General features: G+C 68.3%; 242 protein-coding genes, 9 tRNA genes and 4 pseudogenes (3 of these 255 cut by a window edge). 102 read left to right on the top strand and 153 right to left on the bottom strand.

What is annotated here, in order from left to right:
- Together TthTMY_RS01585 and erpA are read right to left on the bottom strand one after the other, a co-directional pair.
- Nucleotides 1–1,060 carry the 5' portion of a peptide ABC transporter substrate-binding protein gene (locus TthTMY_RS01585; RefSeq protein ID WP_096411694.1) on the bottom strand. 821 nt of this gene lie to the left of the window's left edge, so only the first 1,060 of its 1,881 coding nucleotides appear in the window; it begins with the start codon at nt 1,058–1,060; its stop codon lies off the left edge, out of view.
- A gap of 120 nt (nt 1,061–1,180) precedes the next feature.
- Entirely contained in the window at nt 1,181–1,561 is a 381-nt protein-coding gene (gene erpA, locus TthTMY_RS01580; protein ID WP_096411692.1) for an iron-sulfur cluster insertion protein ErpA, read from the bottom strand.
- Nucleotides 1,562–1,643: 82 nt separating this feature from the next.
- Between erpA and TthTMY_RS01575 the strand changes: the two genes are divergently transcribed.
- Genes TthTMY_RS01575 through TthTMY_RS01550 form a run of 6 tightly spaced genes read left to right on the top strand, consistent with a single transcriptional unit; the run spans nt 1,644 to nt 8,035 of the window.
- The gene (locus TthTMY_RS01575) at nt 1,644–2,774 is read left to right on the top strand and encodes a M24 family metallopeptidase (protein WP_096411690.1); all 1,131 of its coding nucleotides are present in this window, start codon (nt 1,644–1,646) and stop codon (nt 2,772–2,774) included.
- Between the two features lie 26 nt (nt 2,775–2,800).
- Nucleotides 2,801–3,733: a ribose-phosphate diphosphokinase gene (locus TthTMY_RS01570; RefSeq protein ID WP_096413082.1), complete on the top strand. Its 933-nt coding sequence runs from the start codon at nt 2,801–2,803 to the stop codon at nt 3,731–3,733.
- A complete protein-coding gene (locus tag TthTMY_RS01565) occupies nt 3,734–4,447 on the top strand; it encodes an alpha/beta hydrolase (RefSeq protein WP_096411688.1) in 714 nt (237 codons plus the stop codon).
- The gene (locus TthTMY_RS01560) at nt 4,434–5,018 is read left to right on the top strand and encodes a DUF72 domain-containing protein (protein WP_223903348.1); all 585 of its coding nucleotides are present in this window, start codon (nt 4,434–4,436) and stop codon (nt 5,016–5,018) included. Before TthTMY_RS01565 ends, TthTMY_RS01560 begins: the two co-directional genes overlap by 14 nt.
- Nucleotides 5,015–6,907 (top strand): biosynthetic arginine decarboxylase, encoded by a 1,893-nt coding sequence (gene speA, locus TthTMY_RS01555; RefSeq protein WP_223903347.1) that lies wholly within the window; start codon nt 5,015–5,017, stop codon nt 6,905–6,907. The genes TthTMY_RS01560 and speA overlap by 4 nt, the downstream gene beginning before the upstream one ends.
- Before the next feature lie 48 nt (nt 6,908–6,955).
- A complete protein-coding gene (locus TthTMY_RS01550) occupies nt 6,956–8,035 on the top strand; it encodes a GGDEF domain-containing protein (protein ID WP_096411686.1) in 1,080 nt (359 codons plus the stop codon).
- A 100-nt stretch (nt 8,036–8,135) separates the two neighbouring features.
- Here TthTMY_RS01550 and metK read toward each other — a convergent pair whose 3' ends face one another.
- The gene (metK, locus tag TthTMY_RS01545; protein ID WP_038038694.1) at nt 8,136–9,314 is read right to left on the bottom strand and encodes a methionine adenosyltransferase; all 1,179 of its coding nucleotides are present in this window, start codon (nt 9,312–9,314) and stop codon (nt 8,136–8,138) included.
- A gap of 94 nt (nt 9,315–9,408) precedes the next feature.
- Between metK and murI the strand changes: the two genes are divergently transcribed.
- Complete coding sequence (murI, locus tag TthTMY_RS01540; protein ID WP_096411684.1) at nt 9,409–10,182, top strand: glutamate racemase; 774 nt, start codon at nt 9,409–9,411, stop codon at nt 10,180–10,182.
- A 30-nt stretch (nt 10,183–10,212) separates the two neighbouring features.
- Nucleotides 10,213–10,866 carry a TIGR00730 family Rossman fold protein gene (locus TthTMY_RS01535; RefSeq protein ID WP_096411682.1) on the top strand — a complete coding sequence of 218 codons (654 nt, stop codon included), beginning with the start codon at nt 10,213–10,215 and terminating at the stop codon, nt 10,864–10,866.
- On the opposite strand, the gene mutS2 is transcribed toward TthTMY_RS01535, so the two are convergent.
- The 12 genes from mutS2 to TthTMY_RS01475 all read right to left on the bottom strand — a co-directional run bounded on the left by mutS2 (nt 10,841) and on the right by TthTMY_RS01475 (nt 23,476).
- Nucleotides 10,841–13,075, bottom strand: coding sequence for an endonuclease MutS2 (gene mutS2 / locus TthTMY_RS01530; protein WP_096411680.1), 2,235 nt, complete (start codon nt 13,073–13,075; stop codon nt 10,841–10,843). The genes TthTMY_RS01535 and mutS2 overlap by 26 nt on opposite strands.
- Nucleotides 13,076–13,097: 22 nt before the next feature.
- Nucleotides 13,098–13,436 carry a hypothetical protein gene (locus tag TthTMY_RS01525; protein ID WP_223903346.1) on the bottom strand — a complete coding sequence of 113 codons (339 nt, stop codon included), beginning with the start codon at nt 13,434–13,436 and terminating at the stop codon, nt 13,098–13,100.
- A 5-nt stretch (nt 13,437–13,441) separates the two neighbouring features.
- Nucleotides 13,442–15,154 (bottom strand): glycoside hydrolase family 13 protein, encoded by a 1,713-nt coding sequence (locus tag TthTMY_RS01520; RefSeq protein WP_172844667.1) that lies wholly within the window; start codon nt 15,152–15,154, stop codon nt 13,442–13,444.
- The gene (locus tag TthTMY_RS01515) at nt 15,151–15,486 is read right to left on the bottom strand and encodes a DUF86 domain-containing protein (RefSeq protein WP_096411677.1); all 336 of its coding nucleotides are present in this window, start codon (nt 15,484–15,486) and stop codon (nt 15,151–15,153) included. Before TthTMY_RS01515 ends, TthTMY_RS01520 begins: the two co-directional genes overlap by 4 nt.
- Entirely contained in the window at nt 15,483–15,770 is a 288-nt protein-coding gene (locus tag TthTMY_RS01510; protein WP_011173685.1) for a nucleotidyltransferase family protein, read from the bottom strand. The genes TthTMY_RS01515 and TthTMY_RS01510 overlap by 4 nt, the downstream gene beginning before the upstream one ends.
- Nucleotides 15,771–15,774: 4 nt before the next feature.
- Nucleotides 15,775–17,094: a sugar ABC transporter permease gene (locus TthTMY_RS01505; RefSeq protein ID WP_223903345.1), complete on the bottom strand. Its 1,320-nt coding sequence runs from the start codon at nt 17,092–17,094 to the stop codon at nt 15,775–15,777.
- Nucleotides 17,095–18,423, bottom strand: coding sequence for an ABC transporter permease subunit (locus TthTMY_RS01500; protein WP_096411675.1), 1,329 nt, complete (start codon nt 18,421–18,423; stop codon nt 17,095–17,097).
- A gap of 58 nt (nt 18,424–18,481) precedes the next feature.
- Nucleotides 18,482–19,678: a maltose ABC transporter substrate-binding protein gene (locus tag TthTMY_RS01495; RefSeq protein ID WP_223903344.1), complete on the bottom strand. Its 1,197-nt coding sequence runs from the start codon at nt 19,676–19,678 to the stop codon at nt 18,482–18,484.
- Between the two features lie 109 nt (nt 19,679–19,787).
- Entirely contained in the window at nt 19,788–20,819 is a 1,032-nt protein-coding gene (locus tag TthTMY_RS01490; RefSeq protein WP_223903343.1) for a hypothetical protein, read from the bottom strand.
- Entirely contained in the window at nt 20,816–21,427 is a 612-nt protein-coding gene (gene rdgB, locus TthTMY_RS01485; protein WP_172844666.1) for an RdgB/HAM1 family non-canonical purine NTP pyrophosphatase, read from the bottom strand. Before rdgB ends, TthTMY_RS01490 begins: the two co-directional genes overlap by 4 nt.
- 15 nt (nt 21,428–21,442) lie before the next feature.
- Nucleotides 21,443–22,381, bottom strand: a complete 939-nt coding sequence (locus TthTMY_RS01480) for a polyprenyl synthetase family protein (RefSeq protein ID WP_096411669.1) — start codon at nt 22,379–22,381, stop codon at nt 21,443–21,445.
- A gap of 61 nt (nt 22,382–22,442) precedes the next feature.
- Nucleotides 22,443–23,476 (bottom strand): IS630 family transposase gene (locus TthTMY_RS01475; RefSeq protein WP_096411667.1). Its coding sequence is split into 2 segments (ribosomal slippage): nt 22,443–22,987 and nt 22,987–23,476, totalling 1,035 coding nucleotides; the frame shifts between segments, so codons are not numbered across the junction.
- A gap of 60 nt (nt 23,477–23,536) precedes the next feature.
- On the opposite strand from TthTMY_RS01475, the gene TthTMY_RS01470 reads away from it, so the two are divergent.
- Nucleotides 23,537–24,378 (top strand): IS5 family transposase gene (locus tag TthTMY_RS01470; RefSeq protein ID WP_324615471.1). Its coding sequence is split into 2 segments (ribosomal slippage): nt 23,537–23,900 and nt 23,900–24,378, totalling 843 coding nucleotides; the frame shifts between segments, so codons are not numbered across the junction.
- A 36-nt stretch (nt 24,379–24,414) separates the two neighbouring features.
- On the opposite strand, the gene TthTMY_RS01465 is transcribed toward TthTMY_RS01470, so the two are convergent.
- From TthTMY_RS01465 to TthTMY_RS01450, 4 genes are all read right to left on the bottom strand, one after another.
- Nucleotides 24,415–24,753, bottom strand: a complete 339-nt coding sequence (locus tag TthTMY_RS01465) for a hypothetical protein (RefSeq protein ID WP_223903342.1) — start codon at nt 24,751–24,753, stop codon at nt 24,415–24,417.
- A gap of 117 nt (nt 24,754–24,870) precedes the next feature.
- On the bottom strand, nt 24,871–25,506 hold the full coding sequence (locus tag TthTMY_RS01460) for a redox-sensing transcriptional repressor Rex (RefSeq protein WP_096411664.1): 636 nt from the start codon (nt 25,504–25,506) through the stop codon (nt 24,871–24,873).
- Complete coding sequence (locus TthTMY_RS01455) at nt 25,503–26,279, bottom strand: SPOR domain-containing protein (protein ID WP_096411662.1); 777 nt, start codon at nt 26,277–26,279, stop codon at nt 25,503–25,505. The genes TthTMY_RS01460 and TthTMY_RS01455 overlap by 4 nt, the downstream gene beginning before the upstream one ends.
- 1 nt (nt 26,280) lies before the next feature.
- A complete protein-coding gene (locus TthTMY_RS01450) occupies nt 26,281–27,642 on the bottom strand; it encodes a tetratricopeptide repeat protein (protein ID WP_096411660.1) in 1,362 nt (453 codons plus the stop codon).
- 53 nt (nt 27,643–27,695) lie between these two features.
- Between TthTMY_RS01450 and TthTMY_RS01445 the strand changes: the two genes are divergently transcribed.
- Entirely contained in the window at nt 27,696–28,208 is a 513-nt protein-coding gene (locus TthTMY_RS01445) for an HNH endonuclease (protein ID WP_223903341.1), read from the top strand.
- Here the strand turns inward: TthTMY_RS01445 and TthTMY_RS01440 are convergent.
- On the bottom strand, nt 28,205–29,038 hold the full coding sequence (locus TthTMY_RS01440; protein WP_096411658.1) for a DMT family transporter: 834 nt from the start codon (nt 29,036–29,038) through the stop codon (nt 28,205–28,207). The two genes, TthTMY_RS01445 and TthTMY_RS01440, sit on opposite strands and share 4 nt — an antisense overlap.
- A gap of 41 nt (nt 29,039–29,079) precedes the next feature.
- Here TthTMY_RS01440 and TthTMY_RS01435 point away from each other — a divergent pair.
- Nucleotides 29,080–29,564: pseudogene (locus tag TthTMY_RS01435) on the top strand (DNA cytosine methyltransferase).
- A 122-nt stretch (nt 29,565–29,686) separates the two neighbouring features.
- Here TthTMY_RS01435 and rplQ read toward each other — a convergent pair.
- The 35 genes from rplQ to rpsL form a co-directional block, all read right to left on the bottom strand.
- Nucleotides 29,687–30,043, bottom strand: coding sequence for a 50S ribosomal protein L17 (gene rplQ / locus TthTMY_RS01430; protein ID WP_008633358.1), 357 nt, complete (start codon nt 30,041–30,043; stop codon nt 29,687–29,689).
- Nucleotides 30,044–30,047: 4 nt separating this feature from the next.
- Nucleotides 30,048–30,992, bottom strand: a complete 945-nt coding sequence (locus TthTMY_RS01425) for a DNA-directed RNA polymerase subunit alpha (protein ID WP_096411655.1) — start codon at nt 30,990–30,992, stop codon at nt 30,048–30,050.
- 18 nt (nt 30,993–31,010) lie between these two features.
- On the bottom strand, nt 31,011–31,640 hold the full coding sequence (rpsD, locus tag TthTMY_RS01420) for a 30S ribosomal protein S4 (protein WP_011173699.1): 630 nt from the start codon (nt 31,638–31,640) through the stop codon (nt 31,011–31,013).
- Nucleotides 31,641–31,652: 12 nt separating this feature from the next.
- Nucleotides 31,653–32,042: a 30S ribosomal protein S11 gene (gene rpsK / locus TthTMY_RS01415; protein WP_008633365.1), complete on the bottom strand. Its 390-nt coding sequence runs from the start codon at nt 32,040–32,042 to the stop codon at nt 31,653–31,655.
- Nucleotides 32,043–32,078: 36 nt separating this feature from the next.
- The gene (rpsM, locus tag TthTMY_RS01410) at nt 32,079–32,459 is read right to left on the bottom strand and encodes a 30S ribosomal protein S13 (RefSeq protein WP_096411653.1); all 381 of its coding nucleotides are present in this window, start codon (nt 32,457–32,459) and stop codon (nt 32,079–32,081) included.
- 11 nt (nt 32,460–32,470) lie between these two features.
- Entirely contained in the window at nt 32,471–32,584 is a 114-nt protein-coding gene (rpmJ, locus tag TthTMY_RS01405) for a 50S ribosomal protein L36 (RefSeq protein WP_008633370.1), read from the bottom strand.
- Nucleotides 32,585–32,593: 9 nt separating this feature from the next.
- On the bottom strand, nt 32,594–32,812 hold the full coding sequence (gene infA / locus TthTMY_RS01400; protein WP_008633373.1) for a translation initiation factor IF-1: 219 nt from the start codon (nt 32,810–32,812) through the stop codon (nt 32,594–32,596).
- A gap of 8 nt (nt 32,813–32,820) precedes the next feature.
- Complete coding sequence (gene map, locus TthTMY_RS01395) at nt 32,821–33,588, bottom strand: type I methionyl aminopeptidase (protein ID WP_096411651.1); 768 nt, start codon at nt 33,586–33,588, stop codon at nt 32,821–32,823.
- A complete protein-coding gene (locus TthTMY_RS01390) occupies nt 33,588–34,148 on the bottom strand; it encodes an adenylate kinase (RefSeq protein ID WP_096411650.1) in 561 nt (186 codons plus the stop codon). Before TthTMY_RS01390 ends, map begins: the two co-directional genes overlap by 1 nt.
- 8 nt (nt 34,149–34,156) lie before the next feature.
- A complete protein-coding gene (gene secY, locus TthTMY_RS01385; RefSeq protein ID WP_096411648.1) occupies nt 34,157–35,473 on the bottom strand; it encodes a preprotein translocase subunit SecY in 1,317 nt (438 codons plus the stop codon).
- Nucleotide 35,474: 1 nt separating this feature from the next.
- Nucleotides 35,475–35,927 carry a 50S ribosomal protein L15 gene (gene rplO, locus TthTMY_RS01380; protein ID WP_096411646.1) on the bottom strand — a complete coding sequence of 151 codons (453 nt, stop codon included), beginning with the start codon at nt 35,925–35,927 and terminating at the stop codon, nt 35,475–35,477.
- Complete coding sequence (gene rpmD / locus TthTMY_RS01375; RefSeq protein ID WP_096411644.1) at nt 35,924–36,106, bottom strand: 50S ribosomal protein L30; 183 nt, start codon at nt 36,104–36,106, stop codon at nt 35,924–35,926. Before rpmD ends, rplO begins: the two co-directional genes overlap by 4 nt.
- Nucleotides 36,087–36,575: a 30S ribosomal protein S5 gene (gene rpsE / locus TthTMY_RS01370; protein ID WP_096411643.1), complete on the bottom strand. Its 489-nt coding sequence runs from the start codon at nt 36,573–36,575 to the stop codon at nt 36,087–36,089. The genes rpmD and rpsE overlap by 20 nt, the downstream gene beginning before the upstream one ends.
- Before the next feature lie 12 nt (nt 36,576–36,587).
- A complete protein-coding gene (rplR, locus tag TthTMY_RS01365; RefSeq protein WP_008633391.1) occupies nt 36,588–36,926 on the bottom strand; it encodes a 50S ribosomal protein L18 in 339 nt (112 codons plus the stop codon).
- A gap of 11 nt (nt 36,927–36,937) precedes the next feature.
- Entirely contained in the window at nt 36,938–37,480 is a 543-nt protein-coding gene (rplF, locus tag TthTMY_RS01360; RefSeq protein WP_096411641.1) for a 50S ribosomal protein L6, read from the bottom strand.
- The gene (gene rpsH, locus TthTMY_RS01355; protein WP_014629065.1) at nt 37,480–37,896 is read right to left on the bottom strand and encodes a 30S ribosomal protein S8; all 417 of its coding nucleotides are present in this window, start codon (nt 37,894–37,896) and stop codon (nt 37,480–37,482) included. The genes rplF and rpsH overlap by 1 nt, the downstream gene beginning before the upstream one ends.
- Before the next feature lie 69 nt (nt 37,897–37,965).
- Entirely contained in the window at nt 37,966–38,151 is a 186-nt protein-coding gene (locus TthTMY_RS01350) for a type Z 30S ribosomal protein S14 (RefSeq protein WP_008633399.1), read from the bottom strand.
- 7 nt (nt 38,152–38,158) lie between these two features.
- Entirely contained in the window at nt 38,159–38,707 is a 549-nt protein-coding gene (gene rplE, locus TthTMY_RS01345) for a 50S ribosomal protein L5 (RefSeq protein WP_011228843.1), read from the bottom strand.
- Between the two features lie 3 nt (nt 38,708–38,710).
- Nucleotides 38,711–39,043: a 50S ribosomal protein L24 gene (rplX, locus tag TthTMY_RS01340; protein WP_096411639.1), complete on the bottom strand. Its 333-nt coding sequence runs from the start codon at nt 39,041–39,043 to the stop codon at nt 38,711–38,713.
- Nucleotides 39,043–39,411 carry a 50S ribosomal protein L14 gene (gene rplN, locus TthTMY_RS01335; protein WP_011228844.1) on the bottom strand — a complete coding sequence of 123 codons (369 nt, stop codon included), beginning with the start codon at nt 39,409–39,411 and terminating at the stop codon, nt 39,043–39,045. The genes rplX and rplN overlap by 1 nt, the downstream gene beginning before the upstream one ends.
- Nucleotides 39,408–39,725 (bottom strand): 30S ribosomal protein S17, encoded by a 318-nt coding sequence (gene rpsQ / locus TthTMY_RS01330; protein WP_096411637.1) that lies wholly within the window; start codon nt 39,723–39,725, stop codon nt 39,408–39,410. The genes rplN and rpsQ overlap by 4 nt, the downstream gene beginning before the upstream one ends.
- Nucleotides 39,718–39,936 carry a 50S ribosomal protein L29 gene (gene rpmC / locus TthTMY_RS01325; RefSeq protein ID WP_008633416.1) on the bottom strand — a complete coding sequence of 73 codons (219 nt, stop codon included), beginning with the start codon at nt 39,934–39,936 and terminating at the stop codon, nt 39,718–39,720. The genes rpsQ and rpmC overlap by 8 nt, the downstream gene beginning before the upstream one ends.
- Nucleotides 39,923–40,348 (bottom strand): 50S ribosomal protein L16, encoded by a 426-nt coding sequence (rplP, locus tag TthTMY_RS01320; protein WP_096411636.1) that lies wholly within the window; start codon nt 40,346–40,348, stop codon nt 39,923–39,925. Before rplP ends, rpmC begins: the two co-directional genes overlap by 14 nt.
- A 3-nt stretch (nt 40,349–40,351) precedes the next feature.
- The gene (gene rpsC, locus TthTMY_RS01315; protein WP_096411634.1) at nt 40,352–41,071 is read right to left on the bottom strand and encodes a 30S ribosomal protein S3; all 720 of its coding nucleotides are present in this window, start codon (nt 41,069–41,071) and stop codon (nt 40,352–40,354) included.
- On the bottom strand, nt 41,061–41,402 hold the full coding sequence (gene rplV / locus TthTMY_RS01310; protein ID WP_008633419.1) for a 50S ribosomal protein L22: 342 nt from the start codon (nt 41,400–41,402) through the stop codon (nt 41,061–41,063). The genes rpsC and rplV overlap by 11 nt, the downstream gene beginning before the upstream one ends.
- 2 nt (nt 41,403–41,404) lie before the next feature.
- A complete protein-coding gene (gene rpsS / locus TthTMY_RS01305; RefSeq protein WP_011173711.1) occupies nt 41,405–41,686 on the bottom strand; it encodes a 30S ribosomal protein S19 in 282 nt (93 codons plus the stop codon).
- Nucleotides 41,687–41,694: 8 nt separating this feature from the next.
- The gene (gene rplB / locus TthTMY_RS01300; protein WP_096411632.1) at nt 41,695–42,525 is read right to left on the bottom strand and encodes a 50S ribosomal protein L2; all 831 of its coding nucleotides are present in this window, start codon (nt 42,523–42,525) and stop codon (nt 41,695–41,697) included.
- A gap of 51 nt (nt 42,526–42,576) precedes the next feature.
- Nucleotides 42,577–42,867 (bottom strand): 50S ribosomal protein L23, encoded by a 291-nt coding sequence (locus TthTMY_RS01295; protein WP_096411630.1) that lies wholly within the window; start codon nt 42,865–42,867, stop codon nt 42,577–42,579.
- A complete protein-coding gene (rplD, locus tag TthTMY_RS01290) occupies nt 42,864–43,481 on the bottom strand; it encodes a 50S ribosomal protein L4 (protein WP_096413075.1) in 618 nt (205 codons plus the stop codon). Before rplD ends, TthTMY_RS01295 begins: the two co-directional genes overlap by 4 nt.
- An 11-nt stretch (nt 43,482–43,492) precedes the next feature.
- Nucleotides 43,493–44,113 (bottom strand): 50S ribosomal protein L3, encoded by a 621-nt coding sequence (gene rplC, locus TthTMY_RS01285; RefSeq protein WP_011173714.1) that lies wholly within the window; start codon nt 44,111–44,113, stop codon nt 43,493–43,495.
- The gene (gene rpsJ, locus TthTMY_RS01280; protein WP_008633424.1) at nt 44,110–44,427 is read right to left on the bottom strand and encodes a 30S ribosomal protein S10; all 318 of its coding nucleotides are present in this window, start codon (nt 44,425–44,427) and stop codon (nt 44,110–44,112) included. The genes rplC and rpsJ overlap by 4 nt, the downstream gene beginning before the upstream one ends.
- 8 nt (nt 44,428–44,435) lie before the next feature.
- Complete coding sequence (tuf, locus tag TthTMY_RS01275; protein WP_096411492.1) at nt 44,436–45,656, bottom strand: elongation factor Tu; 1,221 nt, start codon at nt 45,654–45,656, stop codon at nt 44,436–44,438.
- Nucleotides 45,657–45,713: 57 nt separating this feature from the next.
- The gene (fusA, locus tag TthTMY_RS01270; protein ID WP_096411629.1) at nt 45,714–47,789 is read right to left on the bottom strand and encodes an elongation factor G; all 2,076 of its coding nucleotides are present in this window, start codon (nt 47,787–47,789) and stop codon (nt 45,714–45,716) included.
- 2 nt (nt 47,790–47,791) lie between these two features.
- Complete coding sequence (gene rpsG / locus TthTMY_RS01265) at nt 47,792–48,262, bottom strand: 30S ribosomal protein S7 (protein WP_008633429.1); 471 nt, start codon at nt 48,260–48,262, stop codon at nt 47,792–47,794.
- Between the two features lie 7 nt (nt 48,263–48,269).
- On the bottom strand, nt 48,270–48,674 hold the full coding sequence (gene rpsL, locus TthTMY_RS01260) for a 30S ribosomal protein S12 (protein WP_172844698.1): 405 nt from the start codon (nt 48,672–48,674) through the stop codon (nt 48,270–48,272).
- Between the two features lie 305 nt (nt 48,675–48,979).
- Here rpsL and TthTMY_RS01255 point away from each other — a divergent pair.
- Together TthTMY_RS01255 and tsaE are read left to right on the top strand one after the other, a co-directional pair.
- A tRNA-Leu gene (locus TthTMY_RS01255) sits at nt 48,980–49,066 on the top strand.
- A gap of 31 nt (nt 49,067–49,097) precedes the next feature.
- Nucleotides 49,098–49,535, top strand: a complete 438-nt coding sequence (gene tsaE, locus TthTMY_RS01250) for a tRNA (adenosine(37)-N6)-threonylcarbamoyltransferase complex ATPase subunit type 1 TsaE (RefSeq protein WP_172844665.1) — start codon at nt 49,098–49,100, stop codon at nt 49,533–49,535.
- On the opposite strand, the gene TthTMY_RS01245 is transcribed toward tsaE, so the two are convergent.
- From TthTMY_RS01245 to TthTMY_RS01235, 3 genes are read right to left on the bottom strand one after another with little or no spacing between them, the layout of a single operon-like run.
- Nucleotides 49,497–49,982 carry a TlpA family protein disulfide reductase gene (locus TthTMY_RS01245; protein WP_096411624.1) on the bottom strand — a complete coding sequence of 162 codons (486 nt, stop codon included), beginning with the start codon at nt 49,980–49,982 and terminating at the stop codon, nt 49,497–49,499. The genes tsaE and TthTMY_RS01245 overlap by 39 nt on opposite strands.
- Before the next feature lie 43 nt (nt 49,983–50,025).
- Entirely contained in the window at nt 50,026–50,508 is a 483-nt protein-coding gene (locus tag TthTMY_RS01240) for a metal-binding protein (protein WP_223903340.1), read from the bottom strand.
- Between the two features lie 7 nt (nt 50,509–50,515).
- The gene (locus tag TthTMY_RS01235; RefSeq protein WP_172844664.1) at nt 50,516–51,229 is read right to left on the bottom strand and encodes a cyanophycinase; all 714 of its coding nucleotides are present in this window, start codon (nt 51,227–51,229) and stop codon (nt 50,516–50,518) included.
- A 77-nt stretch (nt 51,230–51,306) separates the two neighbouring features.
- Here TthTMY_RS01235 and sbtR point away from each other — a divergent pair, with 77 nt between their 5' ends.
- Both sbtR and TthTMY_RS01225 read left to right on the top strand, forming a co-directional pair.
- The gene (gene sbtR / locus TthTMY_RS01230; RefSeq protein ID WP_011174174.1) at nt 51,307–51,876 is read left to right on the top strand and encodes a TetR/AcrR family transcriptional regulator SbtR; all 570 of its coding nucleotides are present in this window, start codon (nt 51,307–51,309) and stop codon (nt 51,874–51,876) included.
- Nucleotides 51,873–52,367 carry a CarD family transcriptional regulator gene (locus TthTMY_RS01225; protein WP_011227752.1) on the top strand — a complete coding sequence of 165 codons (495 nt, stop codon included), beginning with the start codon at nt 51,873–51,875 and terminating at the stop codon, nt 52,365–52,367. The genes sbtR and TthTMY_RS01225 overlap by 4 nt, the downstream gene beginning before the upstream one ends.
- 184 nt (nt 52,368–52,551) lie before the next feature.
- On the opposite strand, the gene TthTMY_RS01220 is transcribed toward TthTMY_RS01225, so the two are convergent.
- The 3 genes from TthTMY_RS01220 to ispD are packed head-to-tail and all read right to left on the bottom strand — an operon-like array spanning nt 52,552 to nt 54,552.
- A complete protein-coding gene (locus TthTMY_RS01220; RefSeq protein ID WP_096411620.1) occupies nt 52,552–53,118 on the bottom strand; it encodes a hypothetical protein in 567 nt (188 codons plus the stop codon).
- Nucleotides 53,096–53,923 (bottom strand): 4-(cytidine 5'-diphospho)-2-C-methyl-D-erythritol kinase, encoded by an 828-nt coding sequence (gene ispE, locus TthTMY_RS01215; protein ID WP_096411618.1) that lies wholly within the window; start codon nt 53,921–53,923, stop codon nt 53,096–53,098. The genes TthTMY_RS01220 and ispE overlap by 23 nt, the downstream gene beginning before the upstream one ends.
- On the bottom strand, nt 53,911–54,552 hold the full coding sequence (ispD, locus tag TthTMY_RS01210; RefSeq protein WP_096411617.1) for a 2-C-methyl-D-erythritol 4-phosphate cytidylyltransferase: 642 nt from the start codon (nt 54,550–54,552) through the stop codon (nt 53,911–53,913). The genes ispE and ispD overlap by 13 nt, the downstream gene beginning before the upstream one ends.
- A 14-nt stretch (nt 54,553–54,566) precedes the next feature.
- Between ispD and TthTMY_RS01205 the strand changes: the two genes are divergently transcribed.
- Nucleotides 54,567–55,352 carry an undecaprenyl-diphosphate phosphatase gene (locus tag TthTMY_RS01205; RefSeq protein ID WP_096411615.1) on the top strand — a complete coding sequence of 262 codons (786 nt, stop codon included), beginning with the start codon at nt 54,567–54,569 and terminating at the stop codon, nt 55,350–55,352.
- On the opposite strand, the gene TthTMY_RS01200 is transcribed toward TthTMY_RS01205, so the two are convergent.
- A complete protein-coding gene (locus TthTMY_RS01200; protein WP_096411613.1) occupies nt 55,344–56,405 on the bottom strand; it encodes an alanine--glyoxylate aminotransferase family protein in 1,062 nt (353 codons plus the stop codon). The two genes, TthTMY_RS01205 and TthTMY_RS01200, sit on opposite strands and share 9 nt — an antisense overlap.
- A gap of 148 nt (nt 56,406–56,553) precedes the next feature.
- Here TthTMY_RS01200 and TthTMY_RS01195 point away from each other — a divergent pair, with 148 nt between their 5' ends.
- The 3 genes from TthTMY_RS01195 to TthTMY_RS01185 all read left to right on the top strand — a co-directional run bounded on the left by TthTMY_RS01195 (nt 56,554) and on the right by TthTMY_RS01185 (nt 58,490).
- Complete coding sequence (locus TthTMY_RS01195) at nt 56,554–57,606, top strand: DnaJ C-terminal domain-containing protein (protein WP_223903339.1); 1,053 nt, start codon at nt 56,554–56,556, stop codon at nt 57,604–57,606.
- 115 nt (nt 57,607–57,721) lie between these two features.
- Nucleotides 57,722–57,943, top strand: a complete 222-nt coding sequence (locus TthTMY_RS01190; RefSeq protein WP_011227757.1) for a cold-shock protein — start codon at nt 57,722–57,724, stop codon at nt 57,941–57,943.
- A 73-nt stretch (nt 57,944–58,016) separates the two neighbouring features.
- Entirely contained in the window at nt 58,017–58,490 is a 474-nt protein-coding gene (locus tag TthTMY_RS01185) for a GNAT family N-acetyltransferase (protein WP_096411611.1), read from the top strand.
- Nucleotides 58,491–58,593: 103 nt separating this feature from the next.
- On the opposite strand, the gene TthTMY_RS01180 is transcribed toward TthTMY_RS01185, so the two are convergent.
- From TthTMY_RS01180 to dnaE, 4 genes are read right to left on the bottom strand one after another with little or no spacing between them, the layout of a single operon-like run.
- On the bottom strand, nt 58,594–58,833 hold the full coding sequence (locus TthTMY_RS01180; RefSeq protein WP_008630832.1) for a ferredoxin: 240 nt from the start codon (nt 58,831–58,833) through the stop codon (nt 58,594–58,596).
- A 60-nt stretch (nt 58,834–58,893) separates the two neighbouring features.
- Nucleotides 58,894–59,433, bottom strand: coding sequence for a hypothetical protein (locus tag TthTMY_RS01175; RefSeq protein ID WP_008630823.1), 540 nt, complete (start codon nt 59,431–59,433; stop codon nt 58,894–58,896).
- A 4-nt stretch (nt 59,434–59,437) separates the two neighbouring features.
- Nucleotides 59,438–60,136 (bottom strand): NTP transferase domain-containing protein, encoded by a 699-nt coding sequence (locus TthTMY_RS01170; protein WP_096411610.1) that lies wholly within the window; start codon nt 60,134–60,136, stop codon nt 59,438–59,440.
- 10 nt (nt 60,137–60,146) lie between these two features.
- Nucleotides 60,147–65,168, bottom strand: coding sequence for a DNA polymerase III subunit alpha (gene dnaE, locus TthTMY_RS01165; protein WP_223903338.1), 5,022 nt, complete (start codon nt 65,166–65,168; stop codon nt 60,147–60,149).
- A gap of 57 nt (nt 65,169–65,225) precedes the next feature.
- Here dnaE and TthTMY_RS01160 point away from each other — a divergent pair, with 57 nt between their 5' ends.
- Together TthTMY_RS01160 and TthTMY_RS01155 are read left to right on the top strand one after the other, a co-directional pair.
- On the top strand, nt 65,226–65,360 hold the full coding sequence (locus TthTMY_RS01160) for a type II toxin-antitoxin system prevent-host-death family antitoxin (RefSeq protein ID WP_223903337.1): 135 nt from the start codon (nt 65,226–65,228) through the stop codon (nt 65,358–65,360).
- Nucleotides 65,357–65,920: a 5-formyltetrahydrofolate cyclo-ligase gene (locus tag TthTMY_RS01155; protein ID WP_096411608.1), complete on the top strand. Its 564-nt coding sequence runs from the start codon at nt 65,357–65,359 to the stop codon at nt 65,918–65,920. The genes TthTMY_RS01160 and TthTMY_RS01155 overlap by 4 nt, the downstream gene beginning before the upstream one ends.
- Here TthTMY_RS01155 and TthTMY_RS01150 read toward each other — a convergent pair.
- On the bottom strand, nt 65,912–67,150 hold the full coding sequence (locus TthTMY_RS01150) for a 2-oxo acid dehydrogenase subunit E2 (protein ID WP_096411606.1): 1,239 nt from the start codon (nt 67,148–67,150) through the stop codon (nt 65,912–65,914). The genes TthTMY_RS01155 and TthTMY_RS01150 overlap by 9 nt on opposite strands.
- A gap of 9 nt (nt 67,151–67,159) precedes the next feature.
- Nucleotides 67,160–69,877, bottom strand: coding sequence for a pyruvate dehydrogenase (acetyl-transferring), homodimeric type (gene aceE / locus TthTMY_RS01145; RefSeq protein ID WP_223903336.1), 2,718 nt, complete (start codon nt 69,875–69,877; stop codon nt 67,160–67,162).
- Nucleotides 69,878–69,983: 106 nt separating this feature from the next.
- Between aceE and TthTMY_RS01140 the strand changes: the two genes are divergently transcribed.
- From TthTMY_RS01140 to ndk, 3 genes are read left to right on the top strand one after another with little or no spacing between them, the layout of a single operon-like run.
- Complete coding sequence (locus TthTMY_RS01140; RefSeq protein WP_011174156.1) at nt 69,984–70,841, top strand: LysR family transcriptional regulator; 858 nt, start codon at nt 69,984–69,986, stop codon at nt 70,839–70,841.
- 9 nt (nt 70,842–70,850) lie between these two features.
- Nucleotides 70,851–71,786, top strand: coding sequence for a PP2C family protein-serine/threonine phosphatase (locus TthTMY_RS01135; protein WP_223903335.1), 936 nt, complete (start codon nt 70,851–70,853; stop codon nt 71,784–71,786).
- Between the two features lie 35 nt (nt 71,787–71,821).
- Nucleotides 71,822–72,235: a nucleoside-diphosphate kinase gene (gene ndk, locus TthTMY_RS01130; protein ID WP_096411604.1), complete on the top strand. Its 414-nt coding sequence runs from the start codon at nt 71,822–71,824 to the stop codon at nt 72,233–72,235.
- A gap of 84 nt (nt 72,236–72,319) precedes the next feature.
- On the opposite strand, the gene TthTMY_RS01125 is transcribed toward ndk, so the two are convergent.
- The 3 genes from TthTMY_RS01125 to folP form a co-directional block, all read right to left on the bottom strand.
- Nucleotides 72,320–72,865, bottom strand: coding sequence for an NYN domain-containing protein (locus TthTMY_RS01125; RefSeq protein ID WP_096411602.1), 546 nt, complete (start codon nt 72,863–72,865; stop codon nt 72,320–72,322).
- Nucleotides 72,866–73,042: 177 nt separating this feature from the next.
- Entirely contained in the window at nt 73,043–73,399 is a 357-nt protein-coding gene (gene folB, locus TthTMY_RS01120; RefSeq protein ID WP_011227765.1) for a dihydroneopterin aldolase, read from the bottom strand.
- Complete coding sequence (gene folP, locus TthTMY_RS01115) at nt 73,371–74,216, bottom strand: dihydropteroate synthase (RefSeq protein WP_096411601.1); 846 nt, start codon at nt 74,214–74,216, stop codon at nt 73,371–73,373. The genes folB and folP overlap by 29 nt, the downstream gene beginning before the upstream one ends.
- Nucleotides 74,217–74,252: 36 nt before the next feature.
- On the opposite strand from folP, the gene TthTMY_RS01110 reads away from it, so the two are divergent.
- The 4 genes from TthTMY_RS01110 (at nt 74,253) to TthTMY_RS01095 (ending at nt 78,457) form a co-directional block, all read left to right on the top strand.
- A complete protein-coding gene (locus TthTMY_RS01110) occupies nt 74,253–75,092 on the top strand; it encodes a universal stress protein (protein WP_096411599.1) in 840 nt (279 codons plus the stop codon).
- A 10-nt stretch (nt 75,093–75,102) separates the two neighbouring features.
- Nucleotides 75,103–76,311: an MFS transporter gene (locus TthTMY_RS01105; protein ID WP_096411597.1), complete on the top strand. Its 1,209-nt coding sequence runs from the start codon at nt 75,103–75,105 to the stop codon at nt 76,309–76,311.
- Nucleotides 76,312–76,413: 102 nt separating this feature from the next.
- Complete coding sequence (locus tag TthTMY_RS01100) at nt 76,414–76,956, top strand: TRAP transporter small permease subunit (RefSeq protein WP_096411595.1); 543 nt, start codon at nt 76,414–76,416, stop codon at nt 76,954–76,956.
- A 1-nt stretch (nt 76,957) separates the two neighbouring features.
- A complete protein-coding gene (locus tag TthTMY_RS01095) occupies nt 76,958–78,457 on the top strand; it encodes a TRAP transporter large permease (protein WP_096411594.1) in 1,500 nt (499 codons plus the stop codon).
- 66 nt (nt 78,458–78,523) lie between these two features.
- Here TthTMY_RS01095 and TthTMY_RS01090 read toward each other — a convergent pair whose 3' ends face one another.
- The 3 genes from TthTMY_RS01090 to TthTMY_RS01080 all read right to left on the bottom strand — a co-directional run bounded on the left by TthTMY_RS01090 (nt 78,524) and on the right by TthTMY_RS01080 (nt 80,800).
- Nucleotides 78,524–79,603: a TRAP transporter substrate-binding protein gene (locus TthTMY_RS01090; RefSeq protein ID WP_096411592.1), complete on the bottom strand. Its 1,080-nt coding sequence runs from the start codon at nt 79,601–79,603 to the stop codon at nt 78,524–78,526.
- Between the two features lie 66 nt (nt 79,604–79,669).
- Nucleotides 79,670–80,149, bottom strand: coding sequence for a DUF4384 domain-containing protein (locus TthTMY_RS01085; RefSeq protein WP_223903334.1), 480 nt, complete (start codon nt 80,147–80,149; stop codon nt 79,670–79,672).
- A gap of 39 nt (nt 80,150–80,188) precedes the next feature.
- Nucleotides 80,189–80,800 carry a ribonuclease HII gene (locus TthTMY_RS01080; RefSeq protein ID WP_096411590.1) on the bottom strand — a complete coding sequence of 204 codons (612 nt, stop codon included), beginning with the start codon at nt 80,798–80,800 and terminating at the stop codon, nt 80,189–80,191.
- Nucleotides 80,801–80,822: 22 nt separating this feature from the next.
- Here TthTMY_RS01080 and TthTMY_RS01075 point away from each other — a divergent pair, with 22 nt between their 5' ends.
- The gene (locus tag TthTMY_RS01075) at nt 80,823–82,367 is read left to right on the top strand and encodes a polyhydroxybutyrate depolymerase (protein ID WP_096411589.1); all 1,545 of its coding nucleotides are present in this window, start codon (nt 80,823–80,825) and stop codon (nt 82,365–82,367) included.
- A 5-nt stretch (nt 82,368–82,372) separates the two neighbouring features.
- Nucleotides 82,373–84,385 (top strand): molybdopterin oxidoreductase family protein, encoded by a 2,013-nt coding sequence (locus tag TthTMY_RS01070; RefSeq protein ID WP_223903333.1) that lies wholly within the window; start codon nt 82,373–82,375, stop codon nt 84,383–84,385.
- Here TthTMY_RS01070 and TthTMY_RS01065 read toward each other — a convergent pair.
- Genes TthTMY_RS01065 through TthTMY_RS01050 form a run of 4 tightly spaced genes read right to left on the bottom strand, consistent with a single transcriptional unit; the run spans nt 84,382 to nt 88,707 of the window.
- Nucleotides 84,382–85,866 (bottom strand): YifB family Mg chelatase-like AAA ATPase, encoded by a 1,485-nt coding sequence (locus TthTMY_RS01065; protein WP_096411587.1) that lies wholly within the window; start codon nt 85,864–85,866, stop codon nt 84,382–84,384. The genes TthTMY_RS01070 and TthTMY_RS01065 overlap by 4 nt on opposite strands.
- A 12-nt stretch (nt 85,867–85,878) precedes the next feature.
- Entirely contained in the window at nt 85,879–87,009 is a 1,131-nt protein-coding gene (locus tag TthTMY_RS01060; protein WP_096411586.1) for an MFS transporter, read from the bottom strand.
- A gap of 1 nt (nt 87,010) precedes the next feature.
- A complete protein-coding gene (locus TthTMY_RS01055; protein ID WP_223903332.1) occupies nt 87,011–87,823 on the bottom strand; it encodes a DMT family transporter in 813 nt (270 codons plus the stop codon).
- Nucleotides 87,820–88,707: a DMT family transporter gene (locus tag TthTMY_RS01050; RefSeq protein WP_223903527.1), complete on the bottom strand. Its 888-nt coding sequence runs from the start codon at nt 88,705–88,707 to the stop codon at nt 87,820–87,822. The genes TthTMY_RS01055 and TthTMY_RS01050 overlap by 4 nt, the downstream gene beginning before the upstream one ends.
- A gap of 120 nt (nt 88,708–88,827) precedes the next feature.
- Between TthTMY_RS01050 and TthTMY_RS01045 the strand changes: the two genes are divergently transcribed.
- From TthTMY_RS01045 to rplL, 5 genes are all read left to right on the top strand, one after another.
- Nucleotides 88,828–89,955, top strand: coding sequence for an NAD(P) transhydrogenase subunit alpha (locus TthTMY_RS01045; RefSeq protein WP_096411584.1), 1,128 nt, complete (start codon nt 88,828–88,830; stop codon nt 89,953–89,955).
- Entirely contained in the window at nt 89,955–90,257 is a 303-nt protein-coding gene (locus TthTMY_RS01040; RefSeq protein WP_038040591.1) for a proton-translocating transhydrogenase family protein, read from the top strand. The genes TthTMY_RS01045 and TthTMY_RS01040 overlap by 1 nt, the downstream gene beginning before the upstream one ends.
- Nucleotides 90,257–91,609: an NAD(P)(+) transhydrogenase (Re/Si-specific) subunit beta gene (locus TthTMY_RS01035; protein WP_096413073.1), complete on the top strand. Its 1,353-nt coding sequence runs from the start codon at nt 90,257–90,259 to the stop codon at nt 91,607–91,609. Before TthTMY_RS01040 ends, TthTMY_RS01035 begins: the two co-directional genes overlap by 1 nt.
- A 189-nt stretch (nt 91,610–91,798) precedes the next feature.
- The gene (gene rplJ, locus TthTMY_RS01030; RefSeq protein ID WP_096413070.1) at nt 91,799–92,320 is read left to right on the top strand and encodes a 50S ribosomal protein L10; all 522 of its coding nucleotides are present in this window, start codon (nt 91,799–91,801) and stop codon (nt 92,318–92,320) included.
- Between the two features lie 13 nt (nt 92,321–92,333).
- Nucleotides 92,334–92,711, top strand: a complete 378-nt coding sequence (rplL, locus tag TthTMY_RS01025) for a 50S ribosomal protein L7/L12 (RefSeq protein WP_008630582.1) — start codon at nt 92,334–92,336, stop codon at nt 92,709–92,711.
- A 49-nt stretch (nt 92,712–92,760) separates the two neighbouring features.
- Here rplL and TthTMY_RS01020 read toward each other — a convergent pair whose 3' ends face one another.
- The 7 genes from TthTMY_RS01020 to truB form a co-directional block, all read right to left on the bottom strand.
- Complete coding sequence (locus TthTMY_RS01020) at nt 92,761–93,876, bottom strand: ABC transporter permease (RefSeq protein ID WP_096411583.1); 1,116 nt, start codon at nt 93,874–93,876, stop codon at nt 92,761–92,763.
- 21 nt (nt 93,877–93,897) lie between these two features.
- Nucleotides 93,898–94,329, bottom strand: coding sequence for a 3D domain-containing protein (locus TthTMY_RS01015; RefSeq protein WP_096411581.1), 432 nt, complete (start codon nt 94,327–94,329; stop codon nt 93,898–93,900).
- Nucleotides 94,330–94,515: 186 nt separating this feature from the next.
- Nucleotides 94,516–95,160 carry a hypothetical protein gene (locus TthTMY_RS01010; RefSeq protein WP_223903331.1) on the bottom strand — a complete coding sequence of 215 codons (645 nt, stop codon included), beginning with the start codon at nt 95,158–95,160 and terminating at the stop codon, nt 94,516–94,518.
- Between the two features lie 32 nt (nt 95,161–95,192).
- Nucleotides 95,193–96,761: a DAK2 domain-containing protein gene (locus tag TthTMY_RS01005; protein WP_096411579.1), complete on the bottom strand. Its 1,569-nt coding sequence runs from the start codon at nt 96,759–96,761 to the stop codon at nt 95,193–95,195.
- Nucleotides 96,754–97,101, bottom strand: coding sequence for an Asp23/Gls24 family envelope stress response protein (locus TthTMY_RS01000; RefSeq protein ID WP_418952560.1), 348 nt, complete (start codon nt 97,099–97,101; stop codon nt 96,754–96,756). The genes TthTMY_RS01005 and TthTMY_RS01000 overlap by 8 nt, the downstream gene beginning before the upstream one ends.
- The gene (ald, locus tag TthTMY_RS00995) at nt 97,098–98,207 is read right to left on the bottom strand and encodes an alanine dehydrogenase (RefSeq protein WP_096411578.1); all 1,110 of its coding nucleotides are present in this window, start codon (nt 98,205–98,207) and stop codon (nt 97,098–97,100) included. The genes TthTMY_RS01000 and ald overlap by 4 nt, the downstream gene beginning before the upstream one ends.
- A 2-nt stretch (nt 98,208–98,209) precedes the next feature.
- Nucleotides 98,210–99,148 carry a tRNA pseudouridine(55) synthase TruB gene (gene truB / locus TthTMY_RS00990; RefSeq protein WP_096411576.1) on the bottom strand — a complete coding sequence of 313 codons (939 nt, stop codon included), beginning with the start codon at nt 99,146–99,148 and terminating at the stop codon, nt 98,210–98,212.
- Nucleotides 99,149–99,188: 40 nt separating this feature from the next.
- Here truB and TthTMY_RS00985 point away from each other — a divergent pair, with 40 nt between their 5' ends.
- The 4 genes and pseudogenes from TthTMY_RS00985 to TthTMY_RS00970 form a co-directional block, all read left to right on the top strand.
- On the top strand, nt 99,189–99,983 hold the full coding sequence (locus TthTMY_RS00985; RefSeq protein ID WP_096411574.1) for an enoyl-CoA hydratase/isomerase family protein: 795 nt from the start codon (nt 99,189–99,191) through the stop codon (nt 99,981–99,983).
- A complete protein-coding gene (locus TthTMY_RS00980; RefSeq protein ID WP_096411572.1) occupies nt 99,980–100,687 on the top strand; it encodes a pseudouridine synthase in 708 nt (235 codons plus the stop codon). Before TthTMY_RS00985 ends, TthTMY_RS00980 begins: the two co-directional genes overlap by 4 nt.
- The gene (gene hpt, locus TthTMY_RS00975; RefSeq protein ID WP_096411570.1) at nt 100,684–101,244 is read left to right on the top strand and encodes a hypoxanthine phosphoribosyltransferase; all 561 of its coding nucleotides are present in this window, start codon (nt 100,684–100,686) and stop codon (nt 101,242–101,244) included. The genes TthTMY_RS00980 and hpt overlap by 4 nt, the downstream gene beginning before the upstream one ends.
- A gap of 114 nt (nt 101,245–101,358) precedes the next feature.
- A pseudogene (locus TthTMY_RS00970) lies at nt 101,359–101,883 on the top strand (IS200/IS605 family accessory protein TnpB-related protein); the annotation flags it as partial.
- Nucleotides 101,884–101,885: 2 nt separating this feature from the next.
- Here the strand turns inward: TthTMY_RS00970 and TthTMY_RS00965 are convergent.
- Nucleotides 101,886–102,919 (bottom strand): IS630 family transposase gene (locus TthTMY_RS00965; RefSeq protein ID WP_096411568.1). Its coding sequence is split into 2 segments (ribosomal slippage): nt 101,886–102,430 and nt 102,430–102,919, totalling 1,035 coding nucleotides; the frame shifts between segments, so codons are not numbered across the junction.
- Between the two features lie 82 nt (nt 102,920–103,001).
- Between TthTMY_RS00965 and TthTMY_RS00960 the strand changes: the two genes are divergently transcribed.
- Entirely contained in the window at nt 103,002–104,594 is a 1,593-nt protein-coding gene (locus TthTMY_RS00960) for an MBL fold metallo-hydrolase (protein WP_096411567.1), read from the top strand.
- A gap of 78 nt (nt 104,595–104,672) precedes the next feature.
- Nucleotides 104,673–105,845: a tyrosine-type recombinase/integrase gene (locus TthTMY_RS00955; protein ID WP_096411565.1), complete on the top strand. Its 1,173-nt coding sequence runs from the start codon at nt 104,673–104,675 to the stop codon at nt 105,843–105,845.
- 77 nt (nt 105,846–105,922) lie between these two features.
- On the opposite strand, the gene TthTMY_RS00950 is transcribed toward TthTMY_RS00955, so the two are convergent.
- The 7 genes from TthTMY_RS00950 to TthTMY_RS00920 form a co-directional block, all read right to left on the bottom strand.
- A tRNA-Val gene (locus TthTMY_RS00950) sits at nt 105,923–105,999 on the bottom strand.
- 1 nt (nt 106,000) lies between these two features.
- Nucleotides 106,001–106,075, bottom strand: a tRNA-Glu gene (locus TthTMY_RS00945).
- A gap of 6 nt (nt 106,076–106,081) precedes the next feature.
- Nucleotides 106,082–106,157, bottom strand: a tRNA-Lys gene (locus TthTMY_RS00940).
- Between the two features lie 46 nt (nt 106,158–106,203).
- A complete protein-coding gene (locus TthTMY_RS00935) occupies nt 106,204–106,923 on the bottom strand; it encodes a hypothetical protein (RefSeq protein ID WP_096411563.1) in 720 nt (239 codons plus the stop codon).
- A gap of 44 nt (nt 106,924–106,967) precedes the next feature.
- The gene (ctaD, locus tag TthTMY_RS00930) at nt 106,968–109,343 is read right to left on the bottom strand and encodes a cytochrome c oxidase subunit I (RefSeq protein WP_223903330.1); all 2,376 of its coding nucleotides are present in this window, start codon (nt 109,341–109,343) and stop codon (nt 106,968–106,970) included.
- 12 nt (nt 109,344–109,355) lie between these two features.
- A complete protein-coding gene (gene coxB / locus TthTMY_RS00925; RefSeq protein WP_096411561.1) occupies nt 109,356–110,369 on the bottom strand; it encodes a cytochrome c oxidase subunit II in 1,014 nt (337 codons plus the stop codon).
- Between the two features lie 14 nt (nt 110,370–110,383).
- Entirely contained in the window at nt 110,384–112,210 is a 1,827-nt protein-coding gene (locus tag TthTMY_RS00920; protein WP_223903329.1) for a heme o synthase, read from the bottom strand.
- Nucleotides 112,211–112,360: 150 nt separating this feature from the next.
- Here TthTMY_RS00920 and TthTMY_RS00915 point away from each other — a divergent pair, with 150 nt between their 5' ends.
- On the top strand, nt 112,361–113,458 hold the full coding sequence (locus TthTMY_RS00915) for an AI-2E family transporter (protein WP_223903328.1): 1,098 nt from the start codon (nt 112,361–112,363) through the stop codon (nt 113,456–113,458).
- Nucleotides 113,459–113,531: 73 nt separating this feature from the next.
- Here TthTMY_RS00915 and TthTMY_RS00910 read toward each other — a convergent pair whose 3' ends face one another.
- The 6 genes from TthTMY_RS00910 to TthTMY_RS00885 all read right to left on the bottom strand — a co-directional run bounded on the left by TthTMY_RS00910 (nt 113,532) and on the right by TthTMY_RS00885 (nt 118,736).
- The gene (locus TthTMY_RS00910) at nt 113,532–114,767 is read right to left on the bottom strand and encodes a uracil-xanthine permease family protein (RefSeq protein ID WP_096411559.1); all 1,236 of its coding nucleotides are present in this window, start codon (nt 114,765–114,767) and stop codon (nt 113,532–113,534) included.
- Between the two features lie 61 nt (nt 114,768–114,828).
- Complete coding sequence (gene tgt, locus TthTMY_RS00905) at nt 114,829–115,986, bottom strand: tRNA guanosine(34) transglycosylase Tgt (RefSeq protein ID WP_223903327.1); 1,158 nt, start codon at nt 115,984–115,986, stop codon at nt 114,829–114,831.
- Entirely contained in the window at nt 115,986–117,206 is a 1,221-nt protein-coding gene (gene ispG, locus TthTMY_RS00900) for a flavodoxin-dependent (E)-4-hydroxy-3-methylbut-2-enyl-diphosphate synthase (RefSeq protein WP_223903326.1), read from the bottom strand. Before ispG ends, tgt begins: the two co-directional genes overlap by 1 nt.
- A 36-nt stretch (nt 117,207–117,242) precedes the next feature.
- Entirely contained in the window at nt 117,243–118,028 is a 786-nt protein-coding gene (locus TthTMY_RS00895; protein ID WP_223903325.1) for an enoyl-ACP reductase FabI, read from the bottom strand.
- Between the two features lie 7 nt (nt 118,029–118,035).
- A complete protein-coding gene (locus tag TthTMY_RS00890) occupies nt 118,036–118,473 on the bottom strand; it encodes a type II toxin-antitoxin system VapC family toxin (RefSeq protein WP_096411557.1) in 438 nt (145 codons plus the stop codon).
- Complete coding sequence (locus tag TthTMY_RS00885; RefSeq protein ID WP_096411556.1) at nt 118,470–118,736, bottom strand: type II toxin-antitoxin system Phd/YefM family antitoxin; 267 nt, start codon at nt 118,734–118,736, stop codon at nt 118,470–118,472. The genes TthTMY_RS00890 and TthTMY_RS00885 overlap by 4 nt, the downstream gene beginning before the upstream one ends.
- 53 nt (nt 118,737–118,789) lie before the next feature.
- Here TthTMY_RS00885 and TthTMY_RS00880 point away from each other — a divergent pair, with 53 nt between their 5' ends.
- Nucleotides 118,790–119,302, top strand: coding sequence for a DinB family protein (locus TthTMY_RS00880; RefSeq protein ID WP_096411554.1), 513 nt, complete (start codon nt 118,790–118,792; stop codon nt 119,300–119,302).
- On the opposite strand, the gene TthTMY_RS00875 is transcribed toward TthTMY_RS00880, so the two are convergent.
- The 6 genes from TthTMY_RS00875 to rlmB form a co-directional block, all read right to left on the bottom strand.
- The gene (locus TthTMY_RS00875; RefSeq protein ID WP_096411552.1) at nt 119,278–119,535 is read right to left on the bottom strand and encodes a glutaredoxin family protein; all 258 of its coding nucleotides are present in this window, start codon (nt 119,533–119,535) and stop codon (nt 119,278–119,280) included. The two genes, TthTMY_RS00880 and TthTMY_RS00875, sit on opposite strands and share 25 nt — an antisense overlap.
- A gap of 162 nt (nt 119,536–119,697) precedes the next feature.
- Nucleotides 119,698–119,910, bottom strand: coding sequence for a DUF2905 domain-containing protein (locus tag TthTMY_RS00870; protein ID WP_096411550.1), 213 nt, complete (start codon nt 119,908–119,910; stop codon nt 119,698–119,700).
- Entirely contained in the window at nt 119,897–120,805 is a 909-nt protein-coding gene (locus TthTMY_RS00865) for a glucokinase (RefSeq protein WP_223903324.1), read from the bottom strand. The genes TthTMY_RS00870 and TthTMY_RS00865 overlap by 14 nt, the downstream gene beginning before the upstream one ends.
- Nucleotides 120,802–121,038, bottom strand: coding sequence for a hypothetical protein (locus TthTMY_RS00860; RefSeq protein ID WP_008632575.1), 237 nt, complete (start codon nt 121,036–121,038; stop codon nt 120,802–120,804). Before TthTMY_RS00860 ends, TthTMY_RS00865 begins: the two co-directional genes overlap by 4 nt.
- Nucleotides 121,023–122,093: a M20 family metallopeptidase gene (locus TthTMY_RS00855; protein ID WP_223903323.1), complete on the bottom strand. Its 1,071-nt coding sequence runs from the start codon at nt 122,091–122,093 to the stop codon at nt 121,023–121,025. The genes TthTMY_RS00860 and TthTMY_RS00855 overlap by 16 nt, the downstream gene beginning before the upstream one ends.
- 4 nt (nt 122,094–122,097) lie before the next feature.
- Nucleotides 122,098–122,814 (bottom strand): 23S rRNA (guanosine(2251)-2'-O)-methyltransferase RlmB, encoded by a 717-nt coding sequence (rlmB, locus tag TthTMY_RS00850; RefSeq protein WP_096411548.1) that lies wholly within the window; start codon nt 122,812–122,814, stop codon nt 122,098–122,100.
- Nucleotides 122,815–122,866: 52 nt separating this feature from the next.
- Here rlmB and TthTMY_RS00845 point away from each other — a divergent pair, with 52 nt between their 5' ends.
- Genes TthTMY_RS00845 through TthTMY_RS00830 form a run of 4 tightly spaced genes read left to right on the top strand, consistent with a single transcriptional unit; the run spans nt 122,867 to nt 124,928 of the window.
- Nucleotides 122,867–123,301 carry a universal stress protein gene (locus TthTMY_RS00845; protein ID WP_096411546.1) on the top strand — a complete coding sequence of 145 codons (435 nt, stop codon included), beginning with the start codon at nt 122,867–122,869 and terminating at the stop codon, nt 123,299–123,301.
- Complete coding sequence (locus TthTMY_RS00840) at nt 123,302–123,817, top strand: LOG family protein (protein ID WP_096411545.1); 516 nt, start codon at nt 123,302–123,304, stop codon at nt 123,815–123,817.
- Entirely contained in the window at nt 123,814–124,182 is a 369-nt protein-coding gene (locus tag TthTMY_RS00835) for a hypothetical protein (protein WP_096411543.1), read from the top strand. Before TthTMY_RS00840 ends, TthTMY_RS00835 begins: the two co-directional genes overlap by 4 nt.
- On the top strand, nt 124,179–124,928 hold the full coding sequence (locus TthTMY_RS00830) for an HAD family hydrolase (protein WP_096411541.1): 750 nt from the start codon (nt 124,179–124,181) through the stop codon (nt 124,926–124,928). Before TthTMY_RS00835 ends, TthTMY_RS00830 begins: the two co-directional genes overlap by 4 nt.
- On the opposite strand, the gene ruvA is transcribed toward TthTMY_RS00830, so the two are convergent.
- Both ruvA and TthTMY_RS00820 read right to left on the bottom strand, forming a co-directional pair.
- Complete coding sequence (ruvA, locus tag TthTMY_RS00825; RefSeq protein WP_096411539.1) at nt 124,911–125,483, bottom strand: Holliday junction branch migration protein RuvA; 573 nt, start codon at nt 125,481–125,483, stop codon at nt 124,911–124,913. The genes TthTMY_RS00830 and ruvA overlap by 18 nt on opposite strands.
- Nucleotides 125,480–126,244: an enoyl-CoA hydratase-related protein gene (locus tag TthTMY_RS00820; protein ID WP_096411538.1), complete on the bottom strand. Its 765-nt coding sequence runs from the start codon at nt 126,242–126,244 to the stop codon at nt 125,480–125,482. Before TthTMY_RS00820 ends, ruvA begins: the two co-directional genes overlap by 4 nt.
- 78 nt (nt 126,245–126,322) lie before the next feature.
- Between TthTMY_RS00820 and TthTMY_RS00815 the strand changes: the two genes are divergently transcribed.
- The 7 genes from TthTMY_RS00815 to carA all read left to right on the top strand — a co-directional run bounded on the left by TthTMY_RS00815 (nt 126,323) and on the right by carA (nt 136,022).
- On the top strand, nt 126,323–129,013 hold the full coding sequence (locus TthTMY_RS00815) for a 2-oxoglutarate dehydrogenase E1 component (RefSeq protein ID WP_096411536.1): 2,691 nt from the start codon (nt 126,323–126,325) through the stop codon (nt 129,011–129,013).
- 10 nt (nt 129,014–129,023) lie between these two features.
- Entirely contained in the window at nt 129,024–130,244 is a 1,221-nt protein-coding gene (gene odhB / locus TthTMY_RS00810) for a 2-oxoglutarate dehydrogenase complex dihydrolipoyllysine-residue succinyltransferase (protein WP_223903322.1), read from the top strand.
- A gap of 1 nt (nt 130,245) precedes the next feature.
- Complete coding sequence (lpdA, locus tag TthTMY_RS00805; protein WP_223903321.1) at nt 130,246–131,613, top strand: dihydrolipoyl dehydrogenase; 1,368 nt, start codon at nt 130,246–130,248, stop codon at nt 131,611–131,613.
- A gap of 84 nt (nt 131,614–131,697) precedes the next feature.
- Nucleotides 131,698–132,900, top strand: coding sequence for an argininosuccinate synthase (locus tag TthTMY_RS00800; RefSeq protein ID WP_096411534.1), 1,203 nt, complete (start codon nt 131,698–131,700; stop codon nt 132,898–132,900).
- Complete coding sequence (gene argH, locus TthTMY_RS00795; RefSeq protein WP_096411532.1) at nt 132,890–134,278, top strand: argininosuccinate lyase; 1,389 nt, start codon at nt 132,890–132,892, stop codon at nt 134,276–134,278. Before TthTMY_RS00800 ends, argH begins: the two co-directional genes overlap by 11 nt.
- Before the next feature lies 1 nt (nt 134,279).
- Nucleotides 134,280–134,813 (top strand): N-acetyltransferase, encoded by a 534-nt coding sequence (locus TthTMY_RS00790; protein WP_096411531.1) that lies wholly within the window; start codon nt 134,280–134,282, stop codon nt 134,811–134,813.
- 33 nt (nt 134,814–134,846) lie between these two features.
- Nucleotides 134,847–136,022 (top strand): glutamine-hydrolyzing carbamoyl-phosphate synthase small subunit, encoded by a 1,176-nt coding sequence (carA, locus tag TthTMY_RS00785; protein ID WP_096411529.1) that lies wholly within the window; start codon nt 134,847–134,849, stop codon nt 136,020–136,022.
- A 42-nt stretch (nt 136,023–136,064) separates the two neighbouring features.
- Here carA and TthTMY_RS00780 read toward each other — a convergent pair whose 3' ends face one another.
- The 3 genes from TthTMY_RS00780 to pgi form a co-directional block, all read right to left on the bottom strand.
- Entirely contained in the window at nt 136,065–137,000 is a 936-nt protein-coding gene (locus TthTMY_RS00780; protein WP_223903320.1) for a threonine/serine dehydratase, read from the bottom strand.
- A complete protein-coding gene (gene pckA, locus TthTMY_RS00775) occupies nt 137,000–138,589 on the bottom strand; it encodes a phosphoenolpyruvate carboxykinase (ATP) (RefSeq protein ID WP_096411528.1) in 1,590 nt (529 codons plus the stop codon). The genes TthTMY_RS00780 and pckA overlap by 1 nt, the downstream gene beginning before the upstream one ends.
- A gap of 88 nt (nt 138,590–138,677) precedes the next feature.
- Nucleotides 138,678–139,925, bottom strand: a complete 1,248-nt coding sequence (gene pgi / locus TthTMY_RS00770) for a glucose-6-phosphate isomerase (RefSeq protein WP_096411526.1) — start codon at nt 139,923–139,925, stop codon at nt 138,678–138,680.
- Between the two features lie 150 nt (nt 139,926–140,075).
- Here pgi and TthTMY_RS00765 point away from each other — a divergent pair, with 150 nt between their 5' ends.
- The 5 genes from TthTMY_RS00765 (at nt 140,076) to groL (ending at nt 145,478) form a co-directional block, all read left to right on the top strand.
- Nucleotides 140,076–140,417 carry a hypothetical protein gene (locus TthTMY_RS00765; RefSeq protein ID WP_223903319.1) on the top strand — a complete coding sequence of 114 codons (342 nt, stop codon included), beginning with the start codon at nt 140,076–140,078 and terminating at the stop codon, nt 140,415–140,417.
- Between the two features lie 4 nt (nt 140,418–140,421).
- The gene (locus TthTMY_RS00760; protein ID WP_096411524.1) at nt 140,422–142,659 is read left to right on the top strand and encodes a GNAT family N-acetyltransferase; all 2,238 of its coding nucleotides are present in this window, start codon (nt 140,422–140,424) and stop codon (nt 142,657–142,659) included.
- On the top strand, nt 142,649–143,431 hold the full coding sequence (locus tag TthTMY_RS00755) for a TrmH family RNA methyltransferase (RefSeq protein ID WP_096411522.1): 783 nt from the start codon (nt 142,649–142,651) through the stop codon (nt 143,429–143,431). The genes TthTMY_RS00760 and TthTMY_RS00755 overlap by 11 nt, the downstream gene beginning before the upstream one ends.
- 97 nt (nt 143,432–143,528) lie before the next feature.
- Complete coding sequence (gene groES / locus TthTMY_RS00750; protein WP_011174076.1) at nt 143,529–143,834, top strand: co-chaperone GroES; 306 nt, start codon at nt 143,529–143,531, stop codon at nt 143,832–143,834.
- A gap of 12 nt (nt 143,835–143,846) precedes the next feature.
- On the top strand, nt 143,847–145,478 hold the full coding sequence (gene groL / locus TthTMY_RS00745; RefSeq protein ID WP_096411521.1) for a chaperonin GroEL: 1,632 nt from the start codon (nt 143,847–143,849) through the stop codon (nt 145,476–145,478).
- A 64-nt stretch (nt 145,479–145,542) separates the two neighbouring features.
- On the opposite strand, the gene TthTMY_RS00740 is transcribed toward groL, so the two are convergent.
- Nucleotides 145,543–147,075, bottom strand: a complete 1,533-nt coding sequence (locus TthTMY_RS00740; protein ID WP_223903318.1) for a thermostable carboxypeptidase 1 — start codon at nt 147,073–147,075, stop codon at nt 145,543–145,545.
- Between the two features lie 66 nt (nt 147,076–147,141).
- Between TthTMY_RS00740 and TthTMY_RS00735 the strand changes: the two genes are divergently transcribed.
- From TthTMY_RS00735 to TthTMY_RS00720, 4 genes are read left to right on the top strand one after another with little or no spacing between them, the layout of a single operon-like run.
- Nucleotides 147,142–148,206 carry a prepilin peptidase gene (locus TthTMY_RS00735; protein WP_223903317.1) on the top strand — a complete coding sequence of 355 codons (1,065 nt, stop codon included), beginning with the start codon at nt 147,142–147,144 and terminating at the stop codon, nt 148,204–148,206.
- Between the two features lie 24 nt (nt 148,207–148,230).
- Nucleotides 148,231–148,614 (top strand): HEPN domain-containing protein, encoded by a 384-nt coding sequence (locus TthTMY_RS00730; RefSeq protein ID WP_096411519.1) that lies wholly within the window; start codon nt 148,231–148,233, stop codon nt 148,612–148,614.
- Nucleotides 148,584–148,913, top strand: coding sequence for a nucleotidyltransferase domain-containing protein (locus TthTMY_RS00725; protein WP_096411517.1), 330 nt, complete (start codon nt 148,584–148,586; stop codon nt 148,911–148,913). Before TthTMY_RS00730 ends, TthTMY_RS00725 begins: the two co-directional genes overlap by 31 nt.
- A gap of 33 nt (nt 148,914–148,946) precedes the next feature.
- Nucleotides 148,947–149,867 (top strand): nitroreductase family protein, encoded by a 921-nt coding sequence (locus TthTMY_RS00720; protein ID WP_096411515.1) that lies wholly within the window; start codon nt 148,947–148,949, stop codon nt 149,865–149,867.
- On the opposite strand, the gene TthTMY_RS00715 is transcribed toward TthTMY_RS00720, so the two are convergent.
- The 10 genes from TthTMY_RS00715 to TthTMY_RS00670 all read right to left on the bottom strand — a co-directional run bounded on the left by TthTMY_RS00715 (nt 149,821) and on the right by TthTMY_RS00670 (nt 159,547).
- A complete protein-coding gene (locus tag TthTMY_RS00715) occupies nt 149,821–150,609 on the bottom strand; it encodes a C40 family peptidase (protein ID WP_223903316.1) in 789 nt (262 codons plus the stop codon). The two genes, TthTMY_RS00720 and TthTMY_RS00715, sit on opposite strands and share 47 nt — an antisense overlap.
- Nucleotides 150,610–151,368: a DUF721 domain-containing protein gene (locus tag TthTMY_RS00710; protein WP_223903315.1), complete on the bottom strand. Its 759-nt coding sequence runs from the start codon at nt 151,366–151,368 to the stop codon at nt 150,610–150,612.
- Nucleotides 151,353–152,384, bottom strand: coding sequence for a DNA replication/repair protein RecF (recF, locus tag TthTMY_RS00705; RefSeq protein WP_096411511.1), 1,032 nt, complete (start codon nt 152,382–152,384; stop codon nt 151,353–151,355). The genes TthTMY_RS00710 and recF overlap by 16 nt, the downstream gene beginning before the upstream one ends.
- A 1-nt stretch (nt 152,385) precedes the next feature.
- Nucleotides 152,386–153,558 (bottom strand): MFS transporter, encoded by a 1,173-nt coding sequence (locus TthTMY_RS00700; protein WP_096411509.1) that lies wholly within the window; start codon nt 153,556–153,558, stop codon nt 152,386–152,388.
- Between the two features lie 9 nt (nt 153,559–153,567).
- Nucleotides 153,568–154,383 (bottom strand): phosphate ABC transporter ATP-binding protein PstB, encoded by an 816-nt coding sequence (gene pstB, locus TthTMY_RS00695; RefSeq protein ID WP_096411508.1) that lies wholly within the window; start codon nt 154,381–154,383, stop codon nt 153,568–153,570.
- The gene (gene pstA / locus TthTMY_RS00690; RefSeq protein WP_096411506.1) at nt 154,377–155,582 is read right to left on the bottom strand and encodes a phosphate ABC transporter permease PstA; all 1,206 of its coding nucleotides are present in this window, start codon (nt 155,580–155,582) and stop codon (nt 154,377–154,379) included. Before pstA ends, pstB begins: the two co-directional genes overlap by 7 nt.
- The gene (pstC, locus tag TthTMY_RS00685; protein WP_096411505.1) at nt 155,575–156,477 is read right to left on the bottom strand and encodes a phosphate ABC transporter permease subunit PstC; all 903 of its coding nucleotides are present in this window, start codon (nt 156,475–156,477) and stop codon (nt 155,575–155,577) included. The genes pstA and pstC overlap by 8 nt, the downstream gene beginning before the upstream one ends.
- 55 nt (nt 156,478–156,532) lie before the next feature.
- Nucleotides 156,533–157,498 carry a PstS family phosphate ABC transporter substrate-binding protein gene (locus TthTMY_RS00680; RefSeq protein WP_096411503.1) on the bottom strand — a complete coding sequence of 322 codons (966 nt, stop codon included), beginning with the start codon at nt 157,496–157,498 and terminating at the stop codon, nt 156,533–156,535.
- 61 nt (nt 157,499–157,559) lie between these two features.
- Entirely contained in the window at nt 157,560–158,669 is a 1,110-nt protein-coding gene (gene mnmA, locus TthTMY_RS00675; RefSeq protein ID WP_223903314.1) for a tRNA 2-thiouridine(34) synthase MnmA, read from the bottom strand.
- On the bottom strand, nt 158,666–159,547 hold the full coding sequence (locus TthTMY_RS00670; protein WP_223903313.1) for a DUF1385 domain-containing protein: 882 nt from the start codon (nt 159,545–159,547) through the stop codon (nt 158,666–158,668). The genes mnmA and TthTMY_RS00670 overlap by 4 nt, the downstream gene beginning before the upstream one ends.
- Nucleotides 159,548–159,587: 40 nt before the next feature.
- Between TthTMY_RS00670 and TthTMY_RS00665 the strand changes: the two genes are divergently transcribed.
- Nucleotides 159,588–160,973 (top strand): leucyl aminopeptidase, encoded by a 1,386-nt coding sequence (locus tag TthTMY_RS00665; protein WP_096411500.1) that lies wholly within the window; start codon nt 159,588–159,590, stop codon nt 160,971–160,973.
- Between the two features lie 60 nt (nt 160,974–161,033).
- On the opposite strand, the gene TthTMY_RS00660 is transcribed toward TthTMY_RS00665, so the two are convergent.
- Complete coding sequence (locus TthTMY_RS00660; RefSeq protein WP_096411498.1) at nt 161,034–161,477, bottom strand: Fur family transcriptional regulator; 444 nt, start codon at nt 161,475–161,477, stop codon at nt 161,034–161,036.
- Between the two features lie 111 nt (nt 161,478–161,588).
- Between TthTMY_RS00660 and TthTMY_RS00655 the strand changes: the two genes are divergently transcribed.
- Together TthTMY_RS00655 and TthTMY_RS00650 are read left to right on the top strand one after the other, a co-directional pair.
- Nucleotides 161,589–161,873: a septum formation initiator family protein gene (locus TthTMY_RS00655; protein ID WP_096411496.1), complete on the top strand. Its 285-nt coding sequence runs from the start codon at nt 161,589–161,591 to the stop codon at nt 161,871–161,873.
- Nucleotides 161,870–162,127 carry a hypothetical protein gene (locus tag TthTMY_RS00650; protein ID WP_011174095.1) on the top strand — a complete coding sequence of 86 codons (258 nt, stop codon included), beginning with the start codon at nt 161,870–161,872 and terminating at the stop codon, nt 162,125–162,127. Before TthTMY_RS00655 ends, TthTMY_RS00650 begins: the two co-directional genes overlap by 4 nt.
- Nucleotide 162,128: 1 nt before the next feature.
- Here the strand turns inward: TthTMY_RS00650 and TthTMY_RS00645 are convergent, their stop codons facing one another.
- Nucleotides 162,129–163,424: an MBL fold metallo-hydrolase gene (locus tag TthTMY_RS00645; protein WP_096411494.1), complete on the bottom strand. Its 1,296-nt coding sequence runs from the start codon at nt 163,422–163,424 to the stop codon at nt 162,129–162,131.
- A gap of 70 nt (nt 163,425–163,494) precedes the next feature.
- On the opposite strand from TthTMY_RS00645, the gene TthTMY_RS00640 reads away from it, so the two are divergent.
- The 15 genes from TthTMY_RS00640 to rplI all read left to right on the top strand — a co-directional run bounded on the left by TthTMY_RS00640 (nt 163,495) and on the right by rplI (nt 169,332).
- Nucleotides 163,495–163,570 (top strand) — tRNA-Thr (locus TthTMY_RS00640).
- Between the two features lie 11 nt (nt 163,571–163,581).
- Nucleotides 163,582–163,667: transfer RNA gene (locus TthTMY_RS00635), tRNA-Tyr, on the top strand.
- Between the two features lie 26 nt (nt 163,668–163,693).
- Nucleotides 163,694–163,769 (top strand) — tRNA-Gly (locus tag TthTMY_RS00630).
- Nucleotides 163,770–163,772: 3 nt separating this feature from the next.
- Nucleotides 163,773–163,848 (top strand) — tRNA-Thr (locus TthTMY_RS00625).
- A 57-nt stretch (nt 163,849–163,905) separates the two neighbouring features.
- The gene (gene tuf / locus TthTMY_RS00620; protein WP_096411492.1) at nt 163,906–165,126 is read left to right on the top strand and encodes an elongation factor Tu; all 1,221 of its coding nucleotides are present in this window, start codon (nt 163,906–163,908) and stop codon (nt 165,124–165,126) included.
- A gap of 44 nt (nt 165,127–165,170) precedes the next feature.
- Nucleotides 165,171–165,335: a 50S ribosomal protein L33 gene (gene rpmG / locus TthTMY_RS00615; RefSeq protein ID WP_096411490.1), complete on the top strand. Its 165-nt coding sequence runs from the start codon at nt 165,171–165,173 to the stop codon at nt 165,333–165,335.
- Nucleotides 165,335–165,517 carry a preprotein translocase subunit SecE gene (gene secE / locus TthTMY_RS00610; RefSeq protein ID WP_008630510.1) on the top strand — a complete coding sequence of 61 codons (183 nt, stop codon included), beginning with the start codon at nt 165,335–165,337 and terminating at the stop codon, nt 165,515–165,517. Before rpmG ends, secE begins: the two co-directional genes overlap by 1 nt.
- On the top strand, nt 165,514–166,068 hold the full coding sequence (gene nusG / locus TthTMY_RS00605; protein ID WP_008630512.1) for a transcription termination/antitermination protein NusG: 555 nt from the start codon (nt 165,514–165,516) through the stop codon (nt 166,066–166,068). The genes secE and nusG overlap by 4 nt, the downstream gene beginning before the upstream one ends.
- A gap of 43 nt (nt 166,069–166,111) precedes the next feature.
- Nucleotides 166,112–166,555: a 50S ribosomal protein L11 gene (gene rplK, locus TthTMY_RS00600; protein ID WP_011174097.1), complete on the top strand. Its 444-nt coding sequence runs from the start codon at nt 166,112–166,114 to the stop codon at nt 166,553–166,555.
- Entirely contained in the window at nt 166,548–167,237 is a 690-nt protein-coding gene (gene rplA / locus TthTMY_RS00595) for a 50S ribosomal protein L1 (RefSeq protein ID WP_011227804.1), read from the top strand. The genes rplK and rplA overlap by 8 nt, the downstream gene beginning before the upstream one ends.
- A gap of 93 nt (nt 167,238–167,330) precedes the next feature.
- Nucleotides 167,331–167,406: transfer RNA gene (locus tag TthTMY_RS00590), tRNA-Asn, on the top strand.
- Between the two features lie 99 nt (nt 167,407–167,505).
- Complete coding sequence (rpsF, locus tag TthTMY_RS00585) at nt 167,506–167,811, top strand: 30S ribosomal protein S6 (RefSeq protein ID WP_096413063.1); 306 nt, start codon at nt 167,506–167,508, stop codon at nt 167,809–167,811.
- 9 nt (nt 167,812–167,820) lie between these two features.
- The gene (ssb, locus tag TthTMY_RS00580; RefSeq protein WP_096411488.1) at nt 167,821–168,612 is read left to right on the top strand and encodes a single-stranded DNA-binding protein; all 792 of its coding nucleotides are present in this window, start codon (nt 167,821–167,823) and stop codon (nt 168,610–168,612) included.
- Complete coding sequence (rpsR, locus tag TthTMY_RS00575) at nt 168,609–168,875, top strand: 30S ribosomal protein S18 (protein WP_096411487.1); 267 nt, start codon at nt 168,609–168,611, stop codon at nt 168,873–168,875. The genes ssb and rpsR overlap by 4 nt, the downstream gene beginning before the upstream one ends.
- 10 nt (nt 168,876–168,885) lie before the next feature.
- A complete protein-coding gene (rplI, locus tag TthTMY_RS00570; protein ID WP_096411485.1) occupies nt 168,886–169,332 on the top strand; it encodes a 50S ribosomal protein L9 in 447 nt (148 codons plus the stop codon).
- Here the strand turns inward: rplI and TthTMY_RS11795 are convergent.
- On the bottom strand, nt 169,304–169,819 hold the full coding sequence (locus TthTMY_RS11795; RefSeq protein ID WP_267873981.1) for an alpha-hydroxy-acid oxidizing protein: 516 nt from the start codon (nt 169,817–169,819) through the stop codon (nt 169,304–169,306). The genes rplI and TthTMY_RS11795 overlap by 29 nt on opposite strands.
- 91 nt (nt 169,820–169,910) lie before the next feature.
- Here TthTMY_RS11795 and TthTMY_RS00555 point away from each other — a divergent pair, with 91 nt between their 5' ends.
- The 6 genes from TthTMY_RS00555 (at nt 169,911) to TthTMY_RS00530 (ending at nt 174,892) form a co-directional block, all read left to right on the top strand.
- Nucleotides 169,911–171,008, top strand: coding sequence for an IS4 family transposase (locus TthTMY_RS00555; RefSeq protein ID WP_096410490.1), 1,098 nt, complete (start codon nt 169,911–169,913; stop codon nt 171,006–171,008).
- A 62-nt stretch (nt 171,009–171,070) separates the two neighbouring features.
- Nucleotides 171,071–171,895 (top strand): SDR family NAD(P)-dependent oxidoreductase, encoded by an 825-nt coding sequence (locus TthTMY_RS00550; protein WP_096411483.1) that lies wholly within the window; start codon nt 171,071–171,073, stop codon nt 171,893–171,895.
- Between the two features lie 147 nt (nt 171,896–172,042).
- Nucleotides 172,043–172,702, top strand: a complete 660-nt coding sequence (lipB, locus tag TthTMY_RS00545; protein ID WP_093007125.1) for a lipoyl(octanoyl) transferase LipB — start codon at nt 172,043–172,045, stop codon at nt 172,700–172,702.
- Complete coding sequence (lipA, locus tag TthTMY_RS00540) at nt 172,686–173,657, top strand: lipoyl synthase (protein WP_223903312.1); 972 nt, start codon at nt 172,686–172,688, stop codon at nt 173,655–173,657. The genes lipB and lipA overlap by 17 nt, the downstream gene beginning before the upstream one ends.
- Nucleotides 173,654–174,013 (top strand): DUF3054 domain-containing protein, encoded by a 360-nt coding sequence (locus tag TthTMY_RS00535; protein ID WP_096411481.1) that lies wholly within the window; start codon nt 173,654–173,656, stop codon nt 174,011–174,013. The genes lipA and TthTMY_RS00535 overlap by 4 nt, the downstream gene beginning before the upstream one ends.
- A 9-nt stretch (nt 174,014–174,022) precedes the next feature.
- On the top strand, nt 174,023–174,892 hold the full coding sequence (locus TthTMY_RS00530; protein ID WP_093007119.1) for an NAD(P)-dependent oxidoreductase: 870 nt from the start codon (nt 174,023–174,025) through the stop codon (nt 174,890–174,892).
- 25 nt (nt 174,893–174,917) lie between these two features.
- Here the strand turns inward: TthTMY_RS00530 and TthTMY_RS00525 are convergent, their stop codons facing one another.
- From TthTMY_RS00525 to TthTMY_RS00505, 5 genes are all read right to left on the bottom strand, one after another.
- Nucleotides 174,918–175,394 (bottom strand): IS630 family transposase, encoded by a 477-nt coding sequence (locus TthTMY_RS00525; protein ID WP_229365135.1) that lies wholly within the window; start codon nt 175,392–175,394, stop codon nt 174,918–174,920.
- Between the two features lie 68 nt (nt 175,395–175,462).
- Nucleotides 175,463–175,990, bottom strand: a complete 528-nt coding sequence (locus TthTMY_RS00520) for a winged helix-turn-helix domain-containing protein (RefSeq protein WP_223903126.1) — start codon at nt 175,988–175,990, stop codon at nt 175,463–175,465.
- Nucleotides 175,991–176,136: 146 nt separating this feature from the next.
- Complete coding sequence (locus TthTMY_RS00515; protein WP_223903311.1) at nt 176,137–177,897, bottom strand: ATP-binding protein; 1,761 nt, start codon at nt 177,895–177,897, stop codon at nt 176,137–176,139.
- 1 nt (nt 177,898) lies between these two features.
- Nucleotides 177,899–179,026, bottom strand: a complete 1,128-nt coding sequence (locus tag TthTMY_RS00510; protein WP_096411477.1) for a hypothetical protein — start codon at nt 179,024–179,026, stop codon at nt 177,899–177,901.
- Between the two features lie 5 nt (nt 179,027–179,031).
- A complete protein-coding gene (locus TthTMY_RS00505; RefSeq protein ID WP_096411475.1) occupies nt 179,032–180,066 on the bottom strand; it encodes a phosphoadenosine phosphosulfate reductase family protein in 1,035 nt (344 codons plus the stop codon).
- A 386-nt stretch (nt 180,067–180,452) separates the two neighbouring features.
- On the opposite strand from TthTMY_RS00505, the gene TthTMY_RS00500 reads away from it, so the two are divergent.
- From TthTMY_RS00500 to TthTMY_RS00485, 4 genes are all read left to right on the top strand, one after another.
- Entirely contained in the window at nt 180,453–181,298 is an 846-nt protein-coding gene (locus tag TthTMY_RS00500; protein WP_096410485.1) for a transposase, read from the top strand.
- Nucleotides 181,299–181,325: 27 nt separating this feature from the next.
- Nucleotides 181,326–181,571 (top strand): AbrB/MazE/SpoVT family DNA-binding domain-containing protein, encoded by a 246-nt coding sequence (locus TthTMY_RS00495; RefSeq protein WP_096411474.1) that lies wholly within the window; start codon nt 181,326–181,328, stop codon nt 181,569–181,571.
- 67 nt (nt 181,572–181,638) lie between these two features.
- Nucleotides 181,639–182,289 (top strand): AzlC family ABC transporter permease, encoded by a 651-nt coding sequence (locus tag TthTMY_RS00490; protein WP_096411472.1) that lies wholly within the window; start codon nt 181,639–181,641, stop codon nt 182,287–182,289.
- Complete coding sequence (locus TthTMY_RS00485) at nt 182,286–182,558, top strand: AzlD domain-containing protein (RefSeq protein WP_093007113.1); 273 nt, start codon at nt 182,286–182,288, stop codon at nt 182,556–182,558. The genes TthTMY_RS00490 and TthTMY_RS00485 overlap by 4 nt, the downstream gene beginning before the upstream one ends.
- Here TthTMY_RS00485 and lpdA (TthTMY_RS00480) read toward each other — a convergent pair.
- From lpdA (TthTMY_RS00480) to TthTMY_RS00455, 6 genes are all read right to left on the bottom strand, one after another.
- Nucleotides 182,555–183,940: a dihydrolipoyl dehydrogenase gene (gene lpdA / locus TthTMY_RS00480; protein WP_172844662.1), complete on the bottom strand. Its 1,386-nt coding sequence runs from the start codon at nt 183,938–183,940 to the stop codon at nt 182,555–182,557. The genes TthTMY_RS00485 and lpdA (TthTMY_RS00480) overlap by 4 nt on opposite strands.
- 10 nt (nt 183,941–183,950) lie before the next feature.
- The gene (locus TthTMY_RS00475) at nt 183,951–185,300 is read right to left on the bottom strand and encodes a dihydrolipoamide acetyltransferase family protein (RefSeq protein WP_096411468.1); all 1,350 of its coding nucleotides are present in this window, start codon (nt 185,298–185,300) and stop codon (nt 183,951–183,953) included.
- A gap of 10 nt (nt 185,301–185,310) precedes the next feature.
- Nucleotides 185,311–185,490 carry a type II toxin-antitoxin system HicA family toxin gene (locus tag TthTMY_RS00470; RefSeq protein WP_229365151.1) on the bottom strand — a complete coding sequence of 60 codons (180 nt, stop codon included), beginning with the start codon at nt 185,488–185,490 and terminating at the stop codon, nt 185,311–185,313.
- Between the two features lie 62 nt (nt 185,491–185,552).
- Entirely contained in the window at nt 185,553–185,756 is a 204-nt protein-coding gene (locus TthTMY_RS00465) for a 2-oxoisovalerate dehydrogenase (RefSeq protein ID WP_096411464.1), read from the bottom strand.
- A gap of 1 nt (nt 185,757) precedes the next feature.
- Entirely contained in the window at nt 185,758–186,732 is a 975-nt protein-coding gene (locus tag TthTMY_RS00460; protein WP_096411463.1) for an alpha-ketoacid dehydrogenase subunit beta, read from the bottom strand.
- Between the two features lie 9 nt (nt 186,733–186,741).
- On the bottom strand, nt 186,742–187,845 hold the full coding sequence (locus TthTMY_RS00455; RefSeq protein ID WP_096411461.1) for a thiamine pyrophosphate-dependent dehydrogenase E1 component subunit alpha: 1,104 nt from the start codon (nt 187,843–187,845) through the stop codon (nt 186,742–186,744).
- A gap of 130 nt (nt 187,846–187,975) precedes the next feature.
- Between TthTMY_RS00455 and TthTMY_RS00450 the strand changes: the two genes are divergently transcribed.
- Both TthTMY_RS00450 and TthTMY_RS00445 read left to right on the top strand, forming a co-directional pair.
- On the top strand, nt 187,976–188,389 hold the full coding sequence (locus TthTMY_RS00450) for a 23S rRNA (pseudouridine(1915)-N(3))-methyltransferase RlmH (protein ID WP_096411459.1): 414 nt from the start codon (nt 187,976–187,978) through the stop codon (nt 188,387–188,389).
- Nucleotides 188,386–188,778, top strand: coding sequence for a metallopeptidase family protein (locus TthTMY_RS00445; RefSeq protein ID WP_096411458.1), 393 nt, complete (start codon nt 188,386–188,388; stop codon nt 188,776–188,778). Before TthTMY_RS00450 ends, TthTMY_RS00445 begins: the two co-directional genes overlap by 4 nt.
- On the opposite strand, the gene TthTMY_RS00440 is transcribed toward TthTMY_RS00445, so the two are convergent.
- The 3 genes from TthTMY_RS00440 to TthTMY_RS00430 all read right to left on the bottom strand — a co-directional run bounded on the left by TthTMY_RS00440 (nt 188,729) and on the right by TthTMY_RS00430 (nt 191,193).
- A complete protein-coding gene (locus TthTMY_RS00440; protein WP_096411456.1) occupies nt 188,729–189,154 on the bottom strand; it encodes a DUF2203 domain-containing protein in 426 nt (141 codons plus the stop codon). The two genes, TthTMY_RS00445 and TthTMY_RS00440, sit on opposite strands and share 50 nt — an antisense overlap.
- Nucleotides 189,155–189,258: 104 nt before the next feature.
- The gene (locus tag TthTMY_RS00435) at nt 189,259–190,143 is read right to left on the bottom strand and encodes a biotin--[acetyl-CoA-carboxylase] ligase (protein WP_096411454.1); all 885 of its coding nucleotides are present in this window, start codon (nt 190,141–190,143) and stop codon (nt 189,259–189,261) included.
- 3 nt (nt 190,144–190,146) lie between these two features.
- Nucleotides 190,147–191,193 carry a glucose-1-phosphate thymidylyltransferase gene (locus TthTMY_RS00430; RefSeq protein ID WP_223903310.1) on the bottom strand — a complete coding sequence of 349 codons (1,047 nt, stop codon included), beginning with the start codon at nt 191,191–191,193 and terminating at the stop codon, nt 190,147–190,149.
- Nucleotides 191,194–191,226: 33 nt separating this feature from the next.
- On the opposite strand from TthTMY_RS00430, the gene TthTMY_RS00425 reads away from it, so the two are divergent.
- Entirely contained in the window at nt 191,227–192,018 is a 792-nt protein-coding gene (locus TthTMY_RS00425) for a class I SAM-dependent methyltransferase (RefSeq protein ID WP_014628934.1), read from the top strand.
- 4 nt (nt 192,019–192,022) lie between these two features.
- Here the strand turns inward: TthTMY_RS00425 and TthTMY_RS00420 are convergent, their stop codons facing one another.
- From TthTMY_RS00420 to TthTMY_RS00405, 4 genes and pseudogenes are all read right to left on the bottom strand, one after another.
- Nucleotides 192,023–193,249: an adenylosuccinate synthase gene (locus tag TthTMY_RS00420; RefSeq protein ID WP_223903309.1), complete on the bottom strand. Its 1,227-nt coding sequence runs from the start codon at nt 193,247–193,249 to the stop codon at nt 192,023–192,025.
- Between the two features lie 11 nt (nt 193,250–193,260).
- Nucleotides 193,261–194,148, bottom strand: coding sequence for an aldo/keto reductase (locus tag TthTMY_RS00415; protein ID WP_223903308.1), 888 nt, complete (start codon nt 194,146–194,148; stop codon nt 193,261–193,263).
- Nucleotides 194,145–194,813 carry a queuosine precursor transporter gene (locus TthTMY_RS00410; RefSeq protein WP_096411452.1) on the bottom strand — a complete coding sequence of 223 codons (669 nt, stop codon included), beginning with the start codon at nt 194,811–194,813 and terminating at the stop codon, nt 194,145–194,147. Before TthTMY_RS00410 ends, TthTMY_RS00415 begins: the two co-directional genes overlap by 4 nt.
- Nucleotides 194,810–195,489, bottom strand: a pseudogene (locus TthTMY_RS00405) (IS200/IS605 family accessory protein TnpB-related protein); the annotation flags it as partial. The gene TthTMY_RS00410 and the pseudogene TthTMY_RS00405, both read right to left, overlap by 4 nt.
- Before the next feature lie 62 nt (nt 195,490–195,551).
- On the opposite strand from TthTMY_RS00405, the gene TthTMY_RS00400 reads away from it, so the two are divergent.
- Entirely contained in the window at nt 195,552–195,758 is a 207-nt protein-coding gene (locus tag TthTMY_RS00400) for a transposase (RefSeq protein WP_096411067.1), read from the top strand.
- A gap of 332 nt (nt 195,759–196,090) precedes the next feature.
- Entirely contained in the window at nt 196,091–196,516 is a 426-nt protein-coding gene (locus TthTMY_RS00395; RefSeq protein WP_157745814.1) for an IS3 family transposase, read from the top strand.
- Here the strand turns inward: TthTMY_RS00395 and TthTMY_RS00390 are convergent.
- The gene (locus TthTMY_RS00390; protein ID WP_096410503.1) at nt 196,500–197,720 is read right to left on the bottom strand and encodes an IS256-like element ISTth4 family transposase; all 1,221 of its coding nucleotides are present in this window, start codon (nt 197,718–197,720) and stop codon (nt 196,500–196,502) included. The genes TthTMY_RS00395 and TthTMY_RS00390 overlap by 17 nt on opposite strands.
- Before the next feature lie 107 nt (nt 197,721–197,827).
- Between TthTMY_RS00390 and TthTMY_RS00385 the strand changes: the two genes are divergently transcribed.
- Together TthTMY_RS00385 and TthTMY_RS11925 are read left to right on the top strand one after the other, a co-directional pair.
- Nucleotides 197,828–198,112, top strand: a complete 285-nt coding sequence (locus TthTMY_RS00385) for an integrase core domain-containing protein (protein ID WP_096411448.1) — start codon at nt 197,828–197,830, stop codon at nt 198,110–198,112.
- A gap of 31 nt (nt 198,113–198,143) precedes the next feature.
- Nucleotides 198,144–198,382 (top strand): annotated as a pseudogene (locus TthTMY_RS11925) (IS982 family transposase); the annotation flags it as partial.
- A 61-nt stretch (nt 198,383–198,443) separates the two neighbouring features.
- Here TthTMY_RS11925 and TthTMY_RS00380 read toward each other — a convergent pair.
- From TthTMY_RS00380 to TthTMY_RS00355, 6 genes are all read right to left on the bottom strand, one after another.
- A complete protein-coding gene (locus TthTMY_RS00380) occupies nt 198,444–198,806 on the bottom strand; it encodes a hypothetical protein (protein ID WP_096411447.1) in 363 nt (120 codons plus the stop codon).
- A 126-nt stretch (nt 198,807–198,932) separates the two neighbouring features.
- A complete protein-coding gene (locus TthTMY_RS00375) occupies nt 198,933–199,643 on the bottom strand; it encodes a M23 family metallopeptidase (RefSeq protein WP_223903307.1) in 711 nt (236 codons plus the stop codon).
- Between the two features lie 334 nt (nt 199,644–199,977).
- The gene (locus tag TthTMY_RS11920; RefSeq protein WP_096411443.1) at nt 199,978–200,208 is read right to left on the bottom strand and encodes a hypothetical protein; all 231 of its coding nucleotides are present in this window, start codon (nt 200,206–200,208) and stop codon (nt 199,978–199,980) included.
- Nucleotides 200,209–200,244: 36 nt separating this feature from the next.
- The gene (locus tag TthTMY_RS00365; protein WP_096411441.1) at nt 200,245–201,465 is read right to left on the bottom strand and encodes an IS256-like element ISTth4 family transposase; all 1,221 of its coding nucleotides are present in this window, start codon (nt 201,463–201,465) and stop codon (nt 200,245–200,247) included.
- Nucleotides 201,466–201,499: 34 nt separating this feature from the next.
- Nucleotides 201,500–201,976 carry an IS630 family transposase gene (locus tag TthTMY_RS00360; protein ID WP_229365143.1) on the bottom strand — a complete coding sequence of 159 codons (477 nt, stop codon included), beginning with the start codon at nt 201,974–201,976 and terminating at the stop codon, nt 201,500–201,502.
- Nucleotides 201,977–202,044: 68 nt separating this feature from the next.
- The gene (locus tag TthTMY_RS00355) at nt 202,045–202,572 is read right to left on the bottom strand and encodes a winged helix-turn-helix domain-containing protein (RefSeq protein WP_223903306.1); all 528 of its coding nucleotides are present in this window, start codon (nt 202,570–202,572) and stop codon (nt 202,045–202,047) included.
- Between the two features lie 190 nt (nt 202,573–202,762).
- Here TthTMY_RS00355 and TthTMY_RS00350 point away from each other — a divergent pair, with 190 nt between their 5' ends.
- Nucleotides 202,763–203,860 carry an IS4 family transposase gene (locus TthTMY_RS00350; RefSeq protein ID WP_096410490.1) on the top strand — a complete coding sequence of 366 codons (1,098 nt, stop codon included), beginning with the start codon at nt 202,763–202,765 and terminating at the stop codon, nt 203,858–203,860.
- Nucleotides 203,861–203,903: 43 nt separating this feature from the next.
- The gene (locus TthTMY_RS00345; protein ID WP_096411437.1) at nt 203,904–204,695 is read left to right on the top strand and encodes a transposase; all 792 of its coding nucleotides are present in this window, start codon (nt 203,904–203,906) and stop codon (nt 204,693–204,695) included.
- On the opposite strand, the gene TthTMY_RS11915 is transcribed toward TthTMY_RS00345, so the two are convergent.
- The 3 genes from TthTMY_RS11915 to TthTMY_RS00335 all read right to left on the bottom strand — a co-directional run bounded on the left by TthTMY_RS11915 (nt 204,690) and on the right by TthTMY_RS00335 (nt 206,895).
- Nucleotides 204,690–205,025, bottom strand: coding sequence for a DUF6414 family protein (locus TthTMY_RS11915; RefSeq protein ID WP_418952559.1), 336 nt, complete (start codon nt 205,023–205,025; stop codon nt 204,690–204,692). The two genes, TthTMY_RS00345 and TthTMY_RS11915, sit on opposite strands and share 6 nt — an antisense overlap.
- Complete coding sequence (locus tag TthTMY_RS00340; RefSeq protein ID WP_096411436.1) at nt 204,979–205,218, bottom strand: hypothetical protein; 240 nt, start codon at nt 205,216–205,218, stop codon at nt 204,979–204,981. Before TthTMY_RS00340 ends, TthTMY_RS11915 begins: the two co-directional genes overlap by 47 nt.
- A gap of 573 nt (nt 205,219–205,791) precedes the next feature.
- Complete coding sequence (locus TthTMY_RS00335; protein ID WP_172844696.1) at nt 205,792–206,895, bottom strand: MFS transporter; 1,104 nt, start codon at nt 206,893–206,895, stop codon at nt 205,792–205,794.
- Between the two features lie 73 nt (nt 206,896–206,968).
- On the opposite strand from TthTMY_RS00335, the gene TthTMY_RS00330 reads away from it, so the two are divergent.
- Together TthTMY_RS00330 and TthTMY_RS00325 are read left to right on the top strand one after the other, a co-directional pair.
- Nucleotides 206,969–207,934 (top strand): tetratricopeptide repeat protein, encoded by a 966-nt coding sequence (locus TthTMY_RS00330; RefSeq protein ID WP_223903305.1) that lies wholly within the window; start codon nt 206,969–206,971, stop codon nt 207,932–207,934.
- Between the two features lie 68 nt (nt 207,935–208,002).
- Nucleotides 208,003–208,393: the 5' portion of a hypothetical protein gene (locus TthTMY_RS00325; RefSeq protein ID WP_096411432.1), read on the top strand. It continues 53 nt past the right edge of the window; the window shows 391 of its 444 coding nt (coding positions 1–391); its start codon is at nt 208,003–208,005; its stop codon lies beyond the right edge, outside the window.
- Nucleotide 208,393 carries a 1-nt sliver of a glucodextranase DOMON-like domain-containing protein gene (locus tag TthTMY_RS00320; protein WP_223903304.1) on the bottom strand. 704 nt of this gene lie beyond the right edge of the window, so only 1 of the gene's 705 nt is visible here; the start codon falls outside the window, past its right edge — the gene reads right to left on this strand; only part of the stop codon is in view: it crosses the right edge, with 1 base visible at nt 208,393. The genes TthTMY_RS00325 and TthTMY_RS00320 overlap by 54 nt on opposite strands.

Genomic DNA, 208,393 nt, shown 5'->3' with positions numbered 1-208,393 from the left:
TGGCCTGGCGGGTGCGCTTGTCGTTGAGGCCGAGGTCCCTGACCACCTGGCAGTTCTCAAACTTGTTGATGTCAATGTGCTCCCAGATGGCCCCGGGGACGAACCAGATGTCAAAGCGGCCGGGGGCGCGCCGCGCCAGCTGGGGCGAGCGGCCCTGGTCAAAGGTGAGGGAGACGCTGGAGGTGGCGTCAATGGAACCGCCGATCACCGCCACCAGGAGGGAGTTGGTGTTCTGGATGAAGCGGTAGACCACCTTCTGCACGTACTTGCTCTCCCCGCCCTCGGGCTTGATGGGGAAGTTGGGGTTCCGCTCCATCTCAATGGAGTTCCCCGGCACCCAGCGGCGGAGCTTGAAGGGCCCGGAGTAGACCATGGCCCCGCGGTTCAGCGCCTGGGGGGTGGCGAACTTGAGGAAGAAGTTGCGGTAGAGCTCGTTGAGCTTCTCCGCGTCCTTGTCGGGGTCCAGGTTCCGGGCGGCGGCCTTCACCTTTTCCCACTCGGGCCCCATGATGTGCTTGGGGGCGTAGCCGATGGGGGAGCCGTAGGTGCCGCCGTAGGTGTCGTAGTAGTAGGCGGGTTCAAAGATCACGGTGAAGTTGCGGGCATCCCGCACCCGGAGCTGGACCCGCTCCCAGTAGTCGGGGTTAAGGACGGGCATGCCCTTGGCCTTGCCCACCTCGTAGTAGAAGGCCACGTCCTCGGTGGTGATGGGCTTGCCGTCGGACCAGCGGGCGTCTGGGCGGATGGTGAGGTCCATCTCCAGGCGCTTCTTGCCGCCGCCGATGTCCGTGACCCGCAGGCGGCCGTTCTGCTGCGTGGGCACCTCGGTGGCCAAAACGGGGAAGTTCTCGCTGTTGGCGTTGAAGCCGATGAAGGGCGCGAAGAGGTACTGCTCAATCTCCGACTTGATGGCCTGGTTGGAGATGACCGAGAGGAAGTCCCCCGCCAAGACCCTGGGCTCTTGGGAGGCCCCGATGACGAGGCTGTTGTCCTGAGGCCCCGCCAGGGCTAGGCCCAGAGCGGTTATACCGAGTACAGCCAGCTTACCTACCTTCTGCATACCGCCTCCTTTCGTGGCACCGTCTAAGTGGCCGAGGCCATTATACGACCCGCCGGGTTAAGGTCAACCGGGAAAAAGCTAAAGGGGCCCTCAGGCAGGGCCCCCCGAAGGAACGGGGGTTTAATGGCCGCAGGCGCGGGCCTCCCCTTCCTGGTCCTTGGTGCGGAAGGAGTGGCCGCAGCCGCAGGTGCTGGCGGCGTTGGGGTTGTGCACGGTGAAGCCCCCGCCCATGAGGCTTTCCACCCAGTCAATCTCCGAGCCCACGAGGTAGGGCAGGGACATCCGGTCCACCACCAGGCGCACCCCATGCATCTCCACGAAGGTGTCCCCCTCGAGCTCCCTTTCGTCCACGGCCATGCCGTACTGGAAGCCCGAGCACCCCCCAGACTTGATGTAGACGCGAATGGCCGCGCCTTCCTTGCCGTAGCGGGCGAGGATCTCCTTGGCCTTCTCCGCCGCCAGGGGGGTGATGCGGATGACCGCCTCCTGTGCCTCTACCATGCTTCTCCCTCCCTACCCGTAAGCCTAGCACGGCAGGGGTAGGGAAAGGTGAGGCGACGCCCACTCGGGATACCATGGGGGCATGGACCTTCCCCGCGTGCAGGAAGTCTTGAAGGAGGAAGGCCTCGAGGGCTGGCTCCTCTTCTCCTTCGGAAGGAGCAACCCCCTGGCCCTCGAGGTCCTGGGCCTCGCCCACCTCCACTTCACCCGCCGCTTCGCCTACCTCATCCCCCGGGAAGGCGCGCCCACCCTCCTCTGCCACGCCATTGAGGCAAGCCTCTTCCCTCCCCTCCCCGGAAACCGGAGGACCTACCACACCTGGAGGGGCTTCGTGGAGAGCCTTTCCGAAACCCTTTCGGGGCTTCGGCGCGTGGCCTTGGAGTACGTCCCGGGGGGGCAGATCCCCTACCTCTCCCGGGTGGACGGGGGCACCCTGGACCTCCTCCGGGGCCTGGGCCTTGAGCTCGCCTCCTCCTGGCCCCTCCTCCTCCTCTTCCAGACCTGGGACGAAGGGAAGCTGCAAAGCCACCGCAAGGCGGCGGCCGGCCTCGCCCGGGCCAAGGACCTGGCCCTGGACTTCCTGCGCCAAAACCCCGAGGCCAGCGAGCGGGAGGTCCAGGGGGTGCTCGTGCGGGCCCTGGAGGCGGAGGGGCTCGTCTTTGACCACCCCCCCATGGTGGCCTTCGGGCAAAACGCCGCCAACCCCCACCACGAGCCCTCCGAGGCCCGCCTGGAGGAAGGGGCGGTGGTCCTCCTGGACCTCTGGGCCAAAGTACCTGGGGGGGTCTACGCCGACCTCACCTGGATGGCGGGGAAAAGGCCCCCGGAGGCGGCCCACCGGGCCTTCCGGGCGGTGGCCCGGGCGCGGGACGAGGCCATCGCCTTCGTGGAAAGGGCCTACCGGGAAGGCCGCTACCCCAAGGGCTTTGAGGTGGACCGCCTGGCCCGCAAGGTCCTGGAGGAGGAGGGCTATGGCCCTTACGTCCGCCACCGCACCGGGCACAACCTGGGGGAGGAGGTCCACGGCTCCGGGCCCCACCTGGACGACCTGGAAACCCACGACCTCCGCCCCCTGGTGCCGGGATTGGCCTTCACCGTGGAGCCCGGGGTCTACCTGGAGGCCTTCGGCGTGCGCACCGAGGTGAATGTCTACCTCCACCCCACGGGCCCCGAGGTCACCACCCCCCTTCAGGAGGCCATTACCCCGCTTTAGGGGGGCATGGTATCTTGGGGGACGGCATGGACCGCCCCCTCTTGATCTTCTCCGGCCAGTCCAACCGGCCCCTGGCCCAGGCCATCGCCGAGGCCCTAGGCCTCCCCTTGGGCAAGAGCACCACCTTGCGCTTCGCCAACGACAACCTCTTCGTCCGCTACGAGGAAAGCCTGAGGGAGGGGGACGTCTTCATCGTCCAGTCCTTCGTCCCCCCGGTGCAGGACCACCTGATGGAGCTCCTCATGATGGTGGACGCCGCCAAGGGGGCGAGCGCCGCCCGGGTCACCGCCGTCATCCCCTACTTCTCCTACGCCCGGAGCGACAAGAAGGACGCCCCCAGGATCTCCATCACCGCGCGGCTCATCGCCGACCTCCTGCAGACGGCGGGGGCCGACCGGGTCCTCACCATGACCCTCCACTCCCCCCAGGTCCACGGCTTCTTCAAGATCCCCGTGGACCACCTTTCCGCCGAGCCCGTGATCGCCAACTACTTCGCCACCCGGGTGGACCTGGAAAACGCCGTGGTGGTGGCCCCGGATGCCGGGGACCTCAAACGGGCAAGCGCCCTCGCCCGCAGGCTCGGCCTTCCCCTGGCCTTCATTGACAAGGAACGGGTCTCCGACACGGAGGTGCGGGTGCGGATGCTGGTGGGGGAGGTAGAGGGGAAGACGGCCCTCATCGTAGACGACGAGATCTCCACGGCGGGGAGCCTGGTGGAGGCGGTGGAGGCCCTCATGCAGGCCGGGGCCAAGGAGGTCTACGCCGCCGCCACCCACGGGGTCTACGTGGGCCCGGCCCTGGAGAGGATCGCCCAAAGCCCCGTGAAGGAGGTGGCCGCCACGGACACCTGCCCCCCCAAGGAAGGCCCCAAGCTTAAGACCCTCACCGTGGCCCCCCTGTTCGCCGAGGCCATCTGGCGGATCCATAGGGGAGAGTCGGTGTCCAGCCTGTTTACCTAGATGGTGCGGACCGAGCGGCTCACCTTGGCGGGGCTTTCCGTCCTCGCCCGGATCCCCGAGGCGCCCAAGGCCCTCCTCCTCGCCCTCCACGGCCTTCAAGGCTCCAAGGAGCACATCCTCTCCCTCCTCCCCGGCTACGCGGAAGGGGGCTTCCTCCTCCTCGCCTTTGACGCCCCGAGGCACGGGGAAAGGGAGGGCCCTCCCCCCTCCTCCAAGAGCCCCCGGTACGTGGAGGAAGTCTACCGGGTGGCCCTGGGGTTTAAGGAGGAGGCCCGGAGGGTGGCGGAGGAGGCAGAAAGGCGCTTCGGCCTCCCCCTCTTCCTCGCCGGGGGGAGCCTGGGGGCCTTCGTGGCCCACCTCCTCCTCGCCGAGGGCTTCCGGCCTCGAGGGGTCCTCGCCTTCATCGGCTCGGGCTTCCCCATGAAACTCCCCCAGGGGCAGGTGGTGGAGGACCCTGGGGTCTTGGCCCTCTACCAGGCCCCGCCCGCCACCCGGGGGGAGGCCTACGGAGGGGTGCCCCTTCTCCACCTCCACGGCAGCCGGGACCTCATCGTCCCCCTGGCCCGGATGGAGAAGACCTTGGAGGCCTTGAGGCCGCACTACCCCGAAGGCCGTCTGGCCCGGTTCGTGGAGGAGGGGGCGGGCCACACCCTCACCCCCCTCATGGCCCGGGTGGGGCTGGCCTTCCTGGAGTACTGGCTTGAGGCCCGGTAGCGAGATCCTGGTGGGGCTCAGGGGCTACCGGGGCTTCCCCGGTGGGTTCAAGGCCTACCGCAAGGCCTTTCCCACGGTGGAGCTCTCCTGGTGGCACCGGGTGGGGGACGTGGGGACGATAAGCCGCCTTAGGGCCCTCGCCCCCGAGGGGTTTCGCTTCAGCGCGGTGGGCCACAAGCACCTCACCTTCCGCCCCACGGGGGAGGAAAGGCGCGTCCTTAGGCGGCTTCTCCGGCGCTTCCGCCTCTTCGGCCCCAAGGCGGGCGCCCTCCGCCTCCTCCTCCCCGAAGACCTTTCCCCGGAGGCCCTCGAGGCCTGGCTCCCCCTCCTCGAGGGGGTCCAGAACGAGCTCGGCCCGGTCCCCATCGCCTTCCAGGCCCCTGCGCCCCTGAAGCCCCTCCTCCTTGAGCGGGGCCTGGCCGTGGTGAACGCGGAGGAGGGCCCCTTCCTCTACCTCCTGGACCCCGAGCGCCTCCCCCCGGGGAAGGGGTACGCCTACTTCGCCCCGGAGCGGGTCTTCCCAAACCCACCTCCCGGGCCTACACTCGGGGAGGAGGTTGAGGGGCGTTGAAGGTGGCCAAGCGCTTCACCCTTAAGGACGCGGAGGAGCTTTACCTGGTGCCCCACTGGAGCGGGGGCTTCTTCCGGGTGGGGGAGAAAGGGGACCTGGAGGTCACCCCCTTGGGCCCCAAGGGCCCCGCGGCCTCCCTCTTGGAGATCGTGGAGGCCTTGAGGGACGAGGGTAGGCCCCTGCCCCTCGTGCTCCGCTTTCCCCAGATCCTCGAGACCCGGGTCCGGACCCTCAACGAGGCCTTCCTGGAGGCCATGGCGAGGTACGGCTACCAGGGCACCTACCGGGGGGTCTACCCGGTGAAGGTGAACCAGCGCCGCCTGGTCCTGGAAACCGTGGCCCGGGCGGGGAAGGCCTACCACCTCGGCCTCGAGGCGGGGAGCAAGCCCGAGCTCGCCCTCATCCTGGCTCAGGACCTCTCCGAGGAGGCCCTCATCACCACCAACGGCTTCAAGGACGACGACTTCGTCCGCCTCGCCCTCATGGGGAGGAAGCTCGGCCGCAACGTGGTGATCACCCTGGAAAAGTTCGCCGAGCTCTCCCGGGTCCTCCGCCTTTCTAAGGAACTCGGCGTGAAACCCCTCTTGGGCATCCGCTACAAGCTCAAGGCCAAGGGGGCGGGGCAGTGGGAGGCCTCCGGGGGCGAAAACGCCAAGTTCGGCCTCACCACCCCGGAGATCGTGCGGGCGGTGGAGGTCCTCCAAGAGGAGGGCCTTTTGGACGCCCTGGTGATGCTCCACGCCCACATCGGCAGCCAGGTCACGGACATCCGCCGGATCAAGGCCGCGGTGCGAGAGGCGGCCCAGACCTACGTGCAGCTCAGGAAGCTCGGGGCCCCCCTCCGCTACCTCAACCTGGGCGGGGGCCTGGCCGTGGACTACGATGGCTCCAAGACCAACTTCTACGCCTCGGCCAACTACACCCTCTCCGAGTACGCCGAGAACCTGGTCTACGTCACCAAGGAGGTGGTGGAGGCCCAGGGCGAACCCCACCCCATCCTGGTCACCGAGAGCGGGCGGGCCATCACCGCCTACCACGAGGTCCTGGTCCTCCAGGTGATTGACGTCATCGCCCCGCCCGGGGAGGCGCGGCCAAGCCCTCCGCCCCCCGAGGCCCACCCCCTGGTAAAGGAGCTCTGGGAGAGCCTGCAAAGCCTCTCCCCCAAGAACTTCCAGGAGGTCTACCACGACGCCTTCGCCGACAAGGAGACCCTCCAGACCCTCTACGACCTGGGCCTGGTCTCCCTGCGGGACCGGGCCCTGGCGGAGGAGCTCTTCTACCACATCGCCCGCCGGGTCCAGGCCATCGCCCAGAGCCTCCCCTACGTCCCCGACGAGCTGGAAGACCTGGAGAAGCTCCTCGCCGACAAGCTGGTCTGCAACTTCTCCGTCTTTCAGAGCCTCCCCGACGCCTGGGCCATCCACCAGCTCTTCCCCGTGGTGCCCCTCTCCCGCCTGCTGGAGCCCCCGACCCGGAGGGCCACCCTGGTGGACATCTCCTGCGACTCGGACGGCAAGATAGACCGCTTCATTGACCTCCACGACGTGCGCCAGACCCTGCCCGTCCACCCCGTCCGTCCCGGGGAGCCCTACTACCTTGGGGTCTTCCTGGTGGGGGCGTACCAGGACGTCCTCGGGAGCAACCACAACCTCTTCGGCCAGGTGGGGGAGGCCCACGTGCGGGTGGAGGAGGAGGGCTTCGCCATAGAGCGCTTCGTGGGAGGGGAGACGGCGGAGCGGGTGATAGAGAAGATGGGCTTCACCGCCCGGGAGCTGATGCTCGGGGTGGAGCGCCTGGTGCGGCAAAGCCGCCTCTCCCCCGCGGAGAAGGGGACCTTTTTGGAGCGGTACACCCGGGAACTCCAGGGGTACACCTATCTGGAAGACTGAGGGGCGTTAAGGCCCCCTTAAGGGGAGAAGGGGCAGGATGGGGCCGTGATGGCCCCAAGGAAGGTGTACGCTAAGGGTAGCTTGCACCCCACCCTCGAGCTCCTGGACCCCTTGAACCCGGTTCGGCGGCGGATGGCCCTCTGGCTTCTCCCCCTGGGAGCCCTCCTCGCGGGGGTAGCCTACTGGGCCTCGAGGCCGGGGGGCGTGGACCCCGTGGACCGGGTCTTCCTGCCCCTGATGGGGATAGGCTTCCTCCTCCTCGCCCTTCTCCTTTGGCGCCTTCCTTCCTCGGCCCGGTGGGCCATCCCCACCGCCCACGCCCTCGTCGCCTCCTACCTCCTCTCCACCCTGGGCTACCAGCTCCTCTTCCAGCCCAACCCCATGGGCCTCTCCCCCGCCGCCTTTTGGGTGCCCTTCTTCTACTTCTCCAGCTACCTCTTTTTCCCCGCTCGGAAAGCGGTACGCCTGGCCTTCCTCTACCTCATGGCTCTTTTCCTCCTGGCCCTACTGGGCACCTTCCGAGGGCACTTCCAGGCCATCCACCTCAACGCCTTAGCCCAGTTCTTCGGGGCCAACCTGGCCTACGTGGGCCTCCTCTACCTGCTGGTGCAGCTGAAGGAAGGGTATCTGGAAGCCCAGCTGGACGCCTACACGGATTTCCTCACGGGCCTTCGCAACCGGCGCTACCTGGAGCTGGTGCTGGAGCGGGAGCTATTCCGCGTGCAACGCTACGGCCGCCCCCTCTCCCTCGTGGTCTTGGACCTGGACGGCTTCAAGGGGATCAACGACACCTACGGCCACGAGGTGGGGGACCGGGTGCTCAAGGCCCTGGCGGCTTGCCTCGAGGGCCACGTGCGCCAGAGCGACCGGGCGGTGCGCCTGGGAGGCGAGGAGTTCGCCGTGGTTATGCCGGAAACCTCCTTGGCCCAGGCCATCCACTTGGCGGAGCGGCTCCGCCAAAAGGTGGCGGCCCTGAAGGTGCCCCCGGTGGAACACCTCTCCGCCAGCCTGGGCGTGGCCCAGGCCAGCCCCACCGACTCGCCCCTCTCCCTCCTCCGCCGGGCGGACGAGGCCATGTACCGGGCCAAGCGCAAGGGGAAAAACCGGGTGGAGGCGGCCCCCAAATAAGTGCCCCACCGCGGCTTTCGCCGCGGTGGGGGCCCCAAAAGCTCTTCCTAAGCGCACGGACGCTTACCCCTATGCTGGCCTAAGCCCGCATGGGGTGGCCTCAAAGCCCCGCCTCCCGCCTCAAGGCCTCCACCCGGTCCGTCTCCTCCCAGGGGAAGCCCGGGCGGCCGAAGTGGCCGTAGGCCGAGGTGGGGGTGTAGATGGGCCGCAGGAGGTCCAGCTCCTCAATGATGGCGAGGGGCCTCGGGTCAAAGACCTTCTTGGCGATCTCCGTGAGCTTCTCGTCGGGCAGGACCCCGGTGCCGAAGGTCTCCACCCTGAGGGAAACGGGCCTGGCCTTGCCGATGGCGTAGGCGAGCTCCACGAGGGCCCTCCTCGCAAGCCCTGCCGCCACGATGTTCTTCGCCATGTAGCGGGCGTAGTAGCTGGCGGAGCGGTCCACCTTGGTGGGGTCCTTGCCGCTGAAGGCCCCGCCCCCGTGGGGCACCGCCCCCCCGTAGGTGTCCACGATGATCTTCCGGCCCGTGAGGCCGGTGTCCGCGTGGGGGCCGCCCAGGATGAAGCGGCCCGAGGGGTTGATGAGGTACTCCGTCTCCCCGTCCTTCAGGTACTCCGGGGGGATGGCCTGGCGCACCACCTCCCGGATCAGGTCCTCCCGCAATTGCTCCTGCTCTACCTCGGGGGAGTGCTGGGCGGAGACCACCACGGTCTTGACGTAAAGGGGCTTATCCCCCTCGTAGACCACGGTGACCTGGGCCTTGCCGTCGGGCCGGAGGTAAGGCAGGAGCCCCGTCTTCCGCACCTCGGCGAGGCGCATGGTGAGGCGGTGGGCCAGGGTGATGGGAAGGGGCATGAGCTCGGGGGTCTCGTCGGTGGCGTAACCGAACATGAGCCCCTGGTCCCCCGCCCCCACCCGGTCCAGGGGGTCCGTGGACTTGAGCACCCGCCACTCGTAGGAGAGGTTGACCCCGCCGGCGATGTCGGGGGACTGCTCGTCTATGGCGGTGAGCACGGCGCAGGTGTCGGCGTCAAAGCCGTACTTGGCCCGGGTGTACCCCACCTCCCGCACCGTCTTGCGCACCAGGTTGGGGATGTCCACGTACCCCTCGGTGGTGATCTCCCCCGCCACGAAGACGAGCCCGGTGGTCACCAGGGTCTCTGCCGCCACCCGGGCCTTCTTGTCTTGGGCGATGAGGGCGTCCAGGATGGCGTCGGAGATCCGGTCGGCCAGCTTATCCGGGTGCCCCTCGGTAACCGATTCAGACGTGACCAGCCTCAACGCGCGCACCTCCTTTACCCCGATGCCCCCTTCGGGGCAACCCTGATAGTATAGCACCCCCCCTTTTCCGTCCAGGGAGGTAGGATGGGGGCCCGTGAAGGACCCCAAGGCCCCCATCGGCGTCTTTGACTCCGGGGTGGGGGGGCTCACGGTGCTCAAGGCCCTCCGCCGCCTCCTGCCCCGGGAGGAGTTTCTCTACTTCGGGGACACGGCCCGCGTGCCTTACGGCGGCAAGCCCCTCGCCATGGTGCGCCGCTTCGCCTGGGAGATCGCGGGCTTCCTCCTGCGGCAAGGGGTGAAGGCCATCGTGGTGGCCTGCAACACGGCGAGTTCCGCCGCCTTGCCTGACCTCGCCGAGGACCTTTCCGTGCCGGTCTTCGGGGTGGTGGAGCCCGCCGCCAGGGCCGCCCGGGGCTTCCGGAAGGTGGGCCTCATCGGCACCCAGGCCACCGTGGAAAGCGGGGCCTACCCCAGGTACGTGGACCTGGCCTGGGCCCAGGCCTGCCCCCTCTTCGTCCCCTTGGTGGAGGAGGGCCTATGGGACGACCCCGTGGCCCTCCTCGTGGCCCGCCACTACCTCGAGGACGCCCCCAAGGACCTCGAGGCCCTGATCCTGGGGTGCACCCACTACCCCTTCCTCAAGGGGGCCATCGGCGCGGTCCTCCCTGGGGTGGTCCTCCTGGACTCCGCCGAGCTCACCGCCCAGGAGGTGGCGAGGGCCCTCGAGGCCGAAGGGCTCCTCAACCCGGAGGGCCGGGGCCGGACCTTCCACTTCGTCACCGGGGACCCGGAGGCCTACCGGGCCTTGGCCGAGCGCCTGGGGGAAAGGGTGGAGGCCGTGCACCGGGTGAGCCTGGAGGAGCTTTAGGCCCGCCCGGGGAAGGGGTAGGCTTAGGGCATGCCCAAGAAGCCCCTCATTGACCAGCTCCACCACGAGGACAGCTGGCGCCTCTTCCGCATCCTGGCGGAGTTCGTGGAGGGCTTTGAAACCCTCTCCGAGCTCCAGGTGCCCTTGGTCTCCGTCTTCGGCTCTGCCCGCTTCGGCGAGGGCCACCCCGCTTACGAGATGGGCTACCGCCTGGGCAAGGCCCTGGCCGAGGCGGGCTTCGGGGTGGTGACAGGGGGCGGACCCGGGGTGATGGAGGCGGTGAACCGGGGGGCCTACGAGGCGGGCGGCGTGAGCGTGGGCCTGAACATAGAGCTTCCCCACGAACAGCGGTCCAACCCCTACCAGACCCACGCCCTCTCCTTGCGCTACTTCTTCGTGCGCAAGGTCCTCTTCGTCCGCTACGCCGTGGGCTTCGTCTTTCTGCCCGGGGGGTTCGGCACCTTGGACGAGCTCTCCGAGGTCCTGGTCTTGATCCAGACGGAGAAGGTCCACCCCTTCCCCGTCTTCCTTTTGGACCGGGGCTACTGGGAAGGGCTCGTCCGCTGGCTCGCCTTCCTCCGGGAGCAAAAGGCCGTGGGACCGGAGGACCTCGGGCTCTTCCGCCTGTTGGACGAGCCAGAGGAGGTGGTCAAGGCCCTCAAGGCCGAAGCGCCACCACGGTAACCCCATGCCCCCCCTCGTGGGGCGGGGCGTCGGCGAAGCTTTCCACCCGCTTGTCCCGGCGGAGGGCCTCCCGGATGGCCTGCCTTAAGGCCCCCGTCCCCTTGCCGTGGAGGAGGCGGAGGGTGGGAAGGCCCAGGGCCCGGGCCTCCTCCAGGGCCTGGTCCACCTCCAGGAGGGCCTCGGCCACCGTGAGGCCCCGGAGGTCCACCTCCTTCACCTCCCGCCGGGGCTTGGCGAGGAGGGGCTTGCCCGGTTCGGCCTCGGAAAGGGGCTTCACCTCCTGGGGCTTGAGGCTCATCTTCAGGGGGCCCACCTGGACCAGGACCTCCTCCCCCCTGAGCTCCACCACCCGGCCCCGTTTGCCCAAGGACGGCACCTCCACCAGGGCCCCGGGGGCGAGGCCCGGGGGGGGCGGGGGCGGCGGGGCCTTCTTGGCGTAGCGCTCCCGGAGGGCCATGAGTTCCCGGAGGGCGTCCCGCTTGCCCTCGGCCCTGGCCTTCTCCTTGAGGGCCTTGAGCTCGGCCTCCACCTTGAGGAGCTCGGCCCGCACCTCCTCCTCGAGGGCCTTAAGCCTCTCCGCCCGCTCCTCCTCAAAACGGGCCTCCCGCTCGGCCAGGGCCTTGCGCAGCCTCTCCACCTGGGAAAGCTCCCGCCTCAGGCGCTCCCGCTCCGCCTCCAGGGCCAGGCGCTCGGCCTCGAGCCTCTCCAGAAGGGCCTCCAGGTGCCCCCCTTCGGGCAAAAGGGCCTCGGCCCGCTTAAGGACCTCCTCGGGGAGGGCGAGCCTTCTCGCGATGGCCAGGGCGTAGCTCCGCCCCGGCACCCCGAGGACGAGCTCGTAGGTGGGGCGGAGGGCCTCGAGGTCAAAGCGCATGGAGGCGTTCCCGATCCCCTCCCTCCCCTGGGCGAAGGCCTTCAGGGGGGAGAGGTGGGTGGTGACCATCCCCTTGACCCCCCTCTCCAGGAGGGCCTCGAGGATGGCCTGGGAAAGGGCCGCCCCCTCCTCGGGGTCGGTGCCGCTTCCGAGCTCGTCAATGAGGACGAGGCTATTGGGGGTGGCCTCTTCCAGCATCTCCTTGAGGCGCCTTAAGTGCCCGGCGAAGGTGGAGAGGTTCTCCTGGAGGGACTGCTCGTCCCCGATGTCGGCATAGACCCGGTCGGGCCAGGCCAAAAGGGCCTTCTCCGCCGCCACGAAGAGGCCCGACTGGGCCATGAGGACGGCGAGGCCTAGGGTCTTGAGGAGGGCGGTCTTCCCCCCCATGTTGGGCCCGGAGATGAGGAGGATGCGGTTCTTCCCGTCCAGGGCGAAGGAGTTCCGCACGGGGTTTGGGATCAGGGGGTGAAAGGCCCGGTGGAGCTCGTACCGCTCCCCGAAAGCGGGGCGGGAAAGCCCCAGGTCCCGGGCCAAGGCGGCCTGGGCCTGGACGAGGTCCAAAAGGCCCAGGGCCTCCAGGGTCTTCGGCACCCCCTCGTCCTTAGCGAGCTTCTCGGAGAGGTCCCGGAGGATGCGGTTCACCTCCTCCTCCTCCTTGAGCCTCAGGGCCTGGAGGCGGTTGTTGAGCTTGACCACGGAGAAGGGCTCTATGAAGAGGGTCGCCCCCGACTCGGACTCGTCCAGGAGGATCCCCGGCACCTTCTGGGCCATCCCCGCCCTCACGGGGACGCAGTAGCGCTCCCGCCTTAAGGTGACGAAGCGGTCCTGGAAGGCCTCCCGGTGGCGGTCCATGAGGGCGTAGAGGTGGTCCAGGATCTTTTGGCGGAGGGGCCTAAGCTCCTTGCGGATCTCGGCGAGCCTGGGGCTCGCCTCGTCCTTCACCGCCCCTTCCTCGTCCAGGGCCTTCCGCACCCGCTCCAGGAAGGGGGTGTGGTCCCCGATGCCCTCCGCCACCTGGCTTAGGGCGTTTCGCAGGGGAAGGAGCTCCTCTTTTAGGGCCATGGCCTCCTCCAGGGCCTTGGCCGCCTTTAGGAGCTCGGGGCCGGAAAGCCTCGCCCCCGCGAGGGCCCTCCCGTAGGCCTCCCTTAAGGCCCCCGCCTCGGGGAGGGCGTAGGGGTAGAGGAGGGCCTCCCCCGTGAGCTCGTGCCGCCGCTCCGCCTCTTCTCGGGAAAGGGGGGCGAGGGCCAGGGCGAGCTCCCGGCCCAAGGGGGTCTTGGCCCTCTCCGCCAGGAGGGCCCGCACCCGGGGGAACTCCAGGACCTCGAGGACGTCCCGCACAAAGAAAGAGTATACCCCGGGCCTAGCGTTTCAGGAGCTTAAGGAGCAGGGAAAGAACCTCCTTATTCGCCCCAAGCTTTGCCCCCTTGGCCACGAGAAGGCCCAACCGCCCAAGCCTCCCCGCGGGAAGCAGGGCCAGGAGGGCCGTGATCTGGGAGAGCAGTCGCTCCCTCTCCTCGAGGCTCAGGGCCTCCCAGCGGCGCTGAACCCCTTCTATCAGGGCACGTAGCCGCTCCCGAAAGCCCTGCGCGCCGGCGCCCTCCTTATGAAGGGCCTCCGCTTCAGCAAGGAGGTCCACCGGGGCCTCAACCTTCTTTCGCGCCACCCGCCGCACCTTCCCCTTAAACCGCTTAAGGCGCATCCCCTTCATTCTAAAGGTTCCAGGAGGAGGTGCCGCGCCTCCACCTCCCCCGCCACCTCCCTTCCCGAAAGGAGGTCCACCCCCCGGGGAAGGGAAAGGCGCACCCCTTCCTTGGCGAAGAAGGCCCAGACCTCCTTCCCCCGGTGGCGCCGCCTGAAGGCCAGGACCCCCGGGGGGGCCTCGAGGGGGAGGAGCCCCCCGAGCCTCAAGGCGGGGTGGGTCTTCTTAAGGAGGATGAGGCGCCGGAGGAAGGCGAGGAGGTCCTTGTCCCAAAGGGCCTCGTCCCAGGGGAAGGGAGCGCGGCAGTAGGGGTCCCCCCGCCAGACCTCGTAGGGGTTGGGCTGGGAGAGGCCCACCTCGTCCCCGTAGTAGACGGCGGGGCTTCCGGGGAAGGCGAAGAGGAGGGCATAAGCGGTCTTGAAACGCTCCTTGTCCCCCCTAAGGCGCCAGAGGGCCCGGGGGATGTCGTGGGAGGAGAGGAGGGTGTACATGCTGTGGCGGAGCTGGAGGGGAAGGGCGGCGTAGTGGTCCCAAAGGACCCGCCAAAGGTCTTCGGCCTCCAGCTCCACGGGGTTGCCGTGGAGGTCCCGCCCCGAAAGCCACGCCATCACCGGGTGGGCGAAGCCGGCGTAGTGCATGGCCCCGTCCAGGGTGTGGGCCCTTAGGGTGGGGACGGCGTCGTAGGAGAGCTCCCCGAAGACCAGGGCGTCTTCCCGCTCCTCCTTGGCGGCCCGGGCCAGGGCCCTGAGCCAGCGGGCGTTCTTCCGGTTCGTCCCCCCTTCCCCGATGGAGTGGGCCACGTCCAGCCGCCAGCCGTGGGCGAGGCGCATCCAGTGGCGGACGGGGGCCTCCTTGCCGAAGACGAAGCGCTCCCTTGTGAGCGCCGAGGCGTAGTCCAGCTTGGGCATGTGCCTCACCCCCCAGAAGCTGGCGTAGGTGCCGTCGGGGTAAAAGGTGAACATCCCCCGCTCGGGGGAGGAGGGGTCCTCAAGGGCCTTCTGGAACCAGGGGTGGGTCGCCCCCACGTGGTTGAAGACCCCGTCCAGGATGAGCTTCATCCCCCGGGCCTCGAGGGCCTCGTAGAGCGCCCTAAGGGCCTCCTCCCCGCCCAGGTGGGGGTCCACCCGGCGGTAGTCCTCGGTGTCGTAGCGGTGGCTGGAGGGGCTTTGGAAGATGGGGGTGAGGTAGAGGGCCTCCACCCCAAGGGCCTCCAGGTAGGGGAGGGCCTCGAGGACCCCAAAGAGGTCCCCCCCGTAGAACTCCCGCGCCCCGTCCTCCCCGGGGGGTTCATTCCAGGCCTTTTTGCGGATGGGCCTCCCCCCGTAAAGCCAGGCCCCCTCCTTGGGGGCGAGCTCCGGGCGCCCTTGGCGGAAGCGGTCGGGGAAGATCTGGTAGAAGACCGTCCCCAGGGCCCACTCCGGGGGAAGGGGCTTGGCGAGGAGGTGGAAGAAGCGGTCGTAGCGGGGCAGGGTCTTCTCCAGGCCGTGGCTGCCCAGGTAGCCTTGGGGGAGGCGGAAAACGTAGCGGAAGGGGCTCGCGTGGACGGGAACCCGCGCCCTGAGGCCCCTTTCCCAAGGCTCCATGGGCTTCTCGTGGAGCTCCCCGTCCCGCTCGTAGAGGAGAAGCCCCTCCCGGGCCTCGGTTTCCAGGAAAAGCTCCACCTCCTCCCCGAGCTCGGGAAAGGGGGGGTCAACGTGTTCCAGGTCGTGGTGATTCAAGAATCAACCTCCAAGAGGGCTTGTACCTGAACCTTTAGCGCGGGCAAATCCCGGACCACAGTAGACCAGACCTCTTCCAAGTCCACGCTGAAGTACTCGTGGACGAGGAGGTTGCGCATGGCCACCATCTCCCGCCAGGGGATGTGCGGGTGGGCCTCGTGAAACTCCCGTCCCAGCCTGGCCGCAGCCTCCCCGATGCGCTCTAGGTGGTGCACGATCCAGACCTGAACCAGCTCGTCTTGCAAAAAGCGTGCCTTCCCCAGAGCGGCGTACCGCTCAATACGGGCAATGGCCTCCAGGATATCCAGAAGCCTCTCCCGGGGGTTCCTCATAGAGGGATGGCCTCCCGCAGGACTTGCTCCCGGAGCCTAGGGGCCAGGCCCCTCTCGCTCACGATATCTACCCGCACCCCCAAGAGCCCCTCCAGGGCCAGCTTTAGACGGGCATGGTCCAGAAGAGTGCGCCCCTCCTCAAAGGCCACCAGGAGGTCCAGGTCGCTGTCTTCTCGGGCTTCCCCCCGGGCCACAGAGCCAAAGACCCGCACCCTCACCGCCCCGTGGCGGGCGCAGAGGCTTAGCACGGCCTCCCTTCTGGCCCTGAGGGTCTCCAGGTCCATGCCCTTATTCTTTCACGGCCCCCGCGGTGTAGCCGGAAACGAAGTACTGCTGGAACCCGTAGAAGAGGAAAAGAATGGGTAAGGAGCCCAAGACGCTCGCCGCGGCGAAGACGCCCCACTTGGTCTGGAACTGCCCCGTGGTGAAGCTCCTTAAGCCCACGCCCACGTTCCAGCTCTCCACCCCCGTGAGGACGAGGTTGGCCAGGACAAACTCCGAGTAGGTGCCCACGAACTGCAGGAGGAAGATGAAGACGAACATGGGGGCGGAGAGGGGAAGGAGGATCTTGGTGAAGACCTGCCACCTCGTGGCCCCGTCCACCATGGCCGCCTCCTCGAGGCTCGGGCTGATGCTCTCCAGATAGCCCTTGTAGACCCAGGTGCCGAAGCTGATGATCCCCCCGGAGTAGGCCAGGACGAGCCCGGTGAAGGTGTTCAGGAGGTCCAGCCGGGAGAGGAGGTAGTAGATGGCCACCAGGGCCAAGAACCCCGGGAACATCTGCACGAAGATGAAGAAGAGGAGCATGGGGTAGCGGCCGGGCAGGTGGCGGAAGCGGGCGAAGGCGTACCCCGCCGTGGCGGTGAGGAGGACGGCGAGAAGCCCTGTGAGGCCGGAGATGAGGAAGGTGTTCCGCACCCAGAGGAGGAACTTGGTCTCCGTGCCCTGCCCGGTGAACTGCCTGGGCGAGAGGGAGAGGGCGAGGGCGAAGACGGAAAGGGCCATGAGGAAAAGGAGCCTCCCCTGCCAGAGGTCCATCCACGCCTCGGGGGCAAGAAGCCTGCGGAGAAGGCCCACGACCCCCACCCCCAGGAGGGCTAGGCCCGCGAGGAGGGCGAGGACCACCTGGTAAGGGTAGAGGACCACCCCTTCCACCAGCTTGGCGTAGTTTTCCAAGGAGGGGTTGGGCAGGTAGGGGATGACCTTGGCGTCCAGGAGGAGGAAGCCCGTTTCCGGCCTCTTGAAGCTGAAGAGGTTGTTGGTGGGGTCAAAGCTCGCCGCCACCACCTGGACCACCGGGTAGTAGACGAGGAGGATCAGGACCCAGAGGAAGAGGTGGGTCACCCCCTGGAGGAAAAGGGGCCAGGGGCTTTTCCGCCTTCCCCGGAGGCGGTTTACGAGGGCGGTGTAGAGAAGGCTATAGAGGAGGACGAGGAGGACCAAGGCCCCGAGGAAGCCCAGGGCGTAGGCCCAACCATAGGGCACGAAGACGCTCCCGAAGGCCACCTGCTTGCGGTAGGACCCTTCGTCAAAAAGGCGGTTCGCCGCGAACCAGTAGACCCCGTAGAGGGCGAGGCCCGTGAGGAGAAAGGCCACGAGCTTGCGCACCTACTTCACCTCCCTCAGCGCCCCGGTCACCCGGAAGTTCACCAGGCTGATGGCCACGGTGATGGCGAAGATGAGGAGGCTAATGGCCGCCCCCAGGCCGTAGGCCGACTGCCCCTCGGCGCTAAAGGCCGTCTTGTAGGCCCAGGAGATGAGGATGTCCGTGGCCTGGGCGGTGGCGAGCCTCCCCTCCTGCGCCGGGCCACCCCCGGTGAGGAGGTAGATGATGTAGAAGTTGTTGAAGTTGAAGGCGAAGGAGGAGAGCAGGATGGGCAACATGGGCTTCTCCAGGAGGGGGAGGGTGATGCGGAGGAGGGCCTGCCAAGGGGTGGCCCCGTCCACCTTGGCCGCCTCGTAGAGCTCGTCGGGGATGGTGGAAAGGGCCCCCAGGGTGGCCGTCATCATGTAGGGGAAGCCGAGCCAGAGGTTGACGAGGAGGATGGCCACCTTGGCCCAGTCGGGGTCGTTGAGCCAGGGAATGGGGTAGAGGCCCAAGACCCCGAGAAGGCGGTTGATGGCCCCGAAGTTGTAGTTGAGGAGGGCCACCCAGACCTGGACGGTGATCACGCCGGGCAGGGCCCAGGAGACGATGAGGGCCGTGCGGTAGAAGTTCCGAAGCTTAAGGCCCTTGTTGTTGAGGATGAGGCCCAGGAGAAGGCCCACGAGGGCGTTGAGGAGCACGGTGGCCGTGGCGAAGGTCACGTTCCAGAGGAAGACGGGGAAGAGGGCCTGGCTCGCCTGGGAGAGGATGAAGGCGAAGTTCTTGAGGCCCACGAAGCGGAAGGCGTTCACCTTGGCCACGAACTCCGCGCGGAAGGGGGGGGTGCGGTCAAGGAGGAGGGCCTCCCCCTTGGCCTCGAGGACCCTGGCCCGCATCCGGTGCCCTTGGGCGTAGACCTCCACGGGCACCCCCTGGCAGGGGTCGCAGCGCAGGGCCTCCGCCGCGGGGGCCTCGAGGACGAGCCTCGCCCCCTCCTGGGCCACCACCTTCGTCTCCGTGGAGCGGTCGGGGAAGCCGTTCTTGGCTCCGGAGTAGTCGGTGAAGACCAGGTACACGGTGAGGCCCACGGGGTAGAGGGTGAAGACCAGGAGGAAGGCCAGGGCGGGGAGGAAGTAGTACCAGTCGGAAAGCCAGGGGAAGAGCCTTCCCACCCCCACCGCCCCCGGGACCAGGACCAGGAGGGCCACCACCAGGATGGTCCAGCCCGGTGGGGCGAAGCGGGCCTCCAGGAGGAAGTAGGCCAGGAGGCCCACCCCCGTGGAGAAGAGGAGAAGCCCCAGGAGGAGCCCCATGGCCAGGAGGAAGCCTTTGAGTCCGGGAGGGTGCTTCATGGTCTAAAGATACGCCCCCCACGGGGGAAGGAGGTCCCGTGGGGGGCGGGCATAGGCCTTACTTGCCGATGGCCTTCTTGATCTCGGCCACCATGTCTTCCACGATCTTCTTCACGTTGGAGTCGGGCTTTTGGATGGCGAGGCTGATGGCGTTCCCCCAGGGGCCCCAGACCTTGCCCATCTCGGGGATGTTGGGCATGGGGGCGCCCAAGGGGAAGACCTTGGAAAAGCCCGCCACCACCGGGTCCTTCTCCAGCTGCTTCACCGCGCTCTTGGAGACGGGGATGCGCCCGCCCGCCTGGTTGAAGGCCACGAGGTTCCGCCCCGTCACCAGGGTCTTGGCGAAGTTCACCGCCTGGGTCTTGTTCCTGGAGTAGGCGTTCACCACCACGCCCTGGACCCCCAGGAAGGGCCCCCAGGCCCCCCTGGCCCCGGGCGGCGTGGGGAAGGGGGCGATGCCGAAATCCACCTTGGCCTTCTTGTAGTCCCCCAGGGCCCAGGGGCCGTTGAGGATCATGGCCAGCGCCCCGTCCTTGAAGGCCCCGTCCGCCACCCCGTAGTCCACCCCCTCGGGGACCAGGTTGTACTTGAAGCGGAGGTCCTTGATGAACTGGAGGGCCTTCTCCCCCGCCTCGCCCCCGATGAGGAGCTTGCTGGGGTCCAGGTTGCCCTTGGCGTCCTTGGCGAAGACGTTCTCGGCGCCGAAGGCCTTGAAGAAGCCGAAGTTAAAGTAGGGGTCGCCGATGTTGTAGAGGAAGCCGAAGGTGGAACCCGTGGTGAGCCTTTGCGCCAAGGCCAAAAACTCCTCCCAGGTCCTGGGGGGTTCCTTCACGTACTTCTTGTTGTAGATGAGGGCCACGCTCTCGGCGAAGGCGGGCAGGCCAAAAAGCCGCCCCCCGAAGGTGAAGGCCTCCACCGCCACGCCCTGAAGGTCCGCGAGGTAGGTTTGGGTTACGTACTTGCCCACGGGCTCGAGGACCCCGGCCTGGGCCATCTCCCCCACCCAGTCGTGGGGCACGGTGACCACGAGGTCCGCCGCCTGGCCCTGGGGGGCGCCCAGGATGAACTTCTGCTTGATCTCCCCGAAGGGGACCTCCACCACCTCCACCTTGGTGCCGGAGGTCCTTTCAAAGGTCCGGGCCTGCTCCTTGAGCCACTCCAGCTCGGGGCCGCCGAAGTGGGTCCAGACGGTGATCTTCCCCTGGGCGAGGGCCAGGGAAAGGCCTAGGGCCAATGCCGGAACGAGCTTCCTCATACTCCACCTCCGGGCGCGTGGTAGCGCTTCCTCAAGGAAGGTTTTTGAAGGTTTTTCCCGCGCCCTTCGGGGCAAAGTATACCACCTCCAGACCGGGACACAAGTCCCCTTAGTGGAAGGCCCGCACCACCTCAAAGGCGATGAGGGCCAGGATGGCCACCTCCACCGCCTGGGTGCGGAGGTGGGCCACCTCCTCGGTCACCATCTCGTAGGTGGCCTCGAGGACCCTGAGCTTCTCCTCCACGCTCCTTTCCAGCTCGTGGGCCCCGTAGAGCTCCAAGGCCGCCCGGTAGATCTTGGCGTAGAAAAGGTCCTCGGTGATGCGCAAAGCCCCCTCCATCCGGGCCTTCACGTCGGCGATCTCCGCGTGCCGGGCCATGAGGCGGCGGCGGAGGCGCTGCAGCCTCCCGTACCCCCAAAGCCCCCGGTGCCTTAGGACCTGGGGAACCAACTCCAGCTCCTCGGTGAGCACCCGGTCGTAGTAGGAAAGCTCCAGAAGCTGGGCGTGGACGAACTCCACCAGGTCGGCCACGTCCCAGATCCCCTCGGAGTCCAGGATGAGGACGCGGTCAAAGCCCAAGAGGGCCAGGTCCTCCGTGGAATAGCTGTAGCGGTAGCGCTCCATCTCCCGCCGCACCTCGGGGGCGAACTCCTCCTCGGCCCCCATCCATAGGGGGGTGAGGTCCACCGAGGGGCGGAAGGCTTTTTCCCCTTCCAGCCCCAGGGCGTGGTAGACCACGAACTCCTCGGAGAGGCGCTTCTCCTCGGGGCGGAGAAGGGCCCCTCGGAGGTGGGGCTCGAGGGCGGCGAGCTCCGCCAGGAAGAACCCCTCCCAGAAGGGAAGCTCGGGGATCCTGAGCCCCTTCTCCAAAAAGGCCTCCCAGGGCACCCGCTCCCCCAGGTGGATGCGGAAGGAGAGGGAGACCACCCCGAACTCGTAGAGCCTGGCGGTGAGGAGGCCGGAAAGCCCCTCCACGCTCCGCACCCCAAGCTCCATCTCCCCCGGTGGGTTTTCAAAGCGCACCGCCCCAAGCCTCGCCCGGGAAAGGCGAAGGCGGGGTGTGGACAGGCGGCCTAGGTCAATCTCGTCGGCCACGTCAAAGAGGCGGTAGAGGGCGATGTGGGGGGAGAGGACGTTCATTCCAGCTGGGAAATCTCCCGGGGAGGAGGCCCCTCCTTGTAGGCCTCCAGGAGAGCTCTAAGGGCCTTTCCCCGGTGGGTGTAGCGGGCCTTCTCCTCTAGGCCCATCTCGGCGAAGGTCTTCCCCGCCTCGGGGACGTAGAAGAGGGGATCGTAACCGAAGCCCCCCTCCCCCCGGGGGGCCTCGAGGATCAGCCCCTCCACGCTCCCCTCGTAGGCCTCGGCGTGCCCGTCGGGGTAGGCCAGGACCAGGACGGCCACGAAGCGGGCCTTGCGCTCTTCCCCTTTGAGGTGGCGCATCCTCTCCAGGAGGTAGACGTTCCGCTCCCGGTCCGTGGCCCTCCCCCCGTAGCGGGCGGAGTAGACCCCGGGCTCGCCCCCGAGGGCGTAGACCTCGAGGCCGGAGTCGTCGGCGAGGGCGGGAAGCCCCGTGGCCTTGGCCACGTACGCCGCCTTGAGGAGGGCGTTTTCCAGGAAGGTGGCCCCCTCCTCCTTGGGCATGCGCAAGGGGAAGTCCGCCAGGGTGAGGAGGGTCCAGCCCAAGGGGGCAAGGCCCTCCTTGAGCTCCCGCACCTTCCCGGGGTTGGAGGTGGCCAGGACCACCTTCATCCCCCTAAGCATACCCTAGCGGACCCGCTCCGCCTCCTTTAGGGCGAGCTCGCGCAAGGCCTCCCGGAAGGGGCTCGGAGGCAGGGCCTCCAGGGCCTGGGCCGCGGCCTCGGCCCGCTCCCGGATGCGGCGCACCGCCTCCTCGGCCACCCCGCTCTCCCGGGCCAGGGCCCGCACCCGTTCCAGGTCCCCGGCCTCCCGGGCCCGGCGCCTGAGCACCTCCCGCACCTCGGGGTAGCGCTCCATGAGGAGGAGGGGGATGAGGGTGGCCTTGCCCTCCCGCAAGTCCCCGCCCACGGGCTTGCCCAAGACCTCCGGGCTTCCCATGAGGTCCAGGTAGTCGTCCCGCATCTGGAAGGCTTGGCCGTAGAGGAGGCCGTAACGGTAAAGGGCCTCCCGCACCCCGCTCTCCGCCCCGAGGAGGAGGGCGGGGCCCTCCGTGGCGAGGGCCATGAGGACCGCCGTCTTGGCGGTGATGATCCGCTCGTAGTTCTCCAGGGAGTAGTCCTCGAGGGCCGCCACCTGGAACTGGAGGACCTCGCCTTCGGCGAGGGTCTTGGCCACCTCGGCGAACCGCTCCACCAGCTCCATCCGCCCCGTCTTGGCGATCACGTGGAGGAGCCGGGAGAGGAGGAAGTCCCCGGAGAGCACGGAGACAGCGTTCCCGTACTTGCGGAAGGCCGCCTCTTTGCCCCTGCGGGTTTCGGCGTCGTCAATGAGGTCGTCGTGGAGGAGGGTGGCGGAGTGGAGGAGCTCCACCGCCAGGGCGAGCTCCAGCTCAAAGGGCGCCCCTCCTAAGGCCCTCGAGGCCAGGAAGACGAGCCTAGGCCGGATGCGCTTACCCCCCGCCGTCACCAGGTCCTGGTGGATGAGGCGGATGAAGAGGACATCGGACTGGACGAGCTCGGAAAGGGCCTCTTCAAAGCGGCGGAGGGGGGCCTCGAGGTCGGTCACACCCCCCAGTATAAGCAAAGGCCCCGGAAAAACCCGGGGCCAAAGCCCACTCTACCTCGGGCTAAGTGCCCTCCCCCGAGATTTTCAACTCCACACCCCCCAGGGCCTTTAGGGCCTGCACTACCGCGTCCTTCAGCTCTTCAAGGCTCCCGTAGTGCCGCCTCGGCATCAAAAACCCCTTCACCCGCCGCCAGATGTTCTCCATGGGGTTCAAATGGGGGCTGTACCGCGGCAGGTAGGCCACCTCCAGCCCCCGCCCTCGCCACACCCCCCTCCTCCCCTCCACCCCACGGGACCGGTGGAAAGGCGCGTTGTCCAGGAAAACCTTCAGGGGCTTGGTCAACCCCTCGGCCACCCGGTCCAGATACCCCCGCACCACCTCCCACCGCACCGGCCCCTCCAAAAGGGCAAAGAAAAGCCGCTCCCCCTCCCGGCCCCGCACCAGGTGCCCCACCACGTTCACCCGCCCCTCCTTGCCCCACGCCCGCGGCACCCCCTTCGCCTCCCCCCTCCGGCACCAGGCGTACGTGGGAGGCAGGGTCAGGGCGAACCCGCTCTCGTCCAAGTACCCCACCTCCATCACCCCCTCCTGAGCCCCCTTTTTGCCTCCTCTTCCTCCTTCACAAAGGCTTCCACCTCCTCCGCCTCCGGTTTACCCCTGGGCACGTACCGCGTCCGTCTCCACACATACCCCATGGCCCTGAGGTGCCGGGCCACCACCTTGGGGGCCAGGCGGACCCCGAAGCGCTCGGCTATGGCCTCCGCAAGTTGCGGGGCGGTCCAGACCCGATCTTCCGCCAGTTTCTCCTCCACGAAGGCGGCCATCTCCGGGGTGAACTTCCTGGGGGTTCCCGGGGGTTTGCGGTAGACGAGGCCTTGGAGGCCCTCCCTCAGGAAGCGCCTGAGGACGAGGTAGACGGTGGTGCGGTCCTTGTGGAAGTGCTGGGCGATCCTTGGGGCGGTCCAGCCCTGGGCGGCCAGGCGGACCATCATGGCCCACAGGCGGGTCTTCTTGTGGGTCCTTGGGTCCAGGGAGAGCTCCAGGAGGAGCCGGTCCTCCTCAGGGGTCAGCTGGATCCGAAGTGGGGCTGCCATGTTGAGATGATAAGGGGTTGGCACTTAGAGGCTGTCGTAAAAGGGTGGTATCCTTGAGGGGTGAGCTCTAGACGATCTTACCCCAGCGACCTCAGCGATGCGGAGTGGGCCCTCCTGGAGCCCCTCATCCCAGCCCCCAAGCCCGGCGGCCGCCCCGCCAAGGTGCCGAGGAGAGAAATCGTTAACGCCATCCTTTACGTCCTGGAGAACGGCATCAAGTGGCGGGCCATGCCCCATGATCTGCCCCACTGGTCCACCGTCTACCACTACTTCCGCAAGTGGCAGAAGGAAGGCATTTGGGAGAAGGCCGTCCAGGCCCTGGCCCGCCAGGACCGGGAGCGAGAAGGGAGGCAAGCTTCGCCCAGCGCTCTGGTGATGGATAGCCAGTCCGTGAAGACCACGGAAAAAGGGGGCCCCGAGGGAACGACGGGGCCAAAAAGGTCAAGGGGAGAAAGCGCCAGATCCTGACGGACACGGGGGGCCGCTTGCTGAAGGCCTTCGTCCACCCGGCCAACGAGCACGACAAGCGGGGTGGGGAGGCCTTGCTCCTGGGGATGGACCTCTCCCTTTGGCCAAGGGTGCGGAAGCTGTTTGTGGACTGGGGGTACCGGGGCCTCAAGGGGCTCGCTTCTTCCCTGGGGCTGGAGCTTGAGGTGGTGGCCCGTCCCTACGCGGGGGTGCGTGGGGTATGGGTGCGAGAGGGGGAAGAGGCGCCGGAGCTTCCGCGGGAGATGGGGTTCAAGCCCTTGCCCAAGCGGTGGGTGGTGGAGCGGACCTTCGCCTGGCTGGGGCGGAATCGGCGGCTCGCCAAGGACTATGAAGCCAACCCTGGGGTGAGCGAGGCCTGGGTGTATCTGGGCATGCTACGCTTGTTGGTGAAGCGGCTGGCTAGGGCCGCGTAGCTGGCCGTGGAAGGGTTTTACGACAGCCTCTTAGCCCTAGTAGAGCTCTATCGGGGCGTTCAGGGGGACCACTTTGGACTGCCCGTTGGCCGAAATGGTCCGGTACTTCACCGCCTGCACCGGGGTCAAGGGCGCGGAGGACTTCTTCACCACCTCCCGGGTGTAAGGCCCGCAAGGGTTGGGGTTGCTGGGCGGACAAGCCTCGGGGATGAGGAAGGGGGCCTCCAGTTGGTTCTCCGAGGCGTCCAGGAGGATCACCGTGCCCGCCCCGGAGCCCGGAAGGGCGTAGAGGACGATCTGGTAGCTGTAGGTGTAAACCGTATTGTTGTTTTGGTCCGTCTCCGCCTGAAACGAGAAGTTCTCCCGCGAGGCCAAGACCGTCGGCCCACCTAGGATAACGCCGCCAGCGAAGAAGTTGCCACATCCCCCCAAGGCCACAAGGACCAGACCGCCAAGGAACCTGACCCATATACGCCGCATAAACCACCTCGCTCACCCCATCATCTCTTCCCGCCACTTGGGATTGAGTATAGCAAAAGAAAGCCGCGTGAGCCCCGCCAAGAAGTCCACGTTCTCCACCGCCACCTCCTTGGGCACCTCGAGGACCACCGGGGCGAAGTTTAGGATCCCCTTAATCCCCGCCGCCACCAACAGGTCCGCCGCCTTCTGGGCCGCCTCCCGGGGCACGGTGAGGAGGGCGATCTCAATGCGCCCCGGCACCCGTTGGGGCAGGAGGTCCACGGGCTCAATCACCCCGCCCCGCACCGGGCGGCCCACCTTCTCCGGGTCCACGTCAAAGAAGCCCCTGAGCTCAAAGCTCTCCCCGAACCCCGGGTAGTCGGCGAGGGCGCTCCCGAGCCGGCCCATGCCCACGATGCACAGGCCCCACTTGCGGTTGAGCCCCAGGATGTGGCGGAGCTCCCGCTTGAGGACGGGGACGGTGTACCCCACCCCCCGGGTGCCGTAGGAGCCGAAGTAGGAGAGGTCCTTCCGCACCTGGAAGGCCGTGACCTGGGCGAGCTCCCCAAGCTGCTCGGAGCTCGTCCGATGAACCCCCTGGGCCTCCAGCTCCTCCAGGATGCGGAGGTAGGTGATCAAACGGCTGATGGCCGCTTCGGGGACCTTCATCGCACCTCCAAGGCCTCGAGGCCCAGCGCCTTGAGCCGGGCCTTCACCTCGTCCACCTGGCCCACGGGCACGGGGCCCACCCGCACCCGGTGCAGGCCGTCCTCGCTCAGGACCACGCTGAACCCCAGCCCACGGAGCTTCTCCGCCAAGGCGAGGGCGTTTTCCCGCTTCTGGAAGGCCCCCACCTGGAGGTAGACCCGCTCGGGAGAGAGGGGCGCCGGGCCCTCCCCCCGGTAGACCTGGGGGGCGTAGTCCCGGAGGGCCTCGGCCACCCTCCTGGCCTCCGCCTCGGTGGCGTAGGGGCCCAGCACCACCCGCGTGAGGCTTCCGGCGGGCTCCAGCCGTGCGGGGTAGCCCCGGTCCGCCAGCGTCTGGCGCAACCTGGCGGCGTTCTCAGGGTTGGCGAAGGCCCCCACCGCCACCCGGTAGACCCCCCCAGGGCTTGCGGGCGGGGAGGCCGCGCCGGCGCTAGGCCGGGCGGGCTCCGAAGGCGAAGGCGCCGAAGCGGGCGCGCGCCCCAAGGCCTCCCCCGGGGAAGGGGCGGGCGGGGCCTCGGGCAAGGGCAGGACGGTGACCACGGGCGCCTCCGCGGGGGCCTCGCCGGCAAGGCCGGGCGCCGGGGCCGCAGGCGCCTGCGGAGCCGGGGGCGGGGGCGGGGCGGGGCGCGCAGCGAAGGGGTTTAGGCCCACGAGGTAAAGGACCACGCCCAACGCCACCACGGCGATGAGGACGAAGATGAGAAAGTCCAACCAGTTCTCCCTCAGCCAGCGCATCCTACCTCCCGAGAAGGGCCCGGGCCTCCCTCGAGCCCAAGGCGGCCGCCTGCCTCAGGGCCCGGTCGGCCTCCGCTTGGCGGCCCAAGCCCCTGAGGACCAGGCCCAGGTTGTACCAGGCGGCGGCAGAGGAGGCGTCCTTGACCAGGACCTCGCGCAGCACGAGCTCCGCCTGGCCGAAGCGCTTGGCAAGGACGAGGGCCGCCCCCAGGTTTACCCCCACCTGGGGGTCGCGGGTGGCCTCGTAGGCGGCCTGGAGGGCCGCCACCGCCTCCTCGGCCTGGCCCTCCTCCAAGAGGAGGCTTCCCCGCAAGGCCAGGGCCTGGGGGGAGGCGAGCCCCTCGAGGAGCTTTAGGGCCTCCTGCCGCCGTCCCAGGCCTTGGGCCGCCTGGGCCTGGAGGAAGGCCCCGGCAGGCCCAGCCTCTTTGGCGTAACGGTAAGCGTTGGCGTAATCCTTGGCCTTGAGGTAGGCGGCCGCCAAGGCCAAGGCCACCTCGGGATCCTGGCCCTTTGCGTAGGCCTCCCGGAGCCAGCGGAGCCCCTCCTTCAGGTCCCCCGCCTCAAGCCGGCGCCGGCCCAGGAGGTAGGCGGCCTGCCAAAGGTCCGGGTCCAGGGCCAAGGCCTCCCGCCAAACGGGCTCGGGGGCTTCCACCAGGGTCCCCTTGCGCAGGAGGAGGAGGGCCTTCCCCTTGGGATCCTGGAGCGCCTCGAGGCCCCGCTCCACCTCCCGGCGCGCCCGGTCCGTAAGCCCCACCTCCGCCAGCACCCGGACGAGGAGGTCCCAGGCCTCCGCCCGGCCGGGCTCCCGGTTGAGCACGGCGTACAGGTGGGGCACCGCCGCCTCCCGCTCCCCAGCGGCGTAGAGGGCCTGGGCCAGGGCGAGGCGGTAGGCGGGGCTCCGCTCCGGGGAAAGGCCCTGCTCCAGAATGGCCGCCGCCTCCTTGGCCTTCCCCTCCTGGAGGAGGACCCCGGACCAGGCGAGGTAGGCCTCCTCCTGGGGAGCGATGGCGGCCGCTTTGGCGAAGGCCTCGGCCGCCTTTCCCGCCTCCCCCAGGCGGAGGTAGACCTGGCCCAGGTTGAAGTGCCCCTCGTACCGGTCCGGGAAGACCCGGGTCATCTGGTCAAAGGCGAACCGGGCCTCTTCCAGCCGGCCAAGCCGCACCAAGGCCACGCCGAGGCCCAGGTGGGCCCGGAACTGGCCGTAGTCCTGGCGCAGCACCTCCTCAAAGGCGGCCACGGCCTCCGCGTAGGCCCCCTCCGCCAGGAGGCGCTCCCCCCTCTCCAGCCAGGCTTGAACGCCCTGGGCCAAGGCCGCCCCAGAAAGGAGCCCGAGGGCGAGCATACGCGTCAGAAAAGGTCCCATAGAAGCCCCCTCTTTGCCGCTAGCATAGCACACCCCTGTGCTAAGCTGAGGCCGTGAACCTGGACGCCCCACGGGTCCTGGTCCTCAACGCCGCCTACGAGGTCCTGGGCCTGGCCAGCATCAAGCGGGCCGTGCTCCTCGTCCTCGGGGGCGGGGCGGAGATGGTCTCGGAAAGCGGCCTCTACCTCCACACCCCCTCCACCCGGATCCCCGTCCCCAGCGTGGTCCGCCTCAAGCGCATGGTCCGCCGCAGGCCGGGGCGCGTTCCCTTGAACCGCAGAAACGTCCTCCGGCGCGACCGCTACACCTGCCAGTACTGCGGCCAAAAGGGCGGGGAGCTCACCGTGGACCACGTCCTCCCCAAAAGCCGCGGGGGCAAGAGCACCTGGGACAACCTGGTGGCCGCCTGCCGCAGCTGCAACCTCAGGAAGGGGGACCGCACCCCCGAGGAGGCGGGGATGCGCCTCCTCCGCCCCCCGAAGCCCCCAAAGGTCCCCCTCTTCCTCTTGGACCTCAAGGAGGTCCCCCCGGACTGGCGGCCCTTCGTGGAGGGCCTCCTTGGCTAGCGCCGCACCGCAAGAAGCACCGCCAGGATCACGAGCAAAGCCCCGAAATAGCCCAAGGGCGAAAGGACCTCGCCGAAGAGCAGGTAGGCGAGGACCACGGCCACCACGGGCTCCAAGGTGGCCACCACGCTGGCCACGGTGGCGGGAAGCCGCCTGAGGCCGGCGTAAAAGGCGAGGTAGGCCCCGTAGGTGGAAAAGAAGCTGAGGGCCAGGAGGGCGCCAAGCGCCCGGGGGGTCAAGGGGCCGAACTCCGCCCAGGGCGCAAGGGCCAAGGCGGCCACGGGCAGGGCGTAGGCGAAGAAGGTGGGGGTGGTGTAGTGGCCGAGGTAAAGCTTGCCGAGAAGGTAGTGAAGGGCGTAGAAGAATCCGGAGGCCAAGCCGAAGAGGAAGGCCCGCACCCCGAAGCGCACCTCGCTCCCCCCGCCCAGGCCCAAAAGCCCCACCCCGAGGAGGGTCAAGGCCACCGCCCCCCAGGACCTGGCCGTGGGGGGCTCCCGGAGGAAGGCCCAGGAGAGGAGGGCCACCCAGGCGGGAGCAGTGTAGAGGAGAACCGAGGCCAAGGCCGCCCCCCCGTAGAGGACGGCGAGCTGGTAGGCCCCGTAGAAGAGGGCCACCCCCAGAAGGCCGAAGAGGGGAAAGACGGGCAGGTCCCGGGGCGCCACCCGAAGGCCTCCCGTCCGGGCCGCGTGGGCCAGAAAGAGGATCCAGCTCAAAAGCGCCCGGTAGAAGGCCACCGTCAAAGGGGTAAGCCCCTCCTGGAAGGCCATACGGCTTAAAGGCCCGATGAGGCCCCAAAGAAACGCCGCCAGCAGGACGTAAAGGTAGCCCATGGGACAAGTGTATAATCGGCCCAGGCGTTATTGGAGGCTCTATGGGAGCGCGCACCTCTTTCGCCCTTCTCGTCCTGGTCCTGGGCGGCCTCTTCGCCTGGCTCAACTGGCCGGAGGTCACCCGGACGGCCCCCCTCTCCCTGGGGTTCTTATCACCCGGGTGGAGGCCCCCTTGGGCCTGGTCCTCCTCGTGGCCTTAGGGGTGGCGACCCTCCTCTACCTCCTCTTCACCCTCGGCCTCGAGACCGCCGCCCTCCTGGAGGTGCGGCGGTATGCCCGGGAACTCCTCCACTACAAAAAGCTCGCGGAGGACGCGGAGCAAAGCCGCTTCACCGAACTCCGCCGCTACCTGGAAGGGGAGTTCCAGGCCCTAAGGGAGGCGGAGCGCGAGGAGCTTAGGGCCCTGAAGCAGGAAGTGGTGGAAACCCTGGAGAAGCACGGGAACACCCTCGCCGCCTACATCGGGGAGCTCGAGGACCAGATCCTGCGCCTCCTGGGCGAGCGCAAGCAGGGCCCCGGAGGCTAAGCGCCCGCACCTCGTCTGCGCACCGACGTGCGGACCCTCGGGGAAAAGCCCCTACGCCGCGCGAGCCCAAGGTGGCGCAAAGCCCCCCGGGCCGAGGCTCCGGGGGGCCGGTCCCGGCGGGGCTACTCCACGAGCTCCACCAGGGCAAGAGGCGCCCCGTCCCCCCGCCGGCGCTCCGCCAGCTTGAGGACCCGGGTGTACCCCCCCTGGCGGTCCCGGTAGCGGGGGGCGATCTCGTCAAAGAGCTTCCGCACCAGCTTCACGTCCTGGAGGTCCCTAAGGACCAGCCTGCGGGCGTGGAGGTCGCCCCGCTTGGCCAGGTGGATGAGGTGGTCCACAAACCCCCTGAGCTCCTTGGCCTTGGGCACGGTGGTGGTGATGCGGCCGTGGGTGAGGAGGCTTTTCGCCTGGTTGCGGTAAAGGGCCAAGCGGTGGGAAGAGTGGCGGTTCAGCTTACGTCCGGACTTCAGGTGGCGCATGGTCTCACTCCTTCAGGGTGAAGCCCTTCTTCTCCAGGGCTTCCTTGATCTCCTCCAGGCTCCGCTCCCCAATCCCGGGGATGTTCTTCAGGTCCTTGAGGTTGAGGGCAAGAAGGGCCCGAATGGACTCAATGCCCTCCTCCTTGAGGCTGTGGAGCACCCGGGTGGAGAGGCCGAGCTCCTCCAAGGGCAGGTCCAGCTCCTCCTGCTTTGGCAGCGCCTCGGGCTCCTTGGCCTCCTCGGGGGCCGCCACGGCGGCCGCCTGGGGGTTGGAGAAGTAGGCGAGGTGCTCCCGGAGGATCTCCACCGCCTGGTTCAGGGCCTCGAGGGGGGTGACGGAGCCGTCGGTCCAGATCCTGAGGGTGAGCTTATCCAGGTCGGTGCGCTGTCCCAGGCGGGTGTCCTCCACCTGGAAGGCCACGCGGCGCACCGGGGAGAAGACGGCGTCCACCGGGATGGCGTTGATCCGGTCCTTGATGCCGTGCTTCTCCGCCGGGACGTACCCCACCCCCCGGTCCACCCGGACCTCCATGTTGAGCCGCCCCCCCTCCTCCAGGGTGGCGATGTGGAGGTCGGGGTTCATGATCTCCACGTCGGCCACGGGAAGGAAGTCCCGCGCCTTCACCTCCTTGGGGCCCTCGGCCTTGAGGAGGAGGGTCACGGTCTGGAGGCTGGGGTTCAGGAACCGGACCACCAGCTCCTTGAGGTTGAGGATGATCTCCACCACGTCCTCCTTGACCCCGGGGATGGTGGAGAACTCGTGGAGGACGTCCTCAATGTAGACGCTGGTGACCGCGGTCCCGGGGATGGAGGAAAGGAGGATGCGCCGCAGGGGGTTTCCCAGGGTGACGCCGAAACCCCGCTCCAGGGGCTCCAGGACGAACTCCCCGTACTCCCGCCCCTGGGTGCGCACCGTGAAGACCGGGGCCTTGAGCTTGGAATCCAACATACGCCTCCTTCCAGGGGCTTACCTGGAGTAAAACTCAATCACCAGCTGCTCGTTCACGGGCAGGGCCAGGTCCTCCCGGTCAGGCAGGCGGAGGAACTTGCCCTTCATGCCCTCCACGTCCAGGGAGAGCCAAGGGCCCACCTTCCGGCCCTTCATGGCCTCGAGGTTCTGGCGGATGAGCTCGAGGTTGCGGCTCTTCTCGGCCACGGCGATCTCGTCCCCGGGCCGGACCCGGTAGGAGGGGAGGTCCACCCGGCGCCCGTTCACGGTGATGTGCCCGTGGCGCACCAGCTGGCGGGCTTGGCGGCGGCTTACGGCGAAGCCCAGCCGGTAGACCACGTTGTCCAGGCGGGACTCCAAAAGCCCAAGGAAGACGGAGCCGGTGACGCCCTTCTTCTTGCTCGCCTCCTCAAACAGGTTGCGGAACTGGCGCTCAGAGATGCCGTAGATCCGGCGAAGCTTCTGCTTCTCCCTAAGCCGCACCGCGTAGTCGGAGGGGCGGCGCGCCCGCTTCTGCCCGTGCTGCCCAGGGGGGTAGGGGCGGCGCTCCATGGCGCACTTGGGGCTGTAGCACCGCTCCCCCTTGAGGTAGAGCTTCACGCCTTCCCGGCGGCAAAGACGGCAAACTGGACCAATGTAACGACCCATCGCTCACTCCTTCTAGGAAGCCTTACGGAACTTCTTCTTGGGCCTGCAGCCGTTGTGGGGGACGGGGGTGTCGTCCACGATGGACTTCACCTGGAGGCCGGAGGCCTGGAGGGCCCTTATGGCCTGCTCCCGGCCCGCCCCGGTGCCCCGCACGATCACGTCCACGCTCTGCATGCCGTAGGCCATGGCCTTCTTGGCGGCGTCCAGGGCCGCGAGCTGGGCGGCGTAAGGGGTGCCCTTACGGCTTCCCTTGTAGCCGATGACGCCGCCCGAAGACCAGGTGATGGGGTTGCCGTCCGGGTCGGTGATGGTGACGATGGTGTTGTTGTAGGAGGCGTGGATGTAGGCGCGACCGCTCGCCACCTGCCGCTTGACCTTTTTCTTGCTCGGCTTCTTGGCCATACTCTCCCTCTCCGGAGTATCCTCTGGCCCTTAGGCTCACTTCCTCGGGGCCTTCTTCTTGCCCGGCACCGTCTTGCGGGGCCCCTTGCGGGTGCGGGCGTTGGTGCGGGTCCGCTGGCCCCGAACCGGCAGCCCCCGCCGATGCCGGAGGCCCCGGTAGCAGCCGATGTCCATGAGGCGCTTGATGTTGGCCGCCACCTCGGCCCTGAGCTCCCCCTCCAGCTTCCAGGTGTTCTCCACGTACTCCCGGAGGCGGACCACCTCCGCCTCCGTGAGGTCCTTCACCCGGGTGGCGGGGTTGATCCCCGTCTTCTCCAGGGCCTCCTTGGCCCGGGCCTTGCCGATGCCGTAGATGTAGGTGAGGGCGACGTCCACCCGCTTGTTCCTGGGAATCTCTACCCCTGCGATCCTCGCCACAGTCCTCCTCCCTAACCCTGCCGCTGCTTATGCTTGGGGTTCTCGCAGATGACGTAGACCCGCCCGTGCCGGCGGATCACCTTGCACTTGTCGCAGATCCTCTTGACCGACGCGCGCACCTTCATGCCTGCCTCCTACTTGCGGTAAACGATCCGGCCCCGCGTGGGGTCGTAGGGGGTGATCTCCACCACCACCCGGTCCCCGGGGAGGATGCGGATGTAGTGCATCCGCATCTTGCCCGAGATGTAGGCCAAAATCTCCGGCCCCGAGTCCAGCTTCACGCGAAAGGTGGCGTTGGGCAACGCCTCGGTGACCACGCCCTCCGTCCGAATGGTGTCCTTCTCCTTCGCCATACCCCTCCCTACTCGGCCCGCGCCAGGGCGACCCCGGTGAGAAGCTCGGGACCTTCTTCCGTCACCAGGACGGTGTTCTCGTAATGGGCGGCGAGGTTGCCTCGGCCGGCGCTCGCCGTCCAGCCATCTTCCAATATTACCACAGGGGCTGGCCTCAAGGTGACCATGGGCTCGAGGGCCAGGGTCATCCCGGGGCGGATCTTGGGCCCGGTCCCGGGCTTGCCGAAGTTCGGCACCTGGGGGTCCTCGTGGATCTCCCGGCCCACCCCGTGCCCCACGAACTCCCGGACCACTCCGTAGCCCCGGCTCTCCAAGAAGGTCTGGATGGCGTGGCCCACGTCGCCGAGGCGGAAGCCCGGGCGCAGGTACTTCATCCCCTCCCAGAAGGCGGCCTCCGTGTCCCGGATGAGCCTCTCCGCCTCCGGCGAGACCCGGCCCACGGGAAAGGTGCGGGCCATGTCGGCGGCGAACCCCTGGTAGATGAGGCCCACGTCCACGGAGAGGATATCCCCTTCCTTCAGGGGCTCCTTGGAGGGGATGCCGTGGACCACCACCTCGTTCACCGAGGTGCAAAGGGTGGCGGGGAAGCCGTAGAGGCCGAGGAAGGCGGGCTTGGCCTTACGCTTGCGGATCGCCTCGTAGGCGATCTGGTCCAGCTCCCAGGTGGAGACGCCGGGCTCCACGTGGCGGGCCACCTCCTCCACCACCTCGGTGAGGAGGGCCCCCGCCTCCCGCATGCGCTCAATCTCCCAGGGGCTTTTCAGCTTGATGGCCATCAGATCCCTAACGCCGCCCGGATCCGCTCGTACACCTCGTCCGGGGTGCCGAGCCCGTCCACCCGCTTCAGCACCCCCCTGGCCGCATAGTAGCCCACCAGGGGCTCGGTTTTCTCCCGGTAGACCTCGAGGCGGCGCCTCACGGTCTCCTCGTTGTCGTCGGAGCGGCCCTCGAGCTCGGCCCGCCTGAGGATGCGCCGGACGAGCTCCTCCTCAGGAACCTCCACCAGGACCACCCCGAGAAGCCTTGTGCCCGTCTCCGCGAGGAGGCGGTCCAAGGCCTCGGCCTGGGCCAGGGTGCGGGGAAAGCCGTCAAAGATCACCCGCTCGGCCAACTCCTCCCGGATAAGCTCCAGGATGAGGTCGTCGGGGACCAGGTCCCCCCGCTCCATGATGGGCCTCACCCGCTCGCCCAAAGGGGTCCCCCGGGCCACGTGGTCCCGGAGGATGTCCCCCGTGGAGAGCTTCTTGAAGCCAAGCTCCTCGGCAAGCCTCGAGGCCTGGGTGCCCTTACCCGCCCCCGGAGGCCCCAGGAAGATCACCGCCTGTCCCACGTTCACCTCCTACCCTACCGGTTCCGCCCCCGCAGGCGCCCGCGGGAGAGGAAGCCCTCGTAGCTCCTGAGCATAAGCTGGCTCTCCACCTGCCTCAGGGTGTCCAAGGCCACGCCCACCACGATGAGGAGGCCGATGCCCGAGAAGGCGATGCTTTGGATGCCGGTGAGGTTCTGGATGATCTGGGGAAGGAGGGTCACGAGCCCGAGGAAGAGGGCCCCCCAGAGGGTGAGACGGGAAACGATGTGCTCCAGGAACTTCACCGTGGGCTCGCCCGGGCGGATCCCCGGGATGAACCCCCCGTACTCCCGCAGGGACTCGGCGATGCGCTTGGGGTCAAACTGGACGGCGGTGTAGACGTAGGTGAAGAAGATGACGAGGAGGACCTCTAGGAAGAGTCCCGAAGGCCGGGTGGGGTTGAAAAAGTTGGCGATGCTCTGCAGCACGGGGTTGTCCTGGAAGGGGGCGGCCAGGAAGATGGGGATCTGCAGGATGGCCGCGGCGAAGATGATGGGGATCACCCCGGCGGCGTTGAGCTTGATGGGGATGTAGGTGGCCTGGCCCCCGTAGACCCTGCGCCCCACCACTTTGCGGGCGTACTGGACGGGGATCCTGCGCTCGGCCTGCTGGACGGCGGCCATGCCGGCGAAGGCCAGGACGATGAAGGCCAGGAAGAAGAGGAAGGCCACCAGGTTGACCTCCCCGGTGCGGATGAGGCCGATGGTGCGTAGGATCTGGGGAAGCCATTCCACCACGATCCCGGCGAAGATGATGAGGCTCGTGCCGTTGCCGATGCCGTACTCGGTGATGCGCTCCGCCATCCACAGGAGGAGGGCGATGCCCGCCACCTGGGTCACCACCACCACGAACCAGAAGAAGGGGCCGGGGGACCAGCCCGGGAGGAGGAAGCGGCCCCCTTCGGCCCCCAAAAAGGCCGTGGCCAGGAAGAACCCCTGGAAGGCGCCCAGGGCGATGCCCCCGATGCGGGTGTACTGGTTGAGGATGCGCCGCCCCTCCTCCCCCTCCTTGGAGAGCTTCTCCAGGGCCGGCACCACCGTGACCAGGATCTGCATGATGATGGCCGCGGTGATGTAGGGCATGATGCCCAGGGCGAAGATGGAGAAACGCTCAAAGTTGCCCCCGGAGAAGAGGTTGATGATGCCGAAGACCCCGCCTTGGGCCGTGCGCAGGAACTCCTGGATCTTGTCCAGGTCCACCCCCGGGGTGGGGATGAAGGCCCCGAGGCGGTAGGCGGCGAGGACGAGGAGGGTGAAGAGCACCCGCTGGCGGAGCTCGGGGATCTGCAGGGCGCTCCAGAAGGCCTTGAGCATCTCAGGCCTCCAGGAGGACCGGCTCCCCGCCCGCGGCCTTCAGCTTCTCCAGGGCGCTTTTGGAGAAGGCGTGGGCCACCACCTTGAGGGGCTTGGCCTCGCCCTCCCCCAGGATCTTGAGGCGGTACCCCTTCTTCAGGATGCCCGCACGGACCAGAAGCTCCGGGGTGACCTCGCCCTCAAAGCGGGCGAGGTCCCTAAGGTTCACCCCCTGGTACCGAGGGCGCTTGATCTCCCCGGGCACCTGCCCTTGCATGCCCCGCTTGGGCAGGCGCATCAGGGTCGTGGACCGGCCGCCCTCAAAGCGGCGCGGGTCCTTGACCCCACCGGAACGGGACTTCTGCCCCTTGTGCCCGCGGGTCGCCGTCTTGCCGTGGCCGGAGCCCGGGCCCCGGCCCACCCGCTTGCGCCGCTTGTTGGCCCCCGGGTTGGGCCTGAGATCGGAAAGCTTCATTCCACCACCTCCACGCGCACGAGGTGCACCACCTTCTCCACGTTCCCCCGGACGGCGGGGGTGTCCTCGAGGACCCGCTCCTGCTGGAGCCGCCTAAGCCCCAGGGCCTTGAGGGCCGCCTTCTGGTCCTTGGGGTAGCCGATGGGGCTCTTCACCAGCTTAACCTTGAGCCTGGGCATGGGCCTCCCCCTTCCTGAGCCGCTCCACGTCGGCCTTGGTCCTGAGCTGCCGCAGGGCCTCCATGGTGGCGTAGGCGATGTTGATGGGATTGCGGCTCCCGAGCTCCTTGGTGAGGATGTCGGTCACCCCGGCGAGCTCCAGGATGGCCCGGGGCACCGCGCCCGCGATCACCCCCGTGCCCGGGGCCGCCGGCTTCAGCACGATCTTGGAGGCCCCGAACTCCACCTCAATCTCGTGGGGGATGGTGCCGTTCTGGAGGGGCACCTCCACCATGTTGCGGCGGGCGTAGTACCCCGCCTTCTGCACCGCCAGGGGCACCTCGGGGGCCTTGCCGAAGCCCAGGCCCACCCGGCCCTGACGGTCGCCCACCACCACCAAAGCGCCGAAGCGGAAGCGGCGCCCGCCCGCCTGCATCCGGGCGGTGCGCCGGACCAGGATCATCTTCTCTTCAAAGTCGGTCTCCGGCATGGGTCTCCTCCCTTAGAACTCGAGGCCACCTTCCCGGGCCCCTTCCGCCAGGGCCTTCACCCGGCCGTGGTACTTGTAGGGCCCCCGGTCAAAGGCCACCTGCTTGATCCCAAGCGCCAGGGCCTTCTCCGCCAAGGCCCGGCCCACCTGGCGGGCCACCTCCGTCTTGTTGCCCTTGAGCTTCAGGGCCAGGCTGGAGGCGGACACCAGGGTAACCCCCTTCTCGTCGTCAATGATCTGGGCGTAGATGTGCTTCAGGCTCCGGAAGACGGAGAGGCGGAGCCTCCCGGTGCGCTTAATGCGGTTGCGCACGCGGAACTTACGGCGCTCGTAAGCGGTCAAACGTGCCATCTCTCCCCCCGCTACTTCTTGGCCCCGGCCTTACCCGGCTTGAGGCGGACCGGCTCGCCCGCGTAGTAGATCCCCTTCTCGTGGTAGGCGCTGGGCTTCTTGATGGCCCGGATGTTGGCGGCCACCTGCCCCACCTTCTGCTTGTCAATCCCCGAGACCCGGACCCGGGTAGGCTCGGGCACCTCAAAGGTGATGCCCTCCGGGGGCTCCACCACCACGGGGTGGCTGAAGCCCACGGTGAGCTCGAGGGCCCGCCCCACGAGCCGGGCCCGGTAGCCGATGCCCTTGATGAGGAGCTCCTTGCTGTACCCCTCGGAAACCCCCTTGACCGCGTTGGCGATCAGGGTCCGGGTCAGGCCGTGGAGGCTCTTGTGGCGGCGCTCGTCGGAGGGCCGCTCCACCCGGACCACGCCCTCCTCCACCACCACCCGCATCTCGGGGCTTACCGGCACCTCCAGCTCCCCCTTGGGGCCCTTGACCTTGACCCGTCCGGGGGCCACCTCCACGCTCACGCCCTTGGGTAGGGGAATGGGTAGCCTTCCGATCCTAGACATCACCACACCTCGCAGATGAGCTCGCCGCCCACGCCCAGCTTCCGGGCCTCACGGTCGGTGAGAACCCCCTTGGAGGTGGAGAGGATGGCGATCCCCAGGCCCCGGCGCACCCGGGGGATCTCCTTGACCCCCACGTACACCCGCCGCCCCGGCTTGCTGATCCGCCGGATGTGGTGGATCACCTGCTCCGGCCTGGGGTCGGGCCCCTGGCGCCGGGGACCGTACTTCAGGTAGACCCGCAGGTAGGGCTTGCCGTCCACGTCCACCCGCTCGTACCCTTTGATGAACCCCTCCCGCGCGAGGATCTTCAGGATCTCCTCCTTGAAGCGGGAGGCGGGCACGTCCGTGCTCTCCTTGTAGACCCGGGTGGCGTTCCTGATCCGGGTCAGCATGTCGGCGATGGGATCCGTCAGCATTTCCGCTCTCCTTTTTCGCTACTCCTGGCCCATGCGGTCTCGGGAGAACCCCCCCGACCGGACCACGGCCTACCAGCTGGCCTTCCGCACCCCGGGAAGCTGCCCCTTGTGGGCAAGCTCCCGCAGGCAGATCCGGCAGAGCCCGAAGAAGCGGTACACGCTCCGGGCGCGGCCGCACCGCACGCAGCGGGTGTAAGCCCGCACCTTGAACTTAGGGGTCCGCTTGGCCTTCTCAATCAGCGCCTTTCTCGCCATCGCAACCTCACTTGCGGAAGGGGAAGCCCAAAAGCTCCAAAAGGGCCCGGGCCTCCTCGTCGGTCTCGGCGGTGGTCACCACCGCGATGTCCATGCCCCGCAGGGCGTCCACCATGTCGTAGGTGATCTCCGGGAAGATGAGCTGCTCCCTCAGGCCCAGGTTGTAGTTGCCCCGGCCGTCAAAGCTGTTGGGGTTGAGCCCCCGGAAGTCGCGGATGCGGGGGAGGGCCACGTTGAGGAGCTTCTCCAGGAAGATCCACATCCGGTCGCGCCGCAGGGTGACCCGGAGACCGATGGGCATCCCCTTGCGGAGCTTGAAGTTGGAGATGGACTTCTTGGCCCGGGTGACCGCGGGCTTCTGCCCCGTGATGAGGGCGAGCTCCTGGGCCGCCTTCTCCAGGATGCGGGCATCCTCCTTGGCCTCGCCCAGCCCCTGGTTGATGACCACCTTTTCCAGCCTGGGCACCTCCCAGACGTTCTGGTAGCCAAAGCGGCGGATGAGCTCGGGGCGGACCTCCTCGTAGTACTTGCGCTTAAGGGCCACGTCCAAGGGCATACCTCACTCCTCCCTGTCCAGGGCCCCGCCGCACTTGGCGCAGACCCGGATCTTCTTGCCGTTCTCCAGGAACTTCTTCCGCACCCGGGTGGGCTTGCCGCAGGCGGGGCAGATGGGGCGGACCTTGGAGGCGTGCAGGGGGGCCTCCTTCTCAATGAAGCCGCCCTGGGGGTACTGGGGGCTCACCCGCACCGCCTTCTTCACGATGTTGACCCCCTCCACGATGACGGCGTACTTCTTGGGCAAGACCTCCTTCACCTTGCCCACCCGGCCCTTGTACTTGCCGGAGGCCACGAGAACCGTGTCCCCCTTCTTCACGTGCATCTTCACCCGCATTAGAGCACCTCCGGCGCCAGGGAGACGATCTTCATGAAGCCCTTCTCGCGAAGCTCCCGGGCCACGGGGCCGAAGACGCGGGTGCCGCGGGGCTCCAGCTGGTTGTTGATGATCACGGCGGCGTTGTCGTCAAAGCGGATGGCGGAGCCGTCGGGGCGCTTGATCTCCTTTTTGGTGCGCACCACCACGGCCTTGACCACGTCCCCTTCCTTGACCGCCCCCCGGGGGATGGCCTCCTTGACGCTGGCCACGATCACGTCCCCCACGGTGGCGTACTTGGCGTTGGAGCCCTTGAGCACCCGGATGCACATGATCTTCCGGGCCCCGGTGTTGTCGGCCACCTCAAGGTAGGTCTGCGGCTGGATCATGCCTTACCTCCCCGCTTGGAAAGGCTCTGGTAGTTCTGGCGGCGGATGAGGTACTTTTCCACCAGGTCCATCCGGCCCGACTCCACCAGGCGGAGCACCCGGAAGCGCTTGCGCCTGGAGATGGGCCGGGACTCAATGATCTCCACCACGTCCCCCAGCTTGTACTTCTCCTCGGGGTCGTGGGCCAGGTACTTCTTGGAGCGCTTGATCACCTTGCCGTAGAGGGGGTGGGGGAACTGGCGCTCCACCAAGACCGTAACGGTCTTCTGCATCTTGTCGCTCACCACCACCCCGGTCAGGACCTTCTTAGGCATTCTGCCTCCTCTTCTCGTTCAAGACCGTAAGGAGCCTGGCGATCTGGCGCTTGAGGTCCCGGATCTTGTGGTTTTGGGAAAGCTGGCCGATGGAGGCCTGGAAGCGGAGCTCCATGAGCTCCCGCTTCTTCTCCCGCACGAGCTTCTCCAGCTCCACAGGGGAGAGCTTCCGGGCCTCCTCCAGCTGCTTCCTCACCTCACTGAGCTTCATCGTAGGCGTCCCTCCTCACGATCTTGGTCTTGATGGGGAGCTTGTGGCCCGCGATGCGCAGGGCCTCCAGGGCCTGCTCCTCCGTGACCCCGGCGACCTCAAACATGACCCGGCCGGGCTTCACCACGGCCACGTACCCCTCCACGTTGCCCTTCCCCTTACCCATCCGCACCTCCAGGGGCTTCTTCGTGTAGGGCTTGTCGGGGAAGATGCGGATGAAGATCTTCCCGCCGCGGCGGAAGTGGCGCACCATGGCCACACGGGCGGCTTCAATCTGCTGAGCCGTGATCCAGGCGGGCTCGAGGGCCACGAGGCCGAAGTCGCCGAAGGCCACGTAGTCCCCGCCCTTGGTGGCGCCCTTAAGCCGCCCCCGCTGCTGCTTGCGGTACTTCATGCGCCTGGGCATCAGCATGGCTCACTCCTCCTTCTTCACGCGCACGGCAGGGCGACGGCGGCGGGGCCTCTCCTCGGCCTTCGGCAGCTCGGGCCGGGCCTTGGACTTCTGGCCGCCGATCACCTCGCCTAGGAAGATGTAGGCCTTGACCCCGAGGACGCCGTAGGTGGTCCGGGCCAAGGCAAAGCCGTAGTCTATGTTAGCACGCAGGGTGTGGAGGGGCACCCGTCCCTGGGCGGCCCACTCGGTGCGCGCCTGCTCGGCCCCGCCAATGCGGCCGGAAACGATCACCTTGGCCCCCTTGGCCCCGGACTCCATGACCCGCTGGACCGCCTGCTTGATGGCCCGGCGCACGGCGAAGCGGCGCTCAATCTGCTCCGCCACCCGCTGGGCCACGAGGGGGGCGGAAAGGTTGGGGTTCTGCACCTCCTGGACGTTCAGGGCCACGTTCTTGCCGGTGAGCTTGGCCAGCTCCTCCCGGAGCACCCGGATCCGCTCGCCACCCCGGCCGATGACCACCCCGGGCTTGGCCACGTGGACGGTCACGGCCACGTTGTCGGCGGCCCGCTCAATGTCCACCCGGGCGAGGCCCGCCGAGTAAAGCTCCTTCTCCAAAAGGCCCCGGATCCTCTGGTCCTCGAGGAGCAGGTGGCGGTACTGCTTCTTGCCGGCGTACCAGCGGGACTCCCAGTCCCGGGTGATGCCGAGCCGGAAACCGATGGGGTGGATCTTATTTCCCATGCTTCTCCCCCAGGATCACGGTGATGTGGCTGGTCTTCTTCTTGATGATGTCCGCCCGGCCCCGGGCCCTGGGAAGCACCCGCTTCAGGGCGGGGCCCTCGTCCACATAGGCCGCCTTCACGTAAAGCCGGTCCTCCAGCATGTCGTGGTTGTTGACCGCGTTGGCGGCGGCGGACTCCAGCACCTTGGCCACGAAGTAAGCCCCCCGCTTGTTGGTGTAGCGCAGGATGTTGCGGGCCTCCTCGAGGCTCTTTCCCCGGATCAGGTCCACCACCAGGCGGACCTTCCGCGGGGAGATGCGCACGTATCGGGCGATCGCTTTCGCTTCCATGGCTACTTCTTCTTGGTGGCCTTGGCCTCTTTACCGTGCCCCCGGTAGGTCCGGGTGGGGGCGAACTCGCCCAGCTTGTGCCCCACCATGTTCTCGGTGATGTAGACGGGCACGTGCTGCTTGCCGTTGTAGACCGCGATGGTATGCCCCACCATCTCGGGCACGATGGTGGAGCGGCGGCTCCAGGTCTTGATGAGCCGCTTCTCCCCCTTGGCGTTGAGCTCCAGGACCTTTTCCAGGAGGTGGTCGTCTACGAAGACGCCTTTCTTGAGACTACGCGGCATACCTCACCTCACTTCTTGCGACGGGCAATGATGAAGCGGCTGGAAGGCTTACGCCGCTTCCTGGTCTTGAGCCCCTTGGTCTGCCAGCCCCAAGGCGAGGCCGGGGGCCGTCCCCGGGGCGCCCGGCCCTCGCCGCCGCCGTGGGGGTGGTCCACCGGGTTCATGGCGGCGCCGCGGACGTGGGGCCTGCGGCCGAGCCAGCGGCTGCGGCCCGCCTTGCCCAGGACGATGTTCTTGTGGTCGGCGTTGCCCACGGCGCCCACCGTGGCGTAGCACTCCCCGTGCACCTTCCTAAGCTCCCCGGAAGGCAGGCGCAGGATCACGTAATCCCCTTCCCTGCCCTGGATCTGGGCGCTGGTCCCGGCGGCGCGGGCCAGCTTGGCCCCCTTCTTGGGCTCAAGCTCCACGGCGTGGACCACGGTGCCCACGGGGATGAAGCGCAAGGGGAGGGCGTTGCCCACGCTGATGGGGGCATCGGGGCCCGCCACCACCTGCTGCCCCACCTGCAGGCCGTCCGGGGCGATGATGTACCGCTTCTCCCCGTCCACGTAGTGGAGCAGGGCGATGCGGGCCGAGCGGTTGGGGTCGTACTCAATGGCCGCCACCTTGGCGGGGATGCCCACCTTGTCCCAGCGCTTGAAGTCAATGATGCGGTACAAGCGCTTGTGGCCGCCGCCGCGGAAGCGGACCGTGATCCTCCCCTGGTTGTTCCGCCCCCCCGTCTTCTTCAGGGGCTTGACCAAGGACTTCTCGGGCTCCGTCTTGGTGATCTCGGAGAAGTCGGCCACCGTCATGAAACGGCGGCTCGGGGTGTAAGGTTTGAACTTCTTAACGGCCATTTCCTCTTCCTCCTTGCCGGATCAGGGCCGGGCTCCCTTTCCCGGCGAGGTCTAGATGAGGCCCTCCAGGGCCTCAATCTTCTGCCCGGGGGCCACCTGAACGATGGCCTTCTTCCTGTCGGGGCGCTTGCCCAGGTAGCGCCCAAGCCGCTTCTTCTTGCCCCGCACGTGGAGGGTGTTCACCTTGACCACCTTGACCTTGAAGGCCGTCTCTACGGCGTTCTTGATCTCGGTCTTGGTGGCCTTGGGGTGCACCCAGAAGGCGTACTTGCCCTCGGCGAAGCCCGCGTAAGCCTTCTCCGAAAGCACCGGGGCCAGGATCACGTCGTAGGCGGTCTTCACGCCTCACCCCCTATGCGGTTCTGGAAGACCTCCCAAGCGTCCAGGTCCATGACCAGCCGCTCCGTACGGACGATGTCGTAGACGTTGAGCCCCTCCGGGGCCAGGGTCACCACCCAGGGCAGGTTGCGGGCCGCCCGGCGGACCAGCTCGTTGCCGGTCACCAGGAGGACGCTCTCGGAGCCGTCCAGGCCCGCCTCCTTGGCCCAGGCCAGGAACTCCTTGGTCTTGCCGTTGACCCCGGCAAACGCCTCCACGAGGAGGAGCTTGCCTTCCCGGGCCCGGTCGGCCACGGCCATGGCGAGCCCCTTCTTCCGGACCTTCTTGGGCAGGGTGTAGCTGTAGTCCCGGGGCTTGGGGCCGAAGGCCACGCCGCCGCCCACGAAGATGGGGGCGCCGATGTCGCCGTGGCGGGCGCGGCCGGTGTGCTTCTGCGGCCAGATCTTCCGGCCAGAGTAGGCCACCTCGCCCCGGGTCTTGGTGCTGGCGGTGCCCCGGCGGCGCTTGGCCAGCTGCCACCGGACCACCTCCCAGAGGAGGTGGGGGTTGATCTCCGCGGGCAGGTCGGCGGCAAGCTCGCGCCTGCCGTTAGGGGAAAGGACGGGAATCTGGTACACCGCTACCTCCTTCACTTGGCCGCCTTCTTGGTCTCGCGGACGATGACCAAGCCGCCGTTGGGACCGGGGACGGCCCCCTTGACCAAAAGCAGGTTCTCCTCGGGGATGACGTCCACCACCTCGAGGTTCATGACCGTCACGCGCTCGGCCCCGTAGTGGCCCGCCATCTTCTTGCCCTTGTAGACGCGACCGGGGGTCTTGCGGTTCCCAATGGAGCCGGGGTGGCGGTGGATCTTGTGGGCGCCGTGGGAGTCGGGGCCGCCCGCGAAGTTCCAGCGCTTCATCACGCCGGCGAAGCCCCGGCCCTTGGAGGTGCCCGTCACGTCCACGCGCTCCCCGGGCTTGAAGATCTCCACCGTGACCGTGTCCCCTTCGGGGTTAAAGTCCCGGATCTCCCGCAGGATGCGCACGGGCTCCACCCCGGCCTTGGCGAAGTGCCCCTTAAGGGGGCGGTTCACCCGCTTGGGGTTTTGGGGAAGGAAGCCCAGCTGCACCGCGGTGTAGCCGTCCTTCTCCGGGGTGCGGCGCTGCACCACGGGGCACGGCCCCGCAAGGATGACCGTGACGGGGACGGCGCGGTCGTCGCGGAAGATGCGGGTCATGCCCACCTTGACGCCCAAGATGCCCTTCACCGGCCACCTCCTACGGTCTTGATCTCAATCTCCACCCCGGTGGGCAGGTCCAGGGTCATGAGCTGCTCAATGGTCTTCCGGTTGGGGTTGATGATGTCCACAAGCCGGTTGTGGGTGCGCAGCTCAAAGTGCTCCCGGGAGTCCTTGTGCTTGAAGGGCCCCCGGATCACGGTGAAGCGGCGCACCCGGGTGGGTAGGGGGATGGGCCCGGAAACCTGGGCCCCGGAACGCCGGGCCGCCTCCACGATCTTCTGGGCCGAGGCGTCCAGGGTCTTGTGATCAAAACCCCGGAGCTTGATGCGGATCTTGGGCATACTTCACCTCACTCCAGGATCTTGGTGACGACGCCGGCGCCCACGGTCCGCCCACCCTCACGGATGGCAAACCGCAAACCCTCCTCCAGCGCCACCGGCTTGATCAGCTCCACCGTAAACGTCACGTTGTCCCCAGGCATCACCATCTCCACGCCCGGAGGCAACCGCACCACCCCAGTCACGTCCGTCGTCCGAAAGTAAAACTGCGGACGGTACCCCGAAAAAAACCCCGTGTGCCGCCCACCCTCCTCCTTCCTCAAAACATACACCGAGGCCTCAAACTTCGTGTGCGGCGTAATGCTCCCAGGCTTCGCCAACACCTGGCCCCGCTCCACCTCCTCCCGGCTCACACCCCGCAGGAGCACCCCCACGTTGTCCCCAGCTATCCCCTCCTGCAAGGTCTTCCGGTGCATCTCCACACCCGTCACCACCGTCCTCCGCGTCTCCGGAGCAAGGCCCACAATCTCCACCTCGTCCCCAACCTTCACCTTGCCCCGCTCAATCCGCCCCGTGGCCACCGTCCCACGCCCAGTAATGGTGAACACGTCCTCCACCGGCATCAAGAACGGCTTGTCCACGTCCCGCACCGGCGTGGGAATGTACTCGTCAATCGCGTCCAACAACTCCCAAATCCGGTCCACCCACTCGTTCTCCCCTCGCTTCGTCTGAGGATTCTTGTGCATCTGCTCAAGCGCAAGCAACGCGCTCCCCCGAATCACCGGCACCTCGTCCCCAGGAAACTCGTACTGGTTCAGGAGGTCCCGCACCTCCATCTCCACCAGGTCCAGTAACTCGGGGTCGTCCACCATGTCCACCTTGTTCATGAACACCACAATGTACGGCACCCCCACCTGCCGCGCCAACAAAATGTGCTCCCGCGTCTGCGGCATCGGCCCGTCCGCCGCCGACACCACAAGAATCGCCCCGTCCATCTGCGCAGCACCCGTAATCATGTTCTTGATGTAGTCCGCGTGCCCAGGACAGTCCACGTGGGAATAGTGCCGCTTCGCCGTCTCGTACTCCACATGCGCCGTGTTGATCGTAATCCCACGCGCACGCTCCTCCGGCGCCTTGTCAATGTCCCCGTAGTCCTTAACCTCCACATTCGGATTCTCCGCCGCCGCTACATACGTCAACGCCGCCGTCAGCGTCGTCTTCCCGTGGTCCACGTGCCCAATCGTCCCCACGTTCACGTGAGGCTTCGTCCGAACAAACTCGCCCTTCGCCATCTCCGTCCTCCTCGCAAGGAAGGGGTGGGCCCTAAAAAGGCCCACCCCGAAGCCGCGCTATTGACCCTTGATGAGCTTCTCCTGGATCTGCCGAGGCACTTCCTGGTAGTGGTCAAAGAACATGACGAAGGAGCCCCGGCCCTGGGTCTTGGAGCGCAGGTCCGTGGCGTAGCCGAACATCTCCGCCAAGGGCACGAAGGCCCGGATCACCTGGGCGTTGCCCCGGGGCTCCATCCCCAGGATCTGGCCCCGGCGGGCGTTCAGGTCGCCGATGACGTCGCCCATGTACTCCTCGGGGGTGGTGACCTCCACCCGCATGATGGGCTCGAGGATCACCGGGTCCCCCTTCTGCACCGCCTCCTTGATGGCCATGGAGCCGGCGATCTTGAAGGCCATCTCGGAGGAGTCCACCTCGTGGTAGGAGCCGTCGTAGAGGGTGACCTTGAGGTCCACCACGGGGAAGCCGATGAGGGGCCCAGACTGCATGGCCTCCTCAATCCCCTTCTGCACCGCGGGGATGTACTCCTTGGGGATCACCCCGCCCACGATGGCGTTGACGAACTCAAAGCCCGAGCCACGGGGGAGGGGCTCCACCTTGATCTTCACGTGGCCGTACTGGCCGCGGCCGCCGGTCTGGCGGATGAACTTGCCCTCCACGTCCACCGGCTTGGTGATGGTCTCCCGGTAGGCCACCTGGGGCTTGCCCACGTTGGCGTCCACCTTGAACTCCCGCTTGAGCCGGTCCACGATGATCTCCAGGTGGAGCTCGCCCATCCCGGAGATGATGGTCTGGCCGGTCTCGGGATGGGTGGAGACGCGGAAGGTGGGGTCCTCCTCCGCCAGGCGGGCCAGGGCCTGGGAAAGCTTCTCCTGGTCGGCCTTGGTCTTGGGCTCAATGGCCACGTCAATCACGGGCTCGGGCACCTCAATGGACTCCAGGATGACCCGGGGCGCATCCTCGCCCACCAGGGTGTCCCCGGTGATGGTCTCCTTGAGGCCCACCACGGCGCCCAGGTCGCCCGCCTTGAGCTCCTCCACCTCCTCCCGGTGGTTGGCGTGCATGCGGAGAAGCCGGGCCACACGTTCCTTGCGGCCCTTGGTGGTGTTGTAGACGTAGGAGCCCGAGGTGAGGGTCCCGGAGTAGACGCGGATGAAGGTGAGGCGGCCCACGTAGGGGTCGGCCATGATCTTGAAGGCCAAGGCCGCCAAGGGGCCATCGGGGTCGGGGTGGATCTCCACCACCTCCCCTTCAGGCGTGGTGCCCTTGATGGGGGGGATGTCCAAGGGGCAGGGCAGGTAGTCCACCACCGCGTCCAGGAGGAGCTGGACACCCTTGTTCTTCAGGGCGGAGCCCAGGAAGACGGGGGTGATCTTAAGGTCAATGGTGCCCTTACGGATGGCGGCCACCAGCTCTTCCTCGGTGGGCTCCTCGCCCTCGAGGTACTTCAGCATGATGTTCTCGTCAAAGTCGGCGGCCACCTCCACGAGCTTCTCGTGGTACTCCCGGGCCTGGTCCAGGTACTCCTCGGGGATGGGGATCTCGCGGATGTCCGTGCCCAGGTCGTTGCCGTAGGTGTAGGCCTTCATCCGGAGGACGTCAATGATCCCCGAGAAGGTGTCCTCCCGGCCAATGGGGAGCTGCATCACCACCGGGCGCGCCCCCAGGCGCTCCTGCATGGTGCGGATCACGAGCCAGAGGTCGGCCCCGGTCTTGTCCATCTTGTTGGCGAAGGCGATGCGGGGCACCTTGTACTTCTCCGCCTGGCGCCAGACGGTCTCGGACTGGGGCTCTACCCCCTGGCTGGAGTCAAAGACCACGATGGCCCCGTCCAGGACCCGCATGGAGCGCTCCACTTCAATGGTGAAGTCCACGTGGCCCGGGGTGTCGATGATGTTGATGCGGTGGCCCTTCCAGAAGCAGGTGGTCACGGCGGCGGTGATGGTGATGCCGCGCTCCCTCTCCTGCTCCATGAAGTCCATGGTGGCCGTGCCCTCGTGGACCTCGCCGATCTTGTGGATCTTGCCTGTGTAGTAAAGGATGCGCTCGGTGGTGGTGGTCTTGCCCGCGTCGATGTGGGCGGCGATGCCGATGTTCCGGAGCCTCTTCAGGTCGTACTCTACCTTGACCGCCATACTCACCACCGGTAGTGGGCGTAGGCCCGGTTCGCCTCGGCCATCCGCTCCACGTCCTCCTTCTTCTTCACCGCCCCGCCCTTACCCTCGGCGGCGTCCATCAGCTCGTGGGCGATGCGCACCGCCGCGCGCCGCTCAGGGCGCTGGTTGGCCGCCTGAACGAGCCACCTCAAGGCCAGGGACTGCTGGCGCCTCGGGGAGACCTCCATGGGGACCTGGTAGTTGGCCCCGCCCACGCGGCGGGAACGGACCTCCATCCGGGGCTTGACGTTCTCCACCGCCTGCTTGAAGACCTTGAGGGGCTCCTGGCCGGTCTTCTCCTGGATGATCTTGCAGGCGTCGTAGAAGATGCGGGCGGCCAGGTTCTTCTTCCCGTCCCGCATGATCTTGTTGATGAAGGCGGTGACCAGCACGTCCCCGTAGACGAGGTCGGGCTGGAGCTGACGGACTTCTGCTCTCCTTCTCCGTGCCATAGCTCACCTACTTCTTGGCCTTGGCCGCGGTTTTGGCCGCCTCCTTGGGCCTCTTGGTCCCGTACTTGGAGCGGCTCTTCTTTCGGTCCTTGACCCCGGCGGCGTCGTAGACCCCGCGCACGATGTGGTAGCGCACGCCCGGCAGGTCCTTCACACGGCCGCCCCGGATGAGGACCACCGAGTGCTCCTGAAGGTTGTGCCCCTCGCCGGGGATGTAGGCCGTGACCTCGTAGCCGGAGGTGAGGCGCACCTTGGCCACCTTACGGAGCGCCGAGTTGGGCTTCTTGGGGGTGACGGTGCGCACCACGGTGCACACCCCCCGGCGGAAGGGCGCCCCCTTCAGCGCCGGAACCTTGCTCTTTCTGCGGACCTTCTCGCGGCCCTTTCGGACGAGCTGATTGATCGTCGGCAGTGCCACCACTCCCTTCTTTTTGGACTTGCCCCCTTGTTCTCAAGATCCCCCCGGAGGGGAATGCCCTCCGTTATGCCCCACACGGGGTCCACCCTCAGGGCCAGGGGCTGGCCCTGAGAGCCCTCAACTGCCCTAGTGTACAGGCAAAACCCTTTCTTGGCAATACCTTCCGGGCTTGCCTTGCAAAGGTCGGGACGAGGGTGTCCCGCCCCCTCCGGGGTACAAGGCGATTTACTAGGCAAGCCCCCGCGCTTGACAAGGCAGCGCCTTTTGCTAAACTGGTGCTTGCGCTGAGGCGCGCCCACGCCGGGGTGGTGGAACTGGTAGACACGCCATCTTGAGGGGGTGGTGCCCGCAAGGGCGTGCGGGTTCAAGTCCCGCCCCCGGCACCAAACCGAGGCCCGAAAGGGCCTTGTTTCGCTTATGCGGCTCCTTCTTTCGCGCAGGCTTTCGCGCCTCGAGGACACCCAGGCCCTGGCGGAGGAGGTCCTGGGCCTCCTCCCCTGGGGCGCCCTTGTGGCCCTCGAGGGCCCCTTGGGCGCGGGCAAGACCACCTTCGTGGGCTTCCTCGTCCGGGCCCTGGGCTTCCCCGGCCGGGTCACGAGCCCCACCTACACCCTCATCCACACCTACCCCACCCCCGAGGGGCCCGTGGTCCACGCCGACCTCTACCGCCTGAAGGACCCCTCCCTCCTCCTCGGCCAGCTGGAGGCCGCCCTGGAGGGGGCACGGCTCGGCCTGGTGGAGTGGGGGGAGCCCCGCCTCCTCGGGGCGAGCCACCTCCTTAGGCTTTCGCCGGAAGGGGAGGCCCGCCGGGCCGAGCTATGGGAGGTCGGCCCCGGCGAGGAGGAGGGCGTCTAGCAAGGCCTCCCGGCCCGCCCGTCCGGCGAAGAGGGCCACCACCTTCCCCTCCCGGTCCACCACAAAGGTCCAGGGCTGGCCCAGAACCTTGAACCGGGCCGCCACCTCGTGGGGCCGGTCCCGGTCCGAGGCCAGAAGGGGGATGAAGCGGGGGTAGGCCTTCATGTACTCCAGAACCACCTCCCTGGTGTCCCGGGGCTCCCGGCTGATGACGTAAAACGGGACCCCCGTCTCCTCCGCCACCCGGTGCAGGCCGGGGAACTCCGCCTTGCACACCGGGCACCAGCTGGCCCAAAAGACGAGGACCGCGGGCTTTGGCATCGTCGCCGGGGCCACGGGCCGGCCCTGGGGGTCCCAAAGGAGGAAGCCGGGAAGGGGCTCGCCCGGCTTCACCGCCAAGGCCAGGCTCAACGCGCCCGCCACGAGAAGGGTCCAGAATTTGGTCATGGCTTCAGTATGGCAGAGGAGGGTTTGCGGAGGGTGAGCGGCCTCACCGAGGACGGCGCAGGCGCTTCAGGCCGTGGTCGGGCCGGATCCCGTCCGCGAGGAGGTGGAGCCACTGGGAGGCGTAGTAGCCGAGCAGGCCGAAGCCCCATAGCTCCGGGGGAAGGTCTAGGGAGACCTGTAGGCCCAGAGTCCAGCGCAGGACCAGGAGAAGTAACCCCACCCAAGCCCCCAGGTAGGCGAGCCGGGTGAGGGGCCCAAGCAGCCAGGTATGGGAGAGGCCCCGGTGCCTAAAGAGCCAGCCGTAAGGGCGCCAGAAGGCGGCGAGGACCCCCCAGCGGCGGCTCGCCCTCACCCCCCGCTCCGCCAGGTCCAAATCGGGGGAAAGGAGGTAAGTGCCCGCCAGGTAGGCGAGGCCGAAGGCCCAGGCCCGGGGGTCCTCCGGAGAGCCCCCCGCCGCCAGGTGGGCCAGAGCCAGGCCGCCCAGCGCCGCCAGGTTCAAGGCCTCGTGGGCGCGCCCCGAGGGCATGCCCCGATTATAGGCTGGGAAGGGAGAAGCGCTCGCCCGTGGAGAGGACGTCCACCCTCAGGCCGCGGACGCCCCGGCCCGTGTACTCGGCCCCGCCGGCGTCCACCAAGGTGACCCCGCCCGCCCACACCTCCCCGAGGCCCCGAAGGAGGCGGAGGGCGGTGTTTTCCAAAAGGCCGAGCCCCACGAGGTCGGGGTTGTCCGCCACCAGGCGGGAAAGGGCCAGAAACCGCCCCCGCTCCTCCACCCGGGGAAGGAGGGCGAGCCCCCTGAGGAGGGCGAGGCCGAACCCCGCCCGGACCTCGCCTTCCAAGGCGTAAAAGGCCGCCTCGCCCAGGAGGCCGGTGGCCTCTCCCACGGCCACCACCCCACCCCCCTGGCGGTAGACCTCGGCGAGGGCCTGCAGGAGGAGGCTGTTGCGGATGAGGTCCAGGAACTCCGGCAGGCTCTCGGCGGCGAGGATCACCAGGGGGCTTTCCGCCACCCGCCGGGCCACCTCGGGGTCAAAGGCCTCCTCCCGGCGCCGGAGGTAGACCACCCGGCCCCGCCTGAGGCCCAGGTCGCGGTAGACGAGGCGCCAGGCCTCGGCCAGGTCCCGCAGGGCGTACGGGATGAGGAAAAGGGCCTCCCCACGGGCCTCCTCAATAAGCCGGGCCTCCACCCGGTTGAGGGCGCCCCGCAAGGGGTCCGCGGTGAGCAAGGCGAAGTAGCCCTGACGCACGCTTTCACCTCCCCTGTACCTCCTAGGGTAGCGCACCCCTCATGAAAGGGGAAGGACGGTGTGGTAGACTGGGGGTCGTGGCCGCGATGATAACCCCTCCAGGGGCCGGCGTCAAGGACAAGAAGCGGGCCATCCTCGAGGCCACCCTGGCCGTGCTCCGGGAGCGGGGCCTCTCCGGGCTCAAGATGGAGGAGGTGGCCCGGAGGGCGGAGGTAGGCAAGGGCACCATCTACCTCTACTTCCGCGACAAGAGGGACCTGCTCAAGGCCCTGGTGGAGGAGCGCACCTGGGCCTTCTACCGCGAGGTGGAGGAGGTGGTGCGCCGCAAGGCGCCTTTTTTTGTGCGCCTCGAGGAGGTACTGAGGCGCCGCCTGGCCTGGGTGCAGGAGTGGCGGGGCCTCTGGGCCGCCGTGGCCCGGGAGGCCATGGACGACCCCACCCCCTGGCTCAAGGGCCTCCACGAGCACTACCTCCGCCTCCTGGAGGAGCTTTTGCGGTCGGGCCAGTCGGAAGGGGCCGTGCGCACGGGCCTCTCCCCCAGGGCCACGGCCGCGGTCATCGCGGCGATGGGGTGCACCCCCTCCTTGGAGGTGGAAGCCTATTTGGAGCATCTTATGGAGGTGCTCCGGAAAGGAGTAGAGCCGTGAAAGAGTTCAGGCCTGGGGACAAGGTGGTCTTGCCCCCCTACGGGGTCGGCGTGGTGGCGGGCATCGCCCAGCGGAGCGTAAGCGGGGTGAGCCGGGCCTACTACCAGGTGGACTTCCCCGGTTCCCGCTCCAAGGCCTACGTGCCGGTGGAAGCGCCCCACAGCGTGGGCCTAAGGAAGGCCCTGGCCCCGGAAGAGGTCCCCGTGATCCTGGACCTGCTCAAGAACGGGCGGATGCCCCTCCCCAAGCAGTGGGCCGCCCGGCACCGCAAGACCAGCGAGATCCTGGCGGACGGGAACCCCTACCGCATCGCCCAGATGGCGGGCCAGCTCCGGGCCTGGGAGGTGGAGCGGGGCCTTCCCGACCTGGACCGGCAGGCCCTGAGGCGGGCCATCCACCTCCTGGCCGAGGAGGTGGCCCAAAGCCTAGAGATCACCGTCCAGGAGGCGAAGCGCCTCTTTGAGGAGGCCTGGGGCGAGGAGCTGAACTAAGCGCCCGCTTGCCGCCTCCCGGCCCGGCCGGGGGGGCTGCCTTTTTCGGGGGGCCTCCCGGGCGAAGGCGACGGGGACAGGCATACCCTTTCTTCCGGTTTCCTCCGCCCCACTGGCCCAGGGAAGCCCCCTAGGGACCCTTTGCCGGGGCCCCCATGCCGGCGCAAGCCAGGATGGGGCGGTATCAGAGGAGAAGGCTCCAGGTGGCCTTTTCCGCCTCCAGGATGCGGCGGAGGTAGGTCCGCACCACCTCGGGGTCCAAGCCCTCCCAAAGGCCTCGGGCCAGGACCTCGAGGTCGTAGAGGACGGCCTGGAACTCGGGGGCGAACCAGTGCTGGGAAAGCTCCGCCCAAGGCCCCTCCTCCGGGACGTGGTGGGCCCAGGCCTCGAGGAAAAGTCCGTTTAGGAAGTAGAAGAAGACCACCCGGTAGGCGTAGGGAAGCCGGCCCATCTCCTCCAGCAGGGCGATGTAGCCCGCCCGCACCGGGTGGACCGGGGCGGAAGGGCTGGCCCCCTGGAGGAGGAGCCAGTCCAGCTCCTCCACCGTGGCCATGAGGGCCTGGACCAAAGGGGCCCGGTGGGCCTGGGGGGCCTCCAGAAGCAGGCCCACCTGGTAGCGGTAGAGCGCCTCCACGAAAGGGTAGTCCTGCTGGAGCCAAAACCGGAACCGCTCCTCGTCCAGGCGAAGGGGCAGGGCCTTGATCTCCTCGAGGAGCCCCGGGACTTCCTTAAGCAGGTCCAGACCCAGCATCCCCACCTCCCAGCGTGCCGGCCCAGGCGCGCCCCCAGGCCCCAAGCGCCTCCGCCGCCCGCCTCGCGTGGTCCGGGCCTTCCGCAAGCCCGAAGAAGGCGCTCCCCGAGCCCGACATGAGCACCCCTCTAAGCCCCAACGCCCGCATCCGGCCCCGCACTTCCTTGAGCTCGGGGAAGAGGCGGAAGGCGGGGCCTTCCAGGCTGTTCCAGTACGGGGGCTCCTCCCCCCGGGCCAAGGCCTCGAGGATGGCCCCCACGGGGAGGTCCGGGCCGAAGTCCTCCGGCCGCACGGCCCGGTAGACCAGGGGCGTGGGCACCTTGAGCCCGGGAAAGAAGACCACCGCGGGGACCGGGGGCAGGGCGAGGGGCCTAAGCCTCTCCCCCACCCCCCGGGCCTCCGCCCCCCGCCCGAGGAGGAAGAAGGGGACGTCCGCCCCGAGGGTCCGGGCCAGGGCGAAGAGGTCCACCTCCGCCGGGTAAAGGGCCTTGAGGGCAAGAAGGACCTGGGCCGCGTCGGAACTCCCGCCCCCAAGCCCGGCTCCCTCGGGGATCCGCTTCTCCAAAAGGATGCGCACGCCCCCGGGTTGGCCCGCCGCCTCGAGGTAGAGGGAGGCCGCCCGGTAGGCCAGGTTCTCGCGCCCGTAAGGCCCCTGGAAGTGGAGGCCCGCCGAAACGGGCTCCACCACCAGCCGGTCCGCCAGGGAGAAGGGGGCGAAGAGGGTGTGGAGCTCGTGGTACCCGTCCTCCCGCCGGAAGCGGACGGAAAGCCCGAGGTTGACCTTCGCGGGGGCTAGGCGCTCCATACCCGGGCCAGGGCCTCCGCCAAGACGAGGTCCGGAGGGTGGGTGATCTTAAAGGCCGTGGCCTCCCCTTCCACCAGGGCCACGGGGTAGCCCAGGGCCTGAACCAGCTGGGCGTCGTCGCTGGCCTCGAGGCCCTTCCTCCGGGCGTAGGCGTGGGCCTCCCGGAGGAGGGCGGTGAAGAACCCCTGGGGGGTCTGCACCAGGCGGAAGGTCTCCCGGGGCACCACCCGGCCGTAGGCCTCCCCCTCCGGGGCCATGAGGGTGTCGGGCACGGGGAGGACGGGGACGGCGGCGCCGCTCCTTTGGGCGGCCTCGAGGACCCGCTCCACCAGGCCCCGGCTGACGAAGGGACGGGCCACGTCGTGCACCAGGACGAGGGGCAGGCTCGCCGCCTCCAGAAGCCGGGCCACCGAGGCCTGCCGGGTGGCCCCCCCCTCTAAAAAGACGGCCCCAAGCCCCTTCGGGGGCTCCGCCCCGGGGGGCAGGGCCACCAGGACCTCCGCCGCGTCCCGGAAGGCGGCGAGGGTCCACTCCAGAAGCGTCCGCCCCCCCACCTGGAGGAAGGCCTTGGGGCCTCGGCCCAGGCGGAGGCCATTCCCCGCGGCGGGGATGAGGACGGAAACCTCCACGCCCCCATGGTAGCATGGGCCGCGTGAGCGCTTGGGAAGCCCTTCTGCTCGGGGTGGTTGAGGGGCTCACGGAGTTCTTGCCCGTCTCCTCCACCGGCCACCTCACCCTTCTCTTCCACCTCCTGGGCCTGCCCGTGGAGGAGGACCCCTTCCTCAAGACCTTCCTCGTGGCCATCCAGCTCGGGGCCATCCTGGCGGTCCTCCTCCTCTACGGAAGGCGCCTTGCGGCCGACCGGGCCCTTTGGCTCCGCATCGCGGTGGCCTTCGTCCCCACGGGGGTCATCGGCTTCCTCTTCTACCCCCTGATCAAAGGGGTCATCCTGGGGAACGACGCCGTGGTGGCCTTCTTTCTCTTCTTCGTTGGGGCAGCCCTCCTCTTCGCCGACCGGCTAGCGGAACGGGCCCAATACCCGGACGTGAAGGCCCTTCCCCTCGCCCGGGTGGCCTGGATCGGGGTCTTCCAGGGCCTCGCCGCCCTCTTCCCCGGGACGAGCCGGAGCGGGGCCACGATCCTGGGGGGCCTCCTCCTGGGCCTCAACCGGCAAGCCGCCGCCGAGTTCAGCTTCCTCCTGGCCCTTCCCACCATGTTCGCCGCTGTGGGCTACGACCTCTGGAAAAGCGCCCCAGAGGTGCCCGAAGGCGGCTGGTCCCTCCTCCTCCTCGGCTTCCTCGCCGCCCTGGCCACCGCCCTGGTCACCGTGCGCTGGATGCTGGCCTTCGTGGCCCGCCACGGCTTCCGCCCCTTCGCCCTCTACCGCATGGCCCTGGCGGCGGTCTACGCCTTCTTCTTCCTACGCTAGGGCCAAAGCCCGGTCCAAGACCTTCAGGAAAGCCCGGTACGCCTCCCGCCGGGCCCCCTCCCCCATGAGGCCGAGGCGGAGGACCTGGCCCCGGGTGGGGCCGATCCCGCCGGCCACCGCCACCCCCTCGGCGTAGAGGGCCCGGACCAGGCGGTCCGCGTCCACCCCCTCGGGGGGGCGGACGACGAGCACCGTGGGCAGGGGGCTGGCCTTGGGGTAGGGCCGGAAGCCCCGGGCCTGGAGCTCCTCCAGGACCCAGGCGTAGACCTCACGGGCGCGCCGCTCCCGGGCCACCACCCCCTCCTCCAGGACCAGGTCCAAGGCCTCCAGGAGGGCGTAGTGGAGGAGGACGGGGGTGGTGTGGTGGTACCCGCCCCGCTCCCAGTGCTCCGCCACCCGGGCGAGGTCCAGGTACCACCCCCGTTTCCCCGTGAAGGCCTTCCTGGCCTCGAGGCTTGCGGCGATGGGGGCGAGGCCGGGCGGGGCGGAAAGGCACTTCTGGCTCCCGGTGAAGGCGTAGTCCACCCCCATGGCCCGCATGGAGAAGGGGAGCATCCCCAAGGTGGTCACGGCGTCCAGGAAGAAGAGGGCCCCAGCCTCCTTGGCCAGGGCCCCCACTGCCTCCGCCGGGTTCAGCACCCCGGTGGAGGTCTCCCCGTGCACCAGGGCCACCATGCGGTAGCGCCGCTTCTTCAAGGCCCGGGCCACGGCCTCGGGGTCCACGGGCTCCCCCGGGGGGAAGTCCAGGACCTCGGGGTCCAGGCCGTGAAGGGCCGCCATCTCCGCCACCCGTTGGGAGAAGGCCCCGTTCACCAGGACCAGGACCGGCCCCCGGTCCAGGTTGGCGAGGCCCGCCTCCATGCCCAGGCTCCCTGAACCCGCGAGGGCGGCGACCAAGGCGCCCTCCCCGGGGTCAAACAGGGCGGCGAGCCTCTCCTGGATGGCCCGGTTCACCTGGAGGACCTCGGGGTCCAGGTGGCCGCGCATGGGACGGAGAAGGGCCTTCTGCACACGCTCGGGAATGGGGGTGGGTCCAGGGGTTAGAAGCAGCATCCAAGCCTCCCTCAAAAAGGCCGGGCCCCCGGAGGCACGCCCCGGGGGCCCCTTCCCGAAGGAAGGGACCCCCTACCGGCGAGCTCGCGAGGGCCTCATTGCGCGCCACTTTAGCAAAGCCTCCCCGGGCTTGTAAAGTGCTAGGTAGATGAAGGACTACTACGCCATCCTGGGGGTGAGCCGGGAGGCCAGCCAGGAGGAGATCAAGAAGGCCTACCGCCGCCTGGCCCTCAAGTACCACCCCGACCGGAACCCGGGGGACAAGGAAGCGGAGGAGCGCTTCAAGGAGATCAACGAGGCCTACGCCGTCCTCTCGGACCCGAAGAAGCGGGCGGCCTACGACCGGGGCCACCTCGAGGCCCCCGAGTACCGGCCGGAGGACCTCTTTGACCTCTTCTTCCAGGAGGTCTTCGGCGTCCGCGGCCACAGGAAGCCTCCGCGGGGGGAGGACCTGGAGGCGGAGGTGGAGGTGGAGCTCCAGGACCTCCTCCGCGGCGCCGAGAAGGAGGTGCGCTATACCCGGCTCGTGCCCTGCGAGGCCTGCGGCGGCGAGGGAGGAAGGCGAACCCCCTGCCCCACCTGCCGCGGCCAGGGGGTGGTGGAGAGCTACCGCCAGAGCTTCTTCGGCACCGTGGTCACCCGGACCGCCTGCCCCCACTGCAAGGGGCAAGGCTACCTCCTCGCCGAAACCTGCCCCGCCTGCCGCGGCCGGGGCCGGGTGCCCCGGGAAGAGCGGGTCCGGGTGCAGGTGCCCCCGGGGATGGACGAGGGCCACCTCCTCCGCGTGCCCGGCTACGGCAACCTGGGCCCCGGAGGACCCGGGGACCTCTACCTCCGCCTCCGGGTCCGCCCCCACCCCCACCTGGAGCGCCAGGGCCCCGACCTCGTCTACCGCCTCCGCCTGGGGCTCGCCCAGGCGGCCTTGGGGGCGCGGGTGGAGGTGCCGGGCCTCGAGGGCCCCATCCCCCTGGACATCCCCCCCGGGACCGGCCACGGGGAGGTGTTCGCCCTGGAGGGCGGGGGCCTGCCCCTGCCCGGGGGCCGGGGCCGGGGCGCCCTCCGGGTGGTGGTGGAGCTCGCCGTGCCCAAGAAGCTCTCTCCCAAGGCGCAGAAGCTCCTCCGCGCCTACGCCGAGGAGGTGGGAGAGGATGTGGCCCCCGAGGGCTTCTGGGAGAGGCTCAAGGGGTTCTTCCGCAAGTAGGGCCTCCCGTGGTATAGTGGGGTATTCCGGGTCGCTTCAGGGTGACCCCAAGGGTCTAAAGCCAACCCTTAAGCCCCGGATGCGGGCCCTCGGGCCCGGGGAAAGAAGGAGCAGTATGCAGAAGGGTCGGGTCAAGTGGTTCAACGCGGAAAAAGGCTACGGCTTCATTGAGCGGGAGGGCGACACGGACGTCTTCGTCCACTACACCGCCATCAACGCCAAGGGGTTCCGCACCCTCAACGAGGGGGACATCGTCACCTTTGACGTGGAGCCGGGCCGGAACGGCAAGGGCCCCCAGGCGGTCAACGTCACGGTGGTGGAGCCCGCGCGGCGCTAAGCCATAGGACGGCCAAGGCCCTGGACCCGGTCCAGGGCCTTTTTCACATGCCTCTCAGGGGACGCGGGGTAGCATGGAAGCGATGCACGTCCTGAGCCTGGACCTCGCGCCCGTCACCCCCAAGGACGCCCCCCTCCTCCACCGCATCTTCCACCTGAGCCCGAGCTACTTCGCCCTCATCGGGATGGAGCTTCCCACCTTGGAGGACGTGGTCCGGGACCTCCAGACCCTGGAGGTGGACCCCCGGCGCCGCGCCTTCCTCCTCTTCCTCGGCCAGGAGCCGGTGGGCTACCTGGACGCCAAGCTCGGCTACCCGGAGGCGGAGGAGGCCACCCTAAGCCTCCTCCTCATCCGGGAGGACCACCAGGGCCGGGGACTGGGCCGGCAGGCCCTGGAGCGCTTCGCGGCGGGCTTAGATGGGGTGCGCCGCCTCTACGCCGTGGTCTACGGCCACAACCCTAGGGCCAAGGCCTTCCTCCAGGCCCAGGGCTTCCGCTACGTAAAGGACGGGGGGCCGACCCTCGCCTGGTACGTTCGGCCCCTCTGATGCCACCCCCTGCGGGCCTGCGCCGGCCTAGGGAGGCCAGCAAAAGGTTCCTTGAGGGCTTCTTTGAGGCCATCCGGGTGAAGGAAGGCCCCGGGTGGAGCGTTTACTCTAGGCCCGCGAGCTTGCGGTTCTTCTCAATGTAGGACTTCCACTGCTCCGGGACGTCCTCCTCGGGGTAGATGGCGTTCACCGGGCAGGCCGGGACGCAGGCCCCGCAGTCAATGCACTCCTCCGGGTGGATGTAGAACTGGTCCCCCCCGTCGTAGATGCACTCCACAGGGCAGACCTCCACGCAGGACTGGTCCTTGACGCCGATGCAGGGCTCACAGATCACGTGCGGCATTCCTCACCTCCCGAGCAACCGCTCCCCCCTATTTTAGGGCAACCCGGCCCCTGTCAAGCCCTAGGCCCCGAGGTAGCGGAAGTAGGCCTCCCGGGGCACCGCCCCCAGCACCTCCTCCCCCTGGACCACGAGGACGATGGGGTGCTGGAAGAAGAGGGGGGCGAGCTCCGTCACCGCCGTCTCCGCCTCCACGCTGGGGACCTCCTCGAGGGGGAGGATGTGGTCGGAGAGGCCGAGGAGGCCCACGGGCCGGCCCTCCTGGTAGAGGAGGGCGAGGCCCCGGCCCTCGTAGGCCTCCACCCCCTCCACCCGGGCCAAGGGGCGGGCGAGGCGCTTGGCCGCCCGCGGGCCGAAGAGGCCGGCGGTGAGCAGGGTGGAGCAGGGGATGCGGGTGGCCCTCTGGCCCAGGGCCAGGGACCAGGTGAAGGCCAGGAGGAAAAGGAGCCCCTCCAGGAGGCCGTAGGCGTTGAACCCCTCCCAGCCCAGCTTCCCCTGGCCGCCGAGGAGGAGGTGGAGGGCCAGGGAGAGGAGGAGGGCGATGACCAGGGAGGCCAGGTAGGCGAAAAGCCCGGCCAGGCGAAGCTCCCTCACCGTGCGCATGGGTCTAGCTTACCAGGTCCTCCTCCCGGTCCACGTCCACCCCCACCTCGGGGTAGGGGGTGACGAGGGCCCGGGCCTCCACCCCCAGAATCCTTTGGGCCCGGGCCTCCACCTCGAGGAGGGAGAGGCGCCCCAGGAGGAGCTTCAGCAACACGTCCCACCCCACAAGGCGGGCCAGGGCCAAAGGCCTCTTGCGCAGGGCCACCACCCGCCGGGCCAGGGGAAGGGCCTTCTGGAAGAGGGACTTGTCCAGCAGGAGAAGGTTGCCGCCGGTGAAGGTCCCCTCCCGGAGGCGGGCGTAGGTGCGCTTGGTCCGGGGAAAGCGGGCCTCCACCGCCTCCTTGGGCACAATGGGGTAGACCAGGGCCGCTTCAGGAGCCTTCTCCAGAACGAAGCGGACCGCCTCCTCCGTGAGGTGGGGGATGTCCCCGGTGGCCACGAGCACGCGCCCCTCCACGTGCTCCAGGGCCTGCTCCAGATTTTCCAGGAGGCCTCCTCGGTCGGGAAGGGTGAGGGCGGGCGCAGGGACGAGTCCGGGGTTCTCCCCCACGTAGATCGGGGAAAGCCCCGCGGCGTAAAGGGCCTCCAGGACCCACTCCACCATGGGCCGGCCGCGGTAGGGCACGAGGGCCTTGCTCCTCACCCCAAAGCGCTCGGCCCAGGCCTCCTTGCCCCCGGCGAGGACGATGGCGCCACGTCTCACAGCCCACCCCCTAGAAGGGCACCGCCTCCTGGGCCTCCCCCGCCTGGCCGCCCTGGAGGAGGGCTTCCCGGTCGGGCAGGAGGTAGGCCCGGAACCCCTCGGCCTCGAGGGCCGCCAAGGCCTCCTCCCCCACCCGGACCTCCCTCAAGGCGAGGAGGGCCTCGCCGAAGGCGCCCTGGACCCGGACGTACAGGGGGAGGGTCCCCGCGTGCTCGTCCAAGAGGCTTTTCAGGTGGGCCACCCCCCGGTCGTCCAGGAGGGAGGCCTCCACCTCCACCTCGAGGGCCCGGGGGGCCTGCTCCAGCTCCTCGTAGGTCCAGACGGCCTGGGCCAGCACCCGCACGCCCCCCTCCTCCCGCTCCAGCTCGGCGAGGACGAGCACGGGGGTGTCCTCCTTGAGCCTCGGGGAGACCTGGTCGTAGGCCCGGCCGAAGGCCACCGCCTCAAGCGCCCCCGTCTCGTCGGAGAGGACGAAGCGGGCCATCATCCCGCCGCTTTTCGTAGGCTTGCGCACCACCTCCTCCACCATCCCGGCGAGGAGGACCCTGGACCGGGGCGGCAGGTCCCGGGCCAGGTCGGGGAGCTCCTCCAGGGTGCAGGTGGCCGTCTCCCGGAGCCCGGGGTACCGCAAGATGGGGTGGCCGGAGACGTAAATTCCCAGGGCCTCCTTCTCGTAGCGAAGCCGGGTGATCTCGTCCAGAGGGGCGGCCTCGGCCAAAGGCGGCTCCTCCACCTCGCCGAAGAGGCCCATCATGCCCGAGCGGGCCTTCTCCCGGGTCTCGGCCGCCCACTTGAGGAGCCCTTCCAGGGAGGCGAGGAGCCGCGCCCTTTCCCCCAGGCCGTCCAGGGCGCCCGCCTTGATGAGGGACTCCAGGGTCCGCTTGTTGAGCACCTTCTCATCAAGCCGCTTGAGGAAGTCGCCGAGGCTCCGGTAGGGGCCGCCCCGCTCCCGCTCCCGGAGGATGGCCTCCGCCGCCGCCTCGCCCACGTTCTTCACCGCGGAGAGGCCGAAGAGGATCTGCCGGCCCTGGACCAGGAAGTCAAACCCGGAGCGGTTGACGTCCGGGGGAAGGACCTCTATGCCCATGGCCCGGGCGTCGCGGATGTACTCGGCCACCTTGTCGGAGTCGTGCCGCTCCACGGAGAGGAGGGCGGCCATGAACTCCACGGGGTAGTGGGCCTTCACGTAGGCCGTCTGGTAGGAGAGGAGGCTGTAGGCGGCGGCGTGGGAGTTGTGGACGATGACGTCCTCGGCCACGAAGGTGTGGGTCCCCTCCACGGTGAGGTCAAAGACCTCCTCCTCCCCCAAGGGCTCCACCGCCTCCACCCGGTCCCAATACACCTCGGCCTCGGCCAGGCGGAGAAGGGCTAAGTACCCCGCTTTGGCTTGCGCCAGAGCGGGGGCCCCAAAAGAGCCTTCGCAAAGCCCTACCTCCGGCGTCCCATGTGGCGAAATCAAGGTGCGGGCACTTAGGCTCCCCGTGAGGGCGGCAAGCCGCCCCATCGTGGTCCGGGAAAGCCCCCGCCGCCCCCTGCCGGGGCGCAAGCCCGCTTCCCGGAGAAGGGCCGCCGCCTGCCCTTGGGCCACCTCGGCCACCGCCTCCCTCACCTCCTCCAGGAAGGCGAGGGGGAGGACATCTCCGGTACTCCGGCCCGCCTCTCCCCAGGAGGCGAGGAGGGCCTCGAGGTCCTGCCGCCCCTTGCCCACAAGGTAGGGGCCCACGGTTTCGGCGAAGCGGCGGGCCGCCTCCAGCCCCCCCAGGAGGTACACCGCATACCCCTTGTACCCCCCGGAAAAGCGCTTTTCCACCAGGCGGGACTGAAGCCCTAGGCGCAGGAGGAGGTGCTGTACCCCCCAGGCGAGCTCCTTGGAGGCGGTGGCGTAGTGGATGAGCCTCCCCTTCGGGTCCACCCCGCCGTCCCCGGTCCAAAGCCGCCCCAAAAAGCGGGCCACCTCCTCGGGAGGTAGGCCGAAGACCGCCTCGGGAAGGCGCTTCGTCCTCGCGTCAAGCCCGAGAAGCCCCATCCGCCTTAGGAAGGCCACCGCGCCCGCCTCTTGCCTCCGGTCCATGCGGCCCACGTAAACGTGGGCCACCCCCCGGCGCCAGACCACCCGGGTGCGGGTGTTGGGGAAGGCCCGCAAAGCCTCCTCCATGGCGGCGAGCTCCTCCTCCGAGGAGGTGTAGAGGTAGAAGCCAGAGGGGTGGCGGAGGTTCCCCTCGGCCAGGGCGAAGCCCAAAAGGTCCAGCTCGTGGGCCTCGAGGTGGGCCGAAGGCCGGTAGGGCAGGTGGCGGGGCAGGGCCACGTAGTCCCCCGGGGCCAAGGCCCCCAGGGGCCGCCACCCTCGAGGGGTGTAGACCGGGTGGTTGGCCGTGGCCTCCAAGACCCTACCCGTGGCGGTGCGGAGGGCATAGACCTGGGCCTTTCCGCTTGGAAAGGCCGCCACCACGGGCCGCGGCACCAGGCGGAGGCGGGCCTCGTCCAGGGAAACCACCCAGACCCCCTCCACCTCGCCCCGGACGATCTCCCCCACGCGCACCACCCTCCCGGTGCGCCAGTCCACCACCCGGGCCCGGGCGGGGAGGCACTTGTTGAAGCCATAGTTGGCGAAGGCCTCCAGCATGTCAAAGAGGCGGTTCGCCTCCTCCTCGGGCACGCCCCTTTCCTTGGCCCCCCGGACGAAGCGCTCCCGGTGCTTCTGCATTTCTTCCACCCGCTTCTTCCCCATGGCCCTCCTGAGCAGGTCCGCCTCGCCCAGGGAGTACCCCGCCACGGCCGAGGCGATCTGCATGATCTGCTCCTGGTAGACGGGGATACCGTAGGTCTCGTCCAGGATGGGCCTTAGGTACTTCTCGGCGTGGGGAAACTCGCTGTAGCTCACCGGTTCCAGCCCGTGGTGGCGGCGGATGTAGGTGGGGATGTGCTCCATGGGCCCGGGGCGGTAGAGGGAGAGGATGGCGATCAGGTCCTCAAAGCGCCGCGGCTTGAGGCCGCGGAGCGTGGCCGTCATCCCCCCGGACTCCAGCTGAAAAACCCCCTTGGTCTCCCCCCGGGAGAGGAGGGCGAAGGTCTTGGGGTCGTCCAGGGGGAGGGCATCGTAGTCCAGCTCCACCCCCTGGGACGCCTTGACGATGCGCTTGACCTCGTCCAGGAAGGTGAGGGTGCGGAGGCCCAGGAAGTCCATCTTCAAAAGGCCCAAGGCCTCCACCGCCCCCATGTCGTACTGGGTGACGGGCCGCCCCTCCTGGTCGCGCATGAGGGGGACGAGGTCCGTGAGGGGCTCGGCGGCGATCACCACCCCGGCGGCGTGGACGGAGGCGTGGCGGTTCAGGCCCTCCAGGCGCATGGCCACCTCGAGGACCTCCCGCACCTTGGGGTCCTTCTCCATCTCCGCCCTAAGCTCCGGCACCACCTGGATGGCCTCGGCAAGGGGCTTGGGCTTGCCGAACTGCACGGGGATGAGCTTGGCGAGCTCCTCCGCCTTCTTGTGGGGGATGCCGTAGACCCGGGCCACGTCCTTGAGGGCGGCCTTGGAGGCGAGGCTTCCCAGGGTGCCGATCTGGGCCACCTTGTCCTCGCCGTAGCGCTCCCGCACGTACTGGATCACCCGGTCCCGCTCCCGGTCGGAGAAGTCGGTGTCAATGTCGGGCATGGAAACCCTCTCGGGGTTCAGGAAGCGCTCAAAGAGGAGGCCGAAGCGCAAGGGGTCAATGTTGGTGATCCCCACGGCGTAGGCCACCAGGCTCCCGGCGGCGCTCCCCCGGCCGGGCCCCACGGAGACGCCGTTTCTCCGGGCCCAGTTGATGTAGTCCTGTACGATGAGGAAGTAGCCGGGAAACCCCATGCGCTCTATCACGGAAAGCTCGTAAAGGGCCCGGTGGAGGATGGCCTCCGCCGTCCACTCCCGCACCCCCTCCAAGGGGGGAAGGGCCTTCATGAGCCCTTCCCAGGCCTCCCGCTCCACCCGGGCCAGGGCCTCGGCCAAGGCCTCCCCGTCCCCATGGGGGGGAAGCTTCCCCAAAAGGCGGAAGACTTCCCGGTAGAAGCCCTCGGTGATCCGGTCCGGGTAGCGGCGAAGGAGCCCCTTGAAGGTGAGCTCCATGAGGTACTGGGCCTCGGTCCGCCCCTCGGGGAGGGGGAAGCGGGGAATGCGGTAGACCATCTTGTCCCCGATGGGGAGGTCCACGTTGCACATGCGGGCGATCTCCACGGTGTTGTCAAAGGGCTCGTCCCCCCACTCCTCCTCGGGGAGCATGGCCCGCATCTCCTCGGGGGTCTTCACGTAGAACTCGTCGCAGGGGAAGCGCCAGCGCCCGGGGTCGTCCAGGGTGCTCTTGGACTGGATGGCGAGGAGGACCTCATGGGCCCGGGCGTCCTCCTTGCGTACGTAGTGGCCGTCGTTGGTGGCCACCATCCCCAGGCCGTACTTGCGGGCGAACTCCTTCAGGACCTCGTTCACCTTCCTCTGCTCGGGAAGGCCGTGGTTCTGGATCTCTATGAAGAAGCGGTCGCCGAAGATGGAGAGGTACTCGTTGAGCCGGGCCTCGGCCAGGTCCAGGCGGTCCTGAAGGATGAACTGGGGGATCTCCGCCCCCAAGCACCCCGAGAGGGCGATGAGGCCCTCGGCGTGCTCGCGCAAGATCTCCCGGTCAATCCGGGGCTTTTCGTAAAAGCCCTCCAAATAGGCTCGGCTCGCCAGGCGCACCAGGTTCTGGTACCCCGTGAAGTCCTTGGCGAGGAGGGTGAGGTGGAAGTAACCCCCGTCCAAGCCCTTGCCCCGCTTGCGGTCAAAGCGGCTTTCCGCCGCCACGTAGGCCTCGTAGCCCAGGATGGGCTTGATGCCCATTTCGGTGGCCTTCTTGTAGAACTCCACCGCCCCGAAGAGGTTGCCGTGGTCGGTCATGGCCAAGGCGGGGTCCTCGGGGGTGGTCTCCTTGACCCACTTGAGGAGGTCGGAAAGCTTCGCCGCCCCATCCAGGAGGGAGAACTGGGTGTGCTGGTGGAGGTGGGCGAAGCGGAGTTTACGGCCCATGGTCCCCAGTTTACCTTGCGGGGAGGGACCGGGGCGGCTAAGCTAATGCATGAAATGATGCATCGCAAGCGCGTCTTCAGCGCCACCGAGGCCCGCGTCCACTTCGGCGAGGCGCTGAGGCGGGTGGAGGAAGGGGAAGTGATCGTGGTGGAGGGGCGGGGCAGGCCGCAGGCGGTCATCCGGGAAACATGACCCTGGGCGAGCTCCAGGAAGAGGTCTGGAACGCCCTGGCCCGCTTTGGCCTCGCCCTCCACCCCACGCCCCCCCACGGCCACCACCCCAACTTCCTGGGGGCCAGGAGGGCGGCCGAGAGGCTCCTCAAGACCCCCGAGTTCCAGGGGGCAAGGCGGGTTCTCGCGGGGATGGACGCCGTCTTAAAGCCCCTAAGGGAGGAGGCCTTACGCCAGGGAAAGGAGCTCCTCCTCCCCCACCCCGACCGCCCGGGGGCGTTCCTCCTCCTCAAGGACCTGGACCCGAGGAAGCTTAAGCGGGTGCGGGAGGCCTACCGCTTCGGGGTCCGGGTGGCCTTGGAGGAGGCCCCGCCGGACCTCGTCCTCATCGGAGCCGTGGCCGTGGACGAGGAGGGGGGCTGGGTGGGCAAAGGGTACGGCTTCCCCCAGGGCTGGCTCCGGGTAGAAGCCCCCTTCGCCACCCTGGCCCACCCGGTGATGGTCTACCCCCGCCTCCCCGTGCCCCCGGAAAGGCGGGTAGACCTCATCGCCACGCCCCAGCGCCTCCTCCGGCTAGGCTAGGGCGAGGCCCAGGGGGTCCTCCAAAATCCCCGCCAGATGGCGGCAGAAACGGGCGGCGTCGGCCCCGTCAATCAGGCGGTGGTCGTAGGTGAGGCTGAAGGGCATCACGAGCCGGGGCACGAAGGCCTCCTTCTCGGGGTCCCAAAGGGGCTTCATCTGGGAGCGGGAGACGCCCAGGATGGCCACCTCCGGCCAGTTGACGATGGGGGTGAAGCCGGTGCCGCCGATTCCCCCCAAATTGGAGAGGCTGAAGGTGGCCCCCTGCATCTCCTCGGGGGCGAGCTTCCGCTCCCGGGCCCTTTGGGAGACCTCCTGAAGCTCCTCCGCCAGGCGCAAGACCCCCTTCTTGTCCACGTCCCGGATCACGGGGACCAGGAGGCCATGGGGCGTCTCCACCGCCACCCCGATGTGGATGTAGTCCTTGTAGATGACCTCCTGGGCCTCCACGTCCAAGGAGGCGTTGAACTTGGGGAAGGCCCTCAGGGTGAGGGCCAACGCCTTGAGGAGGAAGGCGGTGAGGGTGAGGCGGAAGCCCTTCTCCTCGGCCTTCTTGGCGTACTGCTTGCGCAAGGCCTCCAGCTCAGTGATGTCCGCCTCGTCAAAGTGGGTGACCATGGGCACCTGGGCCCAGGCCTGGCTCATGGAGCGCACCGTGGCCTTGCGCACCCCGCTCATGGGCTCCCGGCGCACGGGGCCCCACTTGCCGAAGTCGGGAAGCCTGGGCGCGGGGGCCGCCTTGGCCGCCTCCCCAAGGCCCGCCGCCCGGCGCACGTCCTCCTCGGTGATGCGCCCGGCAAGCCCCGTGCCCTGGAGCCGGGCGAGGTCCACCCCGAGCTCCCGGGCGAGCCGCCTTATGGAAGGGGCGGCGGGGATGAGGCGGCGCTCGGAGGGCGCCTCCTGGGGGGCGGGACGGGGCGCCTGGGGCACCTCCTCGGCCTTGGGAGCGGGCGCTTCCGGCCCTTCCTCCGCCCTAAGGGGAGGCGTTTCCGCCCCACCCTCGGCCTCGGCGAGCTCCAGGAAGGGCTGCCCGGGGCGCACCTCGTCCCCCACCTTGACCAGGACCCGCTTCACCACCCCGCCCGCCTCCGCGGGCACCTCCACCACCGCCTTGTCCGTCTCCAGCTCCAGAAGGGGCTGGCCCGGCTCCACCCGGTCCCCCTCCTTCACCAGGACACCCACCACGGTGGCCTGCGTGACGTTGTCGCCGAGTTCGGGTAGCTTGACCTCCATGCTCTCCCCCTACCGCCGGTGGGGCGGCACCTCCTCCAGCTTAAGGCCCAGGTCCTTCCTCGCCTGGTTCAGGGTCCTCTTCGTCACCTTGCCCTCCCCGTGGAGTAGGGCCAAGGCGGTGTAAGCGATGTGCCGGGCGTCCACCTCAAAGAAGTCCCTAAGGGCCTCCCGGGTGTCGGAGCGGCCGAAGCCGTCCGTGCCGAGGGCGGCGAAGGGCCGGTCCAGGTACCCCCGGATGAGGTTGGGCAGGGCCTTCAGGTAGTCGGTGGCGGCCACCACGGGCCCCTCGTGGCCCTCGAGGGCCTCCACCACGTAGGGCCTGCGGGCCTTGCCCAAAAGGCGGGCCTCCCGCTCCGCCTCAACGGCGTCCATGTAGAGGGCCTTGTAGCTGGTGGCGCTCCAAACGTCCGCCACCACGCCGTACTGGACCAAGAGCTCCTGGGCCTTCAGGGCCTCGTTGAGGATGGGCCCGGTGCCGAAAAGCTGCACCCTGGGGCCTTTGCCCTCCCCTTCCCGGAAGAGGTAAAGCCCTTTTAGGATCCCCTCCTTGACCTTCTCCCGGGGCTCGGGCATGGGGGGGTGGACGTAGTTCTCGTTCTCAATGGTGATGTAGTAGAAGACGTCCTCCCCCCGGCCGTACATGCGGCGGAGGCCGTCCTCCAGGATCACGGCGAACTCGTAGGCGAAGGCGGGATCGTAGGCGAGGAGGTTGGGGGCGGCCAGGGCGTAGACGTGGCTTTGGCCGTCCTGGTGTTGGAGGCCCTCCCCCGCCAGGGTGGTGCGCCCCGCCGTGGCCCCGAGGAAGAAGCCCCGGGCGCGCTGGTCGGCGGCGGCCCAGACCAGGTCCCCGATCCGCTGCAGGCCGAACATGGAGTAGGTGATGAAGAAGGGGATGGTGGGGATGCCCCAGTGGGCGTAGGCGGTCCCCGCGGCGATGAACTCGGCCATGGCCCCGGCCTCGGTGATCCCCTCCTCCAGGATCTGCCCCTTTTGGCTCTCCTTGTAGGCGGTGAGGGTGCCCGCGTCCACGGGGATGTAGAGCTGCCCCTTTGGGGAGTAGACGCCCACCTGGGCGATCAGGGCCTCCATGCCGAAGGTGCGGGCCTCGTCGGGGACGATGGGGACGATGTATTTGCCGATCTTGGGGTGGCGGAGGAGCTTGGCGAGGATCCGCACGAAGGCCATGGTGGTGGAGATCTCCCGCCCCCCCGAGCCCTCGTAGAACTCCCGGAAGAACTCCTCGTCCGGGACCTCGAGGCCCCCCTTGAAGCGCACCCGCCTTTCGGGCACGAAGCCGCCCAGGGCCTTCCGCCTTTCCAGCAGGTAGCGGACCTCGGGGGAGTCCGGCCCCGGATGGTAGTAGGGGAGCTCGGAAAGCTTCTCCTCGGGGATGGGGATGCCGAGGAAGCGCCTCGCCTCCTTCAGGTCCTCCTCGGTGAGCTTCTTCACCTGGTGGGCCACGTTCTTGGCCATGACCGTGGGGCCCATCCCGTAGCCCTTGATGGTCCGGGCGAGGATGACCACGGGGCTTCCCTTGTGCTCCACCGCGGCCTTGTAGGCGGCGTAGATCTTCGCCAAGTCGTGGCCGCCCCGGGAGCGGGTGAGCTCGGTGAGCTCCTCATCCGTCATGCCTTCAATGAGCTTCTTGAGCTCGGGGGTGTTGAAGAAGCGCTCCCTCAGCTCCTTGCCCCCGAAGGCGGCGTAGCGCTGGCTCTCCCCGTCCACCAGGGCCTCAAAGCGGCGGAGGAGGTGGCCCTCCTTATCCTTGGCGAGGAGCCTGTCCCAGGCCGAGCCCCAGACCACCTTGATCACGTGCCAGCCCGCGCCCCGATAGAGCCTTTCCAGCTCCTGGATGACCTTGGAGTTGCCCCGCACGGGGCCGTCCAGGCGCTGGAGGTTGCAGTTCACCACGAAGATGAGGTTGTCCAGCCCCTCCCGGGCGGCAAGGTGAAGCGCCCCCACCGTCTCGGGCTCGTCGTGCTCCCCGTCCCCCAGGAAGGCCCAGACCTTGGCGGAGCTTTTGGGCTTGAGGCCCCGGTCCTCGAGGTAACGCATGAAGCGCGCCTGGTAGATGGCCTGGATGGGGCCTAGGCCCATGGAGACCGTGGGGAACTCCCAAAAGTCGGGCATGAGCCAAGGGTGGGGGTAGCTGGAAAGCCCCCGGCCCCCCGGCACCGGAGGGTGGACCTCGCGGCGGAAGTTCTCCAGGTCCTCCTCCTTAAGCCGCCCTTCCAGAAAGGCCCGGGCGTAGTTCCCGGGGGAGGCGTGGCCCTGGAAGAAGACGAGGTCCCGGTCCAGCCCCGCCTCCGGCCCGCGGAAGAAGTGGTTGAAGCCCACCTCGTAAAGCTCGGCGATGGAGGCGTAGGTGGCGATGTGCCCCCCGATCCCGTCCGCCTTCTTGTTGGCCCGAGTGACCATCATGGCCACGTTCCAGCGGAGGATGTTGGCGATGCGGCGCTCCAGCTCCAGGTCCCCGGGGTAAGGGGGCTCCTTCTCCTTGGGGAGGGTGTTGAGGTAGGGGGTGGAGAGGCGGTTTGCGGGGTAGACCCCATGGCGGAAGAGGTACTCGTCCAGAAGGCGTAAGAGCTCCTCCACCCGCTCGGGGCCCTCCACCTTGAGGACGTACTCCAAGGACTCCAGCCACTCCCGGTTCTCGGCCTCTAGGAAGCGGGCCTTCTCCTCGGGCGAGAGGGCCTGGAAGGCCGCCTTCAGCTCCTTTTCCGTCATGGCCTCCTCCAAAGCTACACTACACCTTCCCAAGACCAGTTTGCCCTCGAGGGGGTCCCCGCGTCCAATAAGACCTTCGCCGCGGTTTTGATAAGATCTTTTTATCATGGACCCGCGCCGCCTCAAGGCCTTCCTGGTCCTGGCGGAGGAAAAGAGCTTCCACAAGGCCGCAGAGCGCCTTTACCTCTCCCAGCCCGCCCTCACCCAGAGGATCCAGGCCCTGGAGCGGGAGCTCGGGGTGCGCCTTCTGGAAAGGCGCCCTTTCCGCCTGACCCCGGCGGGGGATCTGCTCCGCCGGGAAGGGGCGCGGCTCCTCAAGGAGCTGGAGGCCCTCAAGGAGGCGGTCCGGCGGGCGGGGCAGGAGGCCCTCCGCTTCGGGGTGCCGGAAAACCTCCTCCCCGACCTCATGCCCCTCCTGGACCACCTGCGCCGGGGGCTCGGCCAGGCGGTGGAGGTTCTGGAGATGCACACTCCCGAGCAGGTCCGGGCCCTCAAGGAGGGGCGCCTGGACTACGGCCTCGCGGGGCTCAAGGTGGAGGACCCGGAGGTGGCGAAGGAGCCCCTCCTCCGGGTGCCCATCGTGGTGGCCCTGCCCGAGACCCACCCCCTGGCCCCTAGAGCGCGGGTGCCCCTTCGGGCCCTGAAGGAAGAGCCCTTCCTCCTCCTTCCCAAAGACTTCCTTCCCCCCCTTTACGAGGCCTTCATGGAGGTCTTCCGCCGGGCGGGCTTCGCCCCCAAGGTGGTCCGGGAGGTGGCCCGCTTCTCCCAGGCGGTGAGCTTGGTGGCCGCAGGCCTCGGGGTCCACCTCACCCTCGCCCCCTACCGGGTTTACCCCCACCCCGGGGTGGTCCTGAGGCCCCTGGAGGAGGAGGCCGCCCTCGAGGTGGCCCTCATCTACGCCCGGCGCCCGCCCCCGCCCAGGCTGGAGGAGGTGCGCCGGCTCCTCCGCGCCCTCGCCCTGTAGAATGCCCCCATGGACCGCCTCGAGGCCGCCCTGAAGACCCACCCCGGCCTCAAGCGCCCCAAGAACGAGGACGCGGTGGGCGGGGAGGCCACCCCCTGGGGCGGGGTCTACGTGGTGGCCGACGGCATGGGAGGGCACCGGACGGGGGAGGTGGCCTCGAGGCTCGCCGTGGAGACCGTCCTGGCGAGGCTTTCCCGGGAGGAACCCCCTTCCCCCAAGGACCTCCTGGAGGCCCTGGAGGAGGCCAACGGGAGGATCCACCGGGAGGCCCAGCGCCCGGAGAACCGGGGGATGGGCACCACCTGCACCGTCCTCGTCCTGGACCTGCCCTACGCCCTGGTGGCCCACGTGGGGGACTCCCGGGCCTATTTGCTCAGGGAGGGGAACCTCCACCAGCTCACGGAGGACCACTCCTGGGTGGCGGAAAGGGTGCGGCAGGGCCTCCTCTCCCCCGAGGAGGCGAGGACGCACCGCTGGCGCAACGTCATCACCAACGCCCTGGGCTCCTTCCCCCAGGCCCGGGTGGACCTCCTCGGGCTCAAGCTCCGCCCGGGGGACACCTTCCTCCTCTGCACCGACGGGCTTTCCGGGGTCCTGGAGGAAAGGGCCCTCAAGGAGGTCCTGGCCCACTTTCCCCCCGCCGAGGCGGCGGAGCGCCTCGTGGCCCTGGCCAACGAGTGGGGCGGCCCGGACAACGTGAGCGTGGCCGTGGTCCGGGTCCCCGAGGCCCTGCCGGAGCGCCCCCGGCCCTACGCCCTCCCCCTGGAGGCCGCCAAAGGGGAACCCGTCCGCCTCCAGGTGGGGGAGGGGCCCGAGGAGCTCCCCACCCAGGTCCTGGAGCCCGCCCCCAAGGGGGAGCGGGTGGGGTGGCGGGACGCCCTCCTCCTCCTCCTCTGGGTGGTGGTGGTGGCCTACATCCTCCTCAACTCCCTGCGGACCCCCTAGACCCGGAGGCAGGAGGCGGGTAGACTCTTCGCGGTATGGAGCGGACCTTCGTCATGATCAAGCCCGACGGCGTGCGCCGGGGCCTCGTGGGGGAGATCCTCGCCCGGTTTGAGCGCAAGGGGTTCCGCATCGCGGCCCTAAAGCTCATGCAGATCGGCCAGGAGCTGGCGGAGCGGCACTACGCCGAGCACCGGGAAAAGCCCTTTTTCCCCGGCCTCGTGCGCTTCATCACCTCGGGCCCCGTGGTGGCCATGGTCCTAGAGGGGCCGGGGGTGGTGGCCGAGGTGCGCAAGATGATGGGCGCCACCCACCCCAAGGACGCCCTCCCCGGGACCATCCGGGGCGACTTCGCCACCACCATTGACGAGAACGTGATCCACGGCTCCGCCACCCTCGAGGACGCCGAGCGGGAGATCGCCCTCTTCTTCCGTCCCGAGGAGCTCCTCTAACGCCCCCTGCCAGCCCAGGCCCGCATGGGGCCCCAAAAGCGCCTCCTCCCGCCCGGGCTTGGGCGCCCCGGGGGGCGGAGGCGCTCAGGCCTCTTCCTCCGGGGAGGCCGGGCCCACCTGGGCCCTAAGGCGCTCCCAGGGAAAGTCGTCCAGGGGGTAGAAGTGGTCCGCCTGCTGGGCCAGCCGGTGGGAGGAGAGGGCGTGGAAGGTGGTGTTCTCCACCTGCTTGCCCAGGTCCTGCACCACCCGCACCACCTCGGCGAAGTCCCCGTCCCCCGAGACCAGCACGGCGATGTCGTAGGCGTTGACGAAGGCGAGGCGGAGCATGTCCACGGCGATCTGGATGTCCACCCCCTTCTCCACGAACCCGTCCGCCCGCCGCTCCAGCCGTCCCAGGCGGACGGTCACGTAAGGCACCCGCTTCAGGTAGTTGAGGAAGCTCTGGTGGGCCTTGGCGGCGGGGTCTTCCGGGGGAAGGGGGGCGTTGTAGTAGTAGGCCCGAAGAAGCTTCCGCCCCGCGGTGAGCAGGGTGATGAACTCCACGAAGTTGAGGCGGTAGTCTGAACCCAGGTGCTGAACCAACCCCTTGTATAGGTTGGAGCCGTCTATAAAGATGGCCACCCTTTCCATAACCCGCCCGCTCCTCCCGGGCCCCCTCAGTCTACTCCCCCAGGATGAGGAAAAATATAGCCCACCGCTCCCTTTTGAGCGGCGGGGGCGGGATAGGCACCGTTGGCTTAGCCCTTAAGGGCGGGGGCATCCTACCACAGCCTGCCCATGAGCGCAAGATGAGGGGAAGAAACGCCCTTAGATACGGGATTTTTGCGTTTCGGCGTAGACGTCCCGAAAAACCCCGGGGATGGGGGCGTGGGGCTTGTGGACCCGGACCCGGACCGCCTGGAGGCGGGGAAAGGCCTTTAGGAGCTCCTCCGCCAAATGGTCCGCCAGGGCCTCAATGAGGTAGAAGCGGCGGTGGCGCACCGCTTCCTCCACCAGGGCGTAGACGGCGGCGTAGTCCACGGTCTCCTCCAGCCTGTCCCCCTTGCCCTCAAAGGGCACGGAAAGCCAGAGGTCCACCACGAACCGGGCCCCAAGCCGCCCCTCCTCGGGCATGACCCCGTGGCGCCCGTAGAACTCAAGCCCGAGAAGGGCGATCTCCCCCATACAGCGCCTCCCAAACCCCAAGGGCCTCCCGGTGGGCCCGCACGTCGTGGACCCGAAGCAACCTCGCCCCCTTCGCCACGGCAAAGAGGTGGGCGGCGATGGAGCCGTGGACCCTCTGAGCCGGGTCCTCCACCCCGGAAAGCTCCCCGATGGTGCGCTTGCGGGAAAGCCCCACCAAGACCGGATGGCCCAGGGCCACGATCTCGTCCAGGCGGCGGAGGAGGGCGAGGTTGTGCTCCAGGAGCTTCCCGAAGCCGAACCCCGGGTCCAGGACCACCTGGGGCACCCCTGCGCTTAGGGCCCGTTTCGCCTGGGCCTCGAGGAAGGCCTTGACCTCGGCCACCACGTCCTGGTAGCGGGCGTGGGCCATCATGGTGGCCGGGTCCGGCACCGGCATGTGCATGACCACGGCGGCCACCCCGTGGCGGGCGGCCAGGGCCACCATGCGCTCGTCCCGAAGCCCGGTGACGTCGTTCAGAAGGTGGGCCCCTAGCCTCAGGGCCTCCTCGGCCACCTCGGGCTTGCGGGTGTCCACGCTCACCGGCACCCCCAGGGAAAGGACCGCCTCGAGGACGGGAAGGAGCCTCCGCTTCTCCTCCTCCACGGGCACAGGCGCCGCCCCAGGGCGGGTGGACTCGGCCCCCAAATCCAGAATGTCCGCCCCCTCGGCCACCATCTCCCGGGCCCGCTCAAGGGCCCGCTCCGGGTCCAGGTACCGGCCCCCGTCGGAGAAGGAGTCGGGGGTGAGGTTCAACACCCCCATGAGCCGCACCCGGTCCAGGTCCAAAGCCCTGTCCCGAAGCCAAAGCGTCCGCACAGGAGGGATTATAGTGGGTCGTAAGGAGGTGCGCCCATGAGGCTTCTCGCCGCCGTGGACTTCGGGCTGACCCACGAGAGCGTGGTGGCCACGGCCCGGTCCTTGGCCCCCGCCTTGGGCCTCGAGGCCCACCTGGTCCACGTGATCCCCGACCCCTACTTCCAGGGCCTAGCCCACCGCTTCCCCGACCTCGCCCCCCTCCTCCGGGAAGCCCTGGACCGGGTGGAGGCCCGGGTGCGGGAGGCCCTGGGGGCCACGGGGCTTAAGGCCCGGGTCTTAAGGGGGCTTCCCGCCTTCGCCGTGGGCGGGGAGGCCGCCCGGGCCAAGCTCGTGGTCCTGGGCCAGACGGGGGACGACCCCCTGGAGCGCCTGGCCCGGGGAGGGCTTGCCCGTTACCTCCTCCACCGGGGGGAGGCCCCCGTCCTCCTCGTCCCCCCGGAAAGGCCCCTCACGGAGGTGAGGCGGATCGGCGTGGGGCTGGACGAAAGCGACGCCAGCCTCGCCGCCTTCCGCCTGGCCCTAAGCTGGAAGGAGGCCCTGGGCGCCGAGATTTTGGGCCTCCACCTGGTGAGCGGGGAGGGGGGGTGCTGCTACCCCACCTACCTGGACCCCAAAGGCCTCTCCCTCGCCGAGGTCCTGGAGAAGGCCGAAGCCTTCCTTAGGGCGCGCTACACCCCCCTGGACCGGCTTCTCGTCACCAAGGGGGAGGACGAGGCCGACCTCGTGGAGCTCGCCCGCCGGGAAAAGCTGGACCTCCTCGTCCTCGGCTCCAAGGCCAAGCGCACCTGGCGCAGGCGCCTGGGCGGCACGGTGGAGGCGGCCTTACAGCGGACCGACCTCCCCCTCCTCGTGGTCCCCGAGGCCACGGTCTGGTAGGCTTGGGGCCATGCGCCACGGGCCCTCGTGGTTCCTGCGCCTTTCCGCCTACTGGTTCGCCACCAGCTTCAAGTGGTTCCTGGTCCTCCTCGTCCTCCTCCCGGCCAAGGTGGCGGAGGTCTCCCCTCCGGAGGAGAAGGCCTCGAGGCTCGGCTTCCTCTTCGGCCTGGGGGCGGTGATGGCCATCCTGGGGCCGCCCGTGATGGGCTACCTCTCGGACCGCCTGGGCCGGAGGAGGCCCTTTCTCCTTTGGGGGAGCCTCCTCACCGCCTTCGCCCTCCTCCTCCTGGTCCACGCGCCGAGCTACACGGCGCTCCTTTTCGCCTACCTCCTCCTTCAGGTGGCGGACGACCTGGCCACGGGGCCCTATAGCGCCTTGATCCCCGACCTGGTGCCCAAGGGGGAGCGGGGGGCCGCCTCGGGGTACATGGGGGGGCTGCAGGTCCTTGGGCAGGTCCTGGCGGGCGCGGTGGGCTTCCTCCTTCCCCTCGCCCCCCAGGCCTACCTGGCCGCCCTCCTCAACCTCCTAGGGGCGGCCTTAAGCCTCTCCCTCGTCCCCGACCGCCTCCCCAAGGCCAACCCGAGGCCCTTCCTCAAGGCCATGGCCGCCCCGTGGCGGGACCGGGACTTCCTCCTCGTCTACCTCACCCGCTTCCTGGTGATGCTGGGCTTCTATCTGGCCCAGACCTACCTGCAGTACTACCTGGCCGACGTGGTGCGAAGCTTCCAGGCCCTGGGGCGGACCCTCACGGAAGCGCCCTTCCAGGCGGTGGCCCTCCTGGGCCTCCTCATCTCCTTGGGGGCCGCCCTCGCCAGCGTCCCCGCGGGGCGGGCCTCGGACCGCCTGGGCCGGAAGCCCCTCATCTACCTCTCGGGGGCGGGGCTTGGCCTCCTCATGCCCTTCCTCCTCCTCTTCCCCCGCTACGACCTCCTCCTCGCCCTGGCCCTCGTCTTCGGCCTCTTCTACGGGGTCTACCTGGCGGCGGACTGGGCTTTGGTGGCGGACGTCCTCAGGGACCCCGAGGCCCACGCCACGGACATGGGCCTGTGGCAGACCGCCATCGTGGTGCCCCAGGTCCTGGCGGGGGCCTTTGGCCGGCCTCTGGACCTTCTGAACGCCCAGGCCCCCGGCTTCGGCTACCAAGCGCTCTACCTCCTCGCCGCCCTCTTCTTCCTGCTCGGGGCCTTCGGGGTGGCGGGGGTGCGGCGGAGCCGTTGAGGCCGGGGGGTGCATAGCCCGAAAATGCCTTAAGAAAGCCGCGTTGACAGGTTCCGCCCCCCCGGGTAGGATGGGGCGGGTCTACACCGGGAGGTTAAGATTATGCGCGCCCTGCTCGCCCTCTCTAGAGCCATTGACGCCCTAAGCGAAGGCGTAGGTCGGATCATCGTCTGGCTCGTCCTCGTGGTCTCCCTCCTCTCGGCCGGAAACGCCCTGATGCGCTACGCCTTCCGCTACAGCTCCAACGCCTACCTCGAGGCCCAGTGGTACCTCTTCAGCCTCATCTTCCTCCTGGGCGGCGCCTACGCCCTCAAGCACAACGCCCACGTGCGCATTGACCTCGTTTACGGACGCCTTTCCAAGAGGACCCAGGCCTGGATTGACCTGGTGGGCACCCTCCTCTTCCTCATCCCCATGAGCCTCGGGGTCATCTACCTCTCCTGGGACTGGGTGGGGAACGCCGTGGCCATCCGCGAGATGTCCCCCGACGTGGGAGGGTTGCCCCGCTGGCCCATCAAGATCGCCCTGCCCGTGGGGTTTGCGCTTCTCGCCCTCCAGGGCCTCTCCGAGCTCATCAAGCGGGTGGCCTTTCTGACGGGGCACCTGCCCGACTGGACGCCCGGAGAAGAGGAGGAGGTGGTCTAAAGTGGACCTCTACGCCGTCATGCCCCCCCTGATGTTCGCCGCCCTGGTGGTCTTCCTGCTTTCCGGCTACCCCGTGGCCTTCTCCCTTGGGGCAGTGGGGATCGTCTTCGGCTTCCTGGGCATCGCCCTGGACCTCTTCCCCCCAGCCCTCCTCAAGGCCATGCCGGACCGCATCTTCGGCATCATGTCCAACCAGCTCCTCCTGGCCATCCCCTTCTTCACCTTCATGGGCATCCTCCTGGAGAAAAGCGGCCTGGCCGAGGACCTCCTGGACACTATGGGGAAGCTCTTCGGGCCCCTCAGGGGCGGGCTTGCCCTGAGCGTGGTCTTCGTGGGGGCCATCCTCGCCGCCACCACGGGGGTTGTGGCCGCGAGCGTCATGGCCATGGGCCTCATCTCCCTGCCGGTGATGCTTAAGTACGGCTACAACCCCCGCTTCGCCAGCGGGGTGATCCTGGGCTCGGCCACCCTGGCCCAGATCATCCCCCCGAGCGTGGTTCTCATCGTGCTGGCCGACCAGCTCGGGGTGAGCGTGGGGGACATGTACGTGGCCGCCCTCGTTCCCTCGGCCCTCACCGTGGGCCTCTACTTCCTCTACGTGATCTACCTCGCCCTCTTCCGCCCCCAGTGGGTCCCCGCCCTGCCCCCTGAAGCGCGGCCCGAGGCGGGGAAGGAGCCCGAGGCCGCCTTCGCCCTCCTCTCCTACCTCCTCGTGGCCGTGGGGTCGTGGAAGCTCGGAGGGTTCCTCCACCTCCCCGGGTGGCTCGAGGGCCTCGAGGTCCTCTTGGGCCTCGCCCTCTGGACCCTGCTCCTCCTCCCCCGCATCCGGCGAAACCCCCTCCTCCGCCGGGCCCTCCGCTCCATGGTCCCGCCCCTCGTCCTCATCTTCCTGGTCCTGGGCACGGTTCTCATCGGCCTCGCCACCCCCACGGAGGCCGGGGCCATGGGGGTGGTGGGGGCCCTCCTCCTCGCCACCTTGAACCGCCGGCTTTCCTTCCCCGTCCTCTACCAGGCCATGGAGGGCACGGCCAAGCTCACCGCCTTCGTCATCTTCATCCTCATCGGCTCCACCCTCTTCAGCCTGGTCTTCCGGGGCGTGGACGGGGACCTCTGGGTGGAGGGCTTCCTCACGGGACTTCCCGGGGGCGAAGTGGGGTTTATCGTCTTCGTCATGGTCCTCGTTTTCCTCCTAGGGTTCTTCATTGACTTCTTTGAGATCGCCTTCATCGTCCTTCCCCTCCTCGCCATTGGCGCGGACGCCTTGAACATTGACAAGGTCTGGTTCGGCCTCCTCGTGGGCGTGAACCTCCAGACCTCCTTCCTCACCCCGCCCTTCGGCTTCGCCCTCTTCTACCTGCGCAACGTGGCCCCCAAGGAGGTGAAGACGCTGGACATCTACCTGGGCGGCCTTCCCTTCATCGGCCTCCAGCTCCTCGTCCTCGTCCTCACCTACCTCCTCCGGGAGCCGATCATGGAGTTCGTGCGGAACTTCCGCTTCTAAGCGCCGCGGCGAAGCACTTCAAAAGGCCCCCAGGGCAAGCCCTGGGGGCCTCGGCCTTCGCCCGGCTTAGACTTTGGGGAAGGCGAACTGGCCGTAGCCCAGCTCGGCCACAGCAAACCAGCGGTACTGCTCCTCCCGGAAGGCCTTCCAGGCGGTGTAGACCTTGCGGTAGGTGGCGTCCTTGGCCGCCTCTTCCTCAAACCACTCAAAGGCCGCCTTCTGGGCCGCCTGCATGATCTCGTTGGGCCACTTCCTGAGGACCACCCCGGCCCGGAGGAGGCGCTGGAGGGCGGGCGGGTTCACCCGGTCGTACTTGGCCAGCATCCACAGGTTGGCCTCAGCGGCGGCCACCTCAAAAGCCTGCTGGTACTCCTTGGGGAGCTTCCGCCACTCCTGAAGGTTCACGTAGAAGGAGAGCTGGAGTCCGGGCTCCCAGAAGCCCGGGTAGTAGTAGTACTTGGCCACCTTGTAGAACCCCAGCTTCTCGTCGTCGTAGGGACCCACCCACTCGGTGGCGTCAATGGTGCCCCGCTCCAGGGCCGGGTAGATGTCCCCGCCCGCCAGCACCTGGGGCACCACGCCCAGGCGGCTCATCACCTGGCCGCCGGGCCCGGGGATGCGCATCTTGAGGCCCTTGAGGTCGGAAAGCCCCCTGATCTCCTTGCGGAACCAGCCCCCCATCTGGACCCCGGTGTTGCCCCCGGGGAACTGGATGATGTTGAAGTCGGCGAAGATGGAGCGGAAAAGCTCAATCCCGCCCCCGTGGTACATCCAGGCGTTCTGCTGGCGGGCGGTAAGCCCAAAGGGCACGGCGGCGTCAAAGGCCAGGACCTGGGCCTTGCCCACGTAGTAGTAGCTCGCCGTGTGCCCCGCCTCCACCGTGCCCTGCTGCACCGCGTCCATCACCTGAAGGCCGGGGACGATCTCCCCCGCCTGGTAGACCCGGATCTGGAACCTTCCCCCAGTGAGCGCCCGGACCCTTTCCGCCAGGACCTCCGCCGCCCCGTAGATGGTGTCCAGGCTCTTGGGGAAGCTGCTGGCCATGCGCCAGCGGACGGTGGGGCTCCCCTGGGCGAAGACGGGACCGAAGGCCGCGCTCGCCGCCACGCCGATGCCTGCCCGCTTTAAGAAGTCACGCCGATTCATCTTTGTTCACCTCCCCTAAGGGTGTCCGCCGGGATGATACCCTAAACTCCGCGTTCGGGCAAGCCCCTAGCGGACGTAAAAGTACGTCTCGGCCACGTCGTAGGCCCTCGCCCCCGAGGCCTCCACGTAGAGGCGGAGCCTCGCGTCCCAGTCGGCGTAGCGGCCCTCGAGGCGGACCCGGCTTGAGGGGGGGCTTTGGGTGTACACCGCCCGCACCCGGTGAAGGCCCCGGGGCGGGATGAGGGTGTAGCGGTAGGGCCCGGGGGGCAGGACGTGGGTGCCCCGGGAAAGGGGGAAGCGGTCCAGCTCGTAGGTATAGCCGTCTGGGTCTTGCACCACCAAGCTCACCCAGCCTGGGCGGTCCAGGGTGAGGAAGAAGCGCACCTCCTCCCCCACGAAGTAGGTGGCCCCCCGCCCCCGGTCGGGCTCAAAGCGCAGGATCGCCCCGCCGAAGTCCACCCGGTAGGTCACGGAAAGGCCCTCCGGGTAAAGGGTCAGGGTGCAGGCGGAAAGGAAGGCCGCAAGGGCCAGAAGGAGAACCCCCATGCCGCTCACCTCTTCCCCCAAGTTTAGGCCCAAAAAGGCCTAAGGGGCTTCAGGGAACCTTAAGGGAGCCTGGGCCACGGGGGCGAAGCGCTTCCGGTGGACGGGGCTAGGCCCTAAGGCGAGGAGGGCCTCCTGGTGCTCCGGGGTGCCGTAGCCCTTGTGCCGGGCGAAGCCGTAGCCCGGGTAGAGGCGGTCCAGCTCGTCCATGATCCGGTCCCGGTGGACCTTGGCCAGGATGCTCGCCGCGGCCACCGTAGGGCTTTTCTCGTCCGCCTTGGGCGGGGAGAGGAGGGGAAGGGGGGTGGGAAGGGGGAGGTAGTCGGTGACGAGGGCCTCCGGGGCGAGGGGGAGGGAGAGGAGGGCCCTCTCCGCCGCGAGGAGGGTGGCCTTCAAGACCCCAAGCCGGTCCACCTCCGCCGCCTCCGCCACCCCCAGGGCAAAGGCCAGGGCCACCTCCTTGACCCTCTCCGCCAGGCGCTCCCTCGCTTTGGGGGAGAGGAGCTTGGAGTCCCTGAAGGGGTACTCCCCCGGGGGCAGGACCACCGCCCCCACCACGATGGGCCCCGCCCAGGCCCCCCTCCCCGCCTCGTCCAGGCCAGCCACGAGGAGGCCTTTTCGCCAAAAGGGGGCTTCCAAGGGCCCTTCGGCCATGGGGCCATCTTACGCTGAGGGCATGCTCCGGCGCATCCTGCCCTTCCTCGCCCTCCTGGGAGGGGCTCTCGCCCAGGCCTTCTGGGTGGAGACCCCCTTGGGCCGGGCCCAAGGCCGCCTCGAGGGCGGGGCCATCGCCTTCTACGGCCTCCCCTACGCCGAGGCGGAGCGGTTCCGGGCCCCAAGGCCCCTAAAGGCCTGGCCCCACGGCGTGGGCCAGGAAGCGGTGGCCTGCCCCCAGGCCCCGGGGATCACGGCCCGCCTCGGGGGGACCCTCCCCCCGGAAAGGGAGGGCTGCCTGGTCCTGAGCATCTACCTCCCCGCCCAGGTCCCGCCCCCGGAGGGCTTCCCCGTGATGGTCTACCTCCACGGCGGGGGCTTCACCTCGGGAGCGGCCGCCGAGCCCATCTACCGGGGGCACCGGCTAGCGGAAGAGGGGGTCGTCGTGGTGGCCCCCAACTACCGCCTGGGGCCCTTGGGCTTCCTCGCCCTTCCCGCCCTGGCGGAGGAAGACCCCAAGGCGGTGGGGAACTACGGGCTTTTGGACGTCTTCGAGGCCCTCCGCTTCGTGAGGGACTATATCCGCTACTTCGGGGGCGACCCCAAGAACGTCACCCTCTTCGGGGAGTCCGCCGGGGGGATGCTGGTCTGCACCCTCCTCGCCACCCCGGAGGCCCGGGGCCTCTTCCAGAAGGCCATCGTCCAGTCGGGAGGGTGCGGGTACGTCCGGGCTTTGGAGGAGGACTACGCCCAGGGGGAGGCCTGGGCCAAGGCGAGGGGGTGCGACCCCAAGGACCTCGCCTGCCTCCGCGCCCTCCCCCTGGAGAGGCTCTTGCCCAAGGAGCCCGGCCTCGAGGCCACGGGCCGCTTCCTCGCAAACCCCTCCCTCTTCCGGGCGGGCCCCTTCAAGCCCCACCTCTCCCCCCTCCTCCCCCAGGACCCCAGGGAGGCCCTAAGGGAGGGGAGGGCGGCGGGTATCCCCTTGATCGCCGGGGCGAACGCCGAGGAGGTGGCCTTCCCCGCCCTCCAAGCCCTCCTCGGGCCCGGGAACTGGGAGGAGGCGGAGAGGCGGCTCCTCGCCTCGGGGCTTTCCCGGGAGAAGGCCCAAGCCCTCCTCGCCCACTACCGGAAGAAGGCCCCCGACCCCAAAAGGGCCTGGGGGGAGGTGCAGACCGACCTCACCCTCCTCTGCCCTTCCCTCCAGGTAGCAAGGCTCCAAGCCCCCCACGCCCCCGCCTACGCCTACCTCTTCACCTTCCGGGTGCCGGGATGGGAGGGCCTTGGGGCCTTCCACGGCCTGGAGCTCGCCCCCCTCTTCGGGAACCTGGAGGCCATGCCCTTCCTCCCCCTCTTCCTGGGCGAGGAGGCCAAGGCGAAGGCGGAGTACCTGGGGCGGAAGATGCGCCGCTACTGGACTTCTTTCGCTAAGGACGGGGAGCCCAAGGGGTGGCCCCGCTGGCCCCTCTACCGGGAGGGCCACCTCCTGCGGCTGGACGTCCCCCTGGGGCTCCTTCCGGACCTTTACGAGGAACGGTGCCGCGCCCTCGAGGCCCTTGGGCTACTCTAAAGGGCATGAGGGCCCGCGCCACCTGCCCCCTGGACTGCCCCGACGCCTGCAGCCTCCTCCTCACCCTGGAGGGAGGACGCCTCCTCCGGGTGGAGGGGGACCCCCGCCACCCCATCACCCAAGGCTTTGCCTGCGCCAAGACCTACCGCTACCCGGAGAGGGTAAGGGAAAGGCTTCTTTACCCCTTGCGCCGGGTGGGGAGGAAGGGCGAGGGGAGGTTCGTGCGGGTCTCCTGGGAGGAGGCCCTGGACGCCATCGCCGAAAGGCTCAAGGAGGTCCTGGACCGGGAAGGGGGCGAGGCCGTCCTCCCCTACCACTACGCCGGGACCGTGGGCCTTGTGGAGAACCAGCACCCCCTGGCCTTCTTCCGGGCCATCGGGGCCTCGGAGCTCTTGGAGACCATCTGCGCCACGGCGGGAAGCGCCGCCTGGGAGATGACCTACGGCCCCCGCCTCGGCCCCGACCCCGAGGACATCCCCGGAAACGCCCGCTATATCCTCCTTTGGGGCATCAACAGCCTCTCCACCAACAGCCACCTCACCCCCTTCCTCAAGGAGGCGAAAAGGCGGGGGGCCAAGGTGGTCCACATAGACCCCTACGAAAACCTCACCTCCCGCTTCGCCCACGAGCACATCCGGCTCCGCCCCGGCACGGACGCCGCCCTCGCCTACGCCCTGGCCCACGTCCTCTTCCGGGAGGGCCTGGTGGACTGGGAGTACCTGGGGAGGGCGGCGGTGGGCCTGGAGGAGTTCCAGAAGGAGGCGGAAAAGTGGACCCCAAAGCGGGCGAGCGCCCTCACCGGTGTGCCCGAAGAGGCCATCCTCCGCCTCGCCCGGGAGATGGGGGAGGCGAAGCGGGTCTTCCTGCGGGTGGGCTACGGCATGACCCGCCACCCGGGAGGGGGAAACGCCCTAAGGGCCGTGATCCTCCTCCCCGCCCTCCTCGGGGCCTGGCGCTACCCGGGGTGCGGGGCCATGCTCTCCACGAGCGGGGCCTTCCCCCTGAACCGGCGCTTCCTCGGGGGGCGGCACCTCCTGGAGGGGGACCACCCCCACGAGGGCTACTTCCGGCCCAACCCCAAGGCGCGGGCCATCAACATGAACCAGCTCGGCACCGCCCTCACCGAGCTCAAGCCCCCCATAAGGGTCCTCTTCGTCTTCAACACGAACCCCCTGGTGGTGGCCCCCAATACGGGGAAGGTGAAGGCGGGGCTGGAACGGGAGGACCTCTTCACCGTGGTCCTGGAGCAGGTGATGACGGAGACGGCCCGCTTCGCCGACTACCTCCTCCCCGCCACCCTCTTCTACGAGCACCCCGACCTCTACACGAGCTACGGGCACTACTACCTCTCCTGGAACGCGCCCTTAAGCCCGCCCGAAGGGGAGGCCCGGCCCAACACCTGGGTCTTCCGGGAGCTGGCGAAGCGGCTTGGCCTGAAGGAGCCCACCCTCTACTGGACGGCCGAGGAGGTGGCGGAAAGCCTCCTCGCCTCGGACCACCCTTACCTAGAGGGGATCACCCTGGAAAGGCTCAAGGGGGAAGGCTTCGTGAAGCTCAACCTCCCCAGGCCCTTCCTTCCCTTCGCCGAAGGCCCCGTGCGCTTCAGCCCCCCGCCCGAGGTGATCCCCACCGAGCCCCTTCCCGAATACCCCCTGATCCTCCTCACCCCCCCGGCCCACCGCTTCTTAAACACCACCTACGGGGACGTGAAGGCCCTGGTGGAGGCGGAAGGCGGGGAGCCGAGGCTCCTCATCCACCCCGAGGACGCCGAGGCGCGAGGGATTCAGGACGGGATGCTCGTCCACATCCGTTCCCCTTGGGGAAGGGTCACGAGGAAGGCCCACGTCACCGAGGCCCCCATCCCGGGGACGGTGGTCCTCGAGGGCACCTGGTGGGAGAAGTGGGCCCCGGACGGCAAGGGGGTGAACCACCTCACCTCGGAAAGGCTCACCGACCTGGGCGGGGGAAGCACCTTCCACGCCACCCCGGTGGAGGTGGAGCCCTTGCGCCTCGCCTAGAGGGCCCTGCGGTAGGCCAGGGCCTCGGCCACGTGGGCCTCCCCCACCCTCTCCTCGCCCAAAAGGTCGGCGACGGTGCGGGCCACCCGGAGGACGCGGTCGTAGCTCCGGGCCGAAAGGAGCATCCGCTTGGCCGCCTCCTGGAGGAGGGCCTGGGCCGGTGGGGTGAGGCGGGCGTGCTCCCTCAGGGCCCGCCCCGAGAGAAGCCCGTTGGGCCTCCCCTGGCGGGCGAGCATCCTCTCCCGGGCCCTCAAGACCCTTTCCCGCACCGCCTCCGTGCCCTCCCCTTCCGGGGCGCGGGCGAGCTCCTCGGGGGTGAGGCGCGGCACCTCCACCACCAGGTCAAACCGGTCCAGGAGGGGCCCGGAGATCCGGGCCGCGTAGCGCCGCTGGGCGGCGGGGGTGCAGGTGCAAGGCCTTTCCGGGTCCCCGTGCCAGCCGCAGGGGCAGGGGTTCATGGCCGCCACCAGGAGGAAGCGGGCGGGAAAGGTGAGGCTTGCCCGGGCCCGGGCCACGGTCACCACCCCGTCCTCCAGGGGCTGGCGGAGGGCCTCGAGGGCCTCCCGGGAGAACTCGGGGAACTCGTCCAGGAAGAGCACCCCCCGGTGGGCCAAGGAGACCTCCCCGGGCTTGGGGATGGCCCCGCCCCCGATGAGCCCGGCGTAGCTCACCGTGTGGTGCGGGGCGCGGAAGGGCGGGGCCTTCACAAGCCCCCGCACCGGCTTCCCCGCGGCGGAGTGGATCCGGGTCACCTCCAAGGCCTCCTCCCGGGAAAGGGGCGGGAGGAGGAAAGGAAGCCGCCTGGCCAGCATGGTCTTCCCCGAGCCCGGGCTTCCCACCATGAGGAGGTGGTGGAAGCCCGCGGCGGCGATCTCCAGGGCCCGCTTGGCCTTGGCCTGGCCCTTGACGTCCCTGAGGTCCAGCGCCTCCACCGCCTCCGGGGCCTCCTCGGGCCGGGCCTCGGCCAAGGCCTCCTCGCCCCTGAGGAAGGCCACGGCTTCCTGGAGGCTTCTCGCCCCGTAGACCTCCACCCCCTCCACCAAGGCCGCCTCCTTGGCGCTCTCCAGGGGCAGGAGGAGCTTCTTCCCCTCGGCCAAGGCCCCCAGGGCCAGGTTCACCGCCCCGGGAACGGGCCTCAAGCTCCCGTCCAGGCCGAGCTCCCCCGCAAGGGCGAAGGGGGAGAGGGCCTCTATGGGCACCACCCCCTGGGCCGCGAGGAGGCCCAGGGCGATGGGAAGGTCAAACTGGCTCCCCTCCTTCCGAAGCTCCGCCGGGGCCAGGTTCACCACCACCCGGGCCTGGGGGTAGGGGAAGCCCGCGTTCTTGAGGGCGGCCCGCACCCTCTCCCGGCTTTCCTCCACCGCCTTGTCGGGCAGGCCCACCAGGGCGTAGCTGGGAAGCCCGGGGCTAACGTCCACCTCCACGGTGACGGGAACCGCCTCCAGACCGAAGAGGGCGTAGCTTCGCACCTGGGCCAGCATGGAGGGAGTTTATCACCGGCGGAGGAGGGGCAGGTAAAGGCCGAGGGCCAGGAGGAGGAGGCCAAGGAGCCCGCCGAAGGCCCAGGGGTACCCCAAGGCCCCCACCACCACCCCGAGGCCCCACTGCAGGAGGAAGGTGCCCCCGATGCCGAAGAGGTTCACCAAGGTGGTGCCCCGGCCCACCAGGTGGGAAGGGACCAGCTCCCGGGCCTGGGTGAGGGTGAGGATGTTGAAGGCCCCGAAGAAGCCGAGGAGGAGGTAGGCGGGAACGAGGGCCTTGAGGAGGAGGAGAAGGAGGCCCAGGGCGAAGAGGAGGGCCGAAGCGAGGAGGACCCGGGCCGTGCCCAAGCGGTCCGCCAGGTAGCCGGAAACGAGAAAGCCCAAAACCGCTCCCCCCGAGTAGAGGAAGAGGAGGTTGCCCACCGCCAGGGCCTCGAGGCCCAGATGGTAGGCGTAGGCCCCGGCCCAGAGGGTCTGGAGGGCGAGGAAACTCCCGGCGAAGGCGAAGGCCAAAAAGGCCACCCGGAGAAGCCTCCCGTTGCGGAAGACCTGCCCGAGCCCCCCCTGGTCTTCCCCTTTGGGCCAGGCCACCCCGGGCGGGGTGTTCCGCACCCCCACCCAGAGGGCCAGGGCCACCAGGGCCACCACGAAAGCCCCCAGGAGGAAGACCCCCCGCCAGCCCAGGGCCTCCTTGAGGAGGGCGAGGGGCGTGGCCGCCAGGAGCCCCCCCGTGGCCCCGAGGCCCACGAGGAGGGTGGAGACCGTGGCGTAGTTCCTAGGGAACCAGAGGCTGAAGGCCCTCATGGCGCCCATGAGGGCCGCGGCCATCCCCACCCCGATGAGGGCGCGCCCCAGGGCCAAGACGGCGAAGTTTGGCGCCAGGCCGAAGACCACGCTCCCCAGGGCGGCCACGAGGAGGAGGGCCGGGGTGACGGCCCGGGGACCCACCCGGTCCAAAAGCCCCCCCAGAGGGAGCTGGGCCGCGGCGAAGGCCAGGTAGAAGAGGCTCGTCATGAAGCCAAGCTCCGCCGGCCCCAGGCCCAGCTCCTGGGAGAGGTCCTTGGCGAGGACCGCGTTCGCCGAGCGGTAGAAGTAGGAGAGGAAATAACCCAGGGTGAAGAGGAAGAACACCCGCGCCGCCATATCACCTCCGGTGGAGCCACAGGCCCAAAAGGATCATACCGCCTCCAAGAAGCGCCCCGGGCCTCAAGGGCTCTCCCGCCAAGGGCCAGGCGAAGAGGGCCCCGCTCAGGGGTTCCAGCATGGCCACCAGGGTGGCGGTGCGGGCGGGGAGGGTCCGCACCCCGAGGAGGAAGAGGCCGAAGGGGACCACCGTGCCCAGGGTGACCAGGTAGGCCACCGCCCCCCACTGGACCGGGCCGAGGGCCAGCACCTTCTCCCCGTAAAGCCCGAGGACGGGAAGGGAGAGGAAGGCCCCCACCCCCGTGGCCACCCCAAGGGCCACGAAGGCAGGCGTGCGGAGGCCGTGGGCGAGGGCGGCGTAGGCCGCAAAGGAAACGGCGGAAAGGAGCCCGTAGGCCACGCCCAAAGCCCCTCCCCGAAGCCCCTCGGGCCCCACCACCAGGAGGTAGGCCCCCAGGAGGGCGAGCCCCACCCCCAAAAGGGCCCTCCCGGGGAGCCTCTCCCCCTTGAGGAGGGCGTAGAGGGTGAGGAGGGAGGGGGCGAGGTACTGGAGGAAGATCCCCGTGGCCACCGTGGTGGCGTGGATGGCCAGGTAGTAAAAGGCCTGGGCTCCGGAGAGAGCGAGGCCCACCCCGAGGAGCCGCCGCCTCTCGGCGGGGTGGGGCGGACGGGCGAGGACGAGGGGCAGGAGGAGGAGGAAGCTCAGGAGGAAGCGCAAGGGGATGAGGACCTCCGGGGGGATCTCCCGCATGAACCGCCCGGCCAGGGCCCCCCCAAGCCCCCAAAGCAGGGCGGCCAGGGCCACGGGGATCACCGCCTACCCCCCACCACGGCCAGGCCCACGCCCAGAAGGAGGATCAGGGCCCCAAGGAGGACCTGGCTTCCGGGGAGCTCCCCGAAGAGGAGGTAGGCGAGGAGGCTCGCCCCCACGGGCTCAAAGAGGATGGCCAGGGTGACGAGGACCGGAGGAATGTGGCGGGTGGCCCAGTTGAAGCTGGTGTGGCCCACGAGCTGGGGAAGGAGGGCCATGAGGAGGAGGTAGGCGTAGACCTCGAGGGGATACCCCCCGTACCCCCCGCCGAAGAGGTAGGGCAGGGGAAGCAGGAGGAGGGCCGCCGTGGTGTAGGCCACCCGCACGTACTCCAGGGTGGAAAGCCCCCTGCGCTGGGCCTCTCGTCCTAGGAGGAAGTAGAAGGAGGCCGCCACCGCCCCGAAGACCGCCAGGAGGTCCCCCAGAAGGGGGTTGGTTCCCCCTCCCTCTTCCGCGTCCCCAAGCCCGATGAGAAGGCCCCCCAAAAGGGCCACGGCCACCCCGAGGAGCGTGGTTCCCGAGGGCTTTTCCTTGAAAAGAAGCCAGCCAAAAAGGGTGACCCACACGGGGTTCGTGGTGACCAAGGCGGTGCTCGCGGCCACGGAGGTGTAGGAAAGGGAGGTGATCCAGAAGGCGAAGTGGAGGGCGAGGAAGACCCCGGCCCCCACCGCCCAGGGAAGCCCGGCCCGGCTTCCCAAGCCCCTCCTCCAGCCCGGGGCCAGGAGGAGGGCCGCAAGCCCCATCCGCCCCGCGCTCATCACCAGGCTGAAGGCGAGGCTTTGGTCCCCGGAGGCCCGAAGGGCCAGGCGCACCAGGATGCTCCCGAAGCTTATGGCCAGGATGCCCACGAGAAGGACGGCGGCGATCTTCCACCCCGGGGGGCGCATGGTGCGCATTTTTACACAAGGGAAGCCTTCCGGGAAGCGTCAAAGTAGTGTAGCCCAAGGGAAAACCCAGGGACGGACGCCCCACCCCGCGCTGGTATACTTCCCCCGAAGGAGGCGCCTATGGTGACCGTCGCGGTTCCCAAGGAAAGGGCCCCAGGGGAAAGGAGGGTGGCCCTGGTGCCCGAGGTGGTGGCCCGCCTGGTGAAGCAAGGGGCCCGGGTGCGGGTGGAGCGGGGCGCGGGGGAAGGCGCCTACCACCCCGACGAGGCCTACCGGGAGGCCGGAGCCGAGGTGGTGGAGCGAGGGGAGCTCCTAAAGGGCGCCCACCTCCTCTTCACCGTCCAGCCCCCCGCGGAGGACCTCATCGGGGCCCTGGAGCCCGGGGCCATCGTGGTGGGCTTCGTCCAGCCCCACAAGAACCTGGACCTGGTGAAGGCCTTGGCCGCCAAAAAGGCCACGGTGATCGCCATGGAGCTCATCCCCCGCATCACCCGGGCCCAGAGCATGGACGCCCTCTCCAGCCAGGCCACGGTGGCGGGGTACCTGGCGGCGGTCCACGCGGCGAGGCTTTCCCCCCGCTTCTTCCCCATGCTCACCACGGCGGCGGGCACCATCCGCCCCGCCAAGGTGATGGTCATGGGGGTAGGGGTGGCGGGGCTCATGGCCATCGCCACCGCCAAACGCCTTGGGGCCCAGGTCTTCGCCTACGACGTGCGCAAGGCCGCCCTGGAGCAGGCCCTCTCCCTGGGGGCGAAGCCCATTGAGCTCCCCATCAGCGCCGAAGGCGAGGGGGGCTACGCCCGGGAGCTCACCGAGGAGGAGAAGCGCATCCAGCACGAGGCCCTCCGGGACCACGTGGCGGGGATGGACGTCCTCATCACCACGGCCCAGGTGCCGGGCCGACGGGCCCCCATCCTCCTCACCGAGGACATGGTGGAGCGCCTGAAGCCCGGGACCGTGGTGGTGGACCTGGCCGCCGAGAGTGGGGGCAACTGCGTCCTCACCAAGCCGGGGGAGGTGGTGGAGGTGCGGGGGGTGCGGGTCTATGGCCCCTTGAACCTGCCGAGCGAGCTCTCCGTGCACGCTTCGGAGATGTACGCCAAAAACCTCCTGAACCTCTCCGGCCTGCTCATAGAAAAGGGCGAGTTCGCCCCCAAGTGGGAGGACGAGATCCTCCAAGGGGCCCTCCTCATGAGGGAGGGCGAGGTGCTCCACGGGCCCACCAGGGCCCTTCTGGGAGGTGCGTGATGGAGTTCGGTTTCTGGTCGGCGCTTTACATCTTCGTGCTCACGGCCTTTTTGGGCTACGAGCTCATCACCCGGGTGCCGGTGATCCTCCACACCCCCTTGATGTCGGGGTCCAACTTCATCCACGGGGTGGTGGTGGTGGGGGCCATGGTGGTCCTGGGCCACGCGGAGACCAGCTTGGAAAAGCTCATCGGCTTCCTGGGGGTCATCCTGGGGGCGGCCAACGCCGCCGGGGGGTACGCGGTCACGGTGCGCATGCTGGAGATGTTTGAGAAGAAACCCGGCAAGGGGGGTGGTCAGTGATGGACCTCATCCAGGCGGCCTACTTCGTGGTGGCCATCCTCTTCATCGTGGGCCTGAAGCGCATGGCCCACCCCACCACGGCCAAAAGCGGCATCGTCTGGGCGGGCTGGGGCATGGTCCTCGCCGTGCTCGCCACCTTCTTCTGGCCGGGGATGGAGAACTTCGGCCTTATGCTCCTCGCCCTCCTCCTGGGCTCGGCGGTGGCCTGGTGGGCGGCGGTCAAGGTGGCCATGACGGACATGCCCCAGATGGTGGCCATCTACAACGGCATGGGGGGTGGGGCCGCCGCCACCATCGCCTCCGTGGAACTCCTCAAGGGGGCCTTTGAGAACACGGGGCTCATGGCCTTGGCCATCCTGGGCGGCCTCATCGGGAGCGTGGCCTTCACGGGAAGCCTCATCGCCTTCGCCAAGCTCCAGGGGATCATGAAGAGCCGCCCCATCCTCTTCCCGGGGCAGAAGGTGGTGAACGCCCTGGTCTTGGCCCTCACCCTCGTGCTCGGGCTTTCCCTCCTTTGGAACGACGCCACGGCGAGCATCGTCCTCTTCTTCCTCCTCGCCCTTCTCTTCGGCGTCCTCATGACCCTCCCCATCGGCGGCGGGGACATGCCCGTGGCCATCTCCTTCTACAACGCCTTCACGGGGATGGCCGTGGGTTTTGAGGGCTTCGCCGTGGGGAACCCGGCCCTCATGGTGGCGGGCACCCTGGTGGGGGCGGCGGGCACCCTCCTCACCGTGCTCATGGCGCGGGCCATGAACCGCTCCGTGTGGAGCGTCCTGGTGGGGGGTTTCGGCGTGGAGCAGGAGGCGGGCGAGGTCAAGGGAAGCCTCAAGCCCATTGACGTGGAGGACGCCGCCGTGATGCTCGCCTACGCGAACAAGGTGGTCTTCGTCCCCGGTTACGGCATGGCCCTCTCCCAGGCGCAACACAAGCTGAAGGAGCTCGCGGACCTCCTGGAGGCCCGCGGGGTGGAGGTGAAGTTCGCCATCCACCCGGTGGCCGGGCGGATGCCCGGGCACATGAACGTCCTCCTGGCCGAGGCCGGGGTGGACTACGACAAGCTCAAGGACCTGGAGGAGATCAACCCCGAGTTCCCCACGGTGGACGTGGCCGTGGTCATCGGGGCCAACGACGTGGTGAACCCCGCCGCCCGCCGCCCGGGAAGCCCCCTTTACGGCATGCCCATCCTGGACGTGGACAAGGCCAAGAATGTCATCGTGGTCAAGCGGGGGCAGGGGAAGGGCTTCGCCGGGGTGGAGAACGAGCTCTTCTACGCCGACAACACCCGGATGCTCTACGGGGACGCGCAGAAGGTCCTCACCGAGCTCATCCAGGCCCTGAAAAGGCTTTAGGCCTTGACGACCACAAGGCCCCTCGCTTACACTCCGGGGTGGCACCCCGGGCGCGCCAGCGCCCAGGCCAAAGACAGCGGGGGGCCTTCGGGCCTTAAAAAGCCCGCCGAGGCGCTTGAGGGGGAGCGTTTCCTCGGAAATCCCAGGACAAACCGGCCGGGGTTCCCCTGCCCCGAAAGGGAGGAAGGCGTGCCGAACAAGCGCAACGTTGAGCTGCTGGCCACCCTCAAGGAGAACCTTGAGCGGGCCCAGGGCTCCTTCTTCCTCGTGAACTACCAGGGGCTCCCCGCCAAGGAAACCCATGCCCTCCGCCAGGCCCTGAAGCAGAACAGGGCCAGGCTCTTCGTCGCCAAGAACACCCTGATCCGCCTGGCCCTCAAGGAGCTGGGGCTGCCGGAGCTGGACGGGCTCCAGGGCCCGAGCGCCGTGGTCTTCTACGAGGACCCGGTGGCCGCGGCCAAGACCCTGGTCCAGTTCGCCAAGAGCAACCCCAAGGGCATCCCCCAGGTGAAAAGCGGCCTCCTGCAGGGCCAGATCCTCACGGCCAAGGACGTGGAGGCCCTGGCGGAGCTGCCCACCATGGACGAGCTCCGGGCGGAGCTCGTGGGGGTGCTCCAGGCGCCCATGGCGGAGCTCGTGGGGGTGCTTGGCGGCGTGGCCCGCGAGCTGGTAGGCATCCTGGAAGCGTACGCGGAGAAGAAGGCGGCTTAAGAGGAGGTAAGCGATGGCTCTGGACATTGAACGGATCAAGGAAGAGCTCTCCCAGGCTACGGTTCTGGAACTCAAGCAGCTGATTGACGCCCTCAAGGAGGCTTGGGGCGTGACCGCCGCGGCCCCCGTGGCCGTGGCCGCGGCCCCCGCGGCCGGGGCGGCCGCCGCTCCTGCCGAGGAGAAGACGGAGTTTGACGTCATCCTCAAGGAGGCGGGGGCCAAGAAGCTGGAGGTCATCAAGGAGCTCCGCGCCATCACCGGGCTTGGCCTCAAGGAGGCCAAGGACCTGGCCGAGAAGGGCGGCCCCGTCAAGGAGGGCGTCTCCAAGCAGGAGGCGGAGGAGATCAAGAAGAAGCTCGAGGCCGTGGGCGCGGTGGTGGAGCTCAAGTAACCGCCGTCCTACGGGGTGCCCCCGGGCCATGTGGGGCCCGGGTTTTCCTTTAGCGGAGGACGACCCCGGGCCGCACCCTTAGGGCCCGGAGAAGGGGAAGAAGGGCGGAGAGGAGGACGGCAAGAAGGCTCGCCCCGCTTACCCAGAGGAAGTCGGCGAAGCGCATCTCCACGGGGAGGTGGGTGAGGAAGTAGAGCTCCCCGGGGAGGTCCAGGGGGCGGCGGGCCAGGTAGAGGCCGAGGAGGTAGCCGAGGAGGTTGCCCAAGGCCACGCCCCCCACCCCCAGGATCGCCCCCTCCAGGGCGAAGACCAGGCCCACGGTTCCCCTCGAGGCCCCCATGGCCCGGAGGAGGGCGATCTCCGGGGTCTTCTCCACCACCTTGAGGAAGAGGAGGTTGGCCACCCCAAGGGCGGCCACGGCCACGATGAGGAAGATCAGAAGGCCGAGGACCTGCCGCTGCAGGGAAAGCTGCTCCAAGAGGGTGCGCTGGGTGTCCTGCCAGGGCTGGGGGAAGAAGCGGCTTCCCGCCAGGGCCCACCCCACCTCCCGGGCCCGCCAGGGGTCCTTTAGGCGCACCTGGTACCCTTGGGCCTCGAGGCCGGAAAGGCGCCTCACGCTCTCCAGGTCGGTGAAGGCGAAGCCGCTGTCAATGAGGTAGTTCCCGGTGCGGAAGCTCCCGAGCACCTTGAGCTCCACCCGCTCCTGCGTGGCGGAAAGGGCGTAAAGCCGGTCCCCGGGCCGGGCGTCCAGGCTCTGCATCAGGGCCGCGCCCAGGTAGATCCCCCCGGGCTCCAGCCTGAGGCCGAGCTCGGGGTAAAGGGCCTCCCCGCCCGCGCCGAGCCCCACCAGGGTGGCGAAGTCCACCCCGGGCCCCCGGCCCGCCTCGGCGGGCCGGGTGAGGAGGGCCTTGGTGGCGGCGAAGGGGGCCGCCGCCTCCACCTCCGGGTGAGAAGGGAGGGGAGGAAGGGTGGGCTCCAGGCTAAAGAGGACGAGCTGGGGGTAGGCCTTGAGCGTGGCCCGGACGAGGCCGTCCATGAAGCCGTTGGCCAGGGAAAGGGCCACCAGGAGGACCCCCACCCCCACGCCCACGCCCAAGACGGCGAGGGCGCTTTGGAGGGGACGGCGCCAGATGTGGGCCCAGGCGAGGAAGAGGGCGAAGCGCACGCCTTCAGGATACGCGCGCCCTTACTCGGGGTAGGCCACCACCTCCAGCTGGACCTTGCGGCGGCCGAAGCGGAGGGCCGTGGCCCGGTCGGGGAGCCAGACGTCCACCTTCTTGCGCCAGCGGGGGTTCATCACGTCCGCCACCACGAAGACGAGGTCCTTGAAGAGGACGTCAAACTGCCCCTTCCCCCGGCCGTAGATCGTGCCCAGGTCCTTGAGCCGGACCTTGGTGCCGAAGGGAAGGATCTCCAGAAGGTCCCGGCTCACCGCCAGGATTCCCAGGCGGGCCCGGGCCCCGGTGGCGGTGACGTGGGGGGTGGGGTCCGTCTCCCGGACGCCGGAGGTGTAGGCGGTGGCCTCGAGGATCAGGACCTTGGGCTTCCCCGCGCTCTGGGCCAAGGCCTGCGGCCACGGAACGGCGAGGAGGGAGAGGGCTAGGAGAAGGCCACGCATCGCCTCCTGAGTATGGGGACGAACCCTTGAGCCCCCTTAGAGGGGAAGGTGGCTTTCCTCATGAAAGCCCCGGGTTTTTATCTGTAAGTTTTCTGCAAACTCAAAAAGCCGCGGCGCACGGGAACCTACCGCGGCAGGTCTTCTTATAAGAAGCTAAACCCCCTTCATTTAGCCCTCATGATCCTCCTAAGGGCAGGGCGTGGAGGAGAGCTCCAGGGTGTAACGGCCGCTTGCCTCCTCGTCAAACCCCGCCCGGGCGAGGCCCCGGTCCCGCACCACCAGGAGGGTGGCCGGGGAGACGGGGACGCAGTTTCGCACCGGATCCAGGGTCCTCGGGTAAGGGTCGTTGGGACCGTTGTAGAGGAGGGCCACCAGGTCCAGGGGGCCTGCGTAGACAAGGCGCAGGTGGCCCGTGGCCGAGGCCACGTCGTACCGGTCAAACTCCCCGACGAACTCAATGGCCCCCTGGACGCTTCCCGAGGTGAACGCCTCGCCCTTGCCCGAGGGGTTGGGCACAAAGCCCGTGGCGGAGAGGTTCACCCGGTCCTCCGCCAGGGCGTAGTTCTCCACCCGCAGGTAGTAGGCCTGGCCCGCCTGCCCCCGGAAGTTGAGGCGCACCCCGGGGTCGGTGGTGATCCCTTGGGGCCTCAAGCCCAAGGGGGCCACCTCGGGGTAGGCCCCGAACCAGTTCCGGGCCACGCTCACCGCCTGGACCACGCCCCTTTCGTCCAGAAGGACCAGGCGGAGCCGGGCGCTGAGCTCTAGCCTGGCCGAAACGGCCGCCACCTCCACGGCCCCGTCCTGGGCGGCAAGAAGGCGGAAGACGGCCACCCCCGGGCGCAGGCTCCCGCCGGAGGCCTTAGCTACTCCAGCACGCCCAGATAGGCGTAGAGGTCGGGCCCTCCGGAAAGGATCTCCACCGCGAGCTCGGGAAACTTCTGCGCCACCCCTTGGGCCTTCTCCTTGGGGGTGTTGGGCCCGAGGAAGAGGGTGAGGACCTCCTTGCCCTCCCGGGCCAGGCGGACGAGGCCCTCCATCACTTCCTCGGGGGTCTCCCCCACCAGGACGAGCCTCCCGTCCAGAAGGCCGATGGGCTTGTCCTTCAAGACCTTTAGCCCCTCCACCTCGGCGTCGCGGCTCGCCCAGGTGACCTCGAGGGTCACCGCCCCCTTCATGGCCTCCTCCATCTCGGGAAGGAGCTCCTCGGGAAGGGCCTCGGGGGTGTAGCGCACCGCCGCCGCCAGGCCCTGGCCCAGGGTGCGGGTCTGGAGCACGTGGACCTCCTTCCCCGCCTCCCGCGCGAGCTTCGCCGCCTCCATGGCCGCCAGGAAGACGTTGGGGTTGTTGGGGAGGAGGATCACCTTGGGGTTGGGCACGCTCTTAATGGCGGCCAGGAGGTCCTCCACGCTGGGGTTTTGCGTCTGCCCCCCGGCCACCACCCGCGCCCCGAGGCTCCGGAAGGCCCGGGCCACCCCGTGGCCCAAGGCCACGGCCACCAGGCCCGTGGGGGGCACCTCCTCGGCCAGAAGCCCGAAGGTGGAGAGGATCTCCGTGTGCTGCTGGGTCATGTCCTCCACCTTGGTGCGGACCACCCGGCCGAAGCGGGCCACCGTAGCGAGGAGGCCGTCGGGGTCGTCCGTGTGGATGTGCCCCTTGACGTAGCCCTCGGCCCCCACCACGAGGAGGGAGTCCCCGAAGGGGGCCACGGCCTCGCGGATCTTCTCTATGGGCACCTCCACCCCCTCCATGAGGAACTCCGTGCAGTAGCCGAACTCCTCCGTGGCGAAGGCCGTCTGGGCGTAGCGCTCCACCTTGGGCGGCTCGGGCAAGGGCAGGCCCAGGGCGTACCCCCGGATCCCCTCCAAAAGCCGCACGTACCCCGCCCCACCCGCGTCCACCACCCCGGCCCGGCGCAGGGCGGGGAGGAGTTCGGGCGTCCTCTCCAAGGCCTCCCGGGCGGCCTCGAGGGCGGTATCCAAGACCTCCTCCAGGGCCTCCCCCCGGGCCCCCTCCCCGGCGGCCCGGGCCACGGTGAGGATGGTGCCCTCCACGGGGCGCATCACCGCCCTGTAGCCGCTTTCCGCCCCCATCCGCAAGGCCCGGCGGAGGAGGGACCCGTCCAAAGCCCTTTTTCCCTTCAAGGCCTCGGCGAAGCCCCGGAGGATCTGGGAGAGGATCACCCCGCTGTTGCCCCGGGCGCCGAGGAGGCTCCCGTAGGCCAGGGCCCGGGCCACCTGGTCCATCCGGGAGGTGTCGGCGAGGTCCAGCTCCCGCCGGGCCGCCTCCAGGGTGTGGAGCATGTTGGTGCCCGTGTCCCCGTCGGGGACGGGGTAGACGTTGAGCGCGTTGAGCTCCTCCACGTAGACCTGAAACCAGCGGGTGGCGTAGCGGAAGGCCTCCGCCACCGCCTCGGGACCCCAGGCCCTAGCCACACCGCACCCCCACCACGTGGACCCGGACCTGGGAGAGCTCCACCCCCCCAAGGTGGCGGGCCGCGTAGGCGAGCCGCTCCCCCAAGGCCTCCGCCAAGGCCGGCACCCGGGTGCCGTAGGCCAGGACCACGTAGAGGTCCACCTGGTAGCGGCCCGGGCTTTGGGGGTCGGGACGGACCACCACTCCCTCCCCCGCCTCCTGCCGCCTGAGGATCCGCCCCACCTGGTCCCTGAGGCCCGCGGGGGCCATGCCCACCACCCCTGGGACCTCGTGGGCCACCAGGGCGAGGAGGCTCGCCAAGGCCGCCTCCGTGAGGACCACCCGTCCCGGCACCCTCACCCCCTCAAGGCCTCCTCGGGAGGCGTGTAGGTCAGGCCGAAGGCCTCGGCCACCCCGGGGTGGGTGAGGCGGCCTTTGTGGGTGTTGAGCCCCTTGAGAAGGGCGGGGTCCTCCAGGAGGGCCTCGAGGCCCTTCTCCGCGAGCTTCAGCACGTAGGGCAGGGTCTGGTTGGTGAGGGCGAAGGTGCTGGTCCTGGGCACCGCCCCGGGCATGTTGGCCACCCCGTAGTGGACCACCCCGTCCACCACGTAGGTGGGCTCGGCGTGGGTGGTGGGCCGGATGGTCTCCACGCACCCCCCCTGGTCCACGGCCACGTCCACGATCACCGCCCCCTCCTTCATCAAGGAGAGCATGTCCCGGGTGACGAGCTTGGGGGCCTTGGCCCCGGGGACGAGGACGGCCCCGATGAGGAGGTCCGCGTGCTGGACGCTCTTCTTGATGTTGGCCTCGGTGGCGGTGAGGGTGACCACCCGCCCGCCGAAGACGTCGTCCAGGTACTGGAGGCGCTTGTGGTTCACGTCCAGGATGGTCACCTGGGCCCCCATGCCCAGGGCGATCTTGGCCGCGTTGGTGCCCACGGTCCCACCCCCGAGGATCACCACGCTGGCCGGGGCCACCCCCGGCACCCCCCCGAGGAGGACCCCCCGGCCCCCCTTCGGCTTCTCCAGGAACTGGGCCCCCACCTGGGGGGCCATCCGCCCCGCCACCTCGCTCATGGGGACGAGGAGGGGGAGGGTGCCGTCGGGAAGTTGGACGGTCTCGTAGGCGATGCCCGTGACCCCGCTACGGAGCATGGCCTCGGTGAGGCCGCGGTCCGCGGCCAGGTGCAGGTAGGTGAAGAGGATGAGGCCCTCCCGCAGGAAGGGGTACTCCTCGGGTAGGGGCTCCTTCACCTTCACCACCATCTCCGCACCCCAGGCCTCCTCCCGGCCCACAAGCTCGGCCCCGGCCCGGGCGTACTCCGCGTCGGAAAGCCCCGAGCCCTCCCCAGCCCCCCGCTCCACCAGCACGGTGTGGCCGCGCCTGACCAGGCTCTCCACCCCACCGGGCGTGAGGGCCACCCGGTTCTCCAAGGTCTTGATCTCCTTCGGCACGCCGATCACCATGGCTATGCCTCCTTCGCAAACACGCGCCGTATTTTAAGCTTGAAGCCGTCCCCCTCGGCGATGGCCAAGAGGCGCCGCTTGGAGTCCACCAGGGTCACGTACCCCATGGCCGGGATGGGGAGGGGCATCCCCTCCAGCACCCGCCGGGCCTCGGTGTGGGAAAGCTCCACCACGGGAAAGGGCAAAACGTCAAGCTCCGGGATGGCCTTCTCCGGGGAGAGGTCGGAGAGGGCCACGGCCCGCTCCAGCCCCACCCGGCCCACCCGGGTGCGGACGAGCCCCGAGAGGAAGGCCTTGGTCCCGAGCATCTCCCCCAGGTCCCGGGCGAAGGCCCGGACGTAGGTCCCGGGCCCCACCACCAGCCGGACCACGGCCGTGGGGTAGGCCCCGAGGGGGCGTGGGAGCCGCACGGGCCGCCCCCGCCTTTCCGCGAGCCGCCACCCCCGGGCCGAGGGGGCGATGGGGTGGGGGATGGGCTCGGGGTCAAAGGCGAGGAGCTCCACCTCCAAATACCGCACCGGGCGCGGGCCAAGCGCCAAGGGCTTCCCCTCCCGGGCGGCCTCGTAGGCCCGCTTCCCCCCCACCTTGATGGCGGAGTAGAGGGGCGGGACCTGCTCCCGCACCTGCAGGAAGCGGGGCAGGGCGGCCTCGAGGTCCTTCCGGTCAAAGCGCACCGGGGCCTCCTCGCTGATGGGCCCCTCCGCGTCCAGGGTGGGCGTGGTGGCCCCGAAGGAGACCCAGGCGATGTACTCCTTGTCCTCCCCGGAGAGGAAGGGGACGAGCTTGGTGGACTCGTGGGTGACCAGGAGGAGGAGCCCCGTGGCCAAGGGGTCCAAGGTGCCGGTGTGCCCTACCCTTCGCGTGGAGAGGCGCCGCCTCGCCTCCTCCACCACGTCGTGGGAGGTGAGGTGGAGGGGCTTGTCCACCGCGTAGAGGGCCATGCCTAGGGGATTGTATCACCGGAGGGCATAGAATGGCGGTATGCTGGCCTCTTTGGAAGCCCGCTACCCGGGGCTCGCCTTCGCCTGGCCGAGGCCCGGCGTCCTGGAGATCACCTTCCGCGGGGAGAAGCTCAACGCCATGCCCCCTGCCCTCCACCGGGCCCTGGCCCGGGTGTGGCGGGACCTCGAGGCGGTGGAGGGCGTAAGGGCCGTGCTCCTTCGGGGCGAGGGCGGGGTCTTCTCCGCCGGGGGCTCCTTCGGCCTCATTGAGGAGATGCGGGCCTCCCGCGAGGCCCTCCTCCGGGTCTTCTGGGAGGCCAGGGACCTCGTGCTCGGGCCCCTCAACTTCCCGAGGCCCGTGGTGGCGGCGGTGGAGGGGGTGGCGGTGGGGGCGGGGCTCGCTTTGGCCCTCGCCGCCGACATCGCGGTGGTGGGCAAGGGCGCCAGGCTTCTTGACGGCCACCTGCGCCTGGGGGTGGCCGCGGGGGACCACGCCGTCCTCCTCTGGCCCCTCATGGTGGGCATGGCCAAGGCCAAGTACCACCTCCTCCTGAACGAGCCCCTCACGGGGGAGGAGGCGGAGCGCCTGGGCCTCGTGGCCTTGGCGGTGGAGGACGAAAGGGTCTACGAGAAGGCCCTCGAGGTGGCGGAGAGGCTCGCCCAAGGCCCCAAGGAGGCCCTCCACCACACCAAGCACGCCCTAAACCACTGGTACCGGAGCTTCCTCCCCCACTTTGAGCTCTCCTTGGCCCTGGAGTTCCTGGGGTTCTCCGGGAAGGAGCTGGAGGAGGGCCTAAAGGCCCTCAAGGAGAAGCGCCCTCCCCGCTTCCCATGAAGCCCTTTCGCCTCCAGGCCTTCCTCGCCCGGGCCGGGGTGGCGAGCCGCCGCAAGGCGGAGGACCTCATCCGCCAGGGGCGGGTGCGGGTGAACGGGGAGGTGGCGGTCCTCGGCCAGAAGGTGGGGCCCGAGGACCTCGTGGAGGTGGACGGGAAGCGGGTGGAACCCCCCCAAGAGCGGGTGGTCCTCGCCCTAAACAAGCCCAAGGGGTACACCACCACCCGCCGCGACCCCCACGCCCGGCGCACCGTCTTTGACCTCCTCCCCAAGATCCCCGGCCTCCACCCCATAGGCCGCCTGGACCGGGACTCCGAGGGCCTCCTCCTCTTCACCAACGACGGCGACCTCACCCACCGCCTCACCCACCCCCGCTTCGGGGTGCGGAAGGTCTACCGGGTGTGGACCGAGGGGGGAACGCTGCCCAAGGAGGTGTGCAGGAGGCTCCTCTTGGGCGTGGACCTCGAGGACGGCCCCGCCCGGGCCCTCGCCTGCCGCCCGGCCCCCGGGGGGGCGGTCCTCGTCCTCGCGGAAGGGCGTAAGCGGGAGGTGCGGCGGATGCTCCAGAGGGTGGGCTACCCCGTGCGGCGCCTCCTGAGGCTCCAGGTGGGGCCCGTCCGCCTGGGGGACCTTCCCCCCGGGAAGTGGCGGAGGCTTTCCGAGGAGGAGGTCAAGGCCCTCCTCCGGCTCGTGGGGCTAGAATGAAGGGCATGTTCACGCCGGGCAACGGACCCGTGCAGATCAGCGCCGAGGCCATAAGGAAGCGGGTGGAGGAGCTCGGGGGGGAGATCGCCCGGGACTACCAGGGCAAGACCCCCCACCTCGTCTGCGTCCTGAACGGGGCCTTCATCTTCATGGCCGACCTGGTGCGGGCCATCCCCCTCCCCCTCACCCTGGACTTCATCGCCATCAGCTCCTACGGGAACGCCTTTAAAACAAGCGGGGAGGTGGAGCTCCTGAAGGACCTCCGCCTTCCCATCCACGGCCGGGACGTGATCGTGGTGGAGGACATCGTGGACACGGGGCTCACCCTCGCCTACCTCCTGGACTACCTCGAGGCCCGGAAGCCCGCCTCCGTCCGCGTGGCCGCCCTCCTCTCCAAGCCCAGCCGCCGCCAGGTGGAGGTGCCCATCCACTACCTGGGCTTTGAGATTGAGGACGCCTACGTCTACGGCTACGGCCTGGACCGGGCCCAGTTTGACCGCAACCTGCCCTTCATCACCTCCATCCGCCCGGAAGAGATGCAGATGGCTGAAACATAACGCACCCTACTTCACCCTGACGCTCAAACGCTCCCGCTTTGCGGCACCTCACCCTAGCGAACTCCCCCAATGTAAAGCCCACAGACGGGTATACTCCCTCCCAGGAGGCCCCAGGTGAAGGCCAAGCCTAAAGCCGCGCGGGAGCGCACCTCAAAGGAGAGGGCGAAGGCCTTCACCGGAGTCCAAGCGCTTCTCCTCTTCCCTTCTGAAGAGGACCACAAGGCCACCCTGGACCTCATGCGCCGCTTCTCCGCTGGGGTGCGCTACGCCTACAACCGCCTTCTGGAAGGTCAGACCAGAGAGGAGCTTAAACGGGCAGACGGTTTCCTCTGCACCTCCTTCCGCCTCAACACCCGCTACGCCGACGACGCGATCCTGAAGGCCCAAGCCGTCCTGGACTCTGCCAGGGAGAGAGGAGAAGACCCCCGGAAGGTGGTCTTCGGGGGGAGAAAGCTCTTCCAACAGCTCAAGCGCAGACACCTATCGGGCAAGCCCCTGAGGGAGCTCAAGCGGGAGTGGAGGGAGAGGAGGCAAGGCCTCCTCTACTCCCGGGGAGACAAGACTAAAGGCGGCAACCTCAACCTGAGGCTTCTCGTGGAAGACGGGGCCTTGCGGCTCCGGATCAACCTTGGGGACGGGAGCTAAGTGCCCTCCTCCAAGATTTTCAACTCCACACCCCCCAGGGCCTTTAGGGCCTGCACTACCGCGTCCTTCAGCTCTTCAAGGCTCCCGTAGTGCCGCCTCGGCATCAAAAACCCCTTCACCCGCCGCCAGATGTTCTCCATGGGGTTCAAATGGGGGCTGTACCGCGGCAGGTAGGCCACCTCCAGCCCCCGCCCTCGCCACACCCCCCTCCTCCCCTCCACCCCACGGGACCGGTGGAAAGGCGCGTTGTCCAGGAAAACCTTCAGGGGCTTGGTCAACCCCTCGGCCACCCGGTCCAGATACCCCCGCACCACCTCCCACCGCACCGGCCCCTCCAAAAGGGCAAAGAAAAGCCGCTCCCCCTCCCGGCCCCGCACCAGGTGCCCCACCACGTTCACCCGCCCCTCCTTGCCCCACGCCCGCGGCACCCCCTTCGCCTCCCCCCTCCGGCACCAGGCGTACGTGGGAGGCAGGGTCAGGGCAAACCCGCTCTCGTCCAAGTACCCCACCTCCATCACCCCCTCCTGAGCCCCCTTTTTGCCTCCTCTTCCTCCTTCACAAAGGCTTCCACCTCTTCCGCCTCCGGTCTACCCCTGGGCACGTACCGCGTCCGTCTCCACACATACCCCATGGCCCTGAGGTGCCGGGCCACCACCTTGGGGGCCAGGCGGACCCCGAAGCGCTCGGCTATGGCCTCCGCAAGTTGCGGGGCGGTCCAGACCCGATCTTCCGCCAGTTTCTCCTCCACGAAGGCGGCCATCTCCGGGGTGAACTTCCTGGGGGCTCCCGGGGGTTTGCGGTAGACGAGGCCTTGGAGGCCCTCCCTCAGGAAGCGCCTGAGGACGAGGTAGACGGTGGTGCGGTCCTTGTGGAAGTGCTGGGCGATCTTTGGGGCGGTCCAGCCCTGGGCCGCCAGGCGGACCATCATGGCCCACAGGCGGGTCTTCTTGTGGGTCCTTGGGTCCAGGGAGAGCTCCAGGAGGAGCCGGTCCTCCTCAGGGGTCAGCTGGATCCGAAGGGGGGCTGCCATGTTGAGATGATAAAGGATTGGCACTTAACCTGCCGCTTTCACAGGAAGTCCCGGTACACTCCTTTCAGGGAAGGTGGGGCCTATGAAATCCCTCGACCTGGGTGCCCTAAAGGTCCACATATTCGGGGGCTACCGCGAAATTGGCGGCAACCAAATCCTTCTGGACACAGAGGCTGGATCTTTGCTTCTGGATTTTGGCAAGGCCTTCGCCCGTTGGGGAAACCACTTCACCGAATTCCTCACCCCTCGCTCAGGCTTGGGCTTGCGGGACCTTCTCTTCTTAGGCCTTCTACCCCCTATCCCTGGTCTTTACCGGGACGGAAACGACGACACCCTTTTCCCCTCCCCCCGAGAGAGGAGTCTCCTGAAGGCGCAACTGGACGGGGAAAAGGTCCTAGCCCTCCTCCTCACCCATGCCCACTTGGACCATTCTGGCGCGGTGGCCTATTTGCGTAGGGACCTTCCCGTAGTGGCCACCGCGGCCACAGCCGCCATAGCTAAAGCCATGCAGGACGCTTCGCAGGTGGGCCTTGACGGGGAAGCCGCCTACTTGAACCCCCGCATCCTGGATCCCAATGAGGGTGTCCTTGCCGCCAAGGGCAAGAGCTACCTCCGCCGTCCCTTCCGTCTTCTCCACGGACAGCTGTCCCACTTCCCCCAAGCCTCACCCGCCAAGACCAAGGCCTTGGAAGGCTTCCTTTGGGAAGGAGCTCCTGATCCCCTCGATTTAGGCCCTTTCCGGGTGAAGGCTTTCCCCGTGGACCACTCCATCCCCGGAGCCTGTGCCTTTGCTCTAGACACGCCCGAGGGTCTGGTGGTGTACACCGGGGACCTGCGCCGCCACGGGCACTGGGGACAAAAGACGGAGGACTTCCTACAGAACCTGGAGGACAAGGAGGTTTTCCTGCTCATCACGGAAGGGACTCGGCTAGGGCGGGACTCCAAGACCTACACCGAGATGGATGTGAAAGAGGCCCTCCACCGACTGCTCAAGGGACACCCCGATGCCCCCGTCGCGGTGGATTTTGCCCCTCGCAACCTGGAACGCCTTCTCTCTACCCTGGAGGTAGGGGAAAGCCTGGGACGCAAGCTGGTGGTCACCCCCAAGGACGCCTACCTCCTCATGGCCCTCTCCGAAGCCGAGACCACCTGGAGCGATGTTCTTTCGCGGGTCAAGGTGCTTCGGGAGGGCAAGGGCCGCAGGCCAGGGTGGGAGGAGGCGGTTTGGGACGATGGAAGGGTTGATGCCATCACCCTAGAGGAGATCGCAAAGGGCCCTGAGGCGTACGTGCTAGCCTTCGGGTTCTACGAGGTCAACCGCCTCCTGGACTTCCGCCTCATGGAAAGGGACTTGGGCAGGCCCTCCCGGACGGGAATCTACGTCTTCAGCAACTCCTACTGGGCGGACCAAGAGCAGATCCTTGACCTCAAGGTGCTCCTCCAATGGCTCGCGGCCTTGGATTTTCGGCTTTACCCAGAAGACCTTGCCAAACTCCCCTCAAACGCAGGGGAAGTGGGCAACCCCTTCCACACCTCCGGTCATGCCCCCGAAGGGTTTCTCCTGGAGATGGTGCGCCGTCTCAAACCCAGGTACCTTTTGCCGGTGCACACCGAGCAACCCGAGCGGTGGCTGGAGCTCGTAGGGGACGAGGTCAAGGTCCTGTTGGCGGAGTGAAGGGGACGGCCCTGCCATCTTGATCGGGCTAGACCAGAAGGCCGGGGATGAAGCAGAATCCCCCTAGGGGGTCCCGACATGGCCCGAGGCAGAGGAGGAGGGAGCGTTTACTTCAACCGGCGGCTGAACAAGTGGGTGGTGGAGGTCCGTTGGGTCGAGGAGGCCACGGGAAAGACGGCCCGTGTGGTCAAGTACGCGGACACCAGGCGGGAGGCCGAGGCGTTGCGGGCCGAGTTGGTGAGCCAGCGGCATAAAGGCCTCCTGGCCGTTCCCAGCCGGGCCACGGTCCGGGAGTTTGCCTTGCACTACCTCAAGCAGCTGGAGGCCGAGGGCCTGAGGCCAAACTCCCTCCGGCTCGCCCGCCTGGAGTTGGCCTATGCGATTCCTTCCCTGAAAGACCCCAACCAGCCGGATCCGTTCGGCTCCCTGAGGCTCCAGGAAGTGAAGCCCCTTCACCTGCAGGAGGTCCTGAACCGGGTGAGGGAAGGCTACGCCCCCCGAACGGTGCGGAAGGTCTACACCCGGCTCAAGGCCCTCTTTCGGGAGGCCGTGGCCCTGGAACTCCTTGTCCGCAATCCCGCGGAAGGGCTCAAGCTCCGTCTGCCGGAGGGGGAAAAGGCCGCTCGGGCTTTGGAACCCTGGGAGATCGAGCAGCTGCTCGGGGAAGCCGACCGGTCCCGGAGCCGGGAGATGGCCCTCTTGCTCCGTCTGGTCCTGGAGACCGGACTCCGCAGGGGGGAAGCCCTGGCCTTGCAGTGGAAGGACGTGGACCTGGAGCGGGGAGAGCTTCGGGTCTGGCGGGCTTGGGTCAAGGTGAACGGCAAGGGAAGCTTCACCTCCCCCAAGACCCGGGCGGCCAAACGGATCGTCCCCTTGCCCCCTGGTCTTGGGGAACGCCTTCGGACCCTGCGGGAGGAGCTCCTGGAACGGCTGACCCCCAGGGAACTTGAGGAGACCTTTCTCTTTGGCGGGGACCGGCCCTTTGACCCCGATGCCTTCAACCACTACCTCCGCCGCCTGGCCCAAAGGGCAGGGCTAGGGAAGGTGAGGGTGCACGACTTGAGGCACACCTGGGCTACCTTGGCCCTCTCCCGCGGCATTCCCCTGGAAGTGGTGAGCGAGCGGCTCGGCCATGCCAGCCCCAACGTCACCCTAGGGATCTACCGCCATCTCCTGGAGGAGGAGCGGCGAGGCTACGTCCTGGACCTGGAGGCCCTGCTCAAGGGTTCGCAGCCCCGGCCCCAGGCTTGAGGCCAACTGCCATAAAAACTGCCATAAATGGGTTTCCCCGCCTCACTTCCGAGGCGGGGAGTTTTGGGTTTCCATCATGGTGGGCGGCAGAGGATTTGAACCTCTGACCTCTCGCTTGTAAGGCGAGTGCTCTGGCCAGCTGAGCTAGCCGCCCGTGGTGACCCCAGGGGGAGTCGAACCCCCGCCTCGGCCTTGAGAGGGCCGCGTCCTAACCGCTAGACGATGGGGCCTCGGCTTGGTGGGCCGTGCAGGATTCGAACCTGCGACCTACCGATTAAAAGTCGGTTGCTCTGCCAGCTGAGCTAACGGCCCAATAGCCTTTGTGATTATAGGCCAAGGGGAGAGGGTTGTCCACCGCTTAGCCGGCCCTGCCTCTCAGGCGCTCCATGAAGCGCAAGCCGAACCCCTCGAGGGCCACCCGCCGCTTCAGGGTCTCCAGGGAAAAGGGCCTGGGAAGGAGGGCCTCGAGGGCCACCTTGGGCAGGGGAGCTTCCTCCAGGAAGGCGAAGAAGCCGGGGTCGGCCCAGGGAGGCACCCAGGCCCCGCTCCGGCAGAGGAAGACGCGGTGGAACACCCCTTCCACCCTCCCCCCGGGGTCCACTTCCCGGGCCACGGGCACCCTTGGCTCGGGCTCCAAGGAAGGGTCCCGCCAGGGGGGGTAGTAGACCCGAAGCCTCGCCCCCAGGCGGTGGTAGAAGACCATCCAGTCGTCGCAGGCGGGCTCCTCCCCCAAGGGGCGGTAGCCCGCGTCGTGGTGGGCGTCAAAGAGGACCACCTCCTCCACGCCCCGGCGCACCTTGGGGTGGAAGGCGAGGGCGTTGCTTTCGGCGTAGTAGAGCACCGCTTCCCGCGCGAAGCCGAAACGCCCCCAAAATCCTTCCCAACCCCGGGCCTCGGGCAGGGGAAGCCCCCGGAGGAGGAAGGCCAGGGCCCGCTCCTCCCAGGCCTCGAGGAGGTAGTAGGGGGTCTCAAAGTGGGCCCAGGCGAAGAGGGGGGCCAAGGGGTCCTTGGGGTCTTGGGGCACGGGGAAGAAGTAGTCAAAGTCCACCACCAAAAGCCGCATCCCTCCCCTTTTCATAGCAAAGCCCCCCGCCTAGGCGGGGGGCTTTGGGGCCTTCTTGGCTACCAGACGTAGAAGAGGATGACGATCACCAGCCAGACGGCGTCCACCAGGTGCCAGTACATGCTGGCGGCCTCGAGGGTGCCGTGGTTATGGAGGGTGATCTTGCCCCTAAGGGCCTGCAGGTAAGCGAGGATCAGGCCGAAGCCCCCGATCACCACGTGCAGGCCGTGGAGGCCCACGATGGTGAAGAAGGCCGCCGTCCAAAGGTTCTCCTGCCAGCTGGAGTGGCTGTGGAACTGGTAGAACTCCCAGGACTGCACCAGGAAGAAGAGGACGCCCAGGAGGATGGTGACGAGAAGCCCGAAGCGGAAGGGGTTGAACCGGCCCCGCCTGAGGTCGTGGTGGGCGAAGTGCACGGTGAAGGAGGAACTCACCAGGAAGAAGGTGTTGAGGAGGGCGAGCCACAGGGCGGGCCGTTCCTCAGGGGGCGTGGCCGCCCCGGAGAGGCGCAGGTAGAGGTAGCCCGCGATGAGGATGGCGAAGAGGCCCACCTCGGAGACGATGAACCAGGCCATCCCCATCCAGGCGTTGGACTTGCCCGTGACCGTGTGGTGCTCCACCGGGTGGCTGTACTCGTCCTCCAGGGCCCAGCGCACCAGGCCGTAGGCGAAGAGGGCGAGGAAGACCCACATCCAGACGTTGGGCACGGGCAAGGCGGCCACGCTCACGAAGAAGGCGAAGAGGGTGGCCGCGGAGTAGAAGGGCCAGAAGGAGCTGTTGGGCAGGTGGATGTGGGCCGGGTCCTCGGGCTTGAGCTCCACCCCCTTCTTCGCCCAGTCGTAGAGGGGCCTTTCGGAGGGGAACTCGGCGGGAAGCTTCACGTCAAAGTTGTGGGCCTTGGGGGGCGAGGCGGTGAGCCACTCCAGGGTGTAGCCGCCCCAGGGGTTATCGGGGGCCTTGGGGCCGTAGCGAAGGCTCTTCCACATGGTGTAGATCCAGACCAGCCCGCCCAGGCCCAGGATGTAGGCGCCGATGGTGGAGAGGAGGTTGAGCTCGGGCCAGCCGGCGATGTCGGCGTTGTAGGTGTAGTAGCGCCGGGGCATCCCCAGGTAGCCCAGGGCGTACTGGGGCAGGAAGGTGAGGAGGTAGCCCACGAGGAAGAGCCAGAAGTGGAGCCGGCCCAGCCTCTCGTCGTACATCCGGCCCGTCATCTTGGGCCACCAGTAGTAAAGCCCGGCGAAGGCCCCGAAGCCGGAGCCCGCCATGAGGACGTTGTGGAAGTGGGCCACCACGAAGTAGGAGTCGTGGAACTGGTAGTCCAGGGGGGTCATGGAGAGCATGACCCCCGTGATCCCTCCCAGGAGGAAGTTGAAGATGAAGCCCAAAACCCAGTAGAGGGGGGTCTTCATCTGCAGCTTCCCGCCCCAGAGGGTGCCGATGATGTTGAAGAGCTTGACCCCCGTGGGCACGGCGATGAGGGCGGTGAAGAAGGCGAAGGCGATCTGGAAGAGGGTGGACTCGCCCACGGTGAACATGTGGTGGGCCCAGACCATGGTCCCCAGGACCACGATGCCCATCTGGGCCCAGACCATCTGCTTGTACCCGAAGAGGGGCTTCCGGGCGAAGGTGGAGGCCACCTCGGCGAGGATGCCGAGGTAGGGGAGGAGCATCACGTAGACCGTGGGGTGGGAGTAGAACCAGAAGAACTGCTGGAAGAGGACGGGGTCCCCGCCCACGGCCGGGTTGAACCAGGAGAGGCCGATCTTCCGCTCCAGAAGCACCAGGAGGCTGGCCGCGGTGAGCCCCGCCAGGGAGAAGAGGTTGAGGACGCTGGCGGCGAAGACGCTCCAGACGTAGATGGGCATCTTCCAGAGGCTCATCCCCTGGGCCCGGAGGTTGTAGATGGTGGCCACGAAGTTGGCGTTGCCGAGGAGGCTGGAGAAGCCCAGAAGGAGGATGGCCGCCAGGTAGAAGTCCACCCCGCTTCCCGATTGGGCGGAGAAGGGGTAGTAGAAGGTCCAGCCCACCGCCGGGGCCCCGCCGGGGAAGAAGTAGCTCATGAGGGCGAGGACGATGGCCCCCAGGAAGGCCCAGTAGCTGAAGGCGTTGATCCGGGGGAGGGCCACGTCCCTCGCCCCCAGCATCAGGGGCACCACGAAGTTGCCGAAGCCGGTGAGCCCGGCCTGGATGATGAAGAAGAAGAGCATGGTGGCCCCGTGCAGGGTGAGGATCTGGTTGTACTGCTCCCCGGTGAGGAACTGGTTGTTGGGCACGGCCAGCTGGGTGCGGATGAGGAGGGAGAAAACCCCTGCCAAGGCGAAGGCGAAGAAGGCCGTGGCCGTGTACATGAGGCCGATCTTCTTGTGGTCCACCGTGGTGAGCAGGTCCCAAAGGACCGCCCAAACTCCCGCTTTCGGCTTTGCCGTGATCGCCATCCCGCACCTCCCTTAGAACTTGGGCAGGGCCCCGAAGTCAAACCCTTCCACCTTGAGCCCCTCCAGGTAGCGCACCAAAGCGTCCAGGTCCTCCTCGGAGAGCTGGGGGAAGCCGGGCATCTTCACCCCAGGCTTCATCCCCGCGGGGTCCCGGATCCAGGCCTTGAGGTTTTCCGGGGTGTTCTCCACGATGCCCGCCCCCAGGCTCGTGCGGTTCCCCCAAAGCCCAAGCTCGGGCCCGATGACCGCGGGGGGCATGCTCCGGGCCACGCCGTGGCAGGCGGCGCAGTTCTGCTGGAAGACCTGCTGGCCCCGTTCGTCGGCCACGGGGGCCGGGGAGGCCTTGGCCGCCTCCACGAAGCGGTCAAACTCCTCCTTGGGGAGGACCACGACGCGGAAGAGCATGCGGGCGTGGCTCGCCCCGCAAAGCTCAGCGCAGAAGCCGTAGTAGAGGCCGGGCTCCTTGGGTTCAAAGGAGATCCGGGTCGTTTGTCCCGGAATGGCGTCCCGCTTCCCGGCGAGGCCCGGCACCCAGAAGGAGTGGATCACGTCCTTGGAGGTGATCTCCAGCTCCACGGGCACCCCGGCGGGGAGGACGAGCTCGTTGGAGTTGCGCAGGCCGAGCTCGGGGTAGTGGAAGTCCCACCAGAACTGGTAACCAACGACCTCCACCTTCATGGCCCCGGGGATGGGCCGGTTCACCTGGATGAGGGCCTTGGCCGTGAGCCCGAAGAGGATGAAGACGATGGCCAAGGGGATCAAGGTCCAGATGACCTCCAAGCGGTCGTTCCCGTGGATCTGAGGAGGTTCCTCCTGGTCCTCAGGCCTTGCCCGGAACTTCCAGGTGACGTACGCCAAGGACCCGGCCACCACCAGGAAGATCAGGAAGGAGAAGAAGTAGACCCAGGGGAAGAGGAAGGCCACCTCCTGGTTGAAGGAGCCCCCGGGGTGGGTGATGGCCACCCGGTGGGCCTCCTGGGCCAGGGACAGACCCCAAAGACCTAGCGCCGCGAAGCTTCTCCGCATCCCGTTACCTCCCTTTACACTGCCCGGTCTACCGCCATGGCCGCAAAGAGCAGGGCCAGGTAGAGCATGGAGTATTTATACAGGGAAACCGCGGTCCTCCGCTCGGGCCGGCGGTAGAGGGCCAGGCTTTTCAGAAGGAGAAGGGCGTTGAGGAGGAGGCTTGCTGCGAGGTAGAGGAGGCCGAGCTCCCCGAGGAAGAGGGGCATCAGGGAGATCAGGGCGGTGAGGAGGGCGTAGAGGGCGATCTGGATCACCGTGGCCCGCTCCCCCAGGACCACGGGGAGCATGGGCACGCCCACCGCCCGGTAGTCGTCCTGGATCATGAGGGCCAGGGCCCAGAAGTGCACCGGCGTCCAGAAGAAGATGAGGGCGAAGAGGTACCAGGCGAAGAGGCTGAGCTCCCCGGTGACCGCGGCCCAGCCCACGAGGGGCGGGAAGGCCCCAGCGGCCCCGCCGATGACGATGTTGTGCCAGGTGCGCCGCTTGAGGTAGAGGGTGTAGACCAGCACGTACCAGATGAGGCCCATGAGGGCGAGGGTGGCGGCGAGGAGGTTCGCCCCCCACCAGAGGACGGCGAACCCCAAGACGGCGAGGGCGAAGGCGAAGAGGAGGGCGTCCCGGCTGGAGACCCGCTGGGTCACGGTGGGGCGCTTGGCGGTCCGCTTCATGCGGGCGTCAATGTCCCGGTCCACCACCATGTTGATGGCGTTGGCCGCCCCGGCCATCATGTACCCCCCTAGGGCCACGGCGAGAAAGACCCCGAGGCCGGGCCAGCCCTTGGCGGCGATGAGGGCACCGAAGAGGGCGGTGAAGAGGAGGAGGCTGATCACCCGGGGCTTGGTGAGGGCGAGGTAGTCCCGCCAGGTGGCCCCGCCCGTGCCCCGGTGGACCTCCGCCCCGCCCTCCCCAAGCTCCACCCGCCTGGCCCCCCGCTCCAAGGCGGAGGCGGCGAGGAGGACGAAGAGGAGCCAGATGGCGTAGGCCAGGAGGAGGTGGAGGATTTGCATCCAGACCGGGGCCTTCAGGGCCACGTTCACGAGCCCCGCCAAAAGCTGGACCCCGTAGAGGTAGGCCAGGGCCTGGGCCAGCCGCCGGCCAAGGGGGGAGGGGCGCAGGTGGGCCACCAAGAAGCCGGCGAAGACCACGTAAAGCCCCACGCTTACGGCGATCAGGGGGTGGAGGACCCTGAGGCGCACGAGGAAGTGCTCGCCCGGGGTCAGGGAGCGCTCCAGGGCCTCGAGGGTGTTCCGCACCGGGAAAAGGAGGTCCCCCAAGGCGGTGACCGCCCCGCTCATCCCCAGGAAGAGGAGGGCGAGAAGCCCGAGGAAGAGGGCGAGCCCCACGGCCCCCTGTCCCCGAAGGCGCAAGGGGGCTCCCCTGGAGGCCCACCAGGCGGTGAGGGCCAGGGCGGCGAGGAGGAAGTAGGTGTTAACCAGGTGGACCATCTGGACCACGGCCCTCTCAGGGCTTACGTTGTCCGCCGTCCAGCCGAAGAGGACCAAGGAGGCCCCCACCAGGCTCTCCGTAACCATGAAGAGGAGGGCAAGCCCGGCGCCGAAGCGGGCCGGGTGCCCCTTGGGGAAGGCCCGGAGCGCCCAGAGGAAAAGCGCGAGGACGGAGAGGAAGGCCAGGCCCGAGGTGGCCCGGTGGGTGAACTCAATGAGGGTCTCCACCTGAGGCGCGCGGGGGATCACCTCCCCGTTGCAGGTGGGCCAGTGGGAGCCGCACCCCGCCCCCGAGCCCGTGGCCCGCACGTAGGCCCCGAAGAGGGCCACGAGGACGTTCCAGAGGAGGACGCCCCAGGCGTAGCCGGCGAGTCTGGACCAAGCAGGGGTCTTCATCCCTACGCTCCCGTCAGCGGCTCCCATTCTGCCACAGGGACCCTCTGCGTGGGTGGGTACATTTGTCCCTTACCCCCGCTATACCCCACCCAGGGTAATACCCGCCACCCCTATGGCACAAGCCCCCCGGGGCTGGTGTAAGAATGGGCCATGCGCGAGGCCTTCCTCAAGGTCTGGGAGAACCCGTACGTGCGGGTCGCCGCCTACCTCCTCTTCTTCTACGGCCTCTTCCTTTTGGTGGCGCGGGCCTGGCCCGCCCTTTCCGTGCTCCTCGCCGCCTTCGCCTTCGCCTACCTCGTCCACCCCTTGGTCCAAGCCCTGGAAAGGCGCCGTCTGCCGCGGGCGGTCGGGGTGCTCCTCGTCTACCTGCTCCTCGGCCTCTTCCTCGCCCTGGCCTCCTTCCTCGCCGCCCAGACGGTGGTGGAGCTTTCCCGCCTGGCCCGGGACCTGCCCCGGCTTCTGGACCCCCTCTTGGCCTGGCTCGTGGCCCTGCCCGACCGGACCCAGGCCGTGCCCGTCCCCGAAAGCTTGAGGCCCGTCCTGGAGGAGCTCACCCGCAACCTCCGGGGCCTCCTCCAGGGCTTTTTGGAGGCCCTCGTCCGCTGGCTCCAGGGGCTTCTGGCCCAGGGGGGAAGCCTCCTCGGGTTTTTCACCTCCCTCCTCGGCGGGGTTTTCCAGCTCTTCACCGCCTTGATCCTCTCCGTCTACTTCCTTTACGACCTTCCCCGCCTGGGCCGGGCGGCCCTCGCCGTCTTCCCCGAGCCCTACCAGCCCCTGGCCCAAGACCTCGCCGCCAAGCTCAACGCCAGCGTGGGCGGCTACGTGCGGGGGCAGCTTTTGGTGGCCCTTTGCGTGGGGTTTCTCGTGGGGCTGGGGTTTTGGCTCGTGGGGGTGCCCCTGGCGGCGAGCCTGGGGTTTTTGGCCGGGGTCTTCAACCTCATCCCCTTCGTGGGGGTGGTGGTCTCGGGGGTGCCGGCCCTCCTCCTCGCCGCCACCGGGGGGGTAGGGAAGGCGGCCTTGGCCCTTTTGGTCATGGTGGTGGTCAACCAGCTGGAGGCCCACGTCCTCGGGCCCCTCATCGTGGGACGGGCCACCCGCCTCCACCCCGTCACCGCCATCGCCGCCATCCTTACGGGAGGCACCCTCTTCGGCCTCTGGGGGGCCCTCCTCGCCGTCCCCGCGGCCGCCTTTCTCAAGGTGGTCCTCGAGGACTACTACAAGGGAAGCCGCTTCTACCGCGAGGGCTGATCCGCTCGGCCGGGCCAGAAGCGAGGCCCTTTGGCCGGGGCCCCCGTGCGGGCTTGGGCCCGCACGGGGTGGCTCAGGGAAGCCGCTCCTCCCCCGCGGTGAGCTCCGCTGGCTCCAGCTTTTGGGGCAGGACCAGGTTCAGCACCACGCCCACCAGGGCGGCCAGGGCCATGCCGCTCACCTTGAGGGGCACCGCCGCCCCGGCCACCTGGACCGTGCCCAGCTGGGCCACGGCCCCGCCCAGGCCCAGGACCAGGATGGCCGAGACCACGATGAGGTTGCGGCTATGGGTGAAGTCAATCTCCGCCTCCGCCAGGGTGCGGATGCCGATGGAGGCGATCATGCCGAAAAGGAGCATGGAGATGCCGCCCAAGACCCCCTGGGGCAGGGTCTGGAGGAGGGCGGCGAGCTTGGGGGAGAAGGAGAGCAGTATGGCGAAGACCGCGGCGATGCGCAGGACCAGGGGGTCATAGACCTTGGTCACCGCCAGGACCCCGGTGTTCTCCGAGTAGGTGGTGTTGGCGGGGCCGCCCAAGAGCCCGGCGAGGCTCGTGGCGAGCCCGTCCCCGAGGAGGGTGCGGTGGAGGCCGGGCTTGGCGAAGAAGTCCTTCCCCACCACCCGGCCGTTGGTGAGGATGTCCCCGATGTGCTCCATCACCGTGACGAAGGCCACGGGGGCGATGAGGAATACCGCCCCCCACTCTAAGGTGGCCGGGGTGAAGGCGGGTAGGCCGAACCAGGGAGCCTCCCGCACGGGGGAGAGGTCCACCCGGCCGAGGAGGAGGGCGAGGAGGTAGCCCGCCCCCACCCCCACGAGCACCGGGATCATCTGGAAAAGCCCCCGGAAGAAGACGGCGCTCGCCACGGCCCCCAAGAAGGTGAAGACGGCGAGGAGCCAGTCCTTGGCCGCCATCTGCACCGCCACGGGGGCCAGGGTGAGGCCGATGACCACGATCACGGGGCCCGTGACCACCGGGGGGAAGACCCGGCGCACCCTTTCGGAGCCGATGAGGAGGACGAGGAGGGCGAAGAGGGCGTAGACGAGCCCCGCGGCCGCGATCCCGCCCCCGATGGCGGCTAGGGAGAAGCCCGCCTCCTTGGCCGCCAGGATGGGGGCGATGAAGGCGAAGCTGGAGCCCAGGAAGACGGGGACCATCCGCCCCGTGACCAGGTGGAAGACCAGGGTGCCCGCCCCGGCGGTGAAAAGGGCCACGGCCGGGTTGAGGCCGGTGAGGAGGGGGACCAGGACCGTGGCCCCGAACATGGCCACCGTGTGCTGGAGGCCCAGGATAAGGTGCCTTGGCGTCATACTGGGGAGATTGTATTCGGTCCTCCAGGTCCGGTAAACCCCAAGGAGCCTCTTGCCGGGGCTACCAGTGCCCCCCGGCGGCCAGGGCCTCGCGGAACCAGGCGGGCACCTCCCGGCCGAAGCGCCTCCTTGCGAACTCCCGGGCGAAGTCCCCGTAGCGCCCCTCGCGGATGGCCTCCCGGGCGGCCTCGGTGAGGCGGTGGAGGTGGCGCAGGTTGTGGAGGGAGAGGAGGATCCCCCCGAGCATCTCCCCGGCCCGCACCAGGTGGGCGAGGTAGGCGCGGCTAAAGGTCTTACAGGTGTAGCAGTCGCACCCCTCCTCCAGGGGGCGCTTGTCCTCCAGAAAACGGGCGTTTTTCAGGTTGAGCCGCCCCTCCGGCACCAGGGCGCTCCCGAAGCGGCCCGTGCGGGTGGGGTAGACGCAGTCAAAGAGGTCCACCCCAAGCCCCATGGCCGCCACCAGGTCCTCGGGGTGGCCGACCCCCATGAGGTAGCGGGGGCGGTCCTCGGGGAGGAGGCGGGTGGAGAGCTCCACCATGGCGAACATGGCCTCCTTGGGCTCCCCCACGGCCAGGCCCCCGATGGCGTAGCCCGGGAGGTCAAACCGGATCGTCTCCAGGGTGGAGCGGCGCCTTAAATCTGGCTCCGTCCCCCCCTGGGCGATGCCGAAGAGGGCCTGGTCGGGCCGGGTCTTGGCCTCGAGGCTCCGCTCCAGCCAGCGGAGGGTGCGCTCCAGGGAGGCCTGAAGGTACTCCCGGGGGGAAGGGTAGGGGGGGCACTCGTCAAAGGCCATGATGAGGTCGGCCCCCAAGGCCTCCTGCACCGCGATGCTCCTTTCCGGGGTGAGCTTGATGAGCCGCCCGTCCAGGTGGCTTTGGAAGACCACCCCCTCCTCGTCAATGCGGCGCAGGTGCCCGAGGCTCATCACCTGGAAGCCCCCGGAGTCCGTGAGCCAGGGGCCTTCCCACCCGGCGAAGCCGTGAAGCCCCCCGAGGGCCCTCACCCTTTCCGGGCCCGGGCGGAGGAGGAGGTGGTAGGTGTTGGCAAGGAGGACCTGGCTTCCGATGGCCTTCAGGTCCTTGGGCATGAGGCCCTTCACCGAGCCCGCCGTGCCCACGGGCATGAAGAGGGGGGTCTCCACCGCCCCGTGGGGGGTGGAAAGCCTCCCTGCGCGGGCCCTGCCCGCCCGGGCCTCCACCTGGAAGCGGAAGGGGTCCATCAGGCCTTGGGGGCGAAGCGGGCCTTGACGTAGTCCTCCACGAGCCTAAGGAACTCCTCGGCGATGCCCTCCCCCTTGAGGATGGTGAGGAGCTTGCCGTCGGCGTAGACCGGGGCCTTGGGCTCCTCCCCCGCCCCCGGGAGGGAGATGCCGATGTGGGCGTGCTTGCTCTCCCCGGGGCCGTTCACCACGCAGCCCATCACCGCCACCTTGAGCTCCTCCACCCCGGGGTAGCGGGCCCTCCACTCGGGAAGCCTTTCCTTGAGGCGGCGGGAGACCTCCTCGGCGAGCTCCTGGAAGAAGGTGCTGGTGGTGCGGCCGCACCCCGGGCAGCTCGTCACCTCGGGGGCGAAGGCGCGAAGCCCCAGGGCCTGGAGGATCTCCTGGGCCACCTCCACCTCCTTGGTGCGGGGCTCGCCCGGGGCCGGGGTAAGGGAGACCCGGATGGTGTCCCCGATGCCCTCCAGGAGGAGGGGGGCCAAGGCGGCGGCCGAGGCCACGATCCCCTTCACCCCCATCCCCGCCTCGGTGAGGCCCAGGTGGAGGGGGGCTTGGGTGCGGCGGGCGAGCTCCCGGTAGACCCACACCAGGTCGCGCGCCTTGGAGACCTTGGCGGAGAGGACGAGCTTGTCCGGGCCAAGGCCCATCTCCAAGGCGGCCTCATAAGCGCGCACGGCGCTTTCCACCAGGGCCTCGAGGACCACCTCGTGGGCGCTTTTGGGCTCAGGGCGCTTGGCGTTTCGGTCCATGAGCTCCGTGAGGAGGGCGGGGTCTAGGCTTCCCCAGTTGGCCCCGATCCTCACGGGCTTCCCTAGGTCCATGGCGATGCGGACCATCTCGGCGAAGTGCTCGTCCTTGTGCCGCCCCCGGCCCAGGGTGCCCGGGTTGATGCGGAACTTGTCCAGGGCCTCGGCCATCTTCGGGTACTTGCGCAGGAGGAGGTGGCCGTTGAAGTGGAAGTCCCCCACCAGGGGCACCTCCACCCCCTCGGCGAGGAGCCTCCGCTTGATCTCGGGCACGGCCTTGGCCGCCTCCTCGTCGTTCACCGTGAGGCGGACGATCTCGCTTCCCGCCCGGTAGAGCTCCAGGACCTGGGCGGCGGTGGCCTCCACGTCCCGGGTGGGGGTGTTGGTCATGGACTGCACGGCGATGGGGTGGGCGCCCCCTATGGGGACGCGGCCCACATAGACCGTGGGGGTAGGTCGCCTCATCCCCTCCATGCTAGCCGAGGCCCGGTGGGTAAAAGGGGGGGCGGGCTACCCTTCCAGCTCCATCCCCATGATGTGGTAGCCCGCGTCCACGTAGACCACCTCCCCGGTGATGCCGCTCGCCAGGGGGGAGAGGAGGAAGAGGCCGAGGTTGCCCACCTCCTCCTGGGTGATGTTCCGCCTGAGGGGGGCGGTCTGGGCCACCCGGTCGTACATCTTGGTGAAGCCGGGGATGCTCCTCGCGGCCACGGTGCGCACGGGCCCCGCGGAGATGGCGTTCACCCGCACGCCCTTGGGCCCGAGTTCATAGGCCAGGTAGCGGACGCTGGCCTCGAGGGCCGCCTTGGCGACGGCCATGACGTTGTACCTGGGCACCACCTTCTCGCTGGCGTAGTAGGTGAGGGTGACGATCCCGCCGCCTTCCCGGAGGAGGGGCTCCGCCCTTTGGGCGGCGGCCACCAGGGAGTAGGCGGAGACCTCGAGGGCCAAAAGCCAGTCCTGGCGCCGCGTGTCCAGGTACCTCCCCTCCATGGCCTCCCGGGGGGCGAAGGCGATGGCGTGGACCAGGTAGTCTAGCCCCCCAAAGGCCTCCCTCACCCCGGCGAAGAGGGCGTCCAGCTCCGCGTCTTGGGTCACGTCCGCCCGGAAGAGGAGGGCGCCCCCTAAGGCCTCGGCGAGCTTTTCCGCCTCCGGGCGGAGCCTTTCCGCCTGGTAGCTTAGGGCCACCTCCGCCCCCGCCTGCTTGAGCTTCTCGGCGATGGCGAAGCCTAGGCTCCGCTGGTTGGTGACCCCCATGACCAGGGCCTTTTTGCCCGAAAGGTCCACGGTGAGCATGGGGGGATTATACCGAAGGCGAGGGGCCCAACACGAAAACGCCTTCCAAGGAGGCCGCCAGGGCAAGCCGTTCGTCCAGGGTCACCAGGGGCAAGGCTTCTGGGTCCCCCTCGGCCGCCACCAAGAGGGAGGCCAGCTGAAGAGCGTCCAGGGTTCTCAAGGGATGGGCCTGGAGGAGGCGGAGGGCCTCCCGGCGCACCCTTTCCGTGGGAAGAACCTCGTGCCAGGCGGCCTTGAGCCTACGAAGGCGCTTCAAGGCCAACGCGTGGTCTTGGTCCTTCAGGCCTCCTTCCCGCCGCCTCCGGGCCAGGGCCGAAGCGGCCTCCGCCTCCGTGATCCAGGCCGCCACCATCTCCCCGTCCTCGGCGAGGAGGCTTTCGGCCCAGGGCGTGGCGGCTTCCCGCACCAAAAGGGGAACGAGGGCCGAGGTGTCCCAGAACCTCATCCCTCTTCACGCTCCTCCAGGAGGGCGCGGAGGACGCTCTCCTTGGGGGTAGGAAGGGGAAGGTCTTCCAGGTTGGGCCTTCCCTTTCCCCGCCGGAGGAGGCCTTGGCGCTCAAGCCGAAGAAGCCCTGAAGGGCCCAGGGCCGGGCTGAGGCGGGCCACGGGCACCCCCCGGTCCAGGATGAGGACCTCCTCCCCCGCCTGCACCTGACGGAGGAGCTCGGAGAGGCGGTTTTTGGCCTCGCTCACCGAGACGGTCCGCATGTGTCCATTATAGCCAGAAAAAAAGGGCCTGTTAGGCTGGTTTACACTGAGGCATGGTCCGGCTAGAGGACTATGGCCCTTGGGAAGAGGCCCTGTGGCGGCTTGAGGAAAGCCGCAAGGCCCTCCTCGCCCTGCTTCGGGGGGCGGACCCCGCTTGGCTTTCCGCCCCCTTGCGGGAAGGGGCCTGGACCCCCCTCATGGTGGCGGAGCACGTGGCCTTGGTGGAGGACTCCACCGCCCGGGTCCTGAGGCGCTTAAGGCGCCTTGCGGCCGGGGAGAACCTGCCCCCCGTTTCCGTGAAGCCCGGGGAGTTCAAGGACGGCAAGCCCCAGGCCCCCGAGGGGGTGCGGCCCAAAGGGGGCCTTTCCCTGGAGGAGGTCCTGGCCCTTCTGGACAGGACCCGGGCTTTCCTCCTGGAAGAGGCGGGAAAGTCCGACCCCCAAAACCCCGCCACCTTTCCCCACCCCTTCTTCGGGGAGCTGAACCCCTTGGGCTGGCTCAGGGCCGCCGCCTACCACGAGGCCCACCACCTGAGGGCCCTTCAGGAGGCCTGGTCCTCCAGGTAGCGGGCGAGCCAGGCGTTGAGGCGCGCCGGGGATACCCCCCGGATGGCCTCCACCTTTCCGTTCCACTCCAGGACCACCCCGGCGGTGGGGCTTCCCACGAGCTCGGCGATCTTTCGGGCGGCTTCCGGGTCCTGCCGGGCGTTCACGAACTGGAAGGGGATGCCCTTCTGGGCCAGGAACATCTTCACGATCTCGCAGGGACCGCAGCCGGGGATGCCGTAGAGCCGCACCATACCCCTAAGGGTATAAGGCGGTCCGCCGGGGTTCAAGGCGGAACGTCCGGTAGAGGGGGCCTGGCCCCCCTGTTCCGCTACGCCCTCCCGATGAGGCGGGGGCCCCTTACCCTCGGGCTTCGGGGCCCCGTGGTCGCGGCCTTCACCCTCGCCTTCCACCGGCTAGCGGCGGAAAAGGTTGAGGAGGAGGGAGAGGAGGAGGGAGAGGAGGAGGGCGGAGGTGATGGGGATGTACACCCTTAGGCCCTCCCGCTCAATGCGGATGTCCCCGGGCAGGTGGCCGAACCAGGCGAAGAGCTTGGGGAAGTAGAGGAGGAGGAGTCCGAGGAGAAGAAGGAAGGCTCCGGCGTAGACCAGGACCTTACCCGCTTCCATCCTTCACCTCCAGGTAGGCGGTGAGGGCTGCGCCCAGAAGCCCGGCCTCGGCTCCCAGGCGGGCCTTCCGCAAGGGGGGGGTCTCCCAGCCCTGGAGGTAGCGGCGGTAGGCCCCCTCCAGGGCCTCCCAGTAGCCTTCGGGGGCGTTCAGGGCGAGCCCCCCGCCCACCACCACCACCCCGGGGTCAAAGGCCTTCACCAGGCTGGCGAGGCCGATGCCCACGTACCGGGCGGCCTGGAGGACGAGGCGCTCCGCTTTGGGGTCCTTGTCGCGGAAGAGGCGGAAGAGCTCCCGCGTGTCCACGGGGCGCTGGAAGGCGTAGGTGGCCTCCCGCTCCAGGGCGCGGCCCGCGGCCAGGGCCTCGAGGCAGCCCTCCAGTCCGCAGCCGCAGGCGGGCCCCCCGGGGAGGAGGGTCAGGTGGCCGAGCTCCCCGCCCTGTCCTCGCTCCCCCCGGAGCACCCTTCCCCCAAGGACCACCCCGCCCCCGATCCCCGTGGAGACGGTGAGGTAGAGGGAGCTTTCCTCCCCTTGGGCCGCCCCCAGGTGGTGCTCGGCCAAAGCGGCGGCGTTGGCGTCGTTTTCCAGGAAGACGGGCCTTCCCGTGGCCTCCTCCAGGATCCGGCGGATGGGGAAGTCCTGGACCCCCGGGATGTTGGGGGCGAAGCGGATCACCCCGCGGCGGAAGTCCAGGGGGCCGGGCGTCCCCAGGCCGATGGCCTCCCCCCGGACCCCTGCCTCTTTCTCCGCCCGCTCCGCGGCCTCGGCCAGGGCCTCGGCCACCCGCTCCCCGCCCTCCTTGGGCGTGGGGAGGACCACCTTGGAGAGGAGCCTCTTTCCGTCAAAGACGCCGGCGGCGATCTTGGTGCCGCCCAGGTCCAGGCCCACCACCTTCACGGCACGTCCTCCCGCAAAAGGGCCTCGGCCTCGCCCAGGACCTCCTCGGGCACGTACAGGGCCACGTCCCCCATGTAGGTGCCCGTGGCCGCCTCGGGCAGGCCGGGGAAGGGGGTTTCCAGGTAGACCGGGAGGCCCCGGGCCTCGAGGCGGGCCTTCATCCCCTCGGCCACGGGCCTCGGGGCCACGAGAAGCCTGCGGTAGGGTTTCCCTGCGATCAAGCGGCGTTCCATAGGGCCTCCACCAGCCGCACGTAGGCCTGGGCCGCCTCCTCCACGGCCCGCAAGGGGACGTGCTCCATGGGGGTGTGGGCCAAGGCGGGGTCCCCCGGGCCCAGGCCCAGGACGGGGGCCTTGGCCCCGAGGTAGGGGGCATCGGTGGTGAAGGGCCAAAGCCCCGCCTCCTCCTGTCCCAGGGCCTGGAGAGCCCGGCGGAGCAGGGGGTGGTCCTCCGGGAGGCGGTAGGGGGGCCAGAGGGCGGGGAGGGTCATCCGCACCTCCCCGGAGGCCCTCTCCTCCTCGGGCAGGTAGACCGAGGCCGGGCCCAGGGTGCGCAAGGCGGCGAGGAGCCCGTCCAGGTCGGCCTCGGGCTCGTAGCGCACGTCCAGGTAGAGCCGCACCACCCCGGGGGTCTGGTTCCGGGCCCCGGGGTAGGTGTCCACCCGGGTGGGGGTGAGCTTCACCCCGGGGGGCAAGGGGAGGTCCTGGAGGGCGAGGAGGTAGGCCCCTAGGTCAAAGAGGGGGTTTTCCGGCCCGGCGAGGGCGGCGTGGGTCTCCCTGCCCTCAAAGTCGGCCCACACCTCCGCCCGCCCGCGGTGCCCCCGCATGAGCCGCCCCGAGGAGGGCTCCCCCAGGACGAAGGCCAGGGGGGAAAGCCTTTCCGCGGCGAAGCGGCTCCCGAGGCCCCCCACCTCCTCCTGGACCACGGCGAGGAAGCGGACCCGCCCCTTTAGGGCCCCCCGCGCCAGGGTTTCCAGGGCGAGGAGCATGGCCACCAGGCTCCCCTTCATGTCCACCGCCCCCCGGCCCCAAAGGGCCCCTTCGGCCACGGCCCCCTGGGGGTAGGGCCAGCGGGCAGGGTCGCCCACGGGCACCACGTCCATGTGCCCGGTGAGGACCACCTCGGGCCCCTTCTCCCCGAGGAGGGCTTCCACGTTGCCCGCCTCGTCCAGGGTGGCCTCGAGGCCCATCCCCTTCAGGGCCTCGAGGAGGAGCCCCGCCGCCTCCCCTTCCTCCCCGGGGAGGCTTTCCGCCTGGACGAGGCGGGAGAGGAGCCTGACCCAGTCCACGCCCCTATCCTACACCCCGGGCGAGCCTCGCCTGGTAGAGGGCGATCCCCAGGGCCACGGAGGCGTTCAGGGACTCCGCCTCCTCCCGGATGGGGATGCGGAAGAGCTCGTCGCAGGTCTCCCGCACGAGCCGGCGCATCCCCTCCCCCTCGGAGCCCACCACCAGGACCAGGGGCCGGGCGTAGTCCAGCTCCCAGGGGGCCCTCTCCCCGCGGACGTCCAGGCCGTAGACCCAAAGCCCCTCCTCCTTGAGGGCCTTCAGCGTCCTGGGGAGGTTCTTCACCTTGACCACGGGGAGCTTCAGGGCGGCCCCCGCGCTCGCCTTCAGGGCGAGAGGGGAGAGGGGGGCGGCCCGGCGCTCCTCGGAGACCACACCGTGGGCCCCGAGGGCGAGGGCGCTCCGGATCATGGCCCCGTAGTTCCTGGGGTCGGTGACGCCGTCCAAGGCCACAAGGAGGGGGGGCTCCTTCCGGGAGGCGGCGAGGCGGAGGGCGTCCTCCAGGCTGGCGTAGGGGGGGTCCTCCACCTCGGCGGCGATCCCCTGGTGGTGGGTGGTGCGGAGGAGGGTGTCCAGCTCAATGCGGGGCACCAGGGTGTACGGGGCCCCGAGCCTTTCCAGCTCCTTCAGGAGCCAGCCCTCCACCCCTCTCGCCACGAGGACGCGCCGGGCCTGGCCCGCCCGCAGGGCCTCGAGGACCGGGTTTCGCCCGTAGATCCACATCCTCCTAGTCTACCCGCTGGTGCCCCCCGCGCCCTGCCCGTATGATGGAGCCATGTACCAGAAGATCCTGATGCCCACCGACGGGAGCCCGTGCAGCCTCCAGGCCCTGGAGCACGGCCTGGACCTGGCCAAGACCCTGGGGGCCAAGGTCCACTTCCTCTACGTCTTGGAAAACCCGGCCCAGGCCATCTGGATCGCCCCGGAGAGCGTGCCCTACGGGATGGAGCTCTTGGAGGACCTAAGGAAGGCGGGGGAGGAGGCCATCAGGAAGGCCCTGGACCTCGCCCGCGCCAAGGGGGTGGAGGCCACGGGGGAGGTGAAGGAAGGGGTGCCCATCCCCACCATCGTGGAGGCGGCCAAGGAGTACGACCTCCTCGTCATGGGCACCCACGGGCGGACGGGCCTGGACAGGCTCCTTTTGGGCTCGGTGACCGAGGGGGTCCTCCACCGGACCTCCGTCCCGGTGCTGGTGGTCCGCTGCCGCTAGATGCGCCTGCTCGCCGTTTTCGTCTCCTCCCGCCTCTCCCCGGAAGACCCCCTTTACGCCCGGTGGGTGCGCTACGGGGAGGTCCTGGCCGAGGAGGGGTTTGGCCTCGCCTGCGGGGGATACCAGGGGGGGATGGAGGCCCTGGCCAGGGGGGTGAAGGCCAGGGGCGGCCTCGTGGTGGGGGTCACGGCCCCGGCCCTCTTTCCCGAGCGGAGGGGCCCCAACCCCTTCGTGGACCTGGAGCTCCCCGCCGCCACGCTCCCCCAGCGCATCGGCCGCCTCCTGGACCTGGGGGCGGGGTACCTGGCCCTGCCCGGGGGGGTGGGGACCCTGGCGGAGCTCGTCCTCGCCTGGAACCTCCTCTACCTGAGGCAGGGCGTGGGACGCCCCCTGGCGGTGGACCCCTACTGGCTTTCCCTCCTCAAGGCCCACGGGGAGATCGCCCCCGAGGACGTGGGCCTTCTCCGCGTGGTGGCGGACGAGGAGGACCTGAGGCGGTTTCTGAGGAGCCTATGAGCGAGACCCTCTTGGTCTACGTGCCGGACCTGGGGCAGGGGGTGAGCTTCTACCAGGCCCTGGGGCTCGCCCTGGAGGAGCTCCTCCCCGAGCGGGAGGCCCTTCTTTCCCCCCTCGAGGGCCCCCTGCTCCTCCTGCGCCCGGGGGAAGGGGGCGTGGCGCGGGGCCCCCAGCGCCCGAGGCCCGAGGGGCAGGGCTTCGCCCGGCTCCGGGTGGAGGAGGGGCGGCTTGTCTTCCTCGTGGACAACCTGGCCCACGAAAAGCTCCGCCTCGCCAAGTACGGCCTCGGCTTCCGGGAGGCGGGGGACCACCTCCTCCTCTTTGACCCCGGGGGAAACCCCGTCCTGGTGCGGGAGGGGGCGTGAGGCTTCTCCTTCTGGACCTGGACGATACCCTCCTTCAGGACCTGCCGGTAAGCCGCGCGGTCCTGGAGGACCTGGGGCGCAGGGTGGGGGTGGAGGGCTTCTTCGCCCGGGTCAAGGCGCGGGCCGAGGCCCTCTTCCGGGAGGCCCCCTTCTACCCTTGGGCCGAGGCCATCGGCCACTCGGCCCTGGAGGCCCTCTGGGCCCGGTACAGCACCCCGGGCCTCGAGGCCCTGGCCGCTTGGGCCGGGCCTTTCCGGGAGCGGGTCTTCCGCGAGGCCTTGGAGGAGGCGGGGGGGCCCCCCGAACGGGCGCGGGAGCTCGCCGAGGCCTTCTTCCGGGAGAGGCGCCGCTACCCCCTGTACCCGGAGGCGGAGGCCTTCCTTATGGAGGCCCGGCGCCGCGGGCTTGCCCTCGCCCTCCTCACCAACGGGGTGCCCGACCTCCAGCGGGAAAAGCTTTTCGGCGCGGGGCTTGCCCCCCATTTCTCCCTGGTCCTCATCTCCGGGGAGGTGGGGATCGGCAAGCCCGACCCCGGGCTCTTCCGCATGGCCCTCTGCGCCTTCGGGGTGGCCCCGGAGGAGGCGGCCATGGTGGGGGATAACCCCCAAAAGGACATCCGGGGGGCCCGCCTGGCGGGGGTGCGGGCCGTATGGGTGGACCGGGGCCTGCGGCCGGAGGACCCGGAGGCCCCCCCCGACCTCCGGGTGCGGGACCTGGGGGAGGTCTTCCTAGCGGAGGCGCTTTAGGGCCTCCTTGATGAGGTCCTGGGCCCGGGCCTTGGGGTTTTGGGCCAGGAGGTCCAGGACCACGGCCCGGGCCTGGGCCTCCTTGAACCCTAAGGCGGCGAGGGCCATCACCGCCTCTTGGGCGGCCTCGCTTTCCACCTTCTCCCCGAGGAGGTGGGGGGGCACCTTCCCCTTGAGCTCCAGGGCGATCCTTTCGGCGAGCCTTTTCCCCACCCCGCTCGCCGAGGTGAGGAGCCTCGCGTCCCCCTCCAGGAGGGCCCGGGCGAGGAGCCTAGGGGGCAGGGCCGAGAGGAGGGAGAGGGCCACCTTGGGCCCCACGCCGCTCACCGAGAGGAGGAGTTCAAAGAGGGCGAGGTTCTCCTCGTCGGGGAAGCCGTAGAGGGAGGGCCCCTCCTCCTTGAGGAGGAGGTGGGTGTGGACCCCCACCTCCTTCCCCTCCTCCAGGGCCTGGAGGAAGGGCGTGGGGGCCTGGAGGAAGAACCCCACCCCCCCGGCGAGGAGGACGAAGCCGCCCGCCTCCTTCTTGAGGACCAGGCCCCGGAGGTAGCGGATCATCGGCCCTGGAAGCGGGGCGGCCGCTTCTCCCTGAAGGCCCGGACCCCCTCCTCGTGGTCCTGGGTCTGGCCGGCCTGGCCCTGGAGGACGGCCTCGAGGGCCAGGGCCTCGGTGAGGGAGAGGCGGTAGGTCTCCAGGAGGAGCTTTTTGGTGAGGGCGTAGGCCCGGGTGGGGCCCTGGGCGAGCTCTTTGGCCAAGGAAAGGGCCTCCTCCATGAGCCTTTCCGCGGGCACCACCCGGTGCACGAGGCCCAGGGCCAGGGCCTCCTCGGCGGAAAGCCTTGGGGAGAGGAGGAGGAGCTCCTGGGCCTTGGCCAGGCCCACCAGGCGGGGGAGGAGGAAGCTCAGCCCCGAGTCCGGCACCAGGCCGATCCTGACGAAGGCGGGGGTGAAGCTCGCCCCCACGGCGGCGAGGCGCAGGTCCCCCCATAAGGCGAGGCTCATCCCCGCCCCGGCCGCCGCCCCGTTCACCGCCACCACGAGGGGCTTCTCCAGGCCGCTCAAGGCCTCCACCACCCGGTTGTAGCGGCGCAGGTGGGCCTCGTAGTCGGGCTTCCGGTCGCCGAACTCCGTGAGGTCCTGCCCGGCGGAGAAGGCCCGACCCGCCCCCGTGAGGAGGAGGGCGCGCACCTCCCGGTCCTCCTCCCCCTCCTTGAGGGCGGCGTAAAGGGCGTCTAGGAGCTCCCCGGTGATGGCGTTGAGCTTCTCGGGCCGGTTCAGGGTGAGGACCAAAACCCCGTCTTGGCGTTCCTTCAGGACCATGCCCCCATTGTACGGGGCGTGGCGCACTACACCGCTTTTTGGTGTAGCTTAGGTAGGGGGTGACCCCCCGGAGGCGCCATGGAGCTCACGTTGGAAAGCCAAGGCTACCTAGAGTCCCTTTACCGGGCCTACTTGGAGGATCCCCTTTCCCTCCCCGAGGACTGGCGGCGCTACTTCTCCGCCCTCACCCTGGAGGACCTGGAGGACGGCCGACGAGAACGCCAGGCCGCTCCCCTCCCGGGCGAGGCCTTGGACCTGGGCTTCCTCCTCAAGGTGGAGGCTTTGCGCCAGGCCTACCGGGAGCTCGGGCACCTCGCGGCCCGCATAGACCCCCTGGGCCGGGAACGGCCGAGGCCCAAGGCGCTTTCCCTCGAGGCCCACGGCCTCTCCCCGGAGGACCTAAGGAGGCCCCTCCCCCCTCTCTTCGGCGCGCCCACCTTGGGGGCCCTCCTTGAGCGCCTGGAGGCCACCTACCTGGGCCCCGTGGGGTTTGAGGTGGCCCACGTGGAGCCCGAGGAGAGGGCGTGGCTCCTTTCCCGGATTGAGGCCCCGTGGCCCAAGCCTGCCCCCGAGGTGCGGAGGCGGGTCTTGCGGAGCCTCCTCCAGGCGAGCCTCTTTGAGGCCTTCCTCCAGCGGAAGTACCTGGGGGCGAAGACCTTCAGCGTGGAGGGCCTGGAAAGCCTCATCCCCCTCCTCCAGGAGGCGGTCCAGGAGGCGGCCCGCTTTGGGGTGCGGGAGGTGGTGCTGGGCATGGCCCACCGGGGCCGGCTCAACGTCCTGGCCCACGTGGTGGAGAAGCCCTTTGAGGCCATCTTCCGCGAGTTTGAGGAGCTCTTCCCCGAGGGGTACGTGGGGGACGTGAAGTACCACCTGGGCCACTCCACGGACGTGGAGACCCCCTTTGGCCCGGTGCACGTCTCCCTCAACTTCAACCCGAGCCACCTGGAGTTCGTCAACCCCGTGACCCTGGGAAGGGTCCGGGCCAAGCAGGACCGCTTCGGCGACCGGGAGAGGAAGCGGGGCCTCGCCATCCTGGTCCACGGGGACGCGGCCTTCATCGGCGAGGGCATCGTCCAGGAGACCCTGAACCTCTCCGGGCTTCCCGGCTACCGGGTGGGGGGCACCCTCCACGTGGTGGCCAACAACCAGCTGGGCTTCACCACCCTCCCCTCGGAGTACGCCTCCGGCCGCTACCCCACGGACGTCGCCAAGATGGTGGGGGCGCCCATCTTCCACGTGAACGCCGAGGCGCTGGACGAGCTCCTCTTCGTCCTCGCCCTCGCCCTGGAGTACCGGAGCCGCTACGGCAAGGACGTGGTCATTGACCTCGTGGGTTACCGCCGCCGGGGGCACAACGAGACGGACGAGCCCACCTTCACCCAAGCCCCCATGTACGCCCTCATCGCCAAGAAGCCCGAGCCCTGGCGGGTCTATGCCGAGCGGCTTAAGGCCGAGGGCCTGGTCTCCGAGGAGGAGCTTAAGGCCTGGCAGGAGGCCTATCTGGAGCGGCTGGAAAGCGAGTTCGCCCGGGTGAAGGCCGAGGCCACCCCCGTGGTCTACAGCACCTTGGGCGGGGTCTGGCAAGGCTACGTGGGCGGGCCCGACCGCCTGGTGCCCGAGGCGGACACCGCCTTCCCCAAGGAGGGGCTGAAGAACCTCCTGATGCGGCTTAGCGCGGTTCCCGAGGGCTTCCAGGTGCACCCCAAGCTCAAGCGCTTCCTCGAGGCCCGCCTGGAGATGGCCGAGGAGAAGCGGCCCGTGGACTGGGCCACCGCCGAGGCCCTGGCCTTCGCCACCTTGGCCGTGGAGGGGCACAGGGTGCGCCTCACGGGGCAGGACGCCCTTCGGGGCACCTTCACCCAGCGCCACGCCGCCCTCTACGACTACCGCACCGGGGAGCGCTACATCCCCCTCCAGCACCTGGCCGAGGGGCAGGCGGAGGTGGAGATCTGGAACTCGCCCCTCTCCGAGGCCGGGGTCTTGGGGTTTGAGTACGGCTACAGCCTGGACTACCCCGAGGGCCTCGTCCTCTGGGAGGCCCAGTTCGGGGACTTCGTCAACGTGGCCCAGGTCTACATAGACCAGTTCCTGGCGAGCGCCGAGGTCAAGTGGAACCGCCTCTCGGGCCTCGTCCTCCTCCTGCCCCATGGGCTCGAGGGCCAAGGCCCCGAGCACTCCTCGGCGAGGCTGGAGCGCTTCTTGCAGCTTGGGGCCAAGGACAACCTCCAGGTGGCCTACCCCACCACCCCCGCCCAGTTCTTCCACCTCCTCCGCCGCCAGGTGAAGCGCCCCATCCGCAAGCCCCTGGTGGTCATGACCCCAAAAAGCCTCCTCCGCCACCCCGAGGTGGTCTCCACCCTGGAGGAGCTCGCGGAAGGGCGCTTCCAGAAGGTGATCCCCGAAAGGGTCAAGGGGGCGCGGAAGGTCCTCCTCACCTCGGGCAAGGTCTACTACGACCTCCTGCAGAAGCGCAGGGAGCTTCAGGCGGAGGACGTGGCCATCCTGAGGCTGGAGCTCCTCTACCCCTTCCCCGAGGCCGAGCTTCAGGAGGCCCTTGGCTTCTACCCCAAGAAGGTCCCCGTGGTCTTTGTGCAGGAGGAGCCGGTGAACCAGGGGGCCTGGTGGTACCTCTCCGCCCGCTTCTGCGGGGAGATCTACGGCCACCCCTTCTCCGTGGTGGCCCGGCCCGAGTCCCCGAGCCCCGCCGTGGGCTCCTCCAAGGTCCACAGGCTGGAGCAGGAGGAGCTTCTGGAGGAAGCGTTCAGGTAAGGAGGTAGCCGTGCAGGAACTCAAGGTGCCCTCCGTGGGCGAAAGCATCGTGGAAGTGGAGATCGGCGCTTGGCTTAAGGGAGAAGGGGAAAGCTTCGCCCAGGACGAGCCCTTGGTGGAGCTCATCACCGACAAGGCCACCCTGGAGCTCCCCGCCCCCTTTCCCGGGACCCTAAAGCAGATCCTGAAGAGGACCGGGGAGACCGCCCGGGTGGGGGAGGCCATTGCCCTTTTGGAGGAGGGGAGAGCGGAGGCCTCCCCCAAGGCCCAGCCCCCCGCCGAAGCCCCCGTGGAGCCCTCCCCGGAGCCTCTGGCCATGCCCGCGGCGGAGCGGCTCATGCGGGAAAGGGGCGTCTCCCCGGCAGAGGTCCAGGGTACGGGCCTCGGCGGCCGCATCCTCAAGGAGGACGTGGAGCGCTACCTGGAGGAAAGGGTCCCCGCCAAGCCCCAGGAGGCCCCGCCGCCTCCTCCCCCCTCCCGCCCCGCGCCCCCGCCCTCCACCCCCACGCAGCCCCCCGCCGACAAGCCCTGGCGGGTGAGCGAGGCCGTGCCCATGACCCCCTTGCGCCGCCGCATCGCCGAGCGCCTCCTCATGGTCCGCCAGACCACGGCCATGCTCACCACCTTCAACGAGGCGGACATGTCGGCGGTGATCGCCCTCAGGAAGGAGTTCGGCGAGGCCTTCCAGAAGAAGTACGGGGTCAAGCTCGGCTTCATGAGCTTCTTCGTCAAGGCCGTGGTCCAGGCCCTCAAGGAGATCCCCGAGCTCAACGCCGAGATCCGGGACAACCACATCGTCTACCACCGCTACTACGACATCGGCATCGCCGTGGGCGGGGGCGAGGGCCTGGTGGTCCCCGTAATCCGCGACGCCGACCGCCTCTCCTTCGCCGAGATTGAGCGGCAAATCGCCGACTTCGCCGAAAGGGCTCGCACCAAGAAGCTCAAGCCCGAGGAGCTCATGGGGGGCACCTTCACCATCACCAACGGGGGGATCTACGGCTCCCTGAACTCCACCCCCCTCCTCAACCCGCCCCAGGTGGGGATCCTGGGCATGCACGCCATCCAGGAGCGCCCTGTGGTTCGGGACGGCCAGGTGGTGATCCGGCCCATGATGTACCTGGCCCTCTCCTACGACCACCGCATCGTGGACGGGCGGGAGGCGGTCACCTTCCTCCGCCGGGTGAAGGAGCTCATTGAGAACCCGGCCAGGCTCCTTCTGGAGGTGTAGCGTGTACGACCTCCTGGTGATCGGCGCCGGGCCCGGGGGGTACGTGGCCGCCATCCGGGCGGCCCAGCTCGGGATGAAGGTGGGGGTGGTGGAGAAGGAGAAGGCCCTAGGGGGGACCTGCCTCAGGGTGGGGTGCATCCCCTCCAAGGCCCTCCTGGAGACCACCGAACGCATCTACGAGGCGAAGAAGGGCCTCCTTGGGGCCAAGGTGAAGGGGGTGGAGCCCGACCTTCCCGCCCTCATGGCCCACAAGGACAAGGTGGTCCAGGCCAACACCCAAGGGGTGGAGTTCCTCTTCAAGAAGAACGGCATCGCCCGCCACCAGGGCACGGCCCGCTTCCTCTCCGAGCGCAAGGTGTTGGTAGAGGAGACGGGGGAGGAGCTGGAGGCCCGCTACATCCTTATCGCCACGGGAAGCGCCCCCCTCATCCCCCCGTGGGCCCAGGTGGACTACGAGCGGGTGGTGACCTCCACCGAGGCCCTTTCCTTCCCTGAGGTGCCGAAGAGGCTCATCGTGGTGGGGGGCGGGGTGGTGGGCCTGGAGCTCGGGGTGGTCTGGCACCGCCTGGGGGCGGAGGTCATCGTCCTGGAGTACATGGACCGCATCCTCCCCACCATGGACGCCGAGGTCTCCCGGGCGGCGGAGAGGGTCTTCAAGAAGCAGGGCCTCACGATCCGCACCGGGGTGCGGGTCACCGCCGTGGTGCCCGAGGCCGAGGGGGCCCGGGTGGAGCTTGAGGGGGGCGAGGTCCTGGAGGCGGACCGGGTCCTCGTGGCCGTGGGCCGGAGGCCCTACACCGAGGGGCTTGCCCTGGAGAACGCCGGGCTTTCCACGGACGAGCGGGGGCGGATCCCCGTGGACGAGCACCTGAGGACCCGCGTTCCCCACATCTACGCCGTCGGGGACGTGGTGCGGGGTCCCATGCTCGCCCACAAGGCGAGCGAGGAGGGGATCGCCGCCGTGGAGCACATGGCGCGGGGCTTCGGCCACGTGGACTACCAGGCCATCCCCAGCGTGGTCTACACCCACCCCGAGATCGCCGCCATAGGCTACACCGAGGAAGAGCTGAAGGCGCAGGGCATCCCCTACAAGGTGGGGAAGTTCCCCTACTCCGCTTCGGGCCGCGCCCGGGCCATGGGGGAGACGGAGGGGTTCATCAAGGTCCTCGCCCACGCCAAGACAGACCGCATCCTCGGGGTCCACGGGATCGGGGCCCGGGTGGGGGACGTCCTGGCCGAGGCGGCCTTGGCCATCTTCTTCAAGGCGAGCGCCGAGGACCTGGGCCGCGCCCCCCACGCCCACCCCTCCCTCTCCGAGGTCCTCAAGGAGGCGGCCTTGGCGGCGTGGGAGCGGCCGATCCACCTCTAGCGAACCGGGCAACGCCGGGGTGTGGAGAGCACCCCGGTTTTGTATACTTATGCATACCCCCTCGAGGGGTAGACTGGGAGGGACATGAAGATCGTCTTGGCCTACTCCGGCGGACTGGACACGAGCATCATCCTCAAGTGGCTCAAGGAAACCTATCGGGCCGAGGTCATCGCCTTCACCGCGGACATCGGCCAGGGGGAGGAGGTGGAGGAGGCCCGGGAGAAGGCCCTGAGGACCGGGGCCTCCAAGGCCATCGCCTTAGACCTCAAGGAGGAGTTCGTCCGGGACTTCGTCTTCCCCATGATGCGGGCTGGGGCCGTTTACGAGGGCTACTACCTCCTCGGCACCGCCATCGCCAGGCCTTTGATCGCCAAGCACCTGGTGCGGATCGCCGAGGAGGAGGGGGCGGAGGCCATCGCCCACGGGGCCACGGGGAAGGGGAACGACCAGGTGCGCTTTGAGCTCACCGCCTACGCCCTGAAGCCCGAGATCCGGGTCATCGCCCCCTGGCGGGAGTGGAGCTTCCAGGGCCGCCAAGAGATGATCGCCTACGCCGAGGCCCACGGCATCCCCGTTCCCGTGACCCAGGAGAAGCCCTACTCCATGGACGCCAACCTCCTGCATATTTCCTACGAGGGGGGGGTCCTCGAGGACCCCTGGGCCGAGCCCCCCAAGGGGATGTTCCGCATGACCCAAGACCCCGAGGAGGCTCCCGACGCCCCGGAGTACGTGGAGGTGGAGTTTTTCCAGGGCGACCCCGTGGCGGTGAACGGGGAGAGGCTTTCCCCGGCGGCCCTCCTGCAGAGGCTCAACGAGATCGGGGGGCGGCACGGGGTGGGCCGGGTGGACATTGTGGAGAACCGCTTCGTGGGCATGAAGTCCCGGGGGGTCTACGAGACCCCGGGGGGAACGATCCTCTACCACGCCAGGCGGGCGGTGGAAAGCCTCACCCTGGACCGGGAGGTCCTCCACCAAAGGGACATGCTCTCCCCCAAGTACGCCGAGCTCGTCTACTACGGCTTCTGGTACGCCCCGGAGCGGGAGGCCCTTCAGGCCTACTTTGACCACGTGGCGAGAAGCGTCACCGGCGTGGCCCGGCTCAAGCTCTACAAGGGGAACGTCTACGTGGTGGGAAGGAAGGCCCCGAAGAGCCTCTACCGCAAGGACCTGGTCTCCTTTGACGAGGCGGGCGGCTACGACCAGAAGGACGCCGAGGGCTTCATCAAGATCCAGGCCCTGCGCCTCCGGGTGCGGGCCCTTTTGGAGAGGGAAGGCCATGGCGCATAGGACCTGGGGGGGGCGCTTCGGGGAGGGGCCGGACGCCCTCGCGGCCCGCTTCAATGCCTCCCTCCCCTTTGACCGGGCCCTCTGGCGGGAGGACCTTTGGCAGAACCGGGTCCACGCCCGCATGCTCCACGCCGTGGGCCTCCTGAGCGCGGAGGAGCTTGAGGCCATCCTCAAGGGGCTGGACCGGATAGAGGAGGAGATCGGGGCGGGCACCTTCCCCTGGCGGGAGGAGCTGGAGGACGTCCACATGAACCTCGAGGCCCGCCTCACCGAGCTCATCGGGCCCCCCGGGGGCAAGCTCCACACCGCCCGGAGCCGCAACGACCAGGTGGCCACGGACTTGAGGCTTTATCTACGGGCGGCCATAGACGAGCTCCTGGCCCTCCTTTTAGAGCTCCGGCGGGTTTTGGTGCGGGAGGCGGAGAAGCACCTGGACCCCCTTTACGTCCTTCCCGGCTACACCCACCTCCAGCGGGCCCAGCCCGTGCTCCTTGCCCACTGGTTCCTCGCCTACTACGAGATGCTTGGGCGGGACGCAGGGCGCCTGGAGGACGCCAAAGAGCGCCTCAACGAAAGCCCCCTGGGGGCGGCCGCCCTTGCGGGGACGGGCTTCCCCATAGACCGCCACTTCACCGCCCGGGAGCTTGGCTTTAAGGCCCCCATGCGGAACTCCCTGGACGCGGTGGCCTCCCGGGACTTCGCCCTAGAGGTCCTCTCCGCCTTGAACATCGGCATGCTCCACCTCTCCCGCATGGCGGAGGAGCTCATCCTCTATAGCACCGAGGAGTTCGGCTTCGTGGAGGTGCCGGACGCCTTCGCCACCGGGTCTTCCATCATGCCCCAGAAGAAGAACCCGGACATCCTGGAGCTCATCCGGGCCAAGGCGGGGAGGGTGCTCGGGGCCTTGGTGGGGCTTTCCGCGGTGGTGAAGGGCCTTCCCCTCGCCTACAACAAGGACCTCCAGGAGGACAAGGAGCCCCTCCTGGACGCCCTCGCCACCTACCGGGATAGCCTCAGGCTCCTCGCCGCCCTCCTCCCCGGGCTCAAGTGGCGCCGGGAGAGGATGTGGCGGGCGGCGGAGGAGGGCTATGCCCTCGCCACGGAGCTCGCCGACTACCTGGCGGAAAAGGGGCTTCCCTTCCGGGAGGCCCACCACGTGGTGGGGAGGCTCGTGCGGAGGCTTGTGGAGGAGGGGCGGGCCCTCAAGGACCTCACCCTGGAAGAACTCCAGGCCCACCACCCCCTCTTCGCCGAGGACGCCCTTCCCCTCCTCCGCCTGGAGACCGCCATCCATAGGCGCCGCTCCTATGGCGGCACGGCCCCGGAGGCGGTGCGGGAGAGGCTAGAGGAGGCCAGAAAGGAGGTGGGGCTTGACTGAGGTGAGGGGGCTTTCCCTTTCCCCGGTAGTCCTCCCCGAGGTGCGCCCCGAAGCGGGGGTGGAGCTTAGGAAGGCGCGGCTAGAGGACGTGGACGCCATCTACTGGCTCATCCGCTACTGGGCGGAAAAGGGCCTGATGCTGGTGCGGAGCCACAGCCACCTTTACGAGAACATCCGGGACTTCTGGGTCCTTCAGGACGAGGACGGCCAGATCGTGGGCACCGTGGCCCTCCACGTCCTCTGGCGGGACCTCGCCGAGATCCGGGGCCTCGCCGTCCACCCCACAAGGCAGGGCCAGGGCCTGGGCCGCTGGCTCGTCCTGGGGGCGGAGCGGGAGGCACGGGACCTGGGGCTTCCCCGGGTTTTCGCCTGGACCTTACAGGTGAACTTCTTCCGCGCCCTCGGCTACCGGGTCACGAGCCGGGAGGCCCTTCCCCCCAAGGTCTGGAGCGAGTGCAACGCCTGCCCCTTCTACGAGAACTGCCGGGAGATCGCCGTCATCAAGGAGTTTTCCCCGGGGGCTTCCGGGGGCTAGAATGGGTGGGATGGTTGGCCGCTTGGAGGAGGAATGGCTGGAGTGAAGGAGCGCGCCGTTTTGGTCCTGGAGGACGGCACCGTCTACCACGGCTACGCCTTCGGCGCCCGGGGGAAGACGGTGGGGGAGGTGGTCTTCAACACCGCCCAGACCGGCTACCAGGAGATCATGACCGACCCCAGCTACCACGGGCAGATCGTGGTCATGACCTACCCCCACCAGGGCAACTACGGGGTGAACGTCTACGACATGCAGTCCAACCGTCCCTGGGTGAAGGGCTTCGTGGCCAAGGAGTTCAGCCGCGTGGCCTCCAACCCCCGGGCCCAGCAGACCATCGGGGAGTTCATGGAGTTCTACGGGGTGGTGGGGATTGAGGGCATAGACACGAGGGCCCTGGTGCGGAAGATCCGGGAAGGCGGGGTGCTGAAGGGGACCATCGCCCACGCGAGCCTCTTCGGCGCCCCCGACCACGCCTTCACCCCGGAGGAGCTCGAGGCCCTCCGCCGGGAGGCCCAGGCCTGGACGGACATAGATGGCCGGGACATGACCCCCGAGGTCTCCACGCCCCTGCCCTACGCCTGGCCCACCCTGAAGTCGGGGCGGCGCATCGTGGTCATGGACTTCGGCATCAAGCACGCCATCGTGGAGAACCTGGCCGCCCTCGGCTTTGAGGTCATCGTGGTCCCCGGGAAGACCCCGGCCCACCAGATCATGGCCCTGGAGCCCCACGGCCTCCTCATCTCCAACGGGCCCGGGGACCCCACCATGCCCCGCTACGCCCACGAGACCATCTGGAAGCTCATGGGGCTTCTGCCCACCTTCGGCATCTGCCTGGGGCACCAGCTCTTGGCCCTGGCGGCGGGGGGGCGGACCTTCAAGATGAAGTTCGGCCACCGGGGGGCGAACCACCCGGTGAAGAACCTGCAGACGGGGAAGGTGGAGATCACCAGCCAGAACCACGGCTACGCCGTGGACATTGACTCCCTCAAGGACTTCCGCCCCACCCACGTGAACCTGAACGACGGCACCCTCGAGGGCATGGCCCACGCCCGCTACCCCGTCTTCTCCGTCCAGTACCACCCCGAGGCCGCCCCGGGCCCCCACGACGCCCTCTACCTCTTCCGCCGCTTTCTGGAGGAGGTGGAGGCCTTCCACGGGGCCACGGGGCTTCCCGTGGAGAAGCAACGGGCGGACCAGCACGGGATCTAAAGCGCCCGCTCCTTTTTGACGGGGTCAGCTTACCCCGCCCCCCTAGGGAGAGAAGTCCCGGTTGCCCCCGGAAAGGAGGAGGGCGAGGGTCTTGGGAAGCCCCGCCCCGTGCTCCAGCACCGCGGCCAGGGGAAGGGCCCCCGTGGGCTCCACCACCTGCTTGGTGCGGGTGAAAAGGAGGCGCTCGGCCTCGAGGATCGCCTCTTCGCTCACCACGAGGATCCCGTCCGCCTTCTCCTTGAGGATGGGGAAGGTGCGCTCCCCCAGGCTTAGTGTCCGCACCCCGTCCGCCCGGGTCCTGGGGGGCGCCTCTAGGCGCACGATCTTCCCCGCTTCCAGGCTCCTCTTGGCGTCCTCCGCCCCCTCGGGCTCCACCCCGAGGACGAGGGTTTGGGGGGAGAGGGCCTTTATCGCCGTGGCGATGCCGGCGAGGAGCCCCCCGCCCCCCACGGGGGCGAGGACGGCCTCGAGGAAGACCCCCCGCTTCCCCCCCTGGGCCAGAAGCTCCAGCCCCGCCGTCCCCTGCCCGGCGATGACCAGGGGGTCGTCAAAGGGGTGGATGAGGGCGTAGCCCGTCTCCTCCTGCAGGGCCCGGGCCACCTCCTCCCGGTTCTTCGCCGTCACCCCCCGGTCCACCACCTCGGCCCCGTAGGCCCGGGCGCAGGCCTTCTTGTAGGGGCTTGCGTCCTCGGGCATCACCACCAGGGCCTTCACCCCGAGCACCTTGGCGGCGTAGGCCACCCCTTGGGCGTGGTTGCCGCTGGAGACCGCCAGAAGCCCCTTGGGGTTTTCCAGGGCGAGGGCCTTGGAGAGGGCTCCCCGGGCCTTGAAGCTCCCCGTCTTCTGCAGGTGCTCGGCCTTGAGGAGAAGGCGCTTGCCAAGGAGCTCGTCCAGGAGGCGGGAGGTGAGGAGGGGGGTGCGGTGGGTGTAGGGGGCGATGCGCCGGAAGGCGGCGTAGAGGTCTTGGAGGGAAGGCATCACCCGGTGCGGGGTCCGGCCTCGGCCACCTCCTTGGCCACCCCGGAGGCGTACTTCTGGAAGTTCTCCTGGAAGAGGCGGGCGAGCCTCCGCGCCTGTTGGTCGTAGGCCTCCTTGTCCGCCCAGGTTTCCCGGGGGTTTAAGAGCTCTTGGGGCACACCGGGGGCCTCCAGGGGCACCTCAAACCCGAAGACGGGGTCCCTGCGGTAGGGGACGTTTTCCAAGGCCCCGGAGAGGGCGGCCTTTAGGAGGGCCCGGGTCACGGGCAAGGGGAAGCGGTGCCCCACCCCGTAGGGCCCGCCGGTCCAGCCCGTGTTCACCAAGTAGACCCGGGGGGCGTGCTTCCGGATCTTCTCCCCCAGCATCCTCGCGTACACCCCGGGGTGCATGGGCAGGAAGGGGGCCCCGAAGCAGGCGGAAAAGGTGGCCTTGGGCTCGGTCACGCCCCGCTCCGTCCCTGCCACCCGGGCGGTGTAGCCGGAGAGGAAGTAGTACATGGCCTCCTCCGGAGAGAGGCGGGCAATGGGGGGAAGGACCCCGTAGGCGTCGGCGGAGAGGAAGAAGATGGCCCTGGGGTGGCCCGCCACGCCCGACTCCACCACGTTCTCCAGGTGGGCGATGGGGTAGGAGGAGCGGGTGTTTTCCGTCTTGGAGTCGTCGTCCCACTGGACCCGGCGGCTTTCCGGGTTCACCACCACGTTCTCCAGGATGGCCTCAAACTGGTTGGAGGCCTTGTAGATCAGGGGCTCGTGCTCCGGGGAGAGGCGGATCACCTTGGCGTAGCACCCGCCCTCAAAGTTGAAGACCCCGTCCTCGCTCCAGCCGTGCTCGTCGTCGCCGATGAGGGGGCGGTCGGGATCGGTGGAGAGGGTGGTCTTGCCGGTGCCGGAAAGCCCGAAGAAGACCGCCACGTCCCCTTCCTTCCCCACGTTGGCCGAGGCGTGCATGGGGAAGACCCCCCGCTTGGGCATGAGGTAGTTCATCACGGTGAAGACGCTCTTCTTGATCTCCCCGGCGTACTTGGTGCCCACGATGAGGACGAGCTTCCTCTGGAAACTGATCCCCACGAAGACCTCGCTCCTCGTTCCGTCCCGCTCGGGGTCCGCCTGGAAGTAGGGGGCGTGGACCACGGTGAAGCCGGGGACGAAGGCCTCCACCTCGTCGTCGTTGCCGAAGCGGCGGGGGAGGATGAACATGTTGCGGGCGAAGAGGGCGTGCCAGGGGCTTTCCGTCACCACCCGCACGGCGAGCCGGTAGCGCTTGTCCGCCCCGGCGTAAAGGTCCTGGACGTAAAGGTCCCGCTCGGAGAGGTACTGGACCACCCTCTGGTAGAGGGCCTCAAAGGCCTCCGGGGCGAAGGGTTGGTTCACCTCCCCCCACCAGATCTCCCCTTCCACCTCCGGCTCCCGCACCACGAACTTGTCCTTGGGGCTTCTTCCCGTGTAGGGGGTGGTGTCCACCACCAGGGGGCCGTGGTGGGCGAGAAAGCCTTCTCCCCGGAGGAGGGTGTGTTCCACGAGGACGGGGGAGACGGTGTTCCAGAAAACCCGCTTCTTGGGGTGGATACCGAGGGCTTCCAAACGTTGCATGCCTCGCCTCCTTCGTTCAGGATATCACAAGCGGCTTTCCACGCTTCCAAAGCCAGGGTATACCCTGTCCGGGGCGAGGGGAAGCCCGTCACCCCGCAAGCCGCTTGCGGGTGAGGGCCTTGCCCAGCTCCACCCCGGGCTGGTCAAAGGCGTTGACCTCCCAGAGCTCCCCCAGGAGGGCGGTCTGCCACATGAGGTGCTGCATGAGCCAGCCCACGGCGTAGGGGGAGACCTCGGGGAGGAAGAGGGCGTAGACCCTCTGCCCCGCCTCGGCCAGGGCCTCGTAGGTGGCCTCGGCTTCCGCCTTCAGGAGCTGGAAGAGGGTCTTGCCGAAGAGGTAGGAGGCGGCCTCGAGGCCCTCCACCTCCGGGATCTCCAGGTCCTCCAGGGGGGCCTCGGGGATGACCAGGGCGAGGAGCTTGTCCAGAGGGCCTTCCCGGAAGAGCTGGACCTGGGCGTGCTGGTCCTGGGGCCCAAGGGCGGGGAGGGCGGTGGTGCCCACCCTTTGGCCTTGGCGGTCCACCTTGCCCAAGGACTCGTCGTGGAGCTGAACGAACCAGCTGGGGAGGTGGCGTAGCCTCTCCGAGTAGACCATGAAGACGTGGACCGGGAGGTGGCGGTGGAGGTGGAGGAGGAGGGCGGTCTTTAGGGGGAGGCTTGCTTCCAGGGGGGCGAGGGCGGTCTCGTTGGCCTTGCGGGCCCCCATGAGGAGGGCGTCCAGGTCGGCGCCGGCGAAGGCCAGGGGGAGAAGCCCCACGGGAGAGAAGACGGAAAAGCGCCCGCCCACCTCCTTGGGAATGGCGAAGGCCTTGAGGCCTTCCCGCTCGGCGAAGGCGCGCAAAGGGCCCTCCTTGGGGTCGGTGGTCACCACGAGGTGCCGCCGCCAGGCCTCCCCCAGGTGCGCCTTAAGCCACTTCAGGAAGACGGCGAGGCCCGCCAGGGTCTCCGCCGTGGACCCCGACTTGGAGACGGCGTTCACCAGGGTCTTCCTGGGGTCCAGGGTCTGGAGGAGCCTGAGGGTGGGCTCGGGCTCCACGTGGTCCAGGTAGTGGAAGCGCACCCCGCTCTCGTTGAAGGCGGCCTCGAGGGCCTTAGGCCCCAGGGCGCTTCCCCCGATGCCGATGAGGACGAAGTCCTCCACCCAGGGGTTCGCCTCCCGGTAGCGGCGGACCTCCCTTAAGGTCTCCGTGTCCTCGGGGAGGTCCATCCAGCCCAGCATATTCCCCGGGTCCCGGCGCTTTCTTAGGAGGCTTTCCCGGGCTTCCAGGAGGAGGGGGGCGTGCCGGCTTAGGGCCTCGGGGAAGCCCGGGAGGAAGCGGGTGTCCAGCCGGAGCATGGAGTGCAGTTTACACCCTTGCGGCGCTTCCTCTACCGGAGGAAACTGGGCCCTAGCCCACGCCCCTCCGGGCGCCCAGGCGGAAGGGGGGCCACCCCATCCCGGCCTGCGATGGGGGCCCTGGCAAGGGGTTGGTGGGCCGAAAGGGGTATGAGGCACCCTCTGGTCGGCTTTCTCTTGGCCTGGGCCCTTCTCCTCCTGGCCTTGGGCGTCCTCCCGCCCCCGGCCCCCTGGGGGAGCACCTACGTGCTCCTGACCCAGGCGGCGGAGGAGGCCTTCCTAGAGGCGGCGCTTAGGGGGGCGCGCCGCGCCCGGGAGGGGCTTTTGGTCCTCCTCCCCGAGGGCTACTTCCTCTTCCCCGGGGAGAGGGGAAGGTCCGTCCACGGCAAGCCCCCCGGCCTGGAAAGGGCCCTCCGCTACCGGGCCCTCCTTTTGGCCCACGGGGTCCGGCTCCTGGTGGTGCGGGGGCACGAGCCCTTTAGGGGAAAATAGGGGCATGGGCTACGTCCCGCCCCCCACCCCCCAGCACGGCCTCGAGGAGGGCCCCGTCCTCCTCAAGGACGGGCGCACCGCCCTCCTCCGCAGGGCCTCCAAAAAGGACCTTCCCCTTTTCGTGGAGTTCCTGAGGCGCCTTTCCCCCACCTCCTTGCGCCTGCGCTTCTTCTCCCCCATCTCCCCGGAGAAGGCGGCCGAGCTCCTCCTCTCGGCCAAGCCCGAGGAGGAGAAGGTGACCCTGGTGGTCCTCCTGGGGGAGCCCCCCAGGATCGTGGCCACCGGGGAGTACGTCCGGCTCAAGGGGGAGGACACTGCCGAGGTGGCCTTCCTGGTGGACGACGCCTTCCAGGGGAAGGGCCTCGGCACCCTCCTTCTGGAAAGGCTCGCCCTCATCGCCGCCAAGCGCGGGGTGCGCCGCTTCCAGGCCTTCGTCCTGGCGGAGAACAAGCAGATGCTCAGCGTCTTCCAGGAAAGCGGCTTCCGCGTCCGGGCCCACCGGGAGGGCGGGGAGGTGGAGGTGGAGTTTGAGATCCTCATGGAGGAGGAGACGGCCCGGCGCTTTGAGTGGCGGGAGAAGGTCTCCACCATCGCCAGCCTCCACCCCTTCTTCTTCCCCCGGGGGGTGGCGGTGGTGGGGGCGAGCCGCGACCCGGAGAGCATCGGCTACCGGGTCCTGGAAAACCTCATCTTCGGCCGCTTCCAGGGGCCGGTCTTCCCGGTGAACGAGGCCATCGGGAGGGAGGGGGGGACCGTGGGGCCCCTCCTCGCCTACCCCAGCCTGGAGAGCGTCCCCGGGCCCGTGGACCTCGTGGTGGTGGCCGTGCCCAAGGAGCGGGTCCCGGAGGCCCTCGAGGCCGCGGGGCGCCGGGGGGTGCGGGGGGCCATCGTCCTCACCACGGGCTTCACCCCCAGGGAGGCCCAGGCCCTGGCGGACAAGGCGAGGCGCCTGGGGATGCGCCTTTTGGGCCCGGGCTCCCTAGGCCTCGTTCACACCCACCCCGGGGCGCGCCTGGCGGCGGGCCTCGCCCCCCTGCCCAAAGAGGGGGTCCTGGCCATCTCCAGCCAGTCCGGCACCCTGGGCCGGGCGGTGTTGGCCTTCGCCGAGGAGATGGGGCTCGGCGTGGCGAGCTTCGTCTCCCTTGGGGCCAAGGCGGACATCTCCTCCAACGACCTCCTCCAGTTCTGGGAGGAGGACGAGCGGACCCGGGTCATCCTCCTTTACCTGGAGCACTTCGGCAACCCCCGGCGCTTCTCCCGCCTCGCCCGCAGGATCGGCAAGCGGAAGCCCATCCTGGCGGTCCACCCCTCCCGCGACCCCCTGGTGCGGGCCCTCTTCGCCCAGGCGGGGGTGGTGCGGGCGAACAGCCTGGAGGAGGCCTTTGACGTCGCCCTCCTCTTGGCCCAGGGCCCGTTGCCGGAGAACGGTCGGGTGCGCCTCATCTCCAACGCCTCCGGCCCCTCCAACCTGGCCCTCGAGGCCCTGAAGGAAGGGGGGATGGAGGTGGAATACGTGGACCTGGGCTCCACGGCCGACCTCGAGGCCTTCCGCCGGGCCCTCGCCGAGGCGGAGGCGAGCGACGCAGGGAGCGTCTTCCTCCTCTTCGTGCCCATGGGCTTCGCCCCGGAGGAGGAGGTGCTGGGGCTTTTGCGGGAGGTGCGGGGAGGGAAGACCTACCTGGCCTGCCTCATGGGGCTTTCCTCGGGGCGGGCCCGGGTCCTGGGCTCCGTCCCCGTCTACCGCTTCCCCGAGTCCGCGGCCATCGCCCTCGCCCGGGCCTGGGGCTACAGGCGGTGGCGGGAGGAGCCCCTCTTCTTCCCCGACTTCCAGGACCTCCGCCTGGAGGAGGCGAGAAAGCTCGTGGAGGGGAAGCGCGTCCTCTCCCGGGAGGAAGGGGAAGCCTTGCTGCGCGCTTTTGGCCTCTCCCTGGGCGAGGGGGAGGGGCTTCGGCTCCGCCTTTTGGCCGAGCCCCACCCCCTTTTCGGGCCCGTCCTGGCCCTGGTCCTGCCCACCCCCCTGGGGGACCAGGTGCTGGAACAGCGCCTCTCCCCCCTCACCGCCAAGGACGCGGAGGAGCTCCTCCGCCCCCTCGCGGGACGGGTGGAGGGGCTTCCGGCCTACAAGGAGCTCGTCCTCCGGGCCTCCCGGATGCTGGAGGAGCTTCCCCAGGTGGAAAGGCTCCTTCTGGAGCTTTCCGGCCCCCGGGTGGCGGCCTTTACAATAAGCCTCCGTGCGGATTGAAAGCCCGCAAAACCCCCGGGTAAAGGCCCTCGCCGCCCTCAAGGAGCGGAAGGAGCGGGAGCGGACCGGCCGCGTTCTCGTGGAGGGGCGGCGGGAGGTGGAAAGGGCCCTCGAGGCGGGCCTCTCCCTGGAGACCCTCCTCCTCGGGCCCAAGGCCCGCCCCGAGGACCGCGCCCTGGCCGGGGGCGCGGAGGTGTTGGAGCTTTCGGAAAGGGCCTTGGCCCGGGTCTCCACCCGGGAGAACCCCGCCCAGGTCCTCGGGGTCTTCCGCCTCCCCCGAAGAAGCCTCGCCGAGCTGACCCTTGGGCCCGCCCCCCTGGTCCTCGTCCTTTTGGGCCTGGAGAAGCCCGGCAACCTGGGGGCCATCCTCCGGGCGGCGGACGGGGCGGGGGCGGACCTCGTCCTGGTGGCCGAGGGGGTGGACCTCTATAGCCCCCAGGCCATCCGCAACTCCACGGGGGCGGTCTTCGCCCTCCCCGTCTACCCCGTCGCGGAGGAGGAGGCGGCCCGCTTCCTGGAGGAACAAAACCTCCCCCTGGTGGCGGCCACCCCCGAGGGGGAGAGGCTCTACTGGGAGGGGGACTACCGGGGAGGGGTGGCCTTCCTCCTCGGGGCGGAGGACAAGGGCCTCCCCGAGGCCTGGAAGAGGCGGGCCCAGGTGCGGGTGCGGATCCCCATGCGGGGGCGAGCGGACAGCCTCAACGTGGCGGTGAGCGCCGCCCTCCTCCTCTACGAGGCCCTGCGGCAGCGTTCGGGGGGCGCACCCTTATAACCCTCCCCTCAACCCCCTTGACAAAGGGGCGCCAGGCCGGGATAATGACCCTTGGTTTGACACTCTCACCCTTTGGGCGTCAAAGGAGGGAGTGGATATGGCCGCGGAGGTGAAGACGGTGATCAAGCCCCTAGGCGACCGGGTCGTGGTGAAGCGGATTGAGGAGGAGCCCAAGACCAAGGGCGGTATCGTGCTCCCCGACACCGCCAAGGAGAAGCCCCAGAAGGGCAAGGTGATCGCGGTGGGCACGGGCCGCGTCTTGGAGAACGGCCAGCGGGTGCCCCTCGAGGTGAAGGAGGGGGACATCGTGGTCTTCGCCAAGTACGGCGGCACCGAGATTGAGATTGACGGCGAGGAGTACGTGATCCTCTCCGAGCGCGACCTGCTTGCGGTCCTGCAGTAAAGGAGGTGGACTATGGCGAAGATCCTGGTGTTTGACGAGGCGGCTCGCCGGGCGCTGGAGCGTGGCGTGAACGCCGTAGCCGACGCGGTGAAGGTGACCCTTGGCCCCCGGGGCCGGAACGTGGTCCTGGAGAAGAAGTTCGGCTCCCCCACCATCACCAAGGACGGGGTGACGGTGGCCAAGGAGATTGAGCTGGAGAACCACCTGGAGAACATCGGGGCCCAGCTCCTCAAGGAGGTGGCCTCCAAGACCAACGACGTGGCCGGTGACGGGACCACCACCGCCACCGTGCTCGCCCAGGCCATCGTCCGGGAGGGCCTGAAGAACGTGGCCGCCGGGGCCAACCCCCTCGCCCTCAAGCGGGGCATTGAGAAGGCGGTGGAGGCCGCGGTGGAGAAGATCAAGGCCCTCGCCATCCCCGTGGAGGACCGGAAGGCCATTGAGGAGGTGGCCACCATCTCCGCCAACGACCCCGACGTCGGCAAGCTGATTGCCGACGCCATGGAGAAGGTGGGGAAGGAGGGCATCATCACGGTTGAGGAGTCCAAGAGCCTCGAGACCGAGCTCAAGTTCGTTGAGGGGTACCAGTTTGACAAGGGGTACATCTCCCCCTACTTCGTCACCAACCCCGAGACGATGGAGGCGGTCCTCGAGGACGCCTTCATCCTCATCGTGGAGAAGAAGGTCTCCAACGTCCGTGAGCTCCTCCCCATCCTGGAGCAGGTGGCCCAGACGGGCAAGCCCCTCCTCCTCATCGCCGAGGACGTGGAGGGCGAGGCTTTGGCTACCCTGGTGGTCAACAAGCTCCGGGGCACCCTGAGCGTGGCCGCGGTGAAGGCCCCCGGCTTCGGTGACCGCAGGAAGGAGATGCTCAAGGACATCGCCGCGGTCACCGGCGGCACCGTGATCTCCGAGGAGCTCGGCTTCAAGCTGGAGAACGCCACCCTCTCCATGCTGGGCCGGGCCGAGCGGGTGCGCATCACCAAGGACGAGACCACCATCGTCGGCGGCAAGGGCAAGAAGGAGGACATTGAGGCCCGGATCAACGGCATCAAGAAGGAGCTGGAGACCACCGACAGCGAGTACGCCCGGGAGAAGCTCCAGGAGCGCCTGGCGAAGCTCGCGGGTGGCGTGGCCGTGATCCGGGTGGGCGCCGCCACTGAGACCGAGCTCAAGGAGAAGAAGCACCGCTTTGAGGACGCCCTGAACGCCACCCGGGCCGCGGTGGAGGAGGGCATCGTGCCCGGCGGTGGCGTGACCCTCCTCCGGGCCATCAGCGCCGTGGAGGAGCTCATCAAGAAGCTGGAGGGCGACGAGGCCACGGGCGCCAAGATCGTGCGCCGGGCCCTGGAGGAGCCCGCCCGCCAGATCGCCGAGAACGCCGGGTACGAGGGCTCCGTCATCGTCCAGCAGATCCTGGCCGAGACCAAGAACCTCCGCTACGGCTTCAACGCCGCCACCGGGGAGTTCGTGGACATGGTGGAGGCGGGCATCGTGGACCCCGCCAAGGTGACCCGCTCCGCCCTGCAGAACGCCGCCTCCATCGGCGCCCTCATCCTCACCACCGAGGCCGTGGTGGCGGAGAAGCCCGAGAAGAAGGAGTCCACCCCCGCCTCCGCGGGCGCCGGGGACATGGACTTCTAAGCCCTAGCGGCTAGAGGGGCCGGGCCCCGAGGGCCCGGCCCCTTTCTAAGGGCCAGGGAGGGCGTCAGCCGTAGAGGGCGGCGTACTTTTTCTCCAGGTAGGCCAGGAAGGGCCCGGCGCTCGGGGCCTTCCCCGTGACCCGCTCCACCAGGACCCGGGGGCGGAAGCGGCTCCCCTCGGCGTGGATCCGCGCGCGTGTCCAGTCCAGGAAGGGCTGGAACTCCCCCCGGGCAAACCTAGGCTCCAGGGGGCCGAGCTCGGCCTCCGCCTTCTGGAAGAACTGGGCGGCGTAGAGGTTGCCCAAGGTGTAGGTGGGGAAGTAGCCGAAAAGCCCCCCCGCCCAGTGGACGTCCTGCATGACCCCGTCCTTGTAGTCCTTGGGGGCCACGCCCAGGTGGTCCCGGTACTTCTCCGCCCACGCCTCCGGCAGGTCCTCGGGAGAGAGCTCCCCGCGGAAGAGGGCGAGCTCCAGCTCCAGGCGCACCAGGATGTGGAGGTTGTAGGTGACCTCGTCCGCCTCCACCCGGATGAGGGAGGGCTCCACGGCGTTGATGGCGAAGTGGAAGTCCTGGAGCTTCACGTCCCCTAGGCTCGCGAAGACCTCCTGGGCCCGGGGGAAGAAGCGCTCCCAGAAGCCCAAGGAGCGGCCCACCAGGTTCTCCCAGGTGCGGCTTTGCGACTCGTGGACGCCTAAGGAGACCGCCTCCCCCCTCGGGGTGCCCCAGTGCTCTCTGGGCAGGCCCTGCTCGTAGAGGGCGTGGCCCATCTCGTGCAGGGTGCCGAAGATGCCCGCGTTGAAGAAGTCCTCATAGTAGCGGGTGGTGATGCGCACGTCCCCGGGGCCGATGGCGATCTCAAAGGGGTGGGCGGTGGGGTCCAGGCGGCCCGCCTCGAGGTCGTAACCGCAGGCGGAAAGGAGCTCCAGGGCGAAGCGCCTTTGGGCCTCCACGGGGAAGGGACGGTGGAGGATGGAGGTGTCGGGCCGCTTCCCGCTCCCCAGGATCCGGTCCAGAAGGCCCTTGAGCCCCTCCTTGAGCTCGGCGAAGAGGGGAAGAAGCTCCCGGGCCCGCATTCCCGGCTCGTACCCGTCCAGGAGGGCGTCGTAAAGCTCCCCGTAGGGGGGGTCCCCGGGGGCCGGGGGGAGGGCGAAGAGGACCTCCGCCTTCTCCTTGGTGAGGGCGTAAACCCGCTTCAGGTAGGGCAGGAAGCCCCGCCAGTCGTCCTTGGGCCTGGCCTCCTCCCAGAAGCTCTCCGCCTCGCTTTCCGCCTGGGCGAGCTCCACGGCGAGCCTTTCGGGGATGGCCCGGGCCCTTTCGTAGGCCTGGCGCCACTCCCGGACGTTGACCGCGGCGTCGGAGAAGGGGTCCTGCACCAGGGGGCTTCCCTCCACCTTCTCCAGCCACTCCCCGATCCTGGGGTCGGTCATGCGCTGGTGGAGAAGCCGGGCCAGGGCGGCCATCTGCCGGGCGCGGTGCTCGTGCCCCTTTTTGGGGATCATGGTGCGCTGGTCCCAGGCGGCGAGGGCCCCCAAAGAGGCCAGGTAGGCGGTTTCCCTCTGGAACTCCAAAAGGTTCTGGTAAGCGGTTTCCGGCGTCACGGGGCCATCCTACACCCAAACCCTTAAAAGCGCTGTGAAAGCCGGGCCACCCCGTAAAATGCCCTCATGTGGCCCCTTCTCGCCCTGGTCCTCGGCCTTGTGGTGGGCTCCTTTCTGAACGTGGTCCTCCACCGCCTGCCCCGGGGGGAGTCCATGGTCTACCCCCCTTCCCGCTGCCCCCACTGCGGCCACCGCCTGGGGCCTTCCGACCTGGTGCCCGTCCTCTCCTACCTCGCCTTAAAGGGGCGGTGCCGCTACTGCGCCCGTCCCATCTCCCCCCGCTACCCCCTGGTGGAGGCCCTCACGGGGGGGATCTTCCTCCTGGCAAGCCTCTTCTACCCCCCCGGGGTGGAGGCCCTCTTGGTCTTCCTCTTCCTCGCCCTCCTCGTGGCCCTCGCCTTCATTGACCTGGACACCTTTGAGCTTCCCGACCCCCTCACCTACGGCCTCCTCTTCCTGGGGCTTTTGGCCTCCTGGGCGCTGGCCTTCCCCCTCCCCTTTAGGGAGAGCCTGGACGGAAGCCTCATGGCCGCCGGGGGGCTTGGCCTGGTGGCGGGGTACGGGAACCTCTTCCTGAGGCGCTTTAGGGAGGGCAGGCCCGAGGTCCCCGTGGGCCCCCACCAGGTCCACATGGCGGCCCTCTTCGGGGCGCTTTTGGGTCCGGGGGTGGGCATGGCCCTGGCCTTCCTCGCCTGGGCCCTCTCCGCCCGCACGGGCCGCCCCGTGGTCCTCCCCGACCGGCTCACCCTGCCCCTTTTGCCCCTTGCCCTCCTCCTCGCCCCCGCCCTGGGCCTGGACCTCCTGGAAAGCCTAAAGGGAAGCCTCCTCGCCGCCGGGGGGCTCGCCCTCGCCGGGGGGCTTTACTGGGCCTTCCGGCCCCTTCCCGAGGAAGACGAGGAGCCCGTGGCCATGGGCTACGGGGACGTGAAGCTTTTAGGGGCCCTTGGCGCCTGGCTTGGCCCTTACGCCTTCCTCGCCCTCTTCCTCGGGGTCTTCGCCGGGGCCCTCCTCGGCCTTCTCCTCCGCCAAAGAAAGCTTCCCTTTGGGCCTTACCTGGCCCTCGGGGGGGTGGTGGCCTTCTTCTTCGGGGAGGCCATTTGGGGGGCGTACCTGCGCCTCCTCGGTCTCTAGAGGGGACCTGCTAGGATAAAGGGGATGCGCCTCGAGGCCGAGCGCCTTCTGCTCCAGGCCAGGGAAGACCTGATCACGGCCACCGTCCTCCTGGAGCGGGATCGGTACTATGCGGCGGCCTTTTTCGCGCATCAGGTTGCCGAAAAGGCGTTAAAGGCCCTCCATATCCAGCAGCTCCGTATCCTTCCCCGCTCCCACGACCTCCTTTCCTTAGCCGAACACCTTCAGGCTCCCGAGCATGTGCAGGAAGGGGCCAGGCTCCTTACCCCTGACTACACCTTGAGCCGGTATCCCGATGTGGCCGGAACGGTGCCCGCAAAGCTCTACGCGAAGCCTCAGGCGGCCGCACGCGTGGAGGCGGCAAAGGCCATCCTGGCATGGGTGGAAGAAGCGATCTCCAAGAGCTGAGGGCCCTCCTGGCGGAGGCTCCCCTTCCCCTCACCCGCGTCCTCCTCTTCGGGTCCCGGGCGAGGGGGGAGGCCTTGGAAGAAAGCGACTGGGACCTCCTCGTGGTTTCCCCCGCCTTCCGGGGCATGGACTACCTGAGCCGGGTCCAACTCTTACAGGGGTGCTTGCCTTTGAGAAACGTGGACTACGTGGCCCTCACCCCCGAGGAATGGGAGGCCCGTAAGGGAGAAATCGGCCTCGTGGGGGAGGCCGCCCGTGAAGGCCTTGTCCTCCTAGACGAGGGGATGCCCGCAGGTTGACCGGAGACCGATCCGAGGCTTTATCCTGCCCCCATGGACCTTTCACCCATCCTCGCCAAAAGGCGAAGCGTGCGGCGCTTCAAGCCCTCGCCCATCCCGGAGGAGGACCTGGAAAAGCTCCTCTTCGCCCTGCAACGGGCCCCCACGGACGCGAGCGCCCAGCTCTACTCGGCGGTCCGCATACGGGACCCAAGGCTTCGGGACGAGGTGGCCCGGCTCTCCGGGGACCAGGAGCACATCAGGCAGGCCGCGGAGTTCTTCGTCTTCCTGGCGGACGTCCACCGCCTGGAGCGCCTCCTCGCCCACCGGGGGCAGAGGATGGCCTTCTGGCCCAGGACCGCCCTCCACTTCGCCATCCTGGACGCGGGGATCGCCGCCTCGTACCTCGCCCTCACCGCCGAGGCCCTGGGGTATGGGGTCTGCTTCGTCGGCGGGGTGCTGAACGGGGTGGAGGCCCTGGTGGACCTCCTCGGGCTTCCCCCGGGGGTCCTCCCGGTGGTGGGGCTTGCCGTGGGGGTGCCGGACGAGGAGGGCCCCCCAAGGCCCAGGCTTCCCCGAAGGCTCGTGGTCCACGAGGACCGCTACCGCCCCTACACGGAGGAGGACCTCGAGGAGGCCTACCGGGCCATGGCCCCCTACAGCCGGGTGGGGGACTGGAACCGGGTCCTGAGGCGCTACTTCGCCGAGGGGGGCACCATGGAGGCCCGGGAGAAGCCTTACGGGAAGGTCCTTTCCCGGCAGGGGTTTGACCCGGACCTGCCCCAAGGGGCCCCCTTCTACTCCCTGGGGGCCCTCCTGGAGGAGGCCTTGGCCGAGGCCCGGGGGGTGCTCTTCCGCAAGGGGGAGGCCTGGCTGGAGGAGGAGGCCCGGGCCTTCCGGGGGGAGGGAAAGCCGGGGGAAGCCCTCCTCACCGCCCTGCGGAAGGCCCGGGGGGAGGTGCCGGACTGGCCATGACCTCCTGGAGAACGCGCCTCGCTCCCCGGTAGGCCTTTTGGTAGAAGGGGGCCTCGAGGCTCTCTATGACCACCCGGCTCCCGTAGCTAGAGGCGTGGGCGAAGACCCCCCGGCCCAGGTAGATCCCCACGTGGTCCACCTCCTTACCCCCGAAGCTGAAGAAGACCAGGTCGCCGGGCCGCAGGGCCTCCGCAGGGGGGAAGGCCTGGTACTGCTCCTTAGTGGTCCGGGGGAGGGCCACGCCCAGCTCGGCGTAGACCTGGGCCACGAAGGCCGAGCAGTCCAGGGCCAAGGGGGAGTTCGCCCCGTACTTGTAAGGCACCCCCAGGTAGCGGAGGACGGCCCGGAGGAGGGGGCTTTCCGGGTCCAGGGCCTCCGGCTCCGGAGGAGGGGGCGGAGGCGCCTCGCCCCCTTCGGGAAGCCTCAGGACCTGCCCCACCTTGATCTCCGGGGAGGAGAGGCCGTTTAAGCGCATGAGGGCTTCCACGGTGGTGCCGTAGCGGCGCGCCAGGGAAAAGAGGGTGTCCCCCGGGGCCACCACGTGGGTCCTTTCCCCGGAGGGGAGCTTGAGGACCTGCCCCGGCTGGAGGAGGAAGCTTTCCAGCCCGTTTAAGCGCATGAGGGCCTCCACCGTGGTCCCGTGCCTGCGGGCGATGGAATAGAGCGTGTCCCCAGGGGCCACGGTGTAGGTGGCCTGGGCCAGGGCGAGGCCTAGGAAGGCGAGGAGGAAGGCGCGGCGCATTCAGCCCTCCTTGAGCAGGCTCCGCACCCCTTCGGGCAGGGGCTCCTGGGGGAAGAGGCTGCGGTAGCGGCGGGCCAGGTGGGCGAGGAGGGGGCGGAACTCCTCGCTCCGCAGGGCCTCGGGGTAGAGGTCCCGCATCTGGGCGAGGAGGTTTTCCCGGGCCAGGTGGCGGGCGGCCCGGAGGGTGTCCCCCTCGAGGCCCGCCTCCTGGCCCCGCATGAGCCGCTCCGCCGCCCTTCGCACCCCGGGGTCTTCCAGGTGGCGGCGGCAGGTGGGGCAGGGATGGGTCTCGCTTGGGGTCTGGCAGACGGGGCAGGGGTCGCCCCGCTGCCTCTGGAAGAGGGCCAGGGCGGCCCGGGCCACCCGCTCCCGAAGCTCCGGAGGGGCCTTTTCCGCCAGGGCCAGGGCCTTGCGGCCCGCCTCCCGCAGGCGGCCGGGGTCCGAGGGCGGGGGGGGCTTCGCCCCTTCCGCCTCGAGGGGGCCCACCTGGAACCGGATCTCCCGCACCGCCCCGGGGAAGCGCTCCTCGTAGCGGCGGAGGAGGGCGAGGCGGGTGTAGGTGAGCTGGTGGGCCACCACGGGGTCGGGCACGTGGACCACGAGGACGCCCTCCTCCAGGGCCACCGCCTCGGTGAAGCGGGCGAGGTCCTTTCCCGCCACCTCCCGCCAGGCGGCGAGGACGAGGCCTCGCCTGAGCCGCTCCTTGCCCCCGGCCCGCTTCAGGGCCTCGGGGATCACCTCCTTCAGGCGCCAGGGCACAGGACCACCCCTCGTACCACCGAGCATACCGGCACCCCCGGGGGGGCTTCCAGCCCCGCCAGGATGGCCTGGGGCAGGGCCTCGGCGTAGGCGAGGACGGCCCGCCTGCGGGCCTCGTCCAGCTCCTCTCCCCACTCGTCCACGAGGAGGAGGGGGGGCTCGCCGTGGTGCTCGCCGAGGAGGCGGTGCTCGGCGAGGCGCAGGGCCAGGGCCAGGGTCTTGGCCTCCCCGCGGCTGGCGAACCGGTGGGCGGGCCGCCCCTCCAGGAGGAAGACCAGGTCGTCCCGGTGGGGCCCCACCAGAGTCTGGCCCCGCTCCCGCTCCTCGGCCCGGCTGGCCTCGAGGGCTCGGAGCACCCCTTCCCCCGCGGTCTCCTCCAAGCGAAGCCCCGCCTCCTTGGCGGCGAGGGCGGCGTGGACCTCCCGCAGGATGGGGGCGAAGCGCCGGAGGAAGCGGCGCCTTAGGGCCACGATCTCGTCCCCGTGGCGGGCGAGCTCCCGGTCCCAGGCGGAAAGGCCCTCCCCCCCGGCCTTGAGGAGGGCGTTCCGCTGGCGCAGCGCCCTCTCGTAGGCGGAAAGGAGGGCGGCATAGCGGCGGGAAAAGCGGGCGATGAGCCGGTCCAGGTAGGCCCGCCGCTCCTCCTTGGCCCCGAGGACCACCTCGAGGTCCAAAGGGGAGACGAGGACCGAGCCGGGAAGCTCCCAAAGGGTCCGAAGGCCCACCCGCTTCCCGTTCAGGAAGACCTCCCGCCCCCCGGGGCCCAGGCGGTGCTCCAAGCGGTAGGCCCCAAGCTCCGTCTCCACCTCGGCGAGGAGCCAAGCCTCCTCCTCCCCGAAGCGGACGAGGTCGGCAAGGCCCAGGGGGACCTCCCCCCCTAGGGCCAGGTGGATCCCCAGGAGGAGGCTCGTCTTCCCCTGGGCGTTGGCCCCCACCAGGGCGGAAAGGCCCGGCGGGGGGCGGTAGGCCTCCAGGGCCAGGTTGCGGAAGTTCCGCTGCCGGAAGAGGAGAAGCCGCATGCTAAAGCCTCGCCCGGCGGAAGAGGGCGGGGAGGAAGAGGAGGGTGAGGAGGAGGAGGGAGGCCCCAAGGACATAGGGTCCTTCGGGGGCCAGGCGGTAGAGCCCCGTGCCCACGAGGGGCCCGAGCATCCTCCCCAGGGCCTGGGCGGAGCTGTTGAGCCCCGCCACCAGGCCCTGCTCCCCCTCGCCCACGGCCAGGGAGAGGGCCGCCGTGACCCCGGGGAGGGCGAGCCCCTGCCCCGCCCCCTGGAGGGCGAGGCCCAGGGCGAGGGCCCAGAAGGTCTCGGCGTAGACCAGGAGGACGAAGCCCAGGATCCCCAAGGGTAGGCCCAGGGAGAGGAGGACCCTCGGGGGCCAGCCGGTCTTGCGCACCAGGACGCCCTGGACGAAGACGGCCACGACCCCGTAGAGGACCAGGGCCAGGCCCACCTTCTGGGCCGTCTCCACCCCGCCGAGGAGAAGCCGGTCCTGGAAGTAAAAGGCGATGGTCTGCTCCAGGGCCACGCTGGAAAGGTTGAGGGCGAGGCCGAGGAGGAGGAGGGGGAAGACCCTGGGGTCAAAGGGGGAAAGCCGCGCCCCGGCTTCGGTCCCCCGGGGTTTGGACTCGGGGAGGACCAGGTGGACGAAAAGGGCGTTCAGGAGGGCGATCCCCGCCGAGAAGAAGACGGGGGCGAGGAGGCCGAAGAGGGCGGCAAGCCCCGCCCCCAGGGCGGGCCCCAGGATCACCGCGAGGCCAAAGGCCGCCCCCAAGAGGGCCATCCCCGCGGTGCGGTTCTCCCGCCCCGTAACGTCGGCCACGTAGGCCTGGGCCGTGGGCAGGGTGGCGGAGCTGAAGGCCCCGCCGAGAAGCCGCGCGAGGAGGAGCAGGATAAAAAGGAGTCCCGGGGGCACGAGGCCCCGCTCCCCCAGGAGGGCGAAGACGCCGAAGAGGAGGAAGCTCGCCGCGAAGCCCAGGATGCCCACGAGGAGGACGGGCTTCCGGCCCCGTTCGCTCCGCCTGCCCCAGTAGGGGGAAAGGAGGAACTGCATGAGGGCGTAGCCCGTGGAGAAGAGGCCCACCTGGACCTCGGTGAGGCCCAGCGCCCTGCCCAAAGGCCCCAGGATGGGGAAGAGGATGGAGAGGCCCAGAACGCTGTTGAAGAGGGTGAGGAAGAGGAGGGCAAGGGGCGACATGGGCCGATTTTAGCCGAAGCGCCCGGTGATGTAGGCCTCGGTGTAAGGGTGCTTGGGCTTGGTGAAGATCACCTCGGTGGGGCCTTCCTCCACCAGGACCCCCAGGTGCATGAAAAGGGTGCGGTCGGAGACCCGGGCGGCTTGCTGCATGTTGTGGGTGACGATGACGACCGTGTAGCGCTCCTTCAGCTCCAGGATCAGGTCCTCAATGGCCTGGGTGGCGATGGGGTCCAAGGCGCTCGTGGGCTCGTCCATGAGGAGGAGGGGCGGCTCCACGGCGATGGCCCGGGCGATGCAAAGCCTCTGCTGCTGGCCGCCGGAAAGCCTCAGGCCGCTTTCCTTCTTGAAGCGGTCCTTGACCTCTTCCCATAGGGCGGCCCGCTTCAGGGCCTCCACCACCCGGTCTTCCAGCTCGCTTCCCTTAATCCCCATGAGCCGGAGGCCGAAGGCCACGTTCTCAAAGATGGTCTTGGGGAAGGGGTTGGGCTTCTGGAAGACCATGCCGATGTGGCGCCGCACCGCCACCGGGTCCACCCGGGGGTCGTAGATGTTCACCCCTTCGTAGAGGACCTCTCCCTTCACCCGCACCCCGGGCACCAGGTCGTTCATGCGGTTCAGGGAGCGGAGGAGGGTGCTCTTCCCGCACCCCGAGGGGCCGATGATGGCCGTGACCTGGTTTTTGGGAAAGCGCACGGAGATGTCGTAGAGGGCCTGCTTTGTGCCGTACCAAAGGCTTAGCCTTCGGACGTCCACCAAGGCCCGGCTTTCCGGCACCGGGTCGGTGCGCACGGTCTCGTGTTCCTTGAGCTGTTCCAGGCTCACCATTCCCTCCTAAAGCGGTTCCTGAGGTAAAGGGCCATGAGGTAGAGCACGGAAAGGAGAAGGAGCATCACCAGGATGCCCGCCGCCGCCACCCGGGCGAACTCGGGCTGGTTCTGGCTGATCCAGAGGTAGATCTGCACCGGGACCACGGTGTACTGGGAAAGGGGTCCCGAAGGGAAGAAGGGGACGTAGGCCGCCGCGCCCACCAGGAGGAGGGGCGCGGCCTCGCCGATGAGCCTGGCGGCGGAGAGGATCACCCCGGTGACCATACCGGGCAAGGCGGCGGGCACCACCACCCGGAAGACCACCTGCCTCCGGGTGGCCCCAAGGGCGAAGGCCGCCTGCCGCAGGGAATCGGGAACGGCCCTCAGGGCCTCCCGGGCGGTGACCACGATGACCGGGATGCCCAAAAGCCCCAGGGTGAGGGCGGCGGCCAGGACCGAGGGACCGAGCCCCATTCCCCGCACGAAGAGGGCCAGGCCCAGGAGCCCGTAGACGATGGAGGGCACCCCGGCGAGGTTGCGGAGGTTGACCTCGAGGATCCGGGAAAGCCGGCCCTCCCGCAGGTACTCCTCCAGGAGGATGGCGGTCCCGATCCCCACCGGGATGGCGAGGAGGAGGGCCAAGGAGAGGACCCAGACCGTGCCCCAGATGGCCACCCCGATGCCCGCCGTGAGGGGGGAGCGGGAGGGAGGGCGGGTGAGGAAGGTCTGGTCCAGCCAGGGGTTCAAGACCAGGCGCTCCCCTTCCTGAAGGTTGGCCTTGAGCTCGTTCCAGCGCCGAAGCCCTTCCGCCAGGGAGAAGTCCGCCACCCGCTCGTCGTAGACGTTGGTGACCACGTAACGGAAGGGGCCCTCGTGGGTGTTCCACATGAGCTCCACCCGGTTTTGCAGGAAGAGGGCGTCGCGCTCCTTGGGGTCTTGGAGCATGAAGGCCGCCTCCTCCTCGGTGTAGCCCTGGGCCAGGAGCTCCTTTTGGAGGATGGCCTCCGCCGAAAGGCCCAAGGGGTAGGTGTGCCCGGGCCCCATGTCGGCCCGCACCACCTGGACGGAAACGCTGCGGTAGAGGGTGTCCCCGAGGAGGAGGGCGAGAAGCCCTAGGGCCAGGAGGAGGGGGAGGACGAGGGCCCGGGCGAAGACCCGGTCAATGCGGGCCTTCCAGGGGTCTTGACCGAAGGCTTCTGGGGTAGGGGTCCTATTCATACCGCTCCCGGTAGCGTTCCACGATGTACTGGGCCAGGACGTTGAGGAGGAGGGTGAGGAAGAAGAGGGTGAAGCCCACGGCGAAGAGGGCGTAGTAGGCGGTGGAGCCCACGGGCTGGTCCCCGGTGGCCGCCTGGACGATGTAGCTCGTCATGGTGGCGATGGTCTCCCGGGGGTCCAGGGTGAGGGTGGGGCGTTGCCCGGCGGCGATGGCCACGATCATGGTCTCCCCGATGGCGCGGCTTGAGGCGAGGATGATGGCGGCGATCACGCCGGAAAGGGCCGCCGGGAGGACCACCCTGAGGGCCACCTCGTAGGGCCTCGCCCCCAGGGCGTAGGCCGCTTCCCGGATGCTCCGGGGCACGGACTGCATGGCGTCGGCGGCCACGTTGGAGACGTAGGGCAGGATGGCGAAGCCCATCACCAGACCCGCCGAAAGGGGGTTGAAAAGGCTTAGACCGGGGATGACCTTTTGCAAGAGGGGGGTGACGAAAAGAAGGGCGAAGTAGCCGAAGACCACCGTGGGGATGCCCTCAAAGAGCTCCAGCACCCCGAGCACCCGGGCCCGCTTGTCCGAAGGCAGGTACTCGGAAACGTAAACGGCGAGGGCGAGGCCCAACGGTACGGCCACGAAGAGGGCGATGGCCGTCACCAGAAAGGTGCCGGCGAGGAGGGGGGCGATGCCGTACCGGGGCTCGGCGAAAAGGGGGGTCCACTCGGGGGCGAAGAGGAACTCGGCGAGGGGCACCCGGCGGAAAAACTGGACCACGTCCCCAAGAAGGCTCAGGATCACCCCCAGGGTGGTGAGGAGGGTGACGGAGGAGAGGAGGAGGAGGACGAGGAAGGTGAGGCGTTCCGCAGGGTGCCGGGAGGGCCGCTGCTTCAGGATCTCCATGCCTACCCCATTCTAAAGGGGGTGGGGGGTACCCCCCACCCCCTGGAGCCCAGGGTTAGCGAAGCTCCTTCTCCAGCTCCTGGATGAACTTGGAGAGGGGCGTGCCCGCGGGGAGGTCCATGAAGAAGGTGCCTGTCTTCCTCCGCTTCACCAGCTCCTGGCCGATGCGGTAGGCCTCCTCGGGAAGCTCCACGTACCCGGTGGAGCGGATGGCCCTGCGGGCGGCGGGGGAGAGGTAGAAGTCCACGAAGGCCCGCACCTCGGGCCGGTCCAAGCTCTTTAGGTTCACGTAGATGAAGAGGGGCCGGGAGAGGGGCTGGTAGGTGCCGTTCAGAACCGTCTCCCGGGAGGGCAGGACGCACCCCTTGCCGTGGTCAATGGCCACGGCCTTCACCTTGCCCTTGTTCTCCTCGTAGTAGGCGTAGCCCAGGAAGCCCATGGCGTAGGTGTCCCCGGCGACCCCCTTGATGGTGACGTTGTCGTCTTCCGTGGGCTGGTAGTCGGTGCGGATGGCCTTGGCCTTGCCCACGATGGCCTCGGTGAAGTAGTCAAAGGTCCCGGAGTCCGCGCCCGCGCCGTAGAGCCTCAAGGGCTGGTTGGGCCAGCCTTGGCGGATCTGGTTCCAGCGCTGGATCTTGGAGCCCGGCTCCCAGATGGCCTTGAGCTCGCTCGTCTTCAGGCAGGTGGCCCAGGTGTTCTTGGGGTTGACGATGACGGTGAGGGCGTCGTAGGCCACGGGGAGCTCAAGGAACTGGATGCCGTTTTCCCGGCAGACCTCGAGCTCCTCCGGCCGGATGGGCCGGCTGGCGTTTTGGATGTCCGTTTCTCCCCGGCAGAACTTCTTGAAGCCGCCGCCCGTTCCGGAGAAGGCCACCACCACGCGGATGTTGGGGTTGCGGGCAGTGAACTCCTCCGCCACCGCCTGGGTGACGGGGTAGACGGTGGAGGACCCGTCCGCCCGGATCTGGGCCAGGGCGGGGCCCGCCAGCGCTAGAAGCACGAGACCAATGGCTTTACGCATAGCTTACCTCCCGTTCCTAGGAGGGTTTTTCCCTCCCGCCTTCAAGTCTTGGGGGGAATTGTCAGGGGACGGTCAGGGCCTCGAGGCCCACCCCATCCAGCCCCGCCAGGTTGTAAAGCCCCCTGCGGATCACCGCGCCCCCAAGAAGCCTCTCCCCCCGGTAGAAGACGGCGCTCTGCCCTGGGGTCACGGCGAAGACGGGGTGGGCAAAGCGGAGGCGCAAGGGGCTTAGGGACTCCACCTTGGCCCGCACGGGGGGCGTGCGGTAGCGCACTTGGACCTCCACCTCCTCGGGAAGCTCGGCGAGGAGGTTGAGGCCTTCCCCTTCCAGGCCCCCAAAGTAGCAGGCCTCCTTGGGGCCCACGTAGACCACGTTCCTCCCGGGGTCCACCCCCACCACGTACCGCTCCAGGTGGCTCTTGTAAAGCCCGAGGCCCTTCCGCTGGCCCAGGGTGTAGAGGCTCGCCCCTTCGTGCTCCCCCACCACCTCCCCCGTGAGGGCGTCCACCAGGGGGCCGGGCCTGGGCTTCAGGCGCTCCTTGAGGAAGCCCTTGAGGTCGCCGGCCACGAAGCAGAGGTTCTGGCTTTCGGGCCTCCTCGCCGTGGGGAGGCCCGCCTTCTCGGCCAGGGCCCGCACCTCGGGCTTGGTGAGCCCCCCCACGGGGAAGAGGAGGTGGGGAAGGGCCTCCTTGGGGGTGCCCCAGAGGAAGTAGGTCTGGTCCTTGTTGGGGTCACGGCCCCTCAGGAGGGCAAGGCCCTCCTTCCGCACGTAGTGGCCCGTGGCCACGTAGTCCAGGCCGAGCCTCCGGGCCTGCTTGAGGAGGGCCCCGAACTTGACGAAGGTGTTGCACCGGGCGCAGGGGTTTGGGGTGCGCCCCTGGGCGTAGTCCCGGAGAAAGGGGGAGACGATCTCCTCCTCAAAGACCTCCCGGTAGTCCAGGAGGTAGAAGGGGATGCCCAGAAGGTCCGCCACCCGCCTCGCCTCGTAGGCGGCGTCGGGGGTGCAGCAGCTCTCCCAGGCCCGGGGCTTTCCCGCCTCTAGGCTTGGGGGCGGGAGGTCGGGCCAGAAACGCATCATGGCCCCCACCACCTCGTAGCCCGCCTCCTTGAGGAGGAGGGCGGCCACGGAGGAGTCCACCCCCCCGGACATGGCCACCAAAACCCGCTTCATGCCACCACCCTCTCCCCTAGGGCCGCCTCGGTGCTCCGGATGGCCACCTCCACCATCTCCGGGGTGGGCTCGGCCACGGTGAGGGCCTGGAAGCGGAAGCCGAGCTCCCGGAAGAAGCGGGAGACGGGGTCTTGGTGCCGGGCGGAGAAGTAGAGGAGCTCATAGGCCAAGGCCGCCACCAGGGGCAGGAAGAGGACCCTCGCAAGAAGCCGCCACCAGAGGACCTCGGGGGCGGGGACGAGGCTGTAGACCAGGACCGAGACCACGACGACGAAGGCGAGGAAGGTGGTGCCGCACCGGGGGTGGAAGCGGGGCTGGGCCAGGACGTTCTCCACGGTGAGGGGAAGCCCCTTCTCGTAGGCGTGGATGGCCTTGTGCTCCGCCCCGTGGTACATGAAGAAGCGCCGGATCTCCGGCATGCGCCGGATGAAGAGGAGGTAGCCCACCAAAATCCCCACCTTGAGGAGGCCCGCGAGGAGGTTGTAGAGCACGGGGTGGCGGGCGGCGTCCACGAAAAGCCCGGCGAGGAAGCCCGGGAAGACGATGAAAAGGGCGATGCCCACGAGGAGGCTCACCGCCACCGTCCCCCAAAGCGCCCCCCGGGAAACCTCCTCGCCCCCGGCGAGCTCGGCGCTTCGCGCCAGGGCCCGGTAGCTCACGGAAAGGGCGTCAAAGAGGGCCACCACCCCCCGGAGGAGGGGAAGCCTCGCCCAGGGGTAGCGCTCGGTGAGGGCCCTCTCCTCGTGGCGTTCCACGTGGATCTTCCCGTCCGGCAGGCGCACCGCCAGGGCCCAGGCCCAAGGGGCCTTCATCATCACCCCCTCGAGGGCCGCCGCCCCCCCGAGGACGGCCTGCTTCGCCAGGAGAAGCCACCGCATCCCTCCCATTCTGCCACGCCCCCGTGGTAAAACGTAGCCCATGGTCACCCTCAAAAGCGCCAAGGCCGGCCTGGCCGAGGGCCAGGCCCCCCTCAAGGTGGTCTGGGCCAAGGAAGGCGCCCTCCTCCCCCAGGGGGAGGCCCTGGACGCCCGCCTTGGGGGGCGGCTACGGCAGGCCCTGAAGGAGGCGGGGCTTAAGGCGGGGGAGAGCCTTCTCCTCTACACGGAGGAAGGCCCCGTCCTCCTCTTCGGGCGGGGCGAGGACGACCGGGAAAGCGGGGGGAGGCTCGCCCAGGCCCTCCAGAGGCTCGCCTTCCTCGAGGCCCTGGTGGAGCCTCTGGAGGACGCCTACGCCCTGGCCGAGGGGCTTCTCCTCGGGGCCTACCGCTTTGACCGGCACAAGACCAAGAGGGAGGAAAAGGCCCTTACCCTCCACCTTTCCGGGGTCCCCGAGGCCCTTTTGGACCGGGCGAGGAAGGTGGCGGAAGGGGTCTACCTGGCCCGGGACCTGGTGAACGAGCCCCCCAACCTCCTCACCCCCGAGGCCCTGGCGGAGCGGGCCTTGGAGCTTAGGGCCCTGGGGGTGGAGGTGGAGGTCCTGGACGAGAAGGCCATCGCCGAGCTCGGCATGGGGGCCTTCCTCGCCGTGGCCCAGGGCTCAGAGAACCCGCCCCGGTTCATCCGCCTCCGCTACGCCCCGCCAAGCCCTAAGGCCCGGCTGGACCTGGTGGGGAAGGGCCTCACCTTTGACTCCGGCGGCTACTCCCTAAAGCCCACGGAGGGCATGGCCACCATGAAGGGGGACATGGCGGGGGCGGCGGCGGTGCTTGGGGCCTTCAAGGCCGCGGCCCTTTTGGGCCTTCCCGTGGAGCTAAGGGGCTACATCGCCGCCTGCGAGAACCTGGTCTCCGGGCGGGCCTACCGGGTGGGGGACGTGCTCAAGACCCTCTCCGGCAAGACCGTGGAGGTGATGAACACCGACGCCGAAGGGCGCCTCACCCTGGCCGACGCCCTGGCCTACGCCGAAAGGGAGGGGGCGGAGCGCATCCTGGAGCTTTCCACCCTCACGGGGGCGGCGGTGGTGGCCCTGGGGGAGGAGGTGGCGGCCCTCTTCGCCACCGAGCCCTCCTGGGGGGAGAAGGTGCGGGAGGCGGCGGAAGGGGCGGGGGAGAAGGTCTGGCCCATGCCCTTGGAGAAGGCCTACCGGGAGAAGCTGAAAAGCCCCGTGGCCGACCTTAAGAACGTGGGGGACCGCTACGGCGGGGCCATCACCGCCGCCCTCTTCCTGGCGGAGTTCGTGCGAGTGCCCCTCGTCCACCTGGACATCGCCGGGCCCGCCTTCGCCAGGAAGGCCCACGCCCTGGGCCCCGAGGGGGGAACGGGCTTCGGGGTGCGCACCCTCCTGAAGGTGGCGGAGGCCCTTTAGGGCCAGCTTGGGGGCAAAAGGCGAGGGCCCGGGGAACCCCCGGGCCCCAGGCCTAGGCGCCTACCCCTGGCAGTTCGGGCACTTCCCCCGGAACTCCAGGCGGAAGCCCTCCAGGGCCCAGCCCGTGCGCTCGGCGGCCGCCTGCATGGCGGGGTTCACGTCCAGCTCGGGGAGGTTCTTGAGGAGGAGGTCCTCCACCTTGCCACAGGAGGTGCACACCAGGTGCACGTGGGGCTCGGTGTAGCCGTCGTAGCGGGTGGCCCCCTTGGGGTCCTTGAACTCGTAGATCAGGCCGTGCTCCCTAAGGACGTGGAGGTTGAGGTAGACGGTGGAGAGGCCGATGTCGTAGCCCCGCTTCCTCAGGCCCTGGTAGAGCTCCTCCGGGGTGGGGTGCACGTTTTTGCGGTCCAGGAAGCTCAGGATCCTCTCCCGGGGAAGGGTGTGGCGCAGGCCCACCGCCTTTAGCCGTGCGCGGTAGCTTTCCTTTTCCTTGGTCCTCGGCATCCTTCCTCCTTTCCTACCAGTTTCAGTATACACCCTGGGTGTGCAAACGCAACGCTTTTCGGATCTGGGGATGGTAGAGGAGGGCGAGGCCCCTTCCCGCAAGGCCCCCGGGTGTATAATGGCCGCGCCTTGGACCGCCCCGTCTACCGCTTCCTCCGCCTCCTTTTCCTCCTCGGCCTGGTGCACGGGTTCTACCTCCTCGCCCAGGAGGGGCTCAGGGCCCGGGAGCTGGCCCGGGAGCGGGTTGCGCTTGAGGAAGAGGTGGCGCGGGCCCGGGCCGAGGTGGAGCGGCTTAAGGAGGAGGTGCGGGCCGCCCGCGACCCCGCCTACCTCGAGGCCCTCCTTCGCCGGATGGGCTGGGTGCGGAAAGACGAGGAGGTCCGCCGCTGGCCATGATGCGCGATCCTAGGGAGCTTTTCTGGGAAGACGAGGGGCTCACCGAGGGCCTCACCGACGAGGAGGCCCAGTTCCTCTTGGGCTGGCTCATGGACGTGGCCGAGGACCTGGACCCGGCCCACCTGGCCCACCTCCGCCGCCTCGGCCGGGAGATCACGCGGCTTGCCCGGGACTACGGGGTCCCCGTGGGGGAGCTCGTCCAGCTGGTGGAGCTGGCCTGGTCGGACCCGGAGCCCGAGGGGCTCCAGGCATGACCTACACCGGCACGCCCTCCCCGAAGCGCGCCAGGCTCACCTCCTGCCCGCGGAGGGCGAGGAGCTCGCCTAGGGCGAGGAGCTTTTCCTCTTCCCCGTGGACCAGGACCACGCGGGGCTCGCCCTGAAGCCAGTCCAGAAGCTCGTCCTGCCCGGCGTGGCCAGAGAAGCCGCCCAGGGTGTGGACGCTCGCCCGCAAGGGCACCTCTTCCCCCAGGATCCGCACGGCGGGGGGGCGGGCGAGGATCTCCGCCCCAAGCCCTCCCCGGGGCTGGTAGCCCACGAAGACGAGGGCGTTTCTGGGGTCGGAGAGGCCGTGCTTGAGGTGGTGGAGGATCCGCCCCCCCGCGAGCATCCCGCTTCCCGCGAGGACCACCATGGGGCCGGGGGCGCGGTTTAGCGCCTTTGAGGCCTCGGCGTGCTCCACCACCTCGAGGCCCGCAGGGCGGAAGGGGTTCTTCCCCTGGAGGAAGTGGGCCTGGACCTCCTCGCTGAAGTAGCGGACCAGCCTGGGGTAAAGGGCGAGGACCCGTCCCGCCATGGGGGAGTCCAGGTAGATGGGCGCCCGGGGGAGGCGGTGGCCGTGCGTGTAGAGGACGTAGAGAATCTCCTGCGCCCGCTCCACGGCGAAGGTGGGGATGAGGACCTTTCCGCCCTGGCTCAGGGTTTTTTCCAGGATCTCCAGGAACTCCCGGACCGTCTCCCGGTAAGGGCGGTGGGGGCGGTCCCCGTAGGTCCCCTCCGCGAGGACCAGGTCGGCGAGCGGAGGGGGCGAGGGGTCGGGGAGGACGTCCTTTGCCCGGTTGCCCAAGTCCCCGCTGTACACCAGGGTCCTTCCCTCCCCCTGGGCCACCACGAAGGCGCTTCCCGGGAGGTGTCCCGCCTGGCCGAAGGCGAGGCTTAAGGCCCCAAGCCGGAGCCACTCCCCGTACTCCAGGGGCCTGAGGTGCCCCAAGGCCTCCTCCACGTCCTCGGGGCCGAAAAAGGGCTCGTCCATCACCTTGAGGGCGTCCTCCAGGACGATCTCCATGAGGAGGGCCGTGGCCCGGGTGGCGTAAACGGGGCCCCGGTAGCCTTCGCGGAAGAGCTTGGGCAGCCGCCCCACGTGGTCCAGGTGGGCGTGGGTGAGGAGGACGGCGTCCACCTCCTTAGGGTCAAAGCCGAAGGGGGCGTGGTTCCTGGCCTCCTCCTTCCCTTGGAACATCCCGCAGTCCAGAAGAACGCGCTTGCCCTCGGCGAGGAGGAGGTGGGCGCTACCCGTAACCTCCCGGGCCGCCCCAAAAGGTACGATGCGCATGCCCTTATCTTGACACTCTCGGGCGGGTGTGCTAGCCTAAACCCTCGGACAGGGTCCCATCCCCCGTCCTGCCACCCTAGCTCAACCGGCAGAGCACCCGACTTGTAATCGGGGGGTTGGGGGTTCAACTCCCCTGGGTGGCTCCAAAAAAGGGCGTGGGCAGGTGCCCGAGTGGCCAAAGGGGACGGTCTGTAAAACCGTTGGCGTATGCCTTCGCTGGTTCGAATCCAGCCCTGCCCACCACGCGGTGTGCGCTCAGCACACCCCATGCGGGAGTAGCTCAGGTGGTAGAGCATCGGCTTCCCAAGCCGAGGGTCGCGGGTTCGAGTCCCGTCTCCCGCTCCACGAGCTCGCGTAGCTCAGCAGGTAGAGCACACCCTTGGTAAGGGTGAGGTCGCCGGTTCGAGCCCGGCCGCGAGCTCCATTTTTTTGACTGCCCTGGAGCCACCCAGGGCGGCTTTGGCATGTAAGGAGGACGGAGATGGCGAAGGGCGAGTTTGTTCGGACGAAGCCTCACGTGAACGTGGGGACGATTGGGCACGTGGACCACGGGAAGACGACGCTGACGGCGGCGTTGACGTATGTAGCGGCGGCGGAGAATCCGAATGTGGAGGTTAAGGACTACGGGGACATTGACAAGGCGCCGGAGGAGCGTGCGCGTGGGATTACGATCAACACGGCGCATGTGGAGTACGAGACGGCGAAGCGGCACTATTCCCACGTGGACTGTCCTGGGCACGCGGACTACATCAAGAACATGATTACGGGTGCTGCGCAGATGGACGGGGCGATTCTTGTGGTGTCGGCGGCGGACGGGCCGATGCCGCAGACGCGGGAGCACATTTTGTTGGCGCGGCAGGTGGGGGTGCCGTACATTGTGGTGTTCATGAACAAGGTGGACATGGTGGACGACCCCGAGTTACTGGACCTGGTGGAGATGGAGGTGCGGGACCTCCTGAACCAGTACGAGTTTCCTGGGGACGAGGTGCCGGTGATTCGGGGGAGCGCGTTGCTTGCGCTTGAGCAGATGCACAAGAATCCTCAGACGAAGCGAGGGGAGAACGAGTGGGTGGACCGGATTTGGGAGTTGTTGGACGCGATTGACGAGTACATTCCCACGCCGGTGCGGGACGTGGACAAGCCGTTCTTGATGCCGGTGGAGGACGTGTTCACCATTACTGGGCGTGGGACGGTGGCCACGGGGCGGATTGAGCGGGGCAAGGTGAAGGTTGGGGACGAGGTGGAGATTGTGGGCCTTGCTCCGGAGACGCGGAGGACGGTGGTGACGGGTGTGGAGATGCACCGGAAGACCTTGCAGGAGGGGATAGCTGGGGACAACGTGGGGGTGCTCCTGCGGGGTGTGAGCCGGGAGGAGGTGGAGCGGGGCCAGGTGTTGGCGAAGCCTGGGAGCATTACGCCGCACACGAAGTTTGAGGCCTCGGTGTATGTCTTGAGGAAGGAGGAGGGTGGGCGGCACACGGGGTTTTTTTCGGGGTACCGTCCGCAGTTTTACTTTCGGACGACGGATGTGACTGGGGTGGTGCGGTTGCCTCCGGGCGTGGAGATGGTGATGCCTGGGGACAACGTGACGTTTACGGTGGAGCTGATCAAGCCGGTGGCGCTGGAGGAGGGTTTGCGGTTTGCCATCCGTGAGGGTGGGCGGACCGTGGGCGCCGGCGTCGTCACCAAGATCCTGGAGTAAGCCAAGAGGGGGGAGGCTAGCCTCCCCCCTCCCGAGGTGCCGAGATGGCCAGCGAGGTCCGGATAAAACTCCTCTTGGAGTGCACGGAGTGCAAGCGCCGCAACTACGCCACGGAGAAGAACAAGCGCAACACCCCCAACAAGCTGGAGCTGCGCAAGTACTGCCCGTGGTGTAAGAAGCACACCGTGCACCGGGAAGTGAAGATCTGATGTTCGCCCGGCTGATCCGTTACTTCCAGGAAGCGCGCGCCGAGCTCGCCCGGGTCACCTGGCCCACGCGGGAGCAGGTCGTGGAGGGCACGCAGGCCATCCTCCTCTTCACCTTGGCCTTCATGGTGATCCTTGGGCTTTACGACACGGTCTTCCGCTTCCTGATAGGGCTTCTGCGATGAGCATAGAGTGGTACGCGGTCCACACCCTGGTGGGGCAGGAGGAGAAGGCCAAGGCCAACCTGGAGAAGCGCATTAAGGCCTTCGGCCTTCAGGACAAGATCTTTCAGGTCCTGATCCCCACCGAGGAGGTGGTGGAGCTCCGCGAGGGGGGCAAGAAGGAGGTGGTCCGGAAGAAGCTCTTCCCGGGCTACCTCTTTATCCAGATGGACCTGGGGGACGAGGAGGAGCCCAACGAGGCCTGGGAGGTGGTGCGCGGCACGCCCGGCATCACGGGCTTCGTCGGGGCGGGGATGCGTCCTGTTCCCCTTTCGCCCGACGAGGTGCGGCACATCCTCGAGGTCTCCGGGCTTCTCGGGAAGAAGGAGGCCCCCAAGGCCCAGGTGGCCTTCCGCGAGGGGGACCAGGTCCGGGTTGTCTCCGGCCCCTTCGCCGACTTCACGGGCACCGTGACCGAGATCAACCCCGAGCGGGGCAAGGTCAAGGTCATGGTCACCATCTTCGGGCGCGAGACCCCTGTGGAGCTGGACTTCTCCCAGGTGGTCAAGGCCTAGAGGCGTTCGCACCCCCAACTTGGGGGGAGCCTAGGAGGGAAAAATGAAGAAAGTCGTTGCGGTGGTTAAACTTCAGCTGCCCGCGGGCAAGGCCACGCCCGCGCCCCCGGTGGGCCCGGCTTTGGGCCAGCACGGGGCCAACATCATGGAGTTCGTCAAGGCCTTCAACGCGGCCACGGCCAACATGGGGGACGCCATCGTTCCCGTGGAGATCACCATTTACGCGGACCGCTCCTTTACCTTCGTCACCAAGACCCCGCCCGCGAGCTACCTGATCCGCAAGGCGGCGGGCTTGGAGAAGGGGGCCCACAAGCCCGGCCGGGAGAAGGTGGGCCGGATCACCTGGGAGCAGGTCCTGGAGATCGCCAAGCAGAAGATGCCCGACCTGAACACCACCGACCTCGAGGCCGCCGCCCGGATGATCGCGGGCTCGGCCCGGTCCATGGGCGTGGAGGTGGTGGGCGCTCCGGAGGTGAAGGATGCCTAAGCACGGCAAGCGTTACCGGGCCCTCCTGGAGAAGGTGGACCCCAACAAGGTCTACACCATTGACGAGGCCGCCCGTCTCGTGAAGGAGCTCGCCACCGCCAAGTTTGACGAGACGGTGGAGGTCCACGCCAAGCTCGGTATTGACCCCCGCCGCTCCGACCAGAACGTGCGCGGAACCGTCTCCCTTCCCCATGGCCTCGGCAAGCAGGTGCGGGTTTTGGCCATCGCCAAGGGGGAGAAGATCAAGGAGGCCGAGGAGGCGGGCGCGGACTACGTGGGCGGCGAGGAGATCATCCAGAAGATCCTGGACGGCTGGATGGACTTTGACGCCGTGGTGGCCACCCCGGACGTGATGGGGGCCGTGGGCTCCAAGCTCGGCCGGATCCTGGGGCCCCGCGGCCTCCTTCCCAACCCCAAGGCGGGGACGGTGGGGTTCAACATCGGCGAGATCATCCGGGAGATCAAGGCGGGGCGGATTGAGTTCCGCAACGACAAGACCGGGGCCATCCATGCCCCCGTGGGCAAGGCGAGCTTCCCGCCGGAGAAGCTTGCGGACAACATCCGGGCCTTCATCCGCGCCCTCGAGGCCCACAAGCCGGAAGGGGCCAAGGGCACCTTCCTCCGCTCCGTCTACGTGACCACCACCATGGGCCCCAGCGTGCGCATCAACCCCCACTCCTAGAGGGAAGGGGGGGCTTTGGGGGCGGCCCAAGGCCGCCCCCAAAGCGCTTGACGGAGCCACGGGAGGGTTGGTATAGTGGGCCTTGCGGTGCGGTCCGCGGTAGCTCAGCAGGTAGAGCAGCCGGCTGTTAACCGGTAGGTCGCAGGTTCGAGTCCTGCCCGCGGAGCCAAAAAGGGGGGCCCCGGCCCCCCTGGGTCTTTTTTTTCCGAGGGAAGGCGGGGTATAATCTGGCCCTGTGCGGCCTGCCGGGCCCGGAAGGGAGGTGAAGATGCGCAGGTACGAGGTGAACGTCATTCTGAACCCCAACCTGGACCAGAGCCAGCTCGCCCTGGAGAAGGAGATCATCCAGCGGGCTTTGGAGAACTACGGCGCCCGCGTGGAGAAGGTGGAGGAGCTGGGGCTTCGCCGCCTGGCCTACCCCATCGCCAAGGACCCCCAGGGCTACTTCCTCTGGTACCAGGTGGAGATGCCCGAGGACCGGGTGAACGACCTGGCCCGGGAGCTCCGCATCCGGGACAACGTGCGCCGGGTCATGGTGGTGAAGTCCCAGGAGCCCTTCCTCGCCAACGCGTAAACTGTTGACATGGCTCGAGGCCTGAACCGCGTTTTCCTCATCGGCGCCCTCGCCACCCGGCCGGACATGCGCTACACCCCGGCGGGGCTCGCCATTTTGGACCTGACCCTCGCCGGCCAGGACCTGCTCCCTTCCGATAACGGGGGGGAGCGGGAGGTGTCCTGGTACCACCGGGTGAGGCTCTTAGGCCGCCAGGCGGAGATGTGGGGCGACCTCTTGGACCAAGGGCAGCTCGTCTTCGTGGAGGGCCGCCTGGAGTACCGCCAGTGGGAAAGGGAGGGGGAGAGGCGGAGCGAGCTCCAGATCCGGGCCGACTTCCTGGACCCCCTGGACGACCGGGGAAAGGAGCGGGCGGAGGACAGCCGGGGCCAGCCCAGGCTTCGCGCCGCCCTGAACCAGGTCTTCCTCATGGGCAACCTGACCCGGGACCCGGAACTCCGCTACACCCCCCAGGGCACCGCGGTGACCCGGCTGGGCCTGGCGGTGAACGAGCGCCGCCAGGGGGCGGAGGAGCGCACCCACTTCGTGGAGGTTCAGGCCTGGCGCGACCTGGCGGAGTGGGCCGCCGAGCTGAGGAAGGGCGACGGCCTTTTCGTGATCGGTAGGTTGGTGAACGACTCCTGGACCAGCTCCAGCGGCGAGCGGCGCTTCCAGACCCGCGTGGAGGCCCTCAGGCTGGAGCGCCCCACCCGTGGACCTGCCCAGGCCGGCGGAAGCAGGTCCCGCGAAGTCCAGACGGGTGGGGTGGACATTGACGAAGGCTTGGAAGATTTTCCGCCGGAGGAGGATTTGCCGTTTTGAGCACGAAGAACGCGAAACCCAAGAAGGAGGCGCAGAGGCGCCCGTCCCGCAAGGCTAAGGTCAAGGCCACCCTGGGGGAGTTTGACCTCAGGGACTACCGGAACGTGGAGGTGCTCAGGCGGTTCCTGTCGGAGACGGGGAAGATCCTTCCCCGCCGCCGCACGGGGCTTTCCGCCAAGGAGCAGAGGATCCTGGCCAAGACCATCAAGCGGGCGAGGATCCTAGGGCTCCTGCCCTTCACGGAGAAGCTGGTGCGGAAGTAGGGGGTAAGCGGTGAAGGTGATCCTCCTAGAACCCCTGGAGAACCTGGGCGACGTGGGCCAGGTGGTGGACGTGAAGCCGGGGTACGCCAGGAACTACCTCCTGCCCCGGGGCCTCGCCGTCTTGGCCACGGAGAGCAACCTCAAGGCCCTCGAGGCCAAAATCCGCGCCCAGGCCAAGCGCCTGGCGGAAAGGAAGGCCGAGGCGGAAAGGCTTAAGGAGATCCTGGAGAACCTCACCCTCACCATCCCGGTGCGGGCGGGGGAGACCAAGATCTACGGCTCCGTTACCGCCAAGGACATCGCCGAGGCCCTTTCCCGCCAGCACGGCATCACCATAGACCCCAAGCGCCTAGGGCTGGAAAAGCCCATCAAGGAGCTTGGGGAGTACGTCCTCACCTACAAGCCCCACCCCGAGGTCCCCATCCAGCTCAAGGTGAGCGTGGTGGCCCAGGAGTAGGGGCAAACCCCTTAGGCCCCTCCCCGCCCCCTTGGGGCGGGGGGTCTTCCTTGACGAGGAGGTGGGGGCCGAGCTCCTCCAGGCTTCCCACCCCCGAGAGGGCCAGGGTGAGCTCCAGCTCCGCCAGAAAGTGGTCCAAAAACGCCCCCACCCCTTCCTCCCCGCCCAGGGCCAGGGCGTAGACGTAGGGGCGGCCGAGGCCCACCGCCCGGGCGCCCAGGGCCAGGGCCTTGACGGCGTCGGCCCCGGTGCGGACGCCGCTGTCCATGAGGACGGGTACCCGGCCCTCCACCGCCCGGACCACCTGGGGAAGCGCGTGGAGGGCGGCGAGGCTTCCGTCCACCTGCCTTCCCCCGTGGTTGGAGACGTAGACCCCGTCCACGCCGAGTTCCACGGCCCGAAGGGCGTCCGGACGCACGGGGAGGGGAGGGCGCCTGCCCATGAGGCCTTCCAGGTAGATCCGCTGTTGCACCCTTCGTCCGATCATCTGTACCTCCCCAAGGGGTTTGGCCGCTGAGCTCTCATCACTTTGAGGGCTGGGGCTTGACAAGGGAAGAGAAGAGGGGGGTAAGTAAGGTGTGCCGCCCACCACCCCCCTTTCCCAAGTTATCACCCTCTGGGTCCATAAGGTCTTCGCCTCCCTCAGGAAAACCATCCGCTCCAACCTCGCCCTCTTCCTGTCCACCCTCCTCACTACCCCCCTGGACCCCACCCTCTCCGACCTCGCCCGCAGAACCCCCCTCCCCACCCTGGCCCAAAGCCGCCTCAATCGCCTCTGGCGCTTCCTCCATCACCCCACCCTGCAAGACCCCTGGGCCCTCACCGAAGCCCTCCTCCCCCTCCTCGTCCCTCGTTTCCCCAAAGACCGCCCCCTCCCCCTCATCGTGGACTGGACCTTCACAGAGGACGGTAGGCACCAAGCCCTGGTGGCCGCCCTTCCCCTCAAGGGAAGGGCCCTGGTGGTGGCCTTCGCTCTTCACCCCCTCTCCCCTTTCCCCAGTCAAAACCGGGTGGAGGAGGAGTTCCTCCACCGCCTGGGCCGCGCCGTCCAGGACCTGGGATATACCCCCCTCTTCCTCCTGGACCGCGGCTTTGACCGGGTCTCCCTGATGCGAAAGCTCCAGGGGTGGGGCATGGGCTTCCTCATCCGCCTGCGGCAGAACCGGGAGGTGGAACCCCAAGGGGGGAAGCGCCTTCCCCTGAAGGAGGGCTACCAGCGTGTGGTCCACCCCCTGCGGGAGGAGGTCCGCCTTTTCGGACACGGTGGGGAGGGGGTAGAAGTCACCCTCCTGGTGTACCCAGGGGGTCGGGATCCCTGGTATCTGGCCTATTCGGGCCCTTTTGGGGGGGAGCCGCCCTATGGGTGGCGGATGTGGATTGAAGAGGGGTTTAGGGACCTGAAGGGGCAGGGGTTTGGGCTGGACCGCCATCGGCTGCGGACGGGGGCGAGCCTCAGGGGGTGGTTATGGCTTCTGGCCTTGGGGATGGCGCTCTTGGTCCTTCTGGGGGCGCGCTTGCAGGGCAGGGAATGGCTTCCCCGGCTTCTGGCCCATCCCGAGCGGCAAAGCCTCTTCCGTCTGGGCCGGATCGCCCTGGCCCAGGGGCCCCCGCCTTGGAGGGAAGCAGTGGTGGAGGAGCTGGTCAGGTTGCTTCAGGAACTGGGGGGAGGAAAGTGATGAGAGCTCAGGTTTGGCCGGGATTGTACCACCCCTTGGGGAGGGAAGTAAACTGGGTCCAAATGGGAAGGGCGGTCCTGGTCACGGGGGCGGGGAGCGGCATCGGCCTGGCCACGGCCCGGTTCCTCACGGCCAAGGGGTACCGGGTCTACGGGGGCGTGCGCCGGGAGGAGGACGCGGCGCGCTTGGCCCAGGAGGGGGTGGTGCCCCTCCTTCTGGACGTGACCCGGGAGGAGGACCTCCTCCGGGCCAGGGAGCGCCTGGAGGGGGAGGGCCTTTTTGGCCTGGTGGTGAACGCCGGCATCGCCGTGGCGGGGCCCCTGGAGCTCGTTCCCCTTTCCGCCTTCCGGGAGGCCTTGGAGGTGAACGTCCTCGGGGCCTTCGCCACGGTGAAGGCCTTTCTCCCCCTCCTCAGGGCCTCCCGGGGCCGGGCGGTCCTCATGGGCTCCGTCTCCGGCCTGGTGGCCCTCCCCCTCATGGGGCCCTACGCCGCGAGCAAGTTCGCCCTCGAGGCCCTGGCGGACGCCCTCAGGGTGGAGCTCCTTCCCTTCGGGGTCAGGGTGGTCCTCATAGAGCCCGGCTCCGTGGCCACCCCCATCTGGGAGCGCTCCCTAAGGCGGGCCGAGGGCTACCTGGAACCCCCGCCCCCCGGGACCGAGGGGGTGTACGGCCGCTACCTGGAGGTGGCGCGGCGCGTGGCGGAAAGGAGCGCCAAGAGGGGCCTTCCCCCGGAGAGGGTGGCGGAGGCCGTCCTAAGGGCCCTGGAAAGCCCAAACCCCAGGGCCCGCTACCTGGTGGCCCACCCGGCCCGGGCCCGGGAAACCCTCCTCCTCAGGCTCCTTCCTGCCTCCTTACGGGACCGGCTCGTGGCCCGCTTCCTCGGCTAAGTACCCCGCTCTGGCTTGCGCCAGAGCGGGGGCCCCAAAAGGGGTTTTCCTTGGGCCTGCCCAGGGTCTCCCGTGTGGCGAAACCGAGGCGCGAGCTTTGTGCCCCGGCCTTTGGACACGGGAGCCAGGGCGGCGTATCCTTAGGGTGTGGAGTTCTTGGTGGAGGACCTCGGCCTGGTGCCTTACGGGGAGGCCTGGGCCTACCAGAAGCGGGTGCACCGGGAGGTGGTGGCGGGAAACCGCCCCCCCACCCTCCTCCTCTTGGAGCACCCCAGGGTCATCACCTTAGGCCGGAAGGCCACGGGGGAGAACCTGCTCTTCCCCGAGAGCTGGTACCGGGAGAACGGGTTTGAGCTCTACTGGGTGGAGCGGGGTGGGGACGTGACCTACCACGGCCCCGGGCAGCTGGTGGGCTACCCCATCTTCCCCGTGGGCCGGGAGGTGCGCCGCTTCCTAAGGCAGATTGAGGAGGCCATCGTAAAGGTGGCCGCGGGCTACGGGATCCCCGCCTACCCCACCCCGGGCTACGCCGGGGTCTGGGTGGGGGAGGACAAGCTCTGCGCCATCGGCGTGGCGGTGAAGGAGGGGGTGAGCTTCCACGGCTTCGCCCTGAACGTGAACACCGACCTCAACGACTTCACCGTCATCGTCCCTTGCGGCCTCAAGGGAAAGGGGGTCACCTCCTTGGAGAAGCTTTTGGGCCGGAAGGTCCCCATGGAGGAGGCCAAGGCCAGGGTGGTGGCGGCCTTCGCCGAGGTCTTCGGCCTAAAGCCCGTGGAAAGGAACGCTCATGAAGCCCAAGTTTGAGACGGTGGAACTCCTTTCCCCCACGGGGGAGGTGGTGGAACTCAAGGTGGTGAAGCGGGGCCTGGCCCAGGCCCGGCCCGAGCCCGTGGACCGGAACAAGCCCGCCTGGATCAAGGCCCCTTTGCCCACCGGGCCCAGGTACCAGGCCCTGAAGGCCATGGTGCGGGAGCTTAGGCTCCACACCGTCTGCCAGGAGGCCCTCTGCCCCAACATCGGGGAGTGCTGGACCCACGGGACCCTGACGGTGATGCTCCTGGGGGACATCTGCACCCGGGCCTGCAAGTTCTGCGCCGTCCACACCGGGAACCCCAAGGGCCTCGTGGACCCGGAGGAGCCGAGGAGGGTGGCCGAGGCCATCGCCCGCATGGGGGTGCGGTACGTGGTCTTGACCAGCGTGGACCGGGATGACCTTCCGGATGGCGGCGCCTCCCACTTCGCCGCCACCATAAGGGCCATCAAGGAGAGGGCCCCCGGGGTCTTGGTGGAGGCCCTCACCCCCGACTTCCAGGGGGACCTGAAGGCCGTGGAGACGGTCCTCGCCGCGAACCCCGAGGTCTACGCCCAGAACCTGGAGACGGTGCGCCGCCTCACCCCCAGGGTCCGCGACCCCCGGGCGGGGTACGAGCAGACCCTAAGGGTTCTCGCCCACGCCAAGAAGGTCCGGCCCGACATCCTCACCAAGAGTAGCCTCATGCTGGGCCTCGGGGAGACGGAGGAGGAGATCCTCGAGGCCATGCGGGACCTCAGGGCCGCGGGGGTGGACATCCTCACCCTGGGCCAGTACCTGAGGCCCACCCCCGCCCACCTCCCCGTGGCCCGCTACGTCCCCCCCGAGGACTTCAAGCGGTACGAGGCCTGGGGGTACGAGCTGGGCTTTAGGGAGGTCTTCGCCGGCCCCTTGGTGCGGAGCTCCTACCGGGCGGACCGGGTCTTCCTGGAGGCCACCCAAAGATGAGCCGAAAGACGGCCCTTTTCCTCCTGGACCTCCTCGCCCTCCTCCTCTTCGCCGGGGTGGGCCTCCTTTCCCACGGGCTTCCCCTCTCCTTGGGGGGCCTAGCCCGGAACGTCCTCCCCGTCCTCTTCGTCTGGCTTCTCCTTGCCCCCTTCCTCGGCACCTACCGCCGCCCCACCTGGAAAAACCTCCTTCTCACCTGGGCTTTGGCCTTCCCCGCGGGGTTATGGCTTCGGCAGATGGTCCTCGGAGGAGGCTTTGGGGTGGGGTTCTTCGTCTTCTTGGGCGTGGCCATGGGGTTTAGCCTCCTTTTTCTCCTTCTCCTAAGGGGTCTCGCCAAGGGGCTTCGCCTTTGGTAAAAAGAAGCCATGGAAAAGGTGGCCTTCCTCGGTCTTGGGGCCATGGGCTACCCCATGGCGGGGCACCTGGCGCGGCGCTTCCCCACCCTGGTCTGGAACCGCACCTTCGCCAAGGCCCTTAGGCACCAAGAGGAGTTCGGCTCCGAGGCCGTGCCCCTGGAGAGGGTGGCCGAGGCCCGGGTGGTCTTCACCTGCCTCCCCACCACCAAGGAGGTGGCCGAGGTGGCGGAGGCCCTCCTGCCCCACCTCAGGGAGGGCACCTACTGGGTGGACGCCACGAGCGGGGAGCCGGAGGCGAGCCGCAGGCTGGCGGAGAGGCTAGCGGAAAAGGGGGTCACCTACCTGGACGCCCCCGTTTCCGGGGGCACCTCGGGGGCCGAGGCGGGGACCCTCACGGTGATGCTGGGGGGGCCGGAGGAGGCGGTGGAGCGGGTCAGGCCCTACCTGGCCTACGCCAAGAAGGTGGTCCACGTGGGCCCCGTGGGGGCAGGGCACGCGGTGAAGGCCATCAACAACGCCCTCCTCGCCGTGAACCTCTGGGCGGCGGGGGAGGGGCTTTTGGCCCTGGTGAAGCAGGGGGTTTCCGCGGAGAAGGCCCTCGAGGTCATCAACGCCTCCTCGGGCCGCTCCAACGCCACGGAAAACCTCATTCCCCAAAGGGTCCTCACCCGGGCCTTTCCCAAGACCTTCGCCCTGGGGCTATTGGTGAAGGACCTGGGGATCGCCATGGGGGTTCTGGACGGGGAGAAGGCCCCAAGCCCCCTCCTCCGCCTCGCCCGGGAGGTCTACGAGATGGCCAAGCGGGAGCTGGGCCCGGATGCGGACCACGTGGAGGCCCTGAGGCTTTTGGAGCGCTGGGGCGGGGCGGAGATCCGCTGATAAGAAATCCCCCTGATCCATTCCCTCAGCATCCTCCCGGCCACCAGTGAAAGAGGGTATGGCTCCGAATCAGGCCCGGCTGGGTCTGCAGGTAGGCGCACCGGGCCTCCACCCTCGCCCAAAGCTCCTCCTCCGTCTCCACCCGCCCGTTGGCCACCACCGCGTCCACCAGAGGCCACACCCGCTCCACGGGTTGGAGCTCGGGAGAGTAGGGCGGCAGGAAGACCAAACCCACCCCCTCCGGCACCTCCACCCGCCCCGACACGTGCCACCCCGCCCGGTCCAAGACCAAAAGCAAAAGCTTCCCCTCCCCAGCCCCACGCAACCGGGCAAAGCGCCTTAGCACCTCCGAGAAGACCACAGCGTTCACCGTGGGCAAAAGCCAAAACTCGCTCTCCCCTGTACCCGGACGCACGAAGCCGTACACGTAAAGCCACCGGTACCGCGGCCGCACCCAGGCCAGGGGCGTCTTCCCCCGGGGCGCCCACACCCGCCGGTACACGGGCTTCAGGCCCAACCTGTGTTCGTCAAAAGCCCAAAGCTCCAGGACAAGCCAGGGGAAGAGGCACTTCAGGAGGACAACGGTGAAGAAGAGTTTTTTTTGAAGGCCTCCCCCTCTTCCACGTCCCTCTCCCGGTGCCGGGGACGGGGGCGGAGGGGGGCGAAGCCCAGGCGCTTCATCCAGGTCCAGGCCCGCCTGGGGTCCACGGGACGGCCCAGCCTCTCCGAGAGCCACAGGGCGGCGTTCCTTATGGTCCATATCCCGTCCTGGGGATGGGGCTGGAGGAGGGCCTGGCGGAAGGCTTCCTGAAGCTCCGGGGAGAGCAAGGGGGGCTGGCCTGGGTTTTGGTGCCGGAGGTCGGCCATGGGCTGGCCTTCGTTGTAGCGGTGGAGGGTGTTGCGGACCCAGCGGGTGGAGTAGCCCAGGGTCTGGGCCACCTGGGGGATGGAGTGGCCTGTGGCGAGGAGCCAGATGGCGTGCCAGCGGGCGCGTTCCACGGGGTCTTCGCTTTCCCGGTAGAGGGCGTGCAGGTTGTCCGGGTGATGCCGCAGCTTGAGTTCCAGCCGGGGGCGGCGTTGGTGTTTGGTCAGCCGCATGACCCCATACTAAGAGAAAAACCCAGGGGGAGTTCTTATGATACCACCCCCTGCTGGCGCAAGCCCGCATGGGGGCCCTGGGGAAGAGCCTTAGCGGAGACTTCCGGTGGCAAGCGAGCGAACGAAACAGGGGGAAAGGGTATTCGTCACGAGACGAGGCTTTTGAGGACATGCTCCAGGAGTTTGACCCGCAGTGGGACCACGAAAGGCTGATAAGGTTCGAAGTAAACATAGGAATAGCCTATTATGGGCTCGGAGAGGAGAAAATCGGCCACAAAGGCGAAGGGGGCTTTAGCCCTCTTGAGGACTTTCACGTCCTCCTCGCTAGAGAGATGCTTCACTAGAAAATTTTCCGTCTGGGAAAGGATCTCCATGGGAATGCTGGCAGGGGACTGTGTGGAGTACAGCATTCCTATGCCGTACTTCCTCCCTTCCTTGGCCACGCGGTAGAAGATCCCCGCCTTGTCCTCCAGGAAGTTGTGGGCCTCTTCCAGGACCACGAGGAAGTTGGCCTGGCGTTTGCCGTAGAGCTCTACAGCTCTTTCAAAGAGGAGATCCATGAGGCGCAAGGTGAAGAAGTCGGCGGCCTCGCCCAGGGAAGGAAGGTCAAGGATGACCACCTTACCCTCTCCCTCGGCCTCCTCTCCGAGGAGATCCTCTTTGATGGCCTCGAGGAAGTTCGCCGCCTTTCCAGGCGCATGGAACGCACGAAGGAAAGAGAAGACCTTGGCCCGGTTGTAGAGTTCCCTCGCCCCTCCCTTATTGTCCCCTCGCTGACTGTTACTCTCCATGGACTTTTGGAGGTTATCCCAAGAGCTTTCTTCGGATATGTCGTAGTCTGCGTCCTTGTACTTTATCTTGAAACCTTTGCGGGGGGTGAGCCCCGCTTTCCGAAGAGCCCCGTAGACGTAGGCCATGCGGTCGGGGATCTTCTTCCAGTCCTCGAGGTTGTAAAAGGCGCTCTCCAGGTACTGGGGAGGCTCTTCCCCCTGGAGGCGACGCCTCTGGTAGGCGAGGGCCACGGCCAGGTCGGGGAAGCGGTAGAAGTCCACTTTAAGGGGAAAGACCTCCACGTACTCCCTCCACTCCGTCCCTAGGTGTTCCTCCAACCTCCTTGCCCAGGCTTCCTCCCTGGCGGTGTAGAAGCGGATCCGGCCCCGAATCCCCAGTACCTTGAAGGCCTGGGCGAGGCCTGGGGAGGTGGTGGCCTCCGTCTGGAGGAGATACTCGGCGTTCTGGTCCAGAATCAACATCCCCACCTGGGGAAAGGCGTGGGCCAAAAGGGTGAGGATGACCTTGTTCTCGTTGCTCTTCCCGAAGCCCGTCTTGCCGAAGTTAGCCGTTCTTCTGCCCACGAAGAGGGCGGGGTCCACCTCCTTTACCACCTTCGGGTACTCCCCACCTTCTTCTAGGCCGTAGGCCAGGTGGCCGAAGGCGTACCTCCTCTGCCCCTCGGCCTTAACGCTCCCTGAGGCTCCCACCTCGGCGGTGAGCAACCCTTGGAGTTCCTCCTCCGTCATGCGGTAGACCCGAGCCTCCACCACGGGGGGGAGCAGGCGGGTGGAGGGGGCGAAGAGCCCCCCCTCCACGACCCGCCCTAGGAGGACGATCCGGTGGTGGTAGAAGTTGACTTCCTTTCGCGCCCAAGGGTCCTCCTTCTCAAGGTCCACCTGATTGATGTGGGCCAAAGCAAGGGTATAGGTGGGGTCGCCGCGGCCCACAGGTTCGTAGTAGCCGTCTAAGACCATGCCCACGTAGTCTTTCCCGCCGGAAGAGACGCGAACGAGCTCGCCCAGGAGGAGGCGCTTGCCTTGGTCCAGCTCCTGGGGGGTGAGCACTAAGGTGAGCTCCGCCCAAGGGCCGTTCCGCCTGGAAGACACCACCACGCCGATGGGGATTTCGGCCATCTCAACCCTCCTTGTCTGCCAGCCTGAGCCATTCGGCGAGCTTCTTGGCGAGATCTTCACCGAAGGTCTTTCTGAACCGGGCGAGGATTTCCTCCTCCATCCTGTGAGGGATGGACCTGGCCACGGAGGCCCTCCCATGGGCCTCTACCACCGTTCCCACACTCCCCCCATAGAGGACGCTCCGGTGTGCCCTTAGGCTTCGGGCTACCTTAACGGCATCCTCCTCCCCCAAGTAGGGGGGGAGGTCAAAGATGACCACACCCTCCTGGGGTCTAAAGGTGTCCTCAAGGAGGCGCGCCACGTAACGCCTGCCCATGACGAAGGCTCCCTCGAGGTCGGCGTTCCACTGGCGCTCGTAGCGGTAAGCCTTCTCCATGAGATCCTGGGGGGCCTGGAGCAGGAAGGTTCCCCCGGCTTCGGCGAAAAGCCTCGCCATCACCAAGGAGGTGAGACCTTCAGCGAGGAGGCGAGAGCGCTTGGTGACCCCAGCGAGAAGGAGGTGCTTCCTTGCGAAGTAGTCCTGTAGCTTAGAGCGGAAACTCTCTCTGACGCCCAATTGCGCCAGGCGCCCGTCTTTTATGAAAAGGTAGTCTTTGTAACTTTCCTGCAAGACCTTCTCCACCCCCCAAACCAGGTAGGCCCACTCCAGGACGTCCCGGAAGATCCCCATGAAGGCCCTGAGGTCCTTGGTGTAGTATTCCCCCAGATCTTCCAGGGAGATGCCTGTGGCCCGGAAGAAGGTCTTCAAGGCATCGGCGGCGGGGCTTTCTTCGGAGCGCTCGAGGAGGCCTTCCAGATAGCCCTTGGGGTCCCGTAGGACTTCATACCCAGGGAGGAGGTGGGCAATGGAAGGTAGGCGGAAACCCTTCACCCCTACCGCAGCAACGCGCACGAGGCCGAAGGAGAGGAGCGGAAGATCTTCGAAGGCGCGTCCCTCGCCTCCGTCCACGGTAAGGGTGAGGAGGGGGTAGGCCTCCCCGCCCCCGTGCAAGGGTACTCGGCGTTCCTGCTTGAGCTTTTGGTAAAGCTCGTCTAGCTCGCGCAGGAGATCCTGGTAATGGTCCAGCCTGAGATCGTCAAGGAAGTCCTTAAGGCCAAGGGGATTACTTCCTTCTCCCGCATATGGCATAGGGTTCACCTACGTTTTCCATTGTACCACCCGGAACGCCACAGCCTCCGAATAAGTGCCTCCTCCTTGGCGGTGAGGAACTCCATCCCGAGCTTCGCCTCCACTTCCTTCAGCCTCCGGTACACCTCCCGCCTGGCCTCGAGGGTGAGCCTCCCGGGCTTGCCGTCCTTCCGCTCCACCCGGGTCCGGGGATCCCGCGTCCACGCCCAAAGCCACTCCCGGAACTCGTAGAGGGGGAGGAGGTGGGCGTGGCCGTTCTCCAGGGCCCGCGCCATGGCCTTGTCCCGCCGCACCACGGTGCAGGTCCAGCACCCGAAGCGGGTGTCCCGGCCCCCGTAGACCGCCTCCAGGTCCCCCGTGGGGTAGCCCAGGGAGGGGGCTACGAAGTTCAGGTAGTCCCACACGAGGCACTCCCGCCAGAAGGCGATGGGGGCCACGTAAAGGGCGTTCAGGCGCTTGGCCTCCTGGAAGAGCACCCCCTGGCCGCACTCCCCGCCCCGGGAGCAAGAGAGGACGAGCCTCTGGTCCCGCGCGTCCGACTCCCCGAAGCGCACTCCCGTGAGGATGGCCTTCTTCCCGGGAAGGCTCTGGACCAGGCGGTCCATGGGGGCGATCTTCAGCCTGCGGGTGCACCAGCGGAAGCGGTTGTGGGGCGGGGGGTAGCCCTTGCCGATGAGCTGGACCCAGAAGCTCTCCTCGGGGCGGGGGCGGGCGGTGTGGACGTGAACCCCGGGGTGGAGCCCCCTCACCGCCTCCAGGAAGGCCAGGGCCTGGGCGTGGAGGGTGGGGATCTCCAGCCCCGTGTCGGCGTAGACCACATGGACCTCCACGGGCTTCCCCCGGCGCTTCCACCACTCCAGGGTGAGGACGGTGGTGGCGGTGGAGTCCTTGCCCCCCGAGTAGGTGAGGACGAAGGTCTCGGCCCCCTGGGCGAGGGCGGCCTCGAGGGCGCGCTCCGCCAGGTTTATGGCCTCCTTAAGGTCGGAAGACCCAAAAGATTCCTCTATCCCCGCGGCCAGGGCTTCAAGGGGAACCCGCATCGCCTCCTCCTTCAAGCATCCAGAACCTTGCCATCCCGCCCAGGCGGGTGAAGACCCGGCTCTTGTGCCTTCCCTTCCCCTCCCCCGCGAAAACGTTCCAGGCGTGACCGGGTTTAGTGGCCCCGTTTTGGCCAATTTGCAGGCGCAGGGAGTTGAGAGAACTCTCCGCCTTGGGCGTGGGTTCCGGCAAAGGGGTGTGCTCGGTTCGCCTCATGGCGCAATGCTAATGGTGGGGAATCGGTTCATCAATACCCTGCAAAGACGCCTCGGTCCTCGGGGAGCTATTGTGAGGGGTCTTCTGTATTTCTTCTGTGGTCTTCGGATATGATATACCTTCGTGTGCTACTTGATCTGGACCCCCGGGGTGTGAAAAAAGAGGGGGTGCCATGCGGCAAGATCGTGAGCACCCCCTTTACCATCTTGACGCAGAGACCCTTCTCGTGGCTATCTACGTCTGGGTAGATGACGAACTGAAAGCCCTGCAGGCCCAAGGATTCAAGCTCCCCCCAAAGCAAAAGCACCAGAAGGCCACCCTGGCCGAGCTCTTGACCCTCGCCATCTTCGTCCTGTTGCAAGGCCAGGACCTCGCCAAAGGCTACCTGGCCGCCAAGACCACCCTCAAGGCCTACTTCCCCTCCCTCCCCCACCTCTCCCGCTTCTACCGGGTCCTTCAGAAGGCTCAGGGGTTGTTGGCTCACCTGGCCATAAGGCTCTCCGGAGGGCAAGGTCTTCTGCAGGTGGTGGACCTCAAACCCATCCCCCTGGCCCACGGCCACCGGATTCACGGCTTGGACCTTCCTGAGGCCGCTGTGGGGGTGGGCCCCCTGGGGGCTTTCGCGGGCTACGTTCTCATGCCGGTGATGAACGAGCGCGGCCTCTTTTTTCGTTGGGCTATCCTCCCCGGGAATGCCCGGGAGACCTGGGGGAGGGACCTGCTGGACGGTCTGCCCGCGGTCTTGGGGGACCGGGGCTTTCGCTGGGTCCAGGGGGTCAAGACGCCACCCTATCGGGTCAGGGGAGGAACGGTGGTGGAGACGGGATGGAAAGAGTGGATGGGGAGGGTACGGAACTGGATTGAGACGCGGTTTAGCGTGATGGTGCGGTCTTTGGGGCTTCATCGGATAGAAGCGCGGTCCTACTGGGGGCTGGTGGCCCGGGTGAATCTCATCCTGCTCGTTCACAACCTCATACGTAGCCGGGTGCTTCTCAGGATGGCCGGGGTGGAGCTATGAGGTAGCACACGAAGGTATACTGAAAAAATGAAGGCGCTCACTTCCCTCTCCAAACGGGGCCAGATCACCCTCCCCGCGGAGGTACGCCAGGCCTTGGGGTTGAAGCCGGGGGACCCCTTGGTGGTCCGGGTGGAGGCGGGCCGGGTCGTCTTGGAGCCCGCGGTGGTGTTGCCTGTGGAGCTCTACACGGAGGAGCGCATCCTGGAGTTCGCCGAAAACGCCCAGGCCACCCCGGAGGAGCTGGATGCCTTCCGCCGGGCCTGGGGCTTCTGAGTTGGTCTTTTTGGACGCCAACGTCCTCTTCTTGGCCAGCCTCTAACTTAGGCCAGCGTGGGGTGGTATGAAACGGGGTCTGCGGGCGGCTTGGCCCATCGCCTTGGGGTATTTCCCCGTGGCCGTGGCCTTCGGCGCCTTGGGGGCGCAGGCGGGGCTCAGTCCCCTTTGGGTCCAGCTCACCTCCCTCCTGGTCTTCGCCGGGGCCAGCCAGTTCGCCCTGGTGGGGCTTTTGGCCCAGGGGGTCCCGCCCTTGTTGGCGGCCCTTTTGGGCCTTCTCCTCAACCTGCGCCACGCCTTCTACGGCCCCGCCCTGAGGCCCTACCTGAAGGGAGGTCCCGTGGAGGCCTTCTTCCTCACCGACGAGGTCTTCGCCGTGGCCTTGAGGGCCCTTCCCACCCTTCCCCCGGGGGAAAGGCGGGGCTACTTCCTGGGCTTGGGCCTCGGCGCCTACCTCTCCTGGAACCTGGGCACCGCCCTCGGGGCCTTGGGGGCCCAGGGGCTACTGGCCTTTCCGGGTTTGGGGGAGGCCCTTTCCTTCGCCCTTCCCGCCCTTTTCTTCCTCCTGGCCCTGCCCCACCTGAAGAACCCCGTGGCCCTGCTGGCGGGCGGGGTGGCCCTGGGCTTCCACCTCCTGGGCCAGACGGCCTGGGGCCTCTTCCTGGCGGGGGTCATCGGGCTTCTTGGAAAGGGATTGGGCGAAAGGAGGCGTCCATGACCTTGGCCCTTCTCCTTCTGGCCCTGGGCACCTTTCTCCTCCGGTTCCTGCCCTGGCGGGCGGAAAAAGGCCTAAAGGCGGGCCAGGCGGGGCCCGCCTTGGTGGTGGCCCTTTTCCTGGTTTCCGCCTTCGGCCCGCCCCCTTCCTCCGAGTGGCTCCGCGCCCTCCTGGCCCTTCTTGGCACCTACATGGGGGCGCGCCTCACGGGAAATCTGGGCCTTGCCGTCTTCCTGGGGGCGGGGCTTTACGGGCTTCTTGGCCTTCTCTAGCGGTTCAGGATGTGGATGGCCCGCTTGTGGAAGGCCTCCGCCGCCTCCATGAGGCTTTCCGAGAGGGTGGGGTGGGGGTGGACGGTGAGGGCGAGGTCGGTGAGGGTGGCCCCCATCTCCAGGGCCAAGGCGGCCTCGGCGATGAGCTCCCCCGCCTGGGGCCCCACGATGAAGACCCCGAGGAGGAGGTCCGTCTCCTCGTCCCCCACCACCTTGACCATCCCCTCGGCCCCGCCCAGGGTGAGGGCGCGCCCCGATGCGGCCAGGGGAAACTTCCCCACCTTTACCCTGTAGCCCGCCCGCCTCGCCTCCTCCTCGGTGAGGCCCACCCCGGCCCACTCGGGGGAGGTGTAGACCACGCTCGGGACCTGGTAGTCAAAGGCGCTGTCCTTGCCGGCGGCGTTCTCGGCGGCGATGAGCCCCTCCCGCATGGCCTTGTGGGCGAGGAGCGGAGGGCGGGCCGCGTCGCCGATGGCGTAGACCCCGGGGACGGAGGTCTCCATTCGGGCGTTTACCCGGATGAAGCCCCGCGCGTCCACCTCCACCCCGGCCCTTTCCAGGCCCAGGCCCTCCGTGCGGGGCTTCCGGCCCACGGCCACCAGGATCTTGTCCACCACCACCTCCTCGCCCCCGCCCCCCTCGGCGGCCTCGAGGCGCACGTGGAGGCCGTCCCCCTTCTTCTCGTAGCCCACGGCCTTGGTCTTGGTGCGGACCCTTATCCCCTCCTTTTCCAGGGCGCGCCTTAGGAGGGCGGCGGTCTCGGGGTCGCCCTGGGGGAGGATCTCCGGCATGTACTCAATGAGGGTGACCTCCGCCCCCAGGCGGCGGTAGATCTGGCCGAACTCCAGCCCCACCGCTCCCCCGCCGATGACGAGAAGCCTCTTGGGGATCCCTTCCTCCACCTTCAGGGCTCGGGTGGAGTCCCAAATGTCCTCCCCGAAGGGGAAGCCCTTAAGCTCCAGGGGCTCGCTCCCCGTGGCGAGGATCAGGCTTTTCGCCCCGTAACGCTCGCCCCCCACCTCCACCTCCTTGGGGCCCACCAAGCGGGCGAAGCCCCGGAGGAGCTCCACCCCGTTCCCCTTGAGGAGGGTGCCCACGCCCCCGGTGAGCTTGTTCACCACCTGGTCCCGCCAGCCGCCGAGCCTCTTCAGGTCCAGCTCCGGCTTGGCCTTCAGGCCAAACCCCTCGGCCACCTTCAGGTGGTGGAGGGTCTCGGCGGCGTGGAGGAGGGCCTTGGTGGGGATGCAGCCCACGTTGAGGCAGACACCCCCCACCTCGGCGGCCTCCACCGCCAGCACCTTGAGGCCGAGCTGGGCCGCCCGGATGGCGGCGTGGTAGCCGCCCGGGCCCGTGCCGATCACGATGAGGTCGTAGGTCTTCATGGGCGTCATCCTACATTTCCAGAAGGAGGAGGTCGGGGTTTTCCAGGAGCCTGATGACCTCCCGGGTGAACATGGCCGCCTCGGCCCCGTCCACGAGGCGGTGGTCAAAGGAGAGGGAGAGGAACATGATGTCCCGCGGTCTTATGGAGCCGTCTGGCATGACCCAGGGGCGCTTCCTTATGGAGTGCACGCCGAGGATGGCCGCGTCCGGCAGGTGGATGATGGGGAAGCTCAAGGTGGCCCCCACGGAGCCGATGTTGGTGATGGTGAAGCTGGACCCCGTGACCTCCTCCGGGGAAAGGCGCCCCTCCCGGGCCTTCTGGGAGAGCTCGGCGATCTCCCGGGCGAGCTCCAAGACGCTCTTCCGGTCCGCGTCCCGCACCACGGGGACGATGAGGCCCCGCTCGGTGGCCACGGCGAGGCCGATGTGGTAGTAGCGCTTGTAGACGATCTCCTGCCGTTCCTCGTCCAGGCTGGTGTTCAGCATAGGGAACTTCTTCAGGGCCCGCACCACCGCCTTGACGATGAAGGGGAGGTAGGTGAGCCTGACCCCTTGGGCCTCGGCCTCGGGCTTGAGGCGTTCGCGAAGGGCCACGAGCTCCGTGAGGTCCGCCTCGTCCACGTTGAGGGTGCGCACCGTGTAGAGGTGGCTCTGCCAGAGCCCCTGGGCGATGGTGCGGCGGATCCCCCTTAAAGGCACCCGCTCCTCCAGGTGCTCGTACCCCTTGGGCGGGGCGTACTTGGGCGGGGGCGGGAAGCCGGAAGGGGGCGCCTGGGGCGCCTCTGGGGAAGGCGCTTGCGCCGGGGACGGGGCCTTTTTCCGCTCGGCGTAGGCCCGCACGTCCTCCACCCGGACCCTGCCCAGAGGCCCCGAGCCCGGCACCTCCTCAATGGGGATCCCGAGCTCCCGGGCCAGCTTCCGGGCGGCGGGGACGGCGAGGACCCGCCCCGGCCTCGCTCCCTCCTGGGGCTTTTCGGAGAGGAAGGGGTTTTTCACCGCCACCTGGGTGGGGTCCGGCTTGAAGAGGGAGAGGTCCTCCTTCTCCTCCTTCGCGGGCAGGCCCGGCTCCACGATGGAGCGCTCTTCCACCGCCTGCACCGGGGGGGCTTCCGCCGCCTCGCCGGGCTCGGCGATGAGGGCGATGGGGGCGTGCACCTTGACCACCTCCCCCTCCTTGGCCAGCTTCTTCAGGAGCACCCCCTCGTAAGGGGAGGGGAGCTCCACCGTGACCTTGTCGGTCATGACCTCCACGAAGGGCTGGTCCTTCTTGAGGTAGTCCCCTTCCTCCACCAGCCACTTCAGGATCTCGCCTTCCACCACGCTTTCGGCGAGTTCGGGCATGAGGATTTCCTTGGGCATGGTCCTCCCTTCACAGATCCAGGAGTGGTTGCAGTTCCTTACGGTCTATCCCACGGGCTTCCGCCACCGCCTTTAGGATTCCGGCCAAGGTTCCCACCTTTAGCGGGCGATGAAGGGGGATGGTGATGGCATGAGGACCGCTAGGGCCTTCCCAGGTCATGCGCACGTGGCTTCCCGTTTGCCGCTCCACACGATGGCCCAGGCGGGCTAACCTCTTGACAAGTTCCTCCCCGGTGAGGTCGCGGGGAAGCCTCACGGGGTAAGGACCTCCTCGCGGACGAAGTGCAGGCGAATGACGGGAGGCGCCTCTTTGCCGAAGTGGCACCGGACCGCATCCCGGACCATCTCCTTAAGTTCCTCCCAAGTTTCTCCCTCCGTGAAGATGGCTTCCCCTAGGGCGCGGGCCACAAACCCCCCCTCTTCCGCTTCCTCCACTAGGAAGATGATTTCCCTCATATCAGTAGTCTAGCGCCCGCTTGGCGGCGTTCAGGATGCGGGTGACGGTGGGCAGGTAGAGCTTGTCCTGGGCGTAGGGGTAGGGGGTGTCAAACCCTGTGACCCGGATGGGCGGGGCGAGGAGCATGTCCAGGAGGTCCTCGGCGATGGTGGCCGCCACCTCGCTCACGAAGCTCGCGTGCCTAGGGGCGTCGGAGACCAGGATGACCCTACCCGTCTTGGCCACGGAGTTCATCACCGCCTCGTAGTCCCAGGGCATGAGGGTGCGGAGGTCCAACACCTCGGCGGAAACCCCCGCCTTTTCCAGCTCTTCCGCCGCCTGCAAGACCTCGGGCATCACGGTGCCGTAGCCGATGAGGGTGAGGTCCTTCCCCTCGCGCCTCAGGGCCGCTTTGCCGATGGGGAGGGTGTAGTCCTCCTCGGGCACCTCCTCCTTCACCGAGCGGTAGAGCCTCTTGGGCTCCAGGAAGACCACGGGGTCCTCGTCGCGGATGGCGGCCTTGAGGAGGCCCTTGGCGTCATAGGGGGTGGAGACGGCCACCACCTTGAGCCCGGCGGTGTGGACGAAGTGGGCCTCGGGGCTTTGGGAGTGGTGGTGCCCGCCCCTCACCCCGCCCCCGGAGGGCATCCGCACCACCAAGGGCGCGGTGAACTGGCCCCCCGAGCGGTAGCGGAGCTTGGCCACTTGGCTTACGAGCTGGTCAAAGCCCGGGAAGATGTAGTCGGCGAACTGGATCTCGGCCACGGGCCTCAGGCCGTGGGCCGCCATGCCCAAAGCGGCCCCCACGATGGCCGCCTCGGAGAGGGGGGTGTCCATGACCCGGTCGGGGCCGTACTTCTGGAGAAGCCCCTCGGTCACGAGGAAGACCCCGCCCCTTTTCCCCACGTCCTCCCCCAGGACCACCACCCGGGGGTCCTTGGCCATCTCCTCGTCCAGGGCCCGGTTCAGGGCCTGCACCATGGTCATGAGGGCCATACCCACCCCCTAGAGTTCCTCCTTGAGAAGGGCTTCCTGGCGCAGGAGGTGCCAGGGCTTCTCGGCGAAGACGTCCGCAAACATCCACTCGGGGGGCACGGGGCCCGCTTCTTCCGCCTCCTCGAGGCCCCGTTCCAGCTCGGCCCGGATCTCCTCCCGCACGTCCTCCTCCCACTCCTCGTTCCAGAGGCCCCTGGCCTCGAGGAAGCGCCGGAAGCGGGGGATGGGGTCCTTCTTCCGCCAGAAGGCCACCTCCTCCTTGGGCCGATAGCGGCTGTCGTCGTCGGCGGAGGAGTGGGGCCCGTAGCGGTAGACCCTGAGCTCCACGAGGCTTGGGCCCTCCCCCCTTCTCGCCCGCTCCACCGCCTCCTTGACCACGTAGTAGCTCGCCAGCACGTCCATCCCGTCCACCAGGTAGCCGGGGATGCCGAAGGCGTGGGCCTTCTCGGCGATGGTGGGGCTGTGGGTCTGGTGGCGGTAGTCCACGCTGATGGCGTAGAAGTTGTTCTCGGCGATGAAGACCGCCGGGGCCCCCTGCACGGCGGCGAAGTTGATCCCGGCGTACCAGTCCCCTTCGCTCGTGGCCCCGTCCCCGAAGGTGCAGACCGCCACCTGGCCCGTGCGGAGGAGCTTCATGCTGATGGCGGCCCCCACGGCGGGGGGGACGTGGGAGGCGATGGGGCTCGCCACGGTGAAGTAGTGGAGGGCCTTGGAGCCCGGGTGCTCGGGCATCTGGCGGCCCTTGTTGGGGTCGGCCTTGGTGGCGAGCATCTGGCCGAAGAGCTCCTTGAGGGGGATCCCTAGGGCCAGGGCCAGGCCGTGGTCGCGGTAGTAGGGGAAGACCCAGTCAAAACCCGGCCGGATGGCGTGGGCGATGGCCACCTGGGCGGCCTCGTGCCCCGCGGCCGGGGCGATGAAGCTGGTCTTGCCCGTGCGGATGAGGATGGTGTAGCGCTCGTCCAGCATCCGGGCCGCCAGCATGTCCCGGTAGAGCCTCCGTAGCTTCTCCCCCTCGAGGTCCAAGGGGAAGTCCCCAAGCCACTCCCCTTCCTCCCCGATGAGCCTTATGGGCTCCTCGGTGAAGGGTTGGAACCGATGGGTCTCCTTGACCATGACACCCTCCTTCTTGGCGCTTGTGGCGCCGGGAAGCCCGCCCTGGGTAAGGGCTTCGGGCCTCCTTTTCGGGGGTGGGGCTGGATCCCACTTTCCCTTCCCCCTGAGTATACCGGGTTAGGATCAGGGGGTGCGGCTTCGGGTGGTGGCCGTGGGACGGCCCCGGCTGGCCTACGCCCGGCTCGGGGTGGAGGAGTACGCGAGGCGCATGCGGAGGTACGCCCCTTTGGACCTGGTCTTCGTTCGGAGAGGGGAGGAGCTCCTCCCCAAGGCGGAGGGCCACCGGAAGGTGGTCCTGGACGAGCGGGGGAGGCTCTTGACCACCGAGGAGCTCTACCGGAGGCTCCTTGCCTGGGAGGGGGAGCGGGTGGCCTTCCTCGTGGGCGGGGCCGAGGGGCACCCGGAGGCGGTGCGGCGGGAGGCGGACCTCCTCCTTGCCCTCTCCCCCCTCACCTTGCAGCACGAGCTCGCCCTCCTCGTCCTCATGGAGCAGCTCTACCGCGTCCTCACCTTGCGGGCGGGGCACCCCTACCACCGGCCATGACCTACGAGGCCTTCGTAAAGCTGGTGGAGAGGCTTTGGGAGGAGGTCCCCGAGGAGTTCAAGCGGGGGCTTCAGGGGGTGCACGTCCTACCTCAGGCCAAGCCGGAGCCAGGGCTTGAGGGGGTGTGGCGCCTGGGGGAGTACCTGGACCCGGGGCCGCCTTCGGCCTTCGGGGGGTTTGAGGGCTTGGGGCGGCACATCGCCCTCTACTACGGCTCTTTTTTGGAGGTGGCGGGGGAGGGGTTTGACTGGGAGGCCGAGGTGTGGGAAACCCTCCTCCACGAGCTTAAGCACCACCTGGAGTCCCTGGCGGGGCGGGACGACCTCGTCCGGGAAGACCTCAGGCGCCTGGACGCCTTTCGCCGGGGCGGGCCTTCTGGGGAAGGGTAGGGGCCTCCTCGGCGAGGGGCCTGCGCTCGGCGAAGCCCCCGGAGAGGGGGTGGTAGTGGGCCACCTCGGGCTCCCCCTCCTGCCAGCAGAGGAAGACCACCTCGCCCCCAAGGCGGGCGGGGAAGTCCACCAGGCCCCGGTCCAGGTCCTTGAGGAAGACGCCCAGGGAGGCCAGGTAGCGGGCGTCGGCCTCGAGGGAGCCCAGGAGGAAGCGGACCTCCTCCTCCAGGGCCCGCCGCTCAAGCCCCCGGGCCTCGGGAAGGCGGGCCTGGGCCTCCTTGAGCTCCGCCCGGGCCTGGCGCATCTGGGAGAGGACCCTCTGGATCTCGGGCAGGAGGGCGTCCGCTTCTTCCTTGGTGAAGATGCGGGCGAACATACCTGCCCCTATCCTAGCACATCTGCTTGGGAAAATCTAAGCCTACCTCACTCATACCCCTGGGGCTGGGGCCCCCGTGCCGGCGCAAGCCCGCATGGGGTGGGTTAAAGGAGGGGCAAAAGCTCCACCTCCCCCGCCCCCACCCGCACCCCGTCCACGAGGAGGCTCCCGTCGGGGAGGACGTCCTCGGCCAGGCCCTCCACCACCCCTTTGCCCGTGCGCACCCGCACCCTTCGCCCCAGGGTGTAGGAGGCCTGGCGGTAGCGGTCCAGAAGGGCTTCCGGGGTTTCCAGGAGGGGAAGGAGGGCCTCCAGCCTCAGGAGGAAGCCTTCCAGGACCTCCCGCCGGGAGAGGGGGGCGAACTCCTGGAGGAAGGCCGCCCCCTCCGGCGCCCAGGCCACGTTCACCCCCACGCCCAGGAGGGCGTAGGCCACCTCCTCCCCCTCGGCCTTGGCCTCCAGGAGCACCCCGGCGAGCTTGCGCCCGTCTTGGGCCAGGAGGTCGTTAGGCCACTTGAGACCCCCCACCCCCACCCCTTCCCACAGGGCGAGGCCCGCGAGGAGGGGCAAAAGCCCGAGGGCGGGGAGGGGGAGGCTTGGCCTTAGGAGGAGGGAGAAGGTGAGGCTTCCCCCAGGGCGGCTTTCCCAGGGGCGGCCCCGCCTGCCCCGGCCCCGTTCCTGGACCTCGGCGAGGACCAGGGCCCCCTCGGGGGCGCCCTCCTCCGCCCAGGCCCTTAGGACGTCCTGGGTGCTCCCCACCCGGCCCAGGTAGCGGTAGGGCCTCCCCAGGCGGCCTTGGGGGCGGAAGAGGTGGGGGAGGGGGGTCCCGGGGAGGATGCGGTAGCCCCGGCGGGAGACCTCCACGGGGTAGCCTTCCACCCGGAGCCGCCCGGCCTCCTTGGAGACGGCGGCCCGGCTCACCCCCAAGGCTCGGGCCAGGGCCTCGCCGCTTTGCCAGGACTCCGTGAGGAGGTCCAAAAGCCCGGGCATCCCTCAGGCCAGCTCCACCTGGGAGAGGTCCCCGAGGATGAGGCGGTGGGCCCGGGGGAGGCCGTTTCGGCTCTTCACCTCGGCTTGGACGCCGAGGATGCACTCCTGGAGGCGGAGGCGGACCTCCTCCACCACGGCCTCCTCCTCTAGGAGGGAGTACTCCACCTCCGACCGCACCACCCGGGCCCGGGGCCCCACGGAGGTGAAGGGGCCCACGAAGGCCTCCTCCACCACGGCGCCCGCGCCGATGTGGGCGGGGCCGATCACGGTGCTCCGCACCACCTTCGCCCCCTTCTCCACCACCACCCGGCCCGTGAGCTGGCTCTCCACCACGTCCCCCTCCACCTTGGGGGTGAGCTCCTCGAGGAGGAGCCGGTTCGCGTCCAGGAGGTCCCGGTGGCGGCCCGTGTCCTTCCACCAGCCCTCCACCTCCACGCCCACCACCGTTTTGCCCCGGTCAATGAGGCCCTGGAGGGCGTCGGTGATCTCGTACTCCCCCCGGGCGGAGGGCTTGAGGCCCCGGACGACCTCCAAAACCTCGGGGGAGAAGACGTAGACCCCGGCCACCGCCAGGTCCGAGGGGGGATCCTTGGGCTTTTCCAAAAGCCGCACCACCCGGTGGCCCTCCAGGACGGCCACGCCGAACTGCCTTGGGTCTTCCACCCGTACCAGGGCGATGACGGCGCTCACGCCGGGCTTGAAGGCCCCCAGGAAGCGCCGGATGCCCTTTTGGAAGAGGTTGTCCCCCAGGTAGAGGACGAAGGGGCTTTCCCCCAGGAAGTCCCGGGCCACGTCCACCGCGTGGGCCAGCCCCTGGGGTTCCTCCTGAAGGACATAGCGGACGGGGTAGCCCTCGAGGGCCACCTTCAGGTCCCGCTCGGTCTCCGGGGAGACCACGACCCCGATCTCCCGGACCCCGGCCTCCAGGAGGTTCTCCACGGCGTAGTGGATGATGGGCCGCCCCGCCACCCGGATGGCGGGCTTGGGGCGGGTGTGGGTCAGGGGACGAAGCCTCGTGCCCCTTCCCGCGGCCAGGATGAGCCCTTTCATGCCCTAAAGCATACCCCGTAGAATAAGGTAAGGATGTCCAGCGCCCTCTTGAGGGTGGCCTACGCCTACGACAGGCTGAGGGCCCACCCGCCCGAGGTGGCGGGCCAGATCGCCACGGCCATGGCCTCCGCGGTGCACCCGAAGGGGGAGGAGCCCGTGTTCCTGGAGCTCGGGGTGGGCACGGGGCGCATCGCCCTTCCCCTCATCGCCCGGGGGTACCGGTACATCGCCCTGGATGCCGATGCCGCCATGCTGGAGGTCTTCCGCCAGAAGATCGCGGGGGTGGACCGCAAGGTCCAGGTCGTCCAGGCGGACGCCCGGGCCATCCCCCTCCCGGACGAGAGCGTCCACGGGGTCATCGTCGTCCACCTCTGGCACCTCGTCCCCGACTGGCCCAAGGTCCTGGCCGAGGCCATCCGGGTCCTGAAGCCCGGGGGCGCCCTTCTGGAGGGGTGGGACCAGGCGGAGGAAAGCCCGGAGTGGACCCTCCAGGAGCGCTGGCGCGCCTTCGCCGCCGAGGAGGGCTTTCCCGTGGAGCGGGGGCTTCACGCCAAGCGGCTTAAGGAGGTGGAGGAGGCCCTGCGGCGCTTGGGCCTCAAGCCCAGGACGCGGGAGGTGGCCCGCTGGCGGGAGGAAAGGACGCCGCGGGAGGCCCTCGAGGCCCTCTCGGAGCGGCTCTACTCCTTCACCCAAGGCCTCCCCGAGCCCGTCCACGCCCGGGTGATGGAGCGGCTTTGGGCCTGGGCCGAGGCGGAGCTCGGCGACCTGGACCGGCCCTTCCCCGTGGAGAAGAGGTTCCTCCTGCGCGTCTCCCGTCTGGGGTAGACCCTTAGACCCAGCTCACCGCTCCGAAGGTGTCCTCCCGCCTGGGGCTCGTGGAGAAGAGGACCACGGGGACCCCGGTGTGCTCCTCCACGAGCTCCAGGTAGCGGAGGAGGTTTGCGGGGAGGTCCTCCCGGCGCCTCACGTGGGAGAGGTCGCCCCAGCCCGGAAGCTCCAGGTAGCGCACCGCCTCCGGGCTCGCCTCCCCCGGGCGGGCCCCGTCCAGGTACTCCACGGCCACCTTGACCTTCTCCAGCCCGGAGAGCACGTCCAGCTTGGTGAGGACGAGGCCGTCAAAGCCGTTCACCTCGCAGGCGTACCGGAGGGCCACCAGGTCCAGCCAGCCCACCCTCCTGGGCCTTCCCGTGGTGGTGCCGTACTCGCCGCCCTTTTCTCGGAGGTGGTGGGCGAGCTCCCCCTGGAGCTCCGTGGGGAAGGGGCCTTCTCCTACCCTCGTGGTGTAGGCCTTGGCCACCCCGTAGACCTTGGTGATGGCCTTGTGGGAGAGGCCCGTCCCCACCAGGATCCCCCCCACCGTGGGGTGGGAGCTCGTGACGTAGGGGTAGGTGCCGTAGTTCAGGTCCAGCAGGGTGGCCTGGGCTCCTTCAAAGAGGAGGCGCTTCCCCTTGCGCCAGGCCTCCCGGAGGAGGCTCCCCGTGTCGGCGATGTAGGGGCTCAGGATCTCCCGCATGCGGTGGAGGTCGGCGAGGGCCTTTTCCTCCGTGTCCCAGCCCGCCTCCCGGGTGGAGTTGGGCTTCTCGGCGAGGAGGCGGCGCACCCTCTCCCTCAAGGTGGCCTCGTCCAAAAGGTCCCCGGCCCGGATCCCCACCCTTCTCGCCCGGTCGGAGTAGGCGGGGCCGATGCCGCGCCCCGTGGTGCCCACGAAGTTGTGGCGGCTTTCCACGTGCTTGTGGTGGGGGAGGACGAGGTGGGCCCTTTCCGAGACCAGGATCTTGGGGTCAAACCCCTCCTTCCGCAGGCCTTCCACCTCCTCCTGGAAGCGGAAGGGGTCAATGACCATCCCGTCGGCCAGGACGTTCACCGCGTGGGGGTGGATGACCCCCGAGGGCAGGAGGTTGAGCTTGAAGACCTTGCCCTCGGCCACCACGGTGTGGCCGGCGTTGGCCCCGCCTTGGTAGCGGATCACGTAGTCGGCTTCCCGGGCCAGGACGTCCACCACCTTGCCCTTGCCCTCGTCGCCCCACTGCGCCCCGATGATGGCGATCCCCGGCATCCCCCTAAAGCTTACGCCCCCTCCTCCAGAAGGGCCAACTCCTCCGGGGTGAGGACGATCCTTAAGGCCTCGGCGTTGGCGCGGGCCTGGGCCTCGTTCTTGGCTCCCGGGATGGGGAGGGCGCCCTTTTCCACGAGGTAGCGGAGGGCGATGGCCGAAGGGCTCACCCCCTTGGCCTCCGCCAGGCGGAGGAGGCGGGGGAGAAGCCCCTTGAGCCTTCCCAGAAAGGGCCGGTACTTGCGCCCCCGGTAGTCCCTCGGGGGGTTTTCCGGGCTCAGCTTCCCCGTGAGCCAGCCCATGGCCAGGGGGCTGTAGGCCATGAGGGCGATGCCCTCCCGGCGCAGGTGGGGAAGGTGGGGCTCCCAGGCCCTTTGCAGGAGGTTGTACTCCACCTGGAGGGCGAGAAGGGGCACCCCGTGGGCCTCGAGGACCCCCTTCACCTCCTCCAGCTGGGCCAAGGAGACGTTGCACACCCCCACCCCCCGGGCCAGGCCCCTCTCGTAGGCCTCCGCCAGGGCCTCGGCCCAGACCCTTAAGGGCACGGGGGGCCAGGGCCAGTGGAGGAGGTAGAGGTCCACGGCCTCCACCCCAAGCCGCAGAAGGCTTCCCCGGAGGGCCCTTAGCAGGTCCTTCCGGGAGAGGCGCCAGGGGTAGGGGAAGAACTTGGTGACGAGGTAGGGCCTCTCCCCGCCCTCCGCCATGAAGCGGCCAAGGAGCCTCTCCGAGAGGCCGAAGCCGTAGAACTCCGCGGTGTCAAAGAGGCGGAGGCCCGCCTCGAGGCTCGCCCGGTAAGCCTCAAAGAGCTCCCTTTCCCCGTAGCCCCGGCCGTAGCCCCAGAAAAGCCGGTCCCCCCAGGCCCAGGTGCCCACGCCCATGGCGTGTCCAAAAAGAGGGTTCATGTCAGGCGGAAGGGGTTGAAGTCCGTGTCCCGGTCGTAGACGTCCAGGCCCTCGGCCCGCTTCAGGAAGCCCACCACGGCGTAGGTGACGGGGAGCATGAGGGCTTCCACCCCGAGCTTGAAGGCGTAGTTGGAGAGGAAGACGGCGAGGAGGACCTCGTTCGGGAAGACCCCATAGAAGGCCACGAGGAGGAAGACCCCGGTGTCCAGCCCCTGGCCTACCAGGGTGGAGGCGAGGGCCCGAAGCCAGAAGAAGCGCCCCTCCGTCCGCACCTTCAGCTTGGCGAGGACGTAGGCGTTGGCGAACTCCCCGAGGAAGTAGGCCGTGAGGCTTCCCAAGACGATCCTCGGGGTGAGGCCGAGGAGGAGGCCGAAGGCCTCGCCGAGGCGTTGGCTCTCCCCGTCGGGCGGGGCGGGGAGGGCGGCCACCGCTTGGAAGGTGAGGGTGGCGAGGAGGAGGGCGAGGAAGCCGATCCAGATGACCCTACGGCTTTTCCGGTAGCCGTAGACCTCGGTGAGGACGTCCCCGAAGATGTAGGCCAGGGGGAAGAGGAGGGTGCCCCCGTCAAAGGTGAAGGGCCCCAGGACCACGAGCTTGGTGGAGGCCACGTTGGAGACGAGGAGGACCGTGGCGAAGAGGGCGGTGAGGAGGTCCAGGTACCTCATTCCTGGTCAACTATAGCGCACTCCGGCCCTCCACCAGGAGGAGGACCTAAGCTTCCCCTCCACCCCTCCTACGATCCCCCGAAGAGGATGTGGGCTTGAAGCGAGAGAGGTCCCTCGGCACCTCGCGCCCAAGGAGGGGAAGGAAGAGGCCTGCCCTCAAGACCCTCCAGGGATTGGCGCCAAAGGAGTTCCTTCCCTCGGTTGACCCCTCTTGGCTCCCCGGTGAGCCCTGAAGGCTTGAAAGCAAGGAGAGGTGGCGCTTCGCCCTCCCGATCTCCCGGGAAAGCCTGCGCCTCAGGTAGGGGTTGCGCTCCTGCGCTCTTTTGGCCCGGAGTTCCTGCACCCTGGAGGCGTAGAAGCCCTGGACGTGGCCCCTGAAGCGTTCGTCCCGGAGAAGCCTCTCGTACCCTCTGGGAAGCTTCTCCCTGAACCCCAAGGCCCTCCTCCCGATCACGTAGGCGGCGGCCACGTCCTTGGAGAGGGAAAGCTGCGGGGCGTACTTGAGCATCCCGATGGTGGAGGTGTCCCGCGGGTTCACCTCCACCACCTGGACCCCTCTCTTCCGGGCCAAGGAGTGGACCTTCCGGAGAAGGGAGGCGTAGGCGAAGCGGTGTTGCTTCCCGCGGAAAGCCCTCCCCGAGCCGTCACCCCTCCTGGACTTCCTCAGGTACTTCAGGGATGTGGACCCCCTAGACTAGACGCCAACTTTGATGTAGGATGACCCCATCCGGGAGGTTAGTGAAGAAGCCCAAAGCGGTACCCCCACAGGTTAAGTTTCAAGCAGCTCTGGAGGCCATCAAGGGGGAGAAGAGCCTGGTGGAACTCGCCCGCATCTACAATGTCCACCCCAACACCATCGTGAAGTGGAAGGCGGAGCTCATGGAGAAGGGGGCCACCATCTTCTCCAACGAGACCCAAGGTCAGCCCGTCAGGGCTAGCTTGTGAAGGAGCTGGAGAAGAAGATCCGCGACCTGGAACAGCTCATCGGCAAAAAGGAAGTGGAGATCGCCCTCCTAAAAAAGCCGAACCTACGCTTCGCGTGACCCTAGGGCAGGGGAGGTAAAGCGGATGACCCTGGGCGAGCGCATCGACCTGGCCCGCGAGGCGCTGGCCCAGGGTCTGGCTCCCCTGCCCATCGTCCTCAGCGCTCTGGAGATCCCTCGGGCCACCTGGTACTACTACCGGAAGCAGAAGGTGGGTCAGGCGAAGCCTAGCTTGGGGCGGACAGGAAGAGGGAGGAGGAGGAGCGCCGCCTCAAGAGGGCCATCGAAGAGGTCTTGCTGGAGCACCCCGAGTACGGCTACCGCCGGGTCACCAAGGAGCTCCACAGAAAGGGCATTCTGGTCAACCACAAACGGGTCCACCGCCTACTGCAGGACTTCCACCTCTCCCTGAAGCGCACCGTTCGGAGGCCCAAGCCCAACCCCCTGCTGCAGATCGTCCTCCTGGCCGGGGACAGAGCAGACTTGAGGGCCTCCCTTCTCAGGCAGAGGGAACCGGAGCCCTTTGAGCTCTTGTACACCGACTTCACCCTCCTGCCCTACCGGGGAGGGAAGGCCTGGTTCGTGCCCATCCTGGACCACAGAACCCGGATGGTGGTGGCCTGGGGTTTAGGGCCTTCTCCCTCGGCGGAGCTGGCCCTGGAGGCGTGGGAGGAGGCCAAGGCCTTTCTCCAGGCCGGTCGTGTCAAGAGTTATGTGTAAGAGTCTGTGTACGGGGGGCATACCGCTCCTGAAGCATCTTCTCCAGCACCTCCTTCACCTCCGAGAACCCCTTTAGTTTCCGTTCTGCCCACCTCCCTTCCTGCCTCTCTGACTCCAGGTAAAGGAGCTTGTACACCGCCTCTTCCTTAGGAAACTTGTGGTCCCGCACCTTCGTCCCCCGCCGTAGCTCCCGGATAAACCGCTCCATCAGGTTGGTGCTCCGCAGGTACGGCCAAAGCACCTTGGGGTACCCGTAGAACCGCAGGAAGGCCCCCGAATCCTGTACCCAAAGCCCCACCACCCCCGGGTACCGCGAACCCCAGGCGGCCTTCACCTCCTCCAAGGCCCTAAGGGCTTCATCCCTGCTCTCCGCCCCGTACACCCGCCTCAGGTCCTCCGCCAGCAGGCCCCGGTCCCGCGCCCGCACCTGGGACAGGCTCCACCGCACCCCGTGCACCACGCACCGCTGCCACTCCGCCTGAGGGTAGACCCTGCGGATCGCTTCAGGAAGCCCGGGCAGCCCGTCGGTGATGAAGAGCAATACCCGCCGCAGGCCCCGCTGCCAAAGCTCCCCCAGGACCCCCTCCCATCCCAGGGCGCTCTCCGTGGGCAACAGCCAGAACCCCAGGACCCGCCTCTCCCCATCAGGGGCGATGCCCAGGGCCACATACACCGTTTCCCGCACAATCCCTTCCCCTTCCCTGAAGACCTTTAAGGAAAGCCCGTCCAGGTAGACGAAGGCCATCTCCTCGGGCAAAGGCCGGGTGCGGAAGGCTCCTGCCGCCTCCAGGACTTGGTCGGTCAGAGCGCTTAGGGTCTCGTGGGAGTAGCGGTGGCCTAAGAGCAGGCTCAATATCTCGGCCGCCTTGCGCTGACTGACCCCGGCGGCGTACAAGGCCACAGCTACTTCCCCCACGTCCACCAGGCGGCGGGCGTAGGGCTTAAGGAAAGCCGGGTAATACCGAGATTCCCGATCCCTAGGGACCTTCAGGTCCACCTGGCCGAAGGTGGTCTCCAGCTTGCGGGGGTAGTAGCCGTTCCTGCGCCCCCCGTGCACCTGCAAGAAGGCTGTCCGGTCCAGCTCCAGAACCGTCTGCAGAACCTCGGCTACTGTCTCCCGCACCGCTTCCCTCAGCAAGATCCGCAAGGTATCCTGGTCCACGGGGCACCTCCTCGTGCTAAGGTGTGCCCCCCTATTAAACACGGGCCCTTACACATAAATCCTTACACGACCTCCAGGCCCAGGTGGGGAGGCTCCCCAGGGCCCTGGTGCACCATGACCAGGGGGGACCTTTCCTGAGCCACGACTGGGTGGGGACGCTTCTTCTCAGGGACGGGCAGCGGCTTTCCTACAGCCTGATGGGGGCTAAGGGAAACCCTGTGGTGGAGAGCTTTTTTGCCCGGTTCAAGGGGGAGGGAGGAGACCAGTTTTTGGAGGCCAGAAGCCTTGGGGAGCTAAAGGAGGTGGTGAAGGAGCGCCTACGCTACTACCACGAGAGCCGGTTGCACTCGGGGCTCGGTTATCGGACACCGAGGGAGGCGATGGAGGAGGCGTTGGGGCAAAGCACACAGGACATCACATGGGAGGCAGGGTGAAAGTGTCTAAGTTTAGGGGGCTGGATCACGAGACCTCCTCAGGGAGGCGCAAGGTCTGGTGCCCATGCCCATCCGCAAGCTGAGGAGCGGGTGCTACGCGCCTCACCTGCAATACCTGGCTATCCTGGGTAGGAGGGTGGTGGAGACGGTGGGCAGCATGCTCCACCATCTCTTCCCCGCCGCATCCATGCCGTTACCCCGGAGGGCTTCGCCCTGAAGGTCTTCCTCTTCGTCCTGGCCTACGACATCAGGCTCATCGCACAGAAAATCGGTTGGGTGGTAAATCGATTCAGTATCTCCCCCTTTTCGGATATTCACCTGCGTACTCACCTCACGCCACCGCCCGCAACACCCGGGTGATGGGCAGACCCGCCTGCCCAAGAAGCTGGGCCACCACGCTCCAGGCCATCACCCAAGCTTCCACTTGCAGGGCCACCGCCTTCAGCCCCCGTACCCTCCCCACCGCCTTCCAGAGGAGGGCCAGCATGTCCAGATGCCCCGGGCTCACCTCCCCAGGCCCCTCCACCCATCGGACCAGGTGGAAGAGAAAGAGGCTGAGGTCGGAGAAGGTCCTGGGCCTGCCGGGTTTTCTCTCCCCTTCTGGCAAGCGGGCTTGGAGCCATGCCTGGAGCAGGGGGACCAGTTCCTCCAGGGGCAGGGGTAGGATGGAAGGGGGCGTCTGGTGTTCTTCCACAGCTCACCAAGCGCCCCCTTTTCCTTTGGCTTGTCAAGGGGGTATGCATTGAATATCCGAAAGGGGGGTTTCTACAATGTACTGGGTGCAATCTCGTCTCGAGCAAACACAGAAGCTCCTTCGACCTCACCGACCCAAACCCTGCTCAGACGGGGCCACCTCCTCCCCCCTGATGGGAAAGCCCAGAGGGGTCGCCTCCAGGCTGCCATCCTCCTTTCGGCGCAGGAACCCAGTAAAGGGAATGGGAAGGGAAAGGCCTAGGAAGACGTTGGGCCGGTCTAAGAACTGGAAATGCAAGTGGGGCTCGGTGGAATGCCCCGAGTTCCCGCACTCCCCCACCACCTCCCCCGCCCGGACCCACTGGCCGGGCTTGACCCGCACGCTCCCCCGCTTGAGGTGGGCGAGGAGGCTATACTCCCTCTCCCCGTGCCGGATGAGGACGTAGTTGCCGATGATGCTCCAAGCAAAGGGGTCCAAAAAGCCTGGCCAAGGGCAGTCCCGGTGCCGGTTTTGCACCCTTACCACCACCCCGTCTGCGGGGGCTAGGAGGGGTGCGCCAAAGGCGTAGTAGTCCTCGGGCCGCCGCCCGTGGGTGCGGTAGGTTTTGCCCTGGCTGTCCTTGATGACGAAATCGTAGGCGTAGCGCTGGCCCAAAATCCCCCAGGAGTGGGAGGTTTCGGGGTCCGGGCCGCCGTTGGCCACCAGCCAAAACCCCTGGAAGGGGAGGCGGTAGACCCCTTGGGGCCGGTAAGTCCTGGGGGTAGGCAGGTTGCGCCAGAAGCGGAGGCGGTTGAGGGTCTCACCAGTTGCCTGAGCGAGGACGGTGAGCCAAACCACGGGGGAAAGGAGGGTAGGCAACTCGATCAGGAAGGTGTAACCCTCTGTCCTGTCCAACACCAGCAGGGCAAGCCATGCTAAGAGAAAAACCGGAGCCGTCCAAAAGGCAAACCAGGACAAAAAGGGAAGGGCAACCTCTTTAAAAGGCCCCAAAAAGGGGTTGTTGGGAGAGGAAGGAAGCTGCGAAAGAAGATGTGATAGGAGAAGGAAAAGGAGAGCAACCGGGGTGTATAGCTCTATCGCCTTTTTCAGGATTTTTACCACCTTATCCTTCTTGGCCGCAAGCATACCGTTCACCTCCTCTTACAGGTCCGCTCGATCGGGTGCTGTGCGCTTACTTTTTCTGAAGATCGCATAACCCTTCCTCACACATCCTTCCGTTAGGAACAATAATTCGGTTATCCGCGAGCCATTGGTAGAACTTTGGTCCCAAACCCAGGACGTTAAGCAAGCCCAGTAAGGGGAAGAGGGGCCATAGGAGAGGAGTATACTTTGTGATTTCCACAAATGCCCGAAATCCTTTAAACACCACATATTTCTCCTGCTTGGTCACAATGATGTGCATCTCTTTATCAACCTGCTCATACTCCAGTCGGTCGTGTCAAGAGTTATGTGTAAGAGTCTGTGTACGGGGGGCATACCGCTCCTGAAGCATCTTCTCCAGCACCTCCTTCACCTCCGAGAACCCCTTTAGTTTCCGTTCTGCCCACCTCCCTTCCTGCCTCTCCGACTCCAGGTAAAGGAGCTTGTACACCGCCTCTTCCTTAGGAAACTTGTGGTCCCGCACCTTCGTCCCCCGCCGTAGCTCCCGGATAAACCGCTCCATCAGGTTGGTGCTCCGCAGGTACGGCCAAAGCACCTTGGGGTACCCGTAGAACCGCAGGAAGGCCCCCGAATCCTGTACCCAAAGCCCCACCACCCCCGGGTACCGCGAACCCCAGGCGGCCTTCACCTCCTCCAAGGCCCCAAGAGCTTCTTCCCGGCTCTCCGCCCCGTACACCCGCCTCAGGTCCTCCGCCAGCAGGCCCCGGTCCCGCGCCCGCACCTGGGACAGGCTCCACCGCACCCCGTGCACCACGCACCGCTGCCACTCCGCCTGAGGGTAGACCCTGCGGATCGCCTCGGGAAGCCCGGGCAGCCCGTCGGTGATGAAGAGCAATACCCGCCGCAGGCCCCGCTGCCAAAGCTCCCCCAGGACCCCCTCCCATCCCAGGGCGCTCTCCGTGGGCAACAGCCAAAACCCCAGGACCCGCCTCTCCCCATCAGGGGCGATGCCCAGGGCCACATACACGCTTTCCCGTACGATCCCTTCTCCTTCCCTGAAGACCTTTAGGGAAAGCCCGTCCAGGTAGACGAAGGCCATCTCCTCGGGCAAAGGCCGGGTGCGGAAGGCTCCTGCCGCCTCCAGGACCTCGTCCGTCAGGGCGCTCAGGGTCTCGTGGGAGTAGCGGTGGCCTAAGAGCAGGCTCAGTATCTCGGCCGCCTTGCGCTGACTGACCCCGGCGGCGTAAAGGGCTACCGCCACTTCCCCCACGTCCACCAGGCGGCGGACGTAGGGCTTAAGGAAAGCCGGGTAATACCGAGATTCCCGATCCCTAGGGACCTTCAGGTCCACCTGGCCGAAGGTGGTCTCCAGCTTGCGGGGGTAGTAGCCGTTCCTGCGCCCCCCGTGCACCTGCAAGAAGGCTGTCCGGTCCAGCTCCAGAACCGTCTGCAGAACCTCGGCTACTGTCTCCCGCACCGCTTCCCTCAGCAAGATCCGCAAGGTATCCTGGTCCACGGGACACCTCCTCGTTCCAAGGTGTGCCCCCCTATTAAACACGGGCCCTTATAAGAAATCCCCCTGATCCATTCCCTCAGCATCCTCCCGGCCACCAGTGAAAGAGGGTATGGCTCCGAATCAGGCCCGGCTGGGTCTGCAGGTAGGCGCACCGGGCCTCCACCCTCGCCCAAAGCTCCTCCTCCGTCTCCACCCGCCCGTTGGCCACCACCGCGTCCACCAGAGGCCACACCCGCTCCACGGGTTGGAGCTCGGGAGAGTAGGGCGGCAGGAAGACCAAACCCACCCCCTCCGGCACCTCCACCCGCCCCGACACGTGCCACCCCGCCCGGTCCAAGACCAAAAGCAAAAGCTTCCCCTCCCCAGCCCCACGCAACCGGGCAAAGCGCCCCAGGACCTCCGAGAAGGCCACAGCGTTCACCGTGGGCAAAAGCCAAAACTCGCTCTCCCCTGTACCCGGACGCACGAAGCCGTACACGTAAAGCCACCGGTACCGCGGCCGCACCCAGGCCAGGGGCGTCTTCCCCCGGGGCGCCCACACCCGCCGGTACACGGGCTTCAGGCCCAACCTGTGTTCGTCAAAAGCCCAAAGCTCCAGGACAAGCCAGGGGAAGAGGCACTTCAGGAGGACAACGGTGAAGAAGAGTTTTTTTTGAAGGCCTCCCCCTCTTCCACGTCCCTCTCCCGGTGCCGGGGACGGGGGCGGAGGGGGGCGAAGCCCAGGCGCTTCATCCAGGTCCAGGCCCGCCTGGGGTCCACGGGACGGCCCAGCCTCTCCGAGAGCCACAGGGCGGCGTTCCTTATGGTCCATATCCCGTCCTGGGGATGGGGCTGGAGGAGGGCCTGGCGGAAGGCTTCCTGAAGCTCCGGGGAGAGCAAGGGGGGCTGGCCTGGGTTTTGGTGCCGGAGGTCGGCCATGGGCTGGCCTTCGTTGTAGCGGTGGAGGGTGTTGCGGACCCAGCGGGTGGAGTAGCCCAGGATCTGGGCCACCTGGGGGATGGAGTGGCCTGTGGCGAGGAGCCAGATGGCGTGCCAGCGGGCGCGTTCCACGGGGTCCTCGCTTTCCCGGTAGAGGGCGTGCAGGTTGTCCGGGTGATGCCGCAGCTTGAGTTCCAGCCGGGGGCGGCGTTGGTGTTTGGTCAGCCGCATGACCCCATACTAAGAGAAAAACCCAGGGGGAGTTCTTATTCCTTCGTGTGCTACTTGATCTGGACCCCCGGGGTGTGAAAAAAGAGGGGGTGCCATGCGGCAAGATCGTGAGCACCCCCTTTACCCTGAGCTCTCATCACTTTGAGGGCTGGGGCTTGACAAGGGAAGAGAAGAGGGGGGTAAGTAAGGTGTGCCGCCCACCACCCCCCTTTCCCAAGTTATCACCCTCTGGGTCCATAAGGTCTTCGCCTCCCTCAGGAAAACCATCCGCTCCAACCTCGCCCTCTTCCTGTCCACCCTCCTCACTACCCCCCTGGACCCCACCCTCTCCGACCTCGCCCGCAGAACCCCCCTCCCCACCCTGGCCCAAAGCCGCCTCAATCGCCTCTGGCGCTTCCTCCATCACCCCACCCTGCAAGACCCCTGGGCCCTCACCGAAGCCCTCCTCCCCCTCCTCGTCCCTCGTTTCCCCAAAGACCGCCCCCTCCCCCTCATCGTGGACTGGACCTTCACAGAGGACGGTAGGCACCAAGCCCTGGTGGCCGCCCTTCCCCTCAAGGGAAGGGCCCTGGTGGTGGCCTTCGCTCTTCACCCCCTCTCCCCTTTCCCCAGTCAAAACCGGGTGGAGGAGGAGTTCCTCCACCGCCTGGGCCGCGCCGTCCAGGACCTGGGATATACCCCCCTCTTCCTCCTGGACCGCGGCTTTGACCGGGTCTCCCTGATGCGAAAGCTCCAGGGGTGGGGCATGGGCTTCCTCATCCGCCTGCGGCAGAACCGGGAGGTGGAACCCCAAGGGGGGAAGCGCCTTCCCCTGAAGGAGGGCTACCAGCGTGTGGTCCACCCCCTGCGGGAGGAGGTCCGCCTTTTCGGACACGGTGGGGAGGGGGTAGAAGTCACCCTCCTGGTGTACCCAGGGGGTCGGGATCCCTGGTATCTGGCCTATTCGGGCCCTTTTGGGGGGGAGCCGCCCTATGGGTGGCGGATGTGGATTGAAGAGGGGTTTAGGGACCTGAAGGGGCAGGGGTTTGGGCTGGACCGCCATCGGCTGCGGACGGGGGCGAGCCTCAGGGGGTGGTTATGGCTTCTGGCCTTGGGGATGGCGCTCTTGGTCCTTCTGGGGGCGCGCTTGCAGGGCAGGGAATGGCTTCCCCGGCTTCTGGCCCATCCCGAGCGGCAAAGCCTCTTCCGTCTGGGCCGGATCGCCCTGGCCCAGGGGCCCCCGCCTTGGAGGGAAGCAGTGGTGGAGGAGCTGGTCAGGTTGCTTCAGGAACTGGGGGGAGGAAAGTGATGAGAGCTCAGCCCTTTACCATCTTGACGCAGAGACCCTTCTCGTGGCTATCTACGTCTGGGTAGATGACGAACTGAAAGCCCTGCAGGCCCAAGGATTCAAGCTCCCCCCAAAGCAAAAGCACCAGAAGGCCACCCTGGCCGAGCTCTTGACCCTCGCCATCTTCGTCCTGTTGCAAGGCCAGGACCTCGCCAAAGGCTACCTGGCCGCCAAGACCACCCTCAAGGCCTACTTCCCCTCCCTCCCCCACCTCTCCCGCTTCTACCGGGTCCTTCAGAAGGCTCAGGGGTTGTTGGCTCACCTGGCCATAAGGCTCTCCGGAGGGCAAGGTCTTCTGCAGGTGGTGGACCTCAAACCCATCCCCCTGGCCCACGGCCACCGGATTCACGGCTTGGACCTTCCTGAGGCCGCTGTGGGGGTGGGCCCCCTGGGGGCTTTCGCGGGCTACGTTCTCATGCCGGTGATGAACGAGCGCGGCCTCTTTTTTCGTTGGGCTATCCTCCCCGGGAATGCCCGGGAGACCTGGGGGAGGGACCTGCTGGACGGTCTGCCCGCGGTCTTGGGGGACCGGGGCTTTCGCTGGGTCCAGGGGGTCAAGACGCCACCCTATCGGGTCAGGGGAGGAACGGTGGTGGAGACGGGATGGAAAGAGTGGATGGGGAGGGTACGGAACTGGATTGAGACGCGGTTTAGCGTGATGGTGCGGTCTTTGGGGCTTCATCGGATAGAAGCGCGGTCCTACTGGGGGCTGGTGGCCCGGGTGAATCTCATCCTGCTCGTTCACAACCTCATACGTAGCCGGGTGCTTCTCAGGATGGCCGGGGTGGAGCTATGAGGTAGCACACGAAGGTATTACACATAAATCCTTACACGACCCCTGTCCCCCGCTGGCCACCCTATGAGTTTCCGTTTGGACTCGCTCTCCTTCCACGTTGCCAACGCCAAAACCGAGCCCGCCAGAAAGCTTACGCTCAACGCGTTGCTCTTTTTCGAAGGAGAGGGGGTTATCCTGTATGCCCCTAGAGCTGAGTTCGCGGAGCTGCTTGATTAAGGTGAGCCCATTTTTCAGTTGGGAAACGTAGGAGGCAACTCGGTAATCGTCTAGGTAGAGGAAATGCTTAAGGCTGGCCGAAGCGCTTTCTAAGAGACCGGGCGAGCTTTTCATGTTCTGCTTCCATCTGAGAACGCCGGTGCCGCTGTTCTTCCTCTAACTTTTGCACGATGACCTCTAGATCCTCTGGGGTTATGCCTGCTCGTTTGAAGCCTGCTTCCAAGCCCTGAAGGAGGGCGGAAGCGATCTGGCTCATCTCCCGTTGCAAAACTTCCTTGTTGACTATGGCACCCTTTGCCTTCTCCATGACCCCCCTCTTCTTATGCTAGCACTAAGCCAACGTTGTGTTGGCGCCAAGGCAATAGCTCCTGGAGAGGAGATGATCCTTTCAATCACACGCGCCAGAGCCTCCAGCGTGGGTGTCCCTTCGCTTAGAAAGAATACAAATAGCTTATGGCAGTTTTTATGGCAGTTGAAACCGGAAACCCCCGGAGGATGTCGTACTTAAACGCATGTAAGATACGATAAGCAAGGGCTTTTCCGTAGGTACCCGTATAGCCCAGAAGGCGGTTGGTGCGCCTTACAAGCGAGAGGTCGTAGGTTCAAGTCCTACGCCGCCCACCAGGCGGGGCGGGCCTTTTAGGCCCGCCCTTTCCTTCTTTCCCCGCCTCGGGATCCCACCCTTTCTCCCGGCTTGCCCCCATGGAGGGGCCTTATACCCTTTCGCCCTGTTCGCTCGGCCAGGTGGCGGCACCTTGATTTCGCAACACTGGTTGCCCGAAACAAGGCTTGGAAAGCTCCCTTTTGGGCCCCGGGTACTTAGCCCCTTGAGAACCCTTTACCGGGCCCCCATGCTGGCGCAAGCCGGCATGGGGTGGTATCAGGCCTCCGGAAGCCGCCGGACGGCCCAGAGGCCCAGGACGGCCAGGCCCGCGGAGAGGAGGAAGAGGGCCCCGTAGCCCCAAGCCCCCACCACCCACCCTCCGAGGACCGGGGAGAAGGCGAAGAAGCCCAGGAAGCTGTTGGCAAGGCCTAGGGTGGCGGTCCGCTCCTCGGGCGGGGCCAGGTTGAGGAGGTAGGTGTTGCCGGCGATGCCCAAGGCGGCAAGGTAGGCTCCCTGCAGGAAGAAGACCAAGGCGAAGGCCCCGGGGGGAAGGGCGAGGGCGAGAAGGGGCGTGGCGAGCACCAGCACCCCCCCTCCGAGAAAGACGGCCTTTGCCCCCCTCCGGGCCAGGGCGGACCAGAGGGCATTGGAGAGGATGAAGGCCAGGGCGTTAAGGGCAAGGTAGAGGCCGAGCTCCGCCTCCTTCCCCAAGACCCGGACCGCGTAGGCGGCGTAGAAGGGCTCCACCATGCCCGCAAGCCCCAGGAAGAGCCGGGCCGTGAGGTAGGCGCGAAACCCGGGGCGCCTTAGGGGAAGGCGGAGGTCGGTGCGCCCCACCGCCACCCCCTCCTCGGGCTCCTCCACCTGCCCGAAGACGTACCACGCCGCCCCGTAGGCCAGGGTCCCCAGGGCGAAGAGAAGGGCGTAGCCTAGGGGAAAGGGGAGGTCCAGGCCCAGAAGGGCGCGCACGCCGAAGCCGGCCATAAAGGCCAAAACCCCGCCCCCCATGTAGATCGCGGCGAAGAGTCCGGGCCGCTCCTCGCGGGGCACAGCCTTGGCCAGCACCTCCCAGTAGGGCAGGCCAGCCACGGCGGTAAAGAGGGCAAAAAGAAAAAGCCCCACCAGGAACGCGCCGAGAAGCAGGCCCGGCCACGCCCCAAGGAAGAAGGCCCCAAAGACGAGAAGAAGAAGCCCCGCGAAACGGAAGGCCGAGGCCCTGCGGTAGAGGGGAAGCTTCCTTCCGTGGCGCGCCACCCATCCCACCAAAAGGGCCTGGGGGAGGAGGCCTCCCGCCAGGGGAAGGGCGGGGACCAGGCCGATGAGGACGGGGGAGGCCCCGAGGCGGGCGGCGAAGCTCGCCAGGATGATGTTAGGGTTCATCAGCGTGTCCCCGAGCCAGATCAGCCAGCCGTTGAGGAGGATCCGGCCCCGGTTCCCGCGAAGCCCGCCTAAAATGCTTAGGATGATCCTCCTGCCCTCCCTCGGTCCCCTCCACATACTCCACCCACGCTACAACGCCGCCACGGTCCTGGCCATCCTCGAGGCGGCCAACCCCCCCGTGGTCTACCTGGCCTCCCACTCCGAGGCCTCCCTCGCCGAGGGCGCCTGGCGGGAGGAGGACCCCCTCCTCTTCCACCTCCTCCCCTGGGCGGAGGCGCGGGGCGTGCCCGTGGTGCCCGTGGACCGGGAAGCCCACCTGAAGGGGGAGGCGGAGGCCTTCCGGGAGGCCTTGGCCCAGTACCCGGCGGCCCGGCCCCACCTGGAGCGCCTGGCCGCCTTTGACCGGGACCTCTCCGCCCTCCTGCAAAGGCCCCTCACCCCGGAGCGCCTCTACGCCCCCGAGTTCCTGGGCGAGCTCGGCACCCTCTACGAGGGCTTCGTCCGCGCCTTCGGCGAGGGCCCGGCCACGGGCTTCCGGGCCAGGCGGGTGGCGGGGGTGGTGGAGGCGCTGAAGGGCCGGGAGGGGGCCGTGGTGGCGGATCTTTTGGACTTCCTCCTTCTCCTCGAGGCCTTCCCCCAGAAAGGCCCCCCGCCCCACCGGCCCACGGAGGCGGAGCGCGTCCGGGCCCTTTTGGACCGGGCCTGGCTCCTTAAGGAGGAGGACGACTGGGGCGCGCTTGTGGAGCAGCTCTTCGCCATCGGCTCCCCGGAGGCCCTGTACCTTGCGGCCCAGGTCTACCTGGCCTCGGGGCAGTGGGAGGACGCCCTGGCCCTCATGGAGGAGGTCTTCCGCATGGACTTCCAGCACCCGGGCTACCTCCCGGGGTACGTCCTGGCCCGGATGGGGCAGCTTCTGGACCTCGCCGGGGAGCGGGAGCGGGCCTTACGGGCCTACCGGGGGGTCCTGGCCCTCTCCTGGGCCCCGGAGGAGGCGAGGGCCGTGGCCCTGGCGGGGCTGAAGACGCCTTTCCGCCTCTAAGCGAAAGCCGCAGTGGGGGCCCTTCAACCAGGGCATTTGTCCCGGAAGCGGGGGGCTATCCTTAGGGCATGGAGGTCCAGCTCCGCAGGGCCCGCCGCGCCATGTACCTCCGCCTCGCCGCCTGGCACGCGGGGCCCTTGGGCCTCGCCTGGGCGGGGCGGCCGGAGCTCGCCCCCCGCTACCCGGAGGCCTACGCCCGCTGTGGCGGGGCCCCAGGGCTGGCGTGCGCCGGCGTGGGGGGGGAGCCCCGCGTCTGCCTGGTCCGCCGCCTGGAAAGGCTCGCCCGGAGCGCCGAGCGGGGCGGAAGGCGGCGCCGCGCCCAGGAGAAGGCCCTGGTGGAAGAACTTCTCCTCTGCGTGGGCCACCTCCAAAAGGAGCTTCCCCCAGAGTTCCTGCCCGTCCTCGAGGCCACGGAAAAAGCCCTGCGCCAAGACCTGGACTACCTCCGAAGCGTCGCCT

It is taken from the genome of Thermus thermophilus (assembly GCF_019974155.1).
Classification (GTDB): Bacteria; Deinococcota; Deinococci; order Deinococcales; family Thermaceae; genus Thermus; species Thermus thermophilus_C.
This window is presented reverse-complemented; position numbering and strand designations above follow the sequence as displayed.

What these genes read in the sequence shown, in the direction of transcription:
- erpA (WP_096411692.1), bottom strand. Translation starts at nt 1,561, where the DNA reads ATGGTAGAGGCACAGGAGGCGGTCATCCGCATCACCCCCCTGGCGGCG.
- TthTMY_RS01575 (WP_096411690.1), top strand. Translation starts at nt 1,644, where the DNA reads ATGGACCTTCCCCGCGTGCAGGAAGTCTTGAAGGAGGAAGGCCTCGAG.
- TthTMY_RS01570 (WP_096413082.1), top strand. Translation starts at nt 2,801, where the DNA reads ATGGACCGCCCCCTCTTGATCTTCTCCGGCCAGTCCAACCGGCCCCTG.
- TthTMY_RS01565 (WP_096411688.1), top strand. Translation starts at nt 3,734, where the DNA reads ATGGTGCGGACCGAGCGGCTCACCTTGGCGGGGCTTTCCGTCCTCGCC.
- TthTMY_RS01550 (WP_096411686.1), top strand. Translation starts at nt 6,956, where the DNA reads ATGGCCCCAAGGAAGGTGTACGCTAAGGGTAGCTTGCACCCCACCCTC.
- TthTMY_RS01535 (WP_096411682.1), top strand. Translation starts at nt 10,213, where the DNA reads ATGCCCAAGAAGCCCCTCATTGACCAGCTCCACCACGAGGACAGCTGG.
- TthTMY_RS01525 (WP_223903346.1), bottom strand. Translation starts at nt 13,436, where the DNA reads ATGCGCCTTAAGCGGTTTAAGGGGAAGGTGCGGCGGGTGGCGCGAAAG.
- TthTMY_RS01515 (WP_096411677.1), bottom strand. Translation starts at nt 15,486, where the DNA reads ATGAGGAACCCCCGGGAGAGGCTTCTGGATATCCTGGAGGCCATTGCC.
- TthTMY_RS01510 (WP_011173685.1), bottom strand. Translation starts at nt 15,770, where the DNA reads ATGGACCTGGAGACCCTCAGGGCCAGAAGGGAGGCCGTGCTAAGCCTC.
- TthTMY_RS01500 (WP_096411675.1), bottom strand. Translation starts at nt 18,423, where the DNA reads ATGAAGCACCCTCCCGGACTCAAAGGCTTCCTCCTGGCCATGGGGCTC.
- TthTMY_RS01495 (WP_223903344.1), bottom strand. Translation starts at nt 19,678, where the DNA reads ATGAGGAAGCTCGTTCCGGCATTGGCCCTAGGCCTTTCCCTGGCCCTC.
- TthTMY_RS01490 (WP_223903343.1), bottom strand. Translation starts at nt 20,819, where the DNA reads ATGAACGTCCTCTCCCCCCACATCGCCCTCTACCGCCTCTTTGACGTG.
- rdgB (WP_172844666.1), bottom strand. Translation starts at nt 21,427, where the DNA reads ATGAAGGTGGTCCTGGCCACCTCCAACCCCGGGAAGGTGCGGGAGCTC.
- TthTMY_RS01460 (WP_096411664.1), bottom strand. Translation starts at nt 25,506, where the DNA reads ATGAAGGTCCCCGAAGCGGCCATCAGCCGTTTGATCACCTACCTCCGC.
- TthTMY_RS01455 (WP_096411662.1), bottom strand. Translation starts at nt 26,279, where the DNA reads ATGCGCTGGCTGAGGGAGAACTGGTTGGACTTTCTCATCTTCGTCCTC.
- TthTMY_RS01450 (WP_096411660.1), bottom strand. Translation starts at nt 27,642, where the DNA reads ATGGGACCTTTTCTGACGCGTATGCTCGCCCTCGGGCTCCTTTCTGGG.
- TthTMY_RS01440 (WP_096411658.1), bottom strand. Translation starts at nt 29,038, where the DNA reads ATGGGCTACCTTTACGTCCTGCTGGCGGCGTTTCTTTGGGGCCTCATC.
- rplQ (WP_008633358.1), bottom strand. Translation starts at nt 30,043, where the DNA reads ATGCGCCACCTGAAGTCCGGACGTAAGCTGAACCGCCACTCTTCCCAC.
- TthTMY_RS01425 (WP_096411655.1), bottom strand. Translation starts at nt 30,992, where the DNA reads ATGTTGGATTCCAAGCTCAAGGCCCCGGTCTTCACGGTGCGCACCCAG.
- rpsD (WP_011173699.1), bottom strand. Translation starts at nt 31,640, where the DNA reads ATGGGTCGTTACATTGGTCCAGTTTGCCGTCTTTGCCGCCGGGAAGGC.
- rpsK (WP_008633365.1), bottom strand. Translation starts at nt 32,042, where the DNA reads ATGGCCAAGAAGCCGAGCAAGAAAAAGGTCAAGCGGCAGGTGGCGAGC.
- rpmJ (WP_008633370.1), bottom strand. Translation starts at nt 32,584, where the DNA reads ATGAAGGTGCGCGCGTCGGTCAAGAGGATCTGCGACAAGTGCAAGGTG.
- infA (WP_008633373.1), bottom strand. Translation starts at nt 32,812, where the DNA reads ATGGCGAAGGAGAAGGACACCATTCGGACGGAGGGCGTGGTCACCGAG.
- map (WP_096411651.1), bottom strand. Translation starts at nt 33,588, where the DNA reads ATGGCCATCAAGCTGAAAAGCCCCTGGGAGATTGAGCGCATGCGGGAG.
- secY (WP_096411648.1), bottom strand. Translation starts at nt 35,473, where the DNA reads ATGCTCAAGGCCTTCTGGAGCGCCCTGCAGATCCCCGAGCTCCGCCAG.
- rplO (WP_096411646.1), bottom strand. Translation starts at nt 35,927, where the DNA reads ATGAAGCTTTCCGATCTCAGGCCCAACCCGGGGGCCAACAAGCGGCGC.
- rpmD (WP_096411644.1), bottom strand. Translation starts at nt 36,106, where the DNA reads ATGCCCAGGCTCAAGGTTAAGCTGGTGAAGAGCCCCATCGGCTACCCC.
- rpsE (WP_096411643.1), bottom strand. Translation starts at nt 36,575, where the DNA reads ATGCCGGAGACCGACTTTGAAGAGAAGATGATCCTGGTCCGGCGCACC.
- rplR (WP_008633391.1), bottom strand. Translation starts at nt 36,926, where the DNA reads ATGGCACGTTTGACCGCTTACGAGCGCCGTAAGTTCCGCGTGCGCAAC.
- rplF (WP_096411641.1), bottom strand. Translation starts at nt 37,480, where the DNA reads ATGTCTAGGATCGGAAGGCTACCCATTCCCCTACCCAAGGGCGTGAGC.
- rpsH (WP_014629065.1), bottom strand. Translation starts at nt 37,896, where the DNA reads ATGCTGACGGATCCCATCGCCGACATGCTGACCCGGATCAGGAACGCC.
- TthTMY_RS01350 (WP_008633399.1), bottom strand. Translation starts at nt 38,151, where the DNA reads ATGGCGAGAAAGGCGCTGATTGAGAAGGCCAAGCGGACCCCTAAGTTC.
- rplE (WP_011228843.1), bottom strand. Translation starts at nt 38,707, where the DNA reads ATGCCCTTGGACGTGGCCCTTAAGCGCAAGTACTACGAGGAGGTCCGC.
- rplX (WP_096411639.1), bottom strand. Translation starts at nt 39,043, where the DNA reads ATGCGGGTGAAGATGCACGTGAAGAAGGGGGACACGGTTCTCGTGGCC.
- rplN (WP_011228844.1), bottom strand. Translation starts at nt 39,411, where the DNA reads ATGATCCAGCCGCAGACCTACCTTGAGGTGGCCGACAACACCGGGGCC.
- rpsQ (WP_096411637.1), bottom strand. Translation starts at nt 39,725, where the DNA reads ATGCCTAAGAAGGTCCTGACCGGGGTGGTGGTGAGCGACAAGATGCAG.
- rpmC (WP_008633416.1), bottom strand. Translation starts at nt 39,936, where the DNA reads ATGAAGCTCAGTGAGGTGAGGAAGCAGCTGGAGGAGGCCCGGAAGCTC.
- rplP (WP_096411636.1), bottom strand. Translation starts at nt 40,348, where the DNA reads ATGCTGATGCCCAGGCGCATGAAGTACCGCAAGCAGCAGCGGGGGCGG.
- rpsC (WP_096411634.1), bottom strand. Translation starts at nt 41,071, where the DNA reads ATGGGAAATAAGATCCACCCCATCGGTTTCCGGCTCGGCATCACCCGG.
- rplV (WP_008633419.1), bottom strand. Translation starts at nt 41,402, where the DNA reads ATGGAAGCGAAAGCGATCGCCCGATACGTGCGCATCTCCCCGCGGAAG.
- rpsS (WP_011173711.1), bottom strand. Translation starts at nt 41,686, where the DNA reads ATGCCGCGTAGTCTCAAGAAAGGCGTCTTCGTAGACGACCACCTCCTG.
- rplB (WP_096411632.1), bottom strand. Translation starts at nt 42,525, where the DNA reads ATGGCCGTTAAGAAGTTCAAACCTTACACCCCGAGCCGCCGTTTCATG.
- rpsJ (WP_008633424.1), bottom strand. Translation starts at nt 44,427, where the DNA reads ATGCCCAAGATCCGCATCAAGCTCCGGGGTTTTGATCACAAGACCCTG.
- tuf (WP_096411492.1), bottom strand. Translation starts at nt 45,656, where the DNA reads ATGGCGAAGGGCGAGTTTGTTCGGACGAAGCCTCACGTGAACGTGGGG.
- fusA (WP_096411629.1), bottom strand. Translation starts at nt 47,789, where the DNA reads ATGGCGGTCAAGGTAGAGTACGACCTGAAGAGGCTCCGGAACATCGGC.
- rpsG (WP_008633429.1), bottom strand. Translation starts at nt 48,262, where the DNA reads ATGGCACGGAGAAGGAGAGCAGAAGTCCGTCAGCTCCAGCCCGACCTC.
- tsaE (WP_172844665.1), top strand. Translation starts at nt 49,098, where the DNA reads ATGCGGCTCCTTCTTTCGCGCAGGCTTTCGCGCCTCGAGGACACCCAG.
- TthTMY_RS01245 (WP_096411624.1), bottom strand. Translation starts at nt 49,982, where the DNA reads ATGACCAAATTCTGGACCCTTCTCGTGGCGGGCGCGTTGAGCCTGGCC.
- TthTMY_RS01240 (WP_223903340.1), bottom strand. Translation starts at nt 50,508, where the DNA reads ATGCCCTCGGGGCGCGCCCACGAGGCCTTGAACCTGGCGGCGCTGGGC.
- TthTMY_RS01220 (WP_096411620.1), bottom strand. Translation starts at nt 53,118, where the DNA reads ATGCTGGGTCTGGACCTGCTTAAGGAAGTCCCGGGGCTCCTCGAGGAG.
- ispE (WP_096411618.1), bottom strand. Translation starts at nt 53,923, where the DNA reads ATGGAGCGCCTAGCCCCCGCGAAGGTCAACCTCGGGCTTTCCGTCCGC.
- TthTMY_RS01205 (WP_096411615.1), top strand. Translation starts at nt 54,567, where the DNA reads ATGGGCCGCGTGAGCGCTTGGGAAGCCCTTCTGCTCGGGGTGGTTGAG.
- TthTMY_RS01200 (WP_096411613.1), bottom strand. Translation starts at nt 56,405, where the DNA reads ATGCTGCTTCTAACCCCTGGACCCACCCCCATTCCCGAGCGTGTGCAG.
- TthTMY_RS01195 (WP_223903339.1), top strand. Translation starts at nt 56,554, where the DNA reads ATGAAGGACTACTACGCCATCCTGGGGGTGAGCCGGGAGGCCAGCCAG.
- TthTMY_RS01190 (WP_011227757.1), top strand. Translation starts at nt 57,722, where the DNA reads ATGCAGAAGGGTCGGGTCAAGTGGTTCAACGCGGAAAAAGGCTACGGC.
- TthTMY_RS01185 (WP_096411611.1), top strand. Translation starts at nt 58,017, where the DNA reads ATGGAAGCGATGCACGTCCTGAGCCTGGACCTCGCGCCCGTCACCCCC.
- TthTMY_RS01180 (WP_008630832.1), bottom strand. Translation starts at nt 58,833, where the DNA reads ATGCCGCACGTGATCTGTGAGCCCTGCATCGGCGTCAAGGACCAGTCC.
- TthTMY_RS01175 (WP_008630823.1), bottom strand. Translation starts at nt 59,433, where the DNA reads ATGCGCACGGTGAGGGAGCTTCGCCTGGCCGGGCTTTTCGCCTACCTG.
- dnaE (WP_223903338.1), bottom strand. Translation starts at nt 65,168, where the DNA reads ATGGGCCGTAAACTCCGCTTCGCCCACCTCCACCAGCACACCCAGTTC.
- TthTMY_RS01160 (WP_223903337.1), top strand. Translation starts at nt 65,226, where the DNA reads ATGCATCGCAAGCGCGTCTTCAGCGCCACCGAGGCCCGCGTCCACTTC.
- TthTMY_RS01155 (WP_096411608.1), top strand. Translation starts at nt 65,357, where the DNA reads ATGACCCTGGGCGAGCTCCAGGAAGAGGTCTGGAACGCCCTGGCCCGC.
- TthTMY_RS01150 (WP_096411606.1), bottom strand. Translation starts at nt 67,150, where the DNA reads ATGGAGGTCAAGCTACCCGAACTCGGCGACAACGTCACGCAGGCCACC.
- aceE (WP_223903336.1), bottom strand. Translation starts at nt 69,877, where the DNA reads ATGACGGAAAAGGAGCTGAAGGCGGCCTTCCAGGCCCTCTCGCCCGAG.
- TthTMY_RS01140 (WP_011174156.1), top strand. Translation starts at nt 69,984, where the DNA reads ATGGACCCGCGCCGCCTCAAGGCCTTCCTGGTCCTGGCGGAGGAAAAG.
- TthTMY_RS01135 (WP_223903335.1), top strand. Translation starts at nt 70,851, where the DNA reads ATGGACCGCCTCGAGGCCGCCCTGAAGACCCACCCCGGCCTCAAGCGC.
- ndk (WP_096411604.1), top strand. Translation starts at nt 71,822, where the DNA reads ATGGAGCGGACCTTCGTCATGATCAAGCCCGACGGCGTGCGCCGGGGC.
- TthTMY_RS01125 (WP_096411602.1), bottom strand. Translation starts at nt 72,865, where the DNA reads ATGGAAAGGGTGGCCATCTTTATAGACGGCTCCAACCTATACAAGGGG.
- folB (WP_011227765.1), bottom strand. Translation starts at nt 73,399, where the DNA reads ATGGGGGAGATCGCCCTTCTCGGGCTTGAGTTCTACGGGCGCCACGGG.
- TthTMY_RS01110 (WP_096411599.1), top strand. Translation starts at nt 74,253, where the DNA reads ATGAGGCTTCTCGCCGCCGTGGACTTCGGGCTGACCCACGAGAGCGTG.
- TthTMY_RS01105 (WP_096411597.1), top strand. Translation starts at nt 75,103, where the DNA reads ATGCGCCACGGGCCCTCGTGGTTCCTGCGCCTTTCCGCCTACTGGTTC.
- TthTMY_RS01100 (WP_096411595.1), top strand. Translation starts at nt 76,414, where the DNA reads ATGCGCGCCCTGCTCGCCCTCTCTAGAGCCATTGACGCCCTAAGCGAA.
- TthTMY_RS01090 (WP_096411592.1), bottom strand. Translation starts at nt 79,603, where the DNA reads ATGAATCGGCGTGACTTCTTAAAGCGGGCAGGCATCGGCGTGGCGGCG.
- TthTMY_RS01085 (WP_223903334.1), bottom strand. Translation starts at nt 80,149, where the DNA reads ATGGGGGTTCTCCTTCTGGCCCTTGCGGCCTTCCTTTCCGCCTGCACC.
- TthTMY_RS01080 (WP_096411590.1), bottom strand. Translation starts at nt 80,800, where the DNA reads ATGGCCGAAGGGCCCTTGGAAGCCCCCTTTTGGCGAAAAGGCCTCCTC.
- TthTMY_RS01075 (WP_096411589.1), top strand. Translation starts at nt 80,823, where the DNA reads ATGCTCCGGCGCATCCTGCCCTTCCTCGCCCTCCTGGGAGGGGCTCTC.
- TthTMY_RS01070 (WP_223903333.1), top strand. Translation starts at nt 82,373, where the DNA reads ATGAGGGCCCGCGCCACCTGCCCCCTGGACTGCCCCGACGCCTGCAGC.
- TthTMY_RS01065 (WP_096411587.1), bottom strand. Translation starts at nt 85,866, where the DNA reads ATGCTGGCCCAGGTGCGAAGCTACGCCCTCTTCGGTCTGGAGGCGGTT.
- TthTMY_RS01060 (WP_096411586.1), bottom strand. Translation starts at nt 87,009, where the DNA reads ATGGCGGCGCGGGTGTTCTTCCTCTTCACCCTGGGTTATTTCCTCTCC.
- TthTMY_RS01050 (WP_223903527.1), bottom strand. Translation starts at nt 88,707, where the DNA reads ATGCGCCCCCCGGGGTGGAAGATCGCCGCCGTCCTTCTCGTGGGCATC.
- TthTMY_RS01045 (WP_096411584.1), top strand. Translation starts at nt 88,828, where the DNA reads ATGGTGACCGTCGCGGTTCCCAAGGAAAGGGCCCCAGGGGAAAGGAGG.
- TthTMY_RS01040 (WP_038040591.1), top strand. Translation starts at nt 89,955, where the DNA reads ATGGAGTTCGGTTTCTGGTCGGCGCTTTACATCTTCGTGCTCACGGCC.
- TthTMY_RS01035 (WP_096413073.1), top strand. Translation starts at nt 90,257, where the DNA reads ATGGACCTCATCCAGGCGGCCTACTTCGTGGTGGCCATCCTCTTCATC.
- rplL (WP_008630582.1), top strand. Translation starts at nt 92,334, where the DNA reads ATGGCTCTGGACATTGAACGGATCAAGGAAGAGCTCTCCCAGGCTACG.
- TthTMY_RS01015 (WP_096411581.1), bottom strand. Translation starts at nt 94,329, where the DNA reads ATGCGTGGCCTTCTCCTAGCCCTCTCCCTCCTCGCCGTTCCGTGGCCG.
- ald (WP_096411578.1), bottom strand. Translation starts at nt 98,207, where the DNA reads ATGGTGATCGGCGTGCCGAAGGAGATCAAGACCTTGGAGAACCGGGTG.
- truB (WP_096411576.1), bottom strand. Translation starts at nt 99,148, where the DNA reads ATGGCCCTCTACGCGGTGGACAAGCCCCTCCACCTCACCTCCCACGAC.
- TthTMY_RS00985 (WP_096411574.1), top strand. Translation starts at nt 99,189, where the DNA reads ATGCTGGCCTCTTTGGAAGCCCGCTACCCGGGGCTCGCCTTCGCCTGG.
- TthTMY_RS00980 (WP_096411572.1), top strand. Translation starts at nt 99,980, where the DNA reads ATGAAGCCCTTTCGCCTCCAGGCCTTCCTCGCCCGGGCCGGGGTGGCG.
- hpt (WP_096411570.1), top strand. Translation starts at nt 100,684, where the DNA reads ATGAAGGGCATGTTCACGCCGGGCAACGGACCCGTGCAGATCAGCGCC.
- TthTMY_RS00960 (WP_096411567.1), top strand. Translation starts at nt 103,002, where the DNA reads ATGAAATCCCTCGACCTGGGTGCCCTAAAGGTCCACATATTCGGGGGC.
- TthTMY_RS00955 (WP_096411565.1), top strand. Translation starts at nt 104,673, where the DNA reads ATGGCCCGAGGCAGAGGAGGAGGGAGCGTTTACTTCAACCGGCGGCTG.
- TthTMY_RS00935 (WP_096411563.1), bottom strand. Translation starts at nt 106,923, where the DNA reads ATGAAAAGGGGAGGGATGCGGCTTTTGGTGGTGGACTTTGACTACTTC.
- ctaD (WP_223903330.1), bottom strand. Translation starts at nt 109,343, where the DNA reads ATGGCGATCACGGCAAAGCCGAAAGCGGGAGTTTGGGCGGTCCTTTGG.
- coxB (WP_096411561.1), bottom strand. Translation starts at nt 110,369, where the DNA reads ATGCGGAGAAGCTTCGCGGCGCTAGGTCTTTGGGGTCTGTCCCTGGCC.
- TthTMY_RS00920 (WP_223903329.1), bottom strand. Translation starts at nt 112,210, where the DNA reads ATGAAGACCCCTGCTTGGTCCAGACTCGCCGGCTACGCCTGGGGCGTC.
- TthTMY_RS00915 (WP_223903328.1), top strand. Translation starts at nt 112,361, where the DNA reads ATGCGCGAGGCCTTCCTCAAGGTCTGGGAGAACCCGTACGTGCGGGTC.
- TthTMY_RS00910 (WP_096411559.1), bottom strand. Translation starts at nt 114,767, where the DNA reads ATGACGCCAAGGCACCTTATCCTGGGCCTCCAGCACACGGTGGCCATG.
- tgt (WP_223903327.1), bottom strand. Translation starts at nt 115,986, where the DNA reads ATGGACCCCTTCCGCTTCCAGGTGGAGGCCCGGGCGGGCAGGGCCCGC.
- ispG (WP_223903326.1), bottom strand. Translation starts at nt 117,206, where the DNA reads ATGGAGGGGATGAGGCGACCTACCCCCACGGTCTATGTGGGCCGCGTC.
- TthTMY_RS00895 (WP_223903325.1), bottom strand. Translation starts at nt 118,028, where the DNA reads ATGCTCACCGTGGACCTTTCGGGCAAAAAGGCCCTGGTCATGGGGGTC.
- TthTMY_RS00890 (WP_096411557.1), bottom strand. Translation starts at nt 118,473, where the DNA reads ATGAGGTTCTGGGACACCTCGGCCCTCGTTCCCCTTTTGGTGCGGGAA.
- TthTMY_RS00885 (WP_096411556.1), bottom strand. Translation starts at nt 118,736, where the DNA reads ATGCGGACCGTCTCGGTGAGCGAGGCCAAAAACCGCCTCTCCGAGCTC.
- TthTMY_RS00880 (WP_096411554.1), top strand. Translation starts at nt 118,790, where the DNA reads ATGGTCCGGCTAGAGGACTATGGCCCTTGGGAAGAGGCCCTGTGGCGG.
- TthTMY_RS00875 (WP_096411552.1), bottom strand. Translation starts at nt 119,535, where the DNA reads ATGGTGCGGCTCTACGGCATCCCCGGCTGCGGTCCCTGCGAGATCGTG.
- TthTMY_RS00870 (WP_096411550.1), bottom strand. Translation starts at nt 119,910, where the DNA reads ATGGAAGCGGGTAAGGTCCTGGTCTACGCCGGAGCCTTCCTTCTTCTC.
- TthTMY_RS00860 (WP_008632575.1), bottom strand. Translation starts at nt 121,038, where the DNA reads ATGGAACGCCGCTTGATCGCAGGGAAACCCTACCGCAGGCTTCTCGTG.
- rlmB (WP_096411548.1), bottom strand. Translation starts at nt 122,814, where the DNA reads ATGTGGATCTACGGGCGAAACCCGGTCCTCGAGGCCCTGCGGGCGGGC.
- TthTMY_RS00845 (WP_096411546.1), top strand. Translation starts at nt 122,867, where the DNA reads ATGTACCAGAAGATCCTGATGCCCACCGACGGGAGCCCGTGCAGCCTC.
- TthTMY_RS00840 (WP_096411545.1), top strand. Translation starts at nt 123,302, where the DNA reads ATGCGCCTGCTCGCCGTTTTCGTCTCCTCCCGCCTCTCCCCGGAAGAC.
- TthTMY_RS00835 (WP_096411543.1), top strand. Translation starts at nt 123,814, where the DNA reads ATGAGCGAGACCCTCTTGGTCTACGTGCCGGACCTGGGGCAGGGGGTG.
- ruvA (WP_096411539.1), bottom strand. Translation starts at nt 125,483, where the DNA reads ATGATCCGCTACCTCCGGGGCCTGGTCCTCAAGAAGGAGGCGGGCGGC.
- TthTMY_RS00820 (WP_096411538.1), bottom strand. Translation starts at nt 126,244, where the DNA reads ATGGTCCTGAAGGAACGCCAAGACGGGGTTTTGGTCCTCACCCTGAAC.
- TthTMY_RS00815 (WP_096411536.1), top strand. Translation starts at nt 126,323, where the DNA reads ATGGAGCTCACGTTGGAAAGCCAAGGCTACCTAGAGTCCCTTTACCGG.
- TthTMY_RS00800 (WP_096411534.1), top strand. Translation starts at nt 131,698, where the DNA reads ATGAAGATCGTCTTGGCCTACTCCGGCGGACTGGACACGAGCATCATC.
- argH (WP_096411532.1), top strand. Translation starts at nt 132,890, where the DNA reads ATGGCGCATAGGACCTGGGGGGGGCGCTTCGGGGAGGGGCCGGACGCC.
- carA (WP_096411529.1), top strand. Translation starts at nt 134,847, where the DNA reads ATGGCTGGAGTGAAGGAGCGCGCCGTTTTGGTCCTGGAGGACGGCACC.
- TthTMY_RS00780 (WP_223903320.1), bottom strand. Translation starts at nt 137,000, where the DNA reads ATGCCTTCCCTCCAAGACCTCTACGCCGCCTTCCGGCGCATCGCCCCC.
- pckA (WP_096411528.1), bottom strand. Translation starts at nt 138,589, where the DNA reads ATGCAACGTTTGGAAGCCCTCGGTATCCACCCCAAGAAGCGGGTTTTC.
- pgi (WP_096411526.1), bottom strand. Translation starts at nt 139,925, where the DNA reads ATGCTCCGGCTGGACACCCGCTTCCTCCCGGGCTTCCCCGAGGCCCTA.
- TthTMY_RS00765 (WP_223903319.1), top strand. Translation starts at nt 140,076, where the DNA reads ATGAGGCACCCTCTGGTCGGCTTTCTCTTGGCCTGGGCCCTTCTCCTC.
- TthTMY_RS00760 (WP_096411524.1), top strand. Translation starts at nt 140,422, where the DNA reads ATGGGCTACGTCCCGCCCCCCACCCCCCAGCACGGCCTCGAGGAGGGC.
- groES (WP_011174076.1), top strand. Translation starts at nt 143,529, where the DNA reads ATGGCCGCGGAGGTGAAGACGGTGATCAAGCCCCTAGGCGACCGGGTC.
- groL (WP_096411521.1), top strand. Translation starts at nt 143,847, where the DNA reads ATGGCGAAGATCCTGGTGTTTGACGAGGCGGCTCGCCGGGCGCTGGAG.
- TthTMY_RS00735 (WP_223903317.1), top strand. Translation starts at nt 147,142, where the DNA reads ATGTGGCCCCTTCTCGCCCTGGTCCTCGGCCTTGTGGTGGGCTCCTTT.
- TthTMY_RS00730 (WP_096411519.1), top strand. Translation starts at nt 148,231, where the DNA reads ATGCGCCTCGAGGCCGAGCGCCTTCTGCTCCAGGCCAGGGAAGACCTG.
- TthTMY_RS00725 (WP_096411517.1), top strand. Translation starts at nt 148,584, where the DNA reads ATGGGTGGAAGAAGCGATCTCCAAGAGCTGAGGGCCCTCCTGGCGGAG.
- TthTMY_RS00720 (WP_096411515.1), top strand. Translation starts at nt 148,947, where the DNA reads ATGGACCTTTCACCCATCCTCGCCAAAAGGCGAAGCGTGCGGCGCTTC.
- TthTMY_RS00715 (WP_223903316.1), bottom strand. Translation starts at nt 150,609, where the DNA reads ATGCGCCGCGCCTTCCTCCTCGCCTTCCTAGGCCTCGCCCTGGCCCAG.
- recF (WP_096411511.1), bottom strand. Translation starts at nt 152,384, where the DNA reads ATGCGGCTTCTCCTCTTCCGGCAGCGGAACTTCCGCAACCTGGCCCTG.
- TthTMY_RS00700 (WP_096411509.1), bottom strand. Translation starts at nt 153,558, where the DNA reads ATGTCGCCCCTTGCCCTCCTCTTCCTCACCCTCTTCAACAGCGTTCTG.
- pstB (WP_096411508.1), bottom strand. Translation starts at nt 154,383, where the DNA reads ATGGTGAGCCTGGAACAGCTCAAGGAACACGAGACCGTGCGCACCGAC.
- pstA (WP_096411506.1), bottom strand. Translation starts at nt 155,582, where the DNA reads ATGAATAGGACCCCTACCCCAGAAGCCTTCGGTCAAGACCCCTGGAAG.
- pstC (WP_096411505.1), bottom strand. Translation starts at nt 156,477, where the DNA reads ATGGAGATCCTGAAGCAGCGGCCCTCCCGGCACCCTGCGGAACGCCTC.
- TthTMY_RS00680 (WP_096411503.1), bottom strand. Translation starts at nt 157,498, where the DNA reads ATGCGTAAAGCCATTGGTCTCGTGCTTCTAGCGCTGGCGGGCCCCGCC.
- mnmA (WP_223903314.1), bottom strand. Translation starts at nt 158,669, where the DNA reads ATGAAGCGGGTTTTGGTGGCCATGTCCGGGGGGGTGGACTCCTCCGTG.
- TthTMY_RS00670 (WP_223903313.1), bottom strand. Translation starts at nt 159,547, where the DNA reads ATGCGGTGGCTTCTCCTGGCGAAGCAGGCCGTCCTCGGGGGGGCGGCG.
- TthTMY_RS00665 (WP_096411500.1), top strand. Translation starts at nt 159,588, where the DNA reads ATGGTCACCCTCAAAAGCGCCAAGGCCGGCCTGGCCGAGGGCCAGGCC.
- TthTMY_RS00660 (WP_096411498.1), bottom strand. Translation starts at nt 161,477, where the DNA reads ATGCCGAGGACCAAGGAAAAGGAAAGCTACCGCGCACGGCTAAAGGCG.
- TthTMY_RS00650 (WP_011174095.1), top strand. Translation starts at nt 161,870, where the DNA reads ATGATGCGCGATCCTAGGGAGCTTTTCTGGGAAGACGAGGGGCTCACC.
- TthTMY_RS00645 (WP_096411494.1), bottom strand. Translation starts at nt 163,424, where the DNA reads ATGCGCATCGTACCTTTTGGGGCGGCCCGGGAGGTTACGGGTAGCGCC.
- tuf (WP_096411492.1), top strand. Translation starts at nt 163,906, where the DNA reads ATGGCGAAGGGCGAGTTTGTTCGGACGAAGCCTCACGTGAACGTGGGG.
- rpmG (WP_096411490.1), top strand. Translation starts at nt 165,171, where the DNA reads ATGGCCAGCGAGGTCCGGATAAAACTCCTCTTGGAGTGCACGGAGTGC.
- secE (WP_008630510.1), top strand. Translation starts at nt 165,335, where the DNA reads ATGTTCGCCCGGCTGATCCGTTACTTCCAGGAAGCGCGCGCCGAGCTC.
- nusG (WP_008630512.1), top strand. Translation starts at nt 165,514, where the DNA reads ATGAGCATAGAGTGGTACGCGGTCCACACCCTGGTGGGGCAGGAGGAG.
- rplK (WP_011174097.1), top strand. Translation starts at nt 166,112, where the DNA reads ATGAAGAAAGTCGTTGCGGTGGTTAAACTTCAGCTGCCCGCGGGCAAG.
- rplA (WP_011227804.1), top strand. Translation starts at nt 166,548, where the DNA reads ATGCCTAAGCACGGCAAGCGTTACCGGGCCCTCCTGGAGAAGGTGGAC.
- rpsF (WP_096413063.1), top strand. Translation starts at nt 167,506, where the DNA reads ATGCGCAGGTACGAGGTGAACGTCATTCTGAACCCCAACCTGGACCAG.
- ssb (WP_096411488.1), top strand. Translation starts at nt 167,821, where the DNA reads ATGGCTCGAGGCCTGAACCGCGTTTTCCTCATCGGCGCCCTCGCCACC.
- TthTMY_RS11795 (WP_267873981.1), bottom strand. Translation starts at nt 169,819, where the DNA reads ATGATCGGACGAAGGGTGCAACAGCGGATCTACCTGGAAGGCCTCATG.
- TthTMY_RS00550 (WP_096411483.1), top strand. Translation starts at nt 171,071, where the DNA reads ATGGGAAGGGCGGTCCTGGTCACGGGGGCGGGGAGCGGCATCGGCCTG.
- lipA (WP_223903312.1), top strand. Translation starts at nt 172,686, where the DNA reads ATGAAGCCCAAGTTTGAGACGGTGGAACTCCTTTCCCCCACGGGGGAG.
- TthTMY_RS00535 (WP_096411481.1), top strand. Translation starts at nt 173,654, where the DNA reads ATGAGCCGAAAGACGGCCCTTTTCCTCCTGGACCTCCTCGCCCTCCTC.
- TthTMY_RS00530 (WP_093007119.1), top strand. Translation starts at nt 174,023, where the DNA reads ATGGAAAAGGTGGCCTTCCTCGGTCTTGGGGCCATGGGCTACCCCATG.
- TthTMY_RS00520 (WP_223903126.1), bottom strand. Translation starts at nt 175,990, where the DNA reads ATGCGGCTGACCAAACACCAACGCCGCCCCCGGCTGGAACTCAAGCTG.
- TthTMY_RS00515 (WP_223903311.1), bottom strand. Translation starts at nt 177,897, where the DNA reads ATGGCCGAAATCCCCATCGGCGTGGTGGTGTCTTCCAGGCGGAACGGC.
- TthTMY_RS00510 (WP_096411477.1), bottom strand. Translation starts at nt 179,026, where the DNA reads ATGCCATATGCGGGAGAAGGAAGTAATCCCCTTGGCCTTAAGGACTTC.
- TthTMY_RS00505 (WP_096411475.1), bottom strand. Translation starts at nt 180,066, where the DNA reads ATGCGGGTTCCCCTTGAAGCCCTGGCCGCGGGGATAGAGGAATCTTTT.
- TthTMY_RS00500 (WP_096410485.1), top strand. Translation starts at nt 180,453, where the DNA reads ATGCGGCAAGATCGTGAGCACCCCCTTTACCATCTTGACGCAGAGACC.
- TthTMY_RS00495 (WP_096411474.1), top strand. Translation starts at nt 181,326, where the DNA reads ATGAAGGCGCTCACTTCCCTCTCCAAACGGGGCCAGATCACCCTCCCC.
- TthTMY_RS00490 (WP_096411472.1), top strand. Translation starts at nt 181,639, where the DNA reads ATGAAACGGGGTCTGCGGGCGGCTTGGCCCATCGCCTTGGGGTATTTC.
- TthTMY_RS00485 (WP_093007113.1), top strand. Translation starts at nt 182,286, where the DNA reads ATGACCTTGGCCCTTCTCCTTCTGGCCCTGGGCACCTTTCTCCTCCGG.
- lpdA (WP_172844662.1), bottom strand. Translation starts at nt 183,940, where the DNA reads ATGAAGACCTACGACCTCATCGTGATCGGCACGGGCCCGGGCGGCTAC.
- TthTMY_RS00475 (WP_096411468.1), bottom strand. Translation starts at nt 185,300, where the DNA reads ATGCCCAAGGAAATCCTCATGCCCGAACTCGCCGAAAGCGTGGTGGAA.
- TthTMY_RS00465 (WP_096411464.1), bottom strand. Translation starts at nt 185,756, where the DNA reads ATGAGGGAAATCATCTTCCTAGTGGAGGAAGCGGAAGAGGGGGGGTTT.
- TthTMY_RS00460 (WP_096411463.1), bottom strand. Translation starts at nt 186,732, where the DNA reads ATGGCCCTCATGACCATGGTGCAGGCCCTGAACCGGGCCCTGGACGAG.
- TthTMY_RS00455 (WP_096411461.1), bottom strand. Translation starts at nt 187,845, where the DNA reads ATGGTCAAGGAGACCCATCGGTTCCAACCCTTCACCGAGGAGCCCATA.
- TthTMY_RS00445 (WP_096411458.1), top strand. Translation starts at nt 188,386, where the DNA reads ATGACCTACGAGGCCTTCGTAAAGCTGGTGGAGAGGCTTTGGGAGGAG.
- TthTMY_RS00440 (WP_096411456.1), bottom strand. Translation starts at nt 189,154, where the DNA reads ATGTTCGCCCGCATCTTCACCAAGGAAGAAGCGGACGCCCTCCTGCCC.
- TthTMY_RS00435 (WP_096411454.1), bottom strand. Translation starts at nt 190,143, where the DNA reads ATGCCCGGGCTTTTGGACCTCCTCACGGAGTCCTGGCAAAGCGGCGAG.
- TthTMY_RS00430 (WP_223903310.1), bottom strand. Translation starts at nt 191,193, where the DNA reads ATGAAAGGGCTCATCCTGGCCGCGGGAAGGGGCACGAGGCTTCGTCCC.
- TthTMY_RS00425 (WP_014628934.1), top strand. Translation starts at nt 191,227, where the DNA reads ATGTCCAGCGCCCTCTTGAGGGTGGCCTACGCCTACGACAGGCTGAGG.
- TthTMY_RS00420 (WP_223903309.1), bottom strand. Translation starts at nt 193,249, where the DNA reads ATGCCGGGGATCGCCATCATCGGGGCGCAGTGGGGCGACGAGGGCAAG.
- TthTMY_RS00415 (WP_223903308.1), bottom strand. Translation starts at nt 194,148, where the DNA reads ATGAACCCTCTTTTTGGACACGCCATGGGCGTGGGCACCTGGGCCTGG.
- TthTMY_RS00410 (WP_096411452.1), bottom strand. Translation starts at nt 194,813, where the DNA reads ATGAGGTACCTGGACCTCCTCACCGCCCTCTTCGCCACGGTCCTCCTC.
- TthTMY_RS11920 (WP_096411443.1), bottom strand. Translation starts at nt 200,208, where the DNA reads ATGCACATCATTGTGACCAAGCAGGAGAAATATGTGGTGTTTAAAGGA.
- TthTMY_RS00355 (WP_223903306.1), bottom strand. Translation starts at nt 202,572, where the DNA reads ATGCGGCTGACCAAACACCAACGCCGCCCCCGGCTGGAACTCAAGCTG.
- TthTMY_RS11915 (WP_418952559.1), bottom strand. Translation starts at nt 205,025, where the DNA reads ATGAAAAGCTCGCCCGGTCTCTTAGAAAGCGCTTCGGCCAGCCTTAAG.
- TthTMY_RS00340 (WP_096411436.1), bottom strand. Translation starts at nt 205,218, where the DNA reads ATGGAGAAGGCAAAGGGTGCCATAGTCAACAAGGAAGTTTTGCAACGG.
- TthTMY_RS00335 (WP_172844696.1), bottom strand. Translation starts at nt 206,895, where the DNA reads ATGAACCCTAACATCATCCTGGCGAGCTTCGCCGCCCGCCTCGGGGCC.
- TthTMY_RS00330 (WP_223903305.1), top strand. Translation starts at nt 206,969, where the DNA reads ATGCTTAGGATGATCCTCCTGCCCTCCCTCGGTCCCCTCCACATACTC.